General features: G+C 68.7%; 214 protein-coding genes, 1 tRNA gene and 1 riboswitch (2 of these 216 only partly in view). Of the genes, 74 read left to right on the top strand and 141 right to left on the bottom strand.

Annotated elements, in window-relative coordinates:
• A protein-coding gene (efeB, locus tag ITJ43_RS05520) for an iron uptake transporter deferrochelatase/peroxidase subunit (protein ID WP_194583184.1) crosses the window boundary here: on the top strand, positions 1-484 show its end. The gene continues 830 nt to the left of window position 1, outside the view; 484 of the gene's 1,314 nt are visible here — the last part of the coding sequence; its start codon lies off the left edge, out of view; the stop codon is at positions 482-484.
• Positions 485-512: 28 nt separating this feature from the next.
• Here the strand turns inward: efeB and ITJ43_RS05515 are convergent, their stop codons facing one another.
• Positions 513-1,580 carry a winged helix DNA-binding domain-containing protein gene (locus ITJ43_RS05515; protein WP_194582823.1) on the bottom strand — a complete coding sequence of 356 codons (1,068 nt, stop codon included), beginning with the start codon at positions 1,578-1,580 and terminating at the stop codon, positions 513-515.
• Positions 1,581-1,720: 140 nt separating this feature from the next.
• On the opposite strand from ITJ43_RS05515, the gene ITJ43_RS05510 reads away from it, so the two are divergent.
• Together ITJ43_RS05510 and ITJ43_RS05505 are read left to right on the top strand one after the other, a co-directional pair.
• Positions 1,721-3,385: a thiamine pyrophosphate-binding protein gene (locus ITJ43_RS05510; protein ID WP_194582822.1), complete on the top strand. Its 1,665-nt coding sequence runs from the start codon at positions 1,721-1,723 to the stop codon at positions 3,383-3,385.
• 120 nt (positions 3,386-3,505) lie between these two features.
• On the top strand, positions 3,506-5,257 hold the full coding sequence (locus tag ITJ43_RS05505) for a Na+/H+ antiporter (protein ID WP_194582821.1): 1,752 nt from the start codon (positions 3,506-3,508) through the stop codon (positions 5,255-5,257).
• A 67-nt stretch (positions 5,258-5,324) separates the two neighbouring features.
• Here ITJ43_RS05505 and ITJ43_RS05500 read toward each other — a convergent pair whose 3' ends face one another.
• Positions 5,325-7,220, bottom strand: a complete 1,896-nt coding sequence (locus tag ITJ43_RS05500; protein ID WP_194582820.1) for an FAD-dependent monooxygenase — start codon at positions 7,218-7,220, stop codon at positions 5,325-5,327.
• Positions 7,221-7,237: 17 nt separating this feature from the next.
• Positions 7,238-8,626 carry an MFS transporter gene (locus ITJ43_RS05495; RefSeq protein ID WP_194582819.1) on the bottom strand — a complete coding sequence of 463 codons (1,389 nt, stop codon included), beginning with the start codon at positions 8,624-8,626 and terminating at the stop codon, positions 7,238-7,240.
• Positions 8,627-8,735: 109 nt separating this feature from the next.
• Between ITJ43_RS05495 and ITJ43_RS05490 the strand changes: the two genes are divergently transcribed.
• The 12 genes from ITJ43_RS05490 (at position 8,736) to ITJ43_RS05435 (ending at position 19,945) form a co-directional block, all read left to right on the top strand.
• Positions 8,736-10,298: a fumarylacetoacetate hydrolase family protein gene (locus ITJ43_RS05490; RefSeq protein ID WP_194582818.1), complete on the top strand. Its 1,563-nt coding sequence runs from the start codon at positions 8,736-8,738 to the stop codon at positions 10,296-10,298.
• Positions 10,295-10,990, top strand: coding sequence for a GntR family transcriptional regulator (locus tag ITJ43_RS05485; RefSeq protein WP_194582817.1), 696 nt, complete (start codon positions 10,295-10,297; stop codon positions 10,988-10,990). The genes ITJ43_RS05490 and ITJ43_RS05485 overlap by 4 nt, the downstream gene beginning before the upstream one ends.
• Positions 10,987-12,510 (top strand): 5-carboxymethyl-2-hydroxymuconate semialdehyde dehydrogenase, encoded by a 1,524-nt coding sequence (gene hpaE / locus ITJ43_RS05480; protein ID WP_194582816.1) that lies wholly within the window; start codon positions 10,987-10,989, stop codon positions 12,508-12,510. Before ITJ43_RS05485 ends, hpaE begins: the two co-directional genes overlap by 4 nt.
• 1 nt (position 12,511) lies before the next feature.
• Entirely contained in the window at positions 12,512-13,675 is a 1,164-nt protein-coding gene (gene hpaD, locus ITJ43_RS05475) for a 3,4-dihydroxyphenylacetate 2,3-dioxygenase (RefSeq protein WP_194582815.1), read from the top strand.
• Between the two features lie 2 nt (positions 13,676-13,677).
• Positions 13,678-14,460, top strand: a complete 783-nt coding sequence (locus ITJ43_RS05470) for a 2-keto-4-pentenoate hydratase (protein WP_194582814.1) — start codon at positions 13,678-13,680, stop codon at positions 14,458-14,460.
• Positions 14,445-15,248, top strand: a complete 804-nt coding sequence (locus ITJ43_RS05465) for an HpcH/HpaI aldolase family protein (RefSeq protein ID WP_194582813.1) — start codon at positions 14,445-14,447, stop codon at positions 15,246-15,248. The genes ITJ43_RS05470 and ITJ43_RS05465 overlap by 16 nt, the downstream gene beginning before the upstream one ends.
• Before the next feature lie 129 nt (positions 15,249-15,377).
• Positions 15,378-16,175 carry a transglutaminase-like domain-containing protein gene (locus tag ITJ43_RS05460; protein ID WP_194582812.1) on the top strand — a complete coding sequence of 266 codons (798 nt, stop codon included), beginning with the start codon at positions 15,378-15,380 and terminating at the stop codon, positions 16,173-16,175.
• 50 nt (positions 16,176-16,225) lie between these two features.
• Positions 16,226-16,678: a MarR family winged helix-turn-helix transcriptional regulator gene (locus ITJ43_RS05455; protein ID WP_194582811.1), complete on the top strand. Its 453-nt coding sequence runs from the start codon at positions 16,226-16,228 to the stop codon at positions 16,676-16,678.
• Positions 16,675-17,361: an NAD(P)H-dependent oxidoreductase gene (locus tag ITJ43_RS05450; protein WP_194582810.1), complete on the top strand. Its 687-nt coding sequence runs from the start codon at positions 16,675-16,677 to the stop codon at positions 17,359-17,361. The genes ITJ43_RS05455 and ITJ43_RS05450 overlap by 4 nt, the downstream gene beginning before the upstream one ends.
• A gap of 106 nt (positions 17,362-17,467) precedes the next feature.
• Entirely contained in the window at positions 17,468-18,322 is an 855-nt protein-coding gene (locus tag ITJ43_RS05445) for a transporter substrate-binding domain-containing protein (RefSeq protein WP_194582809.1), read from the top strand.
• A gap of 22 nt (positions 18,323-18,344) precedes the next feature.
• On the top strand, positions 18,345-19,190 hold the full coding sequence (locus tag ITJ43_RS05440) for an amino acid ABC transporter permease (RefSeq protein WP_194582808.1): 846 nt from the start codon (positions 18,345-18,347) through the stop codon (positions 19,188-19,190).
• A complete protein-coding gene (locus ITJ43_RS05435) occupies positions 19,187-19,945 on the top strand; it encodes an amino acid ABC transporter ATP-binding protein (protein ID WP_194582807.1) in 759 nt (252 codons plus the stop codon). The genes ITJ43_RS05440 and ITJ43_RS05435 overlap by 4 nt, the downstream gene beginning before the upstream one ends.
• Before the next feature lie 45 nt (positions 19,946-19,990).
• Here the strand turns inward: ITJ43_RS05435 and ITJ43_RS15295 are convergent, their stop codons facing one another.
• The gene (locus ITJ43_RS15295; protein ID WP_323741133.1) at positions 19,991-20,674 is read right to left on the bottom strand and encodes a GntR family transcriptional regulator; all 684 of its coding nucleotides are present in this window, start codon (positions 20,672-20,674) and stop codon (positions 19,991-19,993) included.
• The gene (locus tag ITJ43_RS05425) at positions 20,649-21,584 is read right to left on the bottom strand and encodes a DMT family transporter (RefSeq protein WP_194582806.1); all 936 of its coding nucleotides are present in this window, start codon (positions 21,582-21,584) and stop codon (positions 20,649-20,651) included. Before ITJ43_RS05425 ends, ITJ43_RS15295 begins: the two co-directional genes overlap by 26 nt.
• Before the next feature lie 126 nt (positions 21,585-21,710).
• On the opposite strand from ITJ43_RS05425, the gene ITJ43_RS05420 reads away from it, so the two are divergent.
• Positions 21,711-22,565, top strand: coding sequence for a cytochrome c oxidase assembly protein (locus tag ITJ43_RS05420; protein WP_323741132.1), 855 nt, complete (start codon positions 21,711-21,713; stop codon positions 22,563-22,565).
• 34 nt (positions 22,566-22,599) lie between these two features.
• Here the strand turns inward: ITJ43_RS05420 and ITJ43_RS05415 are convergent, their stop codons facing one another.
• Both ITJ43_RS05415 and glyA read right to left on the bottom strand, forming a co-directional pair.
• Positions 22,600-23,484, bottom strand: a complete 885-nt coding sequence (locus ITJ43_RS05415) for a bifunctional methylenetetrahydrofolate dehydrogenase/methenyltetrahydrofolate cyclohydrolase (RefSeq protein WP_194582805.1) — start codon at positions 23,482-23,484, stop codon at positions 22,600-22,602.
• 112 nt (positions 23,485-23,596) lie between these two features.
• Positions 23,597-24,871 carry a serine hydroxymethyltransferase gene (gene glyA / locus ITJ43_RS05410; protein ID WP_194582804.1) on the bottom strand — a complete coding sequence of 425 codons (1,275 nt, stop codon included), beginning with the start codon at positions 24,869-24,871 and terminating at the stop codon, positions 23,597-23,599.
• A gap of 66 nt (positions 24,872-24,937) precedes the next feature.
• A riboswitch (ZMP/ZTP riboswitch) is annotated at positions 24,938-25,021 on the bottom strand.
• Between the two features lie 70 nt (positions 25,022-25,091).
• Here glyA and ITJ43_RS05405 point away from each other — a divergent pair.
• The 5 genes from ITJ43_RS05405 (at position 25,092) to ITJ43_RS05385 (ending at position 31,814) form a co-directional block, all read left to right on the top strand.
• On the top strand, positions 25,092-26,654 hold the full coding sequence (locus tag ITJ43_RS05405) for a beta-N-acetylhexosaminidase (protein ID WP_194582803.1): 1,563 nt from the start codon (positions 25,092-25,094) through the stop codon (positions 26,652-26,654).
• On the top strand, positions 26,651-27,787 hold the full coding sequence (gene nagA, locus ITJ43_RS05400) for an N-acetylglucosamine-6-phosphate deacetylase (protein ID WP_194582802.1): 1,137 nt from the start codon (positions 26,651-26,653) through the stop codon (positions 27,785-27,787). The genes ITJ43_RS05405 and nagA overlap by 4 nt, the downstream gene beginning before the upstream one ends.
• 460 nt (positions 27,788-28,247) lie before the next feature.
• Complete coding sequence (locus ITJ43_RS15195) at positions 28,248-30,011, top strand: sigma-70 family RNA polymerase sigma factor (RefSeq protein ID WP_194582801.1); 1,764 nt, start codon at positions 28,248-28,250, stop codon at positions 30,009-30,011.
• A gap of 9 nt (positions 30,012-30,020) precedes the next feature.
• The gene (locus tag ITJ43_RS05390; RefSeq protein WP_194582800.1) at positions 30,021-30,437 is read left to right on the top strand and encodes a YrdB family protein; all 417 of its coding nucleotides are present in this window, start codon (positions 30,021-30,023) and stop codon (positions 30,435-30,437) included.
• A gap of 15 nt (positions 30,438-30,452) precedes the next feature.
• A complete protein-coding gene (locus tag ITJ43_RS05385; protein WP_194582799.1) occupies positions 30,453-31,814 on the top strand; it encodes an FAD-binding oxidoreductase in 1,362 nt (453 codons plus the stop codon).
• Positions 31,815-31,821: 7 nt separating this feature from the next.
• Here the strand turns inward: ITJ43_RS05385 and ITJ43_RS05380 are convergent, their stop codons facing one another.
• From ITJ43_RS05380 to ITJ43_RS05350, 7 genes are all read right to left on the bottom strand, one after another.
• Entirely contained in the window at positions 31,822-32,457 is a 636-nt protein-coding gene (locus ITJ43_RS05380; protein ID WP_194582798.1) for a hypothetical protein, read from the bottom strand.
• Positions 32,458-32,556: 99 nt separating this feature from the next.
• On the bottom strand, positions 32,557-33,336 hold the full coding sequence (locus ITJ43_RS05375; protein ID WP_194582797.1) for a glucosamine-6-phosphate deaminase: 780 nt from the start codon (positions 33,334-33,336) through the stop codon (positions 32,557-32,559).
• On the bottom strand, positions 33,329-34,270 hold the full coding sequence (locus ITJ43_RS05370) for an ROK family protein (RefSeq protein WP_194582796.1): 942 nt from the start codon (positions 34,268-34,270) through the stop codon (positions 33,329-33,331). Before ITJ43_RS05370 ends, ITJ43_RS05375 begins: the two co-directional genes overlap by 8 nt.
• Positions 34,270-35,109, bottom strand: a complete 840-nt coding sequence (locus ITJ43_RS05365) for a carbohydrate ABC transporter permease (RefSeq protein WP_194582795.1) — start codon at positions 35,107-35,109, stop codon at positions 34,270-34,272. Before ITJ43_RS05365 ends, ITJ43_RS05370 begins: the two co-directional genes overlap by 1 nt.
• Positions 35,109-36,029, bottom strand: coding sequence for a carbohydrate ABC transporter permease (locus ITJ43_RS05360; RefSeq protein WP_194582794.1), 921 nt, complete (start codon positions 36,027-36,029; stop codon positions 35,109-35,111). Before ITJ43_RS05360 ends, ITJ43_RS05365 begins: the two co-directional genes overlap by 1 nt.
• 126 nt (positions 36,030-36,155) lie before the next feature.
• Complete coding sequence (locus ITJ43_RS05355) at positions 36,156-37,433, bottom strand: extracellular solute-binding protein (RefSeq protein WP_194582793.1); 1,278 nt, start codon at positions 37,431-37,433, stop codon at positions 36,156-36,158.
• 56 nt (positions 37,434-37,489) lie between these two features.
• Positions 37,490-38,668 (bottom strand): ROK family transcriptional regulator, encoded by a 1,179-nt coding sequence (locus ITJ43_RS05350; protein WP_194582792.1) that lies wholly within the window; start codon positions 38,666-38,668, stop codon positions 37,490-37,492.
• 115 nt (positions 38,669-38,783) lie between these two features.
• On the opposite strand from ITJ43_RS05350, the gene ITJ43_RS05345 reads away from it, so the two are divergent.
• Both ITJ43_RS05345 and ITJ43_RS05340 read left to right on the top strand, forming a co-directional pair.
• Positions 38,784-39,236 carry a hypothetical protein gene (locus ITJ43_RS05345; RefSeq protein ID WP_194582791.1) on the top strand — a complete coding sequence of 151 codons (453 nt, stop codon included), beginning with the start codon at positions 38,784-38,786 and terminating at the stop codon, positions 39,234-39,236.
• Between the two features lie 95 nt (positions 39,237-39,331).
• Positions 39,332-40,840 carry a L,D-transpeptidase family protein gene (locus ITJ43_RS05340; RefSeq protein ID WP_194582790.1) on the top strand — a complete coding sequence of 503 codons (1,509 nt, stop codon included), beginning with the start codon at positions 39,332-39,334 and terminating at the stop codon, positions 40,838-40,840.
• Positions 40,841-40,915: 75 nt separating this feature from the next.
• On the opposite strand, the gene ITJ43_RS05335 is transcribed toward ITJ43_RS05340, so the two are convergent.
• Entirely contained in the window at positions 40,916-43,132 is a 2,217-nt protein-coding gene (locus tag ITJ43_RS05335; RefSeq protein ID WP_194582789.1) for an NADP-dependent isocitrate dehydrogenase, read from the bottom strand.
• 160 nt (positions 43,133-43,292) lie between these two features.
• On the opposite strand from ITJ43_RS05335, the gene ITJ43_RS05330 reads away from it, so the two are divergent.
• The 7 genes from ITJ43_RS05330 to ITJ43_RS05300 all read left to right on the top strand — a co-directional run bounded on the left by ITJ43_RS05330 (position 43,293) and on the right by ITJ43_RS05300 (position 51,554).
• Positions 43,293-43,745, top strand: a complete 453-nt coding sequence (locus tag ITJ43_RS05330) for a GNAT family N-acetyltransferase (protein WP_194582788.1) — start codon at positions 43,293-43,295, stop codon at positions 43,743-43,745.
• 137 nt (positions 43,746-43,882) lie between these two features.
• On the top strand, positions 43,883-44,899 hold the full coding sequence (locus ITJ43_RS05325) for a LacI family DNA-binding transcriptional regulator (RefSeq protein WP_194582787.1): 1,017 nt from the start codon (positions 43,883-43,885) through the stop codon (positions 44,897-44,899).
• A 115-nt stretch (positions 44,900-45,014) separates the two neighbouring features.
• The gene (locus ITJ43_RS05320) at positions 45,015-46,322 is read left to right on the top strand and encodes an ABC transporter substrate-binding protein (RefSeq protein ID WP_194582786.1); all 1,308 of its coding nucleotides are present in this window, start codon (positions 45,015-45,017) and stop codon (positions 46,320-46,322) included.
• Positions 46,323-46,389: 67 nt separating this feature from the next.
• Positions 46,390-47,352 carry a carbohydrate ABC transporter permease gene (locus tag ITJ43_RS05315; RefSeq protein WP_194582785.1) on the top strand — a complete coding sequence of 321 codons (963 nt, stop codon included), beginning with the start codon at positions 46,390-46,392 and terminating at the stop codon, positions 47,350-47,352.
• Positions 47,352-48,245: a carbohydrate ABC transporter permease gene (locus tag ITJ43_RS05310; RefSeq protein ID WP_194582784.1), complete on the top strand. Its 894-nt coding sequence runs from the start codon at positions 47,352-47,354 to the stop codon at positions 48,243-48,245. Before ITJ43_RS05315 ends, ITJ43_RS05310 begins: the two co-directional genes overlap by 1 nt.
• On the top strand, positions 48,245-50,482 hold the full coding sequence (yicI, locus tag ITJ43_RS05305) for an alpha-xylosidase (protein ID WP_194582783.1): 2,238 nt from the start codon (positions 48,245-48,247) through the stop codon (positions 50,480-50,482). The genes ITJ43_RS05310 and yicI overlap by 1 nt, the downstream gene beginning before the upstream one ends.
• Positions 50,483-50,699: 217 nt before the next feature.
• Positions 50,700-51,554: a DUF559 domain-containing protein gene (locus ITJ43_RS05300; protein WP_323741131.1), complete on the top strand. Its 855-nt coding sequence runs from the start codon at positions 50,700-50,702 to the stop codon at positions 51,552-51,554.
• A gap of 213 nt (positions 51,555-51,767) precedes the next feature.
• On the opposite strand, the gene ITJ43_RS05295 is transcribed toward ITJ43_RS05300, so the two are convergent.
• The 3 genes from ITJ43_RS05295 to ITJ43_RS05285 all read right to left on the bottom strand — a co-directional run bounded on the left by ITJ43_RS05295 (position 51,768) and on the right by ITJ43_RS05285 (position 56,596).
• The gene (locus ITJ43_RS05295) at positions 51,768-53,585 is read right to left on the bottom strand and encodes an ABC transporter ATP-binding protein (RefSeq protein WP_194582782.1); all 1,818 of its coding nucleotides are present in this window, start codon (positions 53,583-53,585) and stop codon (positions 51,768-51,770) included.
• On the bottom strand, positions 53,582-55,435 hold the full coding sequence (locus ITJ43_RS05290) for an ABC transporter ATP-binding protein (RefSeq protein ID WP_194582781.1): 1,854 nt from the start codon (positions 55,433-55,435) through the stop codon (positions 53,582-53,584). Before ITJ43_RS05290 ends, ITJ43_RS05295 begins: the two co-directional genes overlap by 4 nt.
• A 444-nt stretch (positions 55,436-55,879) precedes the next feature.
• The gene (locus ITJ43_RS05285) at positions 55,880-56,596 is read right to left on the bottom strand and encodes a hypothetical protein (RefSeq protein WP_194582780.1); all 717 of its coding nucleotides are present in this window, start codon (positions 56,594-56,596) and stop codon (positions 55,880-55,882) included.
• A gap of 220 nt (positions 56,597-56,816) precedes the next feature.
• Here ITJ43_RS05285 and ITJ43_RS05280 point away from each other — a divergent pair, with 220 nt between their 5' ends.
• Entirely contained in the window at positions 56,817-57,305 is a 489-nt protein-coding gene (locus ITJ43_RS05280) for a hypothetical protein (protein ID WP_194582779.1), read from the top strand.
• A gap of 59 nt (positions 57,306-57,364) precedes the next feature.
• Here the strand turns inward: ITJ43_RS05280 and ITJ43_RS05275 are convergent, their stop codons facing one another.
• From ITJ43_RS05275 to ITJ43_RS05255, 5 genes are all read right to left on the bottom strand, one after another.
• Positions 57,365-57,871 carry a methylated-DNA--[protein]-cysteine S-methyltransferase gene (locus ITJ43_RS05275; protein ID WP_194582778.1) on the bottom strand — a complete coding sequence of 169 codons (507 nt, stop codon included), beginning with the start codon at positions 57,869-57,871 and terminating at the stop codon, positions 57,365-57,367.
• A complete protein-coding gene (locus tag ITJ43_RS05270) occupies positions 57,868-59,379 on the bottom strand; it encodes an AlkA N-terminal domain-containing protein (RefSeq protein WP_194582777.1) in 1,512 nt (503 codons plus the stop codon). The genes ITJ43_RS05275 and ITJ43_RS05270 overlap by 4 nt, the downstream gene beginning before the upstream one ends.
• Before the next feature lie 87 nt (positions 59,380-59,466).
• Positions 59,467-61,077 (bottom strand): bifunctional phosphoribosylaminoimidazolecarboxamide formyltransferase/IMP cyclohydrolase, encoded by a 1,611-nt coding sequence (gene purH / locus ITJ43_RS05265; RefSeq protein WP_194582776.1) that lies wholly within the window; start codon positions 61,075-61,077, stop codon positions 59,467-59,469.
• A 34-nt stretch (positions 61,078-61,111) separates the two neighbouring features.
• Complete coding sequence (gene purN / locus ITJ43_RS05260; RefSeq protein WP_194582775.1) at positions 61,112-61,705, bottom strand: phosphoribosylglycinamide formyltransferase; 594 nt, start codon at positions 61,703-61,705, stop codon at positions 61,112-61,114.
• A 4-nt stretch (positions 61,706-61,709) separates the two neighbouring features.
• Complete coding sequence (locus ITJ43_RS05255; RefSeq protein ID WP_194582774.1) at positions 61,710-62,969, bottom strand: DUF6350 family protein; 1,260 nt, start codon at positions 62,967-62,969, stop codon at positions 61,710-61,712.
• Between the two features lie 129 nt (positions 62,970-63,098).
• Between ITJ43_RS05255 and ITJ43_RS05250 the strand changes: the two genes are divergently transcribed.
• The 6 genes from ITJ43_RS05250 (at position 63,099) to ITJ43_RS05225 (ending at position 68,494) form a co-directional block, all read left to right on the top strand.
• The gene (locus ITJ43_RS05250; RefSeq protein WP_194582773.1) at positions 63,099-64,556 is read left to right on the top strand and encodes an NCS2 family permease; all 1,458 of its coding nucleotides are present in this window, start codon (positions 63,099-63,101) and stop codon (positions 64,554-64,556) included.
• Between the two features lie 30 nt (positions 64,557-64,586).
• Positions 64,587-65,531: a hypothetical protein gene (locus tag ITJ43_RS05245; RefSeq protein ID WP_194582772.1), complete on the top strand. Its 945-nt coding sequence runs from the start codon at positions 64,587-64,589 to the stop codon at positions 65,529-65,531.
• Between the two features lie 86 nt (positions 65,532-65,617).
• Entirely contained in the window at positions 65,618-66,982 is a 1,365-nt protein-coding gene (locus ITJ43_RS05240; RefSeq protein WP_194582771.1) for a hypothetical protein, read from the top strand.
• Positions 66,979-67,587: a hypothetical protein gene (locus tag ITJ43_RS05235; RefSeq protein ID WP_194582770.1), complete on the top strand. Its 609-nt coding sequence runs from the start codon at positions 66,979-66,981 to the stop codon at positions 67,585-67,587. Before ITJ43_RS05240 ends, ITJ43_RS05235 begins: the two co-directional genes overlap by 4 nt.
• On the top strand, positions 67,584-68,171 hold the full coding sequence (locus ITJ43_RS05230) for a hypothetical protein (RefSeq protein ID WP_194582769.1): 588 nt from the start codon (positions 67,584-67,586) through the stop codon (positions 68,169-68,171). Before ITJ43_RS05235 ends, ITJ43_RS05230 begins: the two co-directional genes overlap by 4 nt.
• A complete protein-coding gene (locus tag ITJ43_RS05225; RefSeq protein ID WP_194582768.1) occupies positions 68,156-68,494 on the top strand; it encodes a hypothetical protein in 339 nt (112 codons plus the stop codon). Before ITJ43_RS05230 ends, ITJ43_RS05225 begins: the two co-directional genes overlap by 16 nt.
• Before the next feature lie 70 nt (positions 68,495-68,564).
• Here ITJ43_RS05225 and sucD read toward each other — a convergent pair whose 3' ends face one another.
• The 3 genes from sucD to ITJ43_RS05210 all read right to left on the bottom strand — a co-directional run bounded on the left by sucD (position 68,565) and on the right by ITJ43_RS05210 (position 72,327).
• Positions 68,565-69,467, bottom strand: a complete 903-nt coding sequence (sucD, locus tag ITJ43_RS05220) for a succinate--CoA ligase subunit alpha (protein WP_194582767.1) — start codon at positions 69,465-69,467, stop codon at positions 68,565-68,567.
• Positions 69,468-69,495: 28 nt separating this feature from the next.
• Positions 69,496-70,662 carry an ADP-forming succinate--CoA ligase subunit beta gene (sucC, locus tag ITJ43_RS05215; RefSeq protein ID WP_194582766.1) on the bottom strand — a complete coding sequence of 389 codons (1,167 nt, stop codon included), beginning with the start codon at positions 70,660-70,662 and terminating at the stop codon, positions 69,496-69,498.
• A 132-nt stretch (positions 70,663-70,794) separates the two neighbouring features.
• Complete coding sequence (locus ITJ43_RS05210; protein WP_194582765.1) at positions 70,795-72,327, bottom strand: FAD-dependent oxidoreductase; 1,533 nt, start codon at positions 72,325-72,327, stop codon at positions 70,795-70,797.
• A gap of 102 nt (positions 72,328-72,429) precedes the next feature.
• Here ITJ43_RS05210 and ITJ43_RS05205 point away from each other — a divergent pair, with 102 nt between their 5' ends.
• Positions 72,430-73,107 carry a TetR/AcrR family transcriptional regulator gene (locus ITJ43_RS05205; protein ID WP_194582764.1) on the top strand — a complete coding sequence of 226 codons (678 nt, stop codon included), beginning with the start codon at positions 72,430-72,432 and terminating at the stop codon, positions 73,105-73,107.
• A gap of 60 nt (positions 73,108-73,167) precedes the next feature.
• On the opposite strand, the gene ITJ43_RS05200 is transcribed toward ITJ43_RS05205, so the two are convergent.
• Complete coding sequence (locus ITJ43_RS05200; protein ID WP_323741129.1) at positions 73,168-74,934, bottom strand: acyl-CoA dehydrogenase; 1,767 nt, start codon at positions 74,932-74,934, stop codon at positions 73,168-73,170.
• Positions 74,935-75,029: 95 nt separating this feature from the next.
• Here ITJ43_RS05200 and ITJ43_RS05195 point away from each other — a divergent pair, with 95 nt between their 5' ends.
• The 3 genes from ITJ43_RS05195 (at position 75,030) to ITJ43_RS05185 (ending at position 78,887) form a co-directional block, all read left to right on the top strand.
• Complete coding sequence (locus ITJ43_RS05195; protein WP_194582763.1) at positions 75,030-76,076, top strand: ATP-dependent DNA ligase; 1,047 nt, start codon at positions 75,030-75,032, stop codon at positions 76,074-76,076.
• A gap of 283 nt (positions 76,077-76,359) precedes the next feature.
• Positions 76,360-77,673: a threonine/serine ThrE exporter family protein gene (locus ITJ43_RS05190; RefSeq protein ID WP_194582762.1), complete on the top strand. Its 1,314-nt coding sequence runs from the start codon at positions 76,360-76,362 to the stop codon at positions 77,671-77,673.
• A gap of 35 nt (positions 77,674-77,708) precedes the next feature.
• Positions 77,709-78,887 carry an AI-2E family transporter gene (locus tag ITJ43_RS05185; RefSeq protein ID WP_194582761.1) on the top strand — a complete coding sequence of 393 codons (1,179 nt, stop codon included), beginning with the start codon at positions 77,709-77,711 and terminating at the stop codon, positions 78,885-78,887.
• Positions 78,888-78,893: 6 nt separating this feature from the next.
• Here ITJ43_RS05185 and ITJ43_RS05180 read toward each other — a convergent pair whose 3' ends face one another.
• Positions 78,894-79,565, bottom strand: coding sequence for a hypothetical protein (locus ITJ43_RS05180; RefSeq protein WP_194582760.1), 672 nt, complete (start codon positions 79,563-79,565; stop codon positions 78,894-78,896).
• A gap of 110 nt (positions 79,566-79,675) precedes the next feature.
• On the opposite strand from ITJ43_RS05180, the gene ITJ43_RS05175 reads away from it, so the two are divergent.
• The 3 genes from ITJ43_RS05175 to ITJ43_RS05165 all read left to right on the top strand — a co-directional run bounded on the left by ITJ43_RS05175 (position 79,676) and on the right by ITJ43_RS05165 (position 84,298).
• Entirely contained in the window at positions 79,676-80,902 is a 1,227-nt protein-coding gene (locus ITJ43_RS05175) for a HupE/UreJ family protein (RefSeq protein ID WP_323741128.1), read from the top strand.
• Positions 80,903-81,050: 148 nt separating this feature from the next.
• Positions 81,051-83,051 (top strand): purple acid phosphatase family protein, encoded by a 2,001-nt coding sequence (locus ITJ43_RS05170; RefSeq protein ID WP_228495480.1) that lies wholly within the window; start codon positions 81,051-81,053, stop codon positions 83,049-83,051.
• Between the two features lie 116 nt (positions 83,052-83,167).
• On the top strand, positions 83,168-84,298 hold the full coding sequence (locus tag ITJ43_RS05165; protein WP_194582759.1) for a WxL protein peptidoglycan domain-containing protein: 1,131 nt from the start codon (positions 83,168-83,170) through the stop codon (positions 84,296-84,298).
• A 7-nt stretch (positions 84,299-84,305) separates the two neighbouring features.
• Here the strand turns inward: ITJ43_RS05165 and ligD are convergent, their stop codons facing one another.
• The 5 genes from ligD to ITJ43_RS05140 form a co-directional block, all read right to left on the bottom strand.
• Positions 84,306-85,316, bottom strand: coding sequence for a non-homologous end-joining DNA ligase (gene ligD / locus ITJ43_RS05160; RefSeq protein WP_194582758.1), 1,011 nt, complete (start codon positions 85,314-85,316; stop codon positions 84,306-84,308).
• A gap of 105 nt (positions 85,317-85,421) precedes the next feature.
• A complete protein-coding gene (locus ITJ43_RS05155) occupies positions 85,422-86,414 on the bottom strand; it encodes an SseB family protein (RefSeq protein WP_194582757.1) in 993 nt (330 codons plus the stop codon).
• Between the two features lie 51 nt (positions 86,415-86,465).
• A complete protein-coding gene (locus ITJ43_RS05150; RefSeq protein WP_194582756.1) occupies positions 86,466-88,892 on the bottom strand; it encodes an ATP-dependent helicase in 2,427 nt (808 codons plus the stop codon).
• A 37-nt stretch (positions 88,893-88,929) separates the two neighbouring features.
• Positions 88,930-89,598 (bottom strand): LuxR C-terminal-related transcriptional regulator, encoded by a 669-nt coding sequence (locus tag ITJ43_RS05145; RefSeq protein ID WP_194582755.1) that lies wholly within the window; start codon positions 89,596-89,598, stop codon positions 88,930-88,932.
• Positions 89,591-90,805, bottom strand: a complete 1,215-nt coding sequence (locus ITJ43_RS05140; protein ID WP_194582754.1) for an ATP-binding protein — start codon at positions 90,803-90,805, stop codon at positions 89,591-89,593. The genes ITJ43_RS05145 and ITJ43_RS05140 overlap by 8 nt, the downstream gene beginning before the upstream one ends.
• A 116-nt stretch (positions 90,806-90,921) precedes the next feature.
• On the opposite strand from ITJ43_RS05140, the gene ITJ43_RS05135 reads away from it, so the two are divergent.
• The 5 genes from ITJ43_RS05135 (at position 90,922) to ITJ43_RS05115 (ending at position 93,986) form a co-directional block, all read left to right on the top strand.
• A complete protein-coding gene (locus ITJ43_RS05135; protein WP_194582753.1) occupies positions 90,922-92,508 on the top strand; it encodes a PspC domain-containing protein in 1,587 nt (528 codons plus the stop codon).
• Entirely contained in the window at positions 92,505-92,828 is a 324-nt protein-coding gene (locus ITJ43_RS05130; RefSeq protein ID WP_194582752.1) for a hypothetical protein, read from the top strand. Before ITJ43_RS05135 ends, ITJ43_RS05130 begins: the two co-directional genes overlap by 4 nt.
• A 26-nt stretch (positions 92,829-92,854) precedes the next feature.
• Entirely contained in the window at positions 92,855-93,253 is a 399-nt protein-coding gene (locus ITJ43_RS05125) for a YccF domain-containing protein (RefSeq protein ID WP_194582751.1), read from the top strand.
• 148 nt (positions 93,254-93,401) lie between these two features.
• Positions 93,402-93,474: transfer RNA gene (locus ITJ43_RS05120), tRNA-Met, on the top strand.
• 98 nt (positions 93,475-93,572) lie between these two features.
• Positions 93,573-93,986 (top strand): hypothetical protein, encoded by a 414-nt coding sequence (locus ITJ43_RS05115; RefSeq protein ID WP_194582750.1) that lies wholly within the window; start codon positions 93,573-93,575, stop codon positions 93,984-93,986.
• A gap of 59 nt (positions 93,987-94,045) precedes the next feature.
• Here the strand turns inward: ITJ43_RS05115 and ITJ43_RS05110 are convergent, their stop codons facing one another.
• The 4 genes from ITJ43_RS05110 to ITJ43_RS05095 form a co-directional block, all read right to left on the bottom strand.
• A complete protein-coding gene (locus ITJ43_RS05110; protein WP_228495479.1) occupies positions 94,046-97,123 on the bottom strand; it encodes a S8 family peptidase in 3,078 nt (1,025 codons plus the stop codon).
• Positions 97,124-97,281: 158 nt separating this feature from the next.
• Positions 97,282-98,373 (bottom strand): ABC transporter permease, encoded by a 1,092-nt coding sequence (locus ITJ43_RS05105; RefSeq protein ID WP_194582748.1) that lies wholly within the window; start codon positions 98,371-98,373, stop codon positions 97,282-97,284.
• Positions 98,370-99,302 carry an ABC transporter ATP-binding protein gene (locus ITJ43_RS05100; protein ID WP_194582747.1) on the bottom strand — a complete coding sequence of 311 codons (933 nt, stop codon included), beginning with the start codon at positions 99,300-99,302 and terminating at the stop codon, positions 98,370-98,372. The genes ITJ43_RS05105 and ITJ43_RS05100 overlap by 4 nt, the downstream gene beginning before the upstream one ends.
• A 66-nt stretch (positions 99,303-99,368) precedes the next feature.
• Positions 99,369-100,376 (bottom strand): glycerophosphodiester phosphodiesterase family protein, encoded by a 1,008-nt coding sequence (locus tag ITJ43_RS05095; protein WP_194582746.1) that lies wholly within the window; start codon positions 100,374-100,376, stop codon positions 99,369-99,371.
• Positions 100,377-100,536: 160 nt separating this feature from the next.
• Here ITJ43_RS05095 and ITJ43_RS05090 point away from each other — a divergent pair, with 160 nt between their 5' ends.
• Positions 100,537-101,463, top strand: coding sequence for a Bax inhibitor-1/YccA family membrane protein (locus tag ITJ43_RS05090; RefSeq protein ID WP_194582745.1), 927 nt, complete (start codon positions 100,537-100,539; stop codon positions 101,461-101,463).
• 178 nt (positions 101,464-101,641) lie between these two features.
• Here ITJ43_RS05090 and guaA read toward each other — a convergent pair whose 3' ends face one another.
• The 4 genes from guaA to ITJ43_RS05070 are packed head-to-tail and all read right to left on the bottom strand — an operon-like array spanning position 101,642 to position 105,645.
• The gene (gene guaA, locus ITJ43_RS05085) at positions 101,642-103,225 is read right to left on the bottom strand and encodes a glutamine-hydrolyzing GMP synthase (RefSeq protein WP_194582744.1); all 1,584 of its coding nucleotides are present in this window, start codon (positions 103,223-103,225) and stop codon (positions 101,642-101,644) included.
• The gene (locus ITJ43_RS05080) at positions 103,222-103,692 is read right to left on the bottom strand and encodes a DUF3817 domain-containing protein (RefSeq protein ID WP_194582743.1); all 471 of its coding nucleotides are present in this window, start codon (positions 103,690-103,692) and stop codon (positions 103,222-103,224) included. The genes guaA and ITJ43_RS05080 overlap by 4 nt, the downstream gene beginning before the upstream one ends.
• Before the next feature lie 22 nt (positions 103,693-103,714).
• Positions 103,715-104,527, bottom strand: coding sequence for an SURF1 family protein (locus ITJ43_RS05075; RefSeq protein ID WP_194582742.1), 813 nt, complete (start codon positions 104,525-104,527; stop codon positions 103,715-103,717).
• Positions 104,524-105,645 carry a GuaB3 family IMP dehydrogenase-related protein gene (locus ITJ43_RS05070; protein ID WP_194583177.1) on the bottom strand — a complete coding sequence of 374 codons (1,122 nt, stop codon included), beginning with the start codon at positions 105,643-105,645 and terminating at the stop codon, positions 104,524-104,526. The genes ITJ43_RS05075 and ITJ43_RS05070 overlap by 4 nt, the downstream gene beginning before the upstream one ends.
• A gap of 106 nt (positions 105,646-105,751) precedes the next feature.
• Between ITJ43_RS05070 and ITJ43_RS05065 the strand changes: the two genes are divergently transcribed.
• Positions 105,752-106,867: an FAD-dependent oxidoreductase gene (locus tag ITJ43_RS05065; RefSeq protein ID WP_194582741.1), complete on the top strand. Its 1,116-nt coding sequence runs from the start codon at positions 105,752-105,754 to the stop codon at positions 106,865-106,867.
• A gap of 21 nt (positions 106,868-106,888) precedes the next feature.
• On the opposite strand, the gene ITJ43_RS05060 is transcribed toward ITJ43_RS05065, so the two are convergent.
• From ITJ43_RS05060 to guaB, 3 genes are all read right to left on the bottom strand, one after another.
• Entirely contained in the window at positions 106,889-108,577 is a 1,689-nt protein-coding gene (locus ITJ43_RS05060) for an ABC-F family ATP-binding cassette domain-containing protein (protein ID WP_194582740.1), read from the bottom strand.
• Positions 108,578-108,765: 188 nt separating this feature from the next.
• On the bottom strand, positions 108,766-109,614 hold the full coding sequence (locus ITJ43_RS05055; RefSeq protein WP_194582739.1) for an endonuclease domain-containing protein: 849 nt from the start codon (positions 109,612-109,614) through the stop codon (positions 108,766-108,768).
• 214 nt (positions 109,615-109,828) lie between these two features.
• Entirely contained in the window at positions 109,829-111,331 is a 1,503-nt protein-coding gene (gene guaB / locus ITJ43_RS05050) for an IMP dehydrogenase (RefSeq protein ID WP_194582738.1), read from the bottom strand.
• Positions 111,332-111,611: 280 nt separating this feature from the next.
• Between guaB and ITJ43_RS05045 the strand changes: the two genes are divergently transcribed.
• Genes ITJ43_RS05045 through ITJ43_RS05030 form a run of 4 tightly spaced genes read left to right on the top strand, consistent with a single transcriptional unit; the run spans position 111,612 to position 115,744 of the window.
• Complete coding sequence (locus tag ITJ43_RS05045) at positions 111,612-112,949, top strand: branched-chain amino acid ABC transporter permease (protein ID WP_194582737.1); 1,338 nt, start codon at positions 111,612-111,614, stop codon at positions 112,947-112,949.
• 11 nt (positions 112,950-112,960) lie between these two features.
• Positions 112,961-113,956: a branched-chain amino acid ABC transporter permease gene (locus ITJ43_RS05040; RefSeq protein WP_194582736.1), complete on the top strand. Its 996-nt coding sequence runs from the start codon at positions 112,961-112,963 to the stop codon at positions 113,954-113,956.
• Positions 113,949-114,962 (top strand): ABC transporter ATP-binding protein, encoded by a 1,014-nt coding sequence (locus ITJ43_RS05035; protein ID WP_194582735.1) that lies wholly within the window; start codon positions 113,949-113,951, stop codon positions 114,960-114,962. Before ITJ43_RS05040 ends, ITJ43_RS05035 begins: the two co-directional genes overlap by 8 nt.
• 2 nt (positions 114,963-114,964) lie before the next feature.
• Positions 114,965-115,744, top strand: a complete 780-nt coding sequence (locus ITJ43_RS05030; protein WP_228495478.1) for an ABC transporter ATP-binding protein — start codon at positions 114,965-114,967, stop codon at positions 115,742-115,744.
• Between the two features lie 163 nt (positions 115,745-115,907).
• On the opposite strand, the gene ITJ43_RS05025 is transcribed toward ITJ43_RS05030, so the two are convergent.
• The 3 genes from ITJ43_RS05025 to groES form a co-directional block, all read right to left on the bottom strand.
• Positions 115,908-117,248, bottom strand: a complete 1,341-nt coding sequence (locus ITJ43_RS05025) for an ABC transporter substrate-binding protein (RefSeq protein WP_194582733.1) — start codon at positions 117,246-117,248, stop codon at positions 115,908-115,910.
• A gap of 228 nt (positions 117,249-117,476) precedes the next feature.
• On the bottom strand, positions 117,477-118,409 hold the full coding sequence (gene rarD / locus ITJ43_RS05020) for an EamA family transporter RarD (RefSeq protein WP_194582732.1): 933 nt from the start codon (positions 118,407-118,409) through the stop codon (positions 117,477-117,479).
• A 162-nt stretch (positions 118,410-118,571) separates the two neighbouring features.
• The gene (groES, locus tag ITJ43_RS05015; protein ID WP_194582731.1) at positions 118,572-118,868 is read right to left on the bottom strand and encodes a co-chaperone GroES; all 297 of its coding nucleotides are present in this window, start codon (positions 118,866-118,868) and stop codon (positions 118,572-118,574) included.
• Between the two features lie 155 nt (positions 118,869-119,023).
• Between groES and ITJ43_RS05010 the strand changes: the two genes are divergently transcribed.
• Positions 119,024-120,211: a class I SAM-dependent methyltransferase gene (locus ITJ43_RS05010; protein WP_194582730.1), complete on the top strand. Its 1,188-nt coding sequence runs from the start codon at positions 119,024-119,026 to the stop codon at positions 120,209-120,211.
• Positions 120,212-120,259: 48 nt separating this feature from the next.
• Here the strand turns inward: ITJ43_RS05010 and ITJ43_RS05005 are convergent, their stop codons facing one another.
• The 9 genes from ITJ43_RS05005 to coaA form a co-directional block, all read right to left on the bottom strand.
• Positions 120,260-120,739, bottom strand: a complete 480-nt coding sequence (locus ITJ43_RS05005) for a hypothetical protein (RefSeq protein ID WP_194582729.1) — start codon at positions 120,737-120,739, stop codon at positions 120,260-120,262.
• Positions 120,736-121,791, bottom strand: a complete 1,056-nt coding sequence (gene tsaD, locus ITJ43_RS05000; RefSeq protein WP_194582728.1) for a tRNA (adenosine(37)-N6)-threonylcarbamoyltransferase complex transferase subunit TsaD — start codon at positions 121,789-121,791, stop codon at positions 120,736-120,738. Before tsaD ends, ITJ43_RS05005 begins: the two co-directional genes overlap by 4 nt.
• Positions 121,788-122,294: a ribosomal protein S18-alanine N-acetyltransferase gene (gene rimI / locus ITJ43_RS04995; RefSeq protein WP_194582727.1), complete on the bottom strand. Its 507-nt coding sequence runs from the start codon at positions 122,292-122,294 to the stop codon at positions 121,788-121,790. Before rimI ends, tsaD begins: the two co-directional genes overlap by 4 nt.
• Positions 122,291-122,980: a tRNA (adenosine(37)-N6)-threonylcarbamoyltransferase complex dimerization subunit type 1 TsaB gene (gene tsaB, locus ITJ43_RS04990; protein ID WP_194582726.1), complete on the bottom strand. Its 690-nt coding sequence runs from the start codon at positions 122,978-122,980 to the stop codon at positions 122,291-122,293. The genes rimI and tsaB overlap by 4 nt, the downstream gene beginning before the upstream one ends.
• Before the next feature lie 33 nt (positions 122,981-123,013).
• Positions 123,014-123,517: a tRNA (adenosine(37)-N6)-threonylcarbamoyltransferase complex ATPase subunit type 1 TsaE gene (gene tsaE / locus ITJ43_RS04985; RefSeq protein ID WP_194582725.1), complete on the bottom strand. Its 504-nt coding sequence runs from the start codon at positions 123,515-123,517 to the stop codon at positions 123,014-123,016.
• Between the two features lie 111 nt (positions 123,518-123,628).
• The gene (alr, locus tag ITJ43_RS04980; RefSeq protein ID WP_194582724.1) at positions 123,629-124,753 is read right to left on the bottom strand and encodes an alanine racemase; all 1,125 of its coding nucleotides are present in this window, start codon (positions 124,751-124,753) and stop codon (positions 123,629-123,631) included.
• Positions 124,750-125,130 (bottom strand): holo-ACP synthase, encoded by a 381-nt coding sequence (locus ITJ43_RS04975; RefSeq protein ID WP_194582723.1) that lies wholly within the window; start codon positions 125,128-125,130, stop codon positions 124,750-124,752. Before ITJ43_RS04975 ends, alr begins: the two co-directional genes overlap by 4 nt.
• 153 nt (positions 125,131-125,283) lie before the next feature.
• Positions 125,284-127,134: a glutamine--fructose-6-phosphate transaminase (isomerizing) gene (gene glmS, locus ITJ43_RS04970; RefSeq protein ID WP_194582722.1), complete on the bottom strand. Its 1,851-nt coding sequence runs from the start codon at positions 127,132-127,134 to the stop codon at positions 125,284-125,286.
• Positions 127,135-127,202: 68 nt separating this feature from the next.
• Positions 127,203-128,150 carry a type I pantothenate kinase gene (gene coaA / locus ITJ43_RS04965; RefSeq protein WP_194582721.1) on the bottom strand — a complete coding sequence of 316 codons (948 nt, stop codon included), beginning with the start codon at positions 128,148-128,150 and terminating at the stop codon, positions 127,203-127,205.
• Positions 128,151-128,183: 33 nt separating this feature from the next.
• Here coaA and ITJ43_RS04960 point away from each other — a divergent pair, with 33 nt between their 5' ends.
• The gene (locus ITJ43_RS04960) at positions 128,184-129,125 is read left to right on the top strand and encodes a Ppx/GppA phosphatase family protein (RefSeq protein ID WP_194582720.1); all 942 of its coding nucleotides are present in this window, start codon (positions 128,184-128,186) and stop codon (positions 129,123-129,125) included.
• 245 nt (positions 129,126-129,370) lie between these two features.
• Here ITJ43_RS04960 and glmM read toward each other — a convergent pair whose 3' ends face one another.
• From glmM to ITJ43_RS04935, 5 genes are all read right to left on the bottom strand, one after another.
• Positions 129,371-130,714 carry a phosphoglucosamine mutase gene (gene glmM, locus ITJ43_RS04955; RefSeq protein WP_194582719.1) on the bottom strand — a complete coding sequence of 448 codons (1,344 nt, stop codon included), beginning with the start codon at positions 130,712-130,714 and terminating at the stop codon, positions 129,371-129,373.
• Positions 130,715-130,719: 5 nt separating this feature from the next.
• Positions 130,720-131,217 carry a 30S ribosomal protein S9 gene (rpsI, locus tag ITJ43_RS04950; protein ID WP_194582718.1) on the bottom strand — a complete coding sequence of 166 codons (498 nt, stop codon included), beginning with the start codon at positions 131,215-131,217 and terminating at the stop codon, positions 130,720-130,722.
• Positions 131,218-131,244: 27 nt separating this feature from the next.
• Complete coding sequence (gene rplM / locus ITJ43_RS04945; RefSeq protein WP_194582717.1) at positions 131,245-131,691, bottom strand: 50S ribosomal protein L13; 447 nt, start codon at positions 131,689-131,691, stop codon at positions 131,245-131,247.
• A 370-nt stretch (positions 131,692-132,061) separates the two neighbouring features.
• Positions 132,062-132,901, bottom strand: a complete 840-nt coding sequence (locus ITJ43_RS04940; RefSeq protein WP_194582716.1) for a UTP--glucose-1-phosphate uridylyltransferase — start codon at positions 132,899-132,901, stop codon at positions 132,062-132,064.
• A gap of 126 nt (positions 132,902-133,027) precedes the next feature.
• Positions 133,028-134,734, bottom strand: coding sequence for an ATPase (locus tag ITJ43_RS04935; RefSeq protein WP_194582715.1), 1,707 nt, complete (start codon positions 134,732-134,734; stop codon positions 133,028-133,030).
• Positions 134,735-134,861: 127 nt separating this feature from the next.
• Between ITJ43_RS04935 and ITJ43_RS04930 the strand changes: the two genes are divergently transcribed.
• A complete protein-coding gene (locus ITJ43_RS04930) occupies positions 134,862-135,329 on the top strand; it encodes a VanZ family protein (protein WP_194582714.1) in 468 nt (155 codons plus the stop codon).
• A gap of 141 nt (positions 135,330-135,470) precedes the next feature.
• Here the strand turns inward: ITJ43_RS04930 and ITJ43_RS04925 are convergent, their stop codons facing one another.
• The 4 genes from ITJ43_RS04925 to ITJ43_RS04910 form a co-directional block, all read right to left on the bottom strand.
• Positions 135,471-136,166 (bottom strand): response regulator transcription factor, encoded by a 696-nt coding sequence (locus tag ITJ43_RS04925; protein ID WP_323741127.1) that lies wholly within the window; start codon positions 136,164-136,166, stop codon positions 135,471-135,473.
• Entirely contained in the window at positions 136,163-136,417 is a 255-nt protein-coding gene (locus ITJ43_RS04920) for a hypothetical protein (RefSeq protein ID WP_194582713.1), read from the bottom strand. The genes ITJ43_RS04925 and ITJ43_RS04920 overlap by 4 nt, the downstream gene beginning before the upstream one ends.
• A 189-nt stretch (positions 136,418-136,606) precedes the next feature.
• Positions 136,607-137,791, bottom strand: a complete 1,185-nt coding sequence (locus tag ITJ43_RS04915) for a sensor histidine kinase (protein WP_194582712.1) — start codon at positions 137,789-137,791, stop codon at positions 136,607-136,609.
• Positions 137,788-138,465 (bottom strand): response regulator transcription factor, encoded by a 678-nt coding sequence (locus ITJ43_RS04910; RefSeq protein ID WP_194582711.1) that lies wholly within the window; start codon positions 138,463-138,465, stop codon positions 137,788-137,790. Before ITJ43_RS04910 ends, ITJ43_RS04915 begins: the two co-directional genes overlap by 4 nt.
• Positions 138,466-138,767: 302 nt before the next feature.
• Between ITJ43_RS04910 and ITJ43_RS04905 the strand changes: the two genes are divergently transcribed.
• Complete coding sequence (locus ITJ43_RS04905) at positions 138,768-139,880, top strand: sensor histidine kinase (RefSeq protein WP_194582710.1); 1,113 nt, start codon at positions 138,768-138,770, stop codon at positions 139,878-139,880.
• Positions 139,881-139,886: 6 nt separating this feature from the next.
• Here the strand turns inward: ITJ43_RS04905 and ITJ43_RS04900 are convergent, their stop codons facing one another.
• Both ITJ43_RS04900 and ITJ43_RS04895 read right to left on the bottom strand, forming a co-directional pair.
• Positions 139,887-140,240 (bottom strand): RBBP9/YdeN family alpha/beta hydrolase, encoded by a 354-nt coding sequence (locus ITJ43_RS04900; protein WP_194583175.1) that lies wholly within the window; start codon positions 140,238-140,240, stop codon positions 139,887-139,889.
• The gene (locus ITJ43_RS04895; protein WP_194582709.1) at positions 140,237-140,992 is read right to left on the bottom strand and encodes a DeoR/GlpR family DNA-binding transcription regulator; all 756 of its coding nucleotides are present in this window, start codon (positions 140,990-140,992) and stop codon (positions 140,237-140,239) included. The genes ITJ43_RS04900 and ITJ43_RS04895 overlap by 4 nt, the downstream gene beginning before the upstream one ends.
• 47 nt (positions 140,993-141,039) lie before the next feature.
• On the opposite strand from ITJ43_RS04895, the gene ITJ43_RS04890 reads away from it, so the two are divergent.
• A complete protein-coding gene (locus tag ITJ43_RS04890) occupies positions 141,040-141,441 on the top strand; it encodes a DUF4406 domain-containing protein (protein ID WP_228495477.1) in 402 nt (133 codons plus the stop codon).
• A 124-nt stretch (positions 141,442-141,565) separates the two neighbouring features.
• On the opposite strand, the gene ITJ43_RS04885 is transcribed toward ITJ43_RS04890, so the two are convergent.
• From ITJ43_RS04885 to ITJ43_RS04795, 18 genes are all read right to left on the bottom strand, one after another.
• Entirely contained in the window at positions 141,566-142,888 is a 1,323-nt protein-coding gene (locus tag ITJ43_RS04885; RefSeq protein ID WP_194582708.1) for an HNH endonuclease signature motif containing protein, read from the bottom strand.
• Between the two features lie 59 nt (positions 142,889-142,947).
• Entirely contained in the window at positions 142,948-143,733 is a 786-nt protein-coding gene (locus ITJ43_RS04880) for a siderophore-interacting protein (protein ID WP_194582707.1), read from the bottom strand.
• A gap of 39 nt (positions 143,734-143,772) precedes the next feature.
• The gene (locus ITJ43_RS15050; protein ID WP_228495476.1) at positions 143,773-144,564 is read right to left on the bottom strand and encodes a G5 domain-containing protein; all 792 of its coding nucleotides are present in this window, start codon (positions 144,562-144,564) and stop codon (positions 143,773-143,775) included.
• Positions 144,565-144,793: 229 nt separating this feature from the next.
• Positions 144,794-146,104, bottom strand: a complete 1,311-nt coding sequence (locus ITJ43_RS04865) for a UDP-glucose dehydrogenase family protein (protein WP_194582706.1) — start codon at positions 146,102-146,104, stop codon at positions 144,794-144,796.
• A gap of 62 nt (positions 146,105-146,166) precedes the next feature.
• Positions 146,167-147,603, bottom strand: a complete 1,437-nt coding sequence (locus tag ITJ43_RS04860; RefSeq protein ID WP_194582705.1) for a sugar nucleotide-binding protein — start codon at positions 147,601-147,603, stop codon at positions 146,167-146,169.
• 2 nt (positions 147,604-147,605) lie between these two features.
• Positions 147,606-148,604 (bottom strand): dTDP-glucose 4,6-dehydratase, encoded by a 999-nt coding sequence (gene rfbB / locus ITJ43_RS04855; RefSeq protein ID WP_194583172.1) that lies wholly within the window; start codon positions 148,602-148,604, stop codon positions 147,606-147,608.
• A 2-nt stretch (positions 148,605-148,606) separates the two neighbouring features.
• Positions 148,607-149,476 (bottom strand): glucose-1-phosphate thymidylyltransferase RfbA, encoded by an 870-nt coding sequence (gene rfbA / locus ITJ43_RS04850; protein ID WP_194582704.1) that lies wholly within the window; start codon positions 149,474-149,476, stop codon positions 148,607-148,609.
• A 64-nt stretch (positions 149,477-149,540) separates the two neighbouring features.
• Positions 149,541-150,851, bottom strand: a complete 1,311-nt coding sequence (locus tag ITJ43_RS04845; protein ID WP_194582703.1) for a UDP-glucose dehydrogenase family protein — start codon at positions 150,849-150,851, stop codon at positions 149,541-149,543.
• Positions 150,852-150,956: 105 nt separating this feature from the next.
• Complete coding sequence (locus ITJ43_RS04840) at positions 150,957-152,078, bottom strand: glycosyltransferase (protein ID WP_194582702.1); 1,122 nt, start codon at positions 152,076-152,078, stop codon at positions 150,957-150,959.
• Positions 152,079-152,148: 70 nt separating this feature from the next.
• Positions 152,149-153,588, bottom strand: a complete 1,440-nt coding sequence (wzy, locus tag ITJ43_RS04835) for an O-antigen polysaccharide polymerase Wzy (protein WP_194582701.1) — start codon at positions 153,586-153,588, stop codon at positions 152,149-152,151.
• Positions 153,589-155,094 carry a lipopolysaccharide biosynthesis protein gene (locus ITJ43_RS04830; protein ID WP_194582700.1) on the bottom strand — a complete coding sequence of 502 codons (1,506 nt, stop codon included), beginning with the start codon at positions 155,092-155,094 and terminating at the stop codon, positions 153,589-153,591.
• A gap of 31 nt (positions 155,095-155,125) precedes the next feature.
• Entirely contained in the window at positions 155,126-156,004 is an 879-nt protein-coding gene (locus ITJ43_RS04825) for a glycosyltransferase (RefSeq protein ID WP_194582699.1), read from the bottom strand.
• Positions 156,005-156,207: 203 nt separating this feature from the next.
• Entirely contained in the window at positions 156,208-157,044 is an 837-nt protein-coding gene (locus tag ITJ43_RS04820) for a glycosyltransferase (protein WP_194582698.1), read from the bottom strand.
• Entirely contained in the window at positions 157,041-158,000 is a 960-nt protein-coding gene (locus ITJ43_RS04815) for an NAD-dependent epimerase/dehydratase family protein (protein ID WP_194582697.1), read from the bottom strand. The genes ITJ43_RS04820 and ITJ43_RS04815 overlap by 4 nt, the downstream gene beginning before the upstream one ends.
• 667 nt (positions 158,001-158,667) lie before the next feature.
• A complete protein-coding gene (locus ITJ43_RS04810; RefSeq protein ID WP_194583171.1) occupies positions 158,668-160,140 on the bottom strand; it encodes a sugar transferase in 1,473 nt (490 codons plus the stop codon).
• 286 nt (positions 160,141-160,426) lie between these two features.
• Positions 160,427-161,680 (bottom strand): type II toxin-antitoxin system HipA family toxin, encoded by a 1,254-nt coding sequence (locus ITJ43_RS04805; RefSeq protein ID WP_194582696.1) that lies wholly within the window; start codon positions 161,678-161,680, stop codon positions 160,427-160,429.
• Positions 161,677-161,919, bottom strand: a complete 243-nt coding sequence (locus ITJ43_RS04800) for a helix-turn-helix domain-containing protein (RefSeq protein ID WP_147424857.1) — start codon at positions 161,917-161,919, stop codon at positions 161,677-161,679. Before ITJ43_RS04800 ends, ITJ43_RS04805 begins: the two co-directional genes overlap by 4 nt.
• A gap of 115 nt (positions 161,920-162,034) precedes the next feature.
• A complete protein-coding gene (locus ITJ43_RS04795; protein WP_323741126.1) occupies positions 162,035-162,892 on the bottom strand; it encodes a CPBP family intramembrane glutamic endopeptidase in 858 nt (285 codons plus the stop codon).
• 70 nt (positions 162,893-162,962) lie between these two features.
• On the opposite strand from ITJ43_RS04795, the gene ITJ43_RS04790 reads away from it, so the two are divergent.
• From ITJ43_RS04790 to ITJ43_RS04775, 4 genes are all read left to right on the top strand, one after another.
• Complete coding sequence (locus ITJ43_RS04790) at positions 162,963-163,562, top strand: low molecular weight phosphatase family protein (protein WP_194582695.1); 600 nt, start codon at positions 162,963-162,965, stop codon at positions 163,560-163,562.
• A 234-nt stretch (positions 163,563-163,796) separates the two neighbouring features.
• The gene (locus ITJ43_RS04785; RefSeq protein ID WP_194582694.1) at positions 163,797-165,236 is read left to right on the top strand and encodes an HNH endonuclease; all 1,440 of its coding nucleotides are present in this window, start codon (positions 163,797-163,799) and stop codon (positions 165,234-165,236) included.
• 142 nt (positions 165,237-165,378) lie between these two features.
• Positions 165,379-166,896, top strand: a complete 1,518-nt coding sequence (locus ITJ43_RS04780) for a polysaccharide biosynthesis tyrosine autokinase (RefSeq protein ID WP_194582693.1) — start codon at positions 165,379-165,381, stop codon at positions 166,894-166,896.
• A gap of 3 nt (positions 166,897-166,899) precedes the next feature.
• Positions 166,900-167,814 (top strand): hypothetical protein, encoded by a 915-nt coding sequence (locus ITJ43_RS04775; protein ID WP_194582692.1) that lies wholly within the window; start codon positions 166,900-166,902, stop codon positions 167,812-167,814.
• 26 nt (positions 167,815-167,840) lie between these two features.
• Here the strand turns inward: ITJ43_RS04775 and ITJ43_RS04770 are convergent, their stop codons facing one another.
• Entirely contained in the window at positions 167,841-168,206 is a 366-nt protein-coding gene (locus ITJ43_RS04770) for a response regulator transcription factor (RefSeq protein ID WP_194582691.1), read from the bottom strand.
• 78 nt (positions 168,207-168,284) lie between these two features.
• On the opposite strand from ITJ43_RS04770, the gene ITJ43_RS04765 reads away from it, so the two are divergent.
• From ITJ43_RS04765 to ITJ43_RS04735, 7 genes are all read left to right on the top strand, one after another.
• On the top strand, positions 168,285-170,000 hold the full coding sequence (locus ITJ43_RS04765) for a sensor histidine kinase (protein WP_194582690.1): 1,716 nt from the start codon (positions 168,285-168,287) through the stop codon (positions 169,998-170,000).
• 18 nt (positions 170,001-170,018) lie between these two features.
• Positions 170,019-171,674 carry a sensor histidine kinase gene (locus ITJ43_RS04760; protein ID WP_194582689.1) on the top strand — a complete coding sequence of 552 codons (1,656 nt, stop codon included), beginning with the start codon at positions 170,019-170,021 and terminating at the stop codon, positions 171,672-171,674.
• Positions 171,671-172,792, top strand: a complete 1,122-nt coding sequence (locus ITJ43_RS04755; RefSeq protein ID WP_194582688.1) for a hypothetical protein — start codon at positions 171,671-171,673, stop codon at positions 172,790-172,792. The genes ITJ43_RS04760 and ITJ43_RS04755 overlap by 4 nt, the downstream gene beginning before the upstream one ends.
• Before the next feature lie 16 nt (positions 172,793-172,808).
• Positions 172,809-174,599: a DUF4012 domain-containing protein gene (locus tag ITJ43_RS04750; RefSeq protein ID WP_194582687.1), complete on the top strand. Its 1,791-nt coding sequence runs from the start codon at positions 172,809-172,811 to the stop codon at positions 174,597-174,599.
• Positions 174,600-174,669: 70 nt separating this feature from the next.
• On the top strand, positions 174,670-175,233 hold the full coding sequence (locus ITJ43_RS04745; protein ID WP_194582686.1) for a cell wall protein: 564 nt from the start codon (positions 174,670-174,672) through the stop codon (positions 175,231-175,233).
• Positions 175,234-175,260: 27 nt separating this feature from the next.
• Positions 175,261-176,274, top strand: a complete 1,014-nt coding sequence (locus ITJ43_RS04740; RefSeq protein WP_194582685.1) for a glycoside hydrolase family 6 protein — start codon at positions 175,261-175,263, stop codon at positions 176,272-176,274.
• An 87-nt stretch (positions 176,275-176,361) separates the two neighbouring features.
• Positions 176,362-177,429: a response regulator transcription factor gene (locus tag ITJ43_RS04735; protein ID WP_194582684.1), complete on the top strand. Its 1,068-nt coding sequence runs from the start codon at positions 176,362-176,364 to the stop codon at positions 177,427-177,429.
• Positions 177,430-177,445: 16 nt separating this feature from the next.
• On the opposite strand, the gene ITJ43_RS04730 is transcribed toward ITJ43_RS04735, so the two are convergent.
• The 3 genes from ITJ43_RS04730 to ITJ43_RS04720 all read right to left on the bottom strand — a co-directional run bounded on the left by ITJ43_RS04730 (position 177,446) and on the right by ITJ43_RS04720 (position 180,416).
• Positions 177,446-178,981, bottom strand: a complete 1,536-nt coding sequence (locus ITJ43_RS04730; protein ID WP_194582683.1) for a glycosyltransferase family 2 protein — start codon at positions 178,979-178,981, stop codon at positions 177,446-177,448.
• A 33-nt stretch (positions 178,982-179,014) separates the two neighbouring features.
• On the bottom strand, positions 179,015-179,749 hold the full coding sequence (locus tag ITJ43_RS04725; protein ID WP_194582682.1) for a fructose 1,6-bisphosphatase: 735 nt from the start codon (positions 179,747-179,749) through the stop codon (positions 179,015-179,017).
• Between the two features lie 88 nt (positions 179,750-179,837).
• Positions 179,838-180,416: a hypothetical protein gene (locus tag ITJ43_RS04720; RefSeq protein ID WP_323741125.1), complete on the bottom strand. Its 579-nt coding sequence runs from the start codon at positions 180,414-180,416 to the stop codon at positions 179,838-179,840.
• A 277-nt stretch (positions 180,417-180,693) separates the two neighbouring features.
• On the opposite strand from ITJ43_RS04720, the gene ITJ43_RS04715 reads away from it, so the two are divergent.
• Entirely contained in the window at positions 180,694-181,191 is a 498-nt protein-coding gene (locus tag ITJ43_RS04715) for an LPXTG cell wall anchor domain-containing protein (RefSeq protein ID WP_194582681.1), read from the top strand.
• 54 nt (positions 181,192-181,245) lie between these two features.
• On the opposite strand, the gene ITJ43_RS04710 is transcribed toward ITJ43_RS04715, so the two are convergent.
• The 5 genes from ITJ43_RS04710 to ITJ43_RS04690 all read right to left on the bottom strand — a co-directional run bounded on the left by ITJ43_RS04710 (position 181,246) and on the right by ITJ43_RS04690 (position 185,058).
• Positions 181,246-182,097: a universal stress protein gene (locus ITJ43_RS04710; RefSeq protein WP_194582680.1), complete on the bottom strand. Its 852-nt coding sequence runs from the start codon at positions 182,095-182,097 to the stop codon at positions 181,246-181,248.
• Positions 182,098-182,191: 94 nt separating this feature from the next.
• Positions 182,192-182,887: an endonuclease/exonuclease/phosphatase family protein gene (locus tag ITJ43_RS04705; RefSeq protein WP_194582679.1), complete on the bottom strand. Its 696-nt coding sequence runs from the start codon at positions 182,885-182,887 to the stop codon at positions 182,192-182,194.
• Between the two features lie 24 nt (positions 182,888-182,911).
• Entirely contained in the window at positions 182,912-183,802 is an 891-nt protein-coding gene (gene truA, locus ITJ43_RS04700) for a tRNA pseudouridine(38-40) synthase TruA (RefSeq protein ID WP_194582678.1), read from the bottom strand.
• 2 nt (positions 183,803-183,804) lie between these two features.
• Positions 183,805-184,116 carry a putative quinol monooxygenase gene (locus tag ITJ43_RS04695; protein ID WP_194582677.1) on the bottom strand — a complete coding sequence of 104 codons (312 nt, stop codon included), beginning with the start codon at positions 184,114-184,116 and terminating at the stop codon, positions 183,805-183,807.
• 45 nt (positions 184,117-184,161) lie between these two features.
• Positions 184,162-185,058 carry a carbohydrate kinase family protein gene (locus ITJ43_RS04690; protein WP_194582676.1) on the bottom strand — a complete coding sequence of 299 codons (897 nt, stop codon included), beginning with the start codon at positions 185,056-185,058 and terminating at the stop codon, positions 184,162-184,164.
• Positions 185,059-185,180: 122 nt separating this feature from the next.
• Between ITJ43_RS04690 and ITJ43_RS04685 the strand changes: the two genes are divergently transcribed.
• Positions 185,181-187,139 carry an acyltransferase family protein gene (locus tag ITJ43_RS04685; RefSeq protein WP_194582675.1) on the top strand — a complete coding sequence of 653 codons (1,959 nt, stop codon included), beginning with the start codon at positions 185,181-185,183 and terminating at the stop codon, positions 187,137-187,139.
• A 19-nt stretch (positions 187,140-187,158) separates the two neighbouring features.
• Here ITJ43_RS04685 and ITJ43_RS04680 read toward each other — a convergent pair whose 3' ends face one another.
• From ITJ43_RS04680 to ITJ43_RS04460, 45 genes are all read right to left on the bottom strand, one after another.
• Positions 187,159-188,271 carry a GNAT family N-acetyltransferase gene (locus ITJ43_RS04680; protein WP_323741124.1) on the bottom strand — a complete coding sequence of 371 codons (1,113 nt, stop codon included), beginning with the start codon at positions 188,269-188,271 and terminating at the stop codon, positions 187,159-187,161.
• Positions 188,272-188,352: 81 nt separating this feature from the next.
• The gene (rplQ, locus tag ITJ43_RS04675) at positions 188,353-188,940 is read right to left on the bottom strand and encodes a 50S ribosomal protein L17 (protein WP_194582674.1); all 588 of its coding nucleotides are present in this window, start codon (positions 188,938-188,940) and stop codon (positions 188,353-188,355) included.
• A gap of 81 nt (positions 188,941-189,021) precedes the next feature.
• On the bottom strand, positions 189,022-190,011 hold the full coding sequence (locus tag ITJ43_RS04670) for a DNA-directed RNA polymerase subunit alpha (RefSeq protein WP_194582673.1): 990 nt from the start codon (positions 190,009-190,011) through the stop codon (positions 189,022-189,024).
• 137 nt (positions 190,012-190,148) lie between these two features.
• Positions 190,149-190,547, bottom strand: coding sequence for a 30S ribosomal protein S11 (rpsK, locus tag ITJ43_RS04665; RefSeq protein WP_194582672.1), 399 nt, complete (start codon positions 190,545-190,547; stop codon positions 190,149-190,151).
• Between the two features lie 31 nt (positions 190,548-190,578).
• The gene (gene rpsM / locus ITJ43_RS04660) at positions 190,579-190,953 is read right to left on the bottom strand and encodes a 30S ribosomal protein S13 (protein ID WP_194582671.1); all 375 of its coding nucleotides are present in this window, start codon (positions 190,951-190,953) and stop codon (positions 190,579-190,581) included.
• Positions 190,954-191,116: 163 nt separating this feature from the next.
• The gene (gene rpmJ, locus ITJ43_RS04655; RefSeq protein WP_005050492.1) at positions 191,117-191,233 is read right to left on the bottom strand and encodes a 50S ribosomal protein L36; all 117 of its coding nucleotides are present in this window, start codon (positions 191,231-191,233) and stop codon (positions 191,117-191,119) included.
• Between the two features lie 72 nt (positions 191,234-191,305).
• Positions 191,306-191,527, bottom strand: coding sequence for a translation initiation factor IF-1 (infA, locus tag ITJ43_RS04650; protein WP_028496510.1), 222 nt, complete (start codon positions 191,525-191,527; stop codon positions 191,306-191,308).
• Between the two features lie 154 nt (positions 191,528-191,681).
• Entirely contained in the window at positions 191,682-192,368 is a 687-nt protein-coding gene (locus ITJ43_RS04645; RefSeq protein WP_194582670.1) for a DsbA family protein, read from the bottom strand.
• 138 nt (positions 192,369-192,506) lie between these two features.
• Positions 192,507-193,337 (bottom strand): type I methionyl aminopeptidase, encoded by an 831-nt coding sequence (map, locus tag ITJ43_RS04640; RefSeq protein ID WP_194582669.1) that lies wholly within the window; start codon positions 193,335-193,337, stop codon positions 192,507-192,509.
• Positions 193,337-193,927 (bottom strand): adenylate kinase, encoded by a 591-nt coding sequence (locus ITJ43_RS04635; RefSeq protein ID WP_194582668.1) that lies wholly within the window; start codon positions 193,925-193,927, stop codon positions 193,337-193,339. Before ITJ43_RS04635 ends, map begins: the two co-directional genes overlap by 1 nt.
• Positions 193,924-195,261, bottom strand: coding sequence for a preprotein translocase subunit SecY (gene secY / locus ITJ43_RS04630; protein ID WP_194582667.1), 1,338 nt, complete (start codon positions 195,259-195,261; stop codon positions 193,924-193,926). The genes ITJ43_RS04635 and secY overlap by 4 nt, the downstream gene beginning before the upstream one ends.
• Before the next feature lie 109 nt (positions 195,262-195,370).
• The gene (gene rplO, locus ITJ43_RS04625; protein WP_194582666.1) at positions 195,371-195,970 is read right to left on the bottom strand and encodes a 50S ribosomal protein L15; all 600 of its coding nucleotides are present in this window, start codon (positions 195,968-195,970) and stop codon (positions 195,371-195,373) included.
• Positions 195,970-196,155 carry a 50S ribosomal protein L30 gene (gene rpmD / locus ITJ43_RS04620; protein WP_013583998.1) on the bottom strand — a complete coding sequence of 62 codons (186 nt, stop codon included), beginning with the start codon at positions 196,153-196,155 and terminating at the stop codon, positions 195,970-195,972. The genes rplO and rpmD overlap by 1 nt, the downstream gene beginning before the upstream one ends.
• Positions 196,155-196,799: a 30S ribosomal protein S5 gene (rpsE, locus tag ITJ43_RS04615; protein ID WP_323741123.1), complete on the bottom strand. Its 645-nt coding sequence runs from the start codon at positions 196,797-196,799 to the stop codon at positions 196,155-196,157. Before rpsE ends, rpmD begins: the two co-directional genes overlap by 1 nt.
• 32 nt (positions 196,800-196,831) lie before the next feature.
• Positions 196,832-197,191 (bottom strand): 50S ribosomal protein L18, encoded by a 360-nt coding sequence (gene rplR / locus ITJ43_RS04610; RefSeq protein WP_194583167.1) that lies wholly within the window; start codon positions 197,189-197,191, stop codon positions 196,832-196,834.
• Positions 197,192-197,193: 2 nt separating this feature from the next.
• On the bottom strand, positions 197,194-197,730 hold the full coding sequence (rplF, locus tag ITJ43_RS04605) for a 50S ribosomal protein L6 (RefSeq protein WP_194582664.1): 537 nt from the start codon (positions 197,728-197,730) through the stop codon (positions 197,194-197,196).
• Between the two features lie 6 nt (positions 197,731-197,736).
• Positions 197,737-198,135 carry a 30S ribosomal protein S8 gene (gene rpsH, locus ITJ43_RS04600; RefSeq protein WP_194582663.1) on the bottom strand — a complete coding sequence of 133 codons (399 nt, stop codon included), beginning with the start codon at positions 198,133-198,135 and terminating at the stop codon, positions 197,737-197,739.
• Between the two features lie 88 nt (positions 198,136-198,223).
• Positions 198,224-198,814 carry a 50S ribosomal protein L5 gene (gene rplE / locus ITJ43_RS04595; RefSeq protein WP_194582662.1) on the bottom strand — a complete coding sequence of 197 codons (591 nt, stop codon included), beginning with the start codon at positions 198,812-198,814 and terminating at the stop codon, positions 198,224-198,226.
• 2 nt (positions 198,815-198,816) lie between these two features.
• Positions 198,817-199,176 carry a 50S ribosomal protein L24 gene (rplX, locus tag ITJ43_RS04590; protein WP_194582661.1) on the bottom strand — a complete coding sequence of 120 codons (360 nt, stop codon included), beginning with the start codon at positions 199,174-199,176 and terminating at the stop codon, positions 198,817-198,819.
• Positions 199,177-199,180: 4 nt separating this feature from the next.
• Positions 199,181-199,549, bottom strand: a complete 369-nt coding sequence (gene rplN, locus ITJ43_RS04585) for a 50S ribosomal protein L14 (RefSeq protein ID WP_194582660.1) — start codon at positions 199,547-199,549, stop codon at positions 199,181-199,183.
• Between the two features lie 3 nt (positions 199,550-199,552).
• Positions 199,553-199,819: a 30S ribosomal protein S17 gene (rpsQ, locus tag ITJ43_RS15190; RefSeq protein WP_416361063.1), complete on the bottom strand. Its 267-nt coding sequence runs from the start codon at positions 199,817-199,819 to the stop codon at positions 199,553-199,555.
• Positions 199,820-199,923: 104 nt separating this feature from the next.
• A complete protein-coding gene (rpmC, locus tag ITJ43_RS04575; RefSeq protein ID WP_194582658.1) occupies positions 199,924-200,238 on the bottom strand; it encodes a 50S ribosomal protein L29 in 315 nt (104 codons plus the stop codon).
• On the bottom strand, positions 200,238-200,657 hold the full coding sequence (gene rplP / locus ITJ43_RS04570) for a 50S ribosomal protein L16 (protein ID WP_194582657.1): 420 nt from the start codon (positions 200,655-200,657) through the stop codon (positions 200,238-200,240). The genes rpmC and rplP overlap by 1 nt, the downstream gene beginning before the upstream one ends.
• Entirely contained in the window at positions 200,657-201,418 is a 762-nt protein-coding gene (gene rpsC / locus ITJ43_RS04565) for a 30S ribosomal protein S3 (protein WP_194582656.1), read from the bottom strand. Before rpsC ends, rplP begins: the two co-directional genes overlap by 1 nt.
• On the bottom strand, positions 201,418-201,810 hold the full coding sequence (rplV, locus tag ITJ43_RS04560; RefSeq protein ID WP_194582655.1) for a 50S ribosomal protein L22: 393 nt from the start codon (positions 201,808-201,810) through the stop codon (positions 201,418-201,420). The genes rpsC and rplV overlap by 1 nt, the downstream gene beginning before the upstream one ends.
• A 39-nt stretch (positions 201,811-201,849) precedes the next feature.
• On the bottom strand, positions 201,850-202,131 hold the full coding sequence (gene rpsS / locus ITJ43_RS04555) for a 30S ribosomal protein S19 (protein WP_005050512.1): 282 nt from the start codon (positions 202,129-202,131) through the stop codon (positions 201,850-201,852).
• A gap of 12 nt (positions 202,132-202,143) precedes the next feature.
• Positions 202,144-202,983 (bottom strand): 50S ribosomal protein L2, encoded by an 840-nt coding sequence (gene rplB / locus ITJ43_RS04550; protein ID WP_194582654.1) that lies wholly within the window; start codon positions 202,981-202,983, stop codon positions 202,144-202,146.
• 24 nt (positions 202,984-203,007) lie between these two features.
• Positions 203,008-203,310, bottom strand: a complete 303-nt coding sequence (gene rplW, locus ITJ43_RS04545; RefSeq protein WP_194582653.1) for a 50S ribosomal protein L23 — start codon at positions 203,308-203,310, stop codon at positions 203,008-203,010.
• Positions 203,307-203,969 (bottom strand): 50S ribosomal protein L4, encoded by a 663-nt coding sequence (gene rplD, locus ITJ43_RS04540; protein WP_194582652.1) that lies wholly within the window; start codon positions 203,967-203,969, stop codon positions 203,307-203,309. Before rplD ends, rplW begins: the two co-directional genes overlap by 4 nt.
• 2 nt (positions 203,970-203,971) lie before the next feature.
• The gene (gene rplC, locus ITJ43_RS04535) at positions 203,972-204,631 is read right to left on the bottom strand and encodes a 50S ribosomal protein L3 (protein WP_194582651.1); all 660 of its coding nucleotides are present in this window, start codon (positions 204,629-204,631) and stop codon (positions 203,972-203,974) included.
• A gap of 10 nt (positions 204,632-204,641) precedes the next feature.
• Positions 204,642-204,950, bottom strand: coding sequence for a 30S ribosomal protein S10 (rpsJ, locus tag ITJ43_RS04530; protein WP_005050520.1), 309 nt, complete (start codon positions 204,948-204,950; stop codon positions 204,642-204,644).
• Positions 204,951-205,829: 879 nt separating this feature from the next.
• The gene (locus ITJ43_RS04525) at positions 205,830-206,042 is read right to left on the bottom strand and encodes an Rv0909 family putative TA system antitoxin (RefSeq protein WP_194582650.1); all 213 of its coding nucleotides are present in this window, start codon (positions 206,040-206,042) and stop codon (positions 205,830-205,832) included.
• A 143-nt stretch (positions 206,043-206,185) separates the two neighbouring features.
• Complete coding sequence (gene tuf, locus ITJ43_RS04520; protein ID WP_194582649.1) at positions 206,186-207,379, bottom strand: elongation factor Tu; 1,194 nt, start codon at positions 207,377-207,379, stop codon at positions 206,186-206,188.
• 166 nt (positions 207,380-207,545) lie between these two features.
• Positions 207,546-209,660: an elongation factor G gene (fusA, locus tag ITJ43_RS04515; RefSeq protein ID WP_194582648.1), complete on the bottom strand. Its 2,115-nt coding sequence runs from the start codon at positions 209,658-209,660 to the stop codon at positions 207,546-207,548.
• Positions 209,661-209,743: 83 nt separating this feature from the next.
• Positions 209,744-210,214: a 30S ribosomal protein S7 gene (gene rpsG / locus ITJ43_RS04510; protein ID WP_023954027.1), complete on the bottom strand. Its 471-nt coding sequence runs from the start codon at positions 210,212-210,214 to the stop codon at positions 209,744-209,746.
• Between the two features lie 5 nt (positions 210,215-210,219).
• On the bottom strand, positions 210,220-210,588 hold the full coding sequence (rpsL, locus tag ITJ43_RS04505) for a 30S ribosomal protein S12 (protein WP_005050525.1): 369 nt from the start codon (positions 210,586-210,588) through the stop codon (positions 210,220-210,222).
• Positions 210,589-210,894: 306 nt separating this feature from the next.
• Positions 210,895-212,673: a DUF5684 domain-containing protein gene (locus ITJ43_RS04500; RefSeq protein WP_194582647.1), complete on the bottom strand. Its 1,779-nt coding sequence runs from the start codon at positions 212,671-212,673 to the stop codon at positions 210,895-210,897.
• Positions 212,670-215,108: a transglutaminase-like domain-containing protein gene (locus ITJ43_RS04495; protein ID WP_194582646.1), complete on the bottom strand. Its 2,439-nt coding sequence runs from the start codon at positions 215,106-215,108 to the stop codon at positions 212,670-212,672. The genes ITJ43_RS04500 and ITJ43_RS04495 overlap by 4 nt, the downstream gene beginning before the upstream one ends.
• The gene (locus tag ITJ43_RS15290) at positions 215,105-216,460 is read right to left on the bottom strand and encodes a DUF58 domain-containing protein (protein ID WP_194582645.1); all 1,356 of its coding nucleotides are present in this window, start codon (positions 216,458-216,460) and stop codon (positions 215,105-215,107) included. Before ITJ43_RS15290 ends, ITJ43_RS04495 begins: the two co-directional genes overlap by 4 nt.
• Positions 216,457-217,422: an AAA family ATPase gene (locus tag ITJ43_RS04485; RefSeq protein WP_194582644.1), complete on the bottom strand. Its 966-nt coding sequence runs from the start codon at positions 217,420-217,422 to the stop codon at positions 216,457-216,459. The genes ITJ43_RS15290 and ITJ43_RS04485 overlap by 4 nt, the downstream gene beginning before the upstream one ends.
• A gap of 15 nt (positions 217,423-217,437) precedes the next feature.
• Complete coding sequence (locus tag ITJ43_RS04480) at positions 217,438-223,383, bottom strand: Ig-like domain-containing protein (protein ID WP_194582643.1); 5,946 nt, start codon at positions 223,381-223,383, stop codon at positions 217,438-217,440.
• Positions 223,383-224,528 (bottom strand): serine/threonine-protein kinase, encoded by a 1,146-nt coding sequence (locus tag ITJ43_RS04475; protein WP_194582642.1) that lies wholly within the window; start codon positions 224,526-224,528, stop codon positions 223,383-223,385. Before ITJ43_RS04475 ends, ITJ43_RS04480 begins: the two co-directional genes overlap by 1 nt.
• Positions 224,529-224,642: 114 nt before the next feature.
• The gene (locus ITJ43_RS04470; RefSeq protein WP_194582641.1) at positions 224,643-225,308 is read right to left on the bottom strand and encodes a spermidine/putrescine ABC transporter substrate-binding protein; all 666 of its coding nucleotides are present in this window, start codon (positions 225,306-225,308) and stop codon (positions 224,643-224,645) included.
• 94 nt (positions 225,309-225,402) lie between these two features.
• The gene (locus ITJ43_RS04465; protein WP_194582640.1) at positions 225,403-225,903 is read right to left on the bottom strand and encodes a hypothetical protein; all 501 of its coding nucleotides are present in this window, start codon (positions 225,901-225,903) and stop codon (positions 225,403-225,405) included.
• Positions 225,903-226,820: an ABC transporter gene (locus tag ITJ43_RS04460; protein WP_194582639.1), complete on the bottom strand. Its 918-nt coding sequence runs from the start codon at positions 226,818-226,820 to the stop codon at positions 225,903-225,905. The genes ITJ43_RS04465 and ITJ43_RS04460 overlap by 1 nt, the downstream gene beginning before the upstream one ends.
• A 127-nt stretch (positions 226,821-226,947) precedes the next feature.
• Between ITJ43_RS04460 and ITJ43_RS04455 the strand changes: the two genes are divergently transcribed.
• The gene (locus ITJ43_RS04455) at positions 226,948-227,610 is read left to right on the top strand and encodes a hypothetical protein (protein ID WP_194582638.1); all 663 of its coding nucleotides are present in this window, start codon (positions 226,948-226,950) and stop codon (positions 227,608-227,610) included.
• A gap of 5 nt (positions 227,611-227,615) precedes the next feature.
• Here ITJ43_RS04455 and ITJ43_RS04450 read toward each other — a convergent pair whose 3' ends face one another.
• Positions 227,616-228,212 (bottom strand): hypothetical protein, encoded by a 597-nt coding sequence (locus tag ITJ43_RS04450; RefSeq protein WP_194582637.1) that lies wholly within the window; start codon positions 228,210-228,212, stop codon positions 227,616-227,618.
• A gap of 271 nt (positions 228,213-228,483) precedes the next feature.
• Positions 228,484-228,543, bottom strand: partial view of a DNA-directed RNA polymerase subunit beta' gene (gene rpoC, locus ITJ43_RS04445; protein ID WP_194582636.1) — the final stretch only. 3,816 nt of this gene lie beyond the right edge of the window; 60 of the gene's 3,876 nt are visible here — the last part of the coding sequence; the start codon falls outside the window, past its right edge; its stop codon occupies positions 228,484-228,486.

Below are 228,543 nucleotides of genomic sequence, written 5' to 3'. Positions count from 1 at the left end.
GCCCGCCTGGCTCGTCGGCGGCTCTTATCTGGTCGCACGCAAGATCGCGATGCTCATCGAGACCTGGGATCGCGTGCGCCTGAGCGAGCAGGAGCGCATCACCGGGCGCGACAAGGCGCACGGCGCGCCGCTGTCGGGCGGCAGCGAGCAGACCGAGCCCGACTTCTCCGCGCCCGGCGCGACAGGACGGCCGGCGATCGACCCCCGCAGCCACGTGCACCGAGCTCATCCGGATGTCAACGGAGGCATCCGGATTCTCCGACGCGGGTATAACTACGTCGACGGCAATACGGACCTCGGCCGCCTGGATGCGGGACTCTTCTTCCTTGCCTACCAGCGCTCGCCCGAGCAGTTCATCACCCTGCAGCGCTCACTGTCCACGGATCTGCTGAACGAGTACATCCGCCACATCGGCTCCGGAGTATGGGCCGTTCCGCCCGGGGCGACAGAGGGTTCGTACGTCGGCGCGGGTCTGTTCAGCTGAGCCCACCTCCTCTCCCGGGGCGATCTGGTCAGCCGCGAAGAAAGCGGGCGAAGCGCGCTAGCGCGGCATCGACGGATGCCGCGTCGACGTGCGCAGAGAACAGCTCGGGCACCGGATCGAGATGGTGTCGGCCCACCGCGGTCGAATGCCGCCAGGTACCGACCACCTCGCCGGCGGCAACGAGGACCGGACGGACCATCCCGTTGAGCATCGGACCGATCGCTGCGAGCTGGCCCGGTGGGCACACCCGCGAGCGATCTGCGTACGACAGGTAGTACTCGTCGAAGGGGCCCAGCGCGAGCACGTCCGGGGGCTGCGCGGTCGGCTCGATCTCCCTGGAGTCCGCGACGAACAGTGCGTCCCCGATCTCGGTGACGCGCTCCGCGGCAGCCTCCCTTCCGGCGCGCGCGAGCCCCAGCGGCAACCCCGCCCACCAGCGGAAGTCCTCCAGCGTCGCCGGGCCGTGGCCCGCCAGGTATCTGACGAGCAGTTCTGCGAGCGGTTCAGCGGGGCTTCGCGCGTCGGTGATCCACTCGTCGGCGGCGACGAGGTACTGCTCGCGCGTGGGCGCTCCCTCCCGGGCGACGACCGGGCCGAAGACGACCACGTCGCGGACGGCGAGCGCCGACAGCAGATGGTTGCCGCGCGACGCGGTGACATCGCCTCCCGCGGCGGTGACGACGTCGGCGAACTCCGCGCGGGTCAGGCGGTTGCCGCCGGCGAGCACCGGGCGGACGGCGCGCTCGGCGCGAGAGATCGCATCGGCATCGATCCCCAGCCGGCGATGCATCCCGACTGCCTGGCGCTGCTGGCGCTCGCGGGTGAGCGCGAGGATCCACCCGAGGTCCTCTGCCGCGACGATGTGCAGCGTGCCGCGCTGCGTCCAGGAGCGCACGATCGCGCCGGTCTCGAAAGCCCGGTCGACATCGGCGAGGGTCGGCTCCCCTGCTGTCCGGATGCCGAGGGCCCAGCGTCCCGCCCAGAACTCCTGCGCCTGCGTGGCGGTGAGTCGCCGGGCCGCGGCCACGGGATCGGCGGCGGGCCGGTCGAGCCGGTGCGCCGCCAGGCGGGCGGCGCGGAGGGGCGCGAGGTCCATGGCCCCATCCTGCCGCCCACGCCCGACATCGCGCCCCTATACTCGGAACCGTCCGGGCGCGACGTTGCGGCCGGTGCTCGAAAAAAGGGCACGAGAGACACATACGGCATCCATTCACCGTCCCGTCTCTCGGAGGACCCATGCCTACCGTCTCCGCGCACGTCGCCCAGACCCTCGCCGCCCACATCGACCACGTCTTCGGAGTGATGGGCAACGGCAACGCCCACTTCCTCGATGCGCTCGAGCGCTCCACCGACGTGCACTACACCGCCGTCCGCCACGAGGCGGGCGGCGTCGTCGCCGCCGACGCCTATCACCGCGCCAGCGGCCGGCTCGCCGCTGCGACGGCCACCTACGGCGCGGGGTTCACCAACATGCTGACCGCTCTGGCCGAAGCCGTGCAGGCGCACGTTCCCCTGGTGATCGTCGTCGGCGACGAGCCGACATCGGGCCCGCGCCCGTGGGACGTCGACCAGATCGCGCTCGCGTCGGCCGTCGGCGCCCGCACCTACACCGTGGGCCGCACGGATGCCGCGGCGACCACTGTCATCGCGATCGAACATGCCCTCGCCTACCGGGTGCCGACCGTGCTCGCGATCCCCTACGACGTCGCGAAGCTCGAGGCCGGCCCTGTTCCCGCGGCGCCGCATCCGACGCTTCCCGCGCCGATCGTTCCTTCTCCGTTCGCCCGCGCCGCCGTCGCCGACCTCGCCCGGGCACTGTCGGTCGCCGAGCGGCCCGTGTTGATCGCCGGCCGTGGCGCGTGGATCGCCGGCGCCGATGACGCGCTCGGCCGCCTCGGCGACGCGATCGGGGCGGTCACCGCGACGACGGCGCTCGGCCGCGGCATTTTCCCCCGCAGCGAGTACGACCTCGGGGTGACCGGTGGCTTCGGCACGGAGGCGGCGATGGAGCTCATTTCCACCGCCGATGTCGCCGTGGTCTTCGGCGCCGGGCTCAACCAGTTCACGATGCGGTTCGGCGCACTGTTCGCCCCGGGCACCCGCGTCGTGCAGGTGGACGTCGCACCCGCGGCGACCCACCCCCACGTCGGCGGCTTCATCCGCGGCGATGCGCGGCTGGTGGCCGAGGCACTGTGCGAAGAACTGTCCGCCCTCGGCGGGTCGGCGAGCCGGTGGCGGGAGAGTATCGACATCGCCGCGCTGCGTGCCCGCGACACCGGCGATGCCCTCGCCCCCGACGGTCGGCTGGATCCTCGGTCGGTCGCGGTGCGCATCGGCGAACTGTTGGAGAGCTCCCCCTCCACGCGCAATCGGGTCGTGGTGACCGACGGCGGCCACTTCCTCGGGTGGGCGAACATGTACTGGCCCGTGGCATCGCCGGATCGCATGATGATGGTCGGCACGGCGTACCAGTCGATCGGTCTCGGATTCCCCTCGGTGCCCGGCGCCGCGCTCGCCAAACCCGACGCGACCATCGTGCTGTCCACCGGCGACGGCGGCGGCCTGATGGCTCTCGCCGACCTCGAGTCGGCGGTGCGCGTCGCGGCCGGCCGCGGGCTCGCGGTCGTCTGGAACGATGCGGCCTACAGCGCGGAGGTCAATCTGTACGGCCTCCAGGGGCTCGCGCGCGAGCCGATGCTCATCCCCGAGGTGAACTTCGCCGGGCTCGCTGACTCCGTCGGGGCGAACGGCGTCGTCGTCCGCACGCTCGCCGACCTCGAGGTACTCGCCTCGTGGGCGGCGATCCCGGCATCCGAGCGCCCCTTCCTGCTGCTGGACTGCCGCATCTCGGGCGACGTGATCGCGCCGTACCAACAGGAGATCATCCGCGTGAACTCCTAGCGTTCGCGCATCGGGCGAACGCGGGAATGCGAGGGCCTATCAGAACGCTGTGTTTGTGGCGCACACTGGGCATCGACGAAATCCGGCGGTGGATGCCGCAGCGCGAACGAACGGGGTGCCATGGAAGGTCTGGAAGTCACGGTCCTCCTCGGACTCGCGGTGTTGGCAGGAACCATCCTGGCTCCGCGCCTGCGATTGGCGACACCGCTGGTGCTGTTGATCATCGGATTGCTCCTGGGATTCGTGCCGGAGCTACGCCACATCGAGTTGCCGCCCGAGACCGTGCTGCTGCTGTTCTTGCCGGTCATGCTCTTCTGGGAGAGCATGACGACGTCGCTGCGCGGCGTGCGCCGGTCGCTGCGCTACATCGTGCCGATGAGCACCCTGCTCGTCGTCGCGTCGGCATTCGCCGTGGCGTGGATCGGGGCGATGTTCGGGTTGCCCTGGCCGGCCGCGATGATCCTCGGCGCCGCCGTCGCGCCGCCCGATGCCACGGCAGTCGCCGCCCTCGGCCGCCTGCTGCCGCAGCGGACCTTCATGAAGCTCAAGGCCGAGAGCCTCACCAACGACGGCACGGCTCTGGTGCTGTACGCGATCGCCGTCTCCGTCGCCCTCGGCGACACCGTCACGGGCTGGTCGATCACCGGAACGGTTCTGGTGTCGTACCTCGGCGGCGCGGCGGCGGGCATCGTCATCGCGGCCCTCGCGTACGTGTCGCTGCGGCGCATGCGCAGCGCACTGTCGATCAACGTCACGCTGCTGCTCGTGCCGTTCACGGCCTTCCTGCTCGCCGAGCTCGTGGGTGCGTCGGGCGTGCTGGCGGTGGTGTTCGCCGGCCTCATCGTCGCGTGGGCATCGCCGCGCATCACGACGGCTGCCTCCCGCCGCACGGCGACGGCCGCATGGCCGTTCGGCGTGTATCTGCTCAACGGCGCCCTGTTCGTGCTGATCGGGCTCGAGGTCCAACTGGTGCTGCACGAGATCTCACCGAGTGAGATCTGGGGACTCGTGCTTCTCACCGTCTCGGCGTGGGCAGCGCTTCTCGTGGTCCGCTACCTCTTCCAACTGCTGATGTCGCCGTTCTCGCGCCCGCGCAATCCGGGCCTGACCGCCCGTTCGGGTCCGGGCTCACTCAATCGCGCCCGCGTCGTGAGCACGGTCGCGGGCTTCCGCGGAGCCGTGTCGCTCGCGATCGCCCTGTCGGTGCCGCTGACCACGGCATCCGGAGACCCGCTCGTCGGACGCGACGCCGTGGTCTTCGTGACGGCGGGGGTGATCGTGCTGAGCCTGCTGGTGCAGGGGCCGCTGCTGCCCGCGATCGTCCGCTGGGCGAAGCTGCCGAACGACAGCTGGGCCGCCGATGAGATCGAGCTCGCGCAGCGCACCATCACGGGAGCGGCCATCGCTGCCCTCGACGACATCGCCGCCGAGCACGCTGTCAGTGACGAGGTGCGCGAGCGGGCGCGTCAGGACGGCTACGACATGCTGGAGCTCGCCAACGCCCGGGCCTTCGCCCGCGCCCAGGCGACCAGCGACGCCGACCAGATCGTGCAGCTCGAGGGGATGCTGTCGGCTCCGTCGGCGCCCGACACGGGTGCCCAGACGGTCGTGGATGCCGGGACGACCGCCGCCGATGGCACGGTCGCGTTGACGATGCTGGCGGCGTCGACCGGGATCGATCTGACCCAGCGCTCGCCGCTCGTGCGCTTCGAGGAGATGACGCGGCTGAAGCTCGCCCTGCTCGACCGCAAGCGCGAGGTGCTGCTGCGGCTGCGCCGTGAAGGCACGGTCGACGATCTGCTGGCGCGGCGGCTCGAAGCCCATCTGGATGCGGAGGAGTTGCGCCTCAGCGGGGTCGACGACCTGGACTGAGTGCGGGGTTCTGCATTTCGACTCGGTCCTTCGGGCCTCGCTCAACGTCTCGACACGCCCCGAACCGTCACGCCGTCGGCAGCATCCACTCCGCGAAGAACGCGGCCAGCTCGTCGGTGGCATCCAGCGGCAGCACCGCGGCGACGTACTGATCGGGGCGGACGACGACGAGCACGCCTCCCCGCGACAGCCCGCGCGCGTCGAAGATGTCGACGTCGTTCCAGCGGGTGGGCGCGGCGGTGAAGACCTTCTCCCAATCGGTCAGGCCCAGCGCGCCAGAGCGGGGCCGGAAGATCGCGGGCGCCTGCGTCACGTCGAGTTCTTCGAACCCTTCCTGGTAGATGACCTTCGCGTCGAAGACGGCGTCGATGTCGGCATCCTTCGGGGTGTGACGCCGCACCGGCGATCGCGGGTCGTCGGCCAGCCAGGTCGCGAACCGGCTGAGGGCGGAGTCGGGCGCGCTGCCCGACCGGTCGGCGAACGCGTACAACCGCCACCGCCCGTCCGCCTTCGCGTGATGTCCGAGGTGGACAGCGTTGCCGTCGGCGGCCAGCGTCACCGGTGCGCTCTTGAACCGCTTGCCGAGGGGGAAGCCCGTCGCGAGGTTCGGGTGCGAGCCGCGGGCGACCACGCCTGTCTCGGCGGCGTACGTGGTCATGAAGCCCGAGGGGAACTCGGCCGTGGCGAGATAGTAGGCGGCCAGATCGGCGGGATCGGAGATCTCTTCGGGCTTTCGCGCCATGAGCGTCGACCACTCCTTGTCGAAGTCGATCAGCTGCTGGGCAACGGGCCGGCGCTCGGTGCCGTACGTCGATAGGAGGGATGCCGGGCTCAGCCCCGTGAGCACCGAACCGAGTTTCCAGCCGAGGTTGAACCCGTCCTGCATCGACACGTTCATGCCCTGCCCCGCCTTGGCGCTGTGCGTGTGGCACGCGTCGCCGGTGAGGAACACGCGGGGATCGCGAGCGCCTCCTGGCACATCGTCGAAGCCGTCGGTGACCCGGTGCCCGACCTCGTAGACGCTGTGCCAGGCGACGCTCTTCACATCGAGCGTGTAGGGATGCAGGATCTCGTTCGCACGGCGGATGATCTCTTCGACCGGCGTCTGGCGCACGCGGTGGTCGTCGTCGTCCGCGACGGCACCGAGATCGACGTAGACACGGCTGAGGTAGCCACCCTCGCGCGGGATGTGCAGGATGTTGCCCGCTTCGGCGTTGATCGCGCACTTGATGCGCCAGTCGGGGAAGTCGGTCTCCACGAGCACATCCATCACGCCCCAGGCGTGCTGCGAGGTATCGCCCACGTGCACGCGACCGATGGCGGCACGCACGCCGCTGCGGGCGCCGTCGCAGCCGACCACGTACTTCGCCTGCACCGTTCGATCCTGTCCGGCACGCTCCCCCGCGACGTGACGCAGCCGCACCTCGACGGGGTACTCCCCCGCGTCGTGGACGGTGAGTCCGGCGAACTCGATGCCGTAGTCGGGCACGATGCGACCCGGCCCGTGGGCGGCGGCCTCGGCGAAGTAGTCGAGCACTCGCGCCTGGTTGACGATGAGATGGGGGAACTCGCTGATGTCGTAGGCGTAGTCGGCGGTGCGCGATCGGCGCACGATGCGACGCGGGTCGTCGGGGTCGGGACCCCAGAAGTTCATCCACCCGATGTTGTAGGCCTCGGCGATGATCCGCTCGGCGAAGCCGAACGCCTGGAACGTCTCGACACTGCGCGGCTGGATGCCGTCGGCCTGCCCGAGCGACAGGCGCCCCTCGCGCCGCTCGACGATGCGCGCGACGACGTCGGGATACTGCGCCAGCTGCGCGGCCAGCAGCATGCCGGCCGGCCCCGACCCGACGATCAGCACGTCGACCTCGTCGGGCAGATCGGCGGGGCGGTCGATCCCCGTGCCTGCCGCGGGGAGCACCCGCGGGTCGGCGGAGACGTAGCCGTGGTGGTGGAACTGCATCGTTTCGCCTTTCCGGCTCAGAACCGGGACACGCCGTAGACCGGGCTCACGGACTGTTCCGCCTCGTGATCGGGGCCGAGCGGGATGCCGCTGCGGTCGCGCAGAAGCAGAGTCGCGATCAGGCCCAGCACCGTCATGCCGACGAGGTACCAGGTGACACCGGTGGTCGATCCGGTGGCCTGCACGATCGCCTGGGCGATCGTCGGCGCGAACGCCCCACCGAGAATGGCGCCGATGGCGTACGAGATGGAGACGCCGGAGAAGCGGATGGATGCGGGGAACAGCTCGGCATACAGCGCCGCCTGGGGCCCGTAGGTGAAGCCGAGACCCACGGTGAGGATCACGAGACCCAGCGTCAAGCTGACGATCGAGCCCGTGTTCACCAGCGGGAACAGAAGGAAGACGCCGACCAGCTGCAGGACCCAGCCGATGAGGTAGGTCGAGCGCCGCCCGATGCGGTCGGAGATCCACCCGGAGATGAAGGTGAAGAGCAGCCACGTGACGGCCGACACGGTGACCGCGCCGAGAACGTCGGCGGTGGCCAGGCCGATGGCGCCCTTCGGGTCGGTCGCATACCGCTGGATGTAGCCGCCCGTCGTCATGTACCCCACTGCGTTGTTGCCCGCGAAAACGAGCGCGGCGATGACCACGAGCAGCGCGTGACGGCGGAACAGCTGCACGATCGGCATCCGCGTCTCCTCCTTGCGCTCCGCCAGCTCGGTGAACACAGGGCTCTCCTCGACGCGGCGGCGCACGTAGTAGCCGATGACGATCAGCACGAACGAGAGGAGGAACGGCACACGCCAGCCCCACTGCAGGAAGGCCTCACCGGGGGCCACGAGCGCCATGAGGGCGAGCATGCCCGAGGCGAGCAACAGACCGAGCGGCACGCCCATCTGCGGCGATGCGCCGAAGAGGCCGCGCCGCTTCTTCGGCGCATGCTCGACGGCGAGCAGCACGGCGCCGCCCCACTCACCGCCCGCGGAGATTCCCTGCAGGATGCGCAGCAGCACCAGCAGGATGGGCGCAGCCATGCCGATCGCGGCATACGTCGGCAGAACGCCCACGAGGGTTGTCGCGACGCCCATCAGAATGAGCGTGACCATCAGCACGAGTCGGCGGCCGTACCTGTCGCCGAAGTGGCCTGCGAGGAAGGCGCCGAAGGGGCGGAACAGGAAGCTGATGCCCACGGTGATGAAGGAGAGTACCTGCGCGAAGCCCTCGCCCGCCGGCGCGAAGAACAACTGGCCGAAGACCAAGCCCGCCGCGGAGGCGTAGATGAAGAAGTCGTACCACTCCACGGTGGTGCCGACGATGGTGGCGAAGACCACGCGACGGCGGTCGGTGTGGGCGGCGATCGTGCCGGTCGGGGTGAAACCCGCGGGCTCGTATGTGGGTGCGGTCATCGGTGACTCCCAGGGTGATGTGACGTCTCTGTCGCGTGGGCACAGCATGCTTGCCCGGATGCTCAAGATCATATACGATTTCGGATACGACGCAAGAGCGAGGGAGCTCATGACCATCGATGCCCACTCCGCGGATGCCGCCGCGGACGCCGCCGACAGCGGCGCCGACGCCCGATTCGCTGCATTGCCGTGCCGTCCCGGGAAGATCGTCGCCGTACACCTCAGCTACGCGTCGCGCGCTGCTCAGCGCGGTCGACGCCCCGATGCCCCGTCCTACTTCTTCAAGGCGTCGAGTTCGGTCGCCGCCTCCGGGGGCGTCGTCGAACGCCCCGCAGGAACCGAACTGCTCGCCTTCGAGGGCGAGATCGCTCTGGTCATCGGCCGCACAGCTCGCCGGGTCGCAATCGACGACGCCTGGCTCCACGTCGGGTGGGTCACGGCATCCAACGACCTCGGTCTCTACGACCTGCGCGCCGCCGACAAGGGATCCAACGTCCGCTCCAAGGGCGGAGACGGCTTCACACCGATCGGGCCCACCTTGATCCCCGCAGCCCTCGTCGACCCCGCCGGCCTGCGCGTGCGCACGTGGGTCAACGGCGACCTGCGTCAAGAGGGCTCGACCGACGACCTCCTGTTTCCGCTCGCACAGATCGTCGCCGATCTGTCGCAGCACTTCACCCTCGAACCGGGCGATGTCGTTCTCACCGGCACACCCGCCGGCTCTTCCGTGATCGTGCCCGGCGACGTCGTCGAGGTCGAAGTCGACGCGCCCGCGATCGGGCAGACAAGTGGTCACCTGGTGACGACCGTGGTCGATGGCCCCGACATCCCCTTCGACGCGGCGCTGGGATCGCTGCCCGCCGTCGATGACGTGCAGCGCGAAGAGGCCTGGGGCTCGACGGAGGCCGCGGGCCTCGCGGCGGACGGCGTTTCGACTCGCGGCTCCGCCGCTCGCTCAACGACCGGGGGTACGCTCACCCCGCAACTGCGCGAGAAGCTCCTGCGCACACCCGTCGCCGCGCTCTCGCAGCAGTTGCGCACGCGCGGTCTCAACGCCGTCACGATCGATGGCGTGCGTCCCCTGCATCCCGCGCAGAAACTCGTCGGAACCGCCAAGACCCTGCGGTTCGTGCCCGGCCGCGAAGACCTGTTCGCAAGCCACGGCGGCGGCTACAACGCGCAGAAGCGCGCGTTCGACGCGGTCGGCGAGGGCGAGGTGATCGTCATCGAAGCCCGCGGCGAGGCGGGCTCCGGCACGCTCGGCGACGTGCTCGCCATCCGCGCGCACGCCCGGCATGCGGCGGGCATCGTCACCGACGGGGGCGTCCGCGACATCGACGCGGTCACGGCCATCGGCATCCCCGTGTACACCGCGGGCGCCCATCCCGCCGTCCTCGGTCGCAAGCACGTGCCGTGGGATGTCGACGTCACGATCGCCTGCGGCGGCACCACCGTGCAGCCCGGCGACATCATCGTCGGCGACGCCGACGGCGTGATCGTCGTCCCTCCGCATCTGGCCGAGGAGGTCGCCACTGCCGCCCTCGCCCAGGAGGACGAAGATGGCTGGATCGCCGCGCGCGTGGCCGAAGGCCACCCCATCGACGGGCTCTTTCCGATGAACACGGAGTGGCGCGCGGCGTACGAGGCATCCCGCGAAGGCGCGCGCCGATGAGCGACATCGTCATGGGCAGCAAGTCGGAGATCGCCTACGACTGGATCCGCGAGCGCATCCACCGTCACGAATACGGCCCCGGCTACCGACTCGTCCTCGGGGCGATCGCGGGCGAGCTCGACATGAGCGTCGTGCCCGTGCGCGAAGCGATCCGTCGCCTCGAGGCGGAGCATCTCGTCACCTTCGAGAAGAACGTGGGCGCGCGGGTGTCGGTCGTCGACGAAGAGGCCTACGTCCACACGATGCAGACGCTCAGCCTCGTCGAGGGGTACGCCACCCGACTCGCGGCTCCGTTCGTGACGGCGGACGACCTCGCCGCGGCATCCGAGATCAACGAGCGCATGCACCGACTGCTCGACGACTTCGACGCACACACCTACACGCAGCTCAACCAACGCTTCCACGCCGTGCTCTTCGACCGCTGCCCCAACCCGCACATCCTCGATCTGGTCGGACGCGGCTGGTCACGGCTGGCAGGGCTCCGCGACACGTCGTTCTCGCTCATCCCCGGCCGCCCGCGCCACTCGGTCGAGGAACACGACCGCATCCTCGAGCTGATCCGCACCGGCGCCGACGCGGACGAGCTGGAGATGTTCACCCGCAACCACCGCCTGCGCACGCTCGACGCGTTCCTCCATGCCCGACACGACAGCGCCGGGGATGCCGCCCTGACCGATCGGAGAGACACATGACCGATATCGCCTCGCCCGCCCTCGACGCGCGCCACGTGCCCGCCGATCTGCCCGACCGCATCCGTCACTACATCGACGGCCGCTTCGCCGATTCGGTCGACAACGACACCTTCGAGGTGCTCGAACCGGTCAGCAACGAGGTGTACGTGCGCGCCGCCGCCGGCAAGAAGGCCGACATCGACCTCGCCGTCGCCGCCGCGCGACGCGCCTTCACCGACGGCCCGTGGCCGAAGATGCTGCCGCGCGAGCGTTCGCGCGTGCTGCACCGCGTCGCCGACATCGTTGAGTCGCGCGACGCGCGCCTCGCCGAGCTCGAATCGTTCGACTCGGGTCTTCCGATCGCACAGGCGCTCGGCCAGGCCCGCCGCGCGGCCGAGAACTTCCGCTTCTTCGCCGACCTGATCGTCGCCCAGTCCGACGACACGTTCAAGGTGCCGGGGCGCCAGCTCAACTACGTCAACCGCAAACCCATCGGTGTCGCCGGCCTGATCACCCCCTGGAACACGCCGTTCATGCTTGAGTCGTGGAAGCTCGGCCCCGCCCTCGCGACGGGCAACACGGTCGTGCTCAAGCCGGCAGAATTCACGCCGCTGTCGGCATCCCTCTGGGCCGGGATCTTCGAGGAAGCCGGCCTTCCGCAGGGGGTCTTCAACCTCGTGAACGGTCTCGGCGAAGACGCCGGCGACGCACTCGTGAAGCACCCCGACGTGCCCCTCATCTCGTTCACCGGCGAGAGCTCGACGGGGCAGCTGATCTTCGCCAACGCTGCCCCCTTCCTCAAGGGCCTGTCGATGGAGCTCGGGGGAAAGAGCCCGGCGATCGTCTTCGCCGATGCAGACCTGGATGCCGCGATCGACGCGACCATCTTCGGGGTCTTCTCGCTCAACGGCGAGCGCTGCACCGCCGGCAGCCGCATCCTCGTGCAGCGTGAGGTGTACGACGAGTTCGTCGAACGCTACGCCGCGCAGGCGCGACGCGTGAAGGTCGGCTACCCGCACGATCCGGCCACCGAAGTGGGCGCGCTCGTGCACCCCGAGCACTTCGCGAAGGTCATGAGCTATGTCGAGATCGGCAAGGGCGAAGGGCGCCTCGTCGCCGGCGGCGGCCGGCCCGACGCCTTCCCGACGGGCAACTTCGTCGCACCGACGGTGTTCGCCGATGTGGCGCCGACGGCCCGCATCTTCCAGGAGGAGATCTTCGGCCCGGTGGTCGCGATCACCCCGTTCGACACCGAGGACGAGGCCCTCGCGCTCGCCAACGACACCCGCTACGGTCTCGCTGCCTACGTGTGGACGAACGACCTCAGGCGCGCGCACACCTTCGCGCAGGCCATCGAGGCCGGCATGGTGTGGCTCAACTCCAACAACGTGCGCGACCTCCGCACCCCGTTCGGCGGCGTGAAGGCCTCGGGACTCGGACACGAGGGCGGCTACCGCTCGATCGACTTCTACACCGCCCAGCAGGCCGTGCACATCACGCTCGGCGCCGCCCACAACCCAACCTTCGGCAAGGGAGCCTGAGATGACCGACCGTTCCACGATGACGAAGACCTCGTCGGGCTTCTTCGTCTCTGCCGAGGCGCCCATCGTCGCCGCCAACCCGGTGGCGACACCGACATCTCCGGCTCCCGACATCCTCCGCTGCGCATACATGGAACTCGTCGTCACCGATCTGGCGCGCTCCCGCAAGTTCTACGTCGACGTCCTGGGCCTCACCGTCACCGAGGAAGACGACACCACCGTCTACCTGCGCTCGCTCGAGGAGTTCATCCACCACAACCTCGTGCTCCGACAGGGACCTGTCGCCGCAGTGGCGGCGTTCAGCTATCGCGTGCGTTCTCCCGAAGACCTGGACCGTGCGGTGGCGTTCTACACCGAGCTCGGTTGCGATGTGCGCCGCAACCGCGACGGCTTCACGAAGGGCATCGGCGACAGCGTCCGGGTCGTCGACCCGCTGGGCTTCCCGTACGAGTTCTTCTCCGAGACCGAGCACGTCGAACGCCTCGCGTGGCGCTACGACCTCTACACGCCCGGGGCGCTGGTGCGCCTCGACCACTTCAACCAGGTGACCCCCGACGTCCCGCGGGCCGTCCGCCACTACCAGGACCTCGGGTTCCGCGTGACCGAAGACATCCAGGATGCGGACGGCACCGTTTATGCCGCGTGGATGCGCCGCAAGCCCACCGTCCACGACACGGCGACGACCGGCGGCGACGGCCCCCGCATGCACCACGTCGCCTTCTCGACCCACGAAAAGCACAACATCCTCGCGATCTGCGACAAGCTCGGCGCCCTCCGCCGCAGCGACATGATCGAACGCGGCCCCGGTCGCCACGGCGTCAGCAACGCGTTCTACCTGTACCTGCGCGATCCCGACGGTCATCGTGTCGAGATCTACACGCAGGACTACTACACCGGAGACCCAGACAACCCGGTCATCACGTGGGACGTGCACGACAATCAGCGCCGCGACTGGTGGGGCACCCCCGTGGTGCCCTCCTGGTACACCGACGCGTCGCTCGTGCTCGACCTCGATGGCAACCCGCAGCCGGTCGTCGCCCGCACCGACACCTCCGAGATGGCGGTGACCATCGGCGCAGACGGCTTCAGCTACACCCGCGCCAGCGAGGAAGAAACGTTGCCAGACGGGAAGAAGGGCGAGTACAAGTTGGGGAACCAGCTCTGATCATGGATGCCGCGACCATCGCCGGCCTCGCCGCAGAGCTCGCGGAGGCCGACCGCGCGCACGCCGTGATCCCGCGGATCACGGCCCGCTACCCCGAGGCGACCATCGAGGACTCGTACGCCATCCAGGGCGTATGGCGCGACCGGATGATCGCGGCCGGGCGCACGCTCGTCGGGCGCAAGATCGGTCTCACCTCGAAGGCGATGCAGCAGGCGACCGGCATCAGCGAGCCGGATTTCGGCGTCATGTTCGACGACACGGTCTACCGGTCGGGCGACGAGATCCCCGTGGACCACTTCTCGAACGTACGCATCGAGGTCGAGCTGGCCTTCGTGCTGGCGTCGCCGCTCGAGGGCCCCGACTGCACTCTCGACGACGCACTCGCCGCGATCGACTACGCCGTTCCGGCCCTCGAAGTGCTGAACTCGCACATCGAGTTGGAGGGGCGGACCATCGTCGACACGATCAGCGACAACGCGGCGTATGGGGCGATGGTGCTGGGCGACGTGCACAAGCGCCCCGACGAGATCGATCTGCGCTGGGTGCCGGGCGTGCTCAGCCGCAACGGGGAGATCGAGGAGACCGGCGTCGCCGCCGGCGTGCTCGGCCACCCCGCCACCGGCGTCGCGTGGCTCGCGAACAAGTTCCATCAGCACGGTGCCAGACTCGAGGCCGGCGAGATCATTCTCGCCGGATCGTTCACGCGCCCGATGTGGGTGCAGCGCGGCGACGAGATCCGCTGCGACTTCGGCGAAATGGGGGTCATCGCGTGTCGTTTCATCTGAGTCCGACCTTTCGCGACCGGCTGAGCGCGGCGTCCCGCCCGCTCGTGGGGGGCTGGGTGTGTTCCGGTTCGGCGCTCGTCGCCGAGATCATGGCCGGGTCCGGCCTCGATTGGCTCCTCATCGACATGGAGCACGGCCCCAATACCCTCGAGACCGTGCGCGCCCAGCTTCAGGCGGTCGGCGGCTCACCGGTGACGCCGGTGGTGCGCGTGCCGATCGGGGATCCGGTCACGATCAAGCAGGTGCTCGATCTCGGCGCGCAGAACATCCTCGTGCCGATGGTCTCGTCGGCCGACGAGGCGCGCGCCGTCGTCGCGGCCACGCGGTACCCCCCGCGCGGCGGCCGTGGAGTCGGGTCGGCGCTGGCCCGCTCCGCCCGCTGGAACCGCGTCGAGGACTACCTCCAGAACGCCGACGCGTACGTCTCGGTGTGTGTGCAGATCGAGACCTCTGCCGGGGTCGAGGCTGCGGCGGAGATCGCCGCGGTGGACGGCATCGACGGCGTCTTCGTCGGACCGAGCGATCTGGCGGCGTCGCTGGGCGTGCTCGGCGAGCAGACGCATCCCGACGTCGTCGACGCGGTGCGACGCGCGTTCGGCGCGGTGCAGGCGGCGGGCACCCCGGTCGGCGTGAATGCGTTCGATCCGCAGGTTGCCCAGTCGTATGTCGATGCCGGGGCCACCTTCGTGCTCGTCGGCGCTGACGTCGCGCTGCTCGCCCGCGGCTCGGAGGCTCTCGCCGCGCGGTGGGTGCCCGCGGGCGGCGGGGGCGACCGCGTGTCGTACTGAGGCGGGACACGTTCCGACCCGGCGCCGCGCGCCTCGCGCCTCGCGCCTCGCGCCTCGCAGCGAGTCGAAACGCCTCGAGCTCCTGTCAAGCCCCGGACGCACCGCACGCGACCGTGCGAACCTGGTCACATGCAGAGGACCGTCACCGCGCACATCGAGCTCGATGTCACCGAGCCCGCCGACCTCGTCTTCGCCGTCGCGGTGTCCAGGGCCTACGTCCCGGTATCCGAGACACTCACCGTCTCTGTCGCCGGTGCGCCCGTACCGACGCGCGAACTCGCCGACGCGCACGGAGGTCGCCTGCACCGGGTCGCCGCGCCGGTCGGGCGGCTCCGACTCGACTACACCGCGACGGTCGACGGCATCGCGGCGGCGCTCGACGCCGACGAGACCGAGTTGCTCGTGTACGGCCGCCCCAGCCGATACGCCGAGTCCGACGCGCTCGCGCCGACCGCCGCGGCTGAGTTCGGGGGCGTGGACGATCCGGCGGCGCTGCTGATTGCCGTGTCGTCGTGGGTGGGTACGCACCTGTCGTATGTGAGCGGGTCGAGCCTGCCGACCGACGGCGCGACGCGCACCCTTCTCGCCCGTCAGGGCGTCTGCCGCGACTACGCCCACCTGTGCGTCGCCCTGCTCCGAGCCCGCGGGGTGCCCGCGCGACTCGCCGCGGTGTACGCGCCGGGGCTCGACCCCATGGACTTCCACGCCGTCGCCGAGGCCTGGGTCGAAGGCGCGTGGCGCGCCGTCGACGCGACCACCCTCGCGCCCCGAGAGACTCTCGTGCGGATCGCGACGGGGCGGGATGCCGCCGACACGGCATTCCTCAACGTGTTGAGCGGTCGGGCGGACCTCGTCGGGGTGCAGGTGACGGCGACCGCCGACAGCCTGCCCGGCGACGACCTGAATCGCCTCGTGAGCCTGCAGTAGTCGCGAGTCAACCTGTTGACTCACACCATGTCAACTGGTTGACTCGAATCATGGCCGCGCGTCTCACCGTCACCCTCCACGAGCTGGTCGGCGAACTCGAGCTCTTCGCGGACGCGTGGTTGCGCCAGAAGCACGGCGTGAGCTTCAACCTCTTCGAGATCCTCGCGACCCTCGCCGAACGCGCGCCCATCGACATCACGGGCCTCGCGCACTGCCTGCGCGTGACGAAAGCGGCGGTCAGCAAGCGCGTGCCGACGCTGGTCGCCGACGGCTGGATCACCGCTACCGCAGGCGAGGGACGACGGATCGTCCTCGAGCTCACCTCGACGGGCGCCGAGCTCGTGCGCATCGCGGGCGGTGAACTCGAGGTCGAGTTCACCCAGATGCTCGCCGACCCGCGCCTGGATCCGGTCCGCTCCGGCACGGGCATCACCCCGGCCGCGCTCAACGCGCACCTCTCGGTGCTCACCGACATCGTCCTCGCGAAAGGTCGCACGCCATGACTCGTCGTCTTCTCGTCATCGTCGGCACACCCGTGCCCGACACCCTCACTCATGCGCTCGCGGAAGGCTATGCGTCAAGCGCTCGCGCCGCCGGCGCTGAGGTGCGCATGATCGATCTCGCCCACGACCCCATCCCCGATCATCCGCGCACCCGCAACCAGTTGCGCGCGCCGCGAGCCGGGCGCACCGATGATCTGCCGCTGGATCCGGACGTCGCCCGCTACGTGGGCGATCTGTTCTGGGCAGACCACATCGCGATCTTCCACCCGCAGTGGTGGGGCACCGTCCCCGCGGCACTGAAGGCGTTCATCGATCGCGTCTTCCTCTCCAACGCGACGTTCCGCTACCGCGAACGCTCGGCGCTGTCCGACCGCCTGCTCACCGGGCGCACGGCACGCATCATCATGACGATGGACTCGCCGCGGTTGTGGAACCGGCTCGTCTACCGCGGCGCCGCCGAGGCGTCGCTCTCCCGGGCGACACTCGGGTACTGCGGCGTGCGCACCGTCGGCATCACACGCTTCACCCCCGTGCGATTCAGCGACGACACCGCCCGGCGCGGCTGGATCGAGCGGATGGCGCGGCATGGGCGCGCCGATGCGACCTCCTCCCGCCGCGCCGCACGCCCGTCGCCGAACGACGGGGGTCTGCGGACCCCGGCGGCACGGGTGAAGACCCTGTAACAAAACGACGCCCGGTGGCCCCCGAGCGCACGGCCGCGGCGATGATGGATGTCGCGGCATCCGCACACAGCATCTGCGCACCGCTCATCCCCACCCGGAGGTCTCCATGACGCGCTCGACCCTGCGCACCGCCCTCGCCGCCACCGCGGCGACTCTCGCACTCGTTCTCACCGGCTGCGCCGGCGGCACCGGGGGCACCGCCTCCGACGCGGCCGGCGGGGATGCCGGCTACGTCACACCCGGCAAGCTGACGTTCGCCACCGGTGAGACCGCGTACGAGCCGTACGTCTACGGCGACGACCCGGCGTCGGGCAAGGGTTTCGAAGCTGCGGTCGCCTACGCGGTGGCCGAGCAGCTCGGGTTCGCGAAGGACGACGTCGTCTGGGTGCGGACTTCGTTCGAAGCGGCGATCGCCCCCGGGCCGAAGAACTTCGACATCAACATCCAGCAGTACACGATCACCGACGAGCGCAAGCAGGCCGTCGACTTCTCGACGCCCTACTACGAAGCGAGCCAGTCGGTCGTCGCGATCAAAGGTGGCAAGGCCCAGGGTGTCACCGACATCGCGGGTCTGAAGGGCCTCGCGATCGGCGCGATGACGGGCTCCACCAGCGCCGCGACGCTGCAGAAGGCGATCGCGCCGACCACGGCACCGTCGCTGTACAACTCCAACGAAGACGCCGTCGCCGCTCTGAAGGCGGGCCAGCTCGACGCCGTCGTGCTCGACACCCCGACCGCCTACGTCGCGGTCACCGCGCCGTACATCGAGAACTCGTTCGTCGTCGGAGAGCTGCCGGCAGCCGGCATCCCCGATCAGTGGGGACTGCTGCTCGCCAAGAACTCGCCCCTCACCGCAAAGGTGAGCGCCGCTGTCGACACCCTGCGTCAGAACGGCACGCTCGACGAGCTGAAGAAGACCTGGCTGTCGGTGCTCACCGAGGGCGTGCCGCAGCTGAAGTGACCCGCTCGGGTAACGTCGGTCTGTGACCAGTCACTCCCCCAGCACGCTCGAGCTCGAGCGGCGCGCGTTCCGCCGTGGGCGCGAACGCCGGTCGGTGCTCGTCGCCGTCGCGTCGAGCCTCGTGTTCGCGGCGATCGTCTGGGCCACCGTCATCAACACCCCCGGATGGGCGGGCGTGCAGCAGGCGTTCTTCGATCCCGAGATCGCCCTCCAGTCGCTGCCGAAGATCTGGGACGGGTTCCTCATCAACCTGCAGGTTCTGGGCATCTCACTGGTCACCGTATCGGCCGTGGCGCTGATCGTCGCCGTGCTGCGCACCGTCCGCGGGCCGGTGTTCTTCCCGCTCCGGGTACTCGCGGCCGCCTACACCGATCTCTTCCGCGGCCTGCCGTTCATCATCGTGCTCTACCTGATCGGCTTCGGCGTGCCGACGATCATGAACGCGCGCATCCCGGTCGTCGCCCTCGGGGTGGTCGCCATCACGCTCACCTACTCGTCGTACGTGGCCGAGGTGCTGCGCGCCGGCATCGAGGCCGTGCATCCCTCTCAGCGTCTCGCGGCCCGCGCACTCGGGCTCGGTTACGTGCAGACGCTGCGACGCGTCGTACTGCCACAGGCGGTGCGCAAAGTCACCCCGCCGCTGATGAACGACTTCATCTCGATGCAGAAGGACGTGGGACTCATCTCGATCCTCGGCGCGATCGATGCGATCGCCGCGGCCCGCTCGTCGGCATCGCTGAGCTACAACTTCACGCCGTACGTCGTCGCTGGCATCCTGTTCATCCTCCTCGCGATCCCCACCATTCGCCTCGCCGATTGGTACACGGCGCGGCTGCGCGAACGCGAGCAGCAGGGGTCGATCCTGTGAGCGGGGTCGTCCCGGCATCCGGCGCCGCCGTCGTGAGCGCCGAACACCTCTGGAAGTCATTCGGCGATCGCGAGGTGCTGCGGGGCGTCTCGGTCGCGCTCGCCGCCCACGAGGTCGTCGCCCTCATCGGTTCGTCGGGGTCGGGAAAATCCACACTGCTGCGATGCCTGGGGCTGCTGGAACCCATCGATGACGGCCGTATCTGGCTCGGAGACCTCGACATCTCCGACCCACGCGTCGACGGCAATCGCGTGCGCGCCCGCCTGGGCGCCGTGTTCCAGAGCTACAACCTGTTTCCGCACCTCTCCGTGCTCGACAACGTCACGCTCGCGTCGCGCGTCGTCCACCGAATGCCGCGGGCACAGGCCGAGGCGCGCGCTCGCGAGCTGCTCGCTCGCGTGGGACTCTCCGACTTCGCCGGCGCACACCCCGACCGCCTGTCGGGCGGTCAGCAGCAGCGCGCCGCGATCGTGCGGGCGATCGCGACCGACCCCGAGGTGCTGCTGCTCGACGAGATCACCTCGGCGCTCGATCCAGAACTCGTCGGCGAAGTGCTCGAGCTCGTGCGGGCGCTGGCCAGCGAGGGGACCACCATCCTGATGGCGACGCACGAGATGGCATTCGCACGCGACGTGGCCGACCGGGTCGTCTTCCTCGACGACGGCGTCATCGTGGAAGAGGGGGCCGCGGCATCGGTGTTCGGCGATCCGCAGCACCCACGCACGCGCTCCTTCCTCGCCCGCTTCTCCGGCTGAGGGTCCCGGGAGCAGGCGTTCGGCGGGCGCGACGCTCGCGCGGATTCACACGGCCTGCGGCGCCGGCCCTCCGCGTGCCGCACGAATGAGCTCGGTGGAGTGCTCGAGGTGCGCGCGCACGGCCGCGCCGCCGTCTCTGCGGAGCTCGTCGAGGTAGGCGCGGTGCTCGGCGGCGAGCGCGCCGGGCGCATAGTGCGGCCGCACATGGGTGAGCAGCAGCAGCACCTCCGACTCCAGCGCCGCGTGCACCTCGCTGATCCGCGGATTTTCGGCCGCCGCGACGATCGCGCGGTGCACCGCGGCGTGGGCGCGGATGGTGGCTGGCCAGTCGGCCCGGGCCTCGGCATCCGCGAGCTCGTCGATCGCGGCGTCGATCGGTGCGCGCAGCACCTCCGGCCACAACGTGCCGTGGGTGTCGGCGACGAGGCGCACGGCCTCCGATTCGAGCGCCGCACGCAGCTGCTGCAGACCCTGCAGGTCGACGTCGTCCAGAGCCGACACACGCGCACCCGCGTACGGGACGAGCTGCACCAGCCGCTCGGCGCCGAGTGCGGCCAATGCCGCCCGCACGGTGTGGCGCGAGACGTCGTACGCGCGGGCGATCTCCTCTTCTCGCAGCGGCGCGCCCGGCGCGAGCGCGCCGCCGAGGATGTGCGCGCGCAGCGCATCGGCGAGACGGGCGTCGGCGGTCGGCCGTCGTGCCTCACGCCGACGCGGCGACACGGGCACTCCGAGAGCGTACGGGGATGGCGATGAGAGCGACACCCACGGCGATGATCGCGAGACCGGCGATCGACACCGCCGAGAGCTGTTCGTGCAGCACGAGCAGCCCCAACACGGTCGCACCGAGCGGCTCGGCGAGCGTCAGCGTCGAGACGGTCGCGGGGCTGAGCTGGCGAAGGCCCGCCCCGAAGAGGAGATACGCCACCGTGACGGTCACGAGCCCCAGCCACAGCGCCAGCACCAATCCGGCGGGCGTCACGAGCCACGCCATCGAGGTGATCAGCATCACCGGGATGCTCAGCACCGCGGCGGTGCCGAACACCCCTCCCATCGCCGACGACGTCGACCACCCGCGGTCCAGGAGCAGCTTGCTCGCGATCGCGTAGAGCGCGTACGAAGCGCCCGCCCCCAGGGACGCCGCGATGCCGCCGGCGCTGATAGCGGCATCCCGTCCGTCGCCGCCGACCATGCCCGACACGAGGACGACGCCGACGATCGCCACCGCCGTCGCGATGGCCCAGCGGATGCCGGGGCGGCGCCGTCGCAGCACGCTGTCGAGGATGCCGGTGACGATCGGCGCCGAGCCGAGGGCGACCACTGTGCCGACGGCGACGCCGTTGAGACTCGTCCCGGTGAAGAAGGTCGGCTGATACGCGAGCACGCCGACAGCCCCCACGAGGACGATGATCGCGTTCGGCACCCGGGACACCCCCGCCCGGTGGACAGCAGCCGGGGCCGGACGCCGACGCCGTGCGGCGAGGGCGAGAAGCCCGAGCGCGCCGCCGCCGATGAGCACGCGCGCCGCGCCGACCGAGACGGCGTCGGCATCCACTCCGGCCAGCGCACGCGCGGTACCGGTCGTCGCGAAGCAGAGCGCCGCGACCAGCACGGCGACGACGGCGAGAGGACGAGACATCGGAACATCGTTACACAATCTCCCGGGGTGCGACGATGGCTCTCACCGCGAACGCATAGCCCCGCGGCCTACGCTGGGCCCACGCCTCCCATCGATGCCCTTCTCACGACCTGGCGCGCCGACCCCGTGACGATCGCGGTGCTGGTCGGCGCGGCCATGCTCTACGCCCTGGGGATGCGCCGCGCGGCCACCCGCGGGGTACGCTGGCCCGCCGCACGCGCCGTGCTCTTCTACGCGCTCGGGCTCGGCTCGTACGCCGTGATCGAGCTCGGGTTCCTGGGAACGTGGTCGGCGGATCTGCGCTGGGCGTTCGTCGCTCGCATCGCGCTGCTGCTGATGGCCGTCCCCGGACTCATCTCGCTCGGACGGCCGCTCGATCTGGTCCGCGCGGGGCTCTCTCCCGCCAGCAGGCAGCGCCTCGACGCGGCGCTCGACGGTCGGGTGTTCCGGGTGCTGGGCAATGCGATGTTCGCCACGATCTTCGTCGCGGCGACGTTCTGCATCTTCCTGACTCCGCTCGCAGGAGTGCTCCGCACCTCTCCGGTGATCGGCGAGGCGATCGGCGTCACCGCACTGGTGATCGGGCTGCTCCTCGTCGTGCCGCTGATGGCGCTCACCGGCGCGCACACCAGCACTTTCCTCGCGGTGGAGTTCCTGCTGGCGTTCGTCGAGTTGGTGATCGACTCGATCCCCGGCATCCTGCTGCGCCTGAACGACACCGTGATCGACGGCGTCGCGGCCGCGACAGGAGCGGGCTGGTGGCCGAATCCCCTGCATGACCAGCACCTCGCCGGCGACCTGCTGTGGTTCATCGCCGAGGTCGCGGACGTGCCGATCCTGATCCTGCTGCTGGTGCGGTGGGGGCGGCGCGACCGCGTCGAGGCGGCCGGCTTCGACGCGCTCACCGACGAGGAGCACGACGCACTCGTGCAGGCACACCTCCGCGGTGATCGCGACGGCGCGGAGCCCGCGCGCGGCTGAATCCTCGGCCGCACGCGAACTCCGCCGCAGGCCGTCAGGCGCGGATGCTGCGCTCCGCGGCCTCGACGACGTTGGTCATCAACAGGGCAACGGTCATCGGCCCCACGCCGCCGGGGTTGGGTGAGAGCCATCCGGCCACCTCGTCCACGCCGGGGGCGATGTCGCCGTAGACCTTGGACTTTCCGGTCTCCGGATCGATCTCGCGCGTGACTCCGACGTCGAGCACGGCTGCGCCGGGCTTGACGTCCTCGGGACGCACGAGGTGCTTCACCCCGGCCGCGCCGACGATGACATCCGCCTGCCGCAGGTACGACGCCAGGTCGCGCGTACCGGTGTGCGTGAGCGTCACCGTCGCGTTGACGGCGCGACGCGTGAGCAGCAAGCCGATCGAACGACCGATCGTGACACCGCGCCCGACGACGACCACGTGGGTTCCCGCGAGGGCGAAGCCGTTGCGCTCCAACAGCTCGATCACGGCGCGCGGCGTGCACGGCAACGGCGACGTGATCTCGTCGTTGACGTTCAGCACCAGTTTGCCGAGGTTCGTCGGGTGCAGGCCGTCGGCATCCTTCGCCGGGTCGATGCGCTCGAGGATGCGGTCGGTGTCGATGTGGCGCGGCAACGGCAACTGCACGATGTAGCCGTGGCAGGTCGGGTCGGCGTTGAGCCGGTCGATCTCCGCCTCGACGTCGGCCTGCGTGGCCTCGGCGGGCAGCTCGACCTGGATCGAGTTCATGCCGATGGCCTCGGACTCGCGGTGCTTCATTCCGACGTAGAGCTGGGATGCCGGGTCGGCCCCGACGAGCACGGTCGCGATGCCGGGGGTGACCCCGGCGGCCTTCAGCTTCGCGACCCGTTCGGCCAGCTCCGCTTTGATCGCCGCCGCGGTGACCCGTCCATCGAGCTTCTGCGCCGTCATCGCACCCTCCCGTCGTTCCCGTCCCCGTTCCCACTCGCCGAAACACGACCTGACGCCCGAGACGCGGGCACGTTTCGCGCGCCGGGTCGTGTCTCGGCGGAGGTTGATGCGGTCACTGGGTCAGGCCGGGGTAGAGCGGGAAGGCGGCGGTCAACGCAGCGACGCGGGTGCGCAGCGGCTCGAGGTCCGCCCCCGGCAGCAGCGCGAGCGCGATGATGTCGGCGACCTCGGTGAACTCCGCATCGCCGAAGCCGCGCGTGGCCAGCGCCGGCGTGCCGATGCGCAGGCCCGAGGTCACCATCGGCGGACGCGGGTCGTTGGGGACGGCGTTGCGGTTGACCGTGATGTGGATCTCGTGCAGCAGGTCTTCGGCCTGCTTGCCGTCGATCGCGGCGTCGCGCAGGTCGACGAGCACGAGGTGCACGTCGGTGCCACCGGAGCGCACCGAGATCCCGGCGTCCTTCACATCCTGCTGCGACAGGCGCTCAGCCAGCAGAGCCGCTCCGCGGATGACGCGCTCCTGGCGCTCCTTGAACTCCGGCGTGGCCGCGAGCTTGAACGCCGTCGCCTTCGCCGCGATCACATGCATGAGCGGACCGCCCTGCTGACCCGGGAACACCGCCGAGTTGATCTTCTTGGCGATGTCGGGGTCGTTCGTGAGGATGAAGCCCGAGCGCGGGCCACCGATCGTCTTGTGCACCGTCGAGCTGACGACGTGCGCGTGCGGCACCGGCGACGGGTGCAGGCCCGCGGCGACGAGGCCCGCGAAGTGGGCCATGTCGACCCACAGCAGCGCACCGACCTTGTCGGCGATCTCGCGGAAGCGGGCGAAGTCGAGCTGGCGGGGATAGGCCGACCAGCCGGCGATGATCACCTTCGGCTGGTGCTCCACGGCGAGGCGCTCGACCTCGTCCATGTCGATCGTGGAGGTCTCGGGGTCGACGCCGTAGGCGACGATGTTGAAGAGCCGTCCGGAGAAGTTGATCTTCATGCCGTGCGTCAGGTGGCCGCCGTGGTCGAGCGACAGACCCAGCAGCGTGTCTCCGGGGCGGGCGATCGCGTGCAGCACGGCGGCGTTGGCCGAGGCACCCGAGTGGGGTTGAACGTTCGCGAACTCGGCGCCGAACAGGGCCTTGGCGCGCTGGATGGCGAGTTCCTCGGCGACGTCGACCTCTTCGCAGCCGCCGTAGTAGCGGCGGCCGGGGTAGCCCTCGGCGTACTTGTTGGTCAGCACGGAACCCTGCGACTGCAGCACCGAGACGGGAACGAAGTTCTCCGAGGCGATCATCTCGAGGTAGCCGCGCTGACGCTCGAGCTCGCGCTCGAGAACCTTCGCGATCTCGGGGTCAACCTCGGCCAGCGGGGCGTTGAAATACGGATCGGTCATGACGGTCTCCTGCCATTCGTCGGGTGGATGCCGGCGTGCGCTGCACGCACGCCGATGTATCAAACGAAGGCCGGCCCAGGCGTGCGGTCGATTGCCGTGATCGTCGCTCCCCGATGGTGACCCACCTCAACGCCAGTCGCGACAGTGCGAGCATATCGGATGACTCCGGCGACGCGCCCGGCTATGCTGGCGGCATCCGATTTGTTAGGACTCCTTACACGTGTCGCTTCTGCCGCTCGTTCCCGCCCCCGCCCACGCTTCTTCGCCCGGCGGCGCCCCCTTTCGCCTGTCGTCAGGCACAGCGATCGTCGGCGACGCGAATGCCGCGGATGCCGTCGCCGCGCTCCGTACGCTGATCCAGCGCCGCACCGGCCTCCGGCTGTCGTCCGTCGGCGCCGCTGGCCCCGGCGCCCCGACACTCGCCCTTGAGATCGACCGCGTCGGGCGCGCCGAGTCGTACCGGCTGCGGGCCGACACGGCATCCGTCACCGTGGCCGCCGCCGACGCGGCCGGTCTCTTCTACGGGGTGCAGAGCCTCGGCCAGCTCATCACGGCAACCGACGCCGACTGGGTCATCCCGGCGGTGCAGATCGACGACGAACCGCGGTTCGCCTACCGCGGCGTCATGCTCGATGTCGCGCGCCACTTCTTCGACGTCGACACGGTGCGCGCCTACATCGAGCGCGCGGCCGCCCTGAAGTTCAACGTGCTCCACCTGCACCTCACCGACGACCAGGGGTGGCGCCTGCAGCTGCGCTCGCGACCGGCACTCACCGACCGGGCGTCGTCGACGGCGATCGGCGGCGACCGCGGCGGTTACTACACGCAGAACGAGTACCGCGAGATCATCGCCCACGCGGCCGCGCACCACATGACTGTCGTTCCCGAGATCGATCTTCCCGGGCACACGCACGCCGTCTCTCTCGCCTATCCCGAGCTGTGTGAGCCGCCCGTGCTCAGCGAGCACGTCCGCGAGGTGGTGCGCGAGTACGGCGGCGACCTGCCGACCAGCGGGGCCCCGTACGAGGGCATGGCCGTGGGCTTCTCTTCGCTGAAGATCCACGACGAGGCCACCTACGCCTTCCTCGCCGACGTGCTGGGCGAAGTCGCCGCGCTCACCCCGGGACCGTACCTGCACATCGGCGGCGACGAGGCACTGGGCACGTCCGCCGCCGACTACGCCGAGTTCATCGGCCGGGCGACCGCACTGGCGGCCGCGACCGGAAAAACGCCGATCACGTGGCACGAGGCGGGCGCATCCGCGGCGCTCGCACCCGGAACGATCGGACAGTATTGGGGCTTCGTGTCGCCGACCGACGGTGCCGACGACAAGGCCCGCGCGTTCGTCGCCCACGGTGGACGCCTCATCCTCTCCCCCGCCGACGCGATCTACCTCGACATGAAGTTCGCCGCCGACGCGCCGCTCGGGCTCACCTGGGCGCGCGGCGTGACGAGCGGGCAGCGCGCGTATGAATGGGATGCCGCGGCTGTCGTGCCCGGAATCGACGACTCCGGCATCCTCGGCGTCGAGGCCCCGCTGTGGACCGAGACGGTGCGCACCCTCGACGACATGGATGCACTCGCCTTCCCTCGCATCGCCGCGGCAGCCGAAGCGGCCTGGTCGCCACCATGGAAGGCGTCGGAGGATCGAACCTGGGATTCGTTCCGCGCGCGGGTCGGCGACCTCGGGCCGCTCTGGGCACGCCTCGGCATCCACTTCACCGCGCTGCCCGAGATCGACTGGGCCACTGACGGTGCACGCGGCGACGGGGAGTACTCATGACCACCGTGATCCACTCGGTGCGCCTCGTCGACGCGGGCGCGGTGACCGACGGCGCCTGGATCGCTTTCGCCGACGGGGTGATCGAGGCCACGGGCACCGGCGACGACTGGCGACCGCTCATTCCCGACGACGTCGTCGATGGCGGTGGCGGCACGCTCACCCCCGGATTCATCGACATCCACGGGCACGGCGGCGGCGGAGCGGCGTTCGATGATGGCGCCGCGGCGATCGCCACGGCGCGTGCGCTGCACCGCGCCCACGGCACGACACGCGCGGTGCTCTCGCTGGTCACCGCGTCGATCGATGACCTCGCCGCTCGGGCTGGCGCGATCGCCGATCTGGCCGCGACGGACGCGACGATCCTCGGCTCGCATCTGGAGGGGCCGTTCCTCGACATCGGCCACAAGGGGGCGCACACCCCGAGCCTGCTTCGTCCGCCCGACCGCGCAACCGTCGCGCGCCTCGTCGACGCGGGTCGCGGCACGGTGCGGCAGGTGACGCTCGCCCCGGAGCTGCCGGGCGGACTCGCGGCGGTCGAGCAGTTCGTCGCCGCGGGAGTCGCTGTGGCCGTCGGACACACGAACGCCACCGAGGACGAGGCCTTCGCGGCGTTCGATGCCGGCGCCACGATCCTCACCCACGCATTCAACGCCATGCCCGGCATCCACCACCGTGAGCCTGGCCCGGTAGTGGCGGCGCTGCGCGATGAACGGGTGACGCTGGAGGTCATCGCCGACGGGGTGCACGTCCATCCGCATGTCGTCGCGCTCGCGTTCGCACAGGCGCCGGGGCGCATCGCGCTGATCACCGACGCGATGGCGGCGGCGGGCGCCGCGGACGGTCACTACGAACTGGGCGGCCTGGCCGTCACCGTTCGCGGCGGTACCGCGCGCCTCGACATCGGCGGCGCGATCGCCGGGTCGACGCTCACACAGGATGCCGCGCTGCGCCTCGCGGTCGCGAGCGGTGTACCTCTGACGTGCGCGGTCGATGCCCTCACGCGCGTGCCCGCCCGCACCATCGGCGTCGGCGGTCGCTTCGGCTCGCTGCAACCGGGGTTCGCCGCCGATGCCGTGCTGCTCGACGACGGGCTTACTGTGCGGGCGGTCTGGGTCGACGGCATCCTCGCCTGAGCCGCCCGCCGCACCCGCGACGCCCGCCGCGCCCGCGAACGCAGACGAGCGGGGCGGCGGCGCCCCCGCGCCGTCCGCCCCGCTCTACCCCCTCCACCGGTGCCGCGCAGGAACTCCCCCGAGATCCCGCGCTTCCGGCCCCTGGCCGCGGATCACTCCGCCCCCGGGCCTCTCCCGCCCGCGCTGCTCCTGATGCCCCCTGGAGAGCGCGCGGCGGAAGGTCCTTCACCAGATGAGAGCGTGTCGCCGCCGATCTATTACGTGACTTCTCCAGTTTTTTCCGAGAGACTTTCCGGGCACCCCGCGTGGGAGCGCGCCCATCGGCGAATCCCCAGGCGACCCTGCGAATATCTCCTCGAATCGGCGCGAGTCGCGTCATAGCCAGCGGGTGCGGGCGTCTCTCTCTGTGAGTGATCGAGACCGACGATCGAGACGCGCACCACCCGAACAGGAAACTCGCATGGATACCCCGGAACAGCCGCGCCCCGACGTCGCGGACATCGCCGACACCGACCTGGTGCTGCGCACCCGCTCCGGTGACCGCCAGGCGTTCGCGGAGTTGTGGCGACGTCACTATCGGTCGGGGCTGACGGTCGCCTCGTCGATCACCTCGAGCTTCGATGCCGACGACCTGGTGCAGGAGGCGTACTCACGCATCTACCAGGCGATCGCGAAGGGCGGCGGGCCGACGGGATCGTTCCGCGCCTACCTTTTCACGAGCATCCGCAACACGGCGGCCGGTTGGGGCCGTGCTCGGCGCGAGACGGCGATCGATGAACTCGAGGCCCTCCCCGATCCGGATGCCGAGGCGCACGCCACCGATGAGGCGCTCGATCGCAGCCTCACCCACCGCGCGTTCCGCAGCCTGCCGACCCGCTGGCAGGAAGTGCTCTGGTACACCGAGATCGAGCAGATGAAGCCGGCCGAGATCGCGCCGCTGCTCGGCATGAAGCCCACCGCGGTGGCGCAGCTGGCATTCCGTGCGCGCGAAGGACTGCGCGAAGCGTGGATCCAGGCGCACCTGCAGACGGTCACCGACGGCTCCGACTGCCAGTGGACGATCGAGCGCCTCGGCGCGTACGCGCGCAACAACCTCGGCACCCGCGATCACAAAAAGCTCGAGGCGCACCTCGCCGAGTGCGCCCGCTGCACGATCGTCGCCGCCGAGGCGAGCGAGGTCTCGCACCGGCTCGCGCTCGTGCTGCTGCCCCTCACGATCGGCGCCGGCGCCGCCACCGCGTACCTCGCGACACTGCAGGGCGGCGCCGCGCCGCTGGTCGCTCTCGCGGCGGGCGCGTCGGGAACGATTCCCGGCGCGGTCACCGTCGGACCCGGATCCGCGCCACTGGTGGCGACGGTCGCCGGAGCCGGCGGATCCGCGGGCAGCGCCACGGGTTCGACCGCCGGAAGCGCCGGCGGTTCGACGGCCGGCGCGGCGAGCGCTGCGGCCGGCGGTGCCGCGGCCGGAGGCGGAACGCTCGCCGGCGCCGTCGTCGGTCTCGTCGCGGCGGGTGTCCTCGTCGCCGGCGCAGCCGTCGCCGCGGTCGTCGTCGTGCCGCAGATGGTGTCCAGCTCGGCATCCGCCCCTGCCGACGCCGCTCCGCCCAGCTCCGGTGCGAACGGTGGAGCTCCGGTCGCGCCCGCTCCGACGCCGAGTACGCTGCCGTCGACCACCGCCACGTCGACGCCGATCCCCTTGCCCTCCGTAGCGCCCCAGGTAGACCCGGCACCTGCGCCGGTGGTGCCGCGCCGTGCCGATCCCGCAGCGCTGCCTGTCGCCCCCTCGGCACCGCCCCTCGCGACGCCGACACCAGCACCGACGCCCACACCGACACCGACACCAACGCCGACTCCAACGCCCTCCGCGTCGCCGTCGCCGTCGGCATCTCCGTCACCGACACCCACCCCGACGACTCTCATCCCGCTGGCGCTCGTCGGCGATGTGACGATGACGTACTCCGAGGACGTGACAACGTCGGTGGTCATCAGCGGCACCCCCGGCGCCACGATCTCGATCTCCGTCGAAGGGCACATCCTGCCCGATCGCGAGCTCGCCCGCGTGACGCTCTCCGCCGACGGCACAGCGTCGGCGACCTTCTCGGTCGCGTGGGAGGAGTTCATCTTCGCGCGCGCTCAGGCTCGGTACATGATCGACGGGGTCGTCGCCGACGACGCACTCTCGCTGTGGTCGCTCGGCCTCTCCGCCCTACAACCGCCCGCGTAAACTGGCTGCATGTCCGATCTGCCGCACGTCCGCCCTGCCGCGCCCGAAGCACCCCGCAAGGGCGACGGCGCGCTTCCCGCGGGCATGCGACCGTCGGTCGATGCCCTCGACGTTGTCGCGTTCCTGAGCGAGCTGTTCGCGTTCATCACGCTCACGGTATGGGGATTCACCGCCTGGCCGTTCCCGTGGAACATCGTCGCCGGCATCGGCACACCACTGATCGCCATCGTTCTTTGGGCCCTCTTCGTCTCCCCGCGCGCCGTGTTCGCGGTGCACCCCTTCGTGCGAGCGTTGGTGGAGCTGCTCGTATACGCGTCCGCGACGATCGTGTGGTGGACGAGCGGCAATGCATGGATCGGTATCGCCTACGCGCTCGTCGCGGTGACAGTCGGCCTCGTCGTCGGTCGGCGACGCCTCGCCGCATAAAAGCCGGAGACCGCGATGAGCACCGTCCTCGACGAGCTGCGCGCAGCGCTGACCGACCGCGTCGACACCGATCCTGCGGCGCTGAACGCCGCGCGCGCCGACAAGTCGGGCCACGCGGCCGAGGGGATGCCGCTGGCGATCGTGCACGCGGCATCCGTCGCCGATGTGCAGGCCACGATGCGTATCGCGACGGCGACGCGCACGCCTGTGGTCGTGCGCGGGGCCGGCACGGGGCTTGCCGGCGCGGCCAATGCCGGAGCGGGCGAGATCGTGCTGTCGATGCGCGCGATGGACCGGATCGTCGAAGTGCGGCCCGATGATCTGCTGGCCGTGGTGGAGCCCGGCATCCTCAACGCCGACCTCAACACAGCTCTCGCCGCCGACGGACTGTGGTGGGCACCCGATCCGGCCAGTCGGGCGATCTCGACCGTGGGCGGCAACATTGCCACGGGCGCCGGCGGGCTGCTGTGCGCCAAGTACGGGGTGGTGCGAGACGCCGTGCTCGGCGTGGATCTGGTGCTCGCCGACGGCCGGCTGCTGCACCTGGGTCATCGGAGCGTCAAGGGTGTCACGGGGCTCGATCTCACCTCGCTCATCATCGGCTCAGAGGGCACCCTCGGTGTGGTCGTCGGGGCGACCTTGAAACTCCGCCGGCTCGTTCCCGGGCAGACGCGCACCCTCACCGGCCTGTTCCCCGACGTCCGCGCCGGCGCCGCCGCGGCGGCGGCCGTGACCGCGTCGGGCGCACAGCCCGCGATCATGGAGCTGATGGATGCCGCGTGTCTCGCGGCCGTACATCGACTGCTCGATCTGCCCGCTCCCCCTGTCGGAGCCGCGCAGCTGACCGTGCAGACCGACGGGGCCTCGGCATCCGCCGATGCCGACGCGATCGCCGCGACGCTGACCGCGGCGGGCGGCACCGTGCGCATGGCCCGCGACGACGCCGAAGCCGAGCTGTTGTGGACCATCCGTCGCGCGATGCACCCGGCGATGGAGTCGCTCGGGACGACCCTCATCGAAGACGTGTCGGTGCCGCGCAGCGCGCTGCCCGCGATGTTCGACGAGATCGCCCGCATCGAGCAGGAGTACGAGCTGGTCATTCCGACCGTCTGTCATGCCGGCGACGGCAATCTGCACCCCAACTTCATCTTCACCGGCGACGAGGTGCCCGACATCGTCTGGCGCGCCGCCGACGAGCTGTTCCGCTCAGCGCTCCGACTGGGTGGCACGCTCACCGGCGAGCACGGCGTCGGCGTGCTGAAGCGCCGGTGGCTCGTCGATGAGCTGGGACCCGACCAGTGGGAGCTGCAGCGTCAGATCACCCGGGTATTCGATCCCCTCGGCATCCTGAACCCGGGCAAGGTCTTCGCAGCCTGAGTCGGCGTCAGTGCGCGGGTGGGTAGACCTGCGGGCTGGGAGTGGCGAGACCCCGCGCACCCAGCAGCATCGCCAGGACGCCCAGGGTCAGCGGTACCGCGAAGATCAGCAGCGAAGCGACCGTGAACACCCCGATGAGATCCTGGGTGTTGCGGCCAGCCATCGCGACGCCGACGACCTGCGGCAGAGCCACGGCCAGCGCGATGACCGCGAGACCCCACGCGGGCGCCCAGCGCCAGCGCGGCGGGAGCACTCCGACCCGCCCGGTCGTGACGACGGCGACCAGCGCCGCCGCCGCGGTCACCGCCAGTTGGACGTACGACACAACCGTGTACAGCGGAATCTGGTCCTCTGCGATGGGACCGGAGGTCGCGAGCTTCATCACGAAGGGCACGACCGCCAAGACGAGCAGAGCCACGACCCCCGTCCGGCGCCGATCCACGACCGAGCCTCCGTCGCGGAACCCGAACGCGAAGATCACGAGGGATGCCGCGAACAGCACCGCCGTCACGATGGCGACAGCGGAACCGAGACCTCCCGGTGCCACCGCGCGCATCGCGGTCGGCACCACCGCGCTCGCGGCCAGCAACGCGCCGCCCCATATCCACGCCGGCACGGGCTTTCGGACCTCGGCATCCGTCATGCGCCCGACTCTACGGCAGGCGTTTCGCGGGCCGCCTCATCCGTCCCCAGATGTCGCATCCTGAGGCACCTAGCGGCAGAAAGGGACGAACGAGCGGGCTCAGAGCCCCTGCCAGGCGGGTTTGTTCGCGTAGGCGTAGCGGTAGTAGTCGGCGTGCTCGAGACGGGATGCCGCGGCTTCGTCGACCACGACGCTCACGTGCGGGTGCAGTTGGATCGCCGAGCCCGGAAGCGACGACGTCACCGGACCCTCGACAGCTCCCGCGACGGCGGCGGCCTTGCCCTCGCCGAATGCGAGCAGGAACAGGTGCCGGGCGGCGAGGATGGTGCCGAGCCCCTGGGTGATGCAGTGCATCGGCACGTCGTCGACCGAGTCGAAGAAGCGCGCGTTGTCGCGCCGCGTCTGCTCGATGAGAGTCTTCACGCGCGTACGCGACGCGAACGACGACCCCGGCTCGTTGAAGCCGATGTGCCCCGACGTGCCGATCCCGAGAATCTGCAGGTCGATGCCGCCCGCCGCGGTGATCGCACGCTCGTAGTCCTCCCCGGCGTGGGCGATCGTCTCGAGGGCGCCGTTGGGCGTGTTGATGAGCGCGGGGTCGAGTCCCAGAGGTTCGACGACCTGTTTCGTGATCACCGAGCGGTAGCTCTCGGGATGCTGCGGGTCGATGCCGACGTACTCGTCGAGCGCGAATCCCCGCACCCGTGAGACATCCACGCCCGCCAAGCGAGGCCGCAGGGCTTCGTAGACCGGCAGAGGCGTCGACCCGGTCGCAAGTCCCAAGACGGCGTCGGGGCGCGCGGTGATCAGGCGGGCGATCTCGTCTGCGACGAGCACGCCGGCGTCGGCGGGAGAGGGAACGATGACGACTTCAGCCATGAAAGACAGCCTCCTGCTCAGAGTCGGCGCCCACAAGTGCGGCGCCCAGGGCGGCCGCCGGCGATTCCGGCGGCAACAGGTCGACGCGTTCACCCAACCGCAGCGACCGCAGGAACGGGGATGACGCGGCACTGGCGTCCAGCTCGGCCAGGACAGGGCCCAGCAACCGGTCGCCGAGCGCGGTAATGCCTCCCCCCAGCACGACCGTCTCGGCGTCCCCGACGAGCACGATCACCCGGATGGCCGAGGCGACGCCGTACACGAGGCCGCGCCGCAGCAGGAAGGCGGCAGGATCGCCGTCATCGGCGGCATCGAAGACGTCGCGGATCGGCAGAGCCCCGGGGCGGCCCCACCGCTCCGCGACGGCGGCACCACCGCTGAAGGCCTCGATGCACCCGCGCTGACCGCAGCGGCAGAGGGGTCCTGCCGGGTCGATCGACATGTGTCCGACCTCTCCGGCCGAGCCGTGCGCGCCACGCCAGAGTCGGCCGCCATGGACGTATCCGGCCGCGATGCCGGTGCCGAGATTCAGATACGCCAACGACGAGGCGCCCGCGCCGTGCAGGGCGTAGGCGCCCCGTGCGGCCGCCTTGACGTCGTTCTCGGCGCGCACCGGGATGCCGAGGTGCGGGCCGATCGCACGCGCGACATCGAGCTCGTCGATGCCGAGGTTGACGGCGTGGGTGACGGTCGAGGCACCCGGTGCGACCTGCCCCGGCATCCCCACACCGATCGACGTGAACGTCGACGCCGGCACGCCTGCGGCCTCGGCGAGCTCGTCGACCATGCCGAGGAGCGTGGCGACGACACCGTCCGCTCCCCATCCGGTCGCCCGCCGGGCGCGGGCCACGATACGCGGATCGTCCTGCGTCCCGGCGGACGCGACGACCACCGCGTCGGTCTTGGTTCCTCCGACGTCGAACCCGAGTCGCATCAGCCCTTCACCGCTCCCGACACGAGACCGCTGGTCATCTTGCCATGCACGATGAGGAAGAAGACGACGACAGGAATGGCCATCAGCGTGGAGCCCGCCATCACGACGGCCCAGTCGGTGGCCTTCGTGGCTTGGACGAAGGTGCGCAGCCAGATGGGCAGCGTCTGCGACTCGGGCCGCGTCATGATCACGAGCGCGAAGATGAACTCGTTCCACGCCTGGATGAAGGCGAAGATGCCGGTCGCGACGAGTCCGGGAGCGAGCAGCGGAAAAGTGACGCGCCAGAACGCCTGCGCACGACTGCACCCGTCGATCATCGCCGCTTCCTCGAGGTCGGCGGGGATGCCGTTGACGAAACCGCGCAGCGTCCAGATCGTGAACGGCAGCACCATCGCGATGTAGACCGCCGCGAGCCCCATGACGGTGTTGAGCAGGTGCCAGCCGTCGAGCACCCGGAACGTCGAGATGATCATCGCCTCGGCGGGGATCATCTGGATCACCAGAATGGCGACGATGAAGCTGCGACGCGAGCGGAAGCGGTAACGCGACACCGCGATCGCAGCGAGGAATGCGAAGATCAGCGCGGCCGCGACGGTCAGCACCGTCACGGCGAGCGACACTCCGAGCGCGGGGACGAAGCCGCCGTCCCAGGCGGCCTGGAAGCTCTGCAGCGTGAACTGGTCGGGCCAGAAGTGGGGAGTGTCGCTCTTGACGGCAGAGCCGGGCAGGAAGGCCGTGTTGACCATCCAATAGACGGGGAACACGGAGCAGACGAACACCACCACGGCGGCGAGGTTGAGCAGCACGCGCCCGGTGGCGCGCCGCGTGCGGGCGCTCATCAGTCGTCCTCCGAAGTCAGCATGGTGCGGATGTAGTAGGCCGAGACGGCAAGCAGGATCAGCACGAGGATCACCGAGATCGCACCGCCCGAGCCGAGGTCGCCGGTGGCCATCGAGACGCTGTAGATGTAGACGCCGATCGTGTTCGTGTCGGCGCGGATGCCGCCGACGGTCTGCAGCGCGTAGATCTGCGCGAAGACGCGGAGGTCCCAGATCACCTGGAGGATCAGCAGCACGACGAGGATCGAGCGGATGTACGGAACCACGATGAAGCGAAACCGCTGCCAGGCGTTGGACCCGTCGAGGGATGCCGCCTCGCGTACCTCGTCGGGCACTTGCGAAAGAGCCGCGTACGTCGAGAAGGCGACGAACGGGACGGCGCCCCAGGTGATGATGATCGCGGCGACACCGAAGAAGCTCAGCGGATCCGACAGCCAACTGTGGCCGATCCAGTTCTGGCCGGTGAGGCGGGTGAGGGCGTAGTTGACCAGTCCGTAGGACGTGTCGAAGATCCAGCCCCAGACGATGGTGCCCGTCAACGCGGGCATGGCCCACGCCAGCAGGAGCCCCACCGAGACGACGGTGCGCATCACGGAGCCCAGCGACTTCATCATGAGCGCGATCGATACGCCCAGCACCATCGTCGCGCCGGCGCAAACCGCCATCAGGCCGAAGCTCCGACCGAGCACAACCCAGAACTGCGGGTCGGTGAGCACGCGCACATAGTTGTCGAACCAGACGAACGAGGCGGGCTTTCCGAAGATCTGCTCGCGGCCGTACTTCTGGAACGATGTGATGATCAGCTGCAGCAGCGGCCACCCGATGAACACGGTGAGCATGACGAGAGCCGGCACCAGCAGAGCGAGCGGCGTGCCGTCGCGGCGGCGGCGCCGTCGCACCGGGGCGGGGGCGGTGGTCATGCCGGTCTCCTTTCGGGCGGGGGGTGCGGGGCGGGGCGTTTCGACGCGCGGCGCTCGCTCAACGACCGGGGCGGAGCACCGCTCCCGGTCGTCGAGCGAGAAGCGCAGCGACGAATCGAAACGCGCTCAGCCGTTGAGGATGGCGTCGATCTTCTCGTCGAGCGCCGTCGCGAGAGTCTTCACATCGCCGCCGGCGCCGACCTGCACGAAGAAGTCCTGCAGCAGGCCCTTCGCCTCGACGTCAGCCCACTTCGGCGATGCCGGGGTCAGCTTCGCGTTCGCCGCGGCATCCGAGATGATCTTCGCGAGCTCCGGCGTGGCCGCCGCGACCTGGCTGCCGAGCGACTTCTTGGCCGGCACGAGACCGCCCTTGGCGAGCAATGTCTGGTAGTCGTCACTGAGCATGATCTCCAGCGCGCTCTTGGCGAGCTCCGGGTGGGCCGACTTCGCGGCGATGCCGATGTTCGAGCCGCCGGCGAAGACCTGCGCAGCTCCGCCGTTCTTGCCGGGCAGCGCGTAGTAGCCGACCGTCTTCGTCAGCGGGGTTTCGGCCTTGTTCTCATCGGCGACGATCGACCAGTAGGCCCAGCTCGGCGCCGACAGCGTCGCGGCCTTTTCGGTACGGAACGGCACCCATGCCTCGGTCTCGTCGCCGTCCTTCGGCGCGAGCGACGCCGTCGTCATGAGCTGCTGCACCTGCTCGATGCCCTTCACGGAGGCATCGCTGGACATCTGCGCTTCCCACTTACCGTCCTTCTGCACTGCGACCTCGCCACCGTTCTCCCAGATGAAGGGGAGAGCGTTGTACCAATCCTTGCCAGGGAAGTAGACGCCCGAGACGCCGGGTAGCGCCTGAGCGATCTTGGCACCGTTCGCCACGTACTCATCGAGCGTGGTGGGCACCTGCACTCCAGCAGTGGCGTACTGCGCGGTGTTGTAGAACACGATGCGCGCACCCGAATAATACGGCGCGGCGTAGAGCTTGCCGTCCCAGGATCCTGCATCGACGAACCCCGGAAGCAGGTCGTCGCCGCCGATCTTGTCCTTGATGTCGGAGAGGTCCAGCAGCGCGCCGCTGGAGGTGAAGGCCGGCGACTGCGTGTTGCCCATCTCGACGATGTCGGGGGTGTCCGAGGAGGACAGGCTCGTCGTGAGCTTGTCGACCAGTCCGGTCCACTGCTGCTCTTCGATCACCAGCGTCGAGCCGGGGTTGGCCGCCTCGAAGGTCTTCTTCAAGTAGTCGCGGGCGTCCTGCGGTGTGTCGGTGCCGTTGAGCCATACGCGCACCTGCGCCGGAGCCGGTGTGCCGGAGGCGTCGTTGCCGCCCGCTTCTCCTGCCGCGCATCCGGCGAGAACGACAGCCGAAGCGCCGAGGAGCGCGAGAGCGCCGAGCTTCTTGTTCATGGTGTCTTCCTTTGTCTCTTGGTGGTGTCGGGGCGTTGCGCCCCGCGGGAAAGGGGTCAGGACACCCCGAGTTGTCCGGAGAGGACCATGACGGCCGCACCGCGGAGGACGATGTCCTCCCCCTGCGCCGTCATCCGCACGTGGACGCCGTCGTGGTACTCGGCGAGCGTCCGGGTGCGCAGCGTCTCGACCGTCGCCTCAGCAAGGGTTCCGTCGAGCAGTTCTGGGATGCCGGAGAGGACGATCTCCGACAGATCGAGCACGCCTACGATCGGGGCGAGCGCGATGCCGAGGCGCGCCCCGGCGTCTCGCAGCACGGCGTCGCGGTCGGCGCCGGGCTCGGCCATCCGCGCCTCCAGCGCGGGCACAGACAGCCACGCCTCGAGGCAGCCGATCTTGCCGCAGACGCAGAGCGGCCCCCCGTCGGTACCGACGGTCACATGACCGATCTCGCCCGCGGCGAAGCGGCTGCCGCGCATCGGCTGACCGCCGGCGAGCAGCCCCGAGCCGACGCCGCGCCCGACGCGCACGAGCAGCACGTCGTCGGCGGCACCGCCGAACGTGTATTCGGCCAGCACCGCGGCGTTGGCGTCGTTCGCGACGAGCACAGGCAGGTGCAGGGCGTCACGCAGTGCGCCCTCCAGATCGACGTTGCGCCAACCGAGGTTGGGAGCCGTCAGCACGACCCCGCGATCATCGACGATGCCCGGGCTGCCGACGCCGATGCCGAGAACCGGCGCGTGGGCATCGGCGACCAGGCGGCGCGCGAGATCGATCACGGTGGCGACGGTGTCGGCGGGCTCTGAGGGAACGGCCACGTCGAGGCGCGCGACGATCTCGCCGTCGAGTGTCAGGACCGCACCGAGGAAACGGTCGGTGCCCGACAGATCGAGCCCCACGATGCGGTGTCCCTCACGATCGAGATCGACGAGGATCGCAGGCTTACCCGGGCCGGTCACCTCGCGCATGCCGCGCTCGGCGACGTAGCCGTCATCGATCAGCTCGGCGACCAGATCTGAGATGGTCACGCGCGTCAGGGCGGTCTCTCGGGAAAGATCGGCACGACTCATGGCACCCTGGTGGAAGAGGGTCTGCAGCACGAGAGACCGGTTGTGCGCGCGTGCGTGCTCGGGCAGGACCTTCGCTGCGTGGCGCAGGGCGCGCCCCGCGCTGAACGAGCGTCCCGCGTGGGCGATCGTCTCGGCGGCGCTGCGGGGCAGGTCGGGTCCGGACATGTTTGTTAGTAGACCTTACGAACTACGGTTCCGCAAGCGAGAGACGCAATTCGGCAGGACCATTTACAAAACCGTTACATTCGCGAGTGCTGCTCGCGCCCGCCCGAGGAGAGCCATGACCCCTGCCGCGACCGCCCACTCGCCGCGTGTCACACTCGCCGCCGCAGCCACCCTGTGCCTGGCCTTCGCCCTCGGCGGCTGCGCGTCATCGAGCGAACCCACACCCTCCGGCGGCGACACGCAAACCGTCTCGCAGGCGTGCGACACGGTGCGAGAGACCGTAGGCGATGCGGCGAGCGCGCTCACGACGCTCGATGCGGGCAACCCGCGAGCCGCGGTGGCCGTCTTGAGCGACCTCGCGACGGAACTCCAGGCTGCCGTCGCCGCCGTCGGCAACCATGAGGTCGCGGCCCTGCTGCCGCCACTGCAGACCGGTTTCGCCGCGGCGTCCAACGACCTCACCGCGATCGCCGGGGGCGATCTGTCACATCTTCCGGCGCTGCAGACGGCGACCGGCGACATCCAATCCGCGCTGAGCACCTTCACGCAGATCTGCCCGGCGCCCTGACGCCCTGATCGCCACGAAAAAGTCCTCCGGCTGTCGGAACGGCCCGTCGCGTACGATAGGAGAGCGCAATTGCGCGGAGCACGGGGGTGTGGCACGTGAGTGATCTTGGTACGGGGCGAGAGGCGGACGGTTCGCCTGAGCCCGCTTCGGCGAGCCCGACGACCGCCGCCACCGCCGTTCTCGACGGTCCCGGAGACGTCTTCGGCGAGGTCACCACTCCCCCCACCGAAGTGCCGCCCGTGCAGTGGGCGCCTGTCGAACCCACGCCCAAGAAGAAGCGACTGTGGCTGTGGATCGGCATTCCCGCTGCGGCGGTTGCGGTCGGCGTTGGCGCAGCCTCGCTCGTGCTCATCGCCCCCGGAACGTCCGTCGCCGGCGTTTCGGTCGGCTTCATGACCCCGGGCGCGGCGACCGACGCCATCAGCCAGCGCCTGAGCTCGACGACCGTCGTCCTGGGCGAGGGCGGGCCGACCGTCGCCGCTGCCCAGCTCGGTGCGACGGTTGACGCCGGCGCGCTCGCCGACGCCGCTTTCGGTGCACGCCCGATGTGGAACATCGCGCAGTGGTTCGGCGACGCCGTCGACGCTCCGATCACTCTCGACGCCACGAAGGCCGACGCCGCACTCCGCGCCGCTCTGCCGTCGCGTTTCACCGAACCGGTGGCGGCGAAAGTGGCCTTCAACGGCACCGCCTACGCCGTCACGCCGGCCGTCGCCGGCACGGGCCTGGACGTGGATGCCATCGCGTCCGCGCTCCATAACGCCTTCACCTCGGGAGCGGGCTCCGTCACAGCCCCGACCATCGCCGCCCCCGTCGCCGCGCCCGCCACGACAGAGAAGGCTCAGTCGGCGGCCGACCAACTCAACGCGATGCTGCAGGCCATCGGCTTCTACGTCGGCGAGGAGCGCACGGTTCCCGTCGATGCAGCGACGGCAGCCTCGTGGCTCACGGTGACGCCCGACGCCGCCGGCGGCTTCACGATCTCGGCCGACAGCGCCAAGATCCAGGCCGCGGTCGCGGGCCTCGCTCCCCTCGTGAACCGGCCACCCGCGAACGGCACCGTCATCACCAACTCCGACGGCACCGTGCTCGACACGAGCACGCCCGGCGCCGACGGTCGCACGCTCGGCGACACCAGCGCCGTCGCGAGGGAGTTCGCCGCACAGCTCGGCGCCGGCAAGGCGGCCTTCGTGCTGCCGGTCACGTTGACTCCGGCATCCACCGTCACGCTACAGCGGCTGCTGGAAGTCAATCTCAGCGAGCAGATGCTGTATCTGAAGGAGAACGGCGCCGTCGTCGACTCGTGGCCGATCTCGAGCGGCGTCGAAGCATCGCCGACCTACACCGGACACTTCCGCATCAACAGCCACATCCGGTCGCAGACGATGACCAGCACCGACCCGAACAACCCGTACTGGAACTACGACGTTCCCAATGTCGAGTGGGTCATGTACTTCAACGGCGACGAGGCCTTCCACGGCGTGTACTGGCACAACAACTTCGGCACGCCGCAGAGCCATGGCTGCGTGGGCATGCCCAACTATCGCGCCAAGCAGATCTACGACTGGTCGCCCTCCGGGGTCGACGTGTGGGTGCACGACTGACCCGACGTCGCCCCGCCCCGCAGAGCAACGCGAACGGCCCGGGTTCTGACCCCGGGCCGTTGACGTACCTGCAGATCAGAGCGCGTCGATCACCGCGTTGAGCGTGGCCGAGGGACGCATGACAGCGGTCACCTTGGCGGCATCGGGGTGGTAGTAGCCCCCGATGTCGACCGGGTGACCCTGCACCGCGTTCAGCTCGGCGACGATGTCCTGTTCGGCGGCGGCCAGCTTCTCGGCGATCGGCGAGAAGGCGGCGGCCAAGTCGGCATCCGCGCTCTGGCGAGCCAGCTCCTGAGCCCAGTACAGCCCGAGGTAGAAGTGGCTGCCGCGGTTGTCGATGGTGCCGAGTGAGCGCCCCGGGGAACGATCCTCTTCGAGGAAGGTGCCGGTCGCGGCATCCAGCGTGTCGGCGAGGATCTTGGCCTTCGCGTTACCGGTGTACTCGGCGAGGTGCTCGAGGGATGCCGCCAGCGCGAAGAACTCGCCGAGCGAATCCCACCGCAGGTAGTCCTCCTCCAGCAGCTGCTGCACGTGCTTGGGAGCGGAGCCACCGGCGCCGGTCTCGAACAGACCGCCGCCCGCGAGGAGCGGGACGATCGAGAGCATCTTCGCCGAGGTGCCGACCTCGAGGATCGGGAAGAGGTCGGTGAGGTAGTCGCGCAGGACGTTGCCGGTGACCGAGATGGTGTCCTCACCCTTGCGCAGACGCGCCAGCGTGTACCGGGTCGCCTCCTCCGGGGGCAGGATAACGATCGTGATGTCACTGGTGTCGAGGGTGGCCAGCGCCTGGTGCACCTTGCCGATCAGCTGGGCGTCGTGCGCGCGGTTGACGTCGAGCCAGAACACGGCCGGAACGCCCGTGGCACGCGCCCGCGAGACGGCGAGGCGTACCCAGTCCATGATCGCGATGTGCTTCGCCTGCGTCGCACGCCAGATGTCGCCCTTCTCGACGTGGTGCTCGATGAGCACGGTGCCGGCCGAGTCCAGGACTTCGACGATGCCGTCGGCGGGGATCTCGAAGGTTTTGTCGTGGCTGCCGTACTCCTCGGCAGCCTGGGCCATGAGGCCCACGTTCGGCACCGTGCCGATCGTCGCGGGGTCGAGCGGGCCGTTGGCGATGACGTCGTCGATGACCGCCTGATACACACCCGCGTATGACGAGTCGGGGATGACCGCGATGGTGTCGTCCTCGCCGCCGTCAACGCCCCACAGCTTGCCGCCGTTGCGCACCAGCGCCGGCATCGAGGCGTCAACGATCACGTCGGACGGCACGTGCAGGTTGGTGATGCCCTTGTCGCTGTTCACATAGCTGAGCCGCGGGCCGGTCTCGATGTCCTGAGCGATGCGAGCCGAGATCGCCTCGCCGTCGGCGAGATCGCCGAGCCCGGCGAGGATCGAGCCCAGACCGTTGTTGCCGTTGAGGCCCGCCGCGGTGAGCTGGGCGCCATAGGTGTCGAAGACGTCGGCGAAGAAAGCGCGGACGACGTGACCGAAGATGATCGGGTCGCTGACCTTCATCATCGTGGCCTTCAGGTGCACCGAGTACAGGACGTTCTCGGCCGTGGCCTGCGCGAGGGTGTCGGCGAGGAAGGCGTCGAGCGCCTTCGCCGACAGGAACGTGGCGTCGATGACTTCGCGGGGAAGGACTTTCAGCCCCTCTTTGAGCACGGTGACGGTGCCGTCGGTGGCGGTGTGACGGATGCTGAGAACGTCGTCGTGCGCGGCGATCCAGCTCTTCTCGTTGCTCTTGAAGTCGTCGTGACCCATGGTGGCCACGCGCGTCTTCGAGCCGGCCGCGAACGCCTTGTTGCGGTGGGGGTGCTTCTTCGCGTAGTTCTTCACCGCGAGCGGAGCGCGGCGGTCGCTGTTTCCCTCACGCAGCACGGGGTTCACAGCGGAGCCCTTGATGCGGTCGTAGCGGGCGCGGATGTCTTTCTGTTCGACGCTGGACGCGTCATCCGGATAGTCGGGGATGTCGTAGCCCTGCGACTGGAGTTCCGCGATCGCGGACTTGAGCTGCGGGATGGATGCCGAGATGTTCGGCAGCTTGATGATGTTCGCCTCGGGCAGGGTGGCCAGACCGCCGAGCTCGGCGAGCGCGTCGCCGACCTGCTGCGCGGGCGTGAGACGCTGCGGGAAGGCCGCGAGGATCCGGCCGGCGAGCGAGATGTCGCGGGTGTCGATCTCGACGCCCGCCTGCCCGGCGAACGCCTTCACGATCGGCAGGAAAGAGGCCGTAGCCAGGGCCGGAGCCTCGTCGGTGTGGGTGTAGATAATGGTGGACTCAGGCACGTGTGATCTCTCCGTTGTGAGCGTCGCGGGTCGCGCATCAGCCTATCGCATCGCGAGAAACTATCTTGACGTCAAGATATCTTCGAGCGTTGTCGACACTCACCGATTTGTCACCATTCGGAGGGTGCCGAGGCCGCGGCGAGCCGGGTAGCCTGATCCCATGACCGAGCTGCGCCTCGAGGAATTGTCGGCCGCCACCATCGTGGCGGTGAACACCATGTCGCTCAAGCCGGGGCAGGAGCAGTTCATCGCCCCGACCAGCTACGCCGTCGCCGGAGCCGTGGTCAATCCCAGCACGGCCTGGCAACGCGTCGTACTCGATGGCGACGAGGTCGTCGGCTTCGTCAGCGCCAACTTCGACCCCGAAGCGCCGCACGAGCACTTTCGCTCCGTTCTGTGGCGCATCAACGTCGACGCCGACGACCAGGGTCGCGGCGTCGGACGCTTCGCCGTCGAGAAGCTCCTGGAAGAGGCGCGCAACCGCGGAATGGATCACGTCGATGTGATCTACGAAGAGGGCCAGGGGGGCCCCGACGCCTTCTTCCGTCGCGTCGGCTTCACACCGGTCGATGAGACGGAGTTCGGCGAGGTCGTCGCCGAAGTGCGCCTGTAGGCCCCCGGCATCCACACCTGCCCGTGGGATCTCTCGGTTTGTTGCCAATATCCACAAACCTCTTGCGGTGAACCCACCGCCGTCTTATCGTGTTCTTCAGCTTCGCTCGAAGCGCTTCGATACGACGAGGTGGTCGGATGGCACGGATCGATGAGGTCGCCGCAGCAGCGGGCGTCTCCATCAGCACCGTCTCGTACGCGCTGAGCGGCAAACGCCCCATCTCCCCCGACACGCGTCGCCGCGTTATCGAGGTCGCCCGCCGCCTGGGCTACGCCCCCAACGCCGGCGCCCGAATGCTCGCGGGCCGGCTCACCCACATCTTCGCCCTGACCGAGCCACTGCGCCGCGAGACCCACGCACCGACGCACATGTCGTTCGTGCTCGCTGCGGCCGTGGCGGCGCGTCGCCACGACTACGACATTCTGCTGTTGACCGACCAACAGGCATCCGACGGCATGCGGCGGGTCACAGCTTCGGGACTGGTCGACGCGATCCTCGTGCTCGACGTCGCTCCCGATGACGAACGCGTTGCGATCGCCCGCTCCATCGCCACTCCCACGGTGTTCATCGGCATCCCCGACGACCACGAGGGCCTCGACTGCGTCGACCTCGATTTCGAGGCCGCAGCCCGTCTCGCCGTCGACCGCGTGGCCGACGCCGGCCACACACGCGTCGCGCTGCTCGGTCAGCCCGCGACCACCTACCGACTCTCCAACTTCCCGCCCCGTGTACGTCGCACCGTCGCCCAGCGCGCCGACGAGCGGGGCCTGCGACACACGTTCGCCACCAGCGGCGAGGTCGTCACCGACGCGGACGCCGTACGCACCGCCGTGATCGACGCCCTCGACAGCGGAGCCACCGCGCTTCTGCTGCACGGCGTCGACGACATGCACGCGGTCGTACTCGCCACCCTCGCCGAGCGCGTTCGACGCATCGGAGTCGATGTATCGATCGTCTCGATCGCGGCCTCGTTCGACACCACGAAGCTCCCCACACAGATCGACACGATCCCCCTCATCCCGGAGGCCTCCTGCGATCTGGCCGTCGATCTCGCCCTGGCGCGCATCGATGACCCCCGCCGGGAGACCGGCATCCATCTCGTGGCCCCCGAGTACCGCGATGCGGGCTCGGTTGCCCCACCGCTGCAGGACTGACCTTCCGCAACGATGCGTCTTCGTTCGCCATTTATCGAAGCGCTTCGACAATCACCAACTGAACACCGCATTTCACAGACCGGGCCCGCGGGCCCCACCGAAAGGAGTGCCGACGATGGCACGATTCACACGACGCACGCGGGCTCTGGCCGCAGTGGTCGCCCTCACCGCAACCGCACTGACCATCAGCGCGTGCTCGTCGTCGGGTGACGCCGACAACGCGCAGGGCCAGACCCTCAAGCTGTGGCACTACGAAGGTGCCGACAGCGCGATGGGCAAAGCCTGGGCCGAGGCGGTCACCGTCTTCGAGAAAGAGACCGGCGCCAAGGTCGAGTTCGAGGAGAAGTCGTTCGAGCAGATCCAGAAGACGGCGAGCCAGGTGCTCGACACCGACGCCGCTCCCGATGTGATGGAGTTCAACAAGGGCAATGCGACCGCAGGCTTCCTCGCCTCGACCGGCCTGATCAGCGACATCTCAGACGCCGTGGCGAAGTACGGCTGGGCCGACAAGCTCGCCCCGTCGCTGCAGACGACCGCGAAATACACCGACAAGGGCGTCATGGGCGGCGACAAATGGTACGGCGTGCCCAACTACGGCGAGTTCGTCGGCGTCTACTACAACAAGGACGCCTTCGCCGCGGCCGGCCTGCAGATCCCCACGACCTACGACGAGTTCGTGAAGGTGCTCGACGCGTTCGTAGCGAAGGGCATCACGCCGCTCGCCGAGGCCGGCGCGGAGTACCCGCTCGGCCAGCTCTGGTACCAGCTCGCTCTGTCGAAGGGCGACCGCGACTGGGTGAACGACTACCAGCTGTACAAGAACCCGGTCGACTGGCAGGGCGCCGAAACCACGTACGCCAGCCAGACCCTGAAGGACTACGTCGCCAAGGGGTACATCGCGAAGGACGTCTCCTCCATCAAGGCGGAAGACGCCGGCGTCTCGTTCATCAACGGCACGTCACCGATCTTCGTGTCGGGGTCGTGGTGGTACGGCCGCTTCACCGAGCAGGCGACGTCGTTCGACTGGACGATGCAGGCCTTCCCCGGCTCCAAGCTGTCGCTGGGCTCGTCCGGCAACCTCTGGGTCGTGCCCGAGAACGCCAAGAACAAGGACCTCGCGTACAAGTTCATCGACATCACGATGCGCCCCGAAATCCAGGCCATCATCGGCAACAACGGCGGTCTGCCCGTCGCGGCCGACCCGAAGGACATCACCGACGCGAAGAGCAAGGACCTCATCTCGGCCTTCAACGGCGTGCTCTCCCAGGACGGCCTGTCGTTCTACCCCGACTGGCCGGCGCCGGGCTTCTACGACGTGATCGTCCAGCAGCTGCAAGGACTCATCACCGGCACCCAGGATGCCGCCACGACGAACGCGAACCTCGGTAAGGCCTACGACGAAGGCACCGCGGACTACCGCTGAGTCATCTGTCTCATCCGGTGGGGGCGGCAGGACCGCGCCGCCCCCACCACGGAACGAAAGCACCCTCATGTCGCTCGCAACGCGCGCCCGCCGCGCCCCCGTCCCCGTCGAAGAACCGGCCATCCCCCAGCGCGGCCGTGGCCGGGGGGCGTACTGGCTGTACCTGCTTCCGGGCTTCATCCTGCTGCTCGTCATCGTGATCGTGCCGCTCGTGTGGAACGTCTACCTCACCTTCACCAGCTGGAAGGGCGTGCGCTCGCCCGAGTTCATCGGCGCCGCCAACTGGATCAAGCTCGCGGGCGACGAAGCCTTCTGGACCTCCTTCCTCAACTCTGTGTGGATGGTGATCGCCATGGTCGTCGTTCCCACCATCGTCGGCCTCCTCGTCGCCGCACTGTTGTTCGACGTCGTCGGGCGCAAGTTCGGCGGCAAGGTCGGCAGCTTCCTGCGTGCGACCTACTATCTGCCGCAGATCCTCCCGGTGGCCGTCGCAGGCATCGTGATCGGGTGGATCGTGCGGCCCGGCACGGATGGTGCGCTCAACCAGATTCTCGGCGCAGTCGGCATCGCGCCCGTCGACTGGCTGGGCCAGATGCCATCAGCACTGATCGTGCTGATGGTCGTGCTGGTCTGGGTGCAGATCGGCTACCCGGTGGTCGTGTTCATGGCGGCCCTCCAACGCGTCGACCCCGAACTCTACGAAGCGGCCGAACTGGATGGCGCGAACTGGTACCAGCGCTTCACCTCGATCACCGTCAGCATCATCCGCCCGGAGATCTTCGTGGTCACCTTGACCTGCACGATCGCCGCGCTGAAGGTCTTCGGACCGGTGTACGTCATCACTCGGGGCGGGCCGGCCGGTGCGACGCTCGTGCCGTCGTATTACGCCTATCAGGAGTTCTTCACCAAACGTGATGTCGGCTACGGAGCCACGATCGCGACGGTGCTCACGATCGTCGTCGTCATCGTGTCGATCATCTTCATCCGCGTGCAGAACTCCATGGAACGCAAGGAAAGGGCGGGACTGTGATGTCTGCCGGTACCGTACTCACGACTGCCACGAAGCCCCGCCGTCCCCCGCGCGGACGCGGCGGCATGGTCACCAAACGCGGAATCGACTGGCTGATGCTCGCCCTCGTCATCGTCGGCGCACTGCTGGTGATCGCGCCGTTCTACCTCGTGCTCGTCAACTCGTTCAAATCGCCCACAGACTACGCCAACTCGGGGCCACTGGCCCTGCCGCACGCCCTCGATTTCACCGGCATCACGAAGTTCTGGGAGCGCGTGAACTTTCCGGAGAAGGTGTGGAACTCGCTGTTCATCTCGGGAGTCGTATCTGTGCTCGCCGTGCTGATCTCGATGTTCAACGCGTTCGCCATCGGCATCGGCCGTGTCCGCGGTCGCACCTGGATCGTGCTGCTGTTTCTGCTCGCCAACCTGCTGCCGCAGGAAGCGCTGCTCTACCCGCTGTACTACATGTTCAAGTCGGTAGGGCTCTACGACAACATCTGGTCGGTGATCATCATCTTCACCGTCGTGCAGGCGGCATTCGGCACGTATCTTCTCTCCGCCGTCTACGGCACGTTCCCCAAGGAGGTGCTCGAAGCTGCCTCCCTCGACGGGGCGGGGCACTGGAAGATCCTGTGGCGCGTGGTGCTGCCGATCAGCCGTCCGACGCTGGCGGTCTTGCTGATCTTCTTCTTCATCTGGACATGGAACGAGTTCCTCATCCCGCTGACATTCCTCGCGTCCAACGCGAACCAGACGGTGCCGGTGGCGATCAGTGTGTTGCAGGGCGACCGGCTGATGGACGTCACGACCACGAGCGCGTCGGCGTTGCTCGGCATCATCCCGACGCTCATCTTCTTCCTCATCTTCCAACGCACCCTCACGCGGGGCATCACGGCAGGAGCAGTCAAGTAATGAAATTCACCGACGGGTTCTGGCAGCTGCGTCCCGGGGTGAGCGCGCTGTACGCCCAAGAGGCGTACGACATCGAGCAGAGCGCGGACACCCCCGACGGCCCGGGTCTGGTGATCACCGCTCCGACCGCCGTCATCGCATCCCGCGGCGACGTGCTCAATCGGCCCGTGCTCACCACGACGCTCTCCTCCCCCGCCGAAGGGGTGGTGCGCGTGCGCATCGCGCACCACACCGGAGGGACGTGGCACGGCGGCTTCCCGTTGCCCGGCGCTGTGCCGGGCGGCGCGGGCACGACGGTGGTGTCGGACGCCGAGAGCACGGTCGAGACGGGTGCGCTGACGGCGCGCGTGTCCGCGGGCGCTCCGTGGAGTCTCTCCTTCGAGGTCGATGGCCGCCGTGTGACAGGCAGTGGGCACAAGGCGGAGGGATACATCCGCCTCACGCCCGATGCGCAGGTCGACACCGGCATCGTCGGCAATGCCCGCGCGGGCCAACTGTCCCCGACAGCATCCGCCTATGTGCACGAGCAGCTCGAGCTCGGCGTCGGCGAACTCGTCTACGGGCTCGGCGAGCGCTTCGGCCCCCTCGTGAAGAACGGCCAGACCGTGGACATCTGGAACGCCGACGGCGGTACCTCCAGCGAGCAGGCGTACAAGAACGTGCCGTTCTACCTGACGAACCGGGGCTACGGCGTGCTCGTCAACGACCCGGGTCACGTGTCGTTCGAGGTGGGTGCGGAGGCTGTGGAGCGCGTGCAGTTCTCCGTGCCCGGCGAGGTGCTCGAGTACTTCGTGATCGCGGGCCCGACCCCGAAGGACGTGCTGCGCCGGTACACCGCGCTCACCGGGCGCCCGCCGATCGTGCCCGCCTGGTCGTACGGGCTGTGGCTGTCGACGAGTTTCACGACCGACTACGACGAAGCGACGATCACGTCGTTCATCGACGAGATGGCGCGCCGAGAACTGCCGGTGTCGGTGTTCCACTTCGACTGCTTCTGGATGCGCGAGTTCAACTGGTGCGACTTCGAGTGGGATCCGCGCGTGTTCCCTGATCCGACGAACATGCTCGCGCGCCTGCACGCGAAAGACCTGCGGGTCTGCGTGTGGATCAACCCCTACATCGCTCAGCGTTCGCCACTGTTCCGGGAGGCCGCCGATGGCGGCTACCTGGTCCGTCGCGCCGATGGATCGGTGTGGCAGTGGGACCTCTGGCAGGCGGGCATGGGCTTGGTCGATTTCACCAACCCCGACGCCACCGCCTGGTACCAGGGCAAGCTGCACGCGCTGCTCGAACAGGGCGTCGACTGCTTCAAGACCGACTTCGGCGAGCGCATCCCGACCGACGTCGTCTGGGCTGACGGCAGCGATCCGCACCGGATGCACAACTTCTACACCGAGCTCTACAACCGCGCGGTGCACGACGTTCTCGTCGAGTCCCGCGCGGAGAACGACGCGGTGCTGTTCGCCCGCTCGGCCACGGCCGGCGGCCAGAGTATGCCCGTGCACTGGGGCGGCGACTCCACGTCGACCTTCACGTCGATGGCCGAAACGCTGCGCGGCGGTCTGTCGCTGGCGATGAGCGGCTTCGCATACTGGAGCCACGACATCGGCGGGTTCGAGGGAACACCGGATGCCGCGGTGTACAAGCGCTGGACGGCATTCGGGCTGTTGGGCTCGCACTCACGGTTCCACGGCTCCGGGTCGTACCGCGTGCCGTGGGCGTTCGATGAGGAGGCCGTCGAGGTGACGCGCCTGTTCACCCGCCTGAAGATGCGGCTCATGCCGTACCTGTACCAGCTCGGTGTCGAGGCGGCGCGCACCGGCATCCCGCTGATGCGCCCGATGCAGGTGGAGTTTCCCGACGACCCTGCCGTCGCCTACCTGGACCGCCAGTACATGCTGGGCCCGTCGCTGCTGGTCGCGCCCGTGATGTCGGCGGACGGGGAGGTGGAGTTCTACCTGCCCGACGGCGAGTGGACCTCGCTGCTGAGCGGCGAGCGCGTGAGCGGCGGACGCTGGCGGCGCGAGACCCACGGGTTCGATTCCCTGCCGCTGTACGTGCGGCCGGGGGCCGTGCTGCCGTGGGGGGCACGCGAAGACCGTCCCGACTACGACTACCTCGACGGTCTCGAGCTGCGCGTTTTCGCGGGCGGCTCCGGGACGCGGGAGGTCGTCGTCACCGCCCCCGACGGTCGCCGCCAGACGTTCGAGGTCGACCTGGACGCGCCGACCCCCTGACCCGGCCGTCGCGTGCGCGGGTGCGCGGGTTCGCGTTCGCGGATTCGGACAATGGCGACAGATGCGGATGCCGTGGGCCGCAGCATCCGCATCTGTTCACACCCTCCGCATCCGCCGCGGGCGCGCCGGCTCCTCCCCAGCCTTGGCGGCCCGGCGAGTTGTGCACGACAGCGCGCCGACCGGCTTGCGGAGGCGTGCGGGCGGGCAGGCTCGGACCGTGGGGATCCGAGAGCTGGTGGAGGCGGGTGGCGGCATCGTGCATCGCCGGGTCGTGCTGGATGCCGGCATCCGCCCCACCACGCTGCGAGCGGCCATCGCGGCGGGCGAGGTGCGCCGCGTGCGCCGCTTCTGGGTGGCCACGGACGCGGCCCCGGCCGTGCTCGTGCACGCGGCGCAGGTCAGTGCGCGGGTGGCCTGCGTGTCGGCGGCTCGCCACCGCGGCTGGTGGATGCCGCCGGAGATCCCGACTCGTCCGCACCTGCACGTGCCGGCCCACGCGCAGCGCCCTCGACCCGATGAGCGCGACGGGGACGGCGTGGTCGTCCACTGGGATACGCCGCTCGTGCCATCGCACCCGCACGTGCTCGTCGAGTCGGTTCCCGACGCGCTGGCTCACCTAGCCCGGTGCCTGCCCCACGAGGATGCGCTCGTCGTGTGGGAGTCCGCCGTACGCCGCGAACGGCTCGACCCGGACGTGCTGCGGCGCTACCGCTGGCGCACCCCCGACGCGCGGCGGTTGGCGGCGGAGGTCACGGGCCTCAGCGATTCCGGCCTCGAGACGCTCTTCGTCTCGCGGATACGCGGGATCGGCCTCGAGGTCCGCCAGCAGGTGCTGCTGCTCGGACACCACGTCGACGGCCTCGTCGGCGAGCGACTCGTCACGCAGCTGGACGGCTTCGCCTTCCATTCCTCGGCCGCCGATCGGGGTCGAGACCTGAGCCACGACCGGGAGCTGACGGCGCGCGGGTACACGGTGCTGCGCTTCAGCTACGCCGAGGTCGTGCATCAGTGGCCCCGGGTGGAGGCCGCAATCCTCCGCGCGGTCGCGCAGGGCCTTCACCTCGCGCGCTGACACCCCGCCGCCACCAGCGGATTCGGACCACGTCACCACACTCGGATGCCGCGAGCCCCCGCCTCCGCATCTGCTGCCCATCTCCGAATCTGCGGAGGGGCGCACGGCCCAGCACGCCCCCCAGCCCGCACCGGATTCGGACCAGCGCAGCAGAATCGGATGCCGCGCGCAGCGGCATCCGATTCTGCTGGCCATCGCCGAAACCGGCGGAGGTCAGACGAGCGACTGCTTCCACGCACTGTGCAGTTGAGCAAACTTGCCCGTGCCCGCGATCAACGTCTCGGGGGTGTCGTCCTCGATGATGCGGCCGTGCTCCATCACCAGCACCCGGTCAGCGATCGACACCGTCGACAGGCGGTGCGCGATGATGATCGCCGTCCGGTCGGCCAGCAGCGTCTGCAGAGCCGACTGGATCTGGCGTTCGCTGGGGATGTCGAGCGACGCGGTCGCCTCGTCGAGGATGAGCACCGCCGGATCGGCGAGGAACGCGCGCGCGAAAGAGATCAGCTGTCGCTGTCCGGCCGACACGCGTCCGCCGCGCTTGTTGACATCGGTGGCATAGCCGTCGGGCAGCTTCTGGATGAAGGCGTCGGCGCCCACGGCGCGCGCCGCCGCCTGGATCTCCTCCAACGTCGCATCGGGCTTGCCGAGGGCGATGTTGTCGGCGACCGTCCCGCTGAACAGGTAGGCCTCCTGGGTCACCATGACGATGGCGCGGCGGAGGTCTTTCGGATGCAGCGACCGCAGATCGACGCCGTCGAGCGTGACCGCGCCGCGCGACGGGTCGTAGAAGCGCGACACCAGCTTCGCGAGCGTCGACTTTCCCGCTCCCGTCGTTCCCACCAGGGCAATGGTCTGACCAGCCGGGATGTCGAGGGAGAAGTGCGGCAGGATCGTGCGCTCGTCGGAGTAACCGAAGACCACGTCGCGGAACTCGATGTGCCCGGCGGCCTTCCAAAGGTCGACCGGTCGTGCGGGATCGGGCACCGTCGGCTGCTCCTCGAGCACGCCCGACACCTTCTCCAGTGCAGCGGTGGCCGACTGGTACGAGTTGAGGAACATCGCCACTTCCTGCAGCGGCGAGAAGAAGTTCCGCACGTACAGCACCGCGGCCAGTAGCGTTCCCACCAGCAGCGTGCCGTCGACCACGCGCAGGCCGCCCCAGAGCAGCACGCCGGCCACGGCGAATGCCGAGACCGCCATCATGCCGGGTTCGAACGTGCCGAACAGGCGCAGCGAACGCATGTTGACGTCACGGTACTGACCCGACAGGTCGCCGAACTCGTCGTCGTTGCGGGGCTCCTTGCGGAACGCCTTGACCGCGCGGATGCCGGTCATGGTCTCGACGAACTTGACGATGACCTTGGCACTGACCACCCGCGATTCGCGGTACGCGCGCTGCGAGTTGCGGTAGAACCAGCGCATCAGAAGACACAGCGGCACCCCGGCGATGGCGAGGATGACACCGGACTGCCAGTCGAGCAGCAGCAGTGCGACGAGCGTGAACGCGCCGTAGAGCACGCCCGACACCAGTTCGTTGAGACCTCCGTCGAGCAGCTCGCGGATCGAGTCGAGGTCGCTCGTCTGGCGCGAGATGATGCGGCCCGACGTGTAGGACTCGTGGAACTCGAGGCTGAGGCGCTGAGTGTGCAGGAAGATGCGGGTACGCAGATCGAGCATGACCGCCTGAGTCAGTCGAGCGGCGACGACCGCGTACCAGCCGATCAGCGCCGCACCGCCGACCCCGGCGAGCAGGTAGACGGCCACGATGACGACGGTCGGCGTCCAGTCGGCATCCTGCATGGCCTGCGGCAGCGCCGTATTGAGACCGTAAGCGATCAGCGCCGGCCCGGCCACCCGCAGCGCGGTCGAGGTGACCAGCACGATGAGCGCCAGCACCAGCTGCCAGCGCAGCGGATCGACGAGCACGCCGAGCAGCCGCAGCGACCGACGCCGGATCGAACGCGACTCGTCGCGCGTGTAGTCCGAACGATCTTCGCCGGTGGTTCCGGCGACAGTTGCCGTACTCACAGGTTCACCTCCGTGCGACGCATGCGGGTGTTCTCTTCGGCCTCAGCATCTTCGAGGCTCGAGATGACGTGGCGGTAGTGCTCGCTCGATCGCAGCAGTTCGGCATGCGTGCCGACCGCGGTGACGCGTCCCTCTTCGAGGAGCGCGACCCGGTCGGCGAGCATGACGGTCGAGGGGCGGTGTGCGATGACGAGCGTCGTCGTTTCGGCCATCACCTCCCGGAGGGCGTCTTCGACGAGCGCCTCGGTGTCGACGTCGAGCGCCGACAGTGGGTCGTCGAGCACGAGCACGGCGGGGCGCGCCGCAATGGCCCGCGCGAGCGCCAGTCGCTGCCGCTGACCGCCGGAGAGCGAAAGCCCCTCTTCGCCGATGATCGTGTCGACGCCGTGGGGCAGCTCGTCCACGAACCCGGCCTGGGCGACGGCGAGCGCCTCGCGCAGTACCGCTTCAGCCTCGTCGCTGCCGACCGCGAGGTCTTCACGACCGAGCAGGACGTTCTCTCGCACCGACTGCGAGAACAGCGTCGAGTCCTCGAACGCCATGCCGACGTGGGTGCGCAGCTCTTTCAGCGTGAGATCGCGCACGTCCACACCGTCGACGGTGACCCGCCCCCCGGTGACGTCGTACAGGCGGGCCGGCAGCGTCGTGAGCGTGGTCTTGCCCGAACCGGTCAGACCGACCAGCGCCATCGTCTCGCCGGGAATCAGCGCGAGGTCGATGCCGTCGAGCAGATCGCGCTCGGTGTCCGCGGCATCCTGATAGCGAAAGTGCACCCCCTCGAACGCGAGGGCGCCGCGGGACGCGCCGAGTGTCACCGGTGCGGCCGGGTCGGTGATGGTGTTCTCCTCGTCGAACACCTCGAAGATGCGATCGCTCGCGGTGCGCGCGTCGAGCAGGAACGAGAAGAGGAAGCCGATCGACTCCATCGGCCAGCGCAGCACCGTCGCCATCGCGAAGAACGCGACCAGCTCGGCGATGCTCAGCTGGCCGAGCTGCTGCAGCACGATGCCGACGCCGAGGCACAGGGCGAACGCGATCTCGGGCAGCAGCACCAGCCAGAACCAGATCCAGCCGACGGCGCGCGCCTTGCTCAGCTCGGTCTCGCGCAGCGTCTCGGCCTGGCGGGTGAATTTCTGCAGGGCGTGCTTGCCGCGGCCGAAGGCCTTCAGCACGCGGATGCCGTGGACGCTCTCTTCGACACTGGTCGCCAGGTCGCCGGCCTGGTCCTGGCTCTGACGCGCCAGGGTGCCGTAGGTCTTCTCGAACCGGTAGCCCGCGTACCAGAGCGGCGCGCAGACGACCAAGAAGGTCACCCCGAGCGCCCAGTGCCAGCGGAAGAGCAGGCCCATACCGACCAGGATGGTCAGCAGGTTGACGACGAGCAGCACGATGCCGAAGGCCATCCAGCGACGCAGCATGCTGATGTCCTGCATCATGCGCGACAGCAGCTGTCCCGACTGCCACCGGTCGTGGAAGGAGACCGGCAGACGCTGCAGACGCTCATAGAAGCTCGTCCGCAGGTCGTACTCGACCTTGGTCGAGGGCGCGAGCACGAACCAGCGCCGCAGCCACACCATGACGGCCTCGAGCAGGCCGAGCACGAGGATGATCGCGGCGCCCCAGACCAACTGGGCACGATCTACGCCCGATGCGCCCGCGGCAATGGGCCCCTGCACGAGAACTTCGAGCACGAGCGGGATGGACAGGGCGAGAAGGCTTGCCAGGAGGGCGCTGACGGCGCCCATCACGAGGCGGCCGATGACGGGTTTGGCGAACGGGTACAGCCGCGCGAGGGCCCGGACGGTGGACAGGCGCTCGGTGGGCTCGAGGTGCTCAGAGGAGGAAGTCATGATCCTTGCGGAGGGGTGGAACGGATGCCGGGGTCACGGGGCCGACGGAAGGTGACGGGAGGGCGCACGGAGGCGCGGCAGGAGGAAGAGGCCCTGTCGGAGAGAACGCGCGGCGGGACGATGCCGCCGAAGGAGGACGCGCGGCGCGTTATCCCCGACCGACTCCGGCGGCCTCGAACGCGCGCGGGGCGACGATCGCGGGACGGAGGAAGGCGGGCTTCGTGGTGACGATGGCCGTGGACATGGCTTCCTCCGGGGAGTCGGTGAACGGGGACCGTGCGCCACCTCCCTTTCGAGAGGGGCGCGACAGCCCTCCAGCCTATGCGGTGCCTGTGGCGGGGCGCAAGGATTTTCTTGCGACCCCCGCACACGCAGGTGGGCCTGCGGCGCTCTACGCCACAGGCCCACCCGTTCACGCTCCGCGAGCGGAGCGCCGTCCGCCACCTAGGCGCAGTGCGACTTCCAGACCTCCGGGAAGTCGAAGTAGTAGCCCCGTCCGCAGCTGCCGCTCTTGATGAACTCCGCGGCGCCCGCCACCAGTACTCCGAGTGCGGTGCACGACAGCTTCGAAAGGTCGAGTCCGATGCACAGGGCCGCAAGGTAGGCGCCCGCGCCGACCGTGATGATCGTCTTGACGACCTCGCCGGAGATCCAGTACTCGTGGTTGTGGATCAGACGGTCCCACCAGTGGAGGGACACCGACGGGTCGGGGATCGTCGTTCCCTTCGGGTCCGACGGCGCGAAGGTGGTGGTCGACCCGCTCTGGAGCGACGCGTTCAGGTCGGAGTCGGAGACAGTCGAGTTGCTCCGGATCGAAGCCACCAGCGACGTCACCGACGGGTCGTGAGCCGCGAGGTCCGCCGCGTGCGCCTGGTCGGACGCGGAGAGACCGACCCAGGGTGCGAGGCGGTGGCCGTTCACCGTGAGGCCGGCTCGGGCCGCCTTCTCGAGCTGCGCCTGAGACAGCCGGCCGGAGGCGATGTCGGCAGACACCGTGCCGTGCGCGATGGACTGCTCGACGTCGTTCTGCGCCGGCTCCGAGGCGAAGGCGGGTGTGGGAGCTGCCAGTGCGACGAAGACGGCCGCCGTGGCGATGAAGGCGGCGAGAAGGAGAGAGAGGCGTCCACGGGACGCACGAAGCGGAGGCAGGGAGAGTTGCATGTCGTGCCTTTCGGATGAAGATGCTTCTGAATCCGCAGCGCGGGAGCGACCGCGAAGCCGGTCGGACCCGGGTTGGCTCGACCTGACAAGACGATCGTCTGCTCAGGTTGAATCCCGCGCCAGTGACGTTCCATCGCTTCACTAGACGTTCATCTAGCGAAACGCCCTCCGCGGGGTTTCATGGAGAGGCAGCCACTCCCCTCCCCCGGAAGGACACGCCATGACACAGATGACCGATTCCCGAACCTCGCGCGCGCGGCGGCTCACCACCACCGCGATCGTGGCGGCGACGCTGGCGCTCACCGGAGGCGCCGCCGCTCCCGCGTTCGCCGAGATGCCCTCCGACCCCGCGCCTTCGGACGCGGTCGGCGCGTCCGACTACGCCGCGCACCATATCCGCACGGTCACTCTCTCGACGCTCATGCATCGCAGCGGCGACGTCGTCACGTCCGTGCTCCTGCAGGGTCCCGACCCGGCGACGGGGCGGCCGGGTTGGTCGCACTGCGTCGATCTGCCCCAATCCGGCCTGCCGATCTGGGTCGACCTGCCCGTTCGTCTCGCCTATCCCGGGACGTACACCGCGTCGTCCTACAGCGACTTCGCCTGCTCCGACGGGTACAACTACCGATGGTCGACGGGAACGATCGACACCCGCTTCACGCACTGGGTCGTGTACACCGGCCGGCAGCCGCGACTGACCCTGCGCTGAGTCGACGCCACCCGCAACAACCCCGGGGCCGTGCCCGATCCGCGGAGCCCCACTGTCGGTCAGGCCGCCGATTCGCGCGCGAGCAGCGCCCGCTTGACCTCGAGCCCCCACGCGAATCCGCCGAGAGCCCCACCCGTGCGCAGCACGCGGTGGCACGGCACGAACAGGGCCGGGGCGTTGCGGGCGCAGATGGATGCCGCGGCTCGGACGGCGCTCGGCCGGCCGAGCGCGCTCGCGAACTCGGCGTAGGTCAGGGGCGCGCCCGGCGCGATACGACGAAGCGCGTGCCAGCCGTCGAGCTGAAGCGCCGTGCCCGACTGGGCCACCTCGACGGCGTCGATCGCCGCGAGATCGCCCGCGTAATAGGCGCGGGCGGCTGCCGCTGCCTCCGTCTCCCCCTCGCGGATGTCGGTGGGCGGCGCGGCCAGCCGCGCGACGATGGCCGTCACGTCGGCCGTCCACCCACTGGCCAGCACACGGCCCCGCTCATCGGCGAGGATGGTGAACGGACCGTCGGGGGTGGCGATGGTCTGGATGGTGGCGGTTGTCTGGGTGGTGCCGGTCATCGGGTGCTCCGTTCGCGGGATGGGCGGGTGGCGGCGGCCGACGCCCGCCAGAGGTGGGCCGTGAGGTAACTGCGCCAGGGCGCAGCACGCACGGCCCAGGCGTCGTACCCCCGCGGGTCGGACGGGATGCCCGCGGCAGCCGCGCCCGCGCGGACGGCCACATCGCCGGGGAGGGTGATGTCGGGATCCCCCAGCACACGCATGCTCACGTAGTCGGCGGTCCACGGCCCGATACCCGGCCTGGCCAAGAGCGCGGCGCGCTGTAGCCCGCGGTCGTCGCCCGAGCTGAGCGGCAGGCTGCCGTCAGCGAGAGCGGCCGCCGTGGCGGTGATGGCACGGATGCGCGCCGCGGGACCACGCAGCACCGTATGGCCGTGCTCGGCGATGGCGGCCATCGTCGGAAACAGCCGATCGAGACCGTCGTAGTCCTCGACCCGCTCACCCAGACGGTCGGTGAGGGCGGTCAGCGCCGTGCGGGCGGCGGCGACCGAGATCTGCTGGCCGATCATGGCGCGGATGAGCATCTCGTGTGGGTCGGCGGCGCCGGGCACCCGGATGCCGGGAACGCGACGCACCAGCGGCGCGATGGCCTCATGTGTCGACAACGCGGCGTCGACCGCGATGGGGTCGGCATCCAGATCGAACAGCCGTCGCACCCGGGCGACCAATGTGGGAAGGTCGGCGAGGTGACTGAGTCTCGCACGGAGACGCACGCGGCCTGCGGCGTCGAGGCGGACCACGAACCACGCCGGGCCCCCCGGCATCCGCAGCACGCGGGCGAACGAGTCGGCGGTGGCCGATTCCGTCCCGGCAACCGTGCGCGCCTGCATCCAGGCGAACAGGCCTGCGGCGTCGAGCGGGCCGCGATGCGGCAGGACGAGCTCGATCGTGCCCGCCACGGCGGCGCCCACGGGGGCGGCCGAGGCAGGACGGCGCGCACGCAGCTCTCGGGGCGTCAGACCGAACACCTCCCGGACGGTTTCGTTGAACTGACGGACGCTGGCAAAACCGGCGGAAAAGGCCACGTCTGAGGCGGGCAGGTCAGTGGAGACGAGCAGCATCCTCGCCGTATGTGCCCGTTGTGCGCGCGCCAGAGCCAGCGGACCGGCGCCGAGTTCGGCCGTCAGCAGGCGCGTGAGATGGCGCGCCGAATATCCGAGGCGAGCGGCAAGGCCGGGCACCCCCTCGCGTTCGACGACGCCGTCGGCGATGAGACGCATGGCCCGCCCGGCGATATCGCCGCGCAGATCCCATTCGGGTGAGCCGGGCGCGGCTTCCGGCAGGCAGCGCTTGCAGGCGCGGTAGCCGGCTTCATGTGCAGCAGCCGATGTCGGGTAGAACGTGACGTTGGCGGCCTTCGGAGTGCGGGCCGGGCAGCTGGGCCGGCAGTAGATTCCGGTCGAGCGCACGGCCGTGACGAACTGGCCGTCGAAGCGGGCGTCGCGAGCGTCGATCGCACGGTAGCGCTCGTCGAACGTCATCGCAGTGGCGGCGCTGACGGTGCTCATGCGCCCAGCCTGACACGGCCTACGGCTCGCGGCTCGCGGAAATCGGCCACCACAGCGCTGCGCCCGCGACGCCGCAGATGATGCCCGTCAGTGGAAGAAGTGCCGCTCCCCCGTGAAGAACATCGTCACACCGGCCGCGCGCGCGGCATCGATGACTTCCTGGTCGCGCACCGACCCACCGGGCTGGACGATCGTGCGGATGCCGGCATCGATGAGCACCTGCGGTCCGTCGGCGAACGGGAAGAAAGCGTCGGATGCCGCGACCGACCCGGCCGCACGGTCTCCCGCGCGCTCGACCGCGAGGCGGCAGGAGTCGACGCGGTTGACCTGTCCCATGCCGATGCCGACGGTGGCCAGACCCTGTGCCAGCACGATCGCGTTGGACTTGACGGCGCGGCACGCCTTCCACGCGAAGATGAGACCCTCCATCTCGTCTGCGCTCTCCGGGCGTTCGCCCGAGACGAGCTCCCAGTTCTTGGCGACCGACTCGATGTCGTCGGGGAAGCGGTCGGCGTCCTGCAGCAGCAGGCCACCCGAGAGCAGCCGCACGTCCATGGGCTCCTGGCGCCAGTCGGCCGGCAGCCGCAGGACGCGCAGGTTCTTCTTGAGCTTGAAGACCTCGAGGGCTTCGGGTTCGAAGTCGGGCGCGACGATCACCTCGGTGAAGATGTCGCGGAGGTTCTCCGCCATCTTCAGCGTCACGGTGCGGTTGGCGGCGATGACGCCGCCGAACGCCGACACCGGGTCGCACTCGTGCGCCCGCAGGTGCGCGGACGCGATCGGGTCGAGCGCATTGGGGGCGGCCACCGCGATACCGCAGGGGTTGGCGTGCTTGATGATCGCGACGGCGGGCTTGACCATGTCGAACGCGGCGCGCAGCGCCGCATCGGCGTCGACGTAGTTGTTGTACGACATCTCCTTGCCCTGCAGCTGCGCCGCCTGGGCGATGCCGTGAGCGCCGGCGCGCGTATAGATCGCGGCGCGCTGGTGCGAGTTCTCGCCGTAGCGCAGGGTGGTCAGCCGCTCCGCCTTGATCGTCAGGTGCTGCGGCAGTTCGCCTTCGGGCTCGAGCGTCTCTTCGGCGAACCAGGTGGCGACCGCGCGGTCGTAGGCGGCGGTGTGCGCGAAGGCGCGCGCGGCGAGCTCGCGGCGCTGCGCGAGCGAGGTGCCGCCCGTGCCGAGCGCCTCGATGATGGCCGGATACGACTCGGGCGAGACGGCGATGGCGACGTTCGCGAAGTTCTTCGCGGAGGCGCGCACCATCGCGGGTCCGCCGATGTCGATCTGCTCGACCACCGCATCTCCGACGGCGCCGGACGCGACGGTCTCGACGAACGGGTAGAGGTTCACCACGACGAGCTCGAAGGGCAGAATGCCGAGGTCGCCCAGCTGCGTCTCATGGTCTTCCAGGCGCAGGTCGGCCAAGAGCCCCGCGTGCACGCTCGGGTGCAGGGTCTTCACCCGGCCGCCCAGCGACTCCGGGAAGCCGGTGATCTCCGCGACGTCCTTGACCGGGATGCCGGCATCGCGCAGCAGGGCCGCCGATCCGCCGGTCGAGACGATCTCCACACCGGCGGCGTCGAGGGCCTGGGCGAGCGGCAGGAGGTCGGTCTTGTCGCTGACCGACACCAGAGCGCGGCGGACAGGGACGAGGTCACGGGATCGGTAGAGGGCGGGATCGACGGCAGGACCGGCCATGCAAGACTCCAGTGTTCGAGGGTGTTCGGATCAGTCAGGAAGTGGAGAACGCGGTGAGCTCGAGCTCCCCGCGGGCGATCGCGCGCACAACGTCGATGAGAAGGCGTCGTTCGACGGGCTTGATGCGTTCGTGAAGCGTGTGCTCGGTGTCGTCCGGCAGAACCTCGACGCGCTCCTGGGCGAGGATCGGCCCGCTGTCCACGCCGTTGTCGACGACGATGACGCTCGCTCCGGTGCGGGTTGCCCCGGCCGCGAGGGCGTCGCGAACGCCGTGCGCCCCGGGAAACTCCGGAAGGTAGGCCGGATGGGTGTTGATGAGCCGGGGCGACCAGGCGTCGACGACGGATGCCGGGAGCAACCGCATGAGACCGCTCAGGACGATGAGGTCGGGTTTCCACACGCGCAGTTGCCGGTCGAGCTCCTCACCCCAGTGCTCCCGGGTCTCGAAGTCACGGAACGGCACGAGGAAGGTGGGGATGCCGAAGGCCTCGGCATGTGCGAAGCCGTCGGCCTGCCGGTCGGCTCCGACGACGACGACGCGGGCCGGGAATCCGGGGTCGGCGGCGGCCTCGAGGAGCGCCCGGAGATTGGAGCCGGTGCCCGAGATCAGAACCGCGACCGTCAGCACCCGGTCAGTCTACCGGCGTCGCGAGGGACGTCTGCGGCCGCGGCGTCGCGGGCGCGAACAGCGCGATGGCGGCGCCCACGGCGAGCTCCACGCCGACCGAGAAGGCGAGCGGTCCCGGGGCGATGCCGACCTCGGCGAGGCGACCGGGACCGATCGACCCGGACGCGCACACCGCGAGCAGCGCCGCCGCTGCGGCGGCAAGCACGGCGATCGCGGCGAGCGTCGCGAGCCGCGGCAACGCGGAGCCCGGGGCTGATCCGTCGACTCCGCCGGCGAACAGCCGCGTGCGTGCGGCCGCACCCGCGACGAAGCCGACACCGACGATGACCAGCACGAGGGCGAACAGCCACGGCGACGAGCTCTCGGGGATGAGGCCCAGCACCGGCAGGCCCGGAACGACACCCAGCGCGGTGCCCGCGGGTGACACCGCGGTGCCGGCGCCGACGGCGAAGCCCGGACCCGCGACGAACGACGCCCCCCAGATGATCAGCGTCGGCAGGTACGCCAACTGTCCGAGGGCGAACATGCTGCCGCCTGCCGCGTCGACGTGCGCGGCTTCGAAGAGGGCGACGACCTGCCCGCCCCGCAGCACCGCTGCCACCGCGATCACGAGCGCTCCGGCCCCGACGAGCCCGACCACCGAGATGCCGACGCCGCGCCCTGTCGCCGAGACGACCGCGGCCCACGGATGACCACGATGGGCGTCCGCTCCGTCGATGCGGTCACGGACGGCATCGACCACTCCGTCGTCACCGCCACGCCACGCTTCGACGAGCGCGCCACCCAGCGCAGGCACGGCGAACACGAGGGTGGGAAACAGCAGCGACTGCCAGCCGAAGACCGCGGCCACCGGGTTGTGCGACGTCGCCCACAGTCCGGCCGCCAGAAGGAGAGTGACCGCGCTGCCGGAAGCGACGCCCAGCAACCACGCGCCCGAACGCGCGGCGCGCACGCCCGAACGTGCGGCGAAGACAGCCGTGAAGACGGCGAGCGCGAGCGGGGCGAGCGAGACGATGAACGCCGCCGCCTGCGCGGGGATGCCGGCCGCGACGAGGTAGCCGTCGCTCAGCGCGATGTGCAGCGGCACGAAGTGACCGAGCTGCCAGATGCGTACTGCGGTCGGCCACAGCGCACCCCAGTCGGCACTGCCGCCGAGTCCCGCCACCCAGAACACCGTCAGGGGTGCGAAGACCACGGCGACGCCGACGGCCGCTGCGATCAGGGCATCGACAGCGGAGAGAAGGAGGACGAGCAGGCGGTTCATGCGGGTTCGACCCTACCCACCCCGGTGAGCTGCGCCGTGCGGACGCGCGGCGTCGCGGGGGAACCTCAGGGAGGAACCTCAGCGGGCAGCGCAGGCGCGGCATCCACTAGCGTTCTAGACGGAGGATCCATGCCCGCTACACCCACGTCCACCACGCGTTCCGACGCCGCCGTCCCCACGGGCGCGATCGACCGCTTCTTCGAGATCACCCGCCGAGGGTCGACGATCGGCGGTGAGATCAGAGGAGGTCTCGTCACTTTCGTGACGATGGCCTACATCGTGATCCTGAACCCGATCATCCTGTCGGGCAAAGCCGACATCGCCGGCAACGAACTGGCTTTCTCGGCCGTGGGCGCGGCGACCGCGCTGACCGCCGGAGTGATGACGATCCTGTTCGGCGTCATCACCCGTCTGCCGTTCGCCTTCGCCGCGGGCCTCGGGATCAACGCCTTCCTCGCGTTCAGCGTGATCCACGAGGTGACCTGGCCCGAGGCCATGGCACTCGTGATGATCAACGGCGTCATCATCGTTCTGCTGGCAGCCACGGGCCTGCGAAAGCTCATCTTCGACGCGGTGCCGGTGCAACTGAAGCTCGCCATCACGGTGGCGATCGGCCTGTTCATCGCCTTCATCGGCTTCGTCAACTCCGGCTTCGTCACCGCGACGGGATCGAACTCGCCGCCGGTGGGTCTCGGCATCGGAGGTTCGGTCGCCTCAGTGCCGACGCTGATGTTCGTGCTGACATTGCTGGTCACCGGCGTGCTCGTGGCCCGCAAGGTCAAGGGCGGCATGCTGATCGGACTCGTCGGCGGCACCGTGATCTCGGTGATCATCGAGGCGATCTGGCACCTCGGCTCGGCGACCGATCACCCGGGCGGCTGGGGACTCACGATCCCCGCTCTGAGCGGATCGCCGGTGAGCGTTCCCGATCTGAGCCTGCTGGGCGCCGTCGACTTCGGCTTCGATGTCGGCAAGGTCGGCATCGTCGCCCTCGTGATGCTCGTGTTCACCTTGGTCTTCTCGAACTTCTTCGATGCGATGGGCACCATGACGGGCCTCGCGAAGGAAGCGGGACTCGCAGACGAGAAGGGCGACTTCCCGCGCATCAGGTCCGCGCTTGTCGTCGAAGGCGTCGGCGCGGTGATGGGAGGTGCGACCTCCTCATCGTCGGCGACCGTGTTCATCGAGTCGGGCTCCGGCATCGGTGAAGGTGCCCGCACGGGACTGGCCAACGTCGTCACCGGTGTCGTCTTCCTGCTGGCGATGTTCTTCACGCCGCTGACCTCGATCGTGCCCACCGAAGTCGCCGCCGCCGCTCTGGTGATCGTCGGCGCGATGATGATGGCGCAGGTCAAGCACATCGACCTCAGCGATTTCAGCGTGCTCCTGCCGGTGTTCCTGACCGTGTCGGTCATGCCGATGACGTACTCGATCGCGAACGGCATCGGCGCGGGCTTCATCAGCTGGGTCGTCGTGCGCTCGCTCTCCGGCAAGGCGAAGCAGATCAGTCCGCTCTTGTGGGTGGTCGCCGTCGGCTTCCTCATCTACTTCGCGCGCGGCCCGATCGAGACGTTGCTCGGCGGCTGAGTCCGTGAGCCCCCCGGATAGGCTCGGACGGTGACAAGACAAAAAGACGCGGAGATCACGGCGGAGTGGTTCAGAGCCGCCTTCGGCTGGATCGTGGTCGTGCTGGTGCTGATTTTGGTGGTCCCCGTGGCGATCGTCGCCGGAGTGGGGTTCGCCCAGGGCACCGTCCCGCCCGGGAGCGACGGCGGGATCTTCGGCACGGGCCCGGGGTATCCGATCTTCCCCCCGCCGTACTGGCTGCTCTGGATCCCGGCACTGGGCGCGCTGTTGCTGAGCGTCGCGACCTGGCGCTATCGCGGTCAGTTCATGGACTCGATCTTCTCTGCACGATGGGATCTGGGAATCATCTCGCTGGTCGGAGCGCTGACGACGCTCGGCGCTGCGGTGACGTTCGGCGCACCGTTCATCTGGCCGGTCCTCGGCGCGGTCGTCCCGTGGGTGCTCGCCCTTATCGTCGTGCTCTCGCGGGGCGTGTGGGATGGCATCCGCGATGCCGTGCACGCCTTTCGACCGCAACCGCGCGATACCCGCTCTCGGCAGCGCCCCGACGCACGCGCAGCGTCGCCGGCACGCCCGACGGCGATTCCCGCTCTGCGCATCACGGCGAGCGAGCGTTGGAAGCGGAACAAGCAGCGCCTCACGCTCCTCGACGGTGACCCCCGTCCTCTCATCGTCGAGGTGTTCGACAGCGCCACGAACGACCTCGGTCTCGCCCGCGCGCTCGTGCGCGCGATCGACGGGGAGGATGCCGCGGCGCCCGAGTCTCGCCCGTTCGCCCAGGGACCGGGGACGGCGATTCGCACCGTCCGTACCATCGCTCATCCCTCCGGCCCGCGCCGGACGGCGACGTGGCATTGGGACGACGGCAAGCGCGCTGTGCTGATGTGCGCCTTCGATGTCGAACCCGACCGTTTCGCGGCGGCGGAGGTCGAGCTCGACCAGCTCGCCGCCGGAATCACGATCGGCACCGTGTGAGGCGGTGAGGAGGGGGCGATGGGGAGTTCTCCCCATCGCCCCCTCCTCATGACGTTGTCTACCATCGTCACAGACAAGGAGCCCGCATGGATCTGCCCGAGACGATAGCCCCCATACCCGGTGATCCGTCAGTCATTCGCTGGCGCGCGTCACAGTACGCTCAGACCGCCGACGCCATCCTCGAGGCGGTGTCGGGCTTGCGCACTGCCATCGCCGAGACCCGCAATCACCGCAGCGACGCGCTCGATGTGCTCGCGGAGAACGCCGGCACGGTGGCCGACAAGCTCGCCACGCTCGAGAACCGCTATCGCGTCGCGTCCGAGTCGTTGACCGATTTCGCCGGGGATCTCGAGTCGGCCCAGCAGCAGGCCGCACCGCTGGTCGCCGAAAACCAGGATGCCTCGGCTCAGCTGACCTACGCGAACTCGCGCATCCGCCAGTACGAGCAGCAGCGGCTGACGACGACCGACCCGAATGAGATGGTCGAACTCAATCAGGAACTCATCCGCCTGCACTCGCGAGCGAACACCCAGCGCAGCACGCTGAACTCCGCTCAGGCTCGCTTCACATCGATCGTCGAGACGCTTCGCCAGTCGGGGCGCGACGCCGCATCGCGGCTTCGCACGGCCACCGACGGCGACGGATTGAACGATTCGATCCTGGACAACATCAACGGCTGGGTGCAGGAGCACGCAGAGATCCTGAAAGCCATCCGTCAGGTGCTGCAGGTGATCACGACCGCACTGTCGGTTCTCAGCTTCGTCTTCCCCGTGCTCGCACCGTTCGCGCTCGCCGCCGGGCTGTTGACGGCAGGGCTCGGCCTGCTCCTCGCCGCGGCGGGCGAGATCTCGTGGGTCGATTTCGGACTCGACGTCCTCGCCGTGGCGACGCTCGGCGTCGGCGCGATCGCATCGAAGGGCGTCGGCCAGGTCGTCAACCTCATGCGCGCGAACCGCCTCGCCGTTGTGACCAATGCCCTCCCCCAAGCGACTTCCCGCGGATTCTCGGCCGCGTCGCGCCTGGTGACGAACTCGTTCGACAATGTGCTGGGCGGCGCGCTGACCACCGTGAAGACGCCGCTGCCGGGACTCACGCTGGGTGAGCGCTCGCCCGAGTTCCTGCGCCGCGCGATGGAGCTCATCACGGCAAAGGGCGGCAACAACGCCGACTTCCTGAGGCTGCTGCAGAACCCGACGGTGACGGGAAGCAACGCGACGATCGATTCGCTGATCGCCCTCGGCCAGACGCACCGTTTCACCGCGCAGCTCGCGGGCGGGGTCAACATGGTTCTGCACCAGGCCGATTCCACACTGGGCGACCGCATCCCGTCGTTGCTCAACGCTCTGCCCGACACGTTCACGGACAACGTCGTGGGCGATGCGCTGCGGGGGGCATCGGACTGGTACAACCAGGACGTCCAGGACGCGAGCACATGGCGAGTGGGCTCGTGAGCCTGACCGCGAGCGCAGCTCTCCCGCGCGTCATCGTTCCCCCGGGCTGGGCGGCCGTTGCGGTCAGCGAGGACAACGGCGACACCGCGCGTCGCGTGTTCCGCGAGGCCTGGACACAGGGCCCGCGTGACAGCATCGGACCCTTCATCCACCGGTTGGAGGAGTGGCTCGTCTCCGTCCTCGACGATGCGCGCGACGCCGGCTGTTTCCGTGTCATCCTCCCGATGGGCGTGCCGTGGCAGGTACCCGTGTCGACCGCGATCTCGCTGAGCTTCGCGCCGGCCGCGGCCCGCGAGGCGTCTGCGCTGCCCGGCGCCGAGCTTCGTGACACCGACGCCGGAACGGCGCGTCGGCTCGTCACCGACCTGCCCGTCGCGGGAGCAGACCCGGAAGCGCTGGCGCTGCTGCGCACGGTCGAGTACGTGTGGCCGCTACCCGACGCCGATGGCGCTCTGATCGCATTCGCTTCGATCTCGGGGCAGCCGGTCGCCGAGTTCGCTCCGGTGACCGACGCCTTGACGGTGCTCATCGAGACCATGCTGGACGCGCTCGAATGGCCCCGCTCCCCCGCCGAGCAGACGATGAACTCGGAGGACAGCGCATGACCATTCGCGTGGACGCCGATCCGGCCCGGTGGATGTATGTGCCGGCACGCTTCCCTTGGCAGGGCTATGCGGGTGTCGAGGAGTGGAGCGACGCACTCATGTCGGCGCTCGACGAGCTCCATCACTATGGCTCGGACCAGCGTGAGCTCATCCGCGCGTATGCCGAAGGGCTGTCGCGATCGATCGACACCGGCGAGCACCGCTACGCCTACCTGACACAGCCGCACGTCGAGACGGCGATCGCGAGCTTCTACGAGTGGCCGCACCTGGACGTGCCCGATGAGGAGCTGCAGGGTGCGACGGACCGGGCCGCCGTCCGCCCGGCGGTGACCGAGCCGTTCGAGAGCGAGGCTCTCGGAGCGGGGACCGTGACGGTGCGCTACGTCGCGAAGGAGCCGAACGGGGTGGTCGGCGCCGTCGCCCACTGGGTGTGGCGTCACCCCGATCGCGACGTCATCATGATCGTCGGGGACGCCGATCTGCCGCGATTCCTGCGGCTGCGCCCGCTGTTCGATGAACTCGCCCGCGCGATCAGCGTCGTTCCGGGTGATGAGGGAAGGAGCTCGATATGGCCGATGGACTGAAGCTCGATACCGAGGACGTGCAGAAGGTCGCCAACGACCTGCAGCGCATCACGAACACGCTGGAGGATGCCGCAGCCGACTCGTCGTCGCTCGCTTCGGTGATTCCGGTGGAGGAGCTCTCCCGCGCCGTGGAGGACTTTGCGGGAGGCTGGGACGACAACCGCAGAAACCTCATCAAGGAGGTCTCGGCGTTGCGCGAGCAGGCCGCTGCCGTCGCGCAGGGGTTCTCCGATGTCGAGTCGCAACTGGTCGACGCGCTCACCCGGCCGCCGCAGACGGCCGCCCAGCCCGCCGGTGGGCACGGCGGTCCGACCGCGTACTGAGCGCGGTCGCCGAGGGACAACGAAAGAGGGGGTGGATGCCGCGGCATCCACCCCCTCTTTACGTCAAACGTCAGAGCGTCTCGATGATCTCCCGCATGAGCGCAGCCGTCTCGGACGGCGTCTTGCCGACCTTGACCCCGGCGGCCTCGAGGGCCTCCTTCTTAGCCTGCGCGGTGCCCGCCGAGCCAGAGACGATGGCGCCGGCGTGACCCATCGTCTTGCCTTCGGGGGCGGTGAAACCGGCGACGTAGCCGACGACCGGCTTGGTGACGTGAGCCTTGATGTACTCGGCCGCACGCTCTTCGGCGTCGCCGCCGATCTCGCCGATCATGACGATCGCCTTGGTCTCGGGGTCGGCTTCGAACGCGGCGAGCGCGTCGATGTGGGTGGTGCCGATGATCGGGTCGCCACCGATGCCGATCGCGGTCGAGAAGCCCAGGTCGCGCAGCTCGAACATCATCTGGTACGTCAGGGTGCCCGACTTCGACACGAGGCCGATCGGGCCCTTTTCGGTGATGTTCGCCGGCGTGATGCCCACGAGCGCCTCACCGGGCGTGATGATGCCGGGGCAGTTCGGACCGATGATGCGGGTCTTGTTGCCCTTGCTCTTCGCGTAGGCCCACGCCTCGGCGGTGTCGCCGACGGGAACACCCTCGGTGATGACGACGAGCAGCGGAATCTCGGTGTCGATGGCCTCGACCATCGCGTCCTTGGTGAACGCCGGCGGCACGAACGCGATGGTCACATCGGCGCCGGTCGCGGCGATGGCCTCGGCCACCGACGCGAAGACGGGCAGTTCGAGCGGGTTGCCATCCTTGTCGACGTGCGAGACGGTCGTGCCGGCCTTGCGGGCGTTGACGCCGCCGACGACGTTCGTGCCCGCCTTGAGCATCAGCGCGGTGTGCTTGGTGCCCTCACCGCCGGTGATGCCCTGGACGATGACCTTGGAGTCCTTGTTGAGGTAGATAGACATTTCTCTTGAGTCCTGTTCTCGTCAGCGCTCAGGCGTTCGCCAGCTCGGCGGCCTTGTCGGCGCCCTCGTCCATGCCCGCGGCAAGGGTGACGAGGGGGTTGTTGGCGGCGGCGAGGATGGCGCGGCCTTCCTCGACCTGGTTGCCGTCGAGGCGGACGACGAGCGGCTTGGTGGCCGTGTCGCCGAGGATCTCGAGCGCCTTCACGATGCCCTCCGCGACGGCCACGCACGACGTGATACCGCCGAAGACGTTGACGAAGACCGACTTGACCTGCTCGTCACCGAGGATGACGTCCAGACCCGCGGCCATGACGGTCGCCGACGCGCCGCCACCGATATCGAGGAAGTTGGCCGGCTTCACGCCGCCGTGGTTCTCGCCCGCGTATGCGACGACGTCGAGGGTCGACATGACCAGGCCCGCGCCGTTGCCGATGATGCCGACTTGACCGTCGAGCTTCACGTAGTTGAGACCGGATGCCTTGGCCTTCGCCTCGAGCGGGTCGGCGGCGTCCTTGTCCTCGAGCTCTTCGTGCTCGGGGTGGCGCACCTCGGTGGCGTTGTCGTCGAGCGACACCTTGCCGTCGAGGGCGATGATGTTGCCCGCGGCATCCAGGATGAGCGGGTTCACCTCGACGAGGGTCGCACCTTCACCGGTGTAGACGTTGTAGAGCTTGACGAAGACATCGGCGACCTTGGGCGCCAGTTCGTCGTCGAAGCCGCCGGCCTTGGCGATCTCCAGCGCTTTGGCGGCGTCGATCCCGGTGAGCGGGTCGACCTCCACCTTGGCGAGGGCCTCGGGCTTCTCGACGGCGAGCTGCTCGATCTCCATGCCGCCCTCGACCGAGCAGAGGCTCAGGTACGAGCGGTTCGCACGGTCGAGCAGCACCGAGAAGTAGAACTCCTTCTCGATCTGCGCGCCGCCGGCGATCATGACCCGCTTGACGACGTGGCCCTTGATGTCCAGGCCCAGGATGGCCTCGGCCGCCGCGTACGCCTCGTCGGGGGTTTTGGCGACCTTCACACCGCCGGCCTTGCCGCGGCCTCCGGTCTTGACCTGAGCCTTGACGACCACGACGCCGCCGAGCTTCTCGGCCGCCGCCTTCGCCTCCTCAGGAGTATCGGCGATGATGCCGGGGAGCACCGGCACCTCGTACTTCTCGAACAGGTCTCGTGCCTGGTACTCGTACAGATCCACGTGCAATCCTTCGCTGGGCGTCAGTGGGTGTCGTGCCGAAGGGGTCCCGGATGCGGAACGGCCGCACCGAAACAATCTCGATATCGAGAGATCGACCGAGCCCCAGCTTAGTCGACGCGCCGATGAGCGAGCTCACCGTGCCGAGCGCGGCTCGACGCTCAGATCGTCGACGGCGGGGCCCTCCAGGCGCGTGCCGTCAGGCGCAAATCGCGAGGCGTGCAGCGGACAGTCCCAGGTGCACTCGGCGTCGTTCCACGCGAGCACGCCGCCCAGGTGCGGACACACCGCGCGCACCGCGCGCGTCTGCCCGTCGACCGTCGAGATGCCCATCGGGACGCCGCCGCGCTGCGCCACGACCCCCTGCCCTTCGGCGGGCTGTGGCACGGGTATCGCCCGCCGTTCGGCCGCGATCCACCCGGATGCCGCGCGTCGCGCCACCTGGAGGTTCTCCTCACCGCCGCGCGCGATATCGGCGGGCACCGTCATCCGGGTGGCGAACTCCCGCATCCACGGCGATCGGTCGCGCCATCGCGTTCCGGTCGTCTCAGCGACGATCCTCAGCGCGGCGGCCGGAGCCAGGCTCAGCCCCCACTTGCCGTACCCGGTCGCGAACGAGATGCGGCCGGCGCTGCGGGGCAGCGTGCCGATGAACGGGATGAGGTTGTGCGACTGATAGTCCTGGGCCGACCACGACGTCACCGGTTCGGCGCCGGGGAAGTGTGCGCGCGTCCACGCGATGAGCTCATCGACGCCGGCCCGCTCCGACGGCTGTCGCCCCACAGGATGCCCTCCCCCGCCCACGATCAGCTGCGCGGTGTCGGGTCCGTCGCCGGGGGTGACCGAGCGGATCGATCGTGTCGGCCCGTCGACCGAGAGGAACATGCCGTCGGGTACCTCGCCCGGCACGGTGAAGGCGACGCAATAGCTGCGAAGCCCGTGCGTCTTCGCGAACGTCAGCCCACGATCGACCACGGCGGTGCCGGTGGCGAGCACGATGTGGTCTGCCCAGACATCGCCGACCGTGGTGCGCACGCGCGGGCGCGGCACCACCCGCACGCCGGTCGCCCGGATGCCGCTGTGCACCACGCCGCCTTCGGTGATGAGCCGAGCGGTCAGAGCGCGCACGAGCGCGTAGGGATCGATGGCCACCTGGTCGTCAAGCGCCACGGCATCCACGATAGGAAACGGCAGCCCGCCGACACCCGTCGCCTCTGCGGTCGGCAGAACCCGGTGCACCTCCAGTCCCGCTTCCATCGCGGCGGCCGCTTCTTCCTCGACGGTCGACGCCCCGTCGCTGCCCTGCGCGTAGGAGTAGGCCGTGCGTCGCGTGTAGGAGACGCCCTCGGCATCCGCGAAGGCCGTCAGCCATGCGGCGCCCTCCCGGTTGGCCTGGACGTAAGCCCGCACGAGGGAGGCGGGGTGATACGCACGAATGCTCGAGAGCACGCTGCCCTGCAGCAGCGAGAGCTTGCCGGTGTTGCCGCCGCTGGCCAGGGCACCCGGGCCTGCGGCATCCAGCACGGTGACGGTGCGCCCGGCACGGCGCAGCAGCAACGCGGTCACGAGTCCGGTCAGCCCCGCTCCCACGACGACGACATCGGCACCGCGGGGCGCGTCGGACCGGGTGGGGATGGGGTCGGCGCCCAGGCGCCACAGCGATTCCATGCCGCCACGCAATCCCGCGTGCCCGACATTGACAACCCGCTTGACAGCGGCGCACGGTGAGGGGAGCGTCGCTCAGGCAGGGGTCGCGTTAGGCTCACGGGCATGGCCGACTCCGCCCCCACCTCCGCCCGCAACGCCGTCGTTGCCGCTGCTCTCGACCTCTTCGTCGCCCAGGGATTCGAGGCGACCTCGGTGGAGCAGATCGCGCAGGCGGCCGGGGTGTCGCGCTCAACCTTCTTCCGACAGTTCGGCGGCAAGGATGACGTCGTCTTCAGCGACCACGACGTGCTGCTGGCGCACCTGCGCACCTCCCTCGCGACGGGCACGCTCGCGGCGGGGCAGAACCCCTGGGCCGCGGCGTGTGCCGCGTCGGTCGACGTGTTCCGCCACTTCGCCGCAGAGCCGGAGCTCGCGCGTCGCCGGTACGCCGTCGTGCGGCAGGTGCCCGCACTGCGCGATCGCGAGATCGTGACGGTTTTCCAGTACGAGCGGCTCTTCGACGACTACCTGCGATCGGCATTGCCCGGCCTCGACCCGATCGATGCGGTGGCGTTCTCGGCCGCGGTCACGGCCGTGCACAACCACGTGCTGCGGCGTCTGCTGCGCGGCACGGAGGACATCCCGGAGTCGGTGCTGACCGCCGCCTACGACGACCTCATGCACCGGTTCGGCGTGCATCCCGACGGCGAACAGGTCGCGGACGACGATGTGGTCGTGGCCACTTTCCCGCGTCGGATGCCGATGGCCGAGGTCGTCCGCCGCCTGCGCGACGAGCTCTGAGGCGCGGGGCCTTTCGACTCGCTGCGCCCGCTCAACGACCGGGCGAAACGCGGTCCGAGCTCAGACGGTCTCGCCCGAGGCGACGGTCTCGGCCAGCGCGTGCACCCGCGGCAGGTGGTGCGCGCCGTAGAAGTCCGCGGCGGTCAGACGCACGGCATCCGCAGCAGCCGGCTCCGCGTGGCGGGCGACCGCGGTGACGGCGAGCGCGTGCATCCAGCCGCCGGCGAGCACACCGAGCAGCATCAGGTACGGAACGCTCACGGCGTGCGCGTCGCGCGGCGACGCCGCGAAGCCGAGCACATCGGCGGTGGCGCCACGCGCGGCACCCACGGCGCGCTCGAGGCGGTCGGCGGTGCGCCGCGCGACCTCGCCCCCGTCGGCACGAAGCGCCGCGATCGTCTCGGCGATGTCGGCGAACAGTGCCTCGGCGGTCGCTCCGCCATCGCGGATGATCTTCCGCCCGATGAGGTCGTTGGACTGGATCGCTGTGGTGCCTTCGTAGATGGGCATGATGCGGGCGTCGCGATAGTACTGCGCGGCGCCGGTCTCTTCGATGAACCCCATACCGCCGTGCACCTGGATGCCGTCGCTGGTCAGTGCGACGGCATCCTCGGTCGACCACCCCTTGAGGATGGGAACGAAGAACTCCGCGCGCGCCTGCACGGCCGCGTCGCCCGTGCGCTCAGCCCGGTCGAACAGATCGGCGACGTACACGCCGAGCGCGCGCGTCGCGAACACCTGGCTGCGCATCGACAGCAGGAGGCGTCGGACGTCGGGGTGCTCGGCGATCGGCGCGACGCCGTCCCGGCCGAGCACGCGCCCTTGTATGCGGTCTTCGGCATATGCGGTGGCCTGCTGCAGCGCCCGGTCGGCGATGCCCGTCGCCTGGAACCCCATGGCGATGCGCGCCGAGTTCATCATCACGAACATCCCCGCCAGTCCCCCGCCGACGTCGCCGACGAGGAAACCGGTCGCGTCTTCGTATGACAGCACGCACGTGGGGCTGCCGTGGATGCCGAGCTTGTGCTCGACGGCGACGGTCGTGACGGCGTTGCGCGCTCCGAGCGAGCCGTCGTCGTTCACGAGGTATTTGGGAGCCACGAACAGCGACAGCCCTTTGGCGCCTTCGGGGGCGCCCGGGGTGCGCGCGAGCACGAGGTGCACGATGTTCTCGGCGACGTCGTGGTCGCCCCAGGTGATGAAGATCTTCTGGCCGCGGATGGCGTAGCTGCCGTCGTCGCGGGGCGTCGCGGTGGTGCGAATGGCCCCGAGGTCGGTACCGGCGGCCGGCTCGGTGAGGTTCATGGTGCCCGTCCACTCGCCCGAGACCAGCTTGGTCAGGTAGGTCTCGCGGAGGGCATCGGATGCCGCGGCATCCAGCGCGTGGATCTGGCCCGCCGTGAGCAACCAGCACAGGGCGAACGCCGAGTTGGAGGCGTTCCACACCTCGCCGAGTCCGGCGCGCACGGAACCGGGCAGACCGCCTCCGCCGGCGGAGGCGGGCGCCTCGGCGCTGACCCATCCGGCCTCGACGAAGGCGCGGTACGCATCGGCGAAGCCCGCCGGCATGCGCACCTGGCCATCGATCAGCTGCGCTCCCTCACGGTCGCCGATGGTCTGCAACGGGGCGAGGACGGATGCGGCGAACTCGCCCGCTCCGGCGACGATGTCGGCGCCGTCGTCGGCGGTGAGCTCGCCGTCGGTGGCGCGGGCCACGATGTCGAGCCCGAAGGCCTCGCCGAACAGGAAGGCGTAGTCCGAGGTGGGCGGCTGGTAGTCGGCGGCCATGGCGGGCTCCTCGTGATCGGTGGCGCCGGATGAGCGCACGGGGTGAGACTGCGAATCATCATAAGTGAAACTGAGTGTCAGCGCGACTGTCGGGTCTCTGGTCGCACCCGCCGGCCGCGGCCAGGATGGGTGCCATGCCGTACGAGATTCCCGCCCCGATGCTCGCCAAGGCCGTGGCCGCCGTCCCCGACCCCGACCGCACCCTGGGCGGACTATCGTTCGAGCCGAAGTGGGACGGCTTTCGCGCGCTGATCGCCTGGGACGGCACCACCCTGGAGATCGGCTCGCGCGGCGCGAAGCCGTTGACCCGCTACTTCCCCGAACTCGTCGCCGCGTGCGCGGAGCTCCTGCCCGAGCCGTGCCTGCTCGACGGCGAGATCATCGTCGCTCTCGACGCCCGCGACGGCAGCCGTCGCCTGTCGTGGGAGGCGCTGTCGCAACGCATCCACCCCGCCGCGTCGCGGGTCGCCCAGCTGAGTGTGGACACTCCCGCCATGTTCGTCGCCTTCGACCTGCTCGCCCGCGGCGCCGACGGCCTTCAGAGCGAGCCGTTCTCGGCGCGGCGCTCGGCGCTGGAGGAGCTGCTGCGGGATGTCCCGGCACCCCTGCACCTCACGCGCGCCACCCGCGACCGCGACCTGGCGGCCCAGTGGCTCGCCCGCTTCGAGGGCGCGGGACTCGACGGCATCGTCGCCAAGCCGCTCGCACTCCCCTATGCGCCCGGAAAGCGGACCATGTACAAGGTGAAGCACGCCCGTACCGCCGATGTCGTGCTGCTGGGCTACCGCGTCCACAAGAGCGGCGCGGGCGTCGGGTCGCTTCTGCTCGGCCTCTACGACGACACCGGGGCTCTCCGCAACGTCGGCGGGGCGTCTGCCTTCAGCGACGCTCGTCGCCGCGAGCTCGTCGACGAGCTGACGCCGCTGGTGATGACGGATGCCGACGGCACTGCCGTCACGGGCGCGACCGAGCGCTCGCGCTTCTCGGCATCCAAGGACACCTCGTTCGTGCGCCTGCGGCCCGAGCGGGTGCTGGAAGTGCGCTACGACCAGCTCGAGGGCGAGCGTTTTCGCCACACGGTGCAGTTCCACCGGTGGCGGCCCGACCGTGACCCGCGCTCGTGCACCTTCGCCCAGCTCGAGCAGGTGGCGGCGTACGACCTCTCCGACGTGCTGACCTGAGCGGCCTTCTCCACAACAGCCGGATCGCACCCGAACGCACGGATCCGGCCCGCGCAGCACCGCGTGGGCCGGATCCGGCTCTCCGCGCGCGGCCTCGTCGGCGCCGGAATCCGGCGGCCGCCCAGCGACCGATCATGCAGAGGGCGAGGGTCTCCCCTCCTCCGTGGCACTGACAGTACGCGTACGCACGACCACGGGAGCGGCGCTCGACCGTGAATATCTGACGCCGTTGTTCCGGCGCCGCGCTCTCGCCCCGACGGGCGAGCGGTGCGAGGATCGGAGCATGGTCCCCGCCACGCCCGACGAGCCGGACGTGCCCGCTACGGAACCGACACTGACGCAAGAGCTCGCGCTCGAGCCGGTGCAGTTCATCGCGCGCACCGACATCGTGCTGCGCCTGGGCGCCCTCATGCTCGGAGCCGGTGCGTCCTCGGCGCGGGTGCGCGACAGCATGGTGCGCGCCGCCGCGGCGGTGGGCATCGACGACGTGCACTGCCGCGTCGGGATGACCGACATCGTCCTCACCGCTGGCCGCGGCCAGATGTTCCGCACGCGGGTCGCGGAGGTGCCCCGACCCGCGGTGGACGCCGACCGGATGACAGCCCTCAAGCGGTTGACCGCCGAGCTTCGCCCCGGAACGACTCCGGCACGCCTTCAGGCCCAGTTGAGCGAGATCGAGCGGATGCCGAGGAGGTACTCCGAAGCGACCCGCGTGCTGGCCGCGGCGCTCGCGTGTGCGGCGTTCGCTCTGCTGAACAACGGAGGCTGGCAGGAGTTCGTCGCCGTCGGCATCGCCGCAGCCGCGGGCCAGTGGGTGCGGATGCTGATCCACCGCCTGCGCACGAACGAGTTCCTCCTCGTGTTCGCCTCGGCGATGACGGCTCTGCTCGTCTACCTCGCCGCCGCCCAGGTCTTCGTGGCGCTCGGGGTTCCCGGCGGCCAACACGATGCCGCGCTGACCAGTGCCGTCCTCTACCTCGTGCCCGGCTTCCCGCTGGTCACCGGCGCGCTGGATCTCGCGCGACTCGACCTGAACGCGGGCATCGCGCGCGTGACGTACGCCGTTCTCGTACTGCTGGCCACCGGCACGGCGGTGTGGGGCGTGGCGACGCTGTTCGACGCGACGGTGACCCAGGTCGCCGCACCGGAGTTCGCCGAGCCGGTGCTGTCCTTCGTCCGCCTGGCCGCGGGCTTCGTCGGCGTGCTCGGCTTCGCACTGCTGTTCTCGACGCCGTGGGCCATCGCGCTGACCGCGTCGAGCCTCGGGGCCTTGGCGAACGTGGGCCGGCTGGCACTCGTCGACGCCCACGTGAATCCCGCCGTCGCGGCGGCCGCTGCCGCCCTCGCGGTAGGACTCGGCGCCTACCTCTTCGGTGACCGGCTGCGGGCGGCCCGCGTGACGCTCACCGTGCCGGCTGTGTTGATCATGGTTCCGGGCGCGGCCGCGTACCGATCGATCGCGGGCGTGATCGGCGGCGACACCGTGGCCGCGATCCAGAACGGCACGACCGCCGTCTTCGTCGTCGTCGCACTCGCGATCGGCCTCACCGTGGCCCGGGTGCTCACCGAACGGGAGTGGTCGCTGCCGGCCCGGTGACCCTGCGACGACCACGCGTCGTCTACGTTCGAGGGATGGGCCTGTTCCGAGACTCCTCCCGCACCGTCCGCATCGATCAGCGCGCCGACGACGCGGTCGTTGTACGAACCACCGGCGGACCGTGGCGGCTGTGGTCGGATGCCTTCGGCGCCCTCGCGATCCGGGCCGTGCAGATCCTCGTGGTCGTCGCCCTCGCCGCCGGGGTGATCTGGGGCATCCGCCAGCTGACGGTCGTGACGATCCCCCTCGTGATCGCCCTCATCCTCGCCTCCGCGTTCGCCCCGCTGATGGGCTGGCTGCGCCGCCGCGGCATCCCGTCGATCGCCGCCACTCTCCTCACCCTGCTCGCCATCGCGATCGTCCTGACCGGCATCGGCTGGCTGATCGTGTGGGCAGTGCGCGATCAGTGGGACGAGCTGTACGCCCAGGCGCAGGGCGGGTTCTCCGATCTGATGGCGTGGGCTCAGACCCTGCCACTGCAGATCGACCGGGCGCAGATCGACGAGTGGGTGTCGTCGCTCGGCGGCTTCGTGACGAGCGCACAGTTCGGCAGCGGTGCCCTCGCCGGCGTCAGTGCCGTCGCCGGCTTCATCACCGGCCTCGTCCTGATGATCGTCATGCTGTTCTTCTTCCTCAAGGACGGCCCGCAGATGTGGCAGTTCCTGCTGCGACCGTTCCGTGGCTCTGCGTACGAGCGCGCGCAACGCGTGGGCGACAAGACGGTCACCGTACTCGGCTCCTACGTACGCGGCACGGCGACGGTGGCCGCGGTAGATGCCGTCGGCATCCTCATCGGTCTGCTCATCCTCCAGGTGCCGCTGGCCCTGCCGCTGGCCGTGCTCGTCTTCCTCCTCGCCTTCATCCCCATCGTGGGAGCGACGCTCGCGGGAGCGCTCGCCGCGTTGGTCGCGCTCGTCGCCAACGGATGGGTGGTAGCGCTCGTGGTGGTGGGCGTTGTCGTCCTGGTCAACCAGCTGGAGGGCAACTTCCTGCAGCCGGTGCTGATGGGACGCTCCATGCACCTGCACGCCTTCGTGATCCTCGTCGCCCTCGCTGCCGGCACTGTGCTCGGCGGCATCGTCGGCGCTGTGCTCGCCGTGCCGCTCACCGCCGTCGCCTGGGGCATCGTGCAGGTCTGGGACGGGCCGCACACCCCGGCCCGGTGGGCGCGGCCGCATCGGCGCGAGCTCGCCCTCGACAGCGGTATGTCGTAACCGGTATCAGGGGATCCAGACGACGACGCCGCTCTGACCGCTCAGCAGCGCCGCCACGCCCGCACTCACGGCATCACGGCAACGCTCGGGCGTGAAGCTCGCCGGATCGTGATGGGCGGCCTGACCGAGATCCTCACCGCGAAAACCGGCTCCCTCCCACTCGACGGCCAGCACGTTCTCGGTCGGCTCGGCCAACTCGCCGCCCAGCACGAGGAAGGGCTGGTCGAGGTGGCTGGCCGTGACGATGGCGAGCGGGTCGACGAGACCGTCGCCGACCGACATGAGGACGTCCGGCTTCATGCCGATCGCCTCGGAGATCGCCGGGATGGGATCAGAGCCCGCGCGCACTTCGCGCAGGTCGGCGCCGACATCGTGCGCCCATGCGCGCACCGCGTCGGCCATCGTCGTGGTCCCCGATTCGTCGCCCATCGTCAGCAGGACGACGCGGTAGCCCGCCGACGGATGGGCACCGGCCCACGAGCCCGGGCTCGGCGACATGGTCGCGGCCGGTGCCAGTGGAGTCGGCGGTAAGAACCCGGGCTGCACGGCCGCAACGAGGGTGGGCGACGGGTGCGGCGTGCTCCAGTCCGACGCGCAGCCGGCGAGCGATGCCGAGGCGGCGAGCGCGACGACGGCGAGAAACCCCGTGGCGGCAGGTCGAGAAGGAAAGGCGCGCACCCCTCCAGCATCGCGTGAGAGATCGCGCCGAACGTGTCGGTGCCAGCTCGTTCGCCCAACATTGTCGCGCACGACAACCCCCGTTCACCGGGACAGCGCACGCTCGCGCCGTGCCGATTCGCCGCGTGTCTCTTCTGCTGATGGTTCTGCTCACCGCCGTGCTGGCGGTGGCCCCGTCGCTGATCACGGCATCCGCCGCGCAGGCGCATGGTTTCAGTTCGGTCGTCTTCGCCGATCTGTCGCACGACGACGAAGGCCGCACGGTGACGACTCTGCAGCTGGAGTACGACCTGCTCATCGTGTCGGCGGCCGACACGCAGCACGACGATGCGCTCTTCCGGGCGGGCACCGCCGCGTTCGCCGACCGGGACGACGACGCCATGGCGGCCGCTGTGCGCGATCACCGCGACACCGTGGCGCGCTACGTCGATGACCGTTTCACGATCGGCACGGCCGGTGACAGCGGCGGCGCGTGCACCGCCTCGGCCATCGGCGATGTGACCATGACCATGCAGGAGGGCGTGCCGTACGTCGTCATCTCCCGCGTCGAGCAGTGTCCCGCCGCGGAGGCGCACATCGTTCGCAGCACGCTCTTCAGCGACGATGAGGGCTACGTCACGGGAACCAAGACGATCCTCACCTACGACATCGACCTGCACACCGGATCGGCGGCCCTCGACGGCTCGACTCCGGAGTTCTCCACCGCGCAGAGCACGTGGGAGCGCTTCTGGGAGTTCTTCCACTTGGGCGCGGAGCACCTGCTGACCGGCATCGACCACATCCTCTTCCTGTTGGCTCTCATCGCGGGTTCGCGCAAGCTCCGCGAGATCGTGCTGGCCGCGACGGTGTTCACCCTGGCGCATTCGGTGACCTTCATCCTCGCCGCGACCAAGGTCGTGAGTCTGCCGAGCATCGTCATCGAGCCCACCATCGCGCTGTCGATCTCGATCGTCGCGGCCTGGTACCTGGTACGACTGTGGCGAAAGGGCGAAGCGGCCACCGAGCTGAGCCGCGACTCGGGGCCACTGGGACTGGATCGCGCGGGGTGGCTGCGACTGCTGGTCGTGTTCTGCTTCGGACTCATCCACGGCCTCGGCTTCGCCTCGGCGCTCGGCATCGACGAGCCATGGTCGTGGACGCTGCTGTGGTCGCTGCTCGTGTTCAACCTCGGCATCGAGGCGGTGCAGATCGGACTGATCGCGCTCGTCTTCCCGTTGCTGGTGCTGTTGCGGCGACGGGCGCCGCGCATCGCCATGTGGGCCACCGGCGCGCTGGCCGTGGCCGTCACCCTGGCCGGACTCATCTGGTTCGTACAGCGGGTGTTCGGCTGGGAGTGAGCCGGTTCTGGTCAAACTCTCAGAGTTTCGCCTCGACGTCACCGCTTCTGACCGAGATGTTCACCGCTGTGTCATCCCGGGAGCGGATCGTCCAGATGACGCCCTCGTGGCGCCTGCCTCCGGCCCTTCGCCGCGCATCCCACACCCCATGAACGGACAGACAATGCCGCACTTCGCTGCACCGCGAGCGCCGCGCCTCCCGCGCCGGTCGGTCGCTTGGATCACCGCCGCCGCCCTGTGCGCGACGGCCTTCGCGGGAGTCGTCGCCACTCCCGCCGTCGCCGACACCCCGACCACACTGAGCGGCGTCGTCCTCGGCGTCGGCGCCGACGAGACCCAGCGCATCGTGAGCTGGTACTCGTCCGACGACACCGCACAGATCGTCCAGGTCGCCCCGACGGCCTCGCTCGTAGGCGGCGACTTCCCGGCATCCGCCGTCACCTTCGCCGCCACCGGCGCTGCGAACATCGCCACCAGCGGTGGATTCAACCGCCACGCGAGCATCACCGGCCTGCAGGAGAACACGCAGTACTCCTACCGCGTCGGCGCCGTCGGCAACTGGTCGACGACCGCGACGTTCCAGACGCACTCATTCGACGGCGACTTCGATTTCCTGTTCTACGGCGACCCGCAGATCGGTTCGTCGGGAGACCTCGCCAAAGACACCGCGGGGTGGGTCGACACCGTCAACGTCTCGTTGCAGTCGAACCCGAACGCCGAGCTGCTCGTCTCGGGCGGCGACCAGGTCGACAAGGCGAACAATGAGGCGCAGTGGGGCGGCTTCCTCGCTCCCGCCCAGCTGCGCAACTACCCCTGGGTCGCCACGATCGGCAACCACGACGTCGGCGGCAAGGCGTACGAGCAGCACTTCTTCACGCCCAACACCGATCGTTCCGGTCAGTACTACGTCAACGGCGACCCGAGCTCGAACTCCTCGGGCGGCGACTACTGGTTCATCCACAAGGATGTGCTGTTCATCGACCTCAACTCGAACAGCTACGCCACCTCCAGCGGAGGCGGTGGCGACGCGGCGCACATCCAGTACGTGACCGACGTCATCAACGCCCATGGCGCACAAGCGAAGTACACCGTGCTCGTGTACCACCACTCGATCTACTCGCCCGCCGACCACGCGCAGGATGACGACAACAAGGTGCGCCGCGTCGACTTCCCCACCACGTTCTCTCAGCTCGGTGTCGACCTGGTGCTGCAGGGCCATGACCACAGCTACTCGCGCTCGTACGAGATCAAGAACGGCCAGAAGGCGAACGCGGGCGAGCAGCCCGGTCAGAACGAGGTGTTCGAGGGCCCCGGCGGCGTCGTCTACGTCACGGCGAACTCCGCGTCGGGCTCGAAGTACTACGACCTGACGACCCCCGTCGCCGGCGACGCCACGTCGGGCGCGGGTAACGGCGCCGACCCGCAGAATCCGTCGAACTACTGGTACAACTCGGTCGAGAACCAGGAGCATGTCCGCACCTTCGTCAAGGTGCAGGTGCAGAAGGACGCGCTCGTCGTGCAGAACGTCCGCTCCGGCACCTGCGCCGCGCCCAACGCGGCCGTCGAGGTGGGACGCGTGCTCTGGTGCGGCCCGGCGAACGGTACGCAGGCGGCGCTTCCCGTCGGCTCGGTGCAGGACGAGGTGACCATCCACCCCAACCACGGTGACGGCCAGGACATCCAGGTCGACGTGCCCGATGCGGCGCCGGGTGAGTTCGGCTGGACGATCAACGGCCACAACGGCCTGGTCGACCTCGGCACCGCCGCGGAGAAGAGCAACACGTACTTCGAGGCCACCGGCCAGATCAATCCCCTCACGGTGACCGACACCCGTCGCGCCGTCGCCCCCTGGTCGATCGCGGCCAAGGTCGGCGACTTCACCGACGGGAGCAAGTCGTTCTCCGGAAAGTACCTCGGCTGGACTCCGAAGCTCGTGACCGCCGGTGGCGGCGCGGTCGCCGGTGCGTCCGTCGCATCCGGGTACGACAGCGGCACGGGCCTGTCCGACTCGCGAGTGCTCGGCTCTGCCGCGCAGGGACACGAGCGCGGCACGGCTGTCATCGGCTCCGACCTGGATCTGAAGATCCCGCTCGATATCGACAAGGGGAGCTACCGCGGCACGCTCACCCTCACCGCGATCAGCAACTGACCGCACGCGGTCACCACAACTGAACAGCTCCACTCCGCGCCCCGGGCGGGTCGACGGCCACCGCCGTCGGCCCGTTCGGGACGCCGCCGTTTCCGTCCGACTCGAAGGACCATCGCATGATCCGATCTTCCCGGCGCCGTGCCGCCGCTCTGCTCGCCGTCGCCCTGTTCGCCGCTCTCGCGGTACCCACCCCCGCGTGGGCGACTCTGCAGAGCACTGCCGCCGGCGACGACAGCAGCGCGAACGACGTGACCTGGACGGTGCGCACCGCCTCGAATGGGTTCGGCAAGGAACGCACGTCGTACACCTACGCCGTCGACCCGGGGCAGAGCATCACCGACGCCCTCGTGGTGAGCAACCACGGCACCGCGCCCCTCCAGCTCGCCGTCTACGCGGCCGACGGCTACACCGGCGCCGGCGGCCAACTCGACCTGCTGACGCCCGGGGAAACCTCGCTCAACGTCGGCGCCTGGACGCAGGCCGGTTCGTCGACGATCACGGTCGCGCCCGACGAGTCCGCGACCGTGCCGTTCGTGCTCGCGGTTCCGTCCACCGCGACCCCGGGCGACTACGTCGGCGGCATCGTCACCTCCCTCGCATCCTCGGCCGACCAGGGCATCTCGGTCGACCGCCGTCTCGGCATCCGCATCGGTCTGCGTGTCGCGGGCGCGCTTGCGCCGTCACTGACGATCGAGAACCCGCAGGTCGCCTGGGGCGGCTCGTGGTCGCTCGGCACCGGCACGGCAACGCTCAGCTACACCCTGCACAACACCGGCAACACCACGCTGGGCGCCCAGCAGGCGGCGTCGATCGCCGGGCCCTTCGGCTGGTTTGCCACGGATGCCGGGGATGTCGACCCCGCCGTGCAGATCCTGCCCGGCGAGACCCGCGACGTGCAGATCACGGTGCCGGCCATCGCGGGCATGCTGGCGCTCGTGGGCTCGGCGACGGTGACTCCGATCGTGGTGGACGCCTCGGGCTCGACCACCGCTCTCGCGCCTGTCGCCGCGCAGGCCATCGGCCTCGCCGTGCCCTGGTTGCTGGTCCTGATCGTCGTGCTCGCCGCGGGCCTCGCCGTCGGCGCGGTGTGGCTGCGACGCCGGCGCATGGCCGTGCGCCGCCGCGAGGAGGACGACCGCGTCGCACGAGCGGTGGCGGACGCTCTCGCCGAGGTTCAGGGCGCTGCGCAGAACGCAGGCTCCCCCGCCGCTGCCCCGACGAGCTCGGTCAGAGCCGCGTCGGACTGAGCCGGCCTCAGTCTTTCTTGGCGCGGCTGGGTTGCACGCGCGGTGGCTCACCCGGCATCTTGGGGAACTCGGGCGGGAACGGCAGTTCGCCGAGGCCCGCGTCGAGGTCGCGCTGCCACCACGCGAGGAGCGTATCGATGCGGCCCGGGCTGTCGGCCAGCGCAGCCCAGGGGTCGCCGATCTCGGCGAGGCGCTGCGGGACGGTGCGCACCGTGAACGCCGCCGGGTCGACGCCGTCGGCCAGCTCATCCCAACTGATGGGCGTTGCGACGGTGGCAGATGGCAGCGCGCGGGGACTGTAAGCCCCCGCCATGGTGCGGTCGCGATTGGCCTGGTTGAAGTCGATGAAGATGCGCTGGCCGCGCTCTTCCTTCCACCAGTCCATCGTCACCGCGTCGGGTAGTCGCCGCGCCAGCTCACGCCCCGCCGCGATGACCGCGTGCCGGACGTCGAGGAACTCGTGCGTAGGTTCGATGGGGCAGAACACGTGGATGCCGCGGTTGCCGCTCGTCTTCAGCCACGCCTCGAGTCCCGCCTCACGAAGCACTTCGCGGAGTACCGGGGCGACAGCGGCGGCATCCGCGAAATCGGTGCCGGGTTGCGGGTCGAGGTCGATCCGCAGCTCGACGGGGTTGTCGGTGTCACGTGCCAGTGAGGCCCACGGGTGGAAGACGACCGTGTTCATCTGCACAGCCCAGACGATCGCCGCCGCCTCGTCCAAGACCACTTGGGGGTGCCGACGCCCACTGTTGTAGGTGCACATCACCTCGTGCACATAGTCGGGAGCTCCGCGCGGTGGATTCTTGGAGAAGAAGCGCTCGCCGTCGACCGTATCGGCGAAACGCTCCAGCGACACCGGCCGATGGCCGTTGGCGCGCAAGAACGGTTCCGCGACGGCGATGACGTACTCGGCGAGCTCGTGCTTGGTGATGCCCAGTTCCGGCCAGATCACGCGGTTCGGACTCGAGAGCGACGCCTGCCGGCCGCCGACGTCGATCGTGATCCGCTCTGATGCCATGCCTCGACCCTAGGTGCCGGGCGAGGTACGCGACAGGGGGTTGCGGGTCGCGTGATCGCACCGGATCTGGCCCGCGCTTGGGCTGTCGGCGCACGCGGGCGCGAGTCAGTCGGCCGCGAGGGCGATGACCCCGGCCAGCGCGTCGCGGTCGAGCTCGATCCACGGGCCGCCGGGATCGACGACGACGCCGGTGAGACCGGGCTCGGATGCCAGGGCACGCCCGAGCTGCTCGGGCTGCAGCGGCAGTGGGCTGTCACCGCGCCCGAGGGCGACCACCTCCAGCGGATGCGAGAACACCTCCATGCGCCGCTGCCCGTCGGGCGCGCGCACTTCGGCCAGGCCCATGCGCCCCTCGGCATCCGCGCCACCGGCGACCCACACCGGCACACGCGAAAGGGCGTCGGCGACGCGGGCGGCCGTGCTCTCATCGCGCGGTGCCGACAACAGCGTCTTGATCTCGAAGGTCGGTTCGGCCTCCTCCACGGCGCGGCCGATGAGCGGGGCGGGCAGGATCAGGCGCGCACCCGCGCTGGCGTGGTCGAGGTAGATGCCGTCGTAGCCGCTGGACACGGCGTTGCGCAGCACCTCGATCGCGGGCTGGCCGATGACCGAGGTCGAGGCCCCGTTCTCCGAATCAACGCTCGCCTGCAGCGCCGCGCCGCCGCTGAAGGCGAGGAGGAAGCGCTTTCCTTCGAGCGCGGCGATCGCGAGGTTGATCTGCTCTCCCGCGGCCAGGAGCGCCTGCACGTCGCCCTGCGCACGCAGGAACAGCTGCCCCTGCATCGCCTGGCGCATGACGTTCATGATCTCGGTGCTCTGCGGGTCATCCGACAGGGCGGCGAGCGCCGCCTTGAGCAGACCGTTGTCGACGAGCCCCGGTACGATCTCGCGTGACTCGGGCGCCGTCGCCGGCGGCCGCTCGGCGGCGACCGAACCGGCCGGCGTCGACGCAGCGGAGTGGTCACCGAACGTCGAGACCGAGATGCCGACGTGCGGCACCGATTCGACGGCGACCTGCTCACCGGGGTCGGACTCGGCTCCGGATGCCGGGACCTGATCGGGCTGGTCGGAGCTGCCGCGACGCGAGAACAATGCCATGGGCTCGAGCCTAGCCGCGCCGGTCGCCGAACCGTTTCCGGGCCCGCAGTGCTAGAGCTTCTGGATCGGTGCGATCTTGATCAGCAGCTTCTTCTGCCCGGCGCTATCGAAACGCACGTGCGCGACCCGCTTGGCGCCCTCACCGGTGATCTGGTCGACGCGCCCTTCACCGAAGTCATCGTGACGGATGCGGTCGCCGGGAACGAGCTCCATATCGCCGTTGTCGCGGACCTTTGCCGGGATGCGGTTGGCGAACTTGGTCAGGTCGCCCGCGGGCTTCTCCCGACGCGGCAGCGGCACCAGATCGTCGCCGTAGCGCGACCCGGATCCACCGCGGAAGCCGCCGCCGGAACCGCCGGAACCACCGGTTCGTCGGGAGTTGAGCGCGCGCGGCCCCCGCGAGTTGATGTCGCCCGGAGACTGCCGCCAGTCGATGAGCTCGTGCGGGATCTCCTGCAGGAATCGGCTCGGCATGGCGACCGACACCTCGCCGAACTGCGCGCGCGTCATCGCGAGAGACAGGTGCAGGCGTTTGCGTGCGCGCGTCAGCGCCACGTAGAAGAGTCGGCGCTCCTCCTGCGGGCCGCCCGGCTCGCCCGCCGAGATGCGGTGCGGGATCAGGTCTTCCTCGACGCCGGTGACGAACACGGCGTCATACTCCAGCCCCTTGGCCGTGTGCATCGTCATCAGCGATACGGACCCGGAGGCGTCGGCCAGGTCGTCGGCATCCGAGACGAGGGCGACCTCGGTCAGGAAATCGAGAATCGTGCCGTCGGGGTTGTTGCGGGCGAACTCGCGGGTGACGGCGACGAGTTCGTCGATGTTCTCGACCCGGGCTTCATCCTGCGGATCTTTCGACATCCGCAGCGCATCGAGATACCCGCTCTTGTTGAGCAGAACGTTCAGCCCCTCCGTGACCGAGGTCGGCGGCGGCGCCTCGCCCGAAGCGGGCAGCAAGATCGCGGTCGCCTCCGCGAGCACCGCATCGAGCTGGGCGATCGCGGCTTGGATCTTGGGGCCGACGCCCAGCGCGGAGGCGTTGGCGAGGGCGTCGCGGAAGGTGATGTCCTGCTCGGCCGCGTAGCGGGCGATGGAGGTCTCGGTGACGTCGCCGATGCCGCGGCGCGGCTTGTTGAGGATGCGGCGCACGCTCAACTCGTCGGCGGGGTTCGCGACGGCGATGAGGTAGGCCATCGCGTCTTTGATCTCGGCACGGTCATAGAACTTGGTGCCGCCCATGATCTTGTAGGGCACGGCCGAGCGGATGAAGATCTCTTCCAGTGCACGCGACTGCGAGTTGGTGCGGTAGAACACCGCCATCTCGCCGTAGGCCAGCCCGGCGCGGTGCAGCGCCTCGACCTCGTCGGCGACGAACTGCGCCTCATCGTGCTGCGAGTAACCGGTGAAGCCCACGATCTTCTCGCCCGCGCCGACATCGGTCCACAGCTTCTTGTCCTTGCGGTCGAAGTTGTTGCTGATGACGGCGTTGGCGGCGGTGAGGATGTTCTGGGTCGACCGGTAGTTCTGCTCGAGCAGCACGACCTTCGCGCCCGGATAGTCGCGCTCGAACTCGGTGATGTTGCGGATGTCGGCGCCGCGGAACGCATAGATGGACTGGTCGGAGTCGCCGACCACGGTCAGCGACGCGCCGTCGGTCTCATCGAGGAGGGCGCCGACATCTTCGATCGGGCGGGTGAGCTCGTGGATGAGCGCGTACTGCGCGTGGTTGGTGTCCTGGTACTCGTCGACGAGGATGTGCCGGAACCGGCGCCGGTAGGTGTCGGCGACGTGCGGGAAGGCGCGGAAGAGGTAGACGGTCTGGGCGATGAGGTCGTCGAAGTCGAAGGCGTTCGCGCGCTGCAGCGCCCGCTGGTAGTCGGCGAAGATCTCGGCGAAGATGCGCTCGGCGGGGTCGCTGAGGTTCGCCGTGCGGGCGAACGACTCAGCATCTGCGAGCTCGTTCTTGAGCTTCGAGATGCGGCCCTGCACGGATGCCGGGGTCAGACCGAACGCGTCGGCTTCGTGCTCCTTGACGAGACGCTTGATGAGCGCGCGCGAGTCGCCGGAGTCGTAGATGGTGAAGCTCTTCGTGAAGCCGAACTGCTCGGCCTCGCGGCGGAGGATGCGCACGCACGCGGAGTGGAACGTCGAGATCCACATGCCCTGCGCGGTGTCGCCGATGAGGTGCTGCACGCGCTCGCGCATCTCTCCGGCGGCCTTGTTCGTGAAGGTGATCGCGAGGATCTGACTCGGCCAGGCTTCTCGTCCCCGCAGCAGCGATGCGATGCGCCGCGTGAGCACGCTGGTCTTGCCCGACCCGGCGCCGGCCACGATGAGCAGCGCCGGCCCGCGGTACACGACGGCTTCGCGCTGCGGGGGGTTGAGCCCGGTCAGCAGGTCTTCGTCGATGCGCCCACCCGAGCCGCGCGCGACATCTGTGGGCATGCCGACGATGACGGGCTTGATCGGCTCATTCATAACCCGTCAAGTCTAGGTCGCGCCTCCGACATCCCGCTCAGAGCAGCCGACGCTCCGAGGCCCACGCCGTCAGTTCGTGCCGCGACGAGAGCTGCAGCTTGCGCAGCACGGCGGACACGTGGGTCTCGACGGTCTTGATGGAGATGAACAGCGCCGCGGCCACCTCCTTGTAGGCATAGCCACGCGCAATGAGGCGCATGACCTCCTGCTCGCGCGTGGACAGCCGGTCGAGTTCGTCATCGACGGCGGCCGTCTCCCCCGACACCGCCCCGAAGGCGTCGAGCACGAAGCCCGCGAGCCGCGGCGAGAACACCGCGTCGCCGCCGGCCACCGCCTGCGCCGCGCGGCTCACCTCGACCCCCGACGACCCCTTCGTGATGTAGCCACGGGCGCCGGCGCGGATCACGCGGACGACGTCCTCCGCGGCATCCGACACACTCAGAGCCAGAAAACGAGTGGGCACCGTGGACGAGGCGCGGATGACCTCCTCGCCACCGGTCGCATCGGTGCCGCTGCCGTCGCTGCCACCGGGCAGGTGCACGTCGAGCAGCACGACGTCGGGGCGTGTGTCGGCGACGATCGCGATCGCGCTCGGCACGTCGGCGGCCTCGCCGACAACGGTCACGGTGTCGTCGAGGTCGCTGCGCAGACCCGAGCGGAAGATCGAATGGTCGTCGACGATGACGACGCGGATGCTGTCAGCCACGACCGCCCACCTCCTCCCGCGCCGACCGCAGGTGCACTTCGGTGCCGCCTGAACCGGAGCTCACCGTGGCGGCGCCGCCGAGCCGGCGGAGGCGGCCGATGATCGACTGTCGCACGCCGAGTCGGTCGCTGGGCACGTGCGCGAGGTCGAAGCCGGGGCCGCGGTCTCGCACGAAGACATCGACGCCGTCGACCCCGCCCTCGATGTACACCGAGACCTCGCCGCCGGCGTGCCGGGCCGCGTTGAGCATCGCCTCGCGCGCGGCGGCCGCGATTTCGCCGCTCGCGCGTTCGGTCGAGGCGCCCGCCGCCACGACGTCGATACGCACCGGGTAGTCGAGTTCGAGCGCGGCGGCGTAGTCGCGCAGATCGGTGGGCAGGTCGCTGTCGGCGGGCTGGTCGCCGTCGTAGAGCCACGCACGCAGCTCGCGCTCCTGCGCGCGTGCGAGGCGCGCGACGTCGCTCGAGGCTCCACCGCGGTTCTGGATGAGCGCGAGTGTCTGCAGCACCGAGTCATGCAGATGGGCCGCCATCTCGGAGCGCTGCTCTTCGCGGATGCGCTTGTCGCGCTCACCCGACAGTTCGCGCCACTTCTCGACGAGGTTCGTCGAGGCCAGCGCGGCGAGGCCGACGAGGGGGACAATGACCACGAGCACGTCCGCAACGCCCCCGTCTCGCGCAGCGAGAAGGGTCAGCGCCAGCGCCGCGACGATGAGGATGGCACCAGCGGTGCGCACGGCCATCGCGTGCCGAGGCCCTCGGGCCGGATCGCGTCGATCGATGAGCGCTGCCCAGACGCCCGCGGCGACCGCGACCGCTGTCACGGCGAGGACCAGCCCGACGAGCGCCGGCGTGAATCGCCGTCCGTCGCCGGCAGCGAGGACGGTGAGAGGCACAAGCGCGACGGCGGCGAACGCCGTGAGGGTCCAGGCGACCGGCGCAGCGCTCGTCGCCGGTTCGTCGCCGGACTGGCGCGGTGTGAATGCCCAACACCAGGCGTAGAAGAGGATGCCGGCGCCGCCGGTCAGCGCCAGCACGACGAACAGGGCGCGCACCGCTGTCACCGGCGCACCGAGGTGGCGGGAGAGACCCTCTGCGACCCCGGTGACGAGGCACTCGCGGGGACGGACGAGCGGCGGCCTCGGCGGCGGCGCGGGGCGCGGGGCGCGCTCGGGGCGCGCGGCGTCCGGAAACGCGGAGGTCGTCATACGGCCCATCAAACCACTCACCCCGGCCGCTGCCCTCGTCGCGAGAACGCAAATCAGGGTCGCGTCAGGGGTTCCCCCCATAGTGGCCCGTTCGCCCGAGAAGACAGGATCGTTGCATGACCACCCCGCACCTGGAGCCGCCGCACCCCACCTCCGCATCGGACGAGCCCCTGCGGTCCGATGCCACCGGCCGGGGCGCCGACGATCGCTTCTTCTCCTGGACGGCCGGGCTCGGTCTCCTGCGCAGCGACGGCTGGATCGGTGGTGTGGCCGCCGGCATCGCGGCGCGACTGCGCATCGATCCGTTGATCGTGCGCGGGATCCTCGTCGTCGTCGGCCTGTTCGGTTTCCCCGTCGTCTTCCTCTACGCGCTCGCCTGGGCCGTCCTGCCCGATGTGGACGGTCGGATGCCGCTGCAGGACGCTCTGCGACGCCAGTTCGAACCCGCGCAGGTCGGCATCGTCGGCCTCTTGCTGCTCGGGCTCATCCCACTCGGCCCGGGGCTGGTGTTCGTGGGCGGCATCCCCAGATGGATGCTGAGCCCAGGCCTGGGCGGCTGGTCGGCGCTGTCGGCGCTGTTGGTGGGCGTCGGGCTCGTGATCGCCGCGATCCTCCTTTTCATCATTCTGCGCGCGGCGCGGCACACCGCGCGCTCCGCCGACCCCGGGGTACCGACGACGCAGCCGATGGCTTCCGCTGACGTCGAGTCCCCGGACACGTCCGCCGCCGCGACCGGTTCGGGTCCGGTCGCCGCCGCGGACCCGCAGGGGACGGGTGCCGCCGGCTTCGCGGCATCCGCCCCTGCCCTCTCCCCCGACGACGACGCCTACGCCGCCTGGCGCGAGCAGCATGCGGCGTGGAAGGTGCAGGACGAGGCGTGGCGCCGCCAGCAGCAGGATGCCGGTCGAGCGGTCCGCGAACAGGCCCGCCGCGAGCGTCAGGAGCGTGCCGCCGCGTTCGCCGCGGACGCCGCAGAGCGCCGCCGCATCCGCCGGCTGACGAGGCCGCGGACGCCGCTCGCCTATGTCGCCGTCGTCATCGGCATCGCGCTCATCGCGGGGACGGCTACCGCGCTCTCGCAGCACGACGCCCTCGCGGCGGCGCGCGGCCTGTTCATGGCGGCCCTCGTGCTCGGACTGTCGATGGTCGTGGGTGGCGTGCTGCGGCGCCGCAGCGGCTTCCTCGCCTTCGCCACGGTCATGACGCTGTGTGCAGCCGGCGTGGCCTCGGCAGTGCCGGTCGTTCAGACGCTCCACATCGGCAGCTATTGGCTCGCGGCGGGTGACACGTCCCAACCCGGCGCATCGGCATCCGACCCGTTCGTGCAGACGTGGGGCGACCTCGTCATCAGCGCCCAGAACACCGGTGTCGACGGCGCCACCTTCGTTCAAAAGAAGTCGGGGACCACACAGGTCCTGTCCGAGCCTTTCGACAACGCCCCGCGAATCGACGTCGAGATCACGACCCGTGATGCCGCCGTCAATGGGGTCAGCGTCGACGGGAGGGGCGACTACTCCTCCTCCCGGCTCGACGACATCGAGGGAGTCACATCGGCTCGGCTCCCGGACGGCCGCATCCGCTACACGGCCGCATTCGGCGACCCCGACGCCCGCACACACCACCGGATCGTCATCGAACAAGACAGCGGATTCATCTCCCTGATGCAACCTGTGCTCACCCCCACCACCGGAGGATCCCGATGAACGACGTCGACACCACGGCCGAGATGTTCCCACCATCCCCCACTGCCGAAGAGAGCACAGCGCCCGAATCGCCGCCGCATCCGCGCATCCGCTGGGCCGGCATCGTGTGGGGCTTCGTGCTGGCGGCCGTCGCGGCAACCGGGCTCGCCGTGACCTGGGGACCGACGCGCCTGGACGACCTCGCGACGGTCGTCCCGCAGCTGACGGTGTCGACAGTGGTCGCCGCCGCCCTGATGACGCTCGGCGCGCTCGCACTGATCACCGGGCTCGTGGGGCTCCTGCGCCGCGGCCAGCGCGCTGCGGCCCGCGGTAGGAAGTAGCGGCTCGCACGCGTCAGAATGGACGCATGCGCACGATCCTCAACATCATCTGGATCATCTTCGCGGGCTTCTGGCTCTTCGTCGGCTACGTGGTCGCGGGCGTGCTGTTGTGTATCCCGATCATCACCATTCCGTGGGCGATCGCGTCGTTTCGCACCGCGGGCTACGTGATCTGGCCGTTCGGGCGCACGATCGTCCCGAAGCCGACCGCCGGCGTCGGCTCGTTCCTCGGCAATGTCGTGTGGCTGATTCTGGCCGGCTGGTGGCTGGCCCTCGGCCACCTCTTCAGCGGCATCGCACTGTGCATCACGATCATCGGCATCCCGATGGCGATCGCCGACTTCAAGATGATCCCCATCTCGCTCATGCCGCTCGGCAAGGACATCGTGTCGACGCGCCAGGGCGCGTTCGACCGCACCCTGTGAGTCGGCGGATACCGCGCCCACCGCAGTCACACACGGACACATAACGAAACCGCAGGACACACCCCTAGGAGCTCCTGCGTCGGCGGGTTAGCGTGGGCTCGTCCCCGTCACCGAGAACTCCTCTGGAGGATGTCAACGGACAGGACATCGCGGCGATCCGGGCGGTCCCGGGCACCGGTTCATACCCGGGTGCGTTGCGGGTTCGACTCCCGCCGTCGCGTCGACGTCGAACCGCTCCCGTCCTCCCCGCGCTTTCGCAGGTGCACGTCCTACTCTCGGCACATCCGGCATCCGCATCCGTCGGCGCGAGGAGGCTCCCATGCGTAGAACCCCGATCCTGGCCGCGTTCGCCCTGGCGACGCTCGCCCTCACCTCGTGCAGCACCGGCGGCGCCGGTCCGGCCGCTGGCCCCTCGGCATCCGAATCGAGCCGACCTCCGCTGCAGACCACGACGCCGGGCCCGATCGCCCCGTCTGGTCCGGCGGTCACCGTGCCGCAGAGCCGGTGGGATGCGCTGGTCGCCGACCTCGCCGCGCGCGGCGTGACGGGCACACCCGAACTGGTCTCGTCCGAGGCGGTGACCTTCAACGACGGCTCGCTCGGCTGCGCCGCACCCGGCCAGTCGTACACGCAGGCCCAGATCGACGGCATGCGCGTCGTGGTCTCGGTCGACGGCAAGAACTATGACTATCGCTTCGGCCAGGGCGCCGAAGCCAAGCTCTGCGGCGGCTGATCACGCCACGCACGAAGAGGGGGTGGATGCCGTGGCATCCACCCCCTCTTCGCGTCGGGCTACTTCTTCAGCGGGACCAGCAGCGCCTCATCGGCACCGGACTGGTTGTCGAGAACAACGACCATCGATCCGAGGGGCTTCTGCGCCTCGATCTGCTTCGCGTTGAAGGTGACGTCCACGCTCGCCGACCCGCGCTTGGGCACGGTGGCGAACTGCCCGTTGCTGATCGCCGGGGCGGCCGGGTCGTACGTCGCCCACCCGTCGACCGCATCCGACGCGTCATTCGGAGCGTGCGTCTGGGCGGTGTAGGAGAACGGCCCGGTGATGCCGAGGGCGCTGGCGGGCACCGGCATCAGCAGCGTGCTGCTGTCGGTCGGCGCCTGGGTGAGGAACCCCGCCGCGGCAGTCTCCTTCGTCTTCGCGTTGACGATGAACACCTCCGACAGCCCGTTGGTGTCGCCGTTGCGCACGGCACCCGAATCGGCCGACATGACGATCCAGTCGGCCTGGCCGTCGCGGTCGGTGTCGATCAGGATGTCGTACTCGTTCGCGGCCGCGTTCGACCACCGCTGGTGCATGTTCATCGCGAACACCATCAGGGTGTCGTCGCCGTCCGGGAATGACTGCACGCCCACAGCACGGATGTCGTAGCCGGTGTCGGCGAGCGTCTTGCTGGCATCCTTCGGGTCGGACAGACCCCACGTGTACACGTCGGCCCCGGCCGGCAGCGCGCCGGCGAGGTTGCGCAGCGTCAGCTTCTTGGTGCCGTCGGCGACCTTCTGCTTACCGCTGAACCAGGGTCCGTTCATCGTGGCCTTCACGGTGCTGTTGGCGCGCGGCACCAGCAGGTAGGGCACCCGCAGTGTCGAGTCGGCCGCGCTCAGCACGATGTCGCCCGAGATCTCCGAGAACGCGAACTGGTCGGCCGCCCCTACCGAGCTCGGCACGTCCTTCGCCGCCGCGGCGACGATGAGGAGCACCTTGGCCGTGCCGCCGGCCGGAACGGTGACCGTCCGGTTCGACAGGATGATGCGTGCCTTCTGCGACTGCGCCGAGGGGGCGGTCGAGACGTCGTAACGCACCGCCGTCGGGCCGTCGTTGCGGATCGTCACCGTCTTGACCCCGCCGAAGCCGAGCGCCGACTCCTGGAAGCCGAAGCTCAGCGCAGACTCGCGCGCCCAGCCGCTCTCCGTGCGGAATGCGTCGCCCGTCGCGGTGACGGTGGTGCCGACGGCCTGCGCCGCGTCGACCAGACCCACACCACCGAGGGTGAGGCTCTGGCCAGCCACCTTGTCCGGATCGGCGGTCGATACGACGGATGCCGCGATCTGCGGAGCCGTCCACGAGGGGTGCGCCTCGGCCGACAGAGCGGCAACACCGGCGACGTGCGGAGCCGCCATCGACGTCCCCGACAGGATCGAGGGGCCGTTGCCCGTCCCGACACCGGCCGACGCGATCGAGACACCGGGGGCGGCGACATCGGGGCTGATGGCGCTGTCGCCCGAGCGCGGGCCCGAGGAGCTGAACGAGGCGTACCCGCGGAAGCCGGGGTTGGCGATCTGCGTGCCGACCATGCTCGCGGTGGCGCCGGCGGCGAACGCGGGGCCACTCGACGAACGCACCCCGAGGAACGGGATGGTCAGGTCGAAGGGCTCGCCGGTGTCGGCGTTGGAGGTGACGGGACCTTCATAGGGCGGCAGGTCGTCGGTGTTGTTCACCATCACGACGGCCGCGGCTCCGGCCTGCTGGCCGTAGATGGCCTTCGCGACGCGGGCGCACGACCCGCGGTCGACCACGGCGAGCTGCTTACCGTCCGGAACGACACCCGCGGCGGTGAACGCGGCGGGCGAGCAGCCGAGGGCGTTGTCGCCGGTGAGGCGCACGACCGTGAGATCGCCGATGCCCTCGAGCGAGGCGCCGTTGGCGTTGATCGCCTCGACGGCGGTGCCGCCGACCGTGACGGTCGCACCGGGGAAGCCCTCAGCGCTGTCGACAGCCGAGACCGAGATGACACCATCGCCCGTGCCCGGCGAACCGGTCAGGTACGGGTTGTGGCCCGCGTTGCCCGACGAGGCGACGACCACGACGCCGGCGCCCACCGCGTTTGCAGCGGCCACAGCGTCCGGGTCGTCTGCACGACCGAACGACGAACCGAGCGACATGTTCACGACGTCCATGCCGTTTTCGACCGCCCAGTCGAGGGCGGGAACGACGACATCGGTCGATCCCTCGCAGCCGAACACGCGCACGGCGTACAGGTCGACCTGCGGCGCGACGCCCGGCCCGACACGGAAGGTGTTCGAGGGGGTGTTCGTGTCGTACGGACCGGGGTAGGTCGAGCCGTCGGCGAGCACGCCCGAGCCGCCGGTGGTGCCCGCGACGTGCGAGCCGTGGCCGTTGCAGTCGAGCGGGTTGTCATCGGGGTGCGGCACCGGCTGGTAGGCGTCGCTGTTGGGGTCGGCGTTGTAGTCGTCGCCGACCAGGTCGATGCCGCCCTTCACGCGCGGGGCGTTCGGGCCGTACATCGTCGGGTCGGCGGGCTGGGCGGAGGTGGCTTTGGCCGCGTCGAACGCGGCGACGGTACCCGGACCGCCGAACGTGGCGTGGGTGTAGTCGATGCCGGTGTCGATGATCGCGACCTTGACGTTCTGACCGGTGTATCCGGTGCTCTCCCACACCTGCGGCACGCCGAGGAACGGCACCGATACCGCGTTGTCGACCGCGTACGTGCGCACCGGGTGCACGGCGACGACGTTGGGCATCGATGCGATCGCGTCGAGTTCGCTCGCCGGCACCGCGGCCTGCAGGCCGTTGTACGCCGACTGCATCTCGGCCTGCACCGTGCCGCCCTTGTCTTCGATGGCGGCGCTCACCGGCTGCTGCGCGTCCTTGAGTCGACCCTTCACGTCGCCGCGCTCGCCCTCGCTCAGCTCGCGGCCCTGCTCGGCCTCGACGACGGCGACGGGGTCGCCGCTCATCTCGACGACCACGGTGACGAGGCCGTCGGCGCCGATCGCGGCCGAGGTGAACGAGGTCGAGACCTTGCCCTCGGATGCCGCGGTCAGAAACCGCGACGAGGGATCACTGCCGTCAGGAGCTGCCGCGTACGCGGCAGCGGAGGGAAGGAGCAGCGCCATCGCGCCGGCTGCAGCCAATATGCGTCGTCGCACAGGGGGGACCGCCTTTCGTGCAGGGGGGTGCCGCATCGGGGTATGACGCGGCTGTATGGAGGCTATGCACCACCTGCGAGAGGCGAAAGATGGATGAGAAGATCCTCATCCGGCCAGCGGCTCGACTACGCGATGCGGGTGCCCGGCGGCAGCGCACGTGCCGGCGTGCGTGTACGTATCCATGCCCACCACAACAGGAGCGCCGCGAGCACGAGCTGCACCCCGAGGCCCACGAACCAGCTGGGCACGGTGCGGTCGATGACCTCCCTCGGGGAGAGCCTGTCGTCGGTGTCGTCCAGGTACGTCTTCGGGTCGCAGTTGTCCCAGCGCTGTTCGAGCGCGGGGGGAATCTGCGCCGATCGCACCCCGTACTTCAGCGACCCGAAGAGATCGTCGGGGTAGCCGTAGGCGTTGTACGTCGTGGGGGTGGCGTCGCCGAGGACGACGAAGGGGTTCGCGGCCAGCATCCACCAGACGTAGTCGAAACGCGGCACGCGCGTGGTCGTCACCTGCCAGTCGTCGCAGACCATCTGCGCCGGGTCGTCCCCGCACTCATGCGCGCCGTCCCGGCACAGCGGGGCGCCATCGGGCCCCGCTTCGTAGGAGCGCGTCGTGGAGGTTCCCTCGCTGGCCACGGCCGAGCCGATGAGGCCGAACCCGAGCGGAGTGCCGATGGCGAGCGCGGCGACCACGAGATACGTCGTTGCGACCGAGAACAGCGGGCGCGCGAGCACACCCGATATCGCTACGCCGATCGCCGCGATCACACCGGTCTCCACGATGAGCACGAGCAACGAGATCACGACCGTCAACGGCTGCACACCGCCCGCGAACGTGGCGATCACCAGGAACGGCGCCGCGACCGCGGAGAACGCGAGACCCGTGATCCACCCGGCGACGAACTTGCCGAAGAGGATCTCGCCGGTCGTGGCGAGCGTGACCTGCACGGGCGCGAGGGTTGCGGCATCCCGATCGCCGTTGATGCTGTTGCCGCTGAGCGTCGGCGACACCAGCAGCACGAGCAGCAGCGTCACGTAGACGACGACCGAGAACACGCCCGGTCCGCTGCTGCCCCAGCCGCCGTAGGAGAGGAAGGCCAGCGCCGTCACACCGATCAGGATCAGTGCGAACACTCCCAGCAGCACGTACCACGACACGGTGCGCACACGCTGCAGCAGTTCGAGTCGCGCGATCGTCCACAGGCGCGCGGCGCTCATGAGCGGTCTCCTTCGAGATCGAGGAAGGTGTGTTCGAGCATTCCGGTCGCGGCCGCGAACTCGGCGACGGGCAGGCCCGCCGCGACGAGAGCCGCGAGGGCGGATGCCGCGTCGCCGTCGCTCGCGAACGAGACGAGCACCTCGCGGCGATCGATGGGGATGAGCGCGGCGTCGAGCCCGAGCGTCTGGGCAACCGGCAGCACGGCGGCCGTCGCATCACGGTCGGCGAGCCGGATGCGCCATGTGCGCAGGCGCCCCGCGGCGGCCGCGACGCGCTCGCTGCTGACGGTGGCACCGTCGACGAGGAAGACGGCGTCGTCGACGACCTCTTCGAGTTCGGAGAGGATGTGGCTGGAGAGAAGGATCGCGCGGCCCTCGCTCGCGAGGCGGCGCAGCAGCACGCGCAGATCGATGCGGGCCTGCGGATCGAGGCCCGATGCCGGCTCGTCCAGCAGCAGCACCCGCGGATCGTGAACGAGAGCGCGGGCAAGGCCCAGCCGCTGCTTCTGCCCGCGAGAGAACACGCGCGCGGGAGAATCGGCGAGCGCGCGCAGCCCGACCTCGTCGAGAAGACGCTCAGCACCGGCGCGCGCGTGCTCCGGCTCGAGGCCGTACAGGCGGCCGGTCATGACGAGAGTCTCCCGCGCGGTCAGCGACGGCCACGCGCCGAGCGCATCCGGCATCCATCCCAGGATGGCGCGCGCCGCCGCCGGATCGGCGACGGGATCGACGCCGCCGATGCGGATGCTGCCGGCATCCGGCGCCAACAGCGACGCGAGCATGAGCAGCAGCGTCGTCTTGCCCGATCCGTTCGGTCCGACGAGGCCGGTGACGGCGCCGGCGCGGGCTTCGAGAGAGACGTCGCGCACCGCCTGGACCGGTCCGAACGAGCGGCGCACTCCGGTGACGACGATGCCGGGGAGGGTCATGCCCTCACCCTATGGGCTGACTGTGCCCCCGCCCAGACGCACACGGCGGACGTTCAAACGCCACGCTCAGCGGAAGAAAGCGACTCCGAGATCGGCGTGGTCGACGAAGACACCGTCCACCGCGGCATCCGCGATGATCCGCCACTCGCTCGCGTAGTCACCGAACTGCGCGGGGGCATCGCCGCGCTGGAACGCCGGCAGCAGGAACGCATTCTCGGGGCGGCAGGTCCAGGTGAACGCGAGCAGACCCCGGTCGTGGGCGTCGGCGACGACGCGCGACGGACCGGTCGGGCGCCCCCGTTCGTCGGGAGCGAGGATCATTTTCTTGTCGACGCTGATGCCGTCGACCTCGCCGACGAGGCGATCGAGCCCGGTGGGGCTCACCTGCTCTCGATAGGTGGGCGCCGCCTCTCCCTGCGCCGTCCGCAGATCGACCGCGGTACCGTCCGACTCGAGCAGATAGATGAAGGTGCCCCGGATGCCACGCCCGCGGAGGTCAGTGAGAACGGTCTGTTCGAAGGACTCCACGTACAGCGGCAGGATGCCGTCGGCCCACCCGGCGGCGCGGAGCTCCGCGGCAAGAAGACCTGCGACGTCGATGCCGAGGCCGGTGAAGAAGGTCGCGTGTTTGACCTCGAGCACCACTCCTATCCGGCGGCCCTGGTCGCGCGAGGCGCTGCGCACGAGATCGAGGAGATCACGCAGACGCAGCGGCGGCTCGGTGTCGTCGAAGGCGGCGCTGGCCGGACGCAGCAGGGGGACGCGCTCCCGACATCGCAGCGTCGCCAGCTCGTCCCACGTGAAGTCCTCCGCGAACCAGCCGGTGTGCGGGGCGCCGTCGACGGTCTTCCTCCTTCGACGGCTGGCGAACTCCGGGTGATCGGCGACGTCGGTCGTGCCGCCGATCTCGTTCTCGTGGCGGACGACCGCCACCCCGTCGGAGGTGAAGACGACGTCGGGTTCGACGGCGTCCACGCCCTGTTCCAACGCCAGCGCGTAAGAGGAACGGGTGTGCTCGGGGCGGTACCCCGGAGCGCCGCGATGACCGATGACCAGGGGGCGGGCGAAAGCCATGAAAACAGCGTAACGAGCCGTCCGCGCGGGCGCTCCGGGCGGCTTCACAGCAGCGACACAGCCAGCGCCTGACGCCGCGTCGTAGCTGTCCGATAGCCTGATATCCACAGCACCTCGCTGTGCACCACATCGGTGCACCCCTATGGAGTGGAAAGAGACCATGGCCTCCGGCAACTTCGCATTCAACAATCCGGCCTTCCAGGAGCAGCGCCCCGGCCTCACGCCGCCGGCCGCACAGCAGCCCGGCGCCCAGACGGGCTACGCCGCCACGTCGCACCAGGTGACGGACGCCGCGGTGAACGCGCAGCTCGAAGGCGCTTTCGCCGCACCGACCGCCGCGTCGCACCAGACGGGACGCATGACCGTCGAAGACACCGTCGCCAAGACGGTCGGCCTGTTCGCGATCCTCCTCGTCACAGCCGTCATCGGCTGGGTGTGGACGCTCGGCGGCGCCTTCTCGCCTGACGACGTCGCCCGGCGTTCGCAGATCACGATCGTGCCGTGGATCATCGGCATGCTCGGCGGCTTCGTGCTCGCGATGATCGTCTCGTTCACGTCGCGCAAGAAGATCCGCCCCGCGCTGATCTTCGGCTACGCGGCGTTCGAAGGACTCTTCGTCGGTGGCATCTCCGCATACTTCGAGTTCATCTGGCCCGGCATCGTCATGCAGGCGACCCTCGCGACGTTGTCTGTCGTCGGTGTGACGCTGGCGCTGTTCGCCAGCGGCAAGGTCCGCGCGAGCGCCCGCGCGACCAAGATCTTCATGATCGCGATGATCGGCTACCTGGTCTTCGGCCTCCTGAACCTCGTCCTGATGATGTTCGGCGCGGCGGGAACGGGTGGGGCGTTCGGGCTTTACAGCAACGTCAAGATCGCCGGCATCCCGCTCGGCCTGATCATCGGGGTGCTGGTGGTCATCATGGCGGCGTACTCGCTGGTTCTCGACTTCGACCAGATCCAGCAGGGGGTGCGCAACGGCGCGCCTCGCGAGTTCGGCTGGCTCGGCGGCTTCGGCATCATGGTCACGGTCGTCTGGCTCTACATCGAGATCCTGCGCATGATCGCGATCCTGCGCGGCAACAACTGACGCGCAGCGCATCCGCGCACGAAGGCCCGTCCGGCTCGCGCCGGGCGGGCCTTTCGCATGTCCCGGCTGCCCCGCAACCGCGCCGAGACTGGCGGCCCACGACGCGCCAGGGCCGCCCGCCGCAACGACGGATGCCGGGACCCGAGGGCAATCCCCGTGATCCCGGCATCCGGTCAGATCACTCCCACTCGATGGTCCCCGGGGGCTTGGACGTCACGTCCAGCACGACCCGGTTGACCTCGCGGACCTCGTTGGTGATGCGGTTGCTGATCTTCGACAGCACGTCGTACGGCAGGCGCGTCCAGTCGGCGGTCATCGCGTCTTCGCTCGACACCGGACGCAGCACGATCGGGTGTCCGTACGTGCGGCCGTCACCCTGCACGCCCACCGAGCGGACGTCGGCAAGCAACACGACCGGGCACTGCCAGATCTCGCCGTCGAGGCCCGCCTTCGTCAGCTCTTCGCGAGCGATGGAGTCGGCGTCACGCAGGATCTCGAGACGGTCAGCGGTGACCTCACCCACGATGCGGATGCCGAGGCCGGGCCCCGGAAAGGGCTGACGCGCGACGATCTCCTCGGGGAGCCCGAGCTCCCGTCCGATCGCGCGCACCTCATCCTTGAAGAGGGTGCGCAGCGGCTCGACGAGCTCGAACTGGAGGTCTTCCGGCAGGCCGCCGACATTGTGGTGGCTCTTGATGTTGGCCGTACCCGCACCGCCGCCGGATTCGACGACGTCGGGGTAGAGCGTGCCCTGCACGAGGAAACGGATCGGCTCGCCCTCGGCGGCGGCCTCGGCGACCAGGTCGGCCTGCACCTTCTCGAAGGCGCGGATGAACTCGCGGCCGATGATCTTGCGCTTCTGCTCCGGGTCGCTGACGCCGGCGAGGGCGTTCAGGAACGTCTCGCGGGCGTCGACCGTGATCAGGCGCACGCCGGTGGAGGCGACGTAGTCGTTCTCGACCTGTTCGCGCTCGCCTTTGCGGAGGAGCCCATGGTCGACGAAGACGGCCACCAGCTGGTCGCCGACGGCCTTGTGCACGAGCGCCGTGGAGACGGCGGAGTCGACGCCGCCGGACAGCGCCGAGAGCACGCGACCGGTGCCGACCTGGGCGCGAATGCGGTCGACCTGCTCGGCGATGACGTTGCCGCTGTTCCAGTCGGCCGCGAGACCCGCGGCCTTGTGCAGGAAGTTGACGATGACGTCCTGACCGTAGTCGGAGTGCTTCACCTCGGGATGCCACTGCACGCCGTAGAAGCACTTCTCGTCGCTGCCGAAGGCGGCGACGGGCGTGGCGGCCGTGGAGGCGAGCACCTCGAAGCCGACGGGAGCGGTGGCCACCTGGTCGCCGTGGCTCATCCACACGTTCTGCTGGGCGGGCTGACCGCCCAGCAGCACGCCCCCGTCGTTCGCGACGACGGCATCCGTTGCGCCGTACTCACGCAGACCGGTGTTCGCGACCTCGCCGCCGAGCTGCTGCGCCATCACCTGGAAGCCGTAGCAGATGCCGAGCGTCGGCACCCCGAGCTGCAGCACGCCGGGGTCGAGCGACGGAGCACCCGGCTCGTACACCGACGACGGACCGCCGGAGAGGATGATCGCGACGGGATTCTTCGCCTCGACCTCGGCGGCGGTGACGGTGTGCGGCACCAGCTCGCTGTACACGCCGGCCTCGCGAACCCGACGCGCGATCAGCTGCGCGTACTGAGCTCCGAAGTCGACGACGAGGACGGGACGCTGAGCGGTCTCGGTCTGGGTGGTCACCGGCTGCCTTCCGTGGCGGGAATCGAGGAGGAGGTTTCGTCGGCCTCGCGCTGGACGAGGTACGCCCGCACCTCGCGCGCGACGCGCGCCTCCATGAAGAACGACAGGAGTGGGACGATGCCGCCGAGGGCGAGCACGATGAACCGCACAAAGCCCCAGCGCATGAGGCTCCACACCCGGAAGCACGCGAAGAGGTACACGACGTAGAACCAGCCGTGGGCGATGAGGATCCCCGTCGAGAGGTTGACGGCCCCGCCGGTCAGGTCGTTACCGGCATCCAGGGCGGCGGGATGCAGCCAGAACGCTCCACCGGCTCCACCGGCGAACAACTCGTAGCCGAGGCCGTATTTGATGACCATCTCGGCGCACAGCAGCAGCAGCATGACACCGGTGATCACCGAGGCGATCTGGTAGAACCGCAGAGCCCCTCGGATCGCCGGGAACGTGGCGAGTTTGGGCTGAGGCATGCCGTCAAGTCTAGTCGGCGCGCTACGCCGGATCGGCGGCCTGCGCCTCCTCCAGCGCCTCGACCTCCTTCTCCCACGCGTCGCGGGCCAGGCGGTACCACATGTAGAACGCGAAGCCCGCGAAGATCGCCCATTCGGCGGCGTAGAAGATATTCAGCCAGTTGACGCTGGAGCCCTCGTCGGGGGCGGGTGAGTCGATCGCGACCAGTCCGCCTACGAGCGGCTCACCGGCGTCCGCGACGAGGTACGGGCGGTACACCGCGAGCTCGTCGGTACCGTGCCACCAGCTCAGCAGCGCTGCGGGCGACATGCGGGTCATCTCGGTCGACGCCGCGCCGCGCGGCGGTGCGAGCGGACCCTCGTCGGCGATGAGACGCCCGGTGAGGGTGAGCGCGCCGCCGGGATCGGCGTTGAGGGTGGATGCCGCGGCATCCGCGACTGCACGATCAGCGGTCCACCCCACCGCGACGGCGAGCGAGGTGGGCGCGGCGGCGACGGTACGGAACTGACCGGTGACCCAATAGCCCTGCTGGCCGTCGTTGAACCGGGACGACACGACGAGGAAGTCACCGGAGACGAACGAGCCCGAGACGTCGACCCGCTGACCAACGAGCGGTTCAGGCAGGTAGGCGCCCGGGGCGACGACGTCGTCGATGGCCCGCACCTGCTCCGTCGCGCCGGGAACCGGCGGCGAGGTGTCGATGGCGCGGCCCAGCTGCCACTGACCGAGCCAGGCGAAGATCGCCGCCACCAGCAGCGCGAACGCCAGCATGCCGATCCACCACGGACGCAGCATGACCTCCCGCAGCGTCGGCGGGAACGGCTCCGCGGTCATCGACCTGCCGGGTACGGGGCGACGACGACCTCGACGCGCTGGAACTCCTTGAGGTCGGAGTAGCCGGTGGTGGCCATCGACTTCTTGAGCGCACCGATCAGATTCGCAGTACCGTCGGCGACCGGGGCCGGGCCGTAGAGGATCTCCTCGAGCGGGGCGACCTGGCCGACCTCGACCCGCTTGCCGCGCGGCAGCTTGGTGTGGTGCGCCTCGGGGCCCCAGTGGTAGCCGCGGCCGGGGGCATCGGTCGCGCGCGCCAGGGCGACGCCGAGCATGACGGCATCCGCCCCCATAGCCAGCGCCTTGACGATGTCGCCCGACGTGCCTACTCCGCCGTCGGCGATGACATGCACGTACCGTCCGCCCGACTCGTCGAGGTAGTCACGACGGGCACCGGCGACGTCGGCGACCGCGGTCGCCATCGGCGCGTGGATGCCGAGGGTCGCCCGGGTGGTCGACGCCGCTCCCCCGCCGAAACCGACGAGCACGCCGGCCGCGCCGGTGCGCATGAGGTGCAGCGCCGCCGTGTACGTGGATGCTCCGCCGACGATGACCGGCACGTCGAGGTCGTAGATGAACTTCTTGAGGTTCAGGGGCGCGTCGACGCTCGACACATGCTCGGCCGAGACGGTCGTGCCGCGGATGACGAACAGGTCCACGCCGGCGGCGACGACGGTCTCGTACAGCTCCTGGGTGCGCTGCGGGGTGAGCGAGCCCGCGACGGTGACACCGGCGTCGCGGATCTCGGAGAGACGGTCGCGCACCAGCTCGGGCTTGATCGGCTCGGCGTAGAGCTCCTGCATACGGCGGGTCGCCTCGGATGCCGGCAACGCCGCGATCTCGGCGAGCAGCGGCTCGGGATCGTCGTAGCGGGTCCATACGCCCTCGAGGTCGAGCACGCCGAGGCCGCCGAGCTGGCCGAGCATGACCGCAGTGCGCGGGCTCATGACCGAGTCCATCGGGGCTCCGAGCACCGGGATCTCGAAGCTGAAGGCGTCGATCGACCACGCCGTCGACACGTCTTCCGGGTTGCGGGTGCGCCGCGACGGCACGACCGCGATGTCGTCGAACGCGTAGGCGCGGCGGGCGCGCTTGGCGCGGCCGAGCTCGATCTCCATGGTCACCCCCTCAGCCTACCCGCCGCGCTCCGACCCCCGCCGAGCCGATCGCCGGTCTCGGGGCATCGCGTGTGACGGCAGGATGGACGCAGACGGAGGGAGCGAGATGACCAGGCGCATCGTGATCGTCGGGGGCGGAGTGATGGGGCTCGCGGCGGCCTGGCAGCTCGTGCGCCGTGGCGAGCGTCCGGTCGTGCTCGAGCGGTTCGCGCGCGGCCACCAGGAGGGCGCATCCCACGGCGAGACCCGCAACTTCAACAACGCGTACGGCGATGCGCACTACCTCGACCTGCTCGTGCGCGCACGGGAGGGGTGGGACGCACTCGGCGAGGTAGACGGTGAGCCGCTGCTGCGGCTGCACGGTCTCGTCTCGCACGGATCCGGTGCGGCCCTCGGCAGCGGGTCGGGGCTCGCGCTGTCCGCGATCGCGGCGGAGCTGGCAGCCCGCGGCATCCCCGCCGAACTGCTCGACGCGGTCGACGCGGCACGGCGCTGGCCGGGCATGCGCTTCGACGACACCGCACTGTTCTCCCCCGATGCCGGCGTCGCCCGCGCCGCGGCGGCGTTGCGTGAGCTCGAGCGGCGCGTCGTCGCCGGTGGCGGACAGGTCCGCTGGAACACCCGTGTGCGGGCGATCTCGCCAGACGCCGACGGCGCCGACATCGTCACCGATGCCGCGACGCTCCGCGCCGACGTGGTCATCGTCGCCGCCGGCGCCTGGACGCAGCAGCTGCTCGCGACGGCAGCGGATATCCGACTGCCGCGCCTTCGCGTGACCGAGGAGACCCCCGCGCACTTCTCCCCGGAGCTGCCGGACCTCTGGCCCTCGTTCAACCACTTCGTCGTACCAGGCTCACAGCCCGCGAACGTCTACGGCATGCCGACACCGGGCGAGGGGGTGAAGGTCGGATTCCACGGCATCGGCGACGAGGTCGATCCCGACCACCGACCGCACCGCCCTGTGCTGCAGCGCGAACTGCGCGACTACGTGCGGGAGTGGATGCCGGGACTCGATCCCGATTCCGCCGTGCCGATCTCCTGCACCTACACGTCGACGCCGACCGAGGCATTCGTCCTCGACCGCGTCGGAACGATCGTCGTCGGGGCGGGCTTCTCCGGACAGGGGTTCAAGTTCGCGCCGGGTGTGGGTGCGACCCTCGCCGACCTCGCCCTCGACCCGGCGGCGCGGGCGGCGGCGGCGTTCCGTCTGGCATCCGCCTGAGCGCACGACGTCGGCGCGCCGTCAGCGTGCCCGCGCGACGCGCTTCTCATCCCACACCGGTTCGTCCGCCTCGATGACGTTGCCGTCGGCGCTGAACACGACGAAGCGGTCGAACGAGCGCGCGAACCACCGGTCGTGGGTGACGGCCAGCACCGTGCCCTCGAACCGCTGCAGCGCGTCTTCGAGAGCTTCCGCCGAGACGAGGTCGAGGTTGTCGGTGGGCTCGTCGAGCAGCAGCAGGGTGGCACCCGACAGCTCGAGCAGCAGCACCTGCAGACGGGCCTGCTGCCCGCCGGAGAGGCTCTCGAAGGGCTGCTCGGCCTGGCGCACCAGACCGTAGCGATCGAGCGCCGAACTCGCCGCATCGCGCGGCATGCCGGGTCTGCGGTCATCTCCGCGATGGAGGATGTCGAGCAGGGTGCGGCCCGCGAACTCCGGATGCCGGTGGGTCTGAGCGAACCACCCCGGAGTCACCCGTGCGCCGAGCACAGCGCGGCCGGTGTGAGCGACCGGTTCGAGCGCGGCGCCCACTTCGGTGACGTGGCCGAGCAGCGCATCGGGATCCGTGCCGCCGCGGGCGAGCAGGCGCAGGAAGTGCGACTTGCCCGATCCATTGGCGCCGAGCACGGCGACGCGGTCGCCGAACCACACCTCCAGATCGAACGGCTTCATCAGCCCGGTGAGTTCGAGGCGCTCGGCCACGACGGCCCGTTTGCCCGTGCGCGCTCCGCGCAGGCGCAGGTCGAGGCTCTGCGCGGGAGGGCGCTCTTCGGGCGGCCCGGCATCCTCGAAGCGGCGCAACCGCGTCTGGGCGGCACGGTAGCGCGAGGCGAACTCGTCGCTGGCGGCCGCTTTCGCCTTCATGTCGGCGACGAAGCGCTGCAGCTTGAGGTGCTGTTCGTCCCAGCGACGGCGCAGTTCGTCCAGTCGGGCCATGCGGTCATCGCGGGCGGCATGGTAGGTGCCGAAACCGCCGCCGTGCACCCAGGCGGTGCTGCCGGCGCCGCCGATCTCGAGCGTGACGATGCGGTCGGCCGCCCGCGCGAGCAGCTCGCGATCGTGCGAGACGAGCAGCACCGTCTTCGACGTCTCGCGCAGCCGCTCCTCCAGCCAGCGTTTGCCGGGAACGTCGAGGTAGTTGTCGGGCTCGTCGAGCAGCAGCACCTGATCGGGTCCGCGCAGCAGCGCCTCCAGCGCGAGCCTCTTCTGCTCGCCGCCCGACAGCGTGGTCAGCTCGCGGAAGCGGGCGCGGGCGAACGGCACGCCCAACGCCGCGATCGTGCACGTGTCCCAGACCGTCTCGTACTCGTAGCCCCCGGCCTCGGCATAGTCGGCGAGCGCCGCGGCGTAGCGCATCTGCGTGTCGAGGTCGTCGCGGTCGATGATGGCCGCCTCGGCATCCTCGAGCTCGCTCGCCGCCCTGGCGACGCGCGAAGGCGCGACGGAGATGAGGAGGTCGTGGATGGTCTGACCGGCGTCGCCGTGTCCGACGAACTGGTCCATAACGCCGAGGCCGCCGTCGATCGTGATGGCCCCCGAGCGCGGAGCGAGTTCGCCGCGGATGAGGCGCAGCAGCGTCGTTTTGCCGGCACCGTTCTGCCCGATGAGGGCGGTGGTCTTGCCATCCGCAACCCGGAACGTGACCTCGTCCAGCAGCGGCCGCCCGTCGGGCAGCACGAACGAGACGGCAGAGATGTCGATGTAGCCCACGATGGGTCCTTCCGCCCCCGCCGCGTCGCGGGCGCAGAGCCGATCAGCTTATCGGGTCGGCGCGAGGCTGCGCGAACGGTGCAGAATGCGGCGAACTCCGCATCCGATCGCGACGTTGGATGCGGAGTTTGCGAGAACCCGCGGAGTTCGTACGCGCCGGCGGATGCCGCGGCATCTCCTCCCACGATCTAGACGGACGGCCTGTCGTGGAACCCCGCGGCCAGTGCACGGCGGATCGTGCGCTCGACACCGGCTGCGTCGTGCACAACCTGCGCATACGAGAATCGGAGCACGGTGTAGCCGCGCAGGCGCAGCTCCGCATCGTGCGCGATGTCCTTCGAGCGCTGTGCGGACGACGAGTGATGCGCCCATCCGTCGATCTGGATCACGAGCCACTCGCCGACGAGCACGTCGACGGGCCTTCCGGCGAGGTAGACCTGCTGACGCACGCGAACACGCAGGCGCTGCAACGGCCGGCACACCAACACCTCGAGCCCTGAGTCGGCCAGCCCGGTGACCTCGGCGGCCAGCTCGACCGCCGTGGGCGTAACCCATCGAACGGCGCGGAGCGCTTCGGGTGCGAGCTGTTCGACCCGGGTCGCGCTCTCCCAGATGACGAGCGCGGTCTCGGGCGGCTGGCACACGGCGATGTGCGCGAGGGCATCCTCGACTGTGGCCACGAGCGACCGTCCAACGGGCGCGATCGGCCGCGTCCAGTGAGCAATGCCGTCCCACGGGGCACGCGGACCCGTCGACCCCGGCGGAAAGTGCAGGTGCACCTCGTCGAGAACGCCCTCCGGCATCCACCATCCGTGTCGCCGCGCGAACGACGTGCATGTGAGGCGGCCACCCCAGCGGGCCGCCGCGCGCAGATCGGCCGGTGCTTCCGGGGATACAAACCAGGCGCGACGGTACAGCTCGATCTCCCCGGCACGGACGGCCGCCCGCAGCAGGAGATCGCTGTACCCCTCGCGTCGGAGCTGATCCCGGTGCAGCGCGGTCCCCCGAAGGCGATCGGACACGGAAGCGAGGCGCATCCCGGCATCCTGTTGTCTGGGCGAGGGACGGATACCGCTCCCCGCGCGCCCGTGGACAATCCGACCCCGGCCGGCGGCTGGGGAGGAGGCGATGAACTCCGCAGAAAACGGCGTACTCCGCATCCGATCATGGAGATGGATGCGGAGTACGCAAAGATCTGCGGAGTTCGTGCGGGCAGAAAGACCTTCCACGCAGCGGATGCCGCGCGGCGGGCTACTTCTTGTAGTTAGGGGCCTCGACGACGATCTGCACGTCGTGGGGGTGGCTCTCCTTGAGGCCGGCGGCGGTGATCCGTACGAACTTGCCGCGGGCCTTGAGCTCGTCGATCGTGCGGGCGCCGACGTAGAACATCGACTGCCGGAGGCCGCCGACCAGCTGGTACGCGACGGCAGAGACGGGGCCGCGGTACGCGACCTGGCCCTCGATGCCCTCGGGGATCAGCTTGTCGTCGCTGGGGATGTCGGCCTGGAAGTAGCGGTCCTTCGAGTACGAGGTCTTCTTGCCACGGGTCTGCATCGCGCCGAGCGAGCCCATACCGCGGTAGAGCTTGAACTGCTTGCCGCCCTGGAAGACGATCTCTCCCGGCGACTCGTCCGTGCCCGCCAGTAGCGAGCCGAGCATGACGGTGTCGGCACCGGCGACGAGTGCCTTGGCGATGTCGCCGGAGTACTGCAGGCCGCCGTCGGCGATGACCGGGATGCCGGACTCGCGCGCCGCCTGATAGGCCTCCCAGATCGCGGTGACCTGGGGAACGCCGACACCGGCGACGATGCGGGTCGTGCAGATGGAACCCGGACCGACGCCGACCTTCACGGCATCCACGCCCGCATCGATGAGCGCCTGCGCGCCCTCTCGGGTCGCGACGTTGCCGCCGATGACGTCGATGTGCGCGAACGACTCGTCGGCTTTGAGCCGGCGCACCATGTCGATGACACCCTGCGACTGACCGTTGGCCGTGTCGACGACGATCACGTCGACACCCGCGTCGCGAAGCGCCTCGGCACGCTCCCACGCATCGCCGAAGAAGCCGATCGCCGCTCCTACCCGCAGACGCCCCTGATCGTCCTTCGTGGCCAGCGGGTACTTCTCGCTCTTGTCGAAGTCCTTGATGGTGATGAGGCCCGCGAGCTTGCCGTCGTCGTCGATCAGCGGGAGCTTCTCGACGCGGTGCTGCGCGAACAGGGCGATGACCTCGTTGGCGCCGATGCCGACGCGACCGGTGACGAGGCCCTCGCTGGTCATGACGTCGCGGACCTTGGTGCTCTGGCGCTCGAAGCCCGAGACGAAGCGCATGTCACGGTTGGTGATGATGCCGAGCAGTCGTCCTTCGTCATCGATGACCGGCAGCCCCGAGATGCGGTACTGACCGCACAGCGTGTCGACTTCTTCGATGGTCGCGTCGGGCGTGGTCGTGATCGGATCGGTGATCATGCCCGACTCGCTGCGCTTGACCTGATCGACCATAGCGGCCTGCTCGGCGATGGCGAGGTTGCGGTGCAGGATGCCGAGGCCACCCTCGCGGGCCATCGCGATCGCCATGCGCGCTTCGCTCACGGTGTCCATCGCGGCGGACAGCAACGGCGTGGCGACCGTGATGCGACGGGTGACCCGAGACGACGTGTCCGCCTCGGAGGGGATGACATCGGTGTGCCCCGGCAGGAGGAGCACGTCGTCATAGGTCAGTCCGACGAAACCGAACGGGTCGTTGTGCTCCACGTGCTCTCCTGTTATCTCGCGCGCGCGAATCGCGGGTGTACCGATTGTAAGTCGACACCGGGCCGCCGCATTCCGTGGCCGTTGCGTGACCGTCCAGCCCTTGACGCGGCGCGACATCTGAGGGAGCGTTTCCCCGACGCAACAATGCGCCGCCGACGACGTGCCGAGGAGGGGACGAGGTCGTCTCCTCACGAAACACGCGTGACATCTAGGGGTCGTAGCCTCGACCCCACTAACGAGCGGTCGCCCACGGCCGCCGCCGACACCTGACTGGAGTGCAATGCTCGTGCCTCTCGCGCGACCCGAGGTCTCCCCACGTCGAAGCACTGCCGTGCTCGCCTGCCTCTTGCTCGCTTTTCTCGCTCTGCTCGGCGTGCTCCTGCCCGCGCAGTCCGCCGCAGCGGCGGATGCCTGTGCTGCCAACGAGACCACCGCCTGCGTGCAGGGCACGATCCGCCAAAGCGACGGCTCGCCCGCCACCGGAGTGGAGCTGACGATCGCCGGCCCCGGCGTCGGATCGGCAACGACGACCAAGACCGACAGCGCCGGCCGCTGGGTCTTCGCCGTCACGGCGTCCGGCACGTACACCGTGAAGGTGGATGCCGCGACGCTCGCCGACGGGCAGTACGTCGACGGCGCCGACTCCCGCGAGGTGGCGGTGACGCTGCGCTCCGACGCGTCGGCGATCTTCAAGCTCTCCAACAGCCCCGACGGCGCCGCGGCGAGCGCGAGCTCGTTCGACTGGCAGCGCTTCTGGCAACAGTCCGCGCAGGGCATCCGTCTGGGTCTGCTGCTCGCACTCGCCTCGCTCGGACTCTCGTTGATCTTCGGCACGACCGGGCTCAGCAACTTCGCCCACGGCGAGCTCGTCACGATCGGCGGCGTGCTGGCCTGGTTCCTCACGTCGCTGACCGGAAACCTCTGGATCGGCGGAACGCTGGCCGTCATCGTCATGGCCGGTCTCGGCTGGGTACAGGATGCCGGCTTGTGGAAGCCGCTGCGGCGACGGCGGCTGAGTCTCACGCAGATGATGATCGTCTCGATCGGTCTGTCGATCGCGCTGCAGTACGTCGTGCAGCTGTGGATCGGCGCCGGCACGGTGCGCATCGACCGGTCGAACCCGACGACGGTGACGCTGCTCGGAGTGACTCTCACGATCCAGTCGTATGTCGCCATGGGCATCGCGATCGTGGCGATCGCCGCGGTCGGGCTCGGCCTCATGTACACGCGCTTCGGCCGCGCCACCCGCGCGGTGTCCGACAACCCGGCGCTGGCCTCGGCGTCGGGCATCGACGTCGACAAGGTCATCCGCGGCGTCTGGATCCTGGCGTCCGGCCTCGCCGGCCTCGCCGGCGTACTGCTGGGCCTCGTACTGAACGGCGTCGGGTGGGAGACGGGTGGCCAGCTGCTGCTGCTGCTGTTCGCCGCGGTCACCCTCGGTGGCCTCGGCACCGCGTTCGGCGCCTTCGCCGGCGCGATGGTGATCGGCCTCATCGTCGAGCTCACCAACATCTGGCTGCCGGGCGACCTCAAATACGCCACCGCCCTGGCACTGCTCATCGTCATCCTGCTGTTCCGGCCGCAGGGCATCTTCGGCCGCGCCGAGCGAGTCGGCTAAGGGAGAGGGCCATGGACTTCTGGATCACGCTGCTTCAGCAGCTCACCGAAACCGCGATCGCACCCGTCACGGCGGCGTATGTCATCGCCGCCATCGGACTCAACATCCACTTCGGATACACCGGCCTGATGAACATGGGCCAAGCAGGCTTCATGCTCCTCGGCGCGTACGGATTCGCGATCACCGTCATCAACGGGGGCGGGTTCTGGCTCGGCGTTCTCGTCGCTATCCTCGCCTGCGTCGTGTTCGCATTCGTGCTCGGCATCCCGACGCTGCGACTGCGCGGCGACTACCTCGCGATCGTGACGATCTGTGCGGCGGAGATCGTCCGCATGGTCGGTCGCCTCGCCGCCCTCGCCGACGTGACGGGCGGATCGACCGGCCTCGTCGGCCCGGAGTACCGCGGCGCATTCACGGAGCTATCGTTCCTGCCGCCGGGGACGACCCAGTTCCTCTGGTTCACCTACCCCAACACCGACCCGGGTTCGGGCAACGACTGGTGGACGCGCCTCGTGGCGTGGGGCCTCGTCCTCATCGCGCTGCTGTTCACCTGGCTCGCGATGCGCAGCCCCTGGGGGCGCGTTCTCAAGGGCATCCGCGAAGACGAGGATGCCGTCCGCAGCCTCGGCAAGAGCTCGTACTCCTACAAGATGCAGGCCCTCATCATCGGCGGTGTGCTCGGCGGTATCGCCGGCATCCTCGTGGTGCTGCCGGCGTCGGTGCAGCCGGACGGCTTCGGCAGGCCGCTGACCTTCAACCTGTGGACGATCATGCTCCTCGGTGGCGCCGCGACGATCTTCGGTCCGCTGCTCGGCGCGATCATCTTCTTCGTCGTGCGCATCGCGATCGTGCAGATCGCCGGCGAGTACATCCCCACCTCGATCCTCAACACGCAGCAGACGCAGTGGCTGTCGTGGGTGCTGATCGGCGTGGCATTGATGCTGCTGGTGATCTTCCGACCACAAGGCATCCTCGGCAATAAGAAGGAGTTGAGCTTCAATGCCTGACCAGACCGCCGACCGCGCTGTGCCCACCCCGACCGAGCCAGGCGCCATCACACAAGCCATCCGCTCGACGCTGCTGAACGTGGCCGAGACGCCCGGCTCGGCCAAGCCTGACCCGATTCTGGTCGTCGACAACATCGTGCGCCGCTTCGGCGGCATGACGGCCGTCGATGTGGGCCACCTGGAGGTGCAGCGCGGTGCGATCACCGCGCTGATCGGCCCGAACGGTGCCGGAAAGACGACGTTCTTCAACCTGATCACCGGCTTCGACAAGCCCTCGTCGGCGAAGAAGCTCTTCGGCGGCCCTGCGGCCGACGACGCGGCGCGCTGGTCGTTCGATGGCCGCACGATGGTCAACACGGCGGCATCCAAGGTCGCCCGCGCCGGCATGGTGCGCACATTCCAGCTCACGAAAGCGCTGTCGCGCATGACGGTGCTGGACAACATGCTCATCGGGGCGAAGGGAAACCCGGGTGAGAACCTCGCCGTCGGGCTGATCAAGCCCCTCTGGGGCGCCGCCGAGCGGGCGAACATCGAGAAGGCCGAAGAGCTCTTGCAGCGCTTCAAGCTTGACACCAAGCGCGATGACATGGCCGGAAGCCTCTCGGGTGGCCAGAAGAAGCTGCTCGAGATGGCGCGGGCGCTGATGAGCGACCCGAAGATGATCATGCTCGACGAGCCTATGGCCGGCGTCAACCCCGCGCTCACGCAGAGCCTGCTCGAGCACATCCAGGCCCTGCGCAACGACGGCACCACGGTGCTGTTCGTCGAGCACGACATGCACATGGTGCGACACATCTCGGACTGGGTGGTCGTCATGGCCCAGGGCGAGGTCGTCGCCGAAGGTGACCCGGAGCGGGTCATGAAGAACCCCGCCGTGATCGATGCCTACCTGGGCGCGTATCACGACACGGATCTCGGCGACGACTCCGCCGTCACGACCGGCCTCATCCATCAGATCGAGGCCGAGGTCGAGGCCGAAGCCGAGCAGGAGGACGAAGAGAAGTGAGCATGCCATCCGCCGCTCCCGCGGCCGCACCCACCACCGCGACCCCGGTCGTGAAGGCCGACAGTCTCGTCGCGGGCTACCTGCCGGGCGTCAACATCCTCAATGACTGCACGCTCGAGGCCTACCCCGGCGAGCTCGTCGGCATCATCGGTCCGAACGGCGCGGGCAAATCGACCCTGCTGAAGGCGCTGTTCGGGCTCGTCACGGTGCGCACCGGCTCGGTGACGCTCGAGGGTCAGGACATCACCAACCAACGGGCCAACCAGCTGGTGCAGGCGGGAATCGGGTTCGTCCCGCAGACCAACAACGTGTTCCCCTCGCTGACGATCGAAGAGAACATGCAGATGGGCATGTTCCTGCGACCCAAGGACTTCCAGTCGCGCGTCGCCGAGATCTGGGAGCTGTTCCCGGTCTTGGGCGAGCGGCGCAAGCAGCGGGCCGGCTCGCTGTCGGGCGGTGAGCGCCAGTCTGTCGCGATGGCGCGCGCCCTGATGATGAAGCCGAAGGTGCTGCTGCTCGACGAGCCCAGCGCCGGCCTGTCGCCGGTGCGTCAGGACGAGACATTCATCCGTACGCGTGAGATCAACAAGACCGGCGTCACGATCATCATGGTCGAGCAGAACGCCCGCCGCTGTCTGCAGATCTGCGATCGCGCGTACGTCCTCGACCAGGGGCGCAACGCCTACGAGGGCACCGGACGCGACCTCGCGAAAGACCCGAAGGTCATCGAGCTGTACCTGGGAACGCTGGCCGCCGACGTCGACGCGACACACACCGACTGAGCGCACGTCCCCGTACGACAGAGCCCCCGCGTTAGGTGCGACGCGGGGGCTCTGTCGTGCGTAATGGTGCTGTCTGGTTGCCGCGGGGGTATTCGGGAGACCACGAACGAAGAGGGGCGGATGCCGCATGCGCAGCATCCGCCCCTCTTATATGAACCTCAGGTCAGCCGACCGAGCCCTGGATGGACTTCTGGAAGACGGGCGTGTTGTTCGCGTCGAACTTGTAGATGCCGATGAAGGCGCTCGACGGGTCGTTCTGATCGTTGAAGGCGCCGATGCCGGCCTTGCCCGCATACGAGATATCCTTGCCGCTCTTCAGCAGCGCAAGGCACGCGGCGAAGTCGGTGCACTTCTCACCGTTGCTGGCACCGGACACCGCAGCGAGGTTCGCCTGGATGGTCGGACCGTCGGTGCCCTTGCCCTTCTCCGCAGCCAGCGCGGCCAGCACGATGGCGTCGTAGGACTCGGGAGCGTACGAGAAGTCCTTCAGATCGGCGTTGGCCGTCTTCTTGTAGAAGTCGACCAGACGCTGCTTGAACTCCGGGTCGGGCTGTGCGCCGGGGATGGTGCCCTGCGCACCCGAGAGGGTGCCCGCCTCGAAGTCCTTGCTGTAGTCGGCCGTGTTGCCGTCGACGAGGTAGGTCTTCGACAGGTCGAAGCCCTGGGCCTTCAGCTCGGGCACGATCTGCTTGGTCTCGTCGAACGCGAGGATGACGATCGCGTCGGGCTTGGCGGCGATGGCCGCCGAGACCTCGGACGAGAAGGTCTTCTGACCGGGAGCGAACTCCTGACCCTTGCCCTTGGCGCCGTAGACGACCTCGGCACCGGCCTTGGTCACGGTGTCCTCGATGACGTCGCGCAGGCCCGTGCCGTATGCGTCGTTGAAGACGATGAAGGCGACCTTCTGCACGCCGTCACCGACGACGAGGTTGCCGAGGGCCGAGCCCTGCACCGTGTCCGGCGGAGCGGTGCGGAAGTAGTAGCTGGAGTAGCCCGAGAGCTTGGTCGCCGTGTTCGCGGGCGAGATCTGCACCTTGCACTTCGAGACGATGGTGTCGACGAAGTTCAGCGACACGCTGGAAGACTCGGCACCGAGCACGACCTGGGCATCGGACGAAGCGATCTGCGCGGCCGATGCGGTCGAGACCGACAGGTCGGACGACGCGCCCGAGTCGGTGATCGGACCCACCTTGATGGGCTGCGCGAGCACGCCGCCCGCAGCGTTGATGTCTTCGACAGCGAGGCCGTAGCCCGCCTCGGCCGGCGGGTTGAGGTAGGCCAGCGAACCGGTCTGCGGCAGGATCGTCGCGAGCGTCAACGGCCCGGTCGACGGGGTGCCCGGCTTGCAGGCGGCCGCGGGATCGGCCGAACCCGATGCGGTCGACATCGGAGCGGCCGACGTCGAGCCCGGGCTCGTGGTGGAACTCGAGCAGCCCGCGAGCGCGAGCGTTGCGGCGCCCGCGAGCGCGAGCGCAGCGACGAGCGCCTTGTTGCGATGAACCATAGGTTCTTCCCTTTCTTCGATGACATCGCGCGGCGCAAGAAGCCTCCGCGGTCTGGCTTGAACGGTAATCCCGCTGTGTCACCAGGATGTTTCGCGCACGCATCGAAGGAAAGCACCGCGACGCAATCGTTATGAAAGGCGAAAGCGGGTGCCGCGGGCCCCGAGGTGTGTGCAGAACGCTTCGGGGTGTTTTCGAGCTCGTCTGCAGCCGGTCGGCTGCGCGGCCGTTCAGACCAGTTCGGCGATGGCCGATGCGGCGCGCGAGCGCCGGGCGTGGAGCACCGAATCGACGCTCAGGACGACGAGGGCGAGCCAGACCAGCGCGAAGCCGATCCATCGCTCCAGCGGCATGGGTTCGTGCAGCAGCCAGGCGCCGGTGATGAACTGCAGGATCGGCGCGGCGAACTGCAGCAGACCGATGAGCGTGAGCGGCGCGCGGCGCGCCCCCGAGGCGAACAGCAGCAGCGGTACGGCGGTGACCACGCCCGCGAGAGTCACAAGCACGGTGTGGCCGGCACCCTGGGTGCCGATGACGAGGCCGGTGGTGTTCGCGACGATGACGAGCTGGACGACGGCGATGGGCGTCAACCACAGCGACTCGAGCGTCAGCCCACTGACGGCGTCGACCCGCGGGCCGATCTGCTTCTTCACGAGACCGTACGTGCCGAAGCTGGCCGCGAGGATGAGAGCGATCCAGGGCACAGATCCGTACGCGACGATGATGACGATGACGGCGAGCCCCGCGAAGGCGATGGCGATCCACTGCGCGGTGCGCAGGCGCTCCTTCAGCACGATCACACCGAGCAGCACGGTGACGATCGGATTGATGAAGTAGCCGAGGCTTCCCTCGATCACGTGTCCGGTCAGGATGCCGATGAGAAACACCTGCCAGTTCACGTAGATCAGCAGGCCCGCGATGATCGTCCAGAACACGAGGCGGCGATCGCGGAGGATGGCGAACAACTTGCCCCACGTGCGCGTCACGGTGAGGAGGATGGCGCAGAACAGCAAGGAGAAGAGGATGCGCCAGACGACGATCTCCCACGGACCGATCGGGGCCAGCAGGAGGAAGTACAGCGGCAGGAAACCCCAGAGCACATACGCCCCGAAGGCGTAGGCCGCGCCGAGCCTCTCCTCACGGGCGGTCTCAGCGGGTGTCATGAGACAAAGCCTACGACGCCCCTGACACGCTCATCTCCTCCGCCCCTGCGGCATCCTGCCGTTCCCCGTCCGCGAACCGCCACGTTTCGCCTCGCGAGCGCAGCCGGATGCAGAGAAGGCCCGGATGCCGTGGCATCCGGGCCTTCTCTGAGGCGTGGATCGTCAGCGGACGACGACCGCCAGAACGTCGCGAGCCGACAGGACGAGGAACTCGTCGCCGTCGAACTTCACCTCGGTGCCGCCGTACTTGCTGTAGATGACGCGGTCGCCCACGGCGACGTCGAGCGGTACGCGGTTGCCGTTGTCGTCGATGCGGCCGGGACCCACGGCCACGACCTCGCCCTCCTGGGGCTTCTCCTTGGCGGTGTCGGGGATGACGAGGCCACTGGACGTGACCTGCTCAGCCTCGACCTGCTTGATGACGATGCGGTCCTCGAGCGGCTTGATGGAAACCGACACGGTCTACCTCTTTCTTGCTGGGCGTGATGCTTCAAGACTCGTTAGCACCCACACGGGTGGAGTGCTAACAGAAGTCTAGGGCGCGGCTGGCACTCGTGCAACGCGAGTGCCAGCTCCGGTGGTGTGCGCGGATGGCGCCCGCATAGGCTGGCCGGATGGAACGCGCCGAACTGACCGCCCTGCTGACCGCGGAGGGACTGCGGCTGGTCGACGAACTCGGCGCGATCGACTCCCCCGACGACGTGACGCGTACCGTCTCCCGCCTGCGCGCGGCCGGCCTCTCCCCCGAGCTCGTGTCGGCGGCGGTCGGCCAGGCGCGCCTGCGCACCCGAGCACGCCGCAAGTTCGGTGAGTTCGGTGACCGCATGCTGTTCACGCGGGCCGGCCTCGAGCAGGCGACGCGGCTGTCGGTGGGCGCGCGCCACGCGGGGCGCTTTCGCGATGCAGGGCTGCGCCGCGTCGCCGACCTCGGCTGCGGCATCGGCGGAGATGCGCTCGCCTTGGCCGGCATCGGAATCGATGTGGTCGCGGTCGATGCGGACGAAACCACCGCAGCGCTCGCGGCCTACAACCTCGCGCCGTTCGGCGACTCCGCCACCGTTCGCCACGCCCGCGCCGAAGAGGTGCCGCTCGACGACGTCGACGCCGTGTGGCTTGACCCGGCCCGGCGCACCGCCGGCCACAGCGAAACCGCGCGCGTCGCCGCCGGCGAGTGGTCGCCGCCGCTGGACTGGGTCTTCGCCCTCGCCGCACGCATGCCCGCCGGCATCAAGCTCGGCCCGGCTTTCGACCGCGCCCTCATTCCCGATGACGCCGAGGCGCAGTGGATCAGCGTCGACGGGTCGACGATCGAACTCGTCGTCTGGACCGGCGTGCTCGCCCGACCGGGCGTGCGCCGAGCGGCGCTCGTGATCCGCGCCGACGGTGCCGCGGAGTTGACGGCGGACGGCGACGCGGAGGACGCCGAGGTACGCCCCCTCGGCGCTTACGTGCATGAACCCGAGGGCGCCGTGATCCGCGCGCGCCTCATCGGCGAGGTGGCCCGAAGCCTCGACGCGGGCATGATCGCGCCCGGCATCGCCTACCTCACCTCGGATGCCGAGGCCTCGAACCCGTTCGTGCAGAGCTTCCGCGTGCGTGAACAGCTGCCGACCGACGTCAAAGCGCTCGCGCGCACCTTGCGCGAACGCGAGATCGGCACGCTCGAGATCAAGAAACGCGGAGTCGACATCGATCCCGCCGCGCTGCGGACGAAGCTCAAGCTGCGCGGTCCGCACGCCGCGACGTTGATCCTCACGCGCGCCGGGTCGTCGCGTGTCGCGCTGCTCGCCGACCGCGTCTGAGTCAGGCGGCGCCCACGGGACTGGCGCGGCTGGCGGGGCTCGCAAGCCTCAGCCCAGCATCGGCCCCTGCGTCGAAGCCCACCACAGCCATCCCGCGCTGTAGACGAGCGATAACGCGCTGAGGCAGAGCGCCCAGACCGCGATGCCGCGAGCTTCCCACGGCCGGCGGAGGGCGACGATGGCCAGCACGGCTCCCACGAGCCCGATGAGAAAGCCCCACCCGACGAGGAAGGAGACGATGAGTCCCAGCACAGCGAAGGTCAGCGCCCACGGTGCGGTGCGGGGCAGCACCTCGGGCGTCGGCGCCCACCGCACCTCCGGGTCCGGCGCGGACGCCCGGGCCACCCCCGCCTCGCCCGGCACGACGGGCGTCGCGATCGGCACCGGCTCGGTGAGCTCGCGCTGGAAGCCGCCGCGGTGCGCGCCCGGCAGGGCGGCGCTCGTCGCCGGCGCGATGTCTTCGGATGGCGCGTCGACGTGCGGCACCGGGGTCGCCGGCGCCGGCACGGCCTGCCGTTCGTCGCTCATCCGGCCACCTGGATCTCGGTGACGGGCAGCGTCGAGTCGGCGCCGAACGCGAGATGCGAGGGAGCGCGGCCGCTCGCGATCAGCTCGGCGGCGAGGACGGCGATCATGGCTCCATTGTCGGTGCACAGGCTCAGCGGCGGAATGCGCACGGTGACGCCGGCATCCGCCGCGCGCGCGAGCGCGAAGTCGCGCAGCCGCCGGTTGGCGACGACACCGCCGCCCAACAGCAGCCGCGGGACGTTGTGGCGCGCACACGCGTCGAGGGCCTTGGTGACGAGCACGTCGACGACCGCTTCGCGGAAGGATGCCGCGACATCTGCGACCGCCGGACTCTGACCGGCCGCCTCGGCCTGCTCGACCCAGCGCGCGACGGCCGTCTTCAGACCCGAGAACGAGAAGTCGTAGCGGTGCGCCTCCATGTCGGAGGCTCGCGACAGCCCCCGCGGGAAGCGGATGGCCTGGGGGTCGCCGTCGGCGGCGGCGCGATCGATCTCGGGGCCGCCGGGGTAGGGCAGGCCGAGAATGCGCGCGATCTTGTCGAACGCCTCTCCCGCGGCGTCATCGAGGGTCTCGCCCAGCAGTTCGACGTCGGAGACGAGATCGCGTACGAGCAGCAGCGAGGTGTGGCCGCCGCTGACCAGCAGAGCGACGGTCGGGTACTCCACGTCCTCCCCGGTCAGCAGATCGGCGGCGATGTGACCGACGAGGTGATTGACGGCGTAGAGCGGCGTGTCCAGTCCCACGGCGAGCGCTTTCGCGGCGCCGATCCCGACCATGAGCGCACCGGCGAGCCCCGGACCGCTCGTGACGGCGACGGCGTCGAGATCGCTCAGTGCGATGCCCGCCTCGGCGACGGCGGCGTCGATCGCCGGCTGCAGCGCCTCGAGGTGAGCGCGCGCGGCGACCTCGGGTACGACGCCGCCGTAGCGGGCATGCTCGTCCATCGAGCTGGCGATCGTGTTGCTCAGCAGCGTGCGCCCGCGCACGATGCCGATGCCGGTCTCATCGCAGCTGGTCTCGATGCCGAGCACCAAGGGTTCGGTGGCGCTCACGAGCACACTCCTGCGTTGAGAGTCCCGGCATCCGTCGCCGCTCGAGCCGCGGTCCACGCGACCACGTCGAGCTTCATGACGACGGCGTCGACATCGTCGGGCTGGTAGTAACGGGGTCGGCGTCCGATCTCGGCGAAACCCTCGGAGACGTACAGCGCGGATGCCGCAGGGTTGTCGGCCCGCACCTCCAGGAACACGTCCCGCGCCTCGCGCTCGCGCGCGGCGGCGAGCAGGGCACGCAGCAGCCGGCGCCCGCGGCCGCGGCCACGCGCCGCCGCGGCGATGGCGATGGTCTGGATGTCGGCGTCGCCCGCGCGCGCGACGGCGCGCACGCCGCCGTAGCCGAGCAGGGCTGCGCCCTCGACGTCGACGAGGTAGCGGGCGTGCGGCGACGAGAGTTCCTCGCGCATCATCGCCTCACTCCAGGCATCCGTGGGAAACGAGGTGCGCTCCAGCTGCATGATCGCGGCCAGGTCGTCGACAGTGGCCGTCCGCAGCGTCACGAGGTTGCTCCCGTGGGGCGGGTGACGCTCTTAGGCAGGGTCACATCGGGGGCGCGCAGATACAGCGGCTCGGCGCCGGTGAGCTCGCGGCCCGCGGCGACGGCGCGAGCCCCGACCACGGCGAGCATGCTCGCACTGATGGTCGCGATGTCGCGGCGTTCGGCGCCGAGGCCGGCGAGCACGCCGTCGATGTCGGTGCGCAGGGCCAACGCCGGCCCCATCGAGCGGATCGGGATGCCGTCGGCATCCAGCCCGTCGTACACCGAGTACGCGACCTCACGACGGCGGGCATCGGTGACCACCGCGAAGCGCGGCACGTCGGCGAACGGGTCGGCCAGCGCGGTGGCGAGCAGGATCTCGAGCGCCGCGGCATCGTGGCTCGGTACGGACACGACCGGCAGCGCGCGGGCCAGGGCGAAGGCGCGGGCGGCGGCGATGCCGACCCGCAGCCCGGTGAACGGGCCCGGGCCCATGCCGGCGGCGACATGGGTGAGGGTCACCGGCTCGCCCGTCGCGGTCTGGCCGATGGGGCCGTGAGCCGCATCGGCGAGCGCGTGGCGCAGCAGGTCGCCGATCACTTCGGCGTGGCCGAGCGGGTTGTCGCTGGTGCGATCGGCGCGGACGGCACCGTCGGGATCGACGATGCCGACGGCGGTGCCGAGCGAGGTGTCGATGCCGAGGATCACCGTTCCAGGGTAGTCGCGCCCGGCAAGCGACGCTCAGCCGTGGCGAGTGATGCGCACCAGGCGCGGTGCGGCGTCTTCCATCGCGGCCATGTGCGGGCCCGCCGTGCCGCAGGCGTTGTCGACACCGGTGCCGCTCCAGCCGCGGTCGATCTCGACCTCCCACCAGACGTCGGCGACGGCGTCCGCGAAGGGAGCAGCCCACTCCGCGATGACGACCGAGCCCGCGAAGTCGATGTCGAGGTCGTCGAGTTCACCGTCGGTGCCGAGCCGGTAGGCATCGACGTGCACGAGCGGAGGTCCGTCGACGAGCGAAGGGTGCGTACGCGCGATCACGAAGGTCGGGCTCTGCACCCGGCCACGCACGTCCAACGACTCGGCGATTCCCCTCGTGAGCGTGGTCTTGCCGGCGCCCAGGGGGCCGGTCAGCACGATGAGGTCACCCGCCCGCAGGTCGCGGCCGAAAGCGCGACCCAGGTTCTCCATGTCGGTGGGCGACGCGATTTCACGCTCTCCCACGAAGGCGTCCAGTCCGCTCATGCGCTCACCGTCTCATCCTCAGTCCGCCGCTGTTCAACGCCGGGATGCCCCGGTGGATTCCCGCGGCAGGTGGGGTCGATGGCTCGCGGCGCCGGTGCTGCGGCGTCGGGGTCACGCCCCGACCTCTCGCCGCGGCACACGCGGGCCGATGCGGGTGACGATCTCGTAGTTGATGGTGCTCGCGGCATCCGCCCAGACCTCGACGGGTGGTGCGCCGAGCGTGGGGTCGCCGAAGAGCACCGCCTCGTCACCCACCGCGACCCGATGGTCGCCGACATCGACGACGAACTGGTCCATGGCGATGCGCCCCGCCACGGGGAAGACCTCGCCGCCGATGCGCACGGCCGCCCCGCCCGACGCCGCCCGGGGCACGCCGTCGGCGTACCCGGCGGGAATGAGCGCGAGCGTCGTCTCCCGGTCGGCGCGGTGCAGGTATCCGTAGGAGACGCCCTGTCCGGCGGGCACCCGACGGACGGCAGCGACCGCGGCCCGCAGGGTCATGGCGGGGCGCAGGCCCAGGTCGGCCGACGTGCGATCGGCAAACGGCGACAGCCCATAGATGGACACCCCCAGCCGCACGCATCCGAAGCGCGATTCGGGCAGGGCGATCGCGGCGTGCGATGCGGCGATGTGACGCAGCTGCGGGGCGAGCCCGTGGGATGCCGCGAGGGCGAGGGCGTCGGTGAACCGATCGATCGCGGCGCGGTCGTCGTTCGCCGAGGCATTGGAGAGGTGGCTGAAGATACCGATGACACGCAGCCGCCCGATGCGTTCGAGCCGGGCCGCCTCGGCGAACGCGGTGGCGTAGTCGGCGGGGGCGAGTCCGTTGCGGCCGAGGCCGGTCTCGACCTTCAGGTGCACGCCGACCGGGCGGTCGCCGGATGCCGCGGCCGCCGCGTCCTGCAGCTGGTCGAGGCTCGAGATGCCCAGCTCGATGCCGTGCGCCGCCGCCTCGGCGAACCGTGCGCCCGGCGCGTGGAGCCACGCGACCAGCGGAGCGTCGATGCCGGCGCGGCGAAGGGCGAGGGCCTCGTCGATGTCGGAGACCCCGATGCGGTGCGCGCCGCCCTCGAGCGCGGCCCGCGCGGAGCGCACGGCACCGTGACCGTAGCCGTCCGCCTTGACGACGGCGATGACCTCGGATGCCGTGAGCTGGCGCAGATGGCGGACGTTCGCGGTGATCGCGGAGGTGTCGATGACGGCTTCGCGCAGTACGCCGTCGGGGAGGCGACTCATGCGCATCCCTCCGCGCGGCCGCGGTCCGCCGACTCGGCGATCACATAGGCGGTCGCCAGCCCCGCATCGTGGCTGAGCGAGAGATGCAGGGCGCCGATGCCCCGAGCGGCGACAGTCGCGGCCGTCTCGCCGGTGAGGGCGAAGACGGGTCGGCCGGACGATTCACTGGCGACTTCGATGTCGGTCCAGTGCACGCCGTCCGAGCCGCCGAGCGCCTTGATCAGCGCTTCTTTGGCGGCGTACCGGGCGGCGAGCGAGTGCGGCTTCAGCTGACGCTCCGACGGAGCGAACAGCCGCTCGAGCAGGCGCGGTGTGCGCGCCAAAGACCGCTCGAACCGAGGAATGTCGACGAGGTCGACGCCGATTCCGATGATCACGGCATCCTCCCCTTCCGCGTCGCGAGCTCGGGTGCGCGCTCGGTACGCACCGGCCAGCCTACCGGCGCCTCGATGCGTGCTCACCCGCAACGAGACACGTTCGGGCGCTCGGAACGGCGGTGCGTCTGGGGCGCCAGGTCGTTTCTCGGCGGACTACTCGACGGTGACGGACTTCGCGAGGTTTCGGGGCTGGTCGACGTCCAGGCCCTTCGCGGTCGCGAGACCCATCGCGAAGATGTGCAGGGGCACCACGGCCAGCAGCGGCTCGAACAGCGGGCCGGCCAACGGAATGCGCAGCACCTCGTCGGCGAACGGGAGCACGGCAGCATCCCCCTCTTCGGCGACGACGATGACGCGGGCGCCGCGGGCGCGGATCTCCTGGATGTTGGAGACGACCTTCTTGTGCAGCTCAGCCGATTCGCGCGGCGACGGCACGATGACGAACACCGGCTGGCCGGGCTCGATCAGCGCGATCGGGCCGTGCTTGAGCTCGCCGGCGGCGAAGCCTTCGGCGTGGATGTAGCTGATCTCCTTGAGCTTGAGCGCACCCTCGAGGGCGATCGGGTAGCCGACGTGGCGCCCCAGGAACAGCACCGATTGGGTGTCGGCCATCCAGTGTGAGAACTGCTCGATGTGCTTCTGCTCCTCGTCGAGTACCCGCGCGATCTTGTTCGGCACCGCTTCGAGCTCGCGTACGTGCAGCGCCTGCTCGGCCTCGGAGATCGTGCCGCGAAGGCGTGCCACGTGCAGCGCGAGGAGGTAGAGCGCGGTGATCTGAGCGACGAAGGCCTTCGTGGATGCCACGGCCACCTCGGGCCCCGCGTGCGTGTAGATCACGGCATCCGACTCGCGGGGAATGGTCGCGCCCTGGGTGTTGCAGATCGACAGCGTCTTGGCGCCGTGCTCGCGCGCGTACTTGACCGCCATGAGCGTGTCCATCGTCTCGCCCGACTGGCTGATGGAGACGACCAGCGTGTCATCGCCGATCACCGGGTCGCGGTAGCGGAACTCGTGGGCGAGCTCGACGTCGACGGGGATGCGCGTCCACTGCTCGAGCGCGTACTTGCCGGTCTGGCCGGCGTAGGCGGCGGTGCCGCACGCGATGACGACGATGCGACGGATGCCCGTAAACAGCTCGTCCAGACCCGCGAGTTCGGGGATCGTGACTGTTCCGTCGTGCAGGCGTCCGCGGATGGTGTTGGCGACGGCCTCGGGCTCCTCGGAGACCTCCTTGGCCATGAACGACGACCAGCCGCCCTTCTCTGCCGCCGACGCGTCCCAGACGACCTCGAAAGGCTCAACCTCCACCGGGTGGCCGGCGAAATCGGTGACCTCGACGCCGGCGGGCGTGATCGCGACGATCTCGTCCTGACCGATGGCGAGGGCATTGCGCGTGTACTCGACGAAGGCGGCGACGTCGGATCCGAGGAAGTTCTCGCCCTCGCCGAGTCCGATCACCAGCGGCGAGTTGCGGCGCGCGCCGACGACGAGGCCGGGCTGGTCGCGGTGCATCGCGAGCAGCGTGAACGCTCCCTCAAGGCGCGCGGCCACCGTGCGGAAGGCGGCGACGAGGTCGTGGGACGCCTGGTACTCGCGCCCGAGCAGCACGGCGGCGACTTCGGTGTCGGTCTCGGAACGGAAGGTGAAGCCTTCGCTGACGAGCTCGGCCTTGAGTTCGGAGAAGTTCTCGATGATGCCGTTGTGGATGACAGCGAGTTTGTCGTCGTCGGCGAGGTGCGGGTGCGCGTTCGCGTCGGTGGGCCCACCGTGGGTCGCCCAGCGGGTGTGGCCGATGCCGGTGGTGCCGTCGGCCATCGGGTGTGCGGCGAGGTCATCGCGCAGCACCTGGAGCTTGCCGGCGCGCTTGCGCAGCTCGAGATCGCCCTCGGCGTCGATGACCGCGATGCCGGCGGAGTCATAGCCGCGGTATTCCAGGCGTGCCAGCCCCGACAGGAGAATGGCCTGGCTGTCGCGCGGGCCCACGTATCCGACGATTCCACACATGGGCTCAATGCTAGGTGCGCGCTTTTGCGCGGCGCCCTCACAAAAGCCGTGAGTTCTCCGACAGCGGGTCAGAGCTTGCGCAGCCGCACGGTCTCCACCGCGTGGGCAGCCGCCTTCTTCAGCACCAGCGTCGCGCGATGGCGGGTGGGCGCGACGTTCTCCCGGAGGTTGGGCAGATTGATGTCGTTCCAGTACCCGAGCGCGGTGGTGACAGCTTCCTCGTCGGAGAGCTCCGCGAACACCCGGAAGAACGAATTCGGGTTGCTGAAGGCGCCGCGCCGGAGCGCGAGGAAGCGGTCGACGTACCACTGCGCGATATCGGCCTCGTCGGCATCCACATAGATCGAGAAGTCGAAGAGGTCGCTGACAGCGACATCGTTGGGCGTCGGCGGCGGAGAGAGCACGTTGAGGCCCTCGACGATGACGACGTCGGGACGGCGCACGGTGACGTGCGCGTCGGGCACGATGTCGTACCGCACGTGCGAATAGAAGGGCGCGCGCACCTCGGCGGCGCCCGACTTGACCTCGGTGAGGAAGCTCACCAGAGCGCGCCGATCGTACGACTCCGGAAAGCCCTTGCGGCCCATCAGTCCGCGGCGTTCGAGCTCAGCGTTGGAGTACAAGAACCCGTCGGTGGTCACCAGCTCGACCCGCGGCGTCCCGGGCCACCGGCTCATCAACTCGCGCAACAGGCGCGCGATGGTCGACTTGCCGACGGCCACAGAGCCGGCGACGGCCACGACGAACGGCGTGGTCGAGTCGGGCTCGCCCAGGAAGGTCGCCGTCTCGGCGCCCAGCCGCTTCGTGTTCTCGGCATACGTGCTCAGCAGCCGGCTGAGCGGCAGGTACACCTCACGCACCTCGGTGAGGTCGAGCCGATCTCCGATGCCCCGCAGCTGCACGACTTCGGTCTCGGTGAGCGGATTCGGGATGCCGGCGGTCAGCCGAGCCCATTCGGAACGGCCGATCTCGCGGTACAGCGAATCGATCGCCGTCATCTCGTCTTCGATGGACATCGGCCCCACTCTATCTGTGGATACTCTGAACCCATGCGCCTCGGAGTCCTCGATATCGGCTCGAACACCTTTCACCTGCTCGTCGCCGATGTCCACCCCGGAGGGCGCCCGCAGGCCACGACGAGCCAACGCACAGTGCTGCGTCTGATGCGCTATCTCGACTCCGACGGATCCATCAACGAGACCGGCGTGCAGGCCCTCGTGGATGCCGTCACTCAGGCGCGCACCGTCGCCGAAGCCGAGAATGTCGTGGAACTGCTCGCGACGGCGACCAGCGCGGTGCGCGAAGCGACGAACGGCGCCGAGGTCATCGCGCGCATCGAAGCCGCGCTCGGCCAAGAACTGCAGGTGCTCGGGGGCGAGTCCGAAGCCCGCTTCACGTTCCTCGCGGTGCGCCGCTGGTTCGGCTGGTCGGCGGGCCAGATCTTGCTCTTCGACATCGGCGGCGGATCGTTGGAGATCGCCTCCGGGGCTGACGAACTGCCCGACGTCGCCGCCAGCGTCCCGCTCGGTGCGGGACGCACGACGATCGAGTTCCTCCCGCACGACCCGCCCGGAGAGGATGCGGTCGAGGTGCTGCGCGAGCATGCGCGCAGCGTGCTCGCGCCGGTCGTCGACCTCATGGTCGACCAGAAGCGACCCAACCACGTCGTGGGCTCGTCGAAGGCGATCCGTTCGCTCGCGAAGCTGGCGGGATATCCGGTGCCCGGGTGGAGCGGCAGCGAGCGGATGCTCCTGCCTCGCGGCGCTCTGGGCTCGTGGATCCCGCGGCTCGCGCGCATCCCGGCATCCGCCCGTCAGGAACTACCGGGCATCACTGCCGATCGCACGTTCCAGATCGTGGCGGCGGCGGTCGTGCTGCACACCGCGATGACGGCGCTCGACGTCGACGAGCTCGAGGTGAGCCCCTGGGCGCTGCGCGAAGGCGTGCTGCTGCGATACATCGAGTCGCTGAGCTGGCAAGAGCCGGTCTGACGCGGCTTGTCAGACCCGAGCGAAGCACGGTGTCCGAGGAAGCGACCCCTCCGTCCGGGGATGCGGGGGGACATCGACGGAGGGGTCGCGCACCCCGGTCGTCAAACCCGTCGCGCCCCGTCCCTGTCGGTCAGGGCGCGGGGAATGGGCGGAAGAGTGCAGGCTCAGAGTAGGGGGCGAGTCAAGACGCGCACCAGCGCTGCGACGACGTTTAACAGGCCCTTAATGCGGCGCCCGTTCGCCGTTCAGCCCCGGACGATGTCAGCGAGTTCCTCGGCGATGCGCTGCGCGTCGTCGTGCGAGGCGGCCTCGACCATGACCCGGACCATCTGCTCGGTTCCCGAGGGGCGAAGCAGCACACGACCGCTGTCGCCCAGCGCCGCCTCGGCGACCTGGACGCCCGCCAGCACATCGGCATCCGTCGCGCGCGAGCGCTCCACGCCGCGCACGTTGATCAGCACCTGCGGGAACACGGTCATCACCGAAGCGAGGTCGGCGAGGGTACGGCCGGTGCGAGCCATCTCGGCGCACAGGTGCAGTCCGGTGAGCACACCGTCGCCGGTGGTGGCGTAGCGGCTCATGATCACGTGGCCGCTCTGCTCGCCGCCGAGCGAGAAGCCACCCTCGCCCATGCGCTCGAGCACGTAGCGGTCGCCGACGCCGGTCTGTTCGACCGTGATGCCCTGCGCGGCCATCGCCCGGTGCAGACCGAGATTGCTCATCACGGTGGCCACGAGGGTGTCGTTCTTCAGACGACCGTCGCGCTTCATCGCGACCGCGAGGATCGCCATGATCTGGTCGCCGTCGACGAAAGCGCCGGTCGCGTCGACCGCGAGGCAGCGGTCGGCATCGCCATCGTGGGCGATGCCGACGTCAGCGCCGGTGCGCACGACCTCGGCGGCGAGGCGTCCCATGTGGGTCGAGCCGTAGCCGTCGTTGATGTTGATGCCGTCGGGGTCGGCGCCGATGACGGTGACCTTGGCGCCCGCGTTGCGGAACGTCTCGGGCGAGACACCGGATGCCGCGCCGTGCGCACAGTCGAGTACGACGTGCAGACCGTCGAGGCGGTGCGGGAGCGAGGCCAGCAGATGGATCGCATAGCGGTCTTCGGCATCGGAGAATCGTTCGACGCGTCCGACGTCGCCGCCGATCGGGCGGAGCTTCTCGCCGCCCATCGCCTCTTCGATGCGTCGTTCGACCTCGTCGGGCAGCTTGACGCCGCCGCGGGCGAAGATCTTGATGCCGTTGTCGGGCGCCGGATTGTGCGAGGCGGAGATCATCACGCCGAAATCGGCGTCGATGTCACCGATCAGATACGCGGCCGCGGGTGTCGGCAGGGTGCCGGCGTCGAGAACGTCGACGCCGGACGACGCCAGTCCCGCTTCGACGGCCGCCGAGAGGAAGTGCCCGGACACACGCGGATCACGCGCGATGACGGCGGTGAGCCGCTTTCCGGCAGCTTTGCGCGCCTCGGCGATACGGCCCTGGCCCAGGACGACAGCAGTCGCCTGGGCCAGGGTGAGTGCGAGTTCGGCGGTGAGGGGGCCATTGGCCAGGCCCCGCACACCGTCGGTCCCGAACAGCGCCACGAAGCTTAGCGCTTCGAGTACTGCGGAGCCTTGCGGGCCTTCTTGAGACCGGCCTTCTTGCGCTCCTTGACGCGAGCGTCGCGCGAGAGGAAGCCGGCCTTCTTCAGGGTCGGGCGGTTGTTCTCGGCGTCGATCCCGTTGAGCGAACGGGCGATGCCCAGACGCAGCGCACCGGCCTGACCCGAGGGGCCGCCACCGGAGATACGGGCGATGACGTCATAGGCGCCGTCGAGGTCGAGCACCGTGAACGGGTCGTTGATCAGCTGCTGGTGCAGCTTGTTGGGGAAGTAGTCCTCGAGGGTGCGGCCGTTCACCGTGATGGTGCCCGAGCCGGGAACGATGCGCACGCGGGCGATGGCCTGCTTGCGACGTCCGACAGCCGCACCGGGAACCGAAAGCACCGGGCGGGGCGCCGAAGCGGCCTCTACCGGGGCGCTCTCGGTGGTGTAGCTCTCCGCGTTGTCGAGGGTGGTCTCTTCGATGGAGTCAGCGATCTTCGCCATGAGTTGTCCTTATATCTCTCGACGCGCTTACTGGGCGACCTGGTCGAAGGTGTACGGGGTGGGCTGCTGGGCCGCGTGCGGGTGCTCGGCGCCCGTGTAGACCTTCAGCTTCGACAGCTGCTGGGCACCCAGGCTGTTCTTGGGGAGCATGCCGCGGATCGCCTTCTCGACGGCGCGGATCGGGTTCTTCTCGAGGAGCTCGGCGTAGGAGGTGGACCGCAGGCCGCCCGGGTAACCGGAGTGGCGGTAGTCCTTCTTCTGCGTGAGCTTCTGGCCGGTCAGCGCAACCTTGCCCGCGTTGATCACGATGACGTGGTCGCCCATGTCCATGTGGGGCGCGAAGGTGGGCTTGTGCTTGCCGCGGAGGAGAACTGCGGCGTGCGTCGCGAGGCGTCCGAGGACGACGTCGGTCGCGTCGATGACGAACCACTCGCGAGTGGCTTCACCGGCCTTGGGGGTGTAAGTGCGCGTCACAGTAGTGCTGCTTTCTTCATTCGAACGGAGAGGTTCGTGAATCCCGCTCCGGGGTGGTTCGCTGCCAGAGCAGGAGAACACGCCAGTGGAGGGCTCACGTTCGTGAGGGGTTCTCACTCTCCGAAACGTCGAGGAGCGAGCACCAAAGGGACAGTCTACGTCATGCAGGCGCAGAGACCAAACATCGCGGGAGGGGCGGGCCGTAAGAAAGGGCGACCGGGGGATCGAAGGGATACTCCGATCCCCCGGTCGCGGCGGCCGCACGCGGGGGGTCGGCGACCGCCAACCGGTCGTGTGGGGACACTACCGGGGGCTGGGGGGTTTCTTCTGCGCTCTCTGCCCACGGCGGGCAGCGGTTGTCCAGGACAGTCTACCGGGCTGCGCCCATCTCCACCGCAGGCTGAGCCGCCGACGCGCCCGTGACCTCCAGGCGGGCGGCGAACTGCTTGATCCACGGGCGCAGTTCGGCGCCGAGGTCATCTCGCTCGACGGCCAGCTGCAGGACGGCCTTGATGTAATCGACGCGATCACCGGTGTCGTAGCGGCGTCCGCTGAAGACCACACCGTAGACGCCGGGGGCGAGCACATAGCGGCCGATGACGGCGAGGTTCGACGGCGCCTCGTCGCGTGAGGGCTTCTCGACCAGGTCGAGCACTCGCACCGAGCCGTCGGCGGCCTGCTCGCCCACCGTGGCGACACCGTAGAGATGCACCTGTGCGGGATCGACCTCCATCAACGCGATGACCGCTCCCCCGGTGCGCTCGTGCACGGCGAGCATCGTGGGCAAGAGTGGGTCGCGCTCGTCGATCAGGTCGTCGCCGAGCATCACGACGAAGGAGGAGGGACCGACGTACGATGCCGCGCGCGAAACCGCGTGTCCGAGGCCGCGCGGCTCGCCCTGCCGCGTGATGTGGATGTCGGCCAGCTGCGACGAATGCGACACCGTGCCGAGTTTGGCGGTGTCGCCCTTCGTGGTAAGGGCGCTCTCGAGTTCGGGAATCGAATCGAAGTGGTTGGCGATGTTGTTCTTGTTGCGCCCGACGATGATCAGGACGTCGCGGATGCCTGCCGCCACCGCCTCCTCGACCACGTACTGAATCGCCGGCTTGTCGACGACAGGAAGCATCTCCTTGGGCATGGCTTTGGTGGCGGGCAGGAAGCGGGTGCCCAGTCCGGCGGCGGGGATGACGGCTTTGCACCGAGGGGGCATGCGATCTCCTGCGGGGCGTAAGGGGGGTAGCTCCGGGACATCCATAGGACGCGCGTATCGCGAGCATAGCGAACGCGCACCCACCTTCCATGACGGGGGTGAGTCAGGTCGGTGACGACCGTGTGATCAAGCGTGCGCCGCGAGTGCCGAGGCCGGCAGGGTCGACTCGAGCACGACGTCCTCACCCTCCTGATAGAGCAGGGTGGGGCCGGCGAACGAGCGGATGGGCATGATCGCCCGGGGAAGCGAGCCGGCCGACGCAACCCGTACGTGCAGCACTCCCCCCTCACCGGCCGCGATCTCGATTCGGGCCGCCCGCGCACCGGAATGCTTGACGGCGTTGACCAGCGCTTCGTTGACGACGTCGGCGACGACGAGGGCCGACTCCGAGGCCTCGACCGCCCACACGGCAGCGGGGTCGATGTGGGTCTCCAGCGACATGAGCGCCTCCCACCCGGCCAGCATGCGTCGCAGCTCGCCGCCGGTGTCGACCTCCGTATACGAGGGGGGCGCGAGCACCTCGTCGAGGGCCCGATCGGTCTCGACGCGGAAGCGAGCGATCTCCTCTTCGGTGGGCATGGCCTCGTCGACATGCGCCGCGAAGATGACGCAGCGACCCTGCACCCTGCCGTGCAGCACGGAGGCGGCCTGTCGCAGTGGCGTCTGCGCGTGCCGCACGCGATCGGCGTAGTCGCCGGCGGCGCGGGCGAGTTCGTGGGTGGAGGACTGCTCCTCGACGCGCGCGCGGCGGCGCGTGTCGATGGCGGTCGCGAGCACGATGGCCGCCAGCGGGAGCGCGAAGATCGGCATGAGCACCACGGCACCGGCCGCGGGGAGGAGGAGATGGCCCACGGCGGCGGCGGCGACACCGGCGAGGACCCACACCAGAAGTACCGCGATCCCGCCTGTGCGGTCGGTTGTCTCGGGCAGGGCGCGCAGCACCGCTCCCGCTGCGAGGTCGATGAGCAGTACCGCGACGACGGCGGCGATGACGCCGGGGATGTCGGCGATGGTGAGCAGGAACGGCACGCACATCACGAGGTAGAGCATGCCCACCCAGAGCAGCGGGGTGGGGCTGAGCCGCTCGATGCCGCGCCGAGGCGCCAGGGTCGATGGCCGCGGCAACCAGAGCGCCGGCACCGGTGCGCTCGCCTCAGCCATCTGCTCCAGGCGATGGCTGGCTGCCCGCACCCGCTCGGAGAAGCCGCGGACGGCGTCGAAGTCGATCCGTCCAGCGAGCATCGCGTCGCGCTCGATGCGAAGTTCGGCCACGATCGCCCGGATCACCAGTCGCGCGTCGCTTTCGCCGCTGGTGATCCGCTGGGTCGCAGCATCCAATCGTCCGAGGGCGGCGGCCAGGCGATCGGCGGTGGCGCGCGTCTCGTCGTATTCCGTCGTGATGATCGCGATGAGCGAGAAGAGCCCGACAGCGACGACGAGATTGATACCCGTGCGCGCGATCCAGACGCCCGTGGAGTGACCTGCGAAGAGGGCCACGACGAAGGCTTCGTTGAGCGCGGGTCTGACGACGGCGACAACCACGATCGTCACGGTGATGAGGATGCCGCGTGAGGTGTGATCCTTCATTCGCCGCTCGGTCACAGCCACCACGAGCACGGCGACGGCGAGGATGGTCCAGGAGATGAGGGCGACGATGACACCCTGGACGTAGCCGCTCGGTCGTCCCTCGACGATCGGTACAAGAAGGAACGCGGATATCGGGAGCGAGGCCACGGCGCTCCACCGCGTGAAAAATCGACCGCTTCCCGCCGCATCCCAGTACGCTGACACGACGTTGATCACGCGCTGGCCACCCCGGGCCTTCACCTGCACCCCAACATTGCTACCCCCAAGTAGTAGTCAGTGTAGCCATTCGTCTACATATAATGCGAGGGCTTTTTCCGTATAATCCGCGCAGTTGTCCGTCGCGATGGTGCGGCCCCGATCCGAGGAGCCGGTCATGACGAAGACCATCGCGACGCCCCCCGCCCGCACTGCCTGGGGCGCTCGAGCGCGAAACCCTCGCTTCTGGTTGTGGGCGTACGGCGTTGCCCTCGCGATCGTCGCGTTCTGGCCGGTTCCGGTGGATTCCGGGGCGGGTCCGTTTCTGCGCGCCGTGACACGCGCCATTCCGGTGCTGACCTACGCGCGCATCGAGTTCGGCGCGAACATTCTGATGTTCATCCCGCTAGGGCTGCTGCTGTCGCTCATCCTGCGTCGGGAGCGTTGGCTGGTGCTGCCGATCGCTTTCTTGACCACCGTCACTATCGAGACGGGTCAAGCGATCGCCCTCGCTGCGCGCACCCCGAGCGTGCTCGACATCATCGCCAACACCGCAGGCGCATGCGCAGGCATGGTACTGGCGGCGTTCATCGAGGCACTCGACCGGTCGAGCACACGCGTTTCGTTCGACGACAGCGACGGATAGCAGAAAGGGGATACGGCCGCCCCGCCCGCAACCCCCCGGAAGGGGCAGAGCGGCCGTCTTCCCGCTGGACGCCTGGGAACGTCCGTGTCAGCAGGGATTTGGGGCATCCCCATCATCGATGACGATGGCATCACTGTGGGACTAAATGAGAGGACTCTCATGGCCGGATCGGCTCTCATCGTTGCGGTGGTACGCCAGGTAGCTGCGCGCGGCGTCGACGCGTGCGTTGCGATCGGGGTCCGATCCCACGCCCAGCACGGCATAGGCCGCGCGCAAATGCGCTTCTACCGATCGCGGTGAGAGGGCGAGGCGGCGCGCGATGGCGGTGTTGCTGAGCCCGTCGGCGACGAGGCCGAGCACTTCTCGCTGGCGCACGCTGAGTCGATGCAGCGGACTGCTCAGATGTGTCTCCCGTTCGGCGCGCACGGCCGGGTCGAACACCATGCGTCCGGCGGCGACGGAACGGATGGCGTAGATGAGGGCGGATGCCGTCAGAGAGAGGTTCTTGGAGAGCACGCCCCAGCCGACGGTCTCGGACGCGCGCGCCTCACTGAGCTCGCCGATACTCTCCGGGGAGGAGAGCACGATCACGCCGAGGTGTGGGCTGCGCGCGCGCAGCGTCCGGCCGAGGACGACGCCATTGCCGTCGAGCAGGCGCGGACCGAGGAGAGCGACGTCGACGGCGCGCTCGGCCAGTTCGAGCGCGGCATCGAACGAGCCGCACACGCCGACGGTGCGCATGTCGGGTTGATCGTCGACAAGGGCGGCGAGGAGTTGGCGGAACAGGGGCTGCCCCTCGACCACCAGCACCCGCAAGGGCGGGCGCCCGGCTTTCACGCTGGGATAGAGGCGTCGCCGCGGTGGGTGGCCGTGGCGAGATAGCGCGCGACGGAGATGTCGCGCCCGGCGAGACCTTTCGCGCGACCGCTGAGACGGCTCCAGAAACTCGGGGCGACCCTCACCATCGTGATTCCCTCGCGACGCAGGTCACGTGCGGTGGGCGGATCGAGGTAGCGACGGGCCGGCGCCGGCTGCCAATGCGCGTTGACATAGATTTCCACGATGCGGGCTCCGCCTGCTCGGCTCATCGTTCGTCCTTTTTTTAAGGCACCACTCGACCGCCGCCATGATGCGCATCCGGGGGGGAGATGAGCAGCGACACGGGGCGCTCCGTTCGAGAACGGAGAGACTCACGCGGAGCCCAGAACTCCGCGCAGCATCATTCTGACGCAGCCCGAAACGCACCGAAGCCCAGAAGTCACGATTTCACGAGAGTTTTACGTGGAAGCACCTAGCGGCCCACCTGCACCCGTGTTTTCCGTCGGCAGCGGGAGTACCAGCGTCAACCGCGCTCCGCCGGCGATCGCCTTCGGCGACGGCGGGTAGGGCTCAGCGGTGAGCGTCAGTGAACCCCCGAGCACCTCTACCCGGCGGCGCAGCCGCCCCAGACCCGACCACGGCGAATCGGGCGGGGGCGGGGCACCGTTGTTGACGACCACGACCGCGAAGAGGTCCGCGTCTTCCCAGGCATCGATCGCGATCTCGTCGGCACCTCCGTGGCGTAGAGCGTTCGACAAGGCGTCTTCGACGACGCGTGCGATGAGCACCCGAGCCTCGAGGGTGAGTCGCTGCTCGACGGCGGTGAACACATCGTCATGAGGCGCGCGGACCGCAACCGACGGCGGCAAGCGCACGATCAGCGCACGCACGGCCGGTGCGAGCCCGCGTTCGAGGTCGACAGGGTAGAGCCGGGCGCTCAGGGCGCGCAGCTCTTTCTCACGCAGACGCTCCAACTGGTCCGCGATGACCGTGAGCTCGGCGGCCGCGTCCTCGGCGCGATCGCGATCGCGGACGCCAACGGCGAGGTGGCGCAGCCGGGTCTCGATCACCACGAAGGTGCCCTGCACGCTGCCGTGGATGGTCTCGGCGAGTTCGTAACGCAGCCGCAGTTCCTCCTCCTGCAGCTCTGCGACGAGGCCGGTGGCTCGCGCCTGGGCGGCGGACTGCCCGCGCTCCGCCCGGCGGATGCGTCGGGCGATGTCGACCTGCACGAGGCCGAGGCCGACGGCGCACGCGGCGGCGACCGCCGCGGCGGCGAACTCGCCGAGGCCGACGGTGGTCGCCGCAATACGAGGAGAGAGGGCGGCCGCCAGGCTGCGCACGCCGACCAGCGTGGATGCCGCGCCGAGGGCGAGTACCGCGACCAACCCGCAGCGTGCGAAGCGGCCGTAGCGTTCCGGGCGCAGCACATGCACGGCCCCGAGCATCGCGATCGGGGCGACGAGGGCAGCGACGGTGGGGGCGGCGACGCCGCCCTCGGGGCTCCACGCACCCAACAGCGATGCCTGCAGGCTTGTGTAGAGGATGATGGCGACAGTGGCGGCGGCCGTGGCTATCAGCACGATGCGGTGGTCCGCCGCGGCTTCCGCGGGGCCATGCCGCCCCGCCGAAGGAGTGTTCACCCGCCCGCCGTCCACGGTGAGGTGGTGTGTTCGAGGTAGCTGCGCACCGCCTCGACGCGCGGATTGCGTTCACGGGTGGCGGGAATGCCGAGAACGCCGTAGGCGGCGTTGAGATGCGCATCGACCGATCGTGGCGAGATGCCGAGACGCGCGGCGATGGCGGCGTTGGTGAGGCCCTCGGCGACAAGAGCGACGACCTCGCGCTGGCGTGCGCTCAGGCGCGCCAGCGGGCTATTGCGCCGGATCTCGCGCTGAGCGCGGATGGCGGGATCGAGCACGGCCCGCCCCGCCGCGACGGCCCGGATGGCGTAGACCAGGGCGGATGCCGACAGCGACGAGTTCTTCGAGAGAAAGCCCCAGCCGGCGGCTTCTCCTCCGGGAACTTCGAGGAGGGTACTGATCGAATCGGATGCCGAGAGGATGAGCACTCCCAGCGTGGGATGGCGACGGCGCAGTTCGCGACCCAGCCCGATGCCATCTCCGTCCGGCAGGCGCAGATCGAGCAGGGCGACGTCCAGGGCACGCGCGTCGACGAGACGGGCGCCTTCGGCGCTGTGGGCCACCGCCGCCACGCGCAACCCGTTCTGTTCTCCGAGCAGAACAGCGAGCATTTCTCGAAAGAGCGGCTGGTCTTCGACGACCATGACGTTGACGATGGGCTGGGGCGCGCTCATGAGCGCGAGAGGCGCAGGCGACAGGGTGCTGGCGACGGGGCCCGGTACTCAACCGATTGCCGAGCGCGTGAATATCGCATATGAGGTCTCCTGTCGACGTCTCCCCCGCCCGCCGACCAGTTTCGCGCACCAAGCCCCGGACACGCCGCGAAAAAGTGCATGGCGGCGCGTCATCGGGCGCAAAAGTGCAGCCGCACTCGGTAATACCACCTAGGCCGTTGCCGGAGTGGGAGGAGTCTGCACGGCCCGCTCTGCTAGAACCGTGGTGGGGGAAGTGTCCGTGGTGCGCACGGGATGGGACCATGAATCTGGCCAGCAGAAACACCCGCAAAACGGACTCCGCAGGGAGTCGACGGGCTCGCCACGCGTTCGACAGCGATCCGCTGGTGTTGTCGGCGCTGAGCGATGCCGTCGGCGAGGCGGTGATCGTGACCGACGAGCGCGGATTTCCGGTACACCTGAACGATCCGGCGCGCGAGGCGTTCGCCCGCGCCGGGCTTCCCGAGAAGCTCCGCGCGGATGCTGAGTATCGAGGATTGCGCTTCTTCCATGCCGACCGCGTCACACCGATCGCGGTGGCTCCTCCTTTGCTGCACCATGTCGCCTTCGCGGGCGGTGCCATTCCCTATACGGCATGGGTGGGCGAGGGCGACGATCAGCGCGCGCTGTCGATCACATCGCGGTCATTCGCCGATGGTCGAGGCAAGAGGGGAGGCGCGGTCATCGTCGCGCGCGACATGACCGAGATGTTCGAGGCCGCGCGCATCCGAGACGATTTTCTGCGCGACGCGGCTCACCGGCTCCGCGGGCACGTGACGACGGTCGCCGGCTATGCCGAACTGCTCGAGACGGACGGACCTCTGGGCGCGATCGGTGAGAGGCTCGCCCGTGCCGCCGGTCAACTAGTCGACACCGTCGACGACCTGTTCCGCACGGCGCGGGAAGACGTGGCCCGCTCGATCCCGTCTGTCGACCTATCGGCGGCGCTGTCCGACGTCTGCGCCGTCTTCATCGCCGTCGCCGCGGCCCGCGGAGTGACGTTGCAGGTCGTCGACGAAGGATGCGGGCGCGTGCGGTTCGATCAGGCGGAGTTGCGGCAGGTGCTGGCCGATTTGATGTCGCACGCGATCGAACACTGCTCGACGGCGGGCAAGGTGATCGTGCGGGCTCACCGTCAGCACCATCGCACGACGGTGACCGTGCACGACGATGGCGTGCATACGACGCCCGAGCAACGCCAGCGCGAACTGGCCGAACTGACCGCCGCATCTGCGGAGGCAACCGGTGGCAGAGTCAGTGAGGCACCGGCTGCGCGCTCCCGACGCACCGTTGTGCGGGCCAATCAGGCAACGCTGACGGTGCGGCCGGATCATCCGGTGGGCACGGTGGCGAGCCTGACGATGATCGCGGCGTGATCGACTTCAGATGATGCCCGTGCTCACGGCGGAGGTGAGCACCCCTTCGAGCAGCCGGCGCCCCTGACTCCACTCGCCGATGCCGCTGGCCGCGTTGAGGTGCCCGAGCGCACCGGCGACGCGGAAGTCGCTGCCCCACGCGGCGGCGAGGGCGCCGGCGCTCGTCACGGTGGCATACGGGTCGTTCGCGCTGGCGACGACCGTGCTCGGGCACCGCAGCATCTGCGCTTCGACGCTCACGAAGGTGGCGGCGGCATCGGCCGGAAACGCGGAGCCGCCGGGGTCTGGCGGGGCGACGAGGAATGCCGCTCTGACATTCCCCGACTCACGGGTGCGGTGGTCGACGCGAGTGCGCGTCAGCGGGCGTGGATGAGCGTCGCCCCGGCATCCACGAGCTCGCGCGCGGTGGGGTCGATGTCGGGCACGTCGGCGATGATCGCGGTGACGGCGTCGAAAGTGAGCACGCCGTAGCGCGAGGCAGTGCCGATCTTCTCGTCACTGCCGAGCACATAGGTGTCGGCGGCACGGGCGGCGAGGGCGCGCTTCATGGCGGCTTCGTCGGCGTCGCCGGTCGTGAGCCCGGCGGTGGGGTGGATGCCGGTGACACCCAAGAAGAAGATGTCGGCGCTGAGGCGGCTGGCGGCTTCGACCGCGGCGGCCCCGCAGGCGACGGCGGAGTGTTTGAACAGGTGGCCGCCGATGAGGAAGACCTCAGCCGCGTGGTCGAGGAGGGCGGCGGCGATCGTCGGGCTGTGGGTGATGATCGTGCCGGGTTGGGTGCGCGACAGCGCGTCGACGATGGCGAGGCTCGTGGTGCCGCCGTCGAGGATGATCGTCGCGCCGGGCTCGATGAACGATGCCGCGACGGCGGCGACTCTGCGCTTGCTGTCGGGCGCGACGGCGGTGCGGGTGGCGTAGTCGGCGACGGCGGGTGAGGCGGGGAGGGCACCGCCGTAGACGCGGACGGCGAGACCCGCGGCATCCAGGTCTCGAAGATCGCGCCGGATGCTGTCTTCGGACAACCCCAGTTCGGCGGCGATCTCTTTGGCGACGATGCGGCCGTCTCGGCGCAGCCGGTCGAGCAGCAGATCTTTGCGGGCTGCAGCGAGCATTCACGTTCCTTCTTGTTTTTGCACGTTTTTGTCATAGTCTAACCGACATGAGTACACCCATGATGATCCTGATCGCCGGCCCCTACGCGTCGGGCACCGACGGCGACCCCACGCTGATGGCAGAGAACCTCAAGCGACTGGAGCAGGCGGCGTGGCCGATCTTCCAAGCCGGTCACGTGCCGATGATCGGCGAGTGGGTGGCGCTGCCGGTGCTCGAGAGCGCGGGGGCGTCGGGACCGACCGATCCGCTCGCCGCGGAGGTCATGTATCCGACGGCCGAACGCCTGCTGCAGCACTGCGATGCCGTGCTGCGACTGCCCGGCGCGTCACGCGGCGCCGACCAGGACGTCGCGATCGCCGAGTCGCGGGGTTTGCCTGTGTACTACGCGATCGAGGACGTGCCCGGGGTAGCGGCGGAAACGGCCACCCCCTCGGCGCCGATCGCCTGAACCCGCGGCGCATCGCCGCTGCGTCCGCGACCGGCGTGAGGACGGCGCCCCGCTCCTGTCGCCTGCATGCCGATGCGAACACGGCAAGCAGGCGGCAGGAAGGAGGACGACGAAGAATCGGGAATCAGAAGGGCGCGGACTCCGCGCCCAGCCGCGGTGGCGCCGCGCTGGCGACGAAGGTGACGGGTGGGATCGGGGCGTCTTCCCGGTAAACCCGCCCCGTCGGCGAGGTCCACTCGAGCACTCCCCTCTCTTCTTGCTTCACCTTCCACGCGGTGAATTGCTTCATCGAATGATGTCGCTGGCAGAGGTGAGCAAGGTTCCAGAGCGCGGTGGGCCCGCCTCGGGCGGCGTCGATCGTGTGGTCGATCTCGCATCGGATCGCAGCCCGTCGGCATCCGGGGAATCGGCAGTGTTGATCACGAGCCCGCAAGAAGCGTCGCTGGGGCCACGGAGTGCGGTACCGGTCGACCGCGACGACGGTGCCATCAACCGGATCGGTCAGCACTCGCGTGAGGCTCGGCGTGTTCGCCGCGAGACAGCGTGCCGTCTCGGCATCCACAGGCGTGCGTCCGACGAGGTCGGCGGGACCGTCGTCGGCGCCGATGAGCGTGAGGACGGGAACGATCACCTGCACCTGTGCGCGGATGCCGCCGAGCGCGCCGGGACCGTCGCCGGCCGCGGTCGGGTCGAGGGCGGGCGCACCGGTCAGGAGGAGGTCGCTGAGCACATCGGCGCGAATCTGGTCCCTGGTGCGCGTGTCGTCGTCGCCGGGCTCACGGGCATCGACGATCACGGTCGCCTGTTGCGTCAGCCGGTCGAGGATGCCGTCGGCGATGACGGTCGGCACTGTCGCAATGAGGTCGGACATGCCGCGCGTACCGGGCACGATCCGCACGCGACGGCACTGCGCCGCCTGCTGATGCCGCTCGGTGAAGGAGCGGTCGGCGGTGCGTTCCGCGAGAATCTCCACCGCCGCGCGCACCCGGTTGGGCGTGTCACCCGCACACAACCGGACCGCCTCCGCCTCGAACACCGCCCGCCGCTCGATGGGCACGACGCTCCCGGCATCCACGATCACCCGCACATGACCACGCGTGATCCGCCCCGACTCCCAGGCATCCAGTGTCGCCGGGAAACCCTCGACGAGCTCACGGGCCTCGCCGATGCGCTGCTGCACCGTGCGATCGGTTACCCGCAGCACCCCACCGAGCTCCGCCGCGATCGAACGCAGCACCATATCGTGCTCCCGCACCGATGCCCGCTGGCCTCCGGCCTCGCGTTCGGCGACCAGGCCGGCTCGTGCCAGCAGACGGACATGAGCGACTTCCGCTGCGGCCACGGCTGCGGCGGACGCCTCGGTTGCAGACACGAGCTCGTCGAGCACCGCGAGGTAACTCCCGCCCGCGGCGGTCTCGGCACCGCTCGTCTCGCTCGTTTCCGTCATACCTCTATTGTGCCGAGGGCCTCGGACATTCGTTCGAAACTCCCCGCGCCCCGGCCCGGTTAGGTGACGGGGAAGATCTGCCCGATCGGCTCACGCTTCTCCGCCTGGAAGCGGTCTTCTGTGCGACCCCGGGCCCAGTATCCCGACAGCGATACCTGCGTTCGGTCGAGCCCGCGCTCGTCGAAGAGCACACGCCTCAACGTCTTCATCGCCTCGCGCTCTCCGTGCGCGAACACCTGCACGCGGGCGTCCGGCCACGGTAGCGCGCGCACCGCGTCAGCCAGGGTGCTCGGGTCGTGTGCGGGGTCGACGATCCACCGCACGTCGACTCCGGCGGGACCGGAGAGCTCGAGTCGCGCGTCGTCGGCGTCGATCTCGATCAGCGCGATGCCGGTCGCGTCGGCGGGCAACGCCTCGAGGGCTGCGGCGATCGCCGGAGTGGCGGAGAGGTCGCCGGCGAACAGGTGCCAGTCCGCGGTCGGGTCGGGCCGGTATCCGCCGCCGGGCCCCATCAGGCTGAGTGTCGCGCCCGGCTGTACGGTGGCGGCCCACGGGCCGGCGAGTCCGTCGTCTCCGTGGACGACGAAGTCGATGTCGAGGGTCTGTGCCGGGGTGTCGACGTGGCGCACGGTGTAGGTGCGGGTGACGGGATGGGGCGGCGAGTCGAGGGAGGCGAACTTCAACTTGACGTACTTGTCGGTCTCGGGGCGGTCCTCGAAGGCCGCGAAGCCGGGGCCGCCCAGACGCACGCGCACGAGGTGCGGGGTGATCCAGGTCGTCGCAACCACGACCAGGTCGACGGACGGACGGGGAACACGTGGGGAGGTCTGGGATGCGAGTGCCACACCTCCACGCTATCGAGTGAATCCCTGTGGAGGACGGGATCAGCCGTTGCAGGCCCAGCCGTCTCCGTCGCCGTCGAGCTGGTAGACATCGCGGCCGACGACGCGCGCGACGCCGTCGAAGTAGGCGGGGCCGTTGCCTTTGCCCCCGGCGCAGTCGACATCGCTGGCGATCGGCACGCACGCGTCGGCGTAGTTGGGGTTGCAGTTGCTGGGCGCGGCGGCGGGCGGCGGGGCGGCGGGTTCCACGTAAGTGCCGATCGAGGTGACCTCGGTCACAGGCTGCACGGTCACGGCGTCGGAGACCAGCTCTCGCTTCGTCTCCTTGCCGTCGGTGAGGGTGACACGGTACGTGCGCGTGCGCTCACCGTTCTGCCCCACGGTGGTGACGGCAGTCTGTCCCTGCGGCATCGAGGAGTCGTCGACGGATGCGCGTTCGAACGGTACGACCTCGCGTGCGGGCTCGTCTCGCGTGGTGATCACCGGCGTGTGCGTCGGGGTCGGTGAGGGCTTCGGAGTGGATGCCGCCGGGCTCGCCGTGGTCGCGGCGAAAGCAGCCGGCGCACCCTGTTCGGCGGCTGGCCGGGCGGCCAGCGTCGCCGCGTTGACCGCTCCTCCGACGAGGGCGATGCCGAGTACCACCGCTCCCCCGACGATCACACTCGTCCGCCGAGAGAGCCCCCTACGCACCCGCTTCGCGGTGACCTGCTCAGCGCCGGATGCCGATGCCCGCTCGCCCTCGGCGACGTGAGCGGTCCACGCCGCGCCGTCCCACCAGCGGATCTTGGCGCCATCGTTCGGGTCGGGATACCACCCCGGTTGCACGTTCGTCATCGACTCTCCCCAGTTCGATCAGAACGTACTCCCATCCGCGTGATCACGGCAATGGGAGCGGTACCGTGAATATTCCCGGGCCCGTGGAGGCCGCAGCTGCGAGACCGCCAAGGAAAGGCGAAATCCGAGGCAGTTTGTCGCGCTCGCGTCGACGTGAGAGAGCTCCGTCAGCAACGACAAGCAAGACCGACGCGAGCGCGAGGATGATTGTCGCAACGAGCTCCATCGACTACGGTCGCCCCATCCCGAAGTAGGTCCAGCCCTCTGCACGCCAGGCAGCGGCGTCGAGCCCATTACGCCCGTCCACGACGATCCGCCCGCGCGCGAGCGTAGAAGCATGCTCCGGCGCCAGCTCGCGACGGTACTCGTCCCACTCAGTGACGAGCACAAGCGCATCCGCGTCACGGATCGCCTCGTCTCGATCCTCGACGTAGGTGAGCTGCGGGTGGACGCGGCGCGCGTTCTCGATCGCGGCGGGGTCGGTTACCGTGACTTTCGCGCCGAGCCCGTGAAGCCGCACGGCGACGTCGAGCGCGGGCGAGTCGCGGATGTCATCGGAGTGCGGCTTGAACGCGGCACCCAACACGGTCACGTTCTTTTCGAACACGACGCCACCGAGACCCTCGACGACGAGTTGCACGGCGCGCTCACGGCGCCGCAAGTTGATCTCGTCGACCTGCCGAAGGAAAGCGACCGATTCGCCGCGGCCTAACTCCTCCGCGCGGGCCGAGAAGGCGCGGATGTCCTTCGGCAGGCACCCGCCGCCGAAGCCGATGCCCGCGCCGAGGAACCGACGCCCGATGCGCGCGTCGTGGCCGATCGCATCAGCGAGCTGCGTCACGTCAGCACCCGTGACCTCCGCGATCTCGGCCATGGCATTGATGAAGCTGATCTTGGTCGCGAGGAACGCGTTCGCCGATACCTTGACGAGCTCAGCCGTCGCATAGTCGGTGACGATGAAAGGCGTGCCCTTCGCGACGGACGGGTGGTACACCTCACGCAGCACCGCCGCCGCGATCTCGCCTTCCTCGCCGGAAGGAACACCGGCAACGAGGCGGTCCGGGTCGACGGTGTCCTGCACGGCGTACCCCTCACGCAGGAACTCCGGGTTCCAGACGAGTGTCGCGCCGGTCTCCGAGACCCGCGGCGCGAGGCTCGCAGCGGTGCCGACCGGGACGGTCGACTTGCCCGCGACGATGTCGCCGGGCGAGAGATACGGCAACAACCCGTCGAACGCGCCATTCACGTACGTGAGGTCGGCCGCGTAGCTGTCCTTCTGCTGCGGGGTACCCACACCCACGAAATGCACCTTCGCACCAGCCGCCGCAGCCATGTCGGTAGTGAAGCGGAGGTTGCCAGAGGTGATGCCCGCGGTGAGAATCTCCTGCAGGCCGGGCTCGAAGAACGGCGCCTCGCCCTTTGAGAGCGAGTCAATCTTGCGCTGGTCGACGTCGATTCCGACGACATCGTGTCCGATGGACGCCATAGCGGCAGCATGCACGGCGCCGAGATAGCCACAACCGATAACGGACAGCTTCATGTGTGATCTCCTCAAGTTTGGCGGCGAGGCGCACTCTCGCCCATTGTCCGCCGCCAGGGTTGCTAAGAGCGGACGTCCCGTGGCCGAAGTTGTGACGTCGCTCCGAAGAGAGCGACCTCCTCTGAACCTATGACCTCGAATCCGGTTGCCTCGATTTTGTTGAGGTCAAGGATGCTGTTCGTGGGTCTCGGTGCGATGGGTGTGGTGGCGCCTGCGAAGTACTGATCGGTGGTGACGTCGGTGATGCGGCCGGGGTCGTGTCCGGTTAGTTCGAAGACGTGGCGGGCGATGTCGGCCCAGGTGTGGGGTTCGCCGCTGCCGGTGAGGTTGTAGGTGCCGTATTCGGCGTTGGTGTGGAGGAGGTGGTGGATGCCGCGTGCGATGTCGCCGGTGAAGGTGAGGCGTCCGGTTTGGTCGCCTACGACTTTCGGGTTGATGCCGCGTTCGGCGAGGTTGGACATGGTGCGGACGAAGTTGTTGCCGTCGCCGATGACCCAACTGGTGCGGATGATGTAGTGGCGGGGCACGGTGGTGACGATCTGGTCGCCGGCGGCTTTGGTCTGCCCGTAGACGCCGAGCGGCGAGAGAGCGTCATCCTCGGTGTAGGCGCCGTGCTTCGTGCCGTCGAAGACGTAGTCGCTGGAGACGTGCACGAGGGTGATGTTGTTCGCGGTCGCGACACGGGCCAGCGCGGTCACACCGGTGACGTTCGCGGCCCACGCGTCCCGACGCCCGTCGGGGGTTTCGGCGAGGTCGACTTTTGTGTATGCGGCGGCGTTGATGATGGTGTCGTAGTCGCGCCACCGCCGCGCGTCCTCCAGCCCGGGTGCGGTGATGTCGAGGGTGGTGCGGTCGGTGTACTCCACATGCGGGACGTCACCGTATTGGTCGCGCAGAGCCCGGCCGAGTTGTCCGTTCGACCCGATGATGAGGATCTTCTTCGGCGGGATCGGAGTCACCTCCGCCAGGCGGGGGTGGTTCTTGTCCTTCTCGCTGATCTCGACCTGATCGAGGGGGATGGGCCAGTCGATTCCGGCGGTCTCGTCGGCGAGGTTGAGGAACGAGTACGCAGCATTCGGGGACCAGTGATCGTTCACGAGGTACGTGTATGCCGTGTCCGCTTCGAGGGTCTGGTACGAGTTACCGACCCCGCGGGGCACGAAGATCGCCTTCGACGGGTCGAGCTCGGTCGTGTACATGGCACCGAACGTGGGGCCCTCACGCAGGTCTACCCACGCCCCGAAGATCCGTCCCGTCGCAACAGACACCCACTTGTCCCACGGTTCCGCATGAATCCCACGGGTCGTGCCGACCGCGTCGTTGAAGGAGATGTTGTTCTGCACCGGCCCGAAATCGGCTAGCCCGAGCGCGGTCATCTTCTCCCGCTGCCAGTTCTCCTTGAACCACCCCCGCGCATCCCCATGCACCGGCAGATCGAACACGATCAGCCCCGGGATCGGTGTCTCGGTGACCGTGAGCTGCTTGCCGTATTCCGTCACCGTCACTGACCCTTCGACGCGTAGAACGCCTCAACGCCGTCTTTGGCGGGCGCCCACCAGGCCTCGTTGGCCCGGTACCAGTCGATCGTCGCGGCAAGACCGGCCTCGAAGTCCCGATACTGCGGCGCCCACCCGAGTTCGGTGCGGAGCTTGGTGGAGTCGATCGCGTACCGCAGATCATGACCGGCACGGTCGGTCACGTGATCGTACGCATCCGCAGGCTGCCCCATCAGGGTCAGGATCAACTCGACGACCGTCTTGTTGTTCTTCTCCCCATCCGCCCCGATCAGATACGTCTCCCCGATCACACCCTTGTCGAGGATCGTGAGCACCGCACTGGAGTGATCATCAGCGTGGATCCAATCCCGCACGTTCTCACCCGCCCCGTACAGCTTCGGACGGATCCCACGGATCACGTTCGTGATCTGACGCGGAATGAACTTCTCCACATGCTGATACGGACCGTAATTGTTCGAACAGTTCGAAATCGTCGCCTGCACCCCGAACGAACGCACCCACGCGCGCACCAGAAGATCCGAACCCGCCTTCGTCGACGAATACGGCGACGACGGGTTGTAGGGGGTGTTCTCGGTGAATCGTTCCGGATCATCCAACTCGAGATCCCCGTACACCTCATCGGTCGAGATGTGATGCAACCTTCTCCCGTGCTTACGCGCGGCCTCCAGCAACGTGTACGTGCCGATGATGTTCGTATCCAAGAACGGACGCGGATCACTCAACGAGTTGTCGTTATGCGACTCCGCCGCATAATGCACCACCGCATCCACCCCCGCGAACAACCCATCCACCAGGGACGCATCGGCGATGTCACCCTCAACGAACCGCAACCGGTCCGCCGGCAACCCCTCCAACGAGGCCAGATTGCCCGCATACGTCAACTTGTCGAGCACCGTGACGTGGTCGTCGGTGTGAGAGAGGACGTGGTGAACGAAATTCGAACCGATGAACCCGGCACCACCGGTCACCAGGAGTTTGCGCACCATCAACGGCCCCTCTTCAACTGCTCCAACAGGTACGTCCCGTACCCGGACTTCACCAATCCCGCCGCACGCGCCTCCAGGTCGGCGTCCGACAGGAATCCCTGCCGCCATGCGACCTCTTCCGGCACACCGATCTTCATCCCCGTGCGCCGCTCCATCGTCCGCACATACTCCCCCGCATCGAGCATCTGATCAAACGTCCCGGTGTCCAACCACGCGGTCCCCCGCGGCAGCACCTCCACCTGCAACTTGCCCGCCTCCAAGTACGCCCGGTTCACATCGGTGATCTCATACTCACCACGCGGCGACGGCTGCAGATTTCGCGCGATCTCCACCACGTCGTTGTCATAGAAGTAGAGACCCGGCACCGCGTAGTTCGACTTCGGCGCCGCCGGCTTCTCCTCCAACGACACCGCCCGCCCCGCATCGTCGAACTCAACCACGCCGTACGCCTCAGGCTCGGCAACCCAGTAAGCGAACACGGCACCACCGTCGACCTCAGCGAAGCGTTGCAACTGCGACCCCAACCCCGGTCCGTACAGAAGGTTGTCACCCAGGACGAGCGCCACCTTCTCCGACCCGATGTGAGCCGCACCCAACGTGAACGCCTGCGCCAACCCATCCGGCGACGGCTGCACCTGATACGACAAGCTGATCCCGAACTGCGACCCATCACCCAACAACCGCACGAAATGCTCCGCATCATGCGGCGTCGTGATCACCAGAATGTCCCTGATCCCCGCCAACATCAACGTCGACAACGGGTAATACACCATCGGCTTGTCAAACACAGGGATCAGCTGCTTCGACACACCCTTGGTAATGGGCCAAAGACGCGAGCCCGAGCCACCAGCAAGAACTATTCCGCGCACTTTTCTCCTCCTTCAGGGATGAGGTCGAGAGCCTGAATCAGGACAGAAAACAGCGAAGCAATCACTACGGCCGCCCCATCCCGTAGTACGCCCACCCCGCGGCGCGCCACGCGGCCGCGTCGAGCCCGTTGCGCCCGTCCACGACGACGCGGCCGTCGGTGAGCGACGACGCGTGCTCCGGCGGCAGCTGGCGACGGTACTCGTCCCACTCGGTGACGAGCACGAGCGCATCGGCGTTCCGGATGGCCTCGTCGCGATCTTCGACGTAGGTGAGCTGGGGGTGGATGCGGCGCGCATTCTCGATCGCCGCAGGGTCGGTGACCGTCACGTTGGCGCCGAGCCCGTGCAGGCGCACGGCGACGTCGAGGGCCGGGGAGTCGCGGATGTCGTCGGAGTGCGGCTTGAAGGCCGCGCCGAGCACCGTCACCTTCTTCTCGAACACCGCTCCGTCCAGTCCCTCGACAACGAGCTGCACAGCCCGATCACGGCGGCGCATGTTGATCTCGTCGACCTGTCGGAGGAACGCCACCGATTCGCCGCGACCCAACTCCTCTGCGCGCGCAGAGAAGGCGCGAATATCCTTCGGCAGGCATCCCCCGCCGAAGCCGATGCCTGCCTTGAGGAACTGGCGTCCGATCCGTTCGTCATAGCCAATCGCCTCGGCGAGCTTGCTTACGTCAGCCCCGGTGGCCTCCGCGATCTCGGCCATCGCGTTGATGAAGCTGATCTTGGTCGCAAGGAACGCGTTGGCCGACACCTTCACGAGCTCTGCGGTCGGAAGGTCGACCACAAGGAACGGCGTGCCCTTCGCGACTGCGGGCGCGTAGACCTCTCGCAAGATGTCCGCTGCACGCTCGCCCTCCGCGCTCGCGGGAACGCCGGCAACGAGGCGATCGGGATCGAGCGTGTCCTTAACCGCCCAGCCTTCTCGAAGGAACTCCGGGTTCCACACGAGCGTCGCCCCGGTCTCCGACACGCGCGGGGCGAGCCCCGCGGCGGTTCCGACCGGCACCGTCGACTTGCCCGCGACGATGTCGCCCTCGGCGAGGTACGGCAGCAGGCCGTCCACCGCCGCGTTCACGTACGTGAGGTCGGCCGCGTAACCGTCCTTCTGCTGCGGCGTGCCGACGCCCACGAAGTGGACCTCAGCGCCCGCCGCCTCCGCCATGTCGGTCGTGAAGCGCAGGTTGCCCGCCTCGATGCCCGCGGCGAGGATCTCCTGCAGGCCGGGCTCGAAGAACGGGGCTTCGCCCTTCGACAGCGCGTCGATCTTGCGCTGGTCGACGTCGACGCCGACAACCTCATGACCGATGGATGCCATGGCGGCGGCATGCACCGCGCCGAGGTAACCACAACCGATGACAGACAACTTCATGATCCACCTCGAGAAAGTTCGGAGACTGACGTCTTGCAAAATGGAAAGTAAAAGAATGGAGAATCAACATCAAAATGCGCGCATGTGAGCCATCGCAAATCACGTTCATCCATCGACGATCACCGACGCGTCTACCGCTCCCAAGGACTGGAATAGCTTTATGTACTCGTCAGCGACTAGGCCGGGAGCCATGCTAGCCACTAGCCCTCGCGCGTGCGCCAGCGAAGACGAGTTTGCCAGCGGCGAAACGCTGGCGATTTCCAGCATCTCCGCGATCGATGAAGCGTCGCCGTACTCATTCACGTAAAACGGATAGTTGGGACCCAACACTGCTTCATGTTCCGGTATCCGAGAAACAATCGGTATCAGGCCTCGTGTGATTGCTTCGAGAAGCACATTTGGCAACCCTTCGTGGAGGCTCATCGAAACGAGGAACCGGAACCTCCTCATCACGGAGTCGACCTCGTGGGTAAAGCCCACGAACTCGATCGCCGAACTCACACCCGCGTCCTCGACAATGCCTTTAAGAACCGGCAGTTGAGAACCCTGACCAACCAGACTGAACCTCCAGCGGGCGTTACGAGAAACAGCTACACACAACGCCTGCACCGTGGTGATCACGTTCTTCTGTGGCTCCAGCCTCCCGACAAACAAAGCAGTGTGCTGTCCGGCGCTCGAGGCCTCTCCTGCATCTTGAGACGGGGTCACGATGTTAGAGATCACCGCATGCCGCCCTCGATAGCCCCTTCGGCCCCAGTACTCCGCGCCCGCCTCAGAGTTAGCGACTATCGCATCCGCTCGCACGCCTAGCCAGTCCCTCAGCACGAACCGCCAGTTCTTAGGGTACGCGGAATCTCGTTCCGCAAGCACCCACGCAGTCGACGGGTGGAGCGATCGCGCGAAAAACGCAGGGACGTCAGCGGCCTGTAGCCAGGAGAACAGAACATCTACGCGCTCGTCGCGCAGAACCCGTCGTAGCCGAGTAATGATCCGAGGGTCGTAGTTGCCAGACGCACCTAGCCAACGACAGTCCATCCGATCCTCGTCGAGTAGGTGATCATGAATTCCCGGCAAATTCCTGACAACAATCAACCGTACGTCGTCCCGACGAGAAAGCTCGTTCGCTAGAAGCGCGAACTGCTTTTGCGCACCCCCATCCCCGAGGCTAGATATAAAGAAGGCGACCGTTATGCGTCGATTTGGGCCAGGCTTGTTACCATTCGTCATTCAAGCACCATCCAATGCTCCCACGCTAGGGAGCGGTGATTACCCGCGGCAGAGATCGAGACAAAGTGAATCACCCGCGTACCCGAGTTTCAACCGTGACACCCTTCCGCCGCAAAGCGGCACGGGACCATATAGACCAAACCACGAGGAGCGTGCCTGACCAAACCAGAATCCGAATAGGAAAGTCGAGAGCGTAGCGAGGAAGCTGCGCATAACACGATACAACTAGAACGTAGATCACTTGACGTGGCAAGTCAGTGGGGGCACGCGAGAACCACCGTGAGATCGCAGCACCGAATATGCCCACCGCGCACATTCCAATCGCCACTCCAACCACACCAAAATCAATGTAGATATCGCTTACGACATTGGTGCCAACTGACCAACCAGCAGTCGGCCCGATCATCCAGTATGTGAGAATATCGCCTGTGGTTGAGAACGCAGAGCTTGGTGAAAACAATGCGCCTCGGACGAGCGGAACAATTCCAGCGATACCAAGAAGCTTGTATGCACCTAAACCGAAGTCGATATGGTTCGGCACAGCATCAATACCCGCACGAACGCTGATAGTTGTGATGTTGAAGCTGCTGTCAACTGCGCCAGACGCCCCCCCCGGATTCCATACCGCTCCGAGTAGCTCAGCAAAGTCCGCGCCTTCATGCATCCTGAGGTACTCGATCGCGTTGTATAGCATGAAGGCCGCTAGTGCGCCGACGACAAGAGCTACCCGGCCAACTCGCAGGTGATAGATGGCAAGGGAGGCCGCAATCGTGATCGCCCAGAGGAGGAAGGTATTGCGATCTCCAAGCACAAGAGTACGAAGCGCCCACCATCCCCCGAGCCCGATGGATGCCATGCCCAGAGCATTGAGCCGACGGAATCTGCCCGGCGGTGGGGGCGCGAGAGCTATCACTGCGCCGATCATGCTGAACATTGTGATTAGCAGGGACGTCCCGTCGGCAGCCGCACCACCCGATTCACTCCCGGTGTATCGCCCTTCTCCTGCTCCACGCCATCCCGACCCGATGTAGAGAACCGTCAGGCCCGCTTGCGCCAGCAACACGATCAGCTGGAGACCTTGCGTGTTCCAGTTTGTTGCCGAGATGGATGGATCCTCTTGACTCGGTACATGTCGTACCAGACCGAACCCGAGGTTGAATGCAACAATTCCCACTGCGGCGAGAATCACCGCACGGTTCGACTCGTCTGCAAACGTATTCAGCACAAACGAACTAACTCTGAGGTCTTGTAAACCGAGCAGCGCCAGCTGGTAGGGCATGAAGAAGATCACGAAGTAGAATAGCTGAAACAGCAGTTCAACTGTGAACAAACTCGGATGGAAACCTCGAACGCGCATAGGTCGAAGAAACGAAAGAACGAGATAGATGTAAGCGATAAGCAGACAGATGATCCCAGGGAGGACCGAGAACCCCACTGGCGCCGACGCGAACCATAAGGTTAGGGCGACCAGCAGCAGCAGTTCGACGCTGATGCGGACAGGGCGCGACATTTACATACCTCCTCGATGCCCGCGCGTCAGCGCGCGGCGAACGCGCGACACCAGTGCGCGCTGCAAGTCGTTCGGGAGCGCAATCAGAACTGCAGCCCCGCCGACGACGCATGCTGCGAGCGCACCGAATAGGAAGAGCGTCAGCCATGAGCCCAGGTGGACCCGGGACCCAACCTCGTAGCAAACAAGTAGAAACACAGCTGACGTCAAACATCGCACGACGGGATACCTTGCTCCGCGTACAAGACGGTTCACTTGGTGCGGCAAGATGACGTTAGCAAAGATGCGAATCGCTATCATCACGCACAATGAGGTCTCAACGGATTCCCAAAGACTGTAGGCAAACACAGCGCCGACCAATGCCGCAACTGTTGCGGTTCCTGCGACTGCGAGCTTGCGCCACACGCGCAATCCAGCGTCTTGCATCTGGGACTCATTCCTGATTAACGCCACCTGGATAGCCGAAAGCACGAGAAGAGCGTTAACGCCGTTTCCCAGATACATTTCTCGACCCGCCCAAAGAGCAATGAAAGAGGAGTTGAGCAATAGAGTCATCCCGCCGAAGAAAACCGCGAGCGTCAGGGATAGGCTCCGCGCAATGCGAGCGATCCCCGCCGCGCTTCCGATATCGCCGGCGCCGATATGCGCTCCGAGTTGAGGGGCGACCGCTGAGGTAGTTACGAGGGATAGCACCAAGTAAAACTGGACCACGTAGGACGTGAAAGTGTACTGAGCCACCGCAAACGAACCGATCGCAACGGAAAGAAGAATCATTTCCGAGGAAACCAGGAGCTTCTGAGCGAGCTCCCAGAGTAGGATGCCGCCAGAGAACTTTCCCATACTCCGCACTTCGGTTCGCCGAGGACGCTCGACTCCTAACCAAGGTATATCCCTGCGGGCCACGACGAATGTCACTGCGCCATTGAGGACGCCGGACACGACCACCACGACAGCTAGCCATTGTACGGGCGCACCGGACCAGGCGACCGAAATCATCGCTACATTGGAGAGCACCAAAAACAGGGTCGTCACGTTCATAGATCGGTAACCAACATTGGAACCAACAAGAACCGCATCGGGAATGCTCAGTAGTCCCATCAGGACGATGTTGGCGGCTAGGATCGCGCCGATAGTGCGCGCGACCTCTATGTCTTCCGGCGGAAGATCCGCGATAAGTGATGGAAGTAAGAGAACCACCGCAATTGAAGCAGCCACAATGACAGGCAGCACCAGTAGCCACACGAGAATTGCCGCCCCCACGTCGCGCCGCTTCCCGGTTTCGTCGTCAGAATCAGCCTTGAATGCGATGGTCCACTTCAGAGCCTGCGTTGCGCGCCCATCGGCGACGCTCGCGAAATCCAGAAAGCGAGATGTTGCCTTCCACACTCCGAAGTTCGTTGCTCCAAGCCCGTTTAGAAGAATCGGATTGACGATGATGCCTAGCAGGGCCGTCAAGATCGTGTTGAGGTAGTAGGAGAGCGCATTTCTCGTCGCGTTCGCCTTCATCAGACCGGAACCTCACTGCCCTCGGCGCGAGTCATAGCACGCTCCTGTAGCCGTCGAGCAACTCTTCGCCGACTTGATCCCATGTACGCTCAGGCGGAGGCTCCACGACTCTCGCTGATTCGATGCAACTCGCTAGATATGATCCGTCGGCATCCATTGATACCCGTACTGGGTCGATTCTCGAAACGTTCGGCAGCAGATCATCGATGTAGCTGTGCACGCTAGTGACAACTGGCACACCCATCGCCGCGGCTTCGCAGTCAGCTAATGACACGACCTCAAACCACGAGGGGTTGACGTATGCACGTGCCCGCTCAAGGTGGGAGCGAAGCTCCTCCCTGCCAACATGACCGAGGTAGCTGCAGTGATCCGAGGATGCGATCAATTTAAGGAATGCACGCGAGTATGAACGATGATTCTCATTGATAGCGCCGGCGAATATCACTCGTAGGCCGGCGCGTTCGCAAGCTCGAGCCATCTCGAGCGTATTCTTCCTCGGTTCCACTCTTCCGACAACGAGAATATCTCCGTTGCTCGTGGATTCTTCCGAAGGTGGTCTCCCGCCACCGAAGCCGAGAGCATTCGGGAGCACGACTGGCCTGTGGGGAAGCGTGAAACGAGAACTCAGGGCCCGCGCCTCGCCGGAGGCGATTGCCAGCACGAGGTCAGTCATGTCCAGCACCGCCTGCTGCATCCGATCGAGGGATCGGATCCGAAGCAGCCGGCTAATGTGCCCACCTGCCGCGCTTTTGGCCCCCTCGCGCACGGCGAGCCCCGCCGATTCCGGAACCCCCAGCTTGCGAAGCTTTGCATAAAAGCTGTCGTTCCCATATCGGTACATTGCGCGTATTCCATCGATGGGATGGCTGATAGTAGAAAGGACGAACTTGGACCCAATCGCCTTTGCCACTCGCGCACTTTCAGCAACTTCTAGCGGTAAGTCCAAATTTGCAGCGTGGACTACATCGCACTTGATGTCTTGGAGTGCTTTAGCCCCGCGTACTACTTGGACCTCGACCCCGAGTCGAGTCAACGATGCAGCGTAGCTTTGAAGCTGCGCTACATCGCCTCCATTCTTAGTTTCGGAGTCCTCCCGCAGAACAATAGCGACCTTCATTCGCTATCGCTTCGGTCGACCATTGAAGGGGGCGCAGCATCAAGTGCCAATGAACCCGAAAGCCTCGATTGAGGAGAGTAGCGTATCGACCCCTGCGCGACTAGAAGCAAAGGTTCCCGTGAGTAGAACTTGATCGCGGATGACAATTCACGCAAGATGGGGCGGACCCGAAATCCCTTGGACTCCCGCGCCCAGGTGTGAATCCAGCGGTAGTCGCCATCGACGCGGACTGATCCACCCGCTCGCCAGGCTCGCATCGACAGGTCGGCATCCTCGTGGTACAAAAAGAAGCGCTCGTTCCACCCGCCTAGCTTGCGAAGAAAGGCTGCGGATCCGAGCACTACAGCTCCTGTGATCCACCAGGCATATCGAACTTCGCCTTCGTCTGTGTATATCAGGTAGTTGCTGGCCATTTTTCGCGAGAACCCGGTACGGTTGGCGATTTTCCGTAAAAGGATCGGTGCACCCCTGCCGTTTGGTTGCAACGAACCATCAGCGTTAGTTAACTGTGGTGCAATCAGAGTCTCCGACGAGAGGACAGCACTCTCGAGTGCAAATAGCGACGCGAAGTCGACAACGACATCGGGATTTACAAATGCAATGCATTCGCCCTTCGCCGCCCTCAGTCCGACGTTATTCGCTGCAGCGAATCCTCTGTTCGTATCCAATCGGATTACGTCCGCGCCAAGTGAGCGAGCGACGTCGGCCGACTGGTCAGCCGAACTATTGTCTACTACGATCCACTCGACGCCGGCGGGAAGTGGCGACTGCCAGTGTTTGCGGAGTGTGTCAGCGCTATTGTAGGTGACCGAGACTACCGTCCAGCGGATCATGCCTTTCCCTCACTGAAGGACTGTTGCGCCCAAGCGAACTGAGCTTTTAGTCCATCTTCTAGTGAGACCTTGGGGTACCATCCGAGCATCGCACGTATCCGCGACGTATCGCCGCCCGTGCGGTAGACGTCGCCAGACACCGTTGGATGGAACCGAACCGTGAACCCACGCGACGACCAGGGCCGCAAGAGTTCCAGGGCATCCCGAATTGTGGTACTTGACCCACCCGCGACATTCAGAACCGTCCCCGGGTGAATATCTGGCGCCAACGCAGCTGCGATATTCGCCTCCACAATATCGTCAATATACGTGAAATCCCTAACCTGGTTCCCGTCCCCATATACATCAATCTCCCCACCCGTGACGGCCGCTCTGGTAAAGCGCGTGAATGCCATATCTGGACGTTGACCGGGGCCGTAGACGGTGAAGTATCGGAGTGAGATCGTTGGCACGCCAAAGTTGCGCGCGTACAGGGAGCACAGGTGCTCAGCCGCGAGCTTCGACACTCCGTAGGGAGAAACAGGGCGCGTCAATGAATCTTCGGAAGTAGGGAAGGACTCGGCATCCCCATAGACAGATGAGGAGGACGCATACACGAACCTCGAGAGCGTGTCGCTCGACTTGACCGCTTCGAGAATTTTCTGCGTAAGTGAGATGTTCGCGTCGAGGTAGTGGGCGAACTCTCGACCCCAGGAGCTCCGAACGCCTGGTTGGCCCGCCTGGTGAAAAATGAGACTCGCGTCAGCCAGAAGCGATTGCAGGTCGGCTTTGAGAAGATCGGCATCCAGAAATTTCGCGCCAACCGATGTCAGACGATCAACATTTCGCTCTTTGATTGAGCGATCATAATAGTCTGTAAAGCAGTCGACAGCAAGCACGTCGTGTCCGCGTTCCGCCAGAACCGCCGCAAGCCTGGAGCCTACAAACCCTGCACCACCGGTGACAATAGCCTTCATAGGGTGTCCTCTTCTCTGTGTGAGCCATCAACGCCCATCATGTGCTGTATCCACGGAGGCATGGGAGTTCGTCGAGGGTCCGCGGGATAGCTCTTCGCTGGCGCACCCACCGCCATGTGGCCGGCGGGGACATCCTTATCCACCACCGCATTAGCGCCGATTACGGCCGCGGTTCCGACATGAATGTCTCCGAAAAGTGCGGCCCCTGGTCCCACGTAGACGAAATGGCCCAGTTGTGGCGCACTACCCCTCAACGAGCCAATGTTCGTTGCCGAGTGCAAACGGCAGAATGCTCCGAGGCGGGCCTCCGCATTAACCACGACGCTCCCGTAGTGAGCGATGGAGAGGCCAGGTCCACACGACCCCGGCGGCACAGATATTCCTGTGCGCACCGATTGCTGTAACAGTCGCGCCCTCTGGAACGCGTAGACAAGCCGAGCGGCACGCCCTGCCTTCGTTCGCCAGTATTCAGCCTTGCGCAGTCTTCTCTGGTAATAGAGCTCGGGCTTTGTAAACCGATGGTGGGCTCTCCATACCGACTGGCCGTGAGCGAGTAGATCCATTTCGAGGAAGATCTTCAGGTCTGATCTAGATCGGATTTCGGCAGGCAAGCCGTCGACATCTACATTCAAGGTGATCTCCTCAGGGGGTGGCAAAGTGGCATCTACTAATGCGCTGATTCACCGGGCGCAACAGCGGCCCTCGCGGTCTTCGCGAGGATCGCGACATCACCGAGGAGAGACCAGTTCTCGACGTACGACAGGTCAAGTCGCACGGTGTCCTCCCACGACAAGGTAGAGCGACCGCTCACCTGCCAGAGTCCGGTGATGCCGGGTTTGACCAGGAAGCGGCGGTGCACGTGCGTCGCGTACTGCTCGACCTCGCTGGGCAGCGGCGGACGGGGGCCGACGAGCGACATCGATCCGCCGAGCACATTGAACAGCTGCGGCAGCTCGTCGAGGCTGTACTTGCGCATGATGCGGCCAATCGGGGTCACGCGGGGGTCGTTCTTCATCTTGAACATGACCTCGTTGCCCGAGTCGCTGCCCTGCTCAGCGCGCTCGCGCTGCAGGTTCCCGAGCAGCTCCTCGGCGTTCGTCACCATCGAGCGGAACTTCAGCATCGTGAACTCACGACCGCTGCGCCCGATGCGCACCTGACGGAACAGCACCGGCCCCTGCGACGACAGGCGGATGCTCATCGCGAGGAACGCGAAGACGGGGCTCAGCAGGACCACACCGATCGCGGTCGCCGTCACATCGACCGAGCGCTTGAGGAAGAGCTGTCCCTTACTGAAGCGCGGCGTCTCCACGTGAATAAGGGGCAGCCCCGCGACCGGGCGGGTGTGCAGGCGCGGGCCGGCGATGTCGACCATGCTGGGCGCGAGCACGAGGTGCTGCCGGCCGGCCTGCAGGTTCCACGAGATCTGCTTCACCTTGTCGGGCGGCAGCTCATCGGTGCTCGTGACCGCGACGGTGTCGGCGCCCGTCAGCTCCATCGCGCGCTCGACGGCGTTGACGCTCCCCATCACGGGGATGTCCGTGCCGGCGACGACATCGGCCACCTTGCCGCTGGGCACGCACGCACCGACGACGTGATAGCCGGCACTCGGCATCCGCACGAGCTCACGAGCGATCTGCGCGACCGAAGCCTCCGAACCCACGAGCAGCACGCGCGCCGAGAACGTGCCCGACTTGCGCTTCATGACGAGCCACTGCCGCCAGAGCCAGCGCGTCCAGAGGAGCACGAAAACACCGACCGGAAGGCTGATGAGGAGGAAGCCGCGAGCGACGTCGGTCTTCGTGAGGAACGCGACGATCGCTATCGCGCCGAAGAGCCGCAGGCTCGCGTCGACGACGCGGAGGTACTCCGTCGACCCTGCGCCGAGCACTCGCGCGCTGCGCGAATCGCTCCACGACAGGGCACCGAGCCACAGCAGCACGAGGACGAACGAGAAGAACCAGTACGACACGTCGCTGATGCGCGAGTCGTCACGAATCGCCAGTTGGGCGTTACCGAAGCCGAACCACGCGATCTGCGTACCAAAGACGACCCACACGAGCACGAGGAAGTCGCTGACGATGAGCCGGCGCTGAAAGCGGCGACGCCAATCGTTGAAGGGTGGGGCAGCGGGACGCATGGTGCTGGTGGCCTGAGTCGACGCACCGGCCGGAGCAGTGATGGAGCCGCTGTCCGCGCGGGATGCTGTCGAGTCTTGAGGCGACTCCGTCGTCGCATCGACCTGAATATCGGTCGACACTTCGGCTTCCTCCTATATCTCGGTTTCGGCCCCCCGGCTGTCGGGAGATTATCAGCTGAATGTGTCAGGTGTGTGACGCGTGACGGTCTGATGACTCCCGGTGACACCCGAGCCTATGAGCACGATGAGAGGGCTCTCATCATCCTTTTGGTGAAAACTTGGTGTCTCAGGCGTACTGGCCGATGGTCTTGCCGGCGCGGAGCCGTTCAAGAGTGCGGCGGAGAGCAGCGACGACATCGGGGGAACCTTGATGGGGAAACGGCACCGCCTCAAGCGCCGCCTCAAATCGGCCGAAGACGTCGTCCACCGTCGCCGAGATCGCTCGAGGGTTGAGCCCTCCCCATGCTGCGGCCTCGCGCTCCAGGTGATCCTTGGTGAGGTTGCGATGATCGAACACCCTGTTTACCGAGAGCGCGAGTGTGAAGTCGACGCGCCCCGACTGAAAGAGATTGGGCACCGCATCGTACAGATCGGCGAGCCTGTCTTCACCGGGTAGGTGCATGATCGATACGTTCTTCGCATGTCCGTCGTTGTCGCCGATCAATAAGCGAAAAGTCAGCTGACGCAGCCAGCCCTGCAGAGGGTCGCCGTCTAGGGCGACGAGTGCCTCAGCGATAGCGCCGGCCGAGGCGTGCGAACGGTCGTTCGGTCGATCCTGGTTCTGGAACTTCACGGCATCCGACGTCCAGTCCAACCCGAGCGCCTGCGCGGCGTCCTCTTGGTGGATCACCTCAACCACGCCGCCGCGCTGACGCCGGTCGTATCGTTCGATCGCAAGGTAGGACTCGCCCGCGACCTTGCGGATCTCGCTGTGGAACGACGCCAACCCCATGTGACGGGCCAGCTCGTGAGCGTAGAACTCGTCATAGAGGCGAGCCACCGCGTCTTTTCGGGGCGGCTTGAGGATGTGCGTAGAGTGCGCGCCTCCATGGGGTTGGTACCACCGGCCGTCATCCAGCTTGGTGACCAGCACCTTCGGTTGGAAGCCGGGAATCATCGAGCGACTGTCGTCACGCAGGCCCTGGTTCCATCGGGCAGAGGCCTCACGGAAGGCACGTGCAAGCTTCTTCGGCGTCAGCAACTCGTAATGTGGGTGGTCGTCAGCCTTGCGAAAGGCGAGCGCCCCCGCAAGTGATCCCCCGTACTCGCGCAAGAAGCCAAAGAGATCATCCGTAGCGATGCCGCGATACTTCGCCATGGCGGCGCGCTGCTGCCCTTCGGGCAGGTAACCGCCGAGAAATCGCGAGAGCCGCTGCCTGTCGGGGCTCAGCCCCACGATCTGCGCGAAGCTCTCCGACAACCTCATGTCGCCGACATCCGCTTCTTCCGACCACGCGAGCTCGACGACCCGTCGGTTCGACGTCGACGTCAGGGTGGCAATGTGGCGGCCGGCGAGGTAGACGTCCAGTTCATCACTCACGTGCCCGTCCGCTCGAAGGAGACCGTCAGGCGGATACCCAGCCTTCTCATCACCTGAAAGAGGCGTCGCAACTGAATGACCGGAGTCCCCGTTTCCAAGGCTGCGAGGTACGAGCGGGCGAAGCCGAGCTCGTCGGCGAGGTCTTCTTGACGGATGCCGCGCTCCTCTCGCACACGCGCAAGCACAGGTCCGAGGTCGTTCGCCCTGCGCACCTCGACGTCGATTCGCCTCCCGGCCATGAGCACCCCCCTGGATGTCTGAATATTCCGACAATCTACCATGTCTGGATATTCAGACCCGAGAAGATGTCCGGATATCCCGACACGAAGCGATGTCCGAATATTCAGACATGCCTCAGCCGAGCGACGGCGCCGTCGGCGCGACGGCACCCCACGTTCCGACCACGACGAGCACCAGATACGTCACGTTGTAGACGACGTGCGTCAACACCGCACCCCAGATGCGGCCCGTGAGCAGCACCACCAGCGCGCATGTGCCCCCCACCGCGAAGAGTTGGATGCCGTCGACCAGCGTCAACGCCCCGGCCGTCGCGTGCAGCAGTACGAACCCGCCCGCCGACACCAGCGCCGCCGTCACCCCGGCCGCCACCCCACCCACGCTCCGCCGCAGCAACTGATACACCGCGATGAGAACGACCGTGCGGAAGAAGAACTCCTCGACGAGCGGCGCGACCAGCCCCGCAGGAATCGCCTCCGTCAGCCACCACCCCGAGGGCAGGCCGCCGTCGAGCGCCATCGCGGAGGGGAAGGCCGCGGCATCCGCACCGCTCACCCAGCCCTGCAGCAGACGCAGGCCGAGCCCCAGCCCGACGCCCCACAGCACATCGATCGACCGAAACCTCAGCAGACCGGCCGGCCGTGACCGCGCGAACGCGAATGCGACGGCGGCACCGAGCCCGAGCCACAGCACCACGGTCGAGGCGGTGGCGGCCCACGGCGCCGCGATGCGGCTCACCGCGCCGCCGCCGACCACGCCGAGACCCACCCCGATGAGCGCAGCCGACAGCACGGAGAGGTCCCACCGGCGCACCGCCGTGCCGCCCAGACGCCAGTCGGCGCGCTTGCGACGACGGCGTCCGGGCGCGGCGGTGTCGCCAGACCCCTCCGACGCGCCGCGCTCGCTCGGCGACCGGCGTGCAGGCCTCGACGCCTCGAGGGCGGACGAACCGGGGTCGCTAAGCTGATCGGGCACGTGGCCAAACTACCGGTCACGCGGCGAGCCACACACTCCCTCCCCCGCTCTATCGACACCGGAAGTCAGCGTGCTCGAGATCCTCACCGTGTGCACCGGCAACATCTGCCGCTCCCCCCTGGCCGCGCAGCTGCTGGCCACCCGCCTCGCCGATCTTCCGGTGCGCGTCTCCAGCGCCGGCGCTCGCGCGCGCGACGGGATGCCGATGACTCCCGAAGCCGCAGACCTCGCCGTCGCCCGCGGCGTCGACCCGGCGCTCGTGACGGCCCACGGCGCCCGCTACCTCACCCCGGTGCACGTGCGCACCGCCGATCTCGTGCTCGCCATGGCCCGCGACCACCGCCGCGAAGTCGTCGAGCTCGACCCCACGCGTATGCGACAGGCCTTCACCGCACGCGAGTTCGCCCGCCTCGCCGCCGACCTGAGCGACGACGACCTGCGGACGGCCGCCACGAGCGCCGGGGAGGGCGCGCCTCCGCGCGAGCGCTTCGCCGCCGCGCTGGGCGCGATCGCCGGGCGGCGCGGGATCACACTGCCCCCGGCATCGCCCGAGGACGACGACGTCATCGACCCCTACGGTCGCTCCGCGGCGACGTACGAACGCTCCGCCGCCGAGCTCGAGCCGGGGCTGGTCGCCGTCGAGCGCGTCGTGCGGATCGCCTTCGGCTGACCCCGCGGGGCGGCGCGTTTCGACTCGCGCTCCGCGCTCGGCATCGGTCGTTGAGCGAGCGGAACCGGTCGTTGGGCGAACGGAACCGGTCGTTGAGCGAGCGCAGCGAGTCGAAACGCCCCCGCCCGCCGTCACCCACCCGGTCGTTGAGCGAGCGCTGCGAGTCGAAACGTCCCCACCCACACCTGTGGACAACTCTGACCAATGTCGTAGGTATGTTCTAATCTCGAAGGCATGGAGAACAGGCTCGATGGCATCGCTGCAGCGCTCGACGCGCTCGCGGCGGCGGGCGGCGCGCAGGCGCCGGCCGCGCTGTCGCCGAGCGCACTCGTCGAGGTGAACCGCGCCTTCGGAGTGCTCATGCGCCAGGTCGACGCCGCTTTCGCTCCCGTCGCAGCAGAGATCTCCCGCCAGTCGCGGCCACAGCTGGGCGGCGACTCCCTCGCCAAGAAGCAGGGGTTCCGCTCCCCCGTCGCCCTGATCCAGGCCACCACCGGAGCGAGCGTGGGCGAAGCGATCAAACTCGTGCAGGTGGGCGAGAGCACCGCGCCGCGCACCACCCTCGACGGCGAGCCCCGCCCCGCTGCCCATCCGCACGTCGCGACGGCCGTATCGGCGGGTGCCCTCTCGGTGACGGCGGCGTCGGCGATCATCACCCTGCTCGACCGACTCTCGCTGCGTGTCGATTCCGACCGCCGGGATGCCGCGGAGCGCGACCTCTGCCAGCGGGCGCCTGGACTCCGCGCCGACGACCTGACCCGGCTCCTGGCGCGCGCGGAGGCCGCGCTCGACCCCGACGGGCTTGCCGCCGGGCACGAGAAGCATCGGTCGGCCCGGGCGCTGCGTATGCAGGAACGTGACGGCATGCTCCACCTCACCGGGGTGTTCGACCTCGCCACCGCCGCGCCGATCAAGACGGCGCTCGACGCGATGGTCACCCGCGTGCTGCAGAACAACGAGCACGCTCCGCGGCACGGGCACGGGCACGGGCTCGGCGGCGATAGTCAGGGCCACGGTGGTGGCGATGGGCACGGGCGGGGTGGCGACGGCGACAGTGCCGTGTGCGGCGAGGTCCGCGACGAGGTCCGCGACGAGCGCACGGTGCCGCAGATGCGGGCCGATGCGCTGCACGAGCTGTGCTCGCACGCCCTCGGGTGCGAGCGGGTCCCTACCGCCGCGACGACCAGTGTGGTCGTGCGAATGACGCTCGACCAGCTCGAGTCCGGCTGCGGCGTCGCGAGCATCGACGGATTCGACGGATCGCTGCCCGCCGCTGAGGTGCGTCGACTCGCCGCCGATCTGCAGGTCGTTCCGTGCGTTCTCGGCGGCGACAGCGAGATTCTCGACTGGGGCCGCGCTCGCCGCCTGTTCTCGCCCGCACAGAAGCTCGCCCTCGCCGAACGCGACGGAGGCTGCGCGTTCTGCGGGGCACCACCGGCGTGGACTCACGGGCACCACATCGCCTGGTGGAACCGGGATGCCGGACCCACCGACCTCGACAACGGCGTGCTGCTGTGCACCGGCTGCCACCATCGCGTCCACAGTGACGGGTGGGAGATCCGCGTCGACGGCACCGGCGTAGCCGCGCGGGTGTGGTTCATCCCGCCACCCTGGATCGATGCCGACCGCACGCCCCGCATCGGCGGGAGCGCCCGCACAGCGCTGCGGTGCTGAGCGCGAGAACACGCGGTGCGGCTGCACACGCACGTGTTGCCGCCCGGACACCGGCCCGAAACATCCGCTATGGCAGACTGAGTCCGATCGTCCCGGCCTTGCAACCCCCCTCCTGGCTGGCAGCGCGTCTTCGAGAGGCACCATGGAGCTCAGCGACTACATCCGCATCCTCCGCAAGAACTGGCTCGTGATCGTCGTGCTGACCCTGCTGGGACTCGGCGCGGCGGCGGGGTACTCCCTCACGAGGACCCCGATCTACGAGTCCGCGAGCACGGTTTTCGTCTCCACGCAGTCGGGCAATACGGCCCAGGAACTGCAGCAGGGATCGTCGTTCGCACAGGCGCGCATCAACACCTACGTGGGACTCACCACGACGCCCGTCGTGCTGAACCCGGTGATCGCCGACCTCGGTCTCGCCCGCACCGCCGAAGACCTCGCGAAGGACGTCAAGGCGTCGGCCGCTCTCAACTCCACGCTCATCACCATCACGGTCTCCGACCCCGACGCCGTGCAGGCGGCCAAGATCGCCAACGCGATCGCGGCGAGCCTCGCCTCCGCCGTGCCGCAGCTCGAGCCCGAGAGCAACAGCGGGGCCAGCGCCATCCGCCTCAGCCGCGTCAGCGACGCGCAGCCCGCGCTGAAGCCGTCGAGCCCCAACGTGCCGCTGAACCTCGCCCTCGGCGTGCTCGTCGGCCTCGCCCTCGGCATCGGCGTGGCGGTTCTGCGCACCACTCTCGACAACCGGGTGCGCACGCCCCGCGAGGCCGAGCAGATCACCGGCTCTCCCGGCATCGGCGCGATCGCCTACGACACGAAGGCCAAAGAGCGTCCGCTCATCGTGCACGCCGATCCGCTGAGCCCTCGGGCCGAGTCGTTCCGGGCCCTGCGCACCAACCTGCAGTTCCTCGACATGGGCGGCCGGTCCAGCTTCGTCATCACCAGCTCGATCCCCAGCGAGGGCAAGTCGACAACGACGATCAACCTCGCCATCGCCCTCGCCGACGCCGGCAAGCGCGTCGCCCTGCTCGATACCGACCTTCGCAAGCCCAAGGTCGCCGAATACCTCGGCATGGAAGGCGGCGCCGGTCTCACCGACGTGCTCATCGGCCGGGCGAAGGTCGGCGAGGTCATGCTCCCCTGGGGCGGGCGCAGCCTCTACGTGCTGCCCGCCGGCAAGATCCCGCCGAACCCCAGCGAGTTGCTCGGCTCGCGCCAGATGAACACCCTGCTCGAGATGCTCGAGAAGGACTTCGACGTCGTGCTCTGCGACGCACCGCCGCTGCTGCCCGTCACCGACGCCGCCATCCTCGCGCGCGTCACCAGCGGCGCGCTGCTGATCATCTCGGCCGGCCGCACCAGCAAGCACCAGCTGACCGGCGCAACCGAGGCGCTCAACACCGTCGGCGCCAAACTCGCCGGATTCGTCATGTCGATGGTGCCGACCCGCGGCCCCGACTCCTATTACTCTGCCTACGGATACGGGTACGGCTACGGCTACGGATACCGCGAGGCGGCCACCACGAAGACGAAGGCGAGCCGCAGCGACAAGAAGCGTCGCGGCCGCACCACTCCGATCGCGACCGTGCCCCACGCCCCCACGCTCGACGAGCTGGGATTCGACTCCCGACGCGACGTGCGCGGGGGCGACAAGGAGAGCTGAGCCGTGCCCCGTCAACGCAGCTTTGCCGCGTCACGGGGCGGCGTGACCCTCATTGCGATCGGACTCATCGTTCTCGTGGTGGCGGTGGCGGCGCTGAGCATAGAGGCCCTCCGGCAGGGACGCGGGTCCAGCGATCCCGACGCGACGGTCGGCCCCGCGCCCACCTTCAGCTACGCGCCGCGCAGCCCCGCACCTCCTTCTTCCCCCACCTCCACTCCCTCCGCCGCTCCGGCCCCCGGCGCGTCAGAGCGCTTTCTGTCGGTCGGGTCCGAGGCCACCTGGCGCGGCACCGCCGGCGTCTGCGGCGGCATCGCGCCCCTCATCGAGCGATCGAGCGACGGTGGCAGCACCTGGCAGAGCGTCACCCCGACCTCCAAAGGCATCGCCCAGCTGCAGAGCCTCACCTCTTTCGGCGGACGCAATGCCACCGCCGTCGCCGACATGGGCTCCGACTGCGCCCGGACCACGCTGCGCACCTACACCGACGGACAGTTCTGGGAGCCATACCCCGACATCTTCGCCGTCGACACGTACACCCTCCCCGGCGAGCGCGCCGTGGTCGTCGACGGCAAGAAGATCGCCGCGCCCTGCGCTACGCCCTGGGGGCTGCGCTCCGGCTCGGGCGTGACCGCGGTGATCTGCGACGGCACCGCGTACCGTCTCGACGGTCAGAACTGGACGACGCTGACGCCCGACGCGCGCGCGGTCGCCGTCGCGTCGGGTCATGTCTACGTCGCCCGCGCGGATGCGGCGTGCACCGGCATCCGCATCTCCGACTACGCGACCGCCGCCACCGACATCGACTGCATCACGACGGCTGATACGGCCGGCCCGCTCGCACTGGATGCCACCTCCGCGCAGTCCGGAACGAGCCTCACCCTCTGGGCGGGCTCAAAGCTCATCGACATCCCCGGCTGAGCCCGCGCGCGGGCCGCGCGTGGGCGTCAGGAAGCCAGCAGCTCGGCGACGCGGCGGCGTAGCTCACGCGGCGCGAACGGCTTCAGCACGTAGTCATCCGCCCCGGCCCCGCGGGCGGCGTCGATGTCGCTCTGCGTCGACTTCGCGGTCAGCATGATGATGCGGGTGTCGTCGAAACTCGGGTTTTGACGGAGCGCACGGCAGACGTCGATTCCGGTCATGCCAGGCATCATCCAGTCGAGCACGATCAGGTCGGGGTGCAGCGCAGATGCCGCAGCGATGCCGCGTTGTCCGTCGCCCTCGACCTGCACCGAGTGACCCGCGATCGAGAGCACCGTACGAACGAGCTCAGCGACGTCCGGGTCGTCGTCGACCACGAGCACATGCGCCATGGGTGCGGCCTCCACAGACTCAACCCCTCGAATAACTAGCCTATCTAGATTCCCCTCGATTGCCATTAGCGTACTCGTATGAGAGAGCCCGGGGTGGAAAACTCCGCCTACGAACGAGGGGACGAACTCCCCGCGCGCCCTCCCCGCGACCGCCTCTGGCGCGCGATCGCCTTCTGGGGCGGCGCGACGACACTGATCTTCGTACTGTCCATCGTCTCGATCGCCTACGTGATGCCGACACTGCCCGTGGCCCTCTGGTGGCCAGCGGCCGGAGTCTCCGCCGCATTCGTGCTGCGAGCACGCGAGCGACAGCGCCCTCTCGCGATCGCCCTGGTGCTGGTGATCACCGCCCTGGGAAACCTCGTCGCGGGACGCCCGATCGACATCAGTGGCCTGTACGGCGCGGCGAATGCGATGGAGGTCACGCTGCTGTCGTGGTTGCTGATGCGCGGGCACGACGCGCGCCTGCGCACGACCAACGACGCGGTGCGATTCGTGATGTGGACCGCGGTGTCCAGCGTCATCTTCGCGCTGACCGTCGCACTCATCAATGTCGTGCTCGCCAACGGCGAACCCGTCTCGTCGGCGCTGATCACCGGCGCCTCGCACTTCTCCGCGGTGCTGCTGATCGTGCCGCTGATGCTCTTCGACGCGCAACCGCAACCCCGGCCCGCCGCCAGCGAGATCGTCGCGCAACTCATCGCGATGACCGTCGCCCTCGCGGCCGGTCTCGGCCCACTCACCGAGTTGCCGCTCGCGTTCCTGGTGTTCGTGCCGCTGGCATGGGTGACCCTCCGCTTTCCGCCGCGGTATGCGCACGTACAAGCACTGACCGTTGCTGTCCTGACGGTTCTGCTCACCCGCCTGAGCGTGCGTATCTTCACGCCGACGCGCATCAGCGTGATCGAGCTCGCGGTGACGGTCGCGGTCTTCCTTGCGGCGGTCGGCATCTTCACGGTGATATCGACCACCGAGCGCAACGAGTCGCTCGCCAACGCGCGCACCGCGCTCGACTCAGCCGAAGCCGGCGCGGAAGCCGCGCGTGCGACGACGGCGACCCTGCAGGTGCGCTACGACCTCGAACGCCAACGGCAGGATTTCCTCTCCACCACGAGCCATGAACTGCGCACGCCCGTCACGATCATCGCCGGCTACAGCGAACTGCTGTCCGACAGCGGCGGCCTTTCGGCTGAGGGCGCAGCATGGGTCGACGCCATCCACCGCAACACCAGCCGTCTCGCCGGCATGCTCGACGACCTGCTCGCCTTCAGTCGCACCGAAGCCGAACAGCCGCGGCCCGTCGAGGTCGCGGCATCCGAACTTGTCGCCACCGCCGTCAGCCGTCACATCGAGGCGGCCACCGCCCGTGCGCTCACTCTCACTATCGCCCCGATCGGCGAACTGATCGTGATCGCAGACCGCGACGACGCCGCGCGCGCCCTCGGCAACCTCATCTCCAACGCGGTCAAGTTCACTCCCGACGGCGGCAGCATCCACATCGAAACGACCGATGTCGCGGACGACGTGATGATCACGGTCAGCGACACCGGGCCGGGAATCGGCTCAGACGGTCTGCTGCAGGCCTTCGACCTCTTCTACCGCGGCGCCCAATCGGAGGTACGTGCGATGGCCGGCACCGGGCTCGGCCTGCCCATCGCCCGCATGCTCGCGCGCCGCAACGATGGCGAGGTCATGCTCGTATCGCTCCCCGGCCTCGGTACCAAAGCGACGCTGCTGCTCCCCCGCGCGGACGCGTCGAGCGAGGGGGGCGAAAGCGCGGAGGGCGGTCAATAGACTGCCGATAGAGGAACCATGACCACCCCCCGCGCCGAAAGCCGATGGGCCGACAGCCAACTGATCGGCACCGTCGTCAGGTCCGTCTGGCAGTGGCAACTCGTCGTCGGGTTCAGCACAGTGGCGGTCGCCCTCGGCGTCGCACTCCTCGATCCGCAGCTGTTCGACCGCTTGCCCCTCCTCGGCGGTCTGGCGCTGATCTGCCTGACGACGACCTTCGCCATAGTCATGCCGTGGGCACGCCACCGTGACCTCGTGGTCGTCCTTCCTTTCGTCGACACCGTCGCGATCGGTGTGCTGTCTCTGGCGGATCAGACGCTCGGCTATCTGTGGGTCATCCCGGTGGCATGGCTGGCGACCTACTACTCCATGGCAGCCGTGGTGTCTGCGCTCGCGCTCGTCTTCGCTCTTCAGCTGTCTCGCTGGTGGGTGCCCGGCGCTCCCCTGACCTCTCCGCTGGAAACGATGATCGTCCTCCTCGGTCTCGGATTCCTCGGCATCGCGATGAACCAGGGCGCTCGTCGCACGCGCGCCTTTCGGCTGCTCATTCAACGCCAGTCCCGCCAGCTGGACCGCGCCGTCTCGCGCATGAGCGCCCACGAAGACCGGGCCAACGGGCTGTTCGACACCATCAGCACCGCTCTGGCCCGCGTGGACGACCGCGGCGAGATCGACCTGGCCAATGCTGCGTACCGCCGGTTGTACGCCTACGACAACGACGACTACCGGCATCCGCCTCGTGCCGTCGAATACGACGGATACCGCGGGCGCGCCCTCCCCCGCGACATGACCTCCACCGCGCGGGCCGCGCGGGGCGAGCGGGTCGACCGCGAGCTGATCTGGATCTACGACGCGGGCGGCGACTGGCGTGCGCTGTCGATGTCGATCCGTGGCCGCTCGGTGCGCACAGAGACGGGCGACGACGCCACCGTGGCGATCATTCAACTCGACGACGTAACCGACACCGAGCTCGAACGTCGGGAGCAACGGGCCACGACCAGTGCGGTGTCGCACGAACTGCGAAACCCGCTCACGGTCATCGTCGGACACACAGATCTGCTGCTCGACAGACCCGATCTGACACCTGGACAGCGCGAACACGCGGCGGTGATCGAAGGCGCGGCGCAACGGATGCTCGCCCTCACCAGGTCCCTCCTCGACTCGCACCGAACCATCGAGGCGGCCGACGAGTTCGATCTGTCGGCAGTTGCCGGAGCCACCACCGACGCGTTCGCCCCGGCGGCCGCCGCATCCGACATCACCCTGCGCGTACACATCAGCGACGAGTTGCCCGTCAGCGGTGACGGGTTCGGTATGCGCCAGGTCGTCGACAACCTCATCAGCAACGCGATCAAGTACACCCCGCGCGGCGGCTTCGTCGACGTGGATGCCGCACGCGACGGCGATCGGGCCGTCCTCCGCGTCACCGACTCCGGCATCGGGATCGCACCGGGCGACGTGGACAAAGTGTTCGTTCCCTACTTCCGTGCTCGCAGCGCTACTGCCAGCGGCATCGCCGGCACGGGCCTGGGCATGTCGATCGCGCGCAAGATCGTCGAAGCCAACAACGGCACCATCGCGCTGGAAAGCGAACTCGGCACCGGGACGACGGTGACCCTGCGCCTACCGCTGACGCGGGCCCACCGCGAACACCTCGGAGGAGGAGACACATGACCGGCATCCCCACGATCATGATCGCCCTGACCACGATGTGCACCGCCATCTTCATCGGGCTCGGTTTTCTGCAGCGACCCTCACGCGAGACGGCGATATGGTCGGCCGCATTCATCGCGGCGATGGCGTCAACCTATGTCCAAGCCGGCACCGGGCCGGGAGACGCTCCTTGGCTGGACGCGATCGGCGACGGCCTGATGTTCCTGGCCCTCGGGATGGTCTGGGTGGGAATCGGGGTGCGCAGGGGCCGCCGACAGGTGCTCCTGGTGCCGACGATCGCGCTGTCGGCGCTGCTCATCATCACGCTCGCCCTCACCGACGGGACCTCCGTGGACGATGCCGTGAGCACCGGCGAGCTGGTGCTGTTCGCCGCGATCTCCGCGGTGACGGCGTTCGAACTCGTCGGCATGCGTCATGCCCCGCGTGCCGCGATCGTCCCCCTGGCCTTGTCGTCCGGGCTGGTCAGCGTGTTCGCCCTCGTCTGGTTGAGCACGGATTTCGTCGACGACCGGATGCGTCTGCTGGGCAACATCCCGGCGGCCCAGGACTACACCCCCGTGGTGGTGGCCATCACCTTGATGAGTGCCTTGACGACGCTGTTGCTGCTCGCCCGTGCCGAGATTCCCGCCGCGACGCGCGCGTCGGTCGCCGGGTTTCGCACCATCGCGCGCGACCGCTTGGAGCGGGCCGAACGCTTCGACGATGCCTGGTGGTCGCTGCTCGACGTGCGGCTCGACGACCCCGGCGCACTGCGCGAGGCATCGAGCACCCTGGCCTTCAGCCACGTACTCGACCGTTTCGCCTCTGATGTCTCAGCGGTCTTTCCTGCCGAAGCCGACCTCGACCGTGTCGAGCCCGCACGCATGCTCGTGTTGCTCCCGCGCCATGAAGCGGCCGTCCGCCCTCTGCTGCGCACGTTGCTCGAACGCGTCGCCACCGTCTCGAGCGACCAGTCGATCGCCGTGCGGCTGTCGGCAAGCATCGGATGGGCGAGTGTCTCGCGCATCGGCTACGACCTCGACGATCTGATCGCGGCCGCGGCGAGCGCCGCAGAGGAGGCACAGCTCTCGGGCGGCGACCGCTGGGAGCGCGCACGCGTCAGCATGCCGTCGGTCTGACCGTAGGATCGGTGGCGTGAGCACCCTCCCTCGCCCGGCGCTGACCGCAGGACGCATCGTCGCCTGGGTGTTGGCGAGCGTGCTCCTACTCGGCGTCATCGCCACGATCTGGATCGGCGCCCGCGGAGCCATGGCGTACCAACACCTGCAGCGCATCCAGACCGATGCGGCGGCGAGTACCGCCGCGCTCGCCGCCGATCCGTCGTCGGCCGCGCCCACGCTCGCGCGCCTGGCTGCAGAAGCCGCCGATGCCCACGACCTCACGTCCGACCCGATCTGGGCACTCGCCGAACACGCCCCCTGGATCGGCCCGCAGCTCGCAGCATTCGCCACCGTCGCTGCGTCATCCGACGAACTGCTGCGCGAGAGTCTTCTCCCCCTCGCCACCGCCGCCCAGGGCGTCTCGATCGACAGCCTGCGCCCGGTGGGCGGGCGCATCGACACGACCGCTCTCGCGGGCTTGGCAGCGCCGGCGCAGAAGGCCGCGCCCCTTTCGGCGCACGCGGCCAACGCCGTGCACGACATCGATCGTGCGCCGCTGATCGGCGCCGTGGGCGCCGCCGTCGGCCGCGCGGATGACCTGTTCACGCAGGTCTCCACCGCCGTCGACACCCTGTCGCGCACGTCGCAGCTGCTGCCCGACGTGCTCGGCCAGAACGGTCCGCGAACCTACATCGTCCTCGTGCAGAACAACGCGGAGTGGCGATCGCTCGGCGGCATCGCGGGCGCCGCCGTGGTCGTACGCACCGACAGTGGACGCCTCTCGCTCGTCGGTGCTCTCTCCTCCGGAGAGCTTCCCCGCGGTTTCGAGACCCCCGTGGTGGCTCTTCCCGATGACGTCACGAAGATCTACGACACCAAGCCCGCCCGGTACTTCCAGAACCTGACGCAGATCCCCGATTTCTCCGTGGACGGACCCATCGCGCGCGAGATGTACCGCCTGAAGACGGGGACGGACGTCGACGGGGTACTCGCTCTCGACCCCGTGGTGCTGTCGTACCTGCTGAAGACGACCGGACCTGTCGCACTGCCTACCGGCGACACGCTCACCGCCGATAACGCGGTGCCGCTCCTGCTGAACGAGGTGTACCTGCGCTACGCGAAGCCCACCGACCAGGACGCGTTCTTCGCCGGCGCCGCCGGCGCGGTCTTCCAGGCTCTCGCAGACGGACGCGGCTCGGCATCCGGACTCATCGATGCGCTCACCCGGGCGGGCGAAGAACATCGACTGCTCGCGTGGAGCGCCGACCCCAGGGAACAGAAGCTCATCGACGGCAGCGTCATCGCGGGGCAACTGCCGGTGACCGATGCGCACACGGCGCGATTCGGGGTTTTCCTCAACGATGGAACCGGCTCGAAGATGAGCTACTACATGAAGCCCGACGTCTCGCTCGGCTGGGGGTCGTGCCAGCCGGCCGGCCAGGTTGCATCCCGCCAGCTCACGCTGCAGCTCACCCTCACCAGCACGGCGCCGGCGGACGCCGGCACGGCACTGCCCGAGTACATCACCGGCGGCGGCATCTACGGCTCGGCGCCCGGCTCCGCCGAGATCGTCGGCAACATCTACCTGCCGGAGGGGTTCGAGCTCGTCTCGGCCCAGGCGACGAACGGCGCCGGGTTTGCCGGAGGCATGTACGAGGGCAGACGCGTGCTCACATTCGGCATCGACCTCACCCCCGGCGCATCGACCGGGATCACCGTCGTCGTCCACGCCACGACGACCGCCGCCGACGCGCAGGCCTACGTGACTCCCACGGCGGATGCCGCGCGCAGCCCCGTCGTCGGTGCTACCTGCGGAGTCGGTTAGACTCCCAGCTACGCGGCCCCGCACTGTACGAGTTCGGCGGGCGGTTCCGCTGACTGCTGGGAGAAGCTCCATGACCCGCGCGCGCCGCATCCGTACCGCGACGAAAGTCGCGGCAGCGAGCCTGTGCGCCGCCGCTCTCGCCCTGTCGCCCGTGGCCGCCAATGCCTCGACGATCTATCCGCCGGTCGGCTCCTGCTCGACCTCCGCCGCGGCGGTCAGCGGAGGCGGCACCCTCGACTTCTCCTGCCAGCAGCGCACCTTCGGTGCCGACGAAGCGGTGACGATCACCGTCACCGGCGAGAACGGACGCGGCGTCGCCTTCGGCATCGCACGCTTCGCGATCAGCACCGGCAGTGTCACGCGCACGTCCGACGCGAGCGGTGCCCTCGATACGGTGCGGATCACCCTGCCCTCCAACGCCAGCGGCGTCTACAACATCGCCGCGATCTCACGCAGCTCGGCGGGCGGCACCGCGAGCGCCTCGATCACCGGGGCCGACGGCTTGCCCACCACCGGCGGCGACAGCGGCCAGCTGCTCGGCGTGTGGGTGGGTGGCGGCGCGCTCGTGCTCGCCGGAGCCACGGTGCTCATCGCGCTCGCCGTGCGACGTCGCCGCGAACGCGACGATCGCTGACGCCCAGGCACCCGGTACAGTTCAGAGATGTCTTCGCGGCGCCGCAGGCGCATCTCGACACGCGCCATCGTGATCACCGCGGTCGCGGTCGCGGTCGTGGTGATCGTCGGCGTCATCGCGATCGTCGGAGTCGCCGTCACGCAGGGGGTGCACGCCTTGCTCGCTCAACCGCCCGCCGTCGGTACGACGATCATCGCCCCGGAGCAGTCGAAGGCGCGCATGGCCCTCACGCACGGCGGTCTGGATGCCGAGGCCACGGCCGCCACCGCGTACCTCGCCGCGCAGCCGACGGCATATTGGCTGACGCCCGAACAAGACCCGATCGGCGCCGTCGGCGATACGGTTCTCAGCCTGATCTCCCAGGGGCGCGACCAGAAACGCGCCACGGCGATGGTCGTCTACGGGCTGCCCGATCGCGACTGCGGCAACCACTCCGCGGGAGGACTCTCGGCCGCCGACTATCCGCGCTGGGTGAGCGAGATCGGCAATGCGCTGAAGACGGCTCCGGATGAGCAGAAGATCATCGTGCTCGAGCCCGACAGCATCGCCCTCTCGAGCGAATGCGGCGACGTGCCGTCGCGGGCGAAATTCCTCTCCGACGCCGTTGATGCGCTGAGTTCGACGGGCACGTGGATCTACATCGACGGGGGGCACAGCGCCTGGCACAGCCCCGACGAGATGGCCGACCTCATCCGGCAGATGGGCATCATCGATCGGGTGCGCGGCGTGGCGACGAATGTGTCGAACTATCAGTCCACCTTCGACGAATTCGCTTACGCGCACGCTCTCTCCGATCGCCTGGGCGGCACGCACGCGATCGTCGATACGTCGCGCAACGGGGCCGCCACGGCGGGCGCGACCTGGTGCAACCCACCGGGCCAACGCGTCGGCGAGCCCGGCGGGACCTTCGGTGACGACGTGGTCGACACCAACCTGTGGATCAAACCCGCGGGCGAAAGCGACGGCGCCTGCAACGGCGGACCGGCGGCCGGTCTGTGGTGGCCGCACGCCGCCGAAGAGCTCACTCAGGACGTGCGCTGACGGCTCACCCAGCCCGGCACCTCCGGGATGGCTAGACTGTGGCTCACCACCCTGGCCCATACCCCCCTACTGGAGATCCCCAGGCCCATGACCGACCCCTCGTTACCGTTGAAGACTGCGGTCATCATCGAAGATGATCCCGACATTCGCCATCTCATCGTCGAGGTGCTCGAAGCGTCGGGCTTTTCGACCGTGTCGGTCGGCAATGGCATCGATGGCGTCCGCGCGGTGCTGTCGTATCAACCGCTGATCACCACCCTCGACGTCAACATGCCGGGCATCGACGGGTTCGAGGCCGCACGGCGCATCCGCGCGCAGAGCGACACCTTCATCATCATGATCACCGGCCTCGAAGAAGAGGCCGACGTGGTTGTGGGGCTCGGCTCCGGGGCAGACGACTACATCGTCAAGCCCTTCCGACCCCGCGAACTTCGTGCGCGCATCGACTCGCTGTTGCGCCGCCCCCGGGTTGGTATCGCGTCCGTTCCGCAGGCGACGGCGCCGCGCCAAGAGGTCGCCGGCCCCTCATTCCCGGGAGCACGCCCCGCGCAGCGCGTTGCCGACTATGGGATGCCGCAGGCGCCCGCCGCCGCGTACGCGTACCCCGAGCAGCAGCCGGCGGCATGGCCGGTCGCCGCCCCCGCTGCCGACCCCATGCCCCGCGTCGAAGAGGTGCGCCCCGCCGCCACCGTGACCGCGGCATCCGCACCCCTTGCTCCCGCCCAGCCGATCGTCGTGCCGCCCACCGCGGGACCGCAGGCGCCCGGCAGCGCCGTCGCGACGACGGGGTCGGCCGCCGGTACGGTCGCTCTGAACGGGCCCGGCTGGGTTGCGCACCGCGATCTTGCGGTCAACCCGGAGCAGCGCGTCGCGGTCGTGGGTGGTCAGGAACTCGTGCTCACCCGCACCGAGTTCGACCTGCTCGCGACGCTGATGGAATCGAAGCGGCGCGTCCGCAGCAAGGCCGACCTCACCCTGGTGCTCCGCGGCGAGTCGTATGTCACGAGCTACTTCGTGGGAGAAGCCGACAAACGGGCCATCGAGGCGCACATGACGAACCTGCGCCGAAAGCTCGGCGACAACCCGGCGAATCCGCGCTATATCGAGACGGTACGCGGTGTGGGCTATCGCCTCACCGCCGAGCACGCCGCCTGAGAGCGGATGCCGACCGTCAGACTGTGAAGCCCTGGTGACGGCGGAACAGGCGGAACGACATCAACACGGTCTGGATGACCGTCACCACGCCGACGATCGGCCAGCCGACCCACAGGATGGCTGACTGCGCCACCGGGTCGAGCATGTTCCAGATCACGGCGACGGCGATGGCGATGATCGCGAGCATGATGAACGGCACCCAGTGCCCGATGCTCCCGCCGCCTCGCTCAGCCTTGGCCTGCATGGCCCAGTTGTCGACCTTCTTGCGGGAAAGGAAGCGCGTCCACGAGCGCAGGAAGTGGCTGATGCGCACCCACATGAACATCTCGGCGGGGAACATGAGCCCGGCGAACATCAGATCACGGGTGTTGCACGTCTCCATCGCCCGCGCCACGCGCAGGTTGAGCATCATGGCGATCACCGGCGGAATGAGCCACCAGGGTGAGAACACGAACGCGTTGATCGAGAGCGACGCGATCAGCAGCGTCAGGAATGCCACGCGCACGAACAGGTTCGTCAGCATCGAGAAGTTCTCGAACCACCGCAAACGGAGGTTGGGGTGGAAGGGCTGGCCCTTCGTGTCGCCGCGCTGACCCGGCCACATCAGCTCGATGGCGCCGTAGGTCCACTTCACCTGCTGGGCGTCGTAGCCCTTGAGCGTCGTCATGCCGCCGACGTCTGCCCGCGCGAACGGACTGATCTTGGTGAGGTAGCCGGCGCTCTTGATCTGCAGCGAGAGAAGCGAGTCTTCGACTTCACTGTCCTTCACCCAGGGCGAGTTCTGGTGGTTAGCCTTCATGACGTCGCGGAGAGCCGTCGTCGAGAAGACGGAGAACTGACCGCCGAGCACCGCCATGTTGCGCCCGCGCAAGAGGTTCTGCAGGTTGAAGGCGGCGAACTGCGTGCGCTGACCCGCGATGAGAAACTTCGCGATCACACCCTTGATGGGTTGGTCATCGATGGAGTAAATCGCGGAGATCCCGCCGATGCGCGAGTCGGAAACCGCCTCGCTTTCGAGGAACTCAACGGCCCGCCGGTCGGCGATGGTGTCACCGTCGACGCCGAGCAGGTAGTCATAACCCTCGACGAGTGCATAACCGTAGTTGAGCGCGCCCACCTTCTTATCGGGGTTCTTACCGATGTCGTGGACGAACACCTCCGTGAACTGCTCGCCGAGCTCAGTGGTGATCTCGTGCGGACCGCTGAATTCCGAGGCGATCTTCACCGTTGCATCCGACGTGTTGTTGACCACGACATGGATCACGTCTGGCACGCGGCTCTGCGAGAGCAGCGAGGTGAGCACGGCGGCGATCGATTCCTCTTCGTTGTACGCGGGAACGACGCAGCCGATCGTCGAGCGATGCACCGTGGTGTTCTCGAGCACGGCCGAGAAGTCGTCGAGCTCGGGGATCATCAGTTCACCGGGATGCAACGACGGAGCATGGGGAGCCAGCCCGTAGGGGTCGGCCGGAGGCGCCGGCGGCGCAGCGAACGGCGCCGGGGCGAACTGCGGCTCGGCGGCCTGGCGTCCGATATCAAAAGGCGTGCTCACGGTGTGTACCTCGTGTCTGCTCTGAAGAACAGATTATTGAGTGGAAGTGGTCGGAGAGAAGATGGCGATCGGCAGAACCTGATACACCGTCTGCTGGGCGAAGCTGGTGTCGGTGTTGGCCGTGCCTTCCACCCAGATCTGGAGTGCGAACTGCAGGGTGATCCCGTAGGTATCACCAGGAAGCTGATGGATGGTGGTGGTGGGTACGAGCAACCCACCCTGGAAGGTGTTGAGCAGCAGGCCGCGGTCGGAGCGCAGCGTGTCGGTGGGAACCAGTGTGCGCGGATCGGCGGAAAACTGGAAGGGCGACATCATCTGCTGCTGCGAGATGGTCGTCTGCGATACCTGCGAAGTGATGTTGATCATCGACAGATACACGCGGCGCTTCTGGGAGAGCACCGCCTTCTCGTCGACGCGGTGGTCGACGACGTTCACCGCGAAGCCGAACGTCTTGTCGTTGCCGGCCGCCCACTCCTGCGTGCGCTTGGGATCGGCTGCCCAGACATCGAGGCGCACTTCCAGCCCGTCCGCCACATCGGTGGACAGCGAGACCGAGCCGTCGTAAGTGAACTTCGAATCGAACGGCATCGAGACGGCAGCCGACGACGACGGGCGCGGAGCCGGCGTGGCGACGGCGGCGTTCTGCTGCAGACCGTTGAAGGCGCTCGCGATCTGCGTGCAACCGGTCAGGGAGGCCAGCAGGAGAAGTCCGGCCGCGGTGGCACCGACGGCGCGCACGGAGGTGGATCGGGAGGGGGCGGGAAGCATGTTTCACACGCTATCCATAGGCCCGCGCGCACACCGTCGATCTGTGGAAACCTCGACGGCCTCTTCACACGATCTTGAGGAAATGTCCTCAGCCGGCGTTCTGAGCGGCGATCGCGACCGTCAGCGTGTCGCTTGCCGTCTGCTTGGCGAACTCCGTCGACGTCGGCGTCGTCTGCACGAGGTAGTCGAAGTCGAACTGGATCGTGACGTAGGTGGCCTCCGCAGGAACGGCGCCCACGTTGAACGTGTTCGAGTAGCTGTAGGGCGCCAGCACCAGGTAGCCGGGAGAGACCGTCGCCTGATCCACCTGCGGGTCGAGCGGAGCAAACGTCTGCGTCGCGTTCGCCGGGATGGCCGTCATCGTGGCGCGCTGCAGATACACCTTCTGGCCGTCGTTGGGCGTGACCGTGGTGACCATCGACAGGCTCACCGGCTTGACCGCGGTCGCGGTCCAGCGGTCCATGCGGAGGGTCGACCAGTAGTTCACCGTGGCCGAGACCGCGCCGGCGGTGAGGGTGCGTTGCGTCGAACCACCCGAGAGGTCGTTGGAGACGGGCGGCGCGACCGGAGCAGCGGAGGTGGCGGGAGCGGGCGTGCCGGTGGTGGCGCCTGCCCACGGCGCTTGGCCGCACGCGGAGAGAGGCAGGACCAGAGCGAGCAGCGCCACAGCTGCCGCGCGACGAGGTCGGAAACGCCGCGATGCGAGAGTGCCGGCGCCATCCCTCCCGGGTCGTCCCATCCGGCCGGTCTCCTTCACGTCGCGAAACATTTACATATCGGAAACCGCGAGAGTTTGCAATCCAGCAGACCCGTGGGCAATACTCGGGAGAGTATCAGCACTACCATACCGCTTCATCCTCGACTCTCCTTCTGCACTGAGACCGGATATACGGAACGAGCGGATCACTAGGTACCCCCCAGACCGGATTCGAAAGCAGGCACTCATGAAGCACCGATTCACCAAGGCTGTGGCCTCCGCAGCCATCGCCGCGGCGCTGGTATTCGCCGCGCCGGCCATGGCACAGGCATACACCCCCACCGGTCCCGACACGGTGACCGTCACGGTCACCGGTAACGGACCCGTCACCGTCCCGGGTTTCCAGCCGGGCGTGCAGGTCACCTTCACCCTCGTGGGTGAAGGTGTCGGTCCCGGCAACCTCGCGGCCGTGAAGTTCGCGGTCACCTCCACCTCGCTCACCAAGACGGCCGACTCCTCGGGCGTCGCGACGGCAACGGTCCAGGGGCTCCCGGCCGGCAGCTACACCCTCTCGGCGACCGGCGCGCGCGTGTCGACCGACGCGGGCGGCACGCTGCCCTCCACCGGTGGCAACAGCGACTCGCTGCTGGGCATCTGGGTCGGCGGTGGCGCTCTCGTCCTCGCCGGTGCGACGGTCGCCGTGGCTGCCACGGTTCGCCGAAACCGCCAGGAGACCAAGGCCTGACGCACGACAGCTACGAGAAAGCCTCTCCAACTACGGTCGGGGAGGCTTTCTCGTTCAGCGGACCACCGCAGTGACGCTGGTGAGACGCGCGAGCACCTCTTGGCTGATGGAGCCCAACAGGAACCGCGCGAGCGCGCCGCGCCCATGGGTTCCGACCACGACCATCCGCGCCGTCATCGCGCGCGAGGCGATCACGCGTGATGGATACCCGCGTTCCACCACGCGCTCCATGACGAGGTCCGGTAAGTCCACGGCGAGACCTGCGAGAGCGAGCGCCTGCAGCTCCTCCGTGGCTGACTGCATGTTGACCAGGTACATCTCCGGGTACACCGCCATGCCGTTGCGTGGAACCTCCAGCGGCGTCCACACGCTCACCGCGATGAGCGGCTCGCCGAGCCGGTCGGCCTCTCGTGCAGCGAAACGCAGCGCACGCTCCGACACGGGCGAGCCGTCGATTCCCACGACGATCCCCCGCCGACCGACGAGCTCGAGGTCGGGAACGACGACGACGGGACACGCGGCACCGGCGGCGATGCGGATGCCATGGGTTCCGCGCGCCGGACCGTCACCGGTTCCGCGGTAATCGCTGCCGATCACCAGCAGCTCGGCATCCGCGCTGGCGTCGATGAGGCGGGCCACCGGGTTTCCGGCTTCCACGCGCGTCGCGACGTCGAGGCCGTCCGCGCGCACGGGGCCGGCGAGACGTTCCAGCAGGACCCCCGTCTCGCGGATGGCCTGCTCCAACACCGATGCTTCGCCGACGGTGCCGAGAGCGCCGCCCACCACGGAGACGAGTTCGAGTCGAACGGCGCCGGGCGGCGATCCCGCCGCTCGCTGCGCGGCCCACCGCACAGTGCGTTCGGCGACGGGCGCGCCCGTCACGGCTACGAGAATGGTGTCGACCATGGTGCATCCCTCCGTTGGGATCGGCGTCCACCCACGCTACTGCGCCGCCCGCACCGGCCGTCGGCCCGCGCGCCGGGTCAAACCGCGCGAGATACTAGCCGGCGTCGGATGCCGGCGCGAGCGCCTTCGGCTCCGCGGTGACGAGGATCGGCAGGTGGTCGCTGCGTCCCTGCGGCAGGGTCGTGACCGTGTCGATGTCGAAACCGACGCTCGTCGCGAAGTCGTAGTGCCCGCGGAAGAACTTGTACCGGGTGTAGGTGCGCGCATCGCTGAGAGTGAGTTCGTAGCCCGCATCGCGCACGTGCTGGCCGAGGTTCTCTTTGAAAACCGGGTAGTTGTAGTCGCCCACCATGAGGATCGGCAGGTCGGGACCGAGGCTGGAGAGCTCTTCGAGCGCCGCCTGGATCTGCTTGCGGCGCAAGGAGTTGAGCGCCGTGAGCGGAGCCGCGTGGAAGCTCGCGACGATGACCTCGCGGCCGAGGTCGATGTCGTAGAGGCGCACCGCGAGCATCCGCTCTTCGGCCGGCTTGAGCACACGATCGTGCAGTGACTTCTTCAGCGCCAGGGCACGCACCTCACGGGCTTCGAAGATGCTCCGCCGGTAGTACAGCGCGAGCCCGAGTCGGTTGCGGCTCGTCGCTTCGGCGAGGTGCAGATCACCGATCTGTTCCGGCAGGTCGTCCGAGACCGCTTCCTGAAGGCACAGGACGTCTGCGCCCATCGACTCGACCAGCTCATCCAGCTCGCCGATCGCCTTGTGCTTGTTGAGGTTGTACGAGATGACCTTCATCCCCCGCCTTCCGTCCCTCTCAGCCTAGGCGCGCGTCCTTGGAATCTGCTCCGTTTCGACAGTGACAGGTGCTCCTTCTCCGTCGCCGTCGAGGCTGCGGCGCGCTCGGGTCTGATCGGCCCGGGCGGCGAGCAGGTCGTCGGTCGGGTAGCCCACCTCGGTGAGCGTCAATCCTCGCGCCGCGAGAACTTTGATATCGCTCGTGCGCACCCCCTCGTCGCGGATGTCGGCTGCGGCCGACACCGCCATCCGTCCCTCGCCGACGGCCACGCAGGCGCCCACGAGCGCGCGCACCATGCTGTGGCAGAACGCGTCGGCCTTGACCTGCGCCACGAGGATGCCGCGATCATCCCGGCGCCAGCCGAAGTCGAGCAGCGTGCGGATCGTCGTCGCCCCCTCGCGCCACTTGCAATAGGCGGCGAAGTCATGCAGCCCGATCAACGAGCGCGCGGCGGCATCCATCGCAGCCAGGTCCAGGTCGGCCTTCACCCATGTCGTGCGCAGTCGTTCGAGCGGGTCATAGCCGGTCTGACGATCGGCGATGCGGTACTCGTAGCGCCGCCAGACGGCCGAGAACCGGGCGTCGAAACCGGGCGCGGCGACCGCGGAGCGGCGCACCGCGACATCCGGGTACGGGCCCAGCACACCGTTCACGCGTGCGGCGAGCGCATCGGCGGTGCCCGCGCGGCTCTGGGCGAGACGCTCCTGCTGAGAATCGGTCAGGTCGAGGTGGGCGACCTGACCGGAGGCGTGCACGCCGGCATCCGTCCGGCCGGCCACGACCAATTGCGGATCTCCGCCGATGACTCGAGCCAGGGCCGTCTCGAGCGTTCCCTGCACGGTGCGCAGGCTCGGCTGGCGTGCCCAGCCGCGAAAGGCCGTGCCGTCGTACGAGAGATCCAGCCGAAGGCGCACGCTCAGAGCGCGCCTTGCGACTCGGTGCCGGCCGGCACCGGCGTCATCGTGACGACGGTAGCCGGTCCGGTGACCAGAGGCGTGACGGCCTCTTGGAGGGCCGCGACGGCGGAGCCCTGCGCGTGTGCGGCGAGCGCAGCAGCATCGGCCCATTTCTCGATCATGACCACCGTGCCGTCCGTTGCGGCGTGGATCGCGTAGAGCAGGCAGCCGTTCTCGGCGTGGACGGCGTTCATGGCAGGCACGAGTGCGGCGATGAGGGCGTCGCGCTGGCCTTCGCGGGGCTGGAACACGGCGGTGACGACAACAGTCATGGGTTTTTCCTCTCGATGGGGTGTGACGGCGAGCGAGCGCCGCGCTCAGGCGATGCGGGCGTCGACTTCTGCCCGGGTCGGCGGGTTGGCTCCCGCGCGCGACACGGTGATCCCCGCGGTGACCGCGGCGCGATGCAGCGCGGCGACGAAGAGGTCGGGATCTTCGAAGATCGCCGGATCGTCCAGCGCACTCGAGATGAGGCTCGCCATGTAGGCGTCGCCGGCTCCGATGGTGTCGGCCACCGTCACCGGCAGCGCGGCGACCTCGGCGACGCCGGCGGGGCCGAGGCCCATCGCGCCCGAACGGCCCCGCGTCAGCACGACCAGACGCGGGCCGTACGACGCGATCTGATGCAGCACCTGCTCTTCGCCCAGGTCGGGGTAGAGCCACTGCGCGTCTTCGTCGCTGAGCTTGACGAGATCGGCGGATGCCGCAGCCTGAGCGAACCGGGCGAGGGCCGTCTCATGGGCGCCCACGAGGGCGGGGCGGATGTTCGGGTCGAGGGTGACGAGCGCCGAGCCGCTATCAGCAGCCGCGCGCAGTACCGTCGCGACCGTGCTGGCACCCGGTTCGAGAAACAGCGCGATCGAGCCGGTGTGCACGACACGAAGCCCCGCGACGGGCACAGTGGGAACGGCCCAGTCGATCGCGAAGTCGTACTCGGCCGAGCCGTCGGCGCGCAGTCGGGCGCGGGCGGTGGAGGTCGGGGCATCCGTCCACGACTGTTCGTCGATGGTAGCGCCCGACGCGGAGACCTGAGCGGCGATGCTCTCCCCGCGCGGATCACGGCCGATCCGGGTGAGCAGACGCACGTCGTGCCCCTGGCGCGCGAGGCCCACGGCGACGTTGGCGGGACTGCCGCCGACCAGTTCGCGATCGCCGTCGTCGGTGTCGACGATGTCGATCAGAGCTTCGCCTATCACCAGCACGTCCGGGTCCATGTTCCCAGTCTGACGCACCGCCGCACCGCCCAGGCGCGGAACGTACACTGGGACACCGGCGCGTGCCGTGTCGCTGTGCCCGCCGCGCCCTCACCCGCCTCCGGATCATCATCTCCCCTGCCATGACCAGACCTTCCGCGCCGCGCTTCGCGGGCCTCGACGGCCTGCGGGCGATCGCTGTCGCGCTCGTTGTCGTCTATCACCTGTTTCCGCAGTCGTTTCTGCGCAGCGGGTTCGTGGGCGTGGACGTCTTCTTCGTGATCTCCGGCTTCCTGATCACCTCGCTCCTGCTGCGCGAGCACGCGGCGACCGGTGCTGTGGCCCTGCGGTCGTTCTGGGTACGGCGCGCACGGCGACTCCTGCCGGCGCTCGCAGTCGTGGTCACCGTCAGCGCGAGCTGCGCGTGGCTGCTCGGCGGCGACGTGCTGCTCGGCCTCGGTCGCCAAGTGCTGGGCGCGATCACCTTCTCCTACAACTGGGCATCGATCGCCACGGGAGCTTCGTACTTCGGCAGCAGTCAGCCCGAGCTGCTGCGCAACCTCTGGTCGCTCGCGCTCGAAGAGCAGTTCTACGTCGTGTGGCCTCTGCTGCTGCCCCTGTTCCTGTTCGTTCGTGGGCGTGCGGCACGGGCGGCAGCGGCAGGGCTCGTCGCTGCCGCGTCCGCCGTGTGGGCGCTGCAGATCGTCGGCACCGGCGGCGGACTCACCCGCGCCTACTACGGCACCGATACTCACGCGTTCGGGTTGCTCCTCGGTGTGGCGCTCGCCTTCGCCCTCGCGAACCGTTCGGCCTGGGGTGCGGATGCCCGACCTTCGATCGCGGGCGTGGGCCCGGCATGGAGCGCGGTGATCGGCGGGGCGAGCATCGTCGGGATCGTCGTGGTGAGCGTGGTGGACGGCGGCGAGCGCGCGTACCCGGCGATCCCGCTGGCGGCGAGCGCCCTGACCGCCGTAGCGATCGCGGCCGCCACGATGACCGGCTCGTGGTTCGGCCGCGCCCTCGACGCGCAGCCGCTGCGATGGATCGGAGAGCGCTCGTACGGCATCTACCTCTGGCACTGGCCGATCGTCGTCCTGCTGTCCCTCGCGGCCGACGGAACGTTCGTCGACACGCGCGTTCCCGTGCCGGTCGGCGCCGCTGCGGCACTGTTGACACTGGTCATCTCGGCCGCGTCGTACCGGCTGCTCGAGCAGCCGATACGACGGCTCGGCTTCCGCGCCTCCGCGCGAGCGCTCGGACACCGTCTGCGCTCGACGCCGGCACGACGCTTCGGTGCGTTGGCGAGCCTGAGCGTCGCCGCACTGGTCCTCGGCGGAACGACGGCGGCAGTGGCCACGGCACCCGCGGTGAGCTCGAGTGAAGCCGTCGTCGAAGCGGGCCAGCGCGCGCTCGACGCGGCATCCGCGACACCGTCGCCGTCACCGGCGACGTCGGATGCGGCCGCCGGGTCGCCGACGCCGACCGCCACGGAGGGCCCCGACGGCGAACCCCTGCCGCCACCGCCCGTCTCCGTCTCCGGAGACCGCGTGACGGCAGTCGGCGACTCCGTGATGCTGGCCTCGGCGCCCGGACTGCTCGAACAGTTTCCCGGCATCCAGGTCGACGCGGAGGTGTCCCGATCGCTGTGGGCAGGCAAGGAGATCATCGACCGGATGGCCGCCGACGGAGCCCTGCGCGACTACGTCGTGGTGGGCCTCGGGACCAACGGTCCGGTCGATGGCGAGGCCCTGCAAGACATCTACGACCGCACCGGTCGCGACCGCACCCTCGTGCTCGTGACGGCGTTCGCTCCTCGCGACTGGATCGACGGCGTCAACCGCGACCTCACGGCGTTCGCCGCCAGTCACCCCGGCGTCATCATCGCCGACTGGTCGCGGGCCATCGCCGGCCATACCGATCTGCTCGCCGGCGACGAGGTGCATCCCGGCGAGTCCGGTGGCCGGATCTACGCCGACACCGTTGCCGGCGCCGTGGATGCCGTCGAGAACCAGCACGCCGAGGTGCGCTACCAGGTGCAGCTCATCCGCTGGGCCGCGTCTCACGCGCTCGTTCCGTCGGGGGCGCCCGCACCGCAACGCTGAGAGGCTCGGCCCGGCCGCCTCACGCGCGAGCGACCAGTGCGACCGATCGCTCATCGGCGACGAAGCCGAGTCGTTCGTACAGGGTGTTCGCGCCGGTCGGACTGTCGGTGTCGACGTCGAGCACCGCCCTGTCCAGGTCGGCCGCGGCAATGGCCCGCAGGGTCGCCGCGACCACGGCCGGCGCGAGTCCCCGCTTGCGGTGCGCCCGCACGACGCCGATGAGATCGATGTACGCGTGGGGTACCCCGAGCGACTCCCAATCATCCTCGATGACGGAGGCCAGACAGAAGGCGGCGATCCGCCCGTCGGCATCGACGACGAGGCGCGACAGGTCGGGACGGAAGAACTCGCCGCCGACGAACTTCGCCCACGATTCCGGCGCGCTCGGCAGACTCCCCCAGTGATCGCGGAAAGCGTCGTTGCGCGCGAGGCGCACATCGTCGTCGCGGTCACGGGTGTACTCGATCACGCGCATGCCGCGCGTCTCGGCATCCACCGGCAGCCCCACGTCGGGAGCGTCGGCGGTGAGCTCGCGCATCATCGTGGCGAACCACCGCTCCGGTGCGAATCCGCGGGCCTGAGCAAGGCGCTGGTGCGCGATGTTGGACTCCGCCGCGTAGACCTTCAGGTCGGCGGTCCACTCGTCGACCTCGGAGGGCAGCGTCGCCGCCCCTTCCGCCAACTGCTCGAGACCCCGTGCGCACTGCCATCCGAACACGGCGGTGCCGATGCCGCGATGCCACAGCTCCGGCTGCACCGCGCCCGACAGGGTGACGGTCAGCGCGCCGGCCTGGGCGGGGTGCAGAAACGCACTGCCGACGGCGATCACCTCACCCGCGGCATCCAGCGCGAGCACGGTGTCGCGCGAGTGGTCGATGTGCGGCAGATCGAAGCTGTCGGCGATCTCCTCGCGCGGCGTCGTCCAACTCGGGTGGTCACGCCGATCGACGGCGGCCGTGACGGCATGGATGGCGTCGATGTCGTCGGCGGTGGCGGTGCGCCACGAGGCGACCTGCGGATGCCGCGGCAACACCGGCCCGTCGACGACGCCGAGCCGGCGGCGCAACTGCTCGATTCTTTCACGCAGGCTCGGGCGCTCGGACGGGCTCAAGCGTTCGGTCAGCTCGCTCACCCCGCCACTGTAGCGGCGACCGTCCCACGCAGAGAGGCCCGCACCCCGAAGGGTGCGGGCCTCTCTGACAGCGGGTCAGCCTTACTTGGCGGCGTCCTCGGCCGCGGCCTCAGCGGCTGCGCCTTCCTCGGGCGACTCGGCGCCCGCAGCAGCGGCGTCGTCCGTGGCGACCTCAGCCGCGGCATCCTGCGTCGCGTCAGCCTCGGCGACGGCCTCGGTCGCGGCCTCTTCGGCAGCGTCCTCGTCCTTGACGGGCGTGGCAACGGGAGCAGCAGCAGCAGACTTCTTGGCCGACTTCGGCTTCGGGGTGACGGGCTCGAGAACCAGCTCGATCACGGCCATGGGAGCGTTGTCGCCCTTGCGGTTGCCGATCTTCGTGATGCGGGTGTAGCCGCCCTCACGCTCGGCGACCAGCGGCGCGATCTCGGCGAACAGCTCGTGGACGGCGTCCTTGTTGCCGAGCACGGACAGCACGCGACGGCGAGCGTGCAGGTCGCCGCGCTTGGCGAAGGTGACCATGCGCTCGGCGAGCGGACGCAGGCGCTTGGCCTTGGTCTCGGTCGTCGTGATCGACTTGTGGGTGAACAGAGCCGAGGCCAGGTTGGCCAGCAGCAGACGCTCGTGGGCGGGGCCGCCTCCGAGGCGGGGACCCTTGGTGGGCTTGGGCATATCAGTTACTCCAGATGGAAAGTGTCAGCGAACCGGTCGGGCCGGACCGCGAAGAGGTGGTGACGCTCTGAGCGCGGATGCTCAGAGGGCCTCGTCGTCGTAGCCGCCGTAGAAGTGCGCACCGTCGAACCCGGGAACCGAGTCCTTCAGCGACAGACCGAGCGACACGAGCTTGTCGCGCACCTCGTCCACCGACTTCTGACCGAAGTTGCGGATGTTCATCAGCTGCGTCTCCGACAGAGCGACCAGCTCGGACACCGTGTTGATGCCCTCGCGCTTGAGGCAGTTGTACGAGCGCACCGACAGATCGAGATCCTCAATCGGCATCGACAGCTCGTTGGTGAGAACCTCGGCGACCGGCGCGGGGCCGATCTCGATGCCTTCGGCCTCGACGTTCAGCTCGCGGGCGAGGCCGAACAGCTCGGTGAGCGTGCGCCCGGCGGATGCCACGGCGTCACGCGGGGAGATCGAGGCCTTGGCCTCAACGTCCAGCACGAGCTTGTCGAAGTCGGTGCGCTCACCGGCACGCGTCGCGTCGACGCGGTACGACACCTTCAGAACGGGCGAGTAGATCGAGTCGATCGGAATCTGACCGGCCTCGGCGTACTCGTTGCGGTTCTGGGTGGCCGAGACATAGCCGCGGCCACGCTCGATGGTGAGCTCGAGCTCGAACTTGGCCGAATCGTTGAGCGTCGCGATGACCAGCTCGGGGTTGTGCACCTCGACACCCGCCGGAGCGGAGATGTCGGCGGCGGTGACCTCGCCGGAGCCGGTCTTGCGCAGGTACGCCGTGATGGGCTCGTCGCGCTCGGACGACACCACCAGCTGCTTGATGTTGAGGATGATCTCGGTGACATCCTCCTTCACGCCGGGGATGGTGCTGAACTCGTGCAGCACACCATCGATGCGGATGCTGGTGACAGCCGCGCCGGGGATCGAGGAGAGCAGGCTGCGACGCAGCGCATTGCCGATCGTGTAGCCGAAGCCAGGCTCCAGCGGCTCGATGACGAAGCGGCTGCGGAACTCGCCGATCTTCTCCTCGGTCAGAGTGGGACGCTGTGCAATGAGCACTATGTGTTCCTTTCCGTCACGTGCCCGCTATATGACACGTGCGATTACAAGAGGTGTTGAGTTATTAAAAGACGGATGCCGGGGACCCCGACGACGACGGCTCTGAGACCGGAAGGGTCCCAGAGCTCGTCGAGAGGTCAGACGCGGCGGCGCTTCGGCGGGCGGCAGCCGTTGTGCGCCTGCGGGGTGACGTCGGAGATCGAGCCCACCTCGAGGCCGGCGGCCTGCAGCGAGCGGATCGCGGTCTCGCGGCCCGAGCCGGGACCCTTCACGAAGACGTCCACCTTCTTGACGCCGTGCTCGGCAGCCTGGCGGGCAGCCGACTCGGCAGCCATGCCGGCGGCGTAGGGGGTCGACTTGCGCGAGCCCTTGAAGCCCACACCACCCGACGACGCCCAGCTGATGACGGCGCCCGACGGGTCGGTGATCGAGACGATCGTGTTGTTGAACGTCGACTTGATGTGGGCGTGGCCCAGCGCGATGTTCTTCTTTTCCTTGCGACGCGGCTTGCGCGCGGCGGTCTTGGCCTGTGCCATGTTCAGGTTCTCCTAAATCCCGGGCCGCGCCTTAGCGCGCCTTCTTCTTGCCGGCGACGGTGCGCTTGGGGCCCTTGCGGGTACGCGCGTTGGTCTTGGTGCGCTGACCGCGCACGGGCAGGCCGCGGCGGTGACGGATGCCCTCGTACGAGCCGATCTCGACCTTGCGGCGGATGTCGGCGGCGACCTCGCGGCGCAGGTCACCCTCCACCTTGTAGTTGCCTTCGATGTGGTCGCGCAGCGCGACCAGCTGGTCGTCGGAGAGGTCCTTGACGCGGATCGACTCGTCGATCTCGGTGGCCTTCAGGATCTCGACCGAACGGGTACGGCCGATGCCGTAGATGTAGGTGAGGGCGATCACCACGCGCTTGTCGCGCGGGATGTCAACGCCGGCAAGACGTGCCATGCGGGTTCTCCTAGGAGTAGTGGAGGTGTGAAGCAGGATCGGTGCTCGGGCCTCCGCCCCGAGGTGTCCCCTCCGAAGAGGTTCTGATCCTGCAATGTGCTGACCGTTTCCGGTCGGTATTGAGTTGTCTTCGTCCTGCTGAGCCGCGGTGATCCGCGACGACTCAACCCTGGCGCTGCTTGTGACGCGGGTTCGACTTGCAGATGACCATGACGCGACCGTGGCGACGGATGACCTTGCAGTGGTCGCAGATGGGCTTGACGGAGGGGTTTACCTTCATGATGTTTCCTGTTCGCTGTCTTCGAGTCGCTCGGATGCCGCGGCATCCAGCGCTCGTTACTTCTCGACCGGTCTAGCGGTAGCGATAGACGATGCGACCGCGCGTGAGGTCGTAGGGCGAAAGCTCCACGACGACGCGGTCTTCGGGGATGATGCGGATGTAGTTCTGCCGCATCTTGCCGGAGATCGTGGCGAGCACCTTGTGTCCGTTGGTGAGCTCAACGCGGAACATCGCATTGGGCAACGCCTCGGAGATGACGCCCTCGATTTCGATGACACCGTCTTTCTTAGCCATAGCCTCGCTGACGCTTATGCAGACCGGTCGGTCTGCGGTGAGTGGGATGTGGTGCGGCGACAAGCCAATAGAGGCGCAAGGCACCAAAGAACCAGTGTACGTGTTAAAGGGCCGCACGGCAAACTGCCGCACGGCCCTCCGTGGCTGCGGTCGCTTACTTGAAGAGCGACGCGAACTGTCCCTTGGCCGGGATGCTCTGGTTCGCGATGACCGTGCCGTTCACCGCGAGGGTCGGTGTACCGATGCCACTGGAGCCAGGCTGGATCGGTGTCTTCTGGGTCATCGATGTGACGAACTTCGTATAGGTGCCACCGGTGACACAGGAGTCGATGCCGGTCACCCCGACACCGGTTGCGATATCGATGATCTGCTGATCAGTCAGGCCCGTCGAGTTCTCTTCCGGCTGACTCTTGTACAGCGCCTGCATGAAGGCCACGGCCTTGTCGGGCGCGGCCTCGGCGACGCAGTACATCGCGTTTGCGGCGCGAGTGGAGTACTTGGTCCCCTGAGAGGCACGATCGAGGATCGAGATCGGGTGGATGTTGAGGGTGATCGTTCCCTTGTTGGCGAGATCGAGGATCTCTCCGCCGTAGGTCTGCTCGAACTGGTTGCAGATCGGGCACATGAAGTCGACATATGTATCCAGCGTCTGAGAACCCGATCCGACGGCGATCGCGCCGGTCTCCTGGTTGATGCCCGATCCCGCGGGGGCTGTTCCCGGATCGGTGGCGGCGCGGTTCATCCACACCACCAGTGCGATGACCAGGGCGACGACGACGACGACCGCCACACTCACCCAGATTGCGAACCAGTTCTTCTTACCCGCCGCTGCCTGCGCCATAGCTCGATGCCTCTCCTCGCCGCGGCACGCGCCACGTCTCTTCTATCATCCCCTACGCCCCCCTATGCGTTGCCCGTGAATAAGCGGGACAGGCAGTGGCAGACCCACGCACGCGGCGTGAATGTAACGCGCGGCGGGTCAGGCGATGGGGATGGGCGTGACGCCGAAGGGCGCCAGGCCCGCGGCGCCACCGTCGGCGGCGGTCAGCACCCAGATGCCGTCATCGTGCACCGCGACGCTGTGCTCCCAGTGGGCGCCGTCGGTGCCATCGACGGTCGTCACGGTCCACTCATCGTCCTCGACATACGTCTCGTCCGAACCGCCCGTCACCATCGGCTCGATCGCCACGCACAGTCCCGGTCGCACCGCGGGACCGAGATCCGCCACACGGTAGTTGAACACCGTCGGGCCTTCATGCATGCGGCGGCCGATGCCGTGGCCCACATAGTCGCGCAGGATGCCATAGCTCTCGCCCGAGCGCTCTATGTAGCCCTGCACGGCGTCGCCGATCTCGCCCACACGGGATGCCGACGCCAGCGCCGCCACACCCGCCCAGAGCGATCCCTCGGTCACGGCCGACAGGCGCTCGCGCGATCCATGCACCGCCGGGTCTCCCCCGGGCACGACGATCGTGATCGCCGAGTCACCGTTCCACCCCTTGAACTGGGCGCCGGCATCGATCGAGACGATGTCCCCCGGCTGCAGCACCCGGTCGCCGGGGATGCCGTGCACGACCTGGTCGTTGACGGAGATGCATGTGGTGTGGCGATACCCGCGCACGAGCTGGAAGTTCGACTCGGCCCCGCGCGCGAGGATGACTTCGGATGCCGCGGCATCCAGCTCAGCGGTCGTCACGCCCGGAGCGATCAGCGCACGCACCGCATCCAGCGCGGCCGCCGTGATCAGACCCGGCTCGACCATCGAACGCAGCTGCGCCGGGGTCTTGTACAAGGAGCGACGAAGTCCCATCAGGAGACGGTGATGCCGCGAGCTGCCAGGGCGGCGGTGATCCGCTCGAAGACGTCGTCGAGCGAGCCGACGCCGTCGACCTCGTCGACGATGCCCCGCTCGCGGTAGATGTCGAGGATCGGCGCGGTCTCCGACTCGTAGATCGCCAGACGCTTCGCGATCGATTCCGCGTTGTCGTCCGCCCGGCCCTGCTCGGTCGCGCGCAGCGACAGGCGCTGGATCGACTCTTCGCGCGGGACGACGAGCTCGATGACCGCCGTCAGCGGCTCGCCGCGCGCATCCAGGAAGGCGTCGAGGTCGGCGACCTGACCGAGGTTGCGGGGGTAGCCGTCGAGCAGAAAGCCACCGGCAGCGTCGTCCTGCGCGAGACGGTCGCGCACGATCTCACCGGTCAGCTCGTCGGGAACCAGATCACCGGCATCGATGATGGCCTTGACCTTGATCCCGAGCTCGGTGCCTTCCTTGACGTTGGCGCGGAAGACGTCGCCCGTCGAGACGGCCGGGATGCCGAAAGCCTCGGCCACCCGCACGCCCTGCGTGCCCTTGCCGGAGCCCTGCGGCCCGATGATCAGCAGTCGCGCCGCCGTCATCGCAGCAGTCCCTCGTAGTGACGCTGCTGCAGCTGAGCGTCGATCTGCTTGACGGTCTCGAGTCCCACACCGACGATGATGAGGATCGAGGCGCCGCCGAACGGGAAGTTCTGGTTCGCGCTGACGGTCGCCAGGGCCACCAGAGGCAGCAGCGCGATCAGACCCAGATACACCGATCCCGGCAGCGTGATGCGCGTGAGCACGTAGTCGAGGTACTCGGCCGTCGGGCGTCCGGCACGGATGCCGGGGATGAAGCCGCCGTACTTCTTCATGTTGTCGGCGACCTCGACCGGGTTGAAGGTGATGGCCACGTAGAAGTACGTGAAGCCGACGATCAGGAGGAAGTACAACAGCATGTAGAGCGGGTGATCGCCCTTGGTGAGGTACTGCTGGATCCACGTCACCCAACCCGGGATGTTGCCGTTGGCGTCGGGCGTCTGGTTGAACTGCGCGATCAGAGCAGGGATGTACAGCAGCGACGAGGCGAAGATGACCGGCACGACGCCCGCCATGTTCACTTTGATCGGGATGTAGGTGTTCGTTCCGCCGACCGTGCGACGGCCCACCATGCGCTTCGCGTACTGCACGGGAATGCGGCGCTGCGACTGCTCGACGAAGACGACCAGCGCGACCACGACGATGCCCACCGCGAGCACGAGGAGGAAGACCTCGAAACCGCGCGAGGTGGCGATGGCCCACATGGCCGCCGGGAACTGCGCCGCGATCGAGGTGAAGATGAGGATCGACATACCGTTGCCGACGCCGCGCTCGGTGACGAGCTCGGCGAACCACATGATGAGGCCGGTGCCGGCGGTGAGCGTGATGATCATGAGCAGCTGCGCCCACCACACGTCATTGGTCAGCAGCGCCTTGCACTCGGCGACGCTCGTCGAACCGAACAGCGCACCGGAGCGGGCCACCGTCACCAGAGTCGTCGACTGCAGCAGCGCGAGCGCGATCGTCAGGTAACGGGTGTACTGCGTCAGACGGGCCTGACCCGACTGTCCTTCTTTGTACAGCGCTTCGAAGTGCGGAATGACCACGCGCAGCAGCTGCACGATGATGGTCGCCGTGATGTACGGCATGACCCCCAGCGCGAAGATCGACAGCTGAAGGAGAGCGCCGCCGGAGAACAGGTTGACGAGGGAGAGCAGGCCCTCGCTGGCCGACCCCGTCTGCGCCAGACAGGCCTGGACGTTCGGGAAACTCACGAACGGCGCAGGAATGTGCGCGCCGAGACGATAGATCGCGATGATCGCAAGGGTGAAGAAGATCTTCCGCCGGAGATCCGGGGTGCGGAAGACCCGCGCGATGGCGCTGACGGCGCTGAACAAAGGGTTTTCCTCCAGTGAGCTGACCGGTGTCTCGATACGGGTCCGAAGACACCGGTTCCAGAGTACGGCAACAGGGGCCGGAGGCTCGCCTCCGGCCCCTGCCGTGGAATTACTTGACCGAACCGCCCGCGGCGACGATCTTCTGCTCGGCCGAACCCGAGACCTTGTCGACCGACACGGTGAGCTTTACCGAGATGTCGCCGGTGCCGAGCACCTTGACCTTCTCGTTCTTGCGCACGGCGCCCTTGGCGACGAGGTCGGTCACGGTGACGTCGCCACCGGCCGGGTACAGCTCTGCGAGCTTGTCGAGGTTGACCACCTGGTACTCGACGCGGAACGGGTTCTTGAACCCGCGCAGCTTCGGCGTACGCATGTGCAGCGGCATCTGACCGCCCTCGAAGCCCACCTTGACCTGGTAGCGCGCCTTGGTGCCCTTGGTACCACGGCCCGAGGTCTTACCCTTGGAGCCCTCACCGCGACCGACACGGGTCTTTGCGGTGTTGGCGCCGGGGACCGGACGCAGGTGGTGGACCTTGAGCACACCGGGACGCGAGGTCTCGGCATCCGCCTTCTTGGCCGGAGCCTTCTTCGCGGCCGGCTTGGCGGGCGCCTTGTCTGCCGTCTTCTTGGCAGCCGGCTTGGCGGCGGCCTTCTTCTCGGTCTTCATGACGGCGACCTCTTCGGTCGCCTTCTCAGCCTTCTCGGCCATCAGTCGATCTCCTCAACCTTGACGAGGTGCGCGACGGTCTTGACGTAGCCGCGCGTCTGCGCGTCGTCGGGACGGACGACCGAGTCGCCGATCCGCTTCAGACCGAGCGAACGCAGCGTGTCACGCTGGTTCTGCTTCTCGCTCACCTTGGACTTGATCTGGGTCACCTTGAGACGCTCGGCCATCAGGCACCTACCTTCGCAGCAGCCGTGGCGTCAGCCTCGGCACGGATCAGACGAGCCGGAGCCACCTGGTCGAAGTCGAGACCACGACGAGCAGCGACGGCACGGGGCTCCTCGAGCTGCTTGAGGGCCGCAACGGTCGCGTGCACGATGTTGATCGTGTTCGACGAACCGAGCGACTTCGACAGCACGTCGTGGATGCCGGCGCACTCGAGCACGGCGCGCACCGGGCCACCGGCGATAACACCGGTACCGGCAGCGGCGGGACGCAGGAGCACGACACCCGCGGCGGCCTCACCCTGCACGGGGTGCGGGATGGACGAGCCGGTGCGGGGCACGCGGAAGAAGTTGCGCTTGGCCTCTTCGACACCCTTGGAGATGGCGAGGGGAACCTCACGCGCCTTGCCGTAGCCGACGCCGACCAGACCGTTGCCGTCGCCCACGACGACCAGCGCCGTGAAGCTGAAGCGGCGACCGCCCTTGACGACCTTCGACACGCGGTTGATGGTCACGACGCGCTCGAGGAACTGGCTCTTCTCGGCGTCGCGCGAACCGCGGTCACGGTTCGGGTTGCGCTCGCGTCCGCCGCGGCGGGGCTCACGAGCCTCGCGCTCGACGGGAGCGGTGGCCGCAGCCTGCTCGGTCACTTCGTTCTCCACATTCTGAGTAGTTGCATCGCTCACAGGTTCAGACCTCCCTCGCGGGCGCCCTCGGCGATCGCTGCCACACGGCCCGCGTAGCGGTTGCCACCGCGGTCGAACACGACGTCAGAGACGCCGACGGCCTTGGCACGCTCGGCGACGAGCTCGCCGACCTTGCGGGCCTTGGCGGTCTTGTCACCATCGAACGTGCGCAGGTCTGCCTCGAGAGTCGAGGCGGAGGCCACGGTCACGCCCTTGCTGTCGTCCACGAGCTGGACGAAGACGTGGCGGGCCGAACGGTTGACGACAAGGCGCGGACGGGCCTCGGTGCCCACGACCTTCTTGCGAAGGCGCAGGTGACGACGCGTACGTGCGTCGCTCTTCGACTTGACAGCCATGATCACTTACCACTCTTTCCGGCCTTGCGGCGAACGACCTCGCCGGCGTACCGCACACCCTTGCCCTTGTACGGCTCGGGCTTACGGATCTTGCGGATGTTCGCAGCGGCCTCACCGACGGCCTGCTTCGAGATGCCGCTCACGGTCAGTTTGTTGTTGCCCTCGACGGTCAGCGTGATGCCGCTGGGCGCCTCGATGAGGACGGGGTGCGAGAAGCCGAGCGCGAACTCGACCGCCGTGCCCTTCTGTGCAACGCGGTAACCGGTACCGACGACCTCGAGGCCCTTGGTGTAGCCCTCGGTCACACCGATGATGTTGTTGTTGATGAGGGTGCGGGTCAGTCCGTGCAGCGAGCGCGACTCGCGCTCGTCGTCGGGACGGGAGACCAGAACCTGGCTCTCCTCGACCTTGACCTCGATGGGCTTGGCAACGGTGAGCACGAGCTCGCCCTTGGGGCCCTTGACGGCGACAACCTGGCCGTCCACCGAAACGGTGACGCCGGCGGGAATGTCGATGGGAAGACGTCCAATACGCGACATGTCAGATCACCACACGTAGGCGAGGACTTCCCCACCCACGCCCTTCTGCTCGGCCTGACGGTCGGTGAGAAGACCGGAGGAGGTGGACAGGATCGCGACGCCCAGGCCGCCGAGGACCTTGGGGACCTCGGTCGAGCGTGCGTAGACACGCAGGCCGGGCTTGGAGACGCGCTTGATGCCGGCGATCGACCGCTCGCGGTTCGGGCCGTACTTCAGCGTGAGCGTGAGGGTCTGGCCGACACGGGCGTCCGAGACCTCCCAGCCGGCGATGTAGCCCTCCTGCTGGAGGATCTCGGCGATGTGGGTCTTGAGCTTGGAGCTCGGCAGCGACACGGAGTCGTGGTGCGCCGAGTTCGCGTTGCGCAGACGGGTCAGCATGTCAGCGACCGGGTCTGTCATCGTCATTTCGTTGGTTTCCTTTGTTCAGCGGTTTCGGATGCCGTTACACGACAGCCGACCTTCTTGATGAACCGACCGGAGAGGTCGGGGGGTGTCAGGCCTGGGTCTCGTCCGTCTTGAACGGGAAGCCCAGCTGACGCAGCAGCGACCGGCCCTCGGCATCCGTCTTCGCCGTGGTGACGATCGTGATGTCGAAGCCGCGGACGCGGTCGATCTTGTCCTGGTTGATCTCGTGGAAGACCGACTGCTCCTGCAGACCGAACGTGTAGTTGCCGTTGCCGTCGAACTGCTTCGGCGACAGGCCACGGAAGTCGCGGATACGCGGCAGGGCGAGGTTGACCAGACGGTCCAGGAACTCCCACGCGCGGTCACCACGGAGGGTGACGTGCGCGCCGATGGCCTGGCCCTCGCGCAGCTTGAACTGCGCGATGGACTTGCGGGCCTTCGTAACGACCGGCTTCTGGCCGGTGATCTTGGTGAGGTCGTCGACGGCGCCATCGATCACCTTGGAGTCACGAGCAGCCTCGCCGACACCGGTGTTCACGACGACCTTGACGATCCCGGGGATCTGCATGACGTTGCCGTAGCCGAACTCGTCCTGCAGAGCCTTCTTGATCTCGCCCTGGTACTTCTGCTTCAGGCGGGGCTGGATCTTGCCAGCCACCGCGGCAGTGGTGGTGCTCATGTTCAGAGGTCCTTGCCGCTCTTCTTCGCGTAGCGCACACGCACGTTGCGCTTCACGCCGTCCTTCGTCTGCTCCTCGACACGGTGACCGACACGGGTCGGCTTCTTGGTCGAGGGGTCGACGACGGCGACGTTGGAGATGTGGATCGGGGCTTCCATCGTCTCGATGCCGCCCGTCTTGGTGCCGCGCTGGGACTGGCCCACGCGGTTGTGCTTCGTGACGTAGTTGACGCCCTCGACAATGACACGGTTCTGCTCGACGAGAACGTCGAGAACCTTGCCCTGCTTGCCGCGGTCGCCGCCCTTGTCCTGCTTCTTGCCAGTGATGACCTGAACCAGGTCACCCTTCTTGATCTTGGCCATGAGGTCAGATCACCTCCGGTGCGAGCGAAACGATCTTCATGAACTTCTTGTCGCGAAGCTCACGACCGACCGGTCCGAAGATGCGGGTGCCGCGGGGCTCCCCGTCGTTCTTCAGGATGACGGCGGCGTTCTCATCGAACTTGATGTAGGAGCCGTCGGGACGACGGACCTCCTTCTTGGTACGGACGATGACGGCCTTGACCACATCGCCCTTCTTGACGTTGCCGCCCGGGATCGCATCCTTGACGGTCGCGACGATGATGTCGCCGAGACCGGCGTAGCGACGGCTGGAGCCGCCGAGCACGCGGATGGTGAGCAGCTCCTTGGCGCCGGTGTTGTCGGCGACCTTGAGGCGGGACTCAGTCTGGATCATTTCTTACTTCGCCTTCTCGAGGATCTCGACCAGGCGCCACCGCTTGGTGGCGCTCAGCGGCCGGGTCTCGTTGATGAGCACGAGGTCGCCGATGCCGGCGCTGTTCTGCTCGTCGTGGGCCTTGACCTTCGACGTGCGGCGGATGACCTTGCCGTAGAGCGGGTGCTTCACGCGGTCTTCGACCTCGACGACGATCGTCTTGTCCATCTTGTCGCTGACGACATAGCCACGACGCGACTTGCGGTAACCGCGAGCCTCGGCGTCACGCACGTCGCGCGCGGACGACTCGTGGCCGGCAGCGGCGGCGGGCGCCTCGACGACGGCCTTCGCGGCCGGCGCCTTCTTGGCGGCCTTCTTCTCGGTGGTCTCAGCCATCACTCGGCCTCTTCCTTCACGGCCTCGACAGCGTCATCCGCCTTCTTGGCCTTGGTCTTCTTCGCCTTGGACGCGACCTCGACGGGCGCGGGCGTGGCACGGATGCCCAACTCGCGCTCGCGGATCACGGTGTAGAGCCGCGCGATGTCGCGCTTGACGGCGCGAATGCGGCCGTGGCTCTCGAGCTGGCCGGTGGCCGACTGGAAGCGCAGGTTGAACAGCTCTTCCTTGGCCTTACGCAGCTCTTCGACGAGGCGCTGGTCCTCGAACGTGTCCAGCTCGCTGGGAGCGAGCGTCTTGGTTCCGACGGACATTACGCGTCGCCCTCCTCGCGCTTGATGATGCGTGCCTTCAAGGGCAGCTTGTGAATTGCACGGGTCAGGGCCTCGCGAGCGAGTTCCTCGTTGACACCGGCGACCTCGAAGAGGACGCGACCCGGCTTGACGTTCGCGACCCACCACTCGGGCGAACCCTTACCGGAACCCATGCGGGTTTCGGCCGGCTTCTTGGTGAGCGGACGGTCGGGGTAGATGTTGATCCACACCTTGCCGCCACGCTTGATGTGACGCGTCATGGCGATACGAGCGGACTCGATCTGACGGTTGGTCACGTAAGCGGGCGTGATCGCCTGGATGCCGAACTCACCGAACGACACCTTGGTGCCACCGGTGGCCTGACCCGAGCGGCCGGGGTGGTGCTGCTTGCGGTACTTGACCTTGCGGGGAATAAGCATCAGGCAGACGCTCCTTCTGCGACGGGGGCCTCGCTGCGCGGGCCACGACGACGGTCGCCGCCACGGTCATCGCGACCGCGGGGCTGCTTGGGCGCGTTGGCCTGCTCGCGAGCGAGCTCCTTGGCCGTCAGGTCGCCCTTGTAGATCCAGACCTTGACGCCGATGCGCCCGAACTGGGTCCGCGCCTCGTAGAAGCCGTAGTCGATGTTCGCGCGGAGCGTGTGCAGGGGCACACGGCCTTCGCGGTAGAACTCCGACCGGCTCATCTCGGCGCCGCCGAGACGGCCGGAGACCTGGATGCGGATGCCCTTGGCACCGGCGCGCTGGGCGCCCTGCAGGCCCTTGCGCATCGCGCGGCGGAACGCCACACGAGCGGAGAGCTGCTCGGCGATGCCCTGTGCGACCAGCTGAGCGTCGGCCTCGGGGTTCTTGACCTCGAGGATGTTCAGCTGGATCTGCTTGCCGGTGAGCTTCTCGAGGTCGGCGCGGATGCGCTCGGCCTCGGCGCCACGGCGACCGATCACGATGCCCGGGCGGGCGGTGTGAATGTCGACGCGGACGCGGTCACGGGTGCGCTCGATCTCGATGCCGGACACGCCGGCGCGGTCGAGCTGCGTCTGCAGGAGCTTACGGATCTTGATGTCCTCGGCGACGTAGTCGGCGTAACGCTGACCCGGCTTGGTCGAGTCGGAGAACCAACGCGACACGTGTTCGGTCGTGATGCCGAGGCGGAAGCCGTACGGGTTGACCTTCTGTCCCATTACTTGCTCGCCTTCTTGCTGGTCGTCGAAGCATCGGCGACCTCGGGGGTCGCGAGCTCGATCGTGATGTGGCTCGTGCGCTTCTTGATCTGGAAGGCACGTCCCTGCGCACGGGGGCGGAAACGCTTGAGCGTCGACCCCTCGTCCACGTACGCGTTGCGCACGTACAGGTCCTGCTCGTCCAGGAACTCGCCGTCCTTGTCAGCCTTCACGCGGGCGTTGGCGACCGCAGCGGCGACGAGCTTGTAAATCGGCTCGCTGGCACTCTGGGGCGCGAACTTCAGGATGGCCAGGGCCTCCTGAGCCTGCTTGCCCTTGATGAGCGCGACGACACGACGAGCCTTCTGAGGGGTCACGCGAATGTGCTTGACGCGTGCGATGGAATCCACCATGTCTCTCCTCCTCTAGTCCTCTCCAGGATCACCACCGCGTCAGCGGCGGCGACCCTTCTTGTCGTCCTTCTCATGGCCGCGGAAGGTGCGGGTGGGCGCGAACTCGCCCAGCTTGTGACCGACCATGGTCTCGGACACGAACACAGGGATGTGCTTGCGTCCGTCGTGCACGGCGATCGTGTGACCCAGCATGGCCGGGATGATCATCGAGCGGCGTGACCAGGTCTTGATGACGTTCTTGGTACCGGCATCGTTCTGCGAGACCACCTTGCGGAGCAGGTGCTCGTCGACGAAGGGGCCCTTCTTCAGGCTGCGAGGCATCTTCCTCTACTCCTACTTGCGCTTCTTGCCGGCGTTGCGACGACGGACGATGTACTTGTCGCTTTCCTTGTTGGCGTGGCGGGTGCGACCCTCAGCCTGGCCCCAAGGAGAAACGGGGTGACGTCCACCGGACGTCTTGCCCTCACCACCACCGTGCGGGTGGTCGACCGGGTTCATCGCGACACCACGGACGGTCGGGCGGATGCCCTTCCAGCGGTTACGGCCAGCCTTGCCCCAGTTGATGTTCGACTGCTCGGCGTTGCCGACCTCACCGATCGTCGCGCGGCAACGTGCGTCGACGTTGCGGATCTCGCCCGAGGGCAGACGAAGCTGCGCGTAGGGGCCGTCCTTGGCGACGAGACGCACCGAGGTGCCTGCCGAACGCGCCATCTTCGCGCCGCCGCCGGGGCGGAGCTCGATCGCGTGAATGACCGTACCGGTGGGGATGTTCTTCAGCGGCAGGTTGTTGCCCGGCTTGATGTCGGCGCTTGCGCCCGACTCGACGATGTCACCCTGCGACAGCTTGTTCGGCGCGAGGATGTAGCGCTTCTCGCCGTCGAAGTAGTGCAGCAGCGCGATACGTGCGGTGCGGTTGGGGTCGTACTCGATGTGCGCGACCTTGGCGTTGACGCCGTCCTTGTCATGACGACGGAAGTCGATGACACGGTACTGGCGCTTGTGGCCACCACCGATGTGACGGGTCGTGATGCGGCCCTGGTTGTTGCGACCACCGGTCTTGGACAGCGGGCGCAGCAGCGACTTCTCCGGCGTCGATCGGGTGATCTCGGCGAAGTCGGCCACCGACGAACCGCGGCGACCGGGGGTCGTGGGCTTGTACTTGCGAATAGCCATGTTGGTTGTCCTCTATCCCAGCTGTCAGCCGACGGCCGTGAAGATGTCGATGGTGCCCGACTTCAGCGTGACGATGGCGCGCTTGGTGTCCTTGCGCTTGCCGGTGCCGAAGCGGGTGCGACGGGCCTTGCCCGTTCGGTTGAGCGTGTTCACCGCGGCGACCTTGACGCCGAAGATCTTCTCGATCGCGAGCTTGATCTCGGTCTTCGAGGAGCGCGGGTCCACCAGGAAGGTGTACTTGCCCTCGTCGATGAGCCCGTAGCTCTTCTCGGAGACGACCGGCTTCAGGATGATGTCGCGCGGGTCCTTGTTGACGGAGACGTTCATGCCGAGACCTCCTCGGTGGCGGCGCTCTTGGACGCGACGAAGGCGTCGTAGGCGGCCTTGGTGAAGACGATGTCGTTCGAGACGAGAACGTCGTAGGCGTTCAGCTGGTCGAAGCTCAGCACGTGGACGTACGCGAGGTTGCGGACGCTCTTGACGGTGAGCTCGTCACCGCGCTCGATGACGACCAGGACATTCTTGGTCGGGGCGAGCTCGGCGAGCACGGCAGCGGCAGCCTTGGTCGACGGGGCGCCCTCGATGCCGAACGAGTCGACGACGTGGAGGCGTCCACCGCGTGCACGGTCGCTGAGCGCGCCCAGCAGTGCGGCGGCAACCATTTTCTTGGGGGTGCGCTGCGAGTAGTCACGCGGCTTGGGCCCGTGGACGATGCCACCACCGGTCATGTGCGGCGCGCGGATGGAGCCCTGACGAGCGTTACCCGTGCCCTTCTGCTTGAAGGGCTTGCGGCCTGCACCGGAGACCTCGCCGCGACGCTTGGTCGAGTGCGTGCCCTGGCGTGCCGCGGCGAGCTGCGCCACGACGACCTGGTGGATGAGGGGGATGTTCGTCTTGACGTCGAACAGTGCAGCGGGAAGCGCGACCGAACCGGTCTTCTTGCCGTTGGGGCTGTGGACGTCGAGCGCGAGAGTCGAGTCAGCCATGATCAGGCACCCTTCACTGCGTTGCGGACGTAGACGATGCGACCGCGGGCACCGGGGACGGCGCCCTTGACGAGCAGCAGACCCTTCTCGGTGTCGACGGCGTGCACCGTGAGGTTGAGGACGGTCACGCGCTCGCCACCCATGCGGCCGGCCATGCGCATGCCCTTGAAGACGCGGCTGGGCGTCGACGAGGCACCAATGGAACCGGGCTTGCGGTGGTTGCGGTGCGAACCGTGCGAAGCGGAGACACCCTTGAAGTTGTGGCGCTTCATGACACCCGCGGTGCCCTTGCCCTTGCTGGTGCCGACCACGTCGACCAGCTGGCCGGCTTCGAAGGTGGCGTCGACGGTGAGCTCCTGGCCCAGCGCGTAGTCAGCGGCATCCGCCGTGCGCACCTCGGTGAGGTGACGACGGGGCGTGACGCCCGCGGCCTCGAAGTGAGCCGTCAGGGGCTTGTTCACCTTGCGGGGGTCGATCTGGCCGTAAGCGATCTGAACGGCGTTGTAGCCGTCACGCTCGGGCGTGCGCACCTGGGTGACCACGTTGGGGGCCACCTCGATGACGGTGACGGGAACGATCTTGCCGTTCTCGTCCCATACCTGGGTCATGCCCAGCTTGGTGCCGAGCAGGCCCTTGGAAACCTTTTCGTTGATGTGTGCCATGACCGGGACCTCAGAGCTTGATCTCGATGTTGACATCGGCCGGGAGGTCGAGACGCATCAGCGAGTCGACGGCCTTGGGCGTCGGGTCGATGATGTCGATCAGGCGCTTGTGAGTGCGCATCTCGAAGTGCTCGCGGCTGTCCTTGTACTTGTGGGGCGACCGGATGACGCACACGACGTTCTTCTCGGTCGGAAGGGGCACGGGGCCCACAACGGTGGCGCCTGCGCGGGTCACCGTGTCGACGATCTTGCGCGCCGACGTGTCGATGACCTCGTGGTCATACGACTTCAGGCGAATGCGGATCTTCTGTCCCGCCATTGTCTGCTCACTCTCTTTCTCGCGTCGTACCTCGGGGGCATTGGACGCACATGGCACAGGGTTCTGTGCCGGGCACTTGCGCACCACTGTTCTGATGTCAGTTCCGATCGCCGTGCGCACGCGCACGAATCCCGTTTCCGGGAGAGATCGGGTTGTCGTGTTCTGCTACCCGCGGCCTAGGTCATTGCGCGACCCTGAAGAGGATGCGCCGCCTATGCACTGCCCTGGCAGTGATCCCGCGCGCTGCTTTCGCGCACGCAAGAATGTGGAACCTCAGTAGTCTACGTGCCCGCCGGGCGTGTCGCAAACCCGGGCGTGTCGCGCCCTGAGCCGGCATCCCGTGCGCCCGCGTTCAGCCCCAAAAAAGGGAGGGGTGGGCCCTTGGGGAAAGCCCACCCCTCCCGGTCTCCGCGGGACGCGCGGCCCCCCGACCGCGCGTCCCGGGCCTTAGCGCGCCGCGTCCCCCCGACGCGACGACGCAACGCCGATAACGACGCCATGGCGCGGACGGGCGCAATGCGGAAGCCCCCCGGCATCCACATCGGCGGCGAATCGTCCGACGCCGGCAGGAGCGAGAGGCGCGCGACCGGAAAGACCGTGCCGCAACGAGTGTGCTCGGGTCCCCCGAAGGTCCCCCAGTAATCCACGAGCAGTGCTCATGCCCCCACAACCTGTCACCGTGCACACGCACTCATCTGAGAGTGCGGTGCGGCGGAACGAACCCCCACAGTCCGTTCAGTCGGTTTTCAGCCCCCCGGCGTCGTACTGACCAAGGTCGACGCTATGGCCTGGTGGCCCCAGCGTCAAGTTGACGACGATATCGATTTCAACACGGCAGGCGAAAGGGGCGGATGCCGCGGCATCCGCCCCTGAATAGCATCAGTTTCCGATCGCTCCGTCGACCTGGTCGCGAACGTCGTCAACCTTCGCGTCGAACTGATCAGGCGCCACCTTCTTGACGAAGTCGGCGGCCGCGTCGAGCACGGTGTCGCTGACCTCCTCCGCCTTGTCGGAGTGGATCACCTCGTCGATCTTGTCCTTGTTCTGATCCAAGAACTGCTTGCCCTGATTCACGATGTCGTCGAGCCCCATTGCCCATCCCCTCTCGGTCGCCAGCGCACGGCGCGCTGAGGACATTCTGACGCCGCGCGTGGTCCGTGCCTAGGGGCCGACCCCAGGGACGACGAAACCCCCGGGAGCACGAGGCTCCCGGGGGTTTCAGATCCGCGAGGTGCTTACTTCAGGATCTTGGTGACGGTACCGGCACCGACGGTGCGGCCACCCTCACGGATCGCGAAGCCGAGGCCGTCTTCCATGGCGATCGGCTGGATGAGCTCGACCGACATCTCGGTGGTGTCACCGGGCATGACCATCTCGGTGCCCTCGGGCAGCGTGATGACGCCGGTCACGTCCGTGGTACGGAAGTAGAACTGCGGGCGGTAGTTCGTGAAGAACGGGTTGTGGCGGCCGCCCTCTTCCTTGGACAGGATGTACGCCGTGCCCTCGAAGTTGGTGTGCGGGGTGACCGAACCGGGCTTGACGACAACCTGGCCGCGCTCGACGTCGTCACGCTTGGTGCCACGAAGGAGCAGACCACAGTTCTCGCCGGCCCACGCCTCATCGAGCTGCTTGTGGAACATCTCGATACCCGTGACGATGGTCTTCTGCGTCGGGCGGATGCCGACGATCTCGACCTCGGAGTTGATGGCCAGCGTGCCACGCTCGGCGCGGCCCGTGACGACGGTGCCACGACCGGTGATCGTGAAGACGTCCTCGATGGGCATCAGGAAGGGCTTGTCCTTGTCGCGCACCGGGTCCGGGATGGACTCGTCGACGGCAGCCATGAGCTCGACGATCGACTCGACCCACTTCTCGTCGCCCTCGAGAGCCTTCAGGCCCGAGACACGCACGACGGGGGCGTTGTCGCCATCGAAGTCCTGCGACGACAGCAGCTCGCGAACCTCGAGCTCGACGAGCTCCAGGATCTCCTCGTCGTCGACCATGTCGCTCTTGTTCAGCGCGACCAGCAGGTAGGGAACGCCGACCTGCTTGGCGAGCAGCACGTGCTCACGCGTCTGAGCCATCGGGCCATCGGTGGCGGCGACCACGAGGATCGCGCCATCCATCTGAGCGGCACCGGTGATCATGTTCTTGATGTAGTCGGCGTGGCCGGGCGCGTCGACGTGCGCGTAGTGGCGCTTCGGGGTCTCGTACTCGACGTGCGAGATGTTGATCGTGATACCACGCTGACGCTCTTCGGGCGCCGAGTCGATCGACGCGAAGTCACGCTGCACGTTGGTCGCCGACGGGAACTTGTCGGCAAGCACCTTCGAGATGGCAGCGGTGAGCGTGGTCTTGCCGTGGTCGACGTGACCGATCGTTCCGATGTTGACGTGCGGCTTGGTCCGCTCGAACTTGGCCTTGGCCACTGGGTCCTCCTCAGGACATTCGTGTAGAGGTTCCGGGCGCTGGATTGCGACCGGGGCTCTACGGGGATGGGTGTCAGTCTAGACGACTGGGTCTGTATTCAGTTTGTGCGGATGCTGTGCGCGGATCCCTCTGCACAGAGGGCTCTGCGCACAGCATCCCAGCGGGTTACTCGCCCTTGTTCTTCTGGACGATCTCGTCGGCCACGGCGCGGGGCACCTCGGCGTACGAGTCGAACTCCATCGAGTACACGGCGCGGCCCGAGGTCTTGGAGCGCAGGTCGCCGATGTAACCGAACATCTCCGACAGCGGCACGAGGGCGCGGACGATCTTGATGCCCGAACCGTCCTCCATCGACTGGATCTGGCCACGACGCGAGTTCAAGTCGCCGATGACGTCGCCCATGTACTCCTCGGGCGTGCGCACCTCGACGGCCATGAGCGGCTCGAGGAGGACGGGGTTCGCCTTGCGGACCGCCTCCTTGAAGCCCATGGAGCCGGCGATCTTGAACGCCATTTCGGACGAGTCGACGTCGTGCGACGCACCGTCGAGCAGGCTGGCCTTGACGCCCACCATGGGGTAGCCGGCGAGGACGCCGACGTTCATGGCGTCCTGGAAGCCCTGGTTGGTGGGCTCGATGTACTCGCGCGGAATGCGGCCACCGGTGACCTTGTTCTCGAACTCGTACGTCTTCTCGGCGGCGAGATCGAGCGGCTCGAGCGCGAACTGGATCTTCGCGAACTGACCCGAACCACCGGTCTGCTTCTTGTGCGTGTAGTCGTGACGCTCGACGGTCTTCTTGATCGTCTCGCGGTACGCGACCTGGGGCTTGCCGACGTTGGCCTCGACGTTGAACTCGCGCTTCATGCGGTCGACGAGGATGTCGAGGTGCAACTCGCCCATGCCCTTGATGACCGTCTGGCCGGTGTCGGGGTTGAGCTCGGTGCGGAAGGTCGGATCCTCTTCAGCGAGCTTCTGGATGGCGACACCCAGCTTCTCCTGGTCGGCCTTGGTCTTCGGCTCGATGGCAACCTCGATGACGGGCTCGGGGAACGTCATCGACTCCAGCACGACGGGCTCAGCCGGGTCGGTCAGGGTGTCACCGGTGGTGGTGTCCTTCAGGCCGATGACGGCGTAGATGTTGCCGGCGGACACCGCGGGAACCGGGATCTCCTTGTTGGCGTGCATCTGGAAGATCTTTCCGATGCGCTCCTTCTTGCCCTTGGTCGAGTTGATGACCTGCGCACCCGAGTCGAGGCGACCCGAGTAGACGCGGATGTAGGTGAGGCGACCGAAGAACGGGTGCACCGCGACCTTGAACGCCAGCGCGGCGAAGGGGTCGTTCGCGTCGGGGTGACGCTCGATGATCGTGTCGTATTCCTTCGGGTCGTGCGCCTGGATGGCACCGACGTCGAGCGGGTTCGGCAGGTAGTCGATGACCGCGTCGAGCATGGGCTGCACGCCGCGGTTCTTGAACGCCGAGCCACACAGCACCGGGTAGATCTCCGAGGCGACGGTGAGCTTGCGGATCGCGCCCTTGATCTCGGCGACCGTGAGCTCTTCGCCACCGAAGAACTTCTCCAGCAGCACGTCGTCGGTCTCGGCGACCGTCTCGAGCAGGGCCTGGCGGTACTCCGCGGCCTTCTCGGCGAGGTCGGCGGGGATCTCCTGGATCTCGTACTTGGCGCCCATGGTGACATCACCCTTGGCGTCGCCGGGCCACACCAGTGCGCGCATCTCGACGAGGTCGATCACGCCGAGGAAGTTGCTCTCCGCGCCGATGGGCAGCTGGATGACGAGCGGCTTCGCACCGAGGCGGTTCACGATCGTGTCGACCGTGAAGTAGAAGTCGGCACCGAGCTTGTCCATCTTGTTGACGAAGCAGATGCGCGGGACGTTGTACTTGTCGGCCTGACGCCACACCGTCTCGGACTGGGGCTCGACACCCTCCTTGCCGTCGAAGACGGCGACGGCGCCGTCGAGCACGCGCAGCGAGCGCTCCACCTCGACGGTGAAGTCGACGTGTCCGGGGGTGTCGATGATGTTGATCTGGTTCTTGTTCCAGTAGCAGGTCACGGCGGCAGACGTGATCGTGATGCCGCGCTCCTTCTCCTGCTCCATCCAGTCGGTCGTCGAGGCGCCATCGTGCGTCTCGCCGATCTTGTGGTTGACACCCGTGTAGAAGAGGATGCGCTCGGTCGTCGTCGTCTTGCCGGCATCGATGTGAGCCATGATGCCGATGTTGCGGACCTTGTTGAGGTCGGTGAGCACTTCTTGTGCCACGGGGTGTCCTTACTTGTGGTGTGACGGATGTCGTGGGGTGGCCGGCCGGGTGCGTACCCGGCCGGCCACCGAATCGCCGCTGGTTACCAGCGGTAGTGCGCGAAGGCGCGGTTCGACTCGGCCATCTTGTGGGTGTCTTCGCGGCGCTTGACCGCGGCACCCAGGCCGTTCGATGCGTCGAGGATCTCGTTCTGCAGACGCTCGGTCATCGTCTTCTCACGACGACCCTTCGCGTAGGAGACGAGCCAGCGCAGCGCAAGCGTGTTCGCACGGTGCGGCTTGACCTCGACGGGCACCTGGTAGGTGGAGCCACCGACGCGGCGGCTCTTGACCTCGAGGGTGGGGCGGACGTTGTCGAGCGCCTTCTTGAGCGTCGCCACGGCATCCTGGCCGTTCTTGGCCTCCACGCCCTTGAGGGCGGTGTAGACGATCGACTCGGCGATGGACTTCTTGCCGTCCACGAGGATCTTGTTCACCAGCTGGGTGACGATCGGAGCACCGTAGACCGGGTCGTTGACGACGACGCGGCGGGGTGCGGGTCCCTTACGAGGCATCTAACTCAACCCTTCTTGGCGCCGTAGCGGCTGCGAGCCTGCTTACGGTTCTTGACGGCCTGGGTGTCCAGGGCGCCACGGACGATCTTGTAACGGACACCGGGAAGGTCCTTGACACGGCCTCCACGGACGAGCACGAGCGAGTGCTCCTGCAGGTTGTGACCCTCGCCGGGGATGTAGGCGGTGACCTCGGTGCCGTTGCGGAGCTTGACACGGGCGACCTTGCGCATCGCCGAGTTCGGCTTCTTGGGCGTGGTCGTGTACACGCGGGTGCAGACACCCGCCTGCTGCGGGTTCGCCTTCAGGGCGGGCGCCTTGGTCTTGGTGACCTTGGGCGTACGTCCCTTGCGAACCAACTGCTGAATGGTTGGCACGTTCTCTCCTTGTTGAGCCGCGGGGGTTATCTTCCCCGCAGGTGCTGCACGGTGACAGCGATGGTGTTTTCACCACAGATCCACCTGCACGGCTGTGCGCCGGACGTTTGGGGGTGGATATGCCGTGGGGGCGGCCTGTTCGCAGACCGATCCCGATCGCGGGCGCTCACTCCGTCCGCAGGCCGAGGCATGACAGACGGCGCGCATGTGCGCACACCCGGTCAATACTACGCCGTATGACGAACCCGGGCAAACGCGGACGGTGCGTCGCGGGTTTCGTCGAGTTCGGATGCCCCGGCGAGGGTCTCAGCGCTCGATGCGCTGCAGATGGAACTCCTCGTCGCCGAGGAAGAACCGCTCGCCGGCGTCGATCTTCGACCCGGGCTCGACCTCGACCTCTTCGCCCATCAGCGTACGCACGAGCACGCCGTTGGTCGAGGCGAGATCGGTGATCGTCCAGACGTCATCGCGCCGTTCGAGGCGGGCGTGAGTCTTGGAGACGGTGAGCGCTTCACCGGGCACCGCGACCAGCTGTGCGCCCGGGAAGGCCGCGTCGCCGACGGGGCGCCGACCGAGGATCACCACGTCGGCGGTGATCGGCACCGGCGGAGCGGATGCCGGGACGAGCTGCCACACCGGCTTCTTGGCGCGGCGCGTGATGACCGTCTGATCGATGTCATCGTCGCCCGACGGATCGTTTCGTCGCTGCTGGGCGGCCACGGACCCTGCCGCCGACCGCGGCGACCCGGCTGCGGGGGAACCGATGACCGCGGACACCTCTCCGGAGAGCTCGGGGAACCCGTCGGGTTCGTGCGGCGCGACGGCGAACGCGGGCCAGGGCCGCGCGCGACGAAGTTCGGGTTCGCTGGGAACGGGCCCGGCGGCAGCCTCGAACGGCGTGGCCTCCTCGGGCGACATGGAATCTTCCGTGGGCTCGGCGCGGCGGGCCGGCGCGGGCTCGGCGCGGCGGGCGGGCGTCGGCTCGGGCACGGCGGGGCGTGCGGCCGCGTCGGCGGCAGCGGCCGCCGCGGAGACGCGCTGAACACTGTCGGATCCGGTGGCCTGTGCGGGCTCGGCGGTGCTCCGACGGCCCGGGACGAAGTCGATCGGCGCGTCGTCGGTCACGGGCGGCATGGCATGGCGCCAGCCCGCACCGGAACTCGGCGGGAACGGTGAGGGGGCGATGGCCGACACGTCATCGATCTCGGAGGGCCAGGCCGCGTCGTCGTCAGGCTTCTCCTCGCGGTCGTCCACGTCACCGGCGGCGACTGCGGCGGCGGACACCGGAGCGGCCGCCGGCGGGCGGGCGACGGGCGGAGCGATCTCGGGTTCCGCAGCCACAGCGGGCCGTTCCGCGGCGGCGGGCGGCACGACGACGGAGCCTCGTGCGGGCGCCGACGCCGGGGGCACCGTCGTCTGCGGGGGCGTCCAGGTCGGTGCCGCGACGGGAGCGGGCGGAGCGAACAGGCGGAGGATGTCGTCGTCGGCGTCGACGGGGGTGCGATCGGCACCCGCGGCGTCACCGTCCGGCGAGACCGCGGAGTCGGCGGCGATGGCCGGCGCCACCGGCGTGCCAGGGACGAACGGCCCCGCGGGCACGACAGACACGACGACCGGGTCTCGGGGTTCTTCTTCGCGGGCGAACACTCCGCCCAGCGTCGCGGGCCGCCGCTCGCTGTCGGGGCGCGCCGCCCCACCCGCCGGACGCGCACCGAGCCAGCGTGACGGGCCGAAGCCGAGAATGCTCGCCCACACCACGAACAGCAGGGCAGCCAGCACGGTCATTCCGCTGCCATAGCCGAAGCCCGGATTGATACGGTGTGCCGCCACGATGAGCAGCACCCACACGGCGATCGCCCCGAGTCCGGGCAGCAGGAGCAGCAGCAGGATCCACGGGCTGAAGCCGCCCCACGCCAGCACCGTCGCGATGTTGAGGAACGGAATCCAGCCCTTCCACGACGATTCGCCCATCTTGCGGAACACGGCGGCGAGCGCCAGCGCCGTCCAGATGTAGAGCGCGAGGCTCACCCCGAGGGCGACCAGGCCCAGCAGTGCGCCGACGGAGTCGCCGATGGGTGCGTTCATGCGGTGCGCCGCGGGCGGGATGCCGCGCGACTCCCCCTCTCGAAGTGTGACCGGAACGATCGCGGGACGAACGATCTCAACGATACGGCTGCCCGCAGTCGACGCCAGCGCGTCGAGGCGAGCGCGGCACGCTCGTCGTCGACGATCCGCCAGAACTCGTCGGCGTCGTCGGCGGGAATGGCTCGAGGCGAAAACACCGCTTCGTCGGCGACGCGGGCGAGGGTCTCGGCCGCCGGCCGATCGAGCGCGCCGGCGATCTCCGTGCGCGTCGCGGCGGCGGGAACGAGGCGGCCCGCGTCGGTCGCGGCATCCAGGTATTCATCCCAACCACCCGCGATCCGCACCGCAGGCTGCGGGTGGCGTCGCCGCGCGCGCCGTCGCCAGCCCTTGGCGAGGACGACCGCGAGGAATGGCCCGGCGAGCACCAGGAGCACACCGAGCACGGTCCCCGTGACACCCAGCGCGGTCCACAACCAGCGCAGATCGAGGCTGTCGGGACGATCGGTCGGCGCGGCGGTGTCTTCCTGCGCCGGACGCTGGGGCTGCACTTCGGCGACACCGTCGGGGCGGACCGAGGTGCCGATCTGCGGATCCGGCTGCTCGGTGACTTCGCGGCGCGGCGGCTGCGTGTGCTGCGGTGTCACGTCGACGGGTACCCACTGCCCGGTGGCGGCGCGCACCTCGACCCAGGCCGACAGGTCGCCGGCACGACAGACGCCGTCGGCGCAGGTCGCGGCATCCGGATCGGTCGATGTCAGACGCGCACCCACGACGACGCGCGCCGGGAAGCCGAGCTCGCGGGCGATCAGCGCGACGGCCACCGAGAACTGCTCATCGTCGCCGACGGCGGCGACGAGGTCGTCGGATGCCGAGGCGCCCGGATCGGCCTCACGTGCCAGTAACGCCGTGAACATGTCGTCGATGCGGGCGAGCGAGTGGCCCGATGCGCTGGGGACGAACCGATAGCCGCCGTCGAGCTGTCTCATCCAGGTGGCGCCGCCGTCGGAGCCCGTGAGGGCGTGACTGAGATAACCGCGCTGTCGCAGGAGTGTGACGAGCCCGTCGAGTGCCGCGCCGCCCGTTCCGGTGGCGTGCTGCTGCACCCAGGTGCGCAGGCTCGCCGGGGCGATCAGGGCCGCACCCGTCGCGTCGGCGTCGCCGACCGCCGCCTGTCCACCGGGTGCGGTGATGGTGCTCAGCGCCGGGGCACCGGGTACGGAAGCCTGCAGCCGGTAGGAGTCGCCGGACTGCCAGGCGGCGGTCTCGACGGCGGCCTGGCGAGAGTCGCTCACGTAGAAGCCGTCGCTCAGCGCGCCTGCCCGTGGGCCGCGGAAGTCGACGGATGCCACGGCGCCCGCCGACGGCATCCACAGTCCCGTCAGCGCCCCGATGGTCACGTCCGCGTCGATGGGAGTGCCATCGGGCGCGGAGCGTGCCGATGCCAGACGCACGAACGGATCGCCGGAAGCATCGGTGCGGAACACGGATCCGTCATACGCGTCGAGCACGGCCAGACGAACGCGATCGGGCGGCGCCTGGCCCGAGACGCGGAAGAGCTCCTGATCGATGCGACTATCGGCGAAGGACGCGCGATACGAGCTGAGCGGGCTGACGGCACGCGATATCTCCAGGCGTGGACCCGTCGCATCGCGCAGCACGTCACGCTCGGACGGGGCGGCGACCGCCGGAACGGCGACCGCGGCGACCGCCGCCACGGCGACCATCGCCGTGCCGAGCGCCGCACGGCGCACCGCCGCTCCCGTCGGGCGCGCGGATCCCGACAGACGTACGCCACCCGCGTCGGCCGCACGTCGGAGGGCTCGGAGGCGGGCCGCGCGCGTGCGCCAGGACAGCCACAGCACGCCGCTCAGCAGCACGCCCATGCCCACCGCCGTCTCGACGGGCGCACGCAGGACGAGAGGGCCGATCACCAGCGGCGCGCTCACGTCGGTGCGGCCGAACAGCAGGCCGAACACCGCCATGACGATCGCGACGGGCACCGCCAGCACGGCGATCGCGTCGGTGCGCCACGCCAACAGCAGCACGCTCGCCGTGCCGACGAGAAAGACGATGAGGGCCGGAACGAGGAGGTTGCGGTAGGAGCCGACCGGGAGGTCGACCGTCAACACGTCCTTCCAGCCCCACAGCGCACCGGCACCGAGGTCGCCGAGACCCTCGAAGATCTGCGCCGCCGATCCGGTGCGGGCGGGTACGGCCAGCGGCACGCCCGAGACGAGCACGACCGCGACGAGCAGTCCGGCCGCGGCCCAGCCACTCCACCGCCGCCAGGTGACGAGGCCAGCGACCGCGGCAGCGAGCACGGATGCGACGACCACGAGCATCAGGAACGAGGCGGATCGGTAGATCGGCCACGCCGCGACAGCGGCGAACACGACGGCCGTGGCCGCGTAGAGAGCCCCGGCGAGGATTCTCATGAGCGGGCTCCGCGCAGCATGAGCCCGCTCAGGTCGTCGAGCGTTCCGATGGTGAGTACCGTCAGCGGCCCCGCGACCTGGGTGCGCGGGTGCGCACGCTCGTCGCAGATCACGGCGACCACCGCGGCATCCGCCGAGAAGGCCAGCGCGGCAAGACGTAACGTCGCCAGCCCGACACCGGAGCCCGCCACGAGCACCGCCACCGACAGGCGCTCGTTGGCCTCGGCGGTGAGGCGGCAGACGTCGGGGAACGACATCGTCTCGGCGAGGCGCTCCACGGCGCTGAACCCGTCGAGCACGACGCGGGGGCTGCCGGCCGGGATGTGGCGGATGGCCCGGAGGCGTCCGCGAACGACGCGCGGGATCTCGGCACCGACGACGATGTCGAGGTCGCGCGCGTCGTGCACGGCGCGCAGGGCCAGCGAGCCGGCCGCGCTGACGGCGAGTTCGAACTCGTCGTCGGAGGCGTACTCCCCCTCGGCGAGGCCCAGCACCACGGCCATGCGCGAGCGGCGGGATTCTTCGTACTGGCGGACCATGAGCTGGCCGGTCTTGGCGGTCGACTTCCAGTGGATCTGGCGACGCGCGTCGCCGGGGGCGTACTCGCGGATCGCGTGGAAGGACATGTCCGCGTCGACGAGGCGGCGAGTGGGACTTCCGTCCAGGTCGCGGATGAGGCCCGCGCTCGAGGACGGCACGACGACCGTGCGGGGGTGGACGAACAGCTCTTGGACATCTTCGAAGGCGTGCTCGCGGCGCAGCAGACCGAGCGGGTCGGAGCGGACGGTGGTCGCCGGGCCGATGCGCACGATGCCGCGCCGTTGGGGCGGCATCTCGAGCGCGTGGGTCGAGACGGCGCCCGCCGCGAGCATCGGCACACCGAACTCCACGAGACCGGCGCCGATCGGCACGTCGATGCGGCCGGGCAGTGCGGCACGCGAGCCGCTGTTGCGCACGGTGACCTGCGCACGTGCCGGGGTTCCCGCGACGACGCGCTCGCGATCGAGCATGAGCTCGATGCCGTACGTCCGCGCGTTCAGCAGGAACGGTAGGGCGAGAACGAGCAGCACGAGCGCGGCGGCCCCCGCCACGATCGCCTCGACCCAGCCGAAGACCATACCTGCGACGAGGCCGACACTCGCCGCGGCGAGGACGAGCGCACCGGCGGGTCGGATCGTCGCGCGGCACCAGGCAGCCACCGCGCGCCCGCCCGCCCGCAGCGTCGTCCATGCGCGGGACGCCCGCACAGCCGCACCCACGAAGCGACGCTCGCGCCGCGAGGTGACCTCGGTGCGCTCCCCGGTGAGGCTGCCCGCCGATGTTCGGGTGAGGCGGCTGTCTCCGAGGCTCACGCCGGTTCCCGGCGGGTTGGCGGTGCGACATCCAGCAGCACCTGACCGATCACGGCTTCAGGGGTGACGCCGTCGAACTCCGCCTCGGCGTGGAGGATCAAGCGGTGGGCGAGCACGGGCACCGCGAGGCGCTTGACGTCGTCGGGGGTCACATAGGTGCGCCCCTGCGAGGCGGCGCTCGCGCGGGAGGCGCGGGTAAGGGCGAGGGCACCGCGGATGCTGACGCCCAGCCGCACCTCATCGGCCGAGCGTGTCGCGTCGACGAGACGTGCGATGTAGTCCAACACCAGAGCGTCGACGTACACCTCGGCCGCGAGTTCGCTCATGCCCACCAACGCTCCCGGAGTGATCACGGGGGCCAGGTCGGCGATGGCGACGGCCGCGCGGTCGAGGATGCGCACGGTCGCCGCGTGGTCGGGGTAGCCGAGCGCCGTCCGCAGCAGGAAGCGGTCGAGCTGCGCCTCGGGCAGCCGATACGTGCCGGCCTGCTCGACGGGGTTCTGAGTCGCCAGCACCAGGAACGGCGTGCCGACGGTGCGTGAGACACCGTCGATCGTGACGCGCCCCTCCTCCATGACCTCGAGCAGCGCCGCCTGCGTCTTCGGGCTGGCGCGGTTGATCTCATCGGCGAGCACGATGTTGGCGAAGATGGGGCCCGCGTGGAACTCGAACGCGCCGGTCTTCTGGTCGTAGACCGTGATGCCGGTGATGTCTCCCGGCAGCAGATCGGGCGTGAACTGGATGCGGGTCGTCGTGCCCTGCACCGACTGAGCGACCGCCCGGGCGAGGGACGTCTTGCCCGTGCCGGGCACATCTTCGATGAGCACGTGACCCTCGCTGAGCATGGCGGTCAGCACGAGCTCCACCACATGGCGCTTGCCGAGCACCGCCCGTTCGACGTTGTCGGCGAGTTGCGCGAAGGTCTGCGCGAACCAGGTCGCCTGCTCGGTGGTGATCGTCATGACAGCTCCATGGGGTCAGCCGGCCGGGTCCGGCACGGTGGAAGGCGTGCAGCGGGCAGAGAGGTCGGCGGTGGCGGGAGACAGGTTCCATCCCGTTCCGGCCCAGTCGACCACGACGCGGATGCCGGCGACGCGCACGGCGGCATCCGGCACCGTCCACGGATCGGTTCCCGGGGCGATCAACGCGTCGTTCTTGTCGTAGTAGCGGATGCCGGACGGGTCGAAGGTGACACGGCCGTCGGAGCCGCTCGTGCTGCCGGTGCGGCTGAGCGTCGTGCCGCCCGTGCACGTGCCCAGCGTCCAGGATGCCTGCACCTGATAGGGAGCGCTGCCGGCCGCCGGCGTGACCTGCCCCCACGCCGACTGCCACCACCCGTCCTTGTGCTCGTAGCGCACCTGGATCTGCGGGTCGGTGTCGAAGACCGTGCTCGGCAGGCCGCGGAAGGCGACGTTGTTGTCGTTGGGGGGTGTCTCCGGCGAGGTGGGTGTCTGGTCGATCGTCCAGGTCGCCCGCCCCGCCTCGGTTCCCGCTCCGGTGACGTGCGCTGTCGGGCCGACGACGAAGGTGTAGCCGGTGGGAGCGGCGCCGCTCTGCGAGGCGCGCACCTGCTGAGTGGCCGTGGCGCGACCGAACGACTTCCCGTCGGACCAGGACTCGACGCAGAGCACGAAGGTGTACAGGCGGCCGTCCGGAAGGTCGCGGAACACCCGGTTCGCGCCGCCGTCGGTCGCGCGGCAGCTGTCTTCGGCAAGCGCAATCTGGCTCGGGCCTGCAGGGTCCGCGACGCGGACGATCCCGTACCGCACGCCCGCGCCGTCCCCGCCGGGGCTCGCGCTGCCGACAGCCGTGACGTCGACGCGTCCGCCGCCTGTGTTGACCGCGGAGAGGGTGAGGGCGGCCTGGGTCGGGGCGCCGATGCCGTGCGCCTGCACCGTGGTGGATCCGATCGCCGGTCCCGGAAGGCCCGGGGGCGCGCTGAAGCGCGACACCGGCGTGATCGTGACCGATGTGGCCGTATTGGACCCGACCCGGAAGGCCGACACCGTCACCTGGGTCTGGTCGGCGGCGACAGCGACGGTCTGGGTCTCTCCGACGGGGCTGGAGATCTGCAGGGCACCGGTGTTCGCGGCATCCACTCCGGTGATCGTCAGTGCGGCGACACCGCCGTCGTTGCCGGCCACGACCGGACTGGACGAGGCGCCGGTAGGCGCGGCGGGCGGGTCGTACGCCCACGCGGTCGTGCGCACCGACGTCAGCGACGGGCCGACGGCGTTGACGGCGACCGCCTCGTACGAGCGCTGCTCGCCGTTGGGGGCGCTGATCGCGGGGCAGACCCCCTGCGGAGTGCATACCGCCACACGCTGGCCGCCCTGGCGCACCTCGAATCCGGTGAGCGCCGGATAGGCCTGCTGAGCGGCGCCCGGGTCGACCCTCAGCGTCAGGCTGCCGTCCGCGTAGGCGGACTGAGCGACACTGGCGGGCGCCCGCGGATAGCCCTGGAGGTCGAGGAGAATGCGGCCGTCGCGCGCGCTCGCGCTCTGACGACCCTGCGCGTCGCGGACCGTGAAGCTCGCCGCACACGTCGCACCGGGGGCATCTGTGGTCCAGCTGGCCGAGACGCGGGTGGGAGAGACCACCGCGAAGGTCACGCCGGTGCAGGCGCCCGCGGGCGCGACCGCGACGACTTGCAGCGGGGTGCTGGGCAGCGGATTGACCTCGCCGCCCGCACCGATCACGTCGATCGTGCACGAGCTGCCGGCGGCCTGACTGCACTGCTGCTGCACCGATCCGCCCTGCGGCAGGGTCGAGGGGGCCGCGCCGACGCGCAGCGAGATACGGGCGGGCGCGACACCCGGGTGCGAGGTGATCTGCACGACGACGCCCTCGACGGTGCCCGGCACGGCGTTGTCGAGCCCGCGAACGGTCAGTTGTGCACCCTGAAGGGTGACATCGAAGGATGCCGCGGTGTCGTCCACCCGATAGGTGATCGCTTCGGGGCGACCCTGCCACGTCGTCATCGAGCCGAGATCGAATGTCTGCGTGTCGCCCGGGGCGACCTCCAGTGCGGCCGGCGACAACCGCGGCTGCGGGTCGATCGGCGTGACCACGATGGGGATCGACAAGATGGTCCAGCTCGACTGGCCCGCGAGCCGCACCGAGACCCGACAGGCATCGGTCCACGGCGCGTCGGGGCCGGCGCTGTAACGGAGGGTGGTCGCCGAGACGATGGCGCAGGTCGCCGCCGAGCGCGAGCCCGATGCCCGCACCTGATCGGACACCTCGAGCACTCGCCCGCGGGGAACGGCGACGAGGCTCGCGAGGTCGACATCGGCCTGCGCATTCTCGCCCACCGTCAACGGTGACGCGCCGGCCCGCAAGGCGAGCGGGATGTCGGCGGCGGCCGGGATGCGCAGGAAGGCGTACGTGGTCACGGGACCGTTCGCCGTCTGGCCCGTCACCGAAAAGGGAATGAGGTGCGCCCGATCGTCGACCGTGCCACGCAGACGCGTGCCGTCGACACCGATGTCGGGAGGCGAGCCCCAGAGCCCGACGGTGAGATCGGCCGTATCTCCGCCCGACCACACGACTTTTCCGGCGAGCACGTCGATGCCGCGGGCCAAGTCGTCGCGCCCGTCGATGCTCACAACCGTGTCCGTGACCACCGGGAAGTCGGCGACCCGCTGAGCGACCACCTTGACGACGATCAGACCGCGCGCGGTGTTTCCCGAAGAGGAGACGACGTCGTACAGGAACGACATCGTGCCAGGAGAGTCTCCCGCCGCGACGGTGACGGCGTCGTCGCTCTGCGCGGTGATGCGCTGCTGCAGCCGCGCGAACTCCGCGGTCGGTGTGCCGTCGAGCGCGAACTCGGGGACATCCGGCAGCACACGCTCCAGGGTGAGGCGGCCTTGCATCGGATCGATGTCGTTGGCCAAGGGATGTACGCGGATGACGTTGCCGGCGCCGGCCTGAACCTGCACGTAGTCGGTGTAGGTGATCGGTGCGGGGCTCGCGTCGCCGCTGAGCACGCCGACACGTACCGTGCCGACGCCCGCAGCACCCGACGGATCGACGACGCGATAGGTGAACGAGTCCTGCCCGAAACTGCCCGACACACTCGTGTACACGATCGAGGTGCCGTCGGCGGAGATGACCGCCGACCCGTGCGCCGGCTGGTCGACGATGCGCTCCAGCCGCACGACGTCGCCGTCGGGGTCCATCCCGAACGCGTCGAACGGGATCGTCGTCGACAATCCGCTGAGCACGCGCCCCGACAGCGTCCGCGGGAGCGGATCGCGGTTGTTCTCGCCGCCCACCACGCGTATGCGCACCGTCGCGATGTCGCCGAGAGTCGGCGCCCCGGTGGTGAACGCACGGTATTCGACGGTCTGGTCGCCGGGGGTGGTGGGCGCGAGGTAGCGCAGCACGTCGCCCGCGGCGAAGGCCAGAGCATCGGGGCTCGACGACACGATCGATTCGGGGTCGAGCCGCGGACGCGTCCCCACCGCGGCGACGTCGTTGTCGAGCACAGGGATGTCGATCTGGGCGCCGGCGCGCACGACGACGCTGTCGTCGACCGCGATCGGCGCTTGCTCGGTGGCAGGCGGCAGGAGGTAGACGGTCGCCTCGCCGGTCACGGCGGATCCGTCGTCGTTGGTTCCGTCACCGACCCGGTACGAGACGGTGCCGAGCACGCCCGACTGGCCCGACGCGGTCGTGCCCGACACGCGCAACTGGCTCTGGGCGACGATGTCGGCCGACAGAGCGGCGCCGGGAGCAGGGCGGATCACCGGGTCGCTGAGCAGCAGCACGCGCCGCGTCGGATTGGTGACCGCGGCGAGCACATCGACCGTCGCATCGGCTTGGGGACGGACGAAGGCGACCACCGGCGCGGTGGAGAGGTTCGCCGGTCCAGCGGGATCCAGCAGCGTGATGCGCGCAGTGCCGGTGGCCTCGCGGCCGGCCGCGGAGACCGTCACGGCCACGCGGTAGGCGCCGGGGGATGACGCGGTGAAGTCGAACGTGGCCGAACCGCCGACCACCGTGGCGGTCGCCGCCGCATCGTCGAGCACCCGCGCCGCGGTCACGGTGACGTCACCGGCCGTCCCGGTGACGTGGGGGGCGACATCGACGGGCACACGCGAGCCGGCGACGTCGACGACGGCGAACGACTGCACGGCCGGTTGGGCGTCGTCGCGGATGCGGATGACCAGCTGGCGCACCGCGGTCGCCCCGCGCACATCGGCGACGGTCACCGTCAACGTCGCGACCTGTTCGCCCACGGCGCCGGTGTTGTGGTGCTGGAACACCACGTCGCCCTCGGGAGTGGTCGCCACCTGTCCGAGCCCCGAGTCGTCGGTCGCCGACAGCAGCAGCACGGGGTCGCCGTCGGGGTCGACCCAGTCGCCGAGGACGGGCACGCTGACGGTACCGCCGGGCGCGACCTCCGGGGTCGGCCAATCCTGGCGGCATCCCTCCACACCGCACCAGACCGGCGCGGAGTTCTCCTCGTCGACGACGGCACGCAGCGTCACGGTCGCCGGTGGCGACATCAATCCGTCGGCGGTCGTCCCGTCGGTGACGGCGTACGTGAACGTCGCCGTCCCGGTAGCCCCGGGTGCCACGCGCACGGCCAGACGCTGACGGTCATCGGTCGTCGTCACCGTGCCGAACGCGGGATCCAGCCCGACCACGGATACCGGATCGACGGCGAGCACGTCGTCGTTCGGGTCATGATCGTTCAGCAGTACCGGCAGACTCACCAGAGCCCCCGGTCGCACCCCGAAGGTGTCGTTCTCCGCAACGGGAGGCCGCGGGTCGATCACCGGCGGCGGCTTCTGGTCGCTCGTCTTCGGGGCGGTCTGCACCTCATCCTCGATGTTCCAGTTCTGGCTCGACGGCAGGAGTCGCCCGTCGGGAACCGTCCACACCCACCCCGAGCGGGCGTCATTGAGGACCAGGCTGTCACCGGCATCCACGAACACCGGTCGCCGCTGGGAGGCGAGTCCCTGCCCCGCATAGTCGAGGGGCACGTCGCCGCCGGCCGACGTCCAGAGCGTGCCGCCACGTGTGCCCTCGCCGAGCCAGGCGGCGTGGACGACTCCGTCACGCACGAGCGGTCGCGCCGGCGTGCCCCGCGAAGTGGTGCTGTCGCCGAAAACTCGCTCGGCGCCGGCGCCCGACACCGGGATGCGCACGAGGCCGGTGTCATCGGCGACGTAGACAGCGTCGCCGTCGGTGGCCGCACGGCTGACGGCCACCGCGCCGGAGATCGCGATCCGACCGCTGGCGCGGCTGGTCCAGTACTGGCCGGCGTCGGGGCCGGACGTGTCCAGGAGCACCCACCCGTCACCGGACGCGGTCAGCACCGGACGCTCCAGGGTCGCCGACACGTCGTCGGTCGCCTCGACCCGTCCGGTGAGCGCATCGACGCGCGCCACCGTCTTCGCGGTGGCGGAGTAGCTGAACAACGATCCGCCCGCCTCGGCGGCGATGGCCACGGACGCGGGGACACCGATCGGCGAGGGTGCCCCGGCCGACAGTCGGCCCGCGAAGACCGCACCGGCATCGGTGCGGTAACCGACGACATCGCCCGCCGCATCGACATCGGCCGTCCCCGCCGGAGCCGCCGTCGCGGAGCGGAGTGTGGCGGCGTCGAGATCGGCGGGCGCCGCGTCGTCGATCCGGACGACCTTGGCGTCGCTGTCGGTGAACATGTACGACCCGTCGGTCGACGCGACGATCCGGCTCGGATTGCTCACGGACCGCACCGTGTCGATCTCGCCGACCGCCGTGTTCACGCGGGCGTAGCGCAGCGAATCGGCTTGCAGCACCCAGGCGAAGCTCTGCCGCGGCGGCGTCTGTTGGGCGTCCAGACCCGGCCAGACGATGCTGATGCCCGCGATCAACGCCAGCGCGGCCGCGGCCGCCGCCAGACCCGCGGCGGTGCCGCGCTTCATCAGCGGATCACCGTCCACAGGGCCGCTCCCGCGGCGAGGAGCCCCGCGACGGCGACCACACCGCCGAGTACCGACAGCACGATCACGCGCGGCGACCAGAGCACGCGCGGCGACGACGCGCTGAGCCCGCTCGAGCCGTCCTCCGCACTCGGCGTGCGGCGCTGCATCGCGTCGGACGGCGCACGTCGGCGCGCCTCGCCCACACGGCTGCGCGCGGGGCCTCGCGCTGACACATCCGTGAAGTCGACGGCGTCGGATGCCGGCATCCACTCTTCCGTCGGCACCTCCAGCGGCGTCGGCGAGAGGCCGACCTCGCGCTGCACATCGCGGATCGCCTCACCGAACTCCCGCGCCGACGCGTAGCGACGGTCGGGGTCGCGGGTCATCGCGGTGGCCAGTACCTGCTGAAGCGCGTCGGGCACGTCGGCGCGCGCAATCGGCACGAAAGTCGCCCGCGCGATGCGACGGCGCATCAGTTCACGGGTGTTCTGGTCCTTCTCGCGACGCTCGAACGGACTGTGACCGGCCAGCAGCGAGTAGACCGTCGCCCCGAGGCTCCACACCTCGCTCGCGATCGTGCCACCGCTGTGTTCGGCGACGACCTCGGGCGCGCTCCACGGAATGGACATCGCCAGGACATCCGAGGCGGAACTGCGCTGCAGCGACGACGAGATACCGAAGTCGGCGAGCACCGCCGACCCGAAGCTCGTGACGAGGATGTTGCTGGGCTTGATGTCGCGGTGGATGAGGCCGGCGCGGTGGGCGGACTCGAGAGCGCCCGACAGGCGCACCGCGACAGCCATCACCTCGTCCACCGGCATCCGCTCGATGCGATACCGCTGCGCGAGCGAGCCCGGGCAGTACTCCATGACGATGTAGGGGCGACCGTCGGCGGAAATGCCCGCCTGATAGACCGTGACGATGGCCGGATGCGCCGAGAGGTGCGCGAGCACATCGGCCTCGGCGTTGAACATCCGCAGCAGATCCGGGTCGCGCTCCCCCGCGGGCAGAACCTTGACCGCCACGGCACGGCGCGGCATGTCCTGCTGATAGAGGAAGACATCGGCGAAACCGCCGGATCCCAGCGGACGCACGTAGTCGAGCCCCGGCAGCTGCGGCGGCGCAGACGGGAGCCTGCGCGTCATGGCACCCCTCAGTCATCTCGCGGACCCGTCCTCGAGACATCGAAGACCTGGCCATGCTAACAAAGGCGCCCCGCGAACCCCCGCGCCGGGCCGTCGTCGGCCGGCGGATGCCGCTCAGAGTTCGGGCAGCCCGGGGTCGGCGTGGGGATCGAACGGCGCATCGAGCGAACGCGTGAGCTCTTCGAGCATCGCGGCGATCTGCGGTTCGACGTACTGGGCGATCGCGGCCTGGATGCGAAGGCGATGGTGCAGCAGCACCGCGCATACCTCACGGCCGATCATGTTGGCGTAGTCGTCGGCGAGGCTCACCTCCTGCCGCAGAGCGGCCTTCGCCTCGTCGGTGAGCGGCGGCAGAGACGGCACGTCGGCATCCGCCTGCTCGGCAAGACCCCCGACGGTGAACAGGAACGGGGCGCCAGGAAGCGGCTCGGGGTCGAGCGGCAGCCCCTCGAACTCGGGGTCGAGGCCTTCGGCAGGACGGTAGCTGCGGGCACGGTTGCGCGCGGCCTGCTGGTCGAGCTCGGTCTGCAGCATCGGCAGGTTGCGCGCCGTGTACTCCGCGACGGCGTGATCGACGATGGTCTTGATGCGGGTCGACAAGCCGTGCTGAACACCGTGCGGTACGTCGGAGCCCAGGCCCGCGGCCGACAGGATGGGCGAACCGAAACAGCGGCGGCACGGAGCGACACGACCGCGGTGGGTGGCGGGCTCCCAGCGCGGCAGCCATCGCAGCCAGGCGTCCACCGCCTGGCTGACCTGGGTCTCGATCGACCGCTCCACGGCTCCATTGTTGCGGTTGTGGGCCGATCACGGCGGATTTGCGGGCATCGGCGGCGTGTGGGCCGTCCGGCAGCCAGCTCAACGGAGCCGAAATCTATGACTCGTCGCGCTCCCAGGGCCACCGCGGACGCCCTGCAGCCGTGCGGACAAGCGCGATGGCCACCCACGCGCAGACCAGCGCCGCGGACGCCAGAACGACTGCGAACCACGACGTCGCGAAGGCACCGATGGCCGCTGCCGTCCGCGCGGCATCCGTGCCGGAGAACACCGCTCCCAGGAGCACCCCGAAGAGGTACGCGAGGAAGGTCGCGACCGCGACGGTGGGAACCGCGACGTAGCGGGCCCGACGGGGACGTACGGCCGCCCAGGTGGTGAGCCCGAAGACGACGACCGCGAGTACTGTCCCGCCCACACCCGGAAGTTGCCCGAGCCCGGCGACGGGCAGCACGTCTGCACCGGAGAACAGGCTCAGCATGCCGAAACCGGCGACCACGAGAGCGAAGAAGCCGACAAGGGCGAACGCGGTCGCGACGAGCGGGGTGACGCCTCCCCCGCGTTCGCCGGCGCCCTGCCCACCGGGGTCCGGGGTGGACATCAGCTTTGGTGCAGCCGGGGCCCCGCCTCGAGCGTGCGCTCATACTCGCGCTGGGCCTCGTCGTTGATCTCGGTGATGCGCTTGCCGCGCGCCGCGACCCAGGCTCCGAACCAGATCGTGAGTTCACGGCCGAGCACGAACGCGACGATCGCGAGCGGGGCGAGCAGCTGGTCGTGCACGAGGTCGGCACCCTGACGCGCCGTGAGAGTCCAGAACGGGGCCTGGAAGAGTTGGCCGAGCAGGTGACCGAGGTAAGCGACCACGCCGACGAGCAGGCCGAAGATCACCCAGTGACCCCAGCGCCCACGATTGATGATGGCGCCCAGCAGCCAGAAACCGATGAAGAAGACGACCACCGGAACCCACAGCCACCACGACTGCACCGCGGCCAGCGCCGCAGTGCCGACGTTGGCGCCGGTGACCTCTCCGGAGACGGCCTTGAGCGCGAGCGCCGCACCCAGGTACAGCACGCCGAAGACGACCGCGGCCAGCAGGCCGATCGCACCCGCGGCACCGCGGTTGCCCCGCAGGCGCGGCGGCTCGGGGGCCTGGACGAAGATCGGCTGCGGAGCGGGAGCCGGCGCGACGACCGGCACGACGGGAACCACGGGCTCGGCGACCGCGACGGTCTCTGCATCTGAACTCGAGTACGCGCCCGGAACATAGGCCTCGTCCACCGGGTCATCGGCGTAGGACGAGCCGTGGGTGGACTCGGCGCGGGTGGGTGCGTCGATGTGCGTGGTGGCGGCATCCGCCGCGGGGGCGTCGTGCGAGACGGGCTCGTCGACGGCGACCTCGCGAGAGACCGCCTCGGCGTCGGCGAGGCCTGCATGGGCGCTCGCGACGGCGTCGTCGACCGACGCGGTCTCGACCGGGGTCGGCTCCTCGATCGGGTCGCCGTACTTGGGGTCGCTCATGGCGTGTGCTCCTCACGCGGGGCGTGCGCCGCCGCAGAGCGAGCGTAACGCCCACCCTCCGCGGCGGCCGGGAGCCATGCCGACGTGTCTCGACGTGCGATGCCGATCCGCCGCTTATCGTGGCCCCATGACCGTTCGTCGACGCCTCGCCGCCCTCGCGCTCTCACTCGTCGCCGCGGCCGCGCTGAGCGCCTGCGCCGGCGTCCCCGACGGCGGCGCCACGACGGGTACCGGCACCGCAGCCGTGGCGGCACCGACCCCCACGCCGAGCATGACGATCGCGCCGTTCCCGATGGGCCCGTCCACCTCGACGACGGCGCTGCCCGCCAACCTCCCCCAGGGATGCCGTGATCTGCTCACCTCGACCGTGCTGCAAGAGCTCGACGGGGTACCTCTGAACGCCGAGGGTATGGGCGGCGGCATCCGCGCCGACAGCACCCGCGTGTGCGTGTGGGGCGAGCCCGGCGCCGTCGGCACGCGCCTGGTGACCCTCATCGGGTACTCCCCCGACCAGGAGGCGCGCGACGCTCTCTACGCCCTCGGCAGCCAGGGCTACACATGCTACGAGCCTCATGGCGGCATCCGCTGCGAGAAGACGTGGCAGTCCGCCACGCTCCCCGTCGAGGAGGGCCGCACGCTCTTCTACCGCGACGGGGTCATCGTCGACACGCAATACACGAACCTCGCTCCGGCCGGCTACACCGACGCCGTCATCGATGCGCTCTGGCCTCCAGCCGGCTCGGCGCCGCGCACGCCGGCACCCGCGCCCAGCCCGTCCGCGACCCGGTAGTCCGGTCAGCCCCAGACGCGTTTCGCCGTACGGCTGACGTAGTCGGTGGGATGCCAGCCGCTCTCGCTCGTCGACAACCAGCGGCCACCACCCGCCTCGATGGTCTCGGTGAGATCGCCATCGGTACGCGCGCAGCGGGTGCGCTCACCCTGCGACGTGCACGTGAAACCCGCGGCCGGCAACGCCGAGGCGGCGATGGGACCGGCATCCGTGGGGACGGTGGCCAGTGTCGTGGCGACCGTGCCGGCGTCGGCGTGCCAGGTGCAAGTCAGCGAGACCTGGGGCTTGAGCGCTGTGACCAACTGTGCGGCGGTCGTGGTGGGCGGATCGGTCGAGGGCGTCATCGCCGCTCCCTGTGTGAACCGCAGCGCCGCCCACAGCGCCTGATCGTAGAGCTGGGCGCACGTGGTCGGAACCCCGCCGGCGTCGGCGTCGGCCACGGCGGGAGTCGAGGTCGCGGGGCGCTGCACGGCCTCGCCCACCCACGAGACGGATGCCGGGATCATCGGGATGGCGAGCGCGGCCAAGACGCCGACGGTCGCCGCGCATCCGATGCCGACGACCCACGCGAAAATGGCATTTCTGCCGCCGACCCGGGCCATGCCCCCAGGCTAACTCGACCCCTCCGTCGCGACCCGCAATGATCCGCTCGAGCCGCCACGTTTCGTGCGTGCGGATCGTGGCGGCCCGGGCGAAACGTGGCGGCTCTCGGGAGGAGGTGCGGCCGCGAGGACGAGGAAGGGCCCCAGGAGATTGTCCTGGGGCCCTTCGGGTCTGCGTCGCGTCAGCGACTCAGTTGTTCTCGCGACTGGGTTGCTCGACAACCTCAATCGGCTCGGTCGAACGAGCGAGCTCGTTCTCCGCTCGCCTCAATCAGTTGTACGTGCCGGGCGTGAAGTCGTCCGTCGAGAAGCTGTCGAAATCGACGTAGCT

It is taken from the genome of Microbacterium sp. VKM Ac-2870 (genome assembly GCF_015350795.1).
Lineage (GTDB): Bacteria > Actinomycetota > Actinomycetes > Actinomycetales > Microbacteriaceae > Microbacterium.
Note: the sequence above shows the minus strand (reverse complement) of the source record. Positions and strands in the feature narration are given on the sequence as shown.

Bases quoted from the DNA above. Each gene is read 5' to 3' on its own strand.
- ITJ43_RS05515 (WP_194582823.1), bottom strand. From the start codon at position 1,580: ATGGACCTCGCGCCCCTCCGCGCCGCCCGCCTGGCGGCGCACCGGCTC.
- ITJ43_RS05510 (WP_194582822.1), top strand. From the start codon at position 1,721: ATGCCTACCGTCTCCGCGCACGTCGCCCAGACCCTCGCCGCCCACATC.
- ITJ43_RS05505 (WP_194582821.1), top strand. From the start codon at position 3,506: ATGGAAGGTCTGGAAGTCACGGTCCTCCTCGGACTCGCGGTGTTGGCA.
- ITJ43_RS05500 (WP_194582820.1), bottom strand. From the start codon at position 7,220: ATGCAGTTCCACCACCACGGCTACGTCTCCGCCGACCCGCGGGTGCTC.
- ITJ43_RS05495 (WP_194582819.1), bottom strand. From the start codon at position 8,626: ATGACCGCACCCACATACGAGCCCGCGGGTTTCACCCCGACCGGCACG.
- ITJ43_RS05490 (WP_194582818.1), top strand. From the start codon at position 8,736: ATGACCATCGATGCCCACTCCGCGGATGCCGCCGCGGACGCCGCCGAC.
- ITJ43_RS05485 (WP_194582817.1), top strand. From the start codon at position 10,295: ATGAGCGACATCGTCATGGGCAGCAAGTCGGAGATCGCCTACGACTGG.
- hpaE (WP_194582816.1), top strand. From the start codon at position 10,987: ATGACCGATATCGCCTCGCCCGCCCTCGACGCGCGCCACGTGCCCGCC.
- hpaD (WP_194582815.1), top strand. From the start codon at position 12,512: ATGACCGACCGTTCCACGATGACGAAGACCTCGTCGGGCTTCTTCGTC.
- ITJ43_RS05470 (WP_194582814.1), top strand. From the start codon at position 13,678: ATGGATGCCGCGACCATCGCCGGCCTCGCCGCAGAGCTCGCGGAGGCC.
- ITJ43_RS05460 (WP_194582812.1), top strand. From the start codon at position 15,378: ATGCAGAGGACCGTCACCGCGCACATCGAGCTCGATGTCACCGAGCCC.
- ITJ43_RS05455 (WP_194582811.1), top strand. From the start codon at position 16,226: ATGGCCGCGCGTCTCACCGTCACCCTCCACGAGCTGGTCGGCGAACTC.
- ITJ43_RS05450 (WP_194582810.1), top strand. From the start codon at position 16,675: ATGACTCGTCGTCTTCTCGTCATCGTCGGCACACCCGTGCCCGACACC.
- ITJ43_RS05445 (WP_194582809.1), top strand. From the start codon at position 17,468: ATGACGCGCTCGACCCTGCGCACCGCCCTCGCCGCCACCGCGGCGACT.
- ITJ43_RS05425 (WP_194582806.1), bottom strand. From the start codon at position 21,584: ATGTCTCGTCCTCTCGCCGTCGTCGCCGTGCTGGTCGCGGCGCTCTGC.
- ITJ43_RS05415 (WP_194582805.1), bottom strand. From the start codon at position 23,484: ATGACGGCGCAGAAGCTCGATGGACGGGTCACCGCGGCGGCGATCAAA.
- glyA (WP_194582804.1), bottom strand. From the start codon at position 24,871: ATGACCGATCCGTATTTCAACGCCCCGCTGGCCGAGGTTGACCCCGAG.
- nagA (WP_194582802.1), top strand. From the start codon at position 26,651: ATGACCACCGTGATCCACTCGGTGCGCCTCGTCGACGCGGGCGCGGTG.
- ITJ43_RS15195 (WP_194582801.1), top strand. From the start codon at position 28,248: ATGGATACCCCGGAACAGCCGCGCCCCGACGTCGCGGACATCGCCGAC.
- ITJ43_RS05390 (WP_194582800.1), top strand. From the start codon at position 30,021: ATGTCCGATCTGCCGCACGTCCGCCCTGCCGCGCCCGAAGCACCCCGC.
- ITJ43_RS05385 (WP_194582799.1), top strand. From the start codon at position 30,453: ATGAGCACCGTCCTCGACGAGCTGCGCGCAGCGCTGACCGACCGCGTC.
- ITJ43_RS05380 (WP_194582798.1), bottom strand. From the start codon at position 32,457: ATGACGGATGCCGAGGTCCGAAAGCCCGTGCCGGCGTGGATATGGGGC.
- ITJ43_RS05375 (WP_194582797.1), bottom strand. From the start codon at position 33,336: ATGGCTGAAGTCGTCATCGTTCCCTCTCCCGCCGACGCCGGCGTGCTC.
- ITJ43_RS05370 (WP_194582796.1), bottom strand. From the start codon at position 34,270: ATGCGACTCGGGTTCGACGTCGGAGGAACCAAGACCGACGCGGTGGTC.
- ITJ43_RS05365 (WP_194582795.1), bottom strand. From the start codon at position 35,109: ATGAGCGCCCGCACGCGGCGCGCCACCGGGCGCGTGCTGCTCAACCTC.
- ITJ43_RS05360 (WP_194582794.1), bottom strand. From the start codon at position 36,029: ATGACCACCGCCCCCGCCCCGGTGCGACGGCGCCGCCGCCGCGACGGC.
- ITJ43_RS05355 (WP_194582793.1), bottom strand. From the start codon at position 37,433: ATGAACAAGAAGCTCGGCGCTCTCGCGCTCCTCGGCGCTTCGGCTGTC.
- ITJ43_RS05350 (WP_194582792.1), bottom strand. From the start codon at position 38,668: ATGTCCGGACCCGACCTGCCCCGCAGCGCCGCCGAGACGATCGCCCAC.
- ITJ43_RS05345 (WP_194582791.1), top strand. From the start codon at position 38,784: ATGACCCCTGCCGCGACCGCCCACTCGCCGCGTGTCACACTCGCCGCC.
- ITJ43_RS05330 (WP_194582788.1), top strand. From the start codon at position 43,293: ATGACCGAGCTGCGCCTCGAGGAATTGTCGGCCGCCACCATCGTGGCG.
- ITJ43_RS05325 (WP_194582787.1), top strand. From the start codon at position 43,883: ATGGCACGGATCGATGAGGTCGCCGCAGCAGCGGGCGTCTCCATCAGC.
- ITJ43_RS05320 (WP_194582786.1), top strand. From the start codon at position 45,015: ATGGCACGATTCACACGACGCACGCGGGCTCTGGCCGCAGTGGTCGCC.
- ITJ43_RS05315 (WP_194582785.1), top strand. From the start codon at position 46,390: ATGTCGCTCGCAACGCGCGCCCGCCGCGCCCCCGTCCCCGTCGAAGAA.
- ITJ43_RS05310 (WP_194582784.1), top strand. From the start codon at position 47,352: ATGTCTGCCGGTACCGTACTCACGACTGCCACGAAGCCCCGCCGTCCC.
- yicI (WP_194582783.1), top strand. From the start codon at position 48,245: ATGAAATTCACCGACGGGTTCTGGCAGCTGCGTCCCGGGGTGAGCGCG.
- ITJ43_RS05290 (WP_194582781.1), bottom strand. From the start codon at position 55,435: ATGACTTCCTCCTCTGAGCACCTCGAGCCCACCGAGCGCCTGTCCACC.
- ITJ43_RS05285 (WP_194582780.1), bottom strand. From the start codon at position 56,596: ATGCAACTCTCCCTGCCTCCGCTTCGTGCGTCCCGTGGACGCCTCTCT.
- ITJ43_RS05280 (WP_194582779.1), top strand. From the start codon at position 56,817: ATGACACAGATGACCGATTCCCGAACCTCGCGCGCGCGGCGGCTCACC.
- ITJ43_RS05275 (WP_194582778.1), bottom strand. From the start codon at position 57,871: ATGACCGGCACCACCCAGACAACCGCCACCATCCAGACCATCGCCACC.
- ITJ43_RS05270 (WP_194582777.1), bottom strand. From the start codon at position 59,379: ATGAGCACCGTCAGCGCCGCCACTGCGATGACGTTCGACGAGCGCTAC.
- purH (WP_194582776.1), bottom strand. From the start codon at position 61,077: ATGGCCGGTCCTGCCGTCGATCCCGCCCTCTACCGATCCCGTGACCTC.
- ITJ43_RS05255 (WP_194582774.1), bottom strand. From the start codon at position 62,969: ATGAACCGCCTGCTCGTCCTCCTTCTCTCCGCTGTCGATGCCCTGATC.
- ITJ43_RS05250 (WP_194582773.1), top strand. From the start codon at position 63,099: ATGCCCGCTACACCCACGTCCACCACGCGTTCCGACGCCGCCGTCCCC.
- ITJ43_RS05240 (WP_194582771.1), top strand. From the start codon at position 65,618: ATGGATCTGCCCGAGACGATAGCCCCCATACCCGGTGATCCGTCAGTC.
- ITJ43_RS05230 (WP_194582769.1), top strand. From the start codon at position 67,584: ATGACCATTCGCGTGGACGCCGATCCGGCCCGGTGGATGTATGTGCCG.
- ITJ43_RS05225 (WP_194582768.1), top strand. From the start codon at position 68,156: ATGGCCGATGGACTGAAGCTCGATACCGAGGACGTGCAGAAGGTCGCC.
- sucD (WP_194582767.1), bottom strand. From the start codon at position 69,467: ATGTCTATCTACCTCAACAAGGACTCCAAGGTCATCGTCCAGGGCATC.
- ITJ43_RS05210 (WP_194582765.1), bottom strand. From the start codon at position 72,327: ATGGAATCGCTGTGGCGCCTGGGCGCCGACCCCATCCCCACCCGGTCC.
- ITJ43_RS05205 (WP_194582764.1), top strand. From the start codon at position 72,430: ATGGCCGACTCCGCCCCCACCTCCGCCCGCAACGCCGTCGTTGCCGCT.
- ITJ43_RS05195 (WP_194582763.1), top strand. From the start codon at position 75,030: ATGCCGTACGAGATTCCCGCCCCGATGCTCGCCAAGGCCGTGGCCGCC.
- ITJ43_RS05190 (WP_194582762.1), top strand. From the start codon at position 76,360: ATGGTCCCCGCCACGCCCGACGAGCCGGACGTGCCCGCTACGGAACCG.
- ITJ43_RS05185 (WP_194582761.1), top strand. From the start codon at position 77,709: ATGGGCCTGTTCCGAGACTCCTCCCGCACCGTCCGCATCGATCAGCGC.
- ITJ43_RS05170 (WP_228495480.1), top strand. From the start codon at position 81,051: ATGAACGGACAGACAATGCCGCACTTCGCTGCACCGCGAGCGCCGCGC.
- ITJ43_RS05165 (WP_194582759.1), top strand. From the start codon at position 83,168: ATGATCCGATCTTCCCGGCGCCGTGCCGCCGCTCTGCTCGCCGTCGCC.
- ligD (WP_194582758.1), bottom strand. From the start codon at position 85,316: ATGGCATCAGAGCGGATCACGATCGACGTCGGCGGCCGGCAGGCGTCG.
- ITJ43_RS05155 (WP_194582757.1), bottom strand. From the start codon at position 86,414: ATGGCATTGTTCTCGCGTCGCGGCAGCTCCGACCAGCCCGATCAGGTC.
- ITJ43_RS05150 (WP_194582756.1), bottom strand. From the start codon at position 88,892: ATGAATGAGCCGATCAAGCCCGTCATCGTCGGCATGCCCACAGATGTC.
- ITJ43_RS05140 (WP_194582754.1), bottom strand. From the start codon at position 90,805: ATGACGACCTCCGCGTTTCCGGACGCCGCGCGCCCCGAGCGCGCCCCG.
- ITJ43_RS05135 (WP_194582753.1), top strand. From the start codon at position 90,922: ATGACCACCCCGCACCTGGAGCCGCCGCACCCCACCTCCGCATCGGAC.
- ITJ43_RS05130 (WP_194582752.1), top strand. From the start codon at position 92,505: ATGAACGACGTCGACACCACGGCCGAGATGTTCCCACCATCCCCCACT.
- ITJ43_RS05125 (WP_194582751.1), top strand. From the start codon at position 92,855: ATGCGCACGATCCTCAACATCATCTGGATCATCTTCGCGGGCTTCTGG.
- ITJ43_RS05115 (WP_194582750.1), top strand. From the start codon at position 93,573: ATGCGTAGAACCCCGATCCTGGCCGCGTTCGCCCTGGCGACGCTCGCC.
- ITJ43_RS05110 (WP_228495479.1), bottom strand. From the start codon at position 97,123: ATGGCGCTGCTCCTTCCCTCCGCTGCCGCGTACGCGGCAGCTCCTGAC.
- ITJ43_RS05105 (WP_194582748.1), bottom strand. From the start codon at position 98,373: ATGAGCGCCGCGCGCCTGTGGACGATCGCGCGACTCGAACTGCTGCAG.
- ITJ43_RS05100 (WP_194582747.1), bottom strand. From the start codon at position 99,302: ATGACCCTCCCCGGCATCGTCGTCACCGGAGTGCGCCGCTCGTTCGGA.
- ITJ43_RS05095 (WP_194582746.1), bottom strand. From the start codon at position 100,376: ATGGCTTTCGCCCGCCCCCTGGTCATCGGTCATCGCGGCGCTCCGGGG.
- ITJ43_RS05090 (WP_194582745.1), top strand. From the start codon at position 100,537: ATGGCCTCCGGCAACTTCGCATTCAACAATCCGGCCTTCCAGGAGCAG.
- ITJ43_RS05080 (WP_194582743.1), bottom strand. From the start codon at position 103,692: ATGCCTCAGCCCAAACTCGCCACGTTCCCGGCGATCCGAGGGGCTCTG.
- ITJ43_RS05075 (WP_194582742.1), bottom strand. From the start codon at position 104,527: ATGACCGCGGAGCCGTTCCCGCCGACGCTGCGGGAGGTCATGCTGCGT.
- ITJ43_RS05070 (WP_194583177.1), bottom strand. From the start codon at position 105,645: ATGGAGATCGAGCTCGGCCGCGCCAAGCGCGCCCGCCGCGCCTACGCG.
- ITJ43_RS05065 (WP_194582741.1), top strand. From the start codon at position 105,752: ATGACCAGGCGCATCGTGATCGTCGGGGGCGGAGTGATGGGGCTCGCG.
- ITJ43_RS05055 (WP_194582739.1), bottom strand. From the start codon at position 109,614: ATGCGCCTCGCTTCCGTGTCCGATCGCCTTCGGGGGACCGCGCTGCAC.
- ITJ43_RS05045 (WP_194582737.1), top strand. From the start codon at position 111,612: ATGCTCGTGCCTCTCGCGCGACCCGAGGTCTCCCCACGTCGAAGCACT.
- ITJ43_RS05040 (WP_194582736.1), top strand. From the start codon at position 112,961: ATGGACTTCTGGATCACGCTGCTTCAGCAGCTCACCGAAACCGCGATC.
- ITJ43_RS05035 (WP_194582735.1), top strand. From the start codon at position 113,949: ATGCCTGACCAGACCGCCGACCGCGCTGTGCCCACCCCGACCGAGCCA.
- ITJ43_RS05030 (WP_228495478.1), top strand. From the start codon at position 114,965: ATGCCATCCGCCGCTCCCGCGGCCGCACCCACCACCGCGACCCCGGTC.
- ITJ43_RS05025 (WP_194582733.1), bottom strand. From the start codon at position 117,248: ATGGTTCATCGCAACAAGGCGCTCGTCGCTGCGCTCGCGCTCGCGGGC.
- rarD (WP_194582732.1), bottom strand. From the start codon at position 118,409: ATGACACCCGCTGAGACCGCCCGTGAGGAGAGGCTCGGCGCGGCCTAC.
- ITJ43_RS05010 (WP_194582730.1), top strand. From the start codon at position 119,024: ATGGAACGCGCCGAACTGACCGCCCTGCTGACCGCGGAGGGACTGCGG.
- ITJ43_RS05005 (WP_194582729.1), bottom strand. From the start codon at position 120,739: ATGAGCGACGAACGGCAGGCCGTGCCGGCGCCGGCGACCCCGGTGCCG.
- tsaE (WP_194582725.1), bottom strand. From the start codon at position 123,517: ATGAGCGGACTGGACGCCTTCGTGGGAGAGCGTGAAATCGCGTCGCCC.
- alr (WP_194582724.1), bottom strand. From the start codon at position 124,753: ATGAGTCGCCTCCCCGACGGCGTACTGCGCGAAGCCGTCATCGACACC.
- glmS (WP_194582722.1), bottom strand. From the start codon at position 127,134: ATGTGTGGAATCGTCGGATACGTGGGCCCGCGCGACAGCCAGGCCATT.
- coaA (WP_194582721.1), bottom strand. From the start codon at position 128,150: ATGTCCATCGAAGACGAGATGACGGCGATCGATTCGCTGTACCGCGAG.
- ITJ43_RS04960 (WP_194582720.1), top strand. From the start codon at position 128,184: ATGCGCCTCGGAGTCCTCGATATCGGCTCGAACACCTTTCACCTGCTC.
- rpsI (WP_194582718.1), bottom strand. From the start codon at position 131,217: ATGGCGAAGATCGCTGACTCCATCGAAGAGACCACCCTCGACAACGCG.
- ITJ43_RS04940 (WP_194582716.1), bottom strand. From the start codon at position 132,901: ATGCCCCCTCGGTGCAAAGCCGTCATCCCCGCCGCCGGACTGGGCACC.
- ITJ43_RS04930 (WP_194582714.1), top strand. From the start codon at position 134,862: ATGACGAAGACCATCGCGACGCCCCCCGCCCGCACTGCCTGGGGCGCT.
- ITJ43_RS04920 (WP_194582713.1), bottom strand. From the start codon at position 136,417: ATGAGCCGAGCAGGCGGAGCCCGCATCGTGGAAATCTATGTCAACGCG.
- ITJ43_RS04910 (WP_194582711.1), bottom strand. From the start codon at position 138,465: ATGAGCGCGCCCCAGCCCATCGTCAACGTCATGGTCGTCGAAGACCAG.
- ITJ43_RS04905 (WP_194582710.1), top strand. From the start codon at position 138,768: ATGAATCTGGCCAGCAGAAACACCCGCAAAACGGACTCCGCAGGGAGT.
- ITJ43_RS04895 (WP_194582709.1), bottom strand. From the start codon at position 140,992: ATGCTCGCTGCAGCCCGCAAAGATCTGCTGCTCGACCGGCTGCGCCGA.
- ITJ43_RS04890 (WP_228495477.1), top strand. From the start codon at position 141,040: ATGAGTACACCCATGATGATCCTGATCGCCGGCCCCTACGCGTCGGGC.
- ITJ43_RS04885 (WP_194582708.1), bottom strand. From the start codon at position 142,888: ATGACGGAAACGAGCGAGACGAGCGGTGCCGAGACCGCCGCGGGCGGG.
- ITJ43_RS15050 (WP_228495476.1), bottom strand. From the start codon at position 144,564: ATGACGAACGTGCAACCGGGGTGGTATCCCGACCCGAACGATGGCGCC.
- ITJ43_RS04865 (WP_194582706.1), bottom strand. From the start codon at position 146,104: ATGAAGCTGTCCGTTATCGGTTGTGGCTATCTCGGCGCCGTGCATGCT.
- ITJ43_RS04845 (WP_194582703.1), bottom strand. From the start codon at position 150,851: ATGAAGTTGTCTGTCATCGGTTGTGGTTACCTCGGCGCGGTGCATGCC.
- ITJ43_RS04840 (WP_194582702.1), bottom strand. From the start codon at position 152,078: ATGACGAATGGTAACAAGCCTGGCCCAAATCGACGCATAACGGTCGCC.
- wzy (WP_194582701.1), bottom strand. From the start codon at position 153,588: ATGTCGCGCCCTGTCCGCATCAGCGTCGAACTGCTGCTGCTGGTCGCC.
- ITJ43_RS04830 (WP_194582700.1), bottom strand. From the start codon at position 155,094: ATGAAGGCGAACGCGACGAGAAATGCGCTCTCCTACTACCTCAACACG.
- ITJ43_RS04820 (WP_194582698.1), bottom strand. From the start codon at position 157,044: ATGATCCGCTGGACGGTAGTCTCGGTCACCTACAATAGCGCTGACACA.
- ITJ43_RS04815 (WP_194582697.1), bottom strand. From the start codon at position 158,000: ATGAAGGCTATTGTCACCGGTGGTGCAGGGTTTGTAGGCTCCAGGCTT.
- ITJ43_RS04810 (WP_194583171.1), bottom strand. From the start codon at position 160,140: ATGCGTCCCGCTGCCCCACCCTTCAACGATTGGCGTCGCCGCTTTCAG.
- ITJ43_RS04800 (WP_147424857.1), bottom strand. From the start codon at position 161,919: ATGGCCGGGAGGCGAATCGACGTCGAGGTGCGCAGGGCGAACGACCTC.
- ITJ43_RS04785 (WP_194582694.1), top strand. From the start codon at position 163,797: ATGGAGAACAGGCTCGATGGCATCGCTGCAGCGCTCGACGCGCTCGCG.
- ITJ43_RS04780 (WP_194582693.1), top strand. From the start codon at position 165,379: ATGGAGCTCAGCGACTACATCCGCATCCTCCGCAAGAACTGGCTCGTG.
- ITJ43_RS04770 (WP_194582691.1), bottom strand. From the start codon at position 168,206: ATGGCGCATGTGCTCGTGGTCGACGACGACCCGGACGTCGCTGAGCTC.
- ITJ43_RS04765 (WP_194582690.1), top strand. From the start codon at position 168,285: ATGAGAGAGCCCGGGGTGGAAAACTCCGCCTACGAACGAGGGGACGAA.
- ITJ43_RS04760 (WP_194582689.1), top strand. From the start codon at position 170,019: ATGACCACCCCCCGCGCCGAAAGCCGATGGGCCGACAGCCAACTGATC.
- ITJ43_RS04755 (WP_194582688.1), top strand. From the start codon at position 171,671: ATGACCGGCATCCCCACGATCATGATCGCCCTGACCACGATGTGCACC.
- ITJ43_RS04745 (WP_194582686.1), top strand. From the start codon at position 174,670: ATGACCCGCGCGCGCCGCATCCGTACCGCGACGAAAGTCGCGGCAGCG.
- ITJ43_RS04740 (WP_194582685.1), top strand. From the start codon at position 175,261: ATGTCTTCGCGGCGCCGCAGGCGCATCTCGACACGCGCCATCGTGATC.
- ITJ43_RS04735 (WP_194582684.1), top strand. From the start codon at position 176,362: ATGACCGACCCCTCGTTACCGTTGAAGACTGCGGTCATCATCGAAGAT.
- ITJ43_RS04725 (WP_194582682.1), bottom strand. From the start codon at position 179,749: ATGCTTCCCGCCCCCTCCCGATCCACCTCCGTGCGCGCCGTCGGTGCC.
- ITJ43_RS04715 (WP_194582681.1), top strand. From the start codon at position 180,694: ATGAAGCACCGATTCACCAAGGCTGTGGCCTCCGCAGCCATCGCCGCG.
- ITJ43_RS04710 (WP_194582680.1), bottom strand. From the start codon at position 182,097: ATGGTCGACACCATTCTCGTAGCCGTGACGGGCGCGCCCGTCGCCGAA.
- ITJ43_RS04705 (WP_194582679.1), bottom strand. From the start codon at position 182,887: ATGAAGGTCATCTCGTACAACCTCAACAAGCACAAGGCGATCGGCGAG.
- ITJ43_RS04695 (WP_194582677.1), bottom strand. From the start codon at position 184,116: ATGACTGTTGTCGTCACCGCCGTGTTCCAGCCCCGCGAAGGCCAGCGC.
- ITJ43_RS04690 (WP_194582676.1), bottom strand. From the start codon at position 185,058: ATGGACCCGGACGTGCTGGTGATAGGCGAAGCTCTGATCGACATCGTC.
- ITJ43_RS04685 (WP_194582675.1), top strand. From the start codon at position 185,181: ATGACCAGACCTTCCGCGCCGCGCTTCGCGGGCCTCGACGGCCTGCGG.
- rplQ (WP_194582674.1), bottom strand. From the start codon at position 188,940: ATGCCCAAGCCCACCAAGGGTCCCCGCCTCGGAGGCGGCCCCGCCCAC.
- rpsK (WP_194582672.1), bottom strand. From the start codon at position 190,547: ATGGCACAGGCCAAGACCGCCGCGCGCAAGCCGCGTCGCAAGGAAAAG.
- rpsM (WP_194582671.1), bottom strand. From the start codon at position 190,953: ATGGCACGTCTTGCCGGCGTTGACATCCCGCGCGACAAGCGCGTGGTG.
- rpmJ (WP_005050492.1), bottom strand. From the start codon at position 191,233: ATGAAGGTAAACCCCTCCGTCAAGCCCATCTGCGACCACTGCAAGGTC.
- infA (WP_028496510.1), bottom strand. From the start codon at position 191,527: ATGGCTAAGAAAGACGGTGTCATCGAAATCGAGGGCGTCATCTCCGAG.
- ITJ43_RS04645 (WP_194582670.1), bottom strand. From the start codon at position 192,368: ATGGCGCAGGCAGCGGCGGGTAAGAAGAACTGGTTCGCAATCTGGGTG.
- map (WP_194582669.1), bottom strand. From the start codon at position 193,337: ATGGGACTTCGTCGCTCCTTGTACAAGACCCCGGCGCAGCTGCGTTCG.
- ITJ43_RS04635 (WP_194582668.1), bottom strand. From the start codon at position 193,927: ATGACGGCGGCGCGACTGCTGATCATCGGGCCGCAGGGCTCCGGCAAG.
- rplO (WP_194582666.1), bottom strand. From the start codon at position 195,970: ATGGCCGAGAAGGCTGAGAAGGCGACCGAAGAGGTCGCCGTCATGAAG.
- rpmD (WP_013583998.1), bottom strand. From the start codon at position 196,155: ATGGCCGAGCGTCTCAAGGTGACCCAGATCAAGTCCAAGGTGAGCGAG.
- rplR (WP_194583167.1), bottom strand. From the start codon at position 197,191: ATGGCTGTCAAGTCGAAGAGCGACGCACGTACGCGTCGTCACCTGCGC.
- rplF (WP_194582664.1), bottom strand. From the start codon at position 197,730: ATGTCGCGTATTGGACGTCTTCCCATCGACATTCCCGCCGGCGTCACC.
- rpsH (WP_194582663.1), bottom strand. From the start codon at position 198,135: ATGACGATGACAGACCCGGTCGCTGACATGCTGACCCGTCTGCGCAAC.
- rplE (WP_194582662.1), bottom strand. From the start codon at position 198,814: ATGAGCACCACCACTGCCGCGGTGGCTGGCAAGATCCAGCCCCGCCTG.
- rplX (WP_194582661.1), bottom strand. From the start codon at position 199,176: ATGGCCAAGATCAAGAAGGGTGACCTGGTTCAGGTCATCACTGGCAAG.
- rplN (WP_194582660.1), bottom strand. From the start codon at position 199,549: ATGATCCAGACTGAGTCCCGCCTCAAGGTCGCCGACAACACCGGCGCC.
- rpmC (WP_194582658.1), bottom strand. From the start codon at position 200,238: ATGTCCGTCGGAACCAAGACGCTCGCTCCCAGCGAGCTGGACACGTTC.
- rplP (WP_194582657.1), bottom strand. From the start codon at position 200,657: ATGCTTATTCCCCGCAAGGTCAAGTACCGCAAGCAGCACCACCCCGGC.
- rpsC (WP_194582656.1), bottom strand. From the start codon at position 201,418: ATGGGACAGAAGGTCAACCCGTACGGCTTCCGCCTCGGCATCACGACC.
- rplV (WP_194582655.1), bottom strand. From the start codon at position 201,810: ATGGTGGATTCCATCGCACGCGTCAAGCACATTCGCGTGACCCCTCAG.
- rpsS (WP_005050512.1), bottom strand. From the start codon at position 202,131: ATGCCTCGCAGCCTGAAGAAGGGCCCCTTCGTCGACGAGCACCTGCTC.
- rplB (WP_194582654.1), bottom strand. From the start codon at position 202,983: ATGGCTATTCGCAAGTACAAGCCCACGACCCCCGGTCGCCGCGGTTCG.
- rplW (WP_194582653.1), bottom strand. From the start codon at position 203,310: ATGAACGTCTCCGTCAACAAGGACCCGCGCGACATCATCCTGAAGCCG.
- rplD (WP_194582652.1), bottom strand. From the start codon at position 203,969: ATGGCTGACTCGACTCTCGCGCTCGACGTCCACAGCCCCAACGGCAAG.
- rplC (WP_194582651.1), bottom strand. From the start codon at position 204,631: ATGGCACACATCAACGAAAAGGTTTCCAAGGGCCTGCTCGGCACCAAG.
- rpsJ (WP_005050520.1), bottom strand. From the start codon at position 204,950: ATGGCGGGACAGAAGATCCGCATTCGCCTGAAGTCGTATGACCACGAG.
- ITJ43_RS04525 (WP_194582650.1), bottom strand. From the start codon at position 206,042: ATGGGGCTCGACGACATCGTGAATCAGGGCAAGCAGTTCTTGGATCAG.
- rpsG (WP_023954027.1), bottom strand. From the start codon at position 210,214: ATGCCTCGTAAGGGACCCGCACCCCGCCGCGTCGTCGTCAACGACCCG.
- ITJ43_RS04500 (WP_194582647.1), bottom strand. From the start codon at position 212,673: ATGAACGCACCCATCGGCGACTCCGTCGGCGCACTGCTGGGCCTGGTC.
- ITJ43_RS04495 (WP_194582646.1), bottom strand. From the start codon at position 215,108: ATGAGAATCCTCGCCGGGGCTCTCTACGCGGCCACGGCCGTCGTGTTC.
- ITJ43_RS04485 (WP_194582644.1), bottom strand. From the start codon at position 217,422: ATGACGATCACCACCGAGCAGGCGACCTGGTTCGCGCAGACCTTCGCG.
- ITJ43_RS04480 (WP_194582643.1), bottom strand. From the start codon at position 223,383: ATGAAGCGCGGCACCGCCGCGGGTCTGGCGGCGGCCGCGGCCGCGCTG.
- ITJ43_RS04475 (WP_194582642.1), bottom strand. From the start codon at position 224,528: ATGACGCGCAGGCTCCCGTCTGCGCCGCCGCAGCTGCCGGGGCTCGAC.
- ITJ43_RS04465 (WP_194582640.1), bottom strand. From the start codon at position 225,903: ATGTCCACCCCGGACCCCGGTGGGCAGGGCGCCGGCGAACGCGGGGGA.
- ITJ43_RS04460 (WP_194582639.1), bottom strand. From the start codon at position 226,820: ATGAGCGACCCCAAGTACGGCGACCCGATCGAGGAGCCGACCCCGGTC.
- ITJ43_RS04455 (WP_194582638.1), top strand. From the start codon at position 226,948: ATGACCGTTCGTCGACGCCTCGCCGCCCTCGCGCTCTCACTCGTCGCC.
- ITJ43_RS04450 (WP_194582637.1), bottom strand. From the start codon at position 228,212: ATGGCCCGGGTCGGCGGCAGAAATGCCATTTTCGCGTGGGTCGTCGGC.